The sequence below is a fragment of the Isoptericola sp. NPDC056605 genome (assembly GCF_042792795.1).
Lineage (GTDB): Bacteria > Actinomycetota > Actinomycetes > Actinomycetales > Cellulomonadaceae > Isoptericola.
In genome coordinates this window covers 66,057-252,953 of the sequence record NZ_JBHTVT010000004.1, presented here as the reverse complement: position 1 = coordinate 252,953, position 186,897 = coordinate 66,057, and the positions used below count along the sequence as shown (strand labels likewise).

Sequence of the window (186,897 nt, the reverse complement as noted above, 5' to 3'; positions counted from 1 at the left end):
GGCCCGCCCGCCACTCCCCCCCCCACCGCGACGTCGGTCCCTCCCGGAACCGTCTTTACGGTCAGGCGACGCGGGTCTTCGGCGCGTTCTCGGCGGTCTTGGCCGGGTCGCGCACGACGACGTCGCCCAGGACGTCGTCGATCGTCGCCAGGAGCTCGGCGGGGATCGTCACGCCGGACGCCTTGACGTTCTCGGCGACCTGCTCGGGCCGGGACGCGCCGACGAGCGCCGCCGCGACGTTGTCGTTCTGGAGCACCCACGCGACGGCGAGCTGCGCCATCGACAGACCCAGCTCGTCGGCGACCGGGCGCAGGTTCTGCACGCGGGTGAGCACGTCGTCGTCGAGGAAGCGGCGGATGCTCGACGCGCCGCCCTTCTCGTCGGTCGCGCGCGACCCGGCGGGCAGCGGCTGGCCGGGCACGTACTTGCCGGACAGCACGCCCTGCGCCATCGGCGACCACACGATCTGCGACAGCCCGCACTCCTGCGAGGCGGGCACGACCTCGTCCTCGATGACCCGCCAGAGCATGGAGTACTGCGGCTGCGAGGAGATGAGCTGGAACCCCAGCTCCTTCGCCAGGGCCGCGCCGGCGCGGATCTGGTCCGCCGTCCACTCGGAGACGCCGATGTACAGGGCCTTGCCCTGGCGGACGATGTCGGCGAACGCCTGCATCGTCTCGGTGAGCGGCGTCTCGGTGTCGTAGCGGTGCGCCTGGTAGAGGTCGACGTAGTCCGTGCCGAGGCGCTTCAGCGAGCCGTTGATCGACTCCATGACGTGCTTGCGCGACAGACCCGTGTCGTTGGGGCCGCCCGGGCCCGTCGGCCAGTACACCTTGGTGAAGATCTCGAGCGACTCGCGTCGCTCGCCCGCGAGGGCGTCGCCGAGGACCTGCTCGGCCTTCGTGTTGGCGTACACGTCCGCGGTGTCGAACGTCGTGATGCCCGCGTCGAGCGCGGCGCGCACGCACTGCGTCGCGACGTCGTTCTCGACCTGCGAACCGTGGGTGAGCCAGTTGCCGTAGGTGATCTCGGAGATCTTCAGACCGCTGTTGCCGAGGTACCGGTAGTTGACCATGCGTCCACCCTAGGGCGGGCGCACGGTCGCACCGGACGGTGCCGGCGGTGCCGGATCACTCCGGCCAGACGCCGTGCTTCTTCGACGACGGCTTGGGCAGGCGCGAGCGGCGGATCTGGAACGCGCGCATGACGGCGTACATCATCGTGCCCTTCGGCACCTCGCCGAACTTCAGCAGCAGCCGCTTGCGGAGCCCGCGCCACAGCAGGAACGCGTCGGCGATGGTGAGCAGCACGACGGCGTACAGCAGCATCAGCACGAGCGCCGACATGGTGACGTTCTGCATGAAGATGAAGTTCAGGACGATGAAGCCGAACGCGACGGGCAGGAAGAACTCGCCGAGGTTCCAGCGCGCGTCGACGTAGTCGCGCGCGTACCGCTTGAGCGGGCCCTTGTCGCGCGGCGGCAGGTGGCGCTCGTCGCCCGTCTGCATCGCCCGGTACTCGAGGTTGCGCTGCTCGCGCGCCTTCTCCCGTGCCGCCTTCGTCGCCGCCTTGCGGTCGTCGGGGACCAGCGGGCGCTTGTTGGCGGCCTCGGCCACGCTGCGCTTGGGCGTGGGGCGGCCCTTGCCGGAGGGGGCGCCGGCCTTCTCGATCTCGGCGGCCGCGTCGACGGGGTCGGTGGAGTCGGGGGACGACGGCGTCGCGTCGGGCTTGTTGCGGGAGAACACGCTCCCAGGGTAGTCGAGCGCGCGGGTAGCGTGAGCCGCGTGACCGACACCCCCCGCACCGCCCCTGCCGGCGTACCGACCGACCGGCCCGTCGACGACGCCACCACCCTGAGCGCGCACGTCGAGCGGCAGTTCCCCGCCCTCCAGGCCGACCTCGAGCGCCTCGTGCGCATCCCGAGCGTGTCCGCCGCCGCCTTCGACCAGGCGCACGTCGCGGCGAGCGCCGACGCCGTCGCCGCGCTGCTGCGCGACGCAGGGCTGCCCGACGTGCGGATCCTGCGCTCGGACCGCCCCGACGGGACCCCCGGGGCGCCCGCCGTCGTCGCCCGCCGTCCCGCGCCCGAGGGCGCCCCGACCGTGCTGCTGTACGCGCACCACGACGTCCAGCCCCCGGGCGACGCCGCCGCGTGGGCGACCGACCCGTTCGAGCCGGTCCAGGTGGGCGAACGGTTGTACGGCCGCGGTGCCGCGGACGACAAGGCGGGGCTGGTCGCGCACGTCGGCGCGCTGCGCGCCCTGGCCGCCGTGGCTCAGGAGGGCGGCACGGACCTGCCCGTCGGGATCACGGTGTTCGTCGAGGGCGAGGAGGAGTCGGGGTCCCCGAGCTTCCGCCGGTTCCTCGCCGACCACCGCGAGCTGCTCGCGGCGGACGTCATCGTGGTCGCCGACTCCACGAACTGGAAGGTCGGCGTGCCCGCCCTCACCACGTCGCTGCGCGGCCTGGTCGACGGCGTGGTCGAGGTCGAGGTGCTCGGGCACGCGGTGCACTCCGGCATGTTCGGCGGGCCGGTGCTCGACGCGAACACCCTGCTCGCACGCCTGATCGCGACGCTGCACGACGACGCCGGCAACGTCGCGGTGGCCGGGCTGGTCGCCGCCGGCGAGCCGGAGGTCGACTACGAGGAGGCGGCGTTCCGCGCCGACTCCTCGGTGCTCGACGGCGTGACGCTCGCGGGCGAGGGCACCATCGCCGGCCGGCTGTGGACCAAGCCGGCGCTCTCGGTGATCGGCATCGACGCCACGAGCGTCGCGCACGCGTCCAACACCATCGCGCCCCGCGCGGCCGCGAAGCTGTCGCTGCGCATCCCGCCGGGGCAGGACCCGCAGGCGGCGGAGGACGCGCTGCGCGCCCACCTCGAGGCGCACGCGCCGTTCGGCGCACGGGTCGCCTGGCGCTCGGGCGAGCAGGGGCGGGCGTTCCACGCCGCGGAGGACTCGGCCGCGATGCGCGCCGCGCGCTCGGCGTTCGCGGCGGCCTGGGGCACGGACCCGGTGGACATCGGCGTCGGCGGGTCCATCCCGTTCATCGCCGACCTGCTCGAGTTCTTCCCCGAGGCCGCCGTGCTCGTCACCGGCGTCGAGGACCCGGACTCCCGCGCGCACGGCGCCGACGAGTCGGTGCACCTGGGCGAGCTGCGCAAGGTCGTGCTCGCCGAGGCGCTGCTCCTGCGGCGCGTCGCCGAGCTCGAGGGATGAGGGAGGGGGCGACGTGATGTCGCAGCAGCTCGAGGGTGCGGTCGCCGGGGCTCGGATGGTGCCGATGCTGCCCTGCGGCGGCACGGAGGAGGACCTCGACGCGATGGTGGCCTTCTGGACCGCGCTCGGTCTCGAGGTCACCTACCGCCAGCAGCGCCCCAACCCGTACGTGGCGTTCGGGCGCGGCGGGTTCGACGTCCACTACTACGGGATGCCCGACTGGGACCCGGAGCAGAGCCACTCGACCTGCGCGCTCGTCGTCCCGGACACCGAGCCGGTCTACGAGGTGTTCGCGGCGGGGCTGCGGAACCTGTTCGGGCGCCTGCCCGTGTCGGGCGCTCCGCGGATCACCCGCCCGCGGAAGCGGGCGAACAACGCGGGGCTCAGCGGGTTCAGCCTCGTGGACCCCGCGGGGAACTGGGTGCGGGTCTCCCGGGCACCGGACGCGCCGGTCGTCGCGGGCGAGGGGGGCACGACGTCCTGGACGACGGAAGGCGGCGGGCCGCTGGCGCGCGCCCTGGAGAACGCCGTCGTCGTCGCGGACTCGCACGGGGACGTCGGCCAGGCGCGGAAGATCCTGGGTGGCGCCGTCCGTCGTGCTCGGGCGGCGGGGGCCGCCCCGGCCGCGGGCGAGCTCGCGCCGGCGCTCGCCTACCTCGCCGAGCTCGCTGTGCGCGCCGGAGACCCCGCCGCGGCGGGCGAGCTCGTCGCCGAGCTCGAGACGCTCGCCGAGGCCTCCGGCCGCGACGCGGAGGGGGACGCCGTCCGGAGCGCGCTGTCCGAGGCGCGGGTGCTCCGCGACGCCGGGCCCGCCTGAGCCGGCCCGATCCCGGCCCGGGTCAGGCCTCCGACCGGTCCCGGTGTGCGACGTCGAGCGCCCGCGCCCAGGCGGCGACGTCGTCGGGGAGGTCCGGGCTCTGCACGGGCGCCTCCGGCCCCATGAGCGCCACGACGTCGGGCGCGGGGACGCGGGAGCTTCCCGGGCCGAGGAACCGGCCGGCCACGTAGCCGCGGCCGTAGAGCTGCCCCCGGCACGTGAAGACCTGCTCGATGTAGATCACGCGCTCGTCCCAGCCGAGGACGCGCGTGCTGATCTCGAACCGGTCGCCGAGCTTGAGCGAGCGCTTGTAGGTCATGGTCGACGCCGCGACCACCGGGTACCACTTGCGGTCGCCGATCTTGGCGAAGCCGTCGAGGTCGGCGATGAAGTTGGACCGCGCCACGTCCATCATCTGCAGGTACGAGCCGTTGTTGACGTGCAGGTACAGGTCGAGGTCGCCGGGGTGCACGCGCATGCGCGTCACGGACGGGTCGAGCAGGCCCTGGCCGGGCACCGGCTTGCGGGGGCGCAGGGAGGCCCAGGTGAGCTGGATCATTCGAGTCACCTGCGCAGGTTATATCGGCGACCGCCGGTATCAGATACCTGGGCTCGTCGTCCGTCAGACCGGGGGAGCGGGGTCGTACTGGATGCCCCGGCGCACCGCGCGCGCGACCTCGGTCGACTCGAGCCGCGCCACCAGGTGCAGGGCCATGTCGATCCCCGCCGAGACGCCGGCGGCGGTCACGACGTCCCCGTCGTCGACGAACCGCGCCTCGGTGTCCACGACGACGCTCGGGTCGATCTCGGCCAGCTCGTCGTAGTGGTCGCGGTGCGTGGTCGCCGGCCGTCCGGCCAGCAGCCCCGCCGCCGCGAGCACCAGGGCTCCGGTGCACACGCTCGCGAGGACCGGGGTCTGCGCGCGCACCTGCCGCAGCCAATCCAGGTGCGTCGGGTCGGCGATCATCGCGCGAGTGCCCCAGCCGCCCGGGTAGACGAGCACGTGCAGCGGGCCGACGTCGTCCGCGGAGTGCGCGGGCACGACCCGCAGGCCCTTGGCCAGGCGCACGCCGTCGCCGTCGCGGGAGAAGGTGCTCACGTGCGGCTTCGGGCCCGACTCGGTGCTCGAGTGCTGCTCCCAGGCCGCGAGCACCTCGAACGGCCCGACGACGTCGAGCTCCTCCGCGTCGTCGAACACGAAGATGCCGATGTGGAGCCCGCCGTCGGTGCTCATGCCTTCTCCTGCGTCGTCGGGGCCATCGCCGGCCCCTGGTCAGATCTAGCTCACGGTCAGATGCCGGGCAGCGCCAGCATCTGGTCGAGCGCCACCCGGGCCCAGTGGGCGTCGTCGGCGTCGACCACGATCCGGTTGACCATCCGCCCCTCGACCAGCGACTCCATCGCCCACACCAGGTGCGGCAGGTCGATGCGGTTCATGGTCGAGCAGAAGCACACGGTCGAGTCGAGGTAGTGCACCTGCTTGTCCGGGTGCGCCTTGGCGAGGCGGCGCACCAGGTTGAGCTCGGTGCCGATCGCCCACGCGCTGCCGGGCTCGGCGGCGTCGAGGGCCTTGATGATGAACTCGGTGGACCCCACCTCGTCCGCCGCGGTGATCACCTCGTGCTTGCACTCCGGGTGAGCGATCACCGTGACCCCGGGCACCTTCGCCCGGACGTCCTCGACGTTGCGCGCCGAGAACCGCCCGTGCACCGAGCAGTGCCCCCGCCACAGGATCATGCGCGCGTCGCGCAGCTGCTGCTCGGTGAGGCCGCCCAGCGGCTTGCGCGGGTCGTAGACCACGCAGTCGTCCAGGCTCAGGCCGAGCTGGAGGACGGCGGTGTTGCGGCCCAGGTGCTGGTCCGGCAGGAACAGCACCTTGCCGGTGCCCTCCACGCCACCCACCCGGTCGAACGCCCAGCGCAGCGCGACCTGCGCGTTCGACGACGTGCACACGGTGCCCCCGTGCCGGCCGGTGAAGGCCTTGATGGCGGCGGAGGAGTTCATGTAGGTCACGGGCACGGTGTCGCCGGCGATGCCGACGTCCTGCAGCACCGCCCACGCCTCCTCGACCTGGCCGATCTCGGCCATGTCGGCCATGGAGCAGCCGGCGGCGAGGTCGGGCAGCACGACCTGCTGCGCGTCCGACGTGAGGATGTCCGCGCTCTCGGCCATGAAGTGCACGCCGCAGAAGAGCACGAACTCGGCCTCGGGACGGGCAGCGGCCTCGCGCGCGAGCTTGAAGGAGTCGCCGGTGACGTCGGCGAAGTCGATGACCTCGTCGCGCTGGTAGTGGTGCCCGAGCACGAACGCGCGCTCGCCCAGGGCGGCCCGCGCGGCGCGGGCGCGCTCCACCAGGTCCGGGTCGGACGGCGACGGCAGGGCCCCGGTGCACTCGACGCCACGCTCCGAGGCGAGGTCGCGGCCCTGGCCGAGGAGCAGCAGCGCGGAGGGTGCGGGTTCGGCGAAGCCGGTCGTGGTGCCGGTCGTGGCGCCGGTCGAGGTGCCCGCGGTGTCGTTCAGCAGGGTGGTCACCCGCCTATGTTTCCACAGGGCCTGCGTGCGGCACGCCGCGCGTCCGCCCCGGCGGGGGCGCGTGCCCGAGCCGTCGGCCTGCCGTCCGCCCCTCCGGCAGCACGCCCCGGGGCGTCCGCGCCTCGGCTCGGTGTGCCACGATCGCGGCATGCAGGTGCTGCTCTGCGTCGGCGAGGACGCCGGCCCCCTGGCCCCCGCGCTCGCGACGGCGTGGCGGGAGGCCGCGCCGTCGTGCGCCGTGACCACCGTCGTCCTGCCCGACCCCGCGCCGCAGGGGGAGGCCCACCCGTCGTCCGTCGGGGTGTTCGTCCCCCTCGACGCCCTCGGGCTGGCGAGCGTCTCCGGACCGGAGGACGGTCCGCTCGCCGCCCCGGCGGCGACGTCCGACCTCGTCGTCGTGCACGTCCCCGTGCTGGACGGCACGACCCTGCGCGAGGGGCGCGTCCCCGCCGCCGTGGCGGCCGCCGCCCCGCACGCCCTGCCGGTCGTGGTGCTGGCCGGCCGCAGCGAGGTCTCGCGCCGGGAGTGGTCCGGGGCCGGCGTGAGCGGCGTGCACGAGACCGGGGACGACGTGGTCGCGGCGACCGCGCGCGTGGCGCGGACCTGGGCGCCTTCCTGGGCCTGACCGGTCGGGCGGTGCCGTCCGGGCCCGACGGCACCGCCGCGCCGCGCCTGTGACTCGCGTCATCGCGCCCACGGAATTCGCGCGTAGGATCGGGAACAGCTCTACCGGCCCGCCTGTTGGAGGAAGCATGACCGACACCACCGAGATCGCCACGCACGGCGTGGACCTGTCCGACGTCGCCGCCGACAAGGTTCGCAGCCTCCTCGAGCAGGAGGGCCGCGACGACCTGCGTCTGCGTGTGGCCGTCCAGCCCGGCGGCTGTTCCGGCCTGATCTACCAGCTCTACTTCGACGAGCGCATCCTCGACGGCGACGCGCTGCGTGACTTCGACGGCGTCGAGGTCGTCGTGGACCGCATGAGCGTGCCCTACCTCGAGGGCGCGAAGATCGACTTCGCGGACACCATCGAGAAGCAGGGCTTCACGATCGACAACCCGAACGCCGGCAGCTCCTGCGCCTGCGGCGGTTCCTTCAGCTGAACCGCTGAGCGACTCCGACGGCCCGGCCACCCCCCACGGGGCGGCCGGGCCGTCGTCGTTGCGGGGCGGTGTCGTTGCGGGGCAATGTCGTCGCGGGCCAGTGTCGCCGTGGATCAGTGTCGTCGCGGATCAGGAGGCGGCGCCCAGACGCACGGTGATCGACCACGTCGTCGGAGCGGTCCCGCCGGCCACGCCGCCGTCCTCGTCGCCGTCCTCGTCGCCGCCCCGGTCGTCGGGCTCCTCCGCCGCTCCGGTCTCGGCCTCGGTCCCGGTCGTGGTCTCGCCGACCGTCGCGTGCCCGCGCATCCGGGCCCAGGCGGGCACGTCGAGACGGGCCGCAGGGTCGGTCGACAGCACGGTCACGAGCGTCCCGGCGGGCAGGTCGCGGGCCGCCGCGGCGAGCCGGATCACCGGGAGCGGGCAGCGCAGGCCGCGGGCGTCGACCACCACGGGGTCCGCCCCTGCGCCGATCTCTGCGCCAGACCCTGCGCCAGACCCTGCGCCAGACCCTGCGCCAGACCCTGCGCCAGACCCTGCGCCGTCGGTCCTCACAGCCCGGCCACCCCGAGCATGTCGCGCACCCGCCGGACGGCGCCCGGCAGGACCGCGAGGAAGCGGTCGACGTCGTCCCCGGTGGTCGACCGGTCGAGGGCGATCCGCACGTTGCCGTGCGTGAGCACCCCCATCGCCGCGAGCACGTGCGACGGCTCCAGGGTGCTGGCGGTGCAGGCCGAGCCGGAGCCGACCGCGAACCCGGCCCGGTCCAGCTCGGTCACGAGGGCCTCGCCGTCCACGTACAGGCAGGAGAACGTCACGACGTGGGGAAGCCGGTCGTCCGGGTCGCCCACCACCTCGACGTCGGGAACGGCGGCGGCCGCCGCCCGCACGCGCGCCGTGAGGAGCCGGCGCCGCTCGTCCTGGGCGGCGCGGTCGGCCGTCGTCGCCTGGAGGGCCACGGCGGCGGCGAACGCGGCGGGCACGCTCACCCCGCCGGGCGCCCAGGGGTCGGCGTCCTCCGGCCCGGGCGGCACGGCACGCACGCGCTGGCGCACGGCGAGCACGCCGACCCCGGCGGGCCCGCCCCAGTCGGGCGGGTGGGCGGCGAGGAGGTCCCAGGAGTCGGGGACGACGTCGTGACCCAGCGACGCGCCCGCGTCCACGAGGAGGGGCACCCCCGCCGCCCGCGCGGCGTCGTGCACGACGGCCAGCGGCTGTCGCGTGCCGACCTCTCCGTTGGCGTGCTGGAGCGCGGCGAGCGCGACGCCGGGTCGCGCGACCCGCTCCGCGAAGGTGGCCGCGTCGACGCGGCCGAGGCGGTCGACGTCCACCACGACGCGCTCGCCCTCCTGGGCCCCTGCGGCCGCCGCCGCCGCCGCGTGCAGCACCGCCGCGCGCTCGGTGGCGCCCACGACGACGTCCCCACCCGCGCGCCGCTGGGCCTGCGCGGTGCCCAGCAGGGCGTCGCGGAGGGCGGACGCGTGGCTGGCGGTGAAGCGCACCTCCTCCGTGCGCGCGCCGAGGACGGCGGCGACGGCCTCTCGTGCGCCGTCGAGCAGCCGCGCCGCGCGGCGTCCCTCGGTGTGCAGCCGGTGCGGGTCGGCCCAGCCGTCCTCGAGCGCCTGCAGCAGGGCCTGCCGCGCGAGCGGGTGCAGCGGGGCGCCCCCGCCGTTGTCCAGGTGCACCCGTGAGCCGGCGGTCGCTGAGGACGTCGCCGCGGTCGCCGCCTGGGACGTCGGGGTGGACGGCGCCGAGGGGGAGTGGTTCCCGGTCGGGTCGGTGGTGTCGGTCACAGGCGTGCTCCGTGGGGGCTGACGTGCGTCCCGACACCGTCGGCGGGCGGGTCGGGCGGGCGCCCGAAGCGCGCCCGGGGCACGATCGTGCCATCTTCGGGGTCTCGAGGTCCGGTCGGTCGGGGTCCGGGAGCGCTCCGAGGATCTGACACTCCTGAGGATCGATCTGACACTCTCCAGGGGTCTGTGTGCAAGAAGGAGATGTGGACGTCCCGTGCGGAAAGAGTCACGCCCCGAGGGGGCTTTTGCGGCGTCGAACCTGCTCCGGGCGCGCTAGGCTGCACTTCATCGAGGACGAAGGTCCTGTCCGCGTGCCTGTTGCCCAGAGGGGCCGTGGCGGTCGGGCAGGACGTGACGTGAAAGGCCTCCCTTGCACTCGAAGAGCCCCACCCGCACCCGGCGGGTCATCCTGCGCGCGACGGCTATCGCCGGCGCCGTCGCCGTGTTGGCCTCCGGTTGTGCCAGCGACTCCGTCAAGCGCGGATACCTGCCCGGCTACAGCGACGGGGAGGTGACCAACCAGACCGAGCGAATCACCAACCTCTGGGTCGGCTCCTGGATCGCGGCGCTGATCGTCGGTGTGATCACGTGGGGCCTGATGCTGTGGTGCGTCGCGGCGTACCGCAAGCGTCGGGACGACCACCAGCTCCCGATCCAGACGCGCTACCACATGCCGCTCGAGATCATGTACACGGCCGTGCCGACGATCATGATCCTCGTCCTGTTCTTCTACACGGACCGCGACATGTCGGCGGTGCAGGACACCAGCGCCGAGCCGGACGTGAACATCCAGGTCATCGGCAAGCAGTGGAGCTGGGACTTCAACTACCTCGACGACGACGTCTACGACTCCGGGCAGCACCTGCTCGACGTCGGCGGCCAGACGCTCGACGACGAGGTGGACGGCGCCCCGGGCACGTCGAAGGACGTCCCGACGCTGTACCTCCCGGTCGACCAGACGGTCGAGTTCACCCTGGACTCGCGCGACGTCATCCACTCCTTCTGGATCCCCGCCTTCCTGTACAAGCAGGACATGATCCCGGGCCGGACGAACACCTTCCAGGTCACCCCGACCCGTGAGGGCACGTACGCCGGCAAGTGCGCCGAGCTCTGCGGCGAGTTCCACTCCGGGATGCTCTTCAACGTCAAGGTCGTGTCGCAGGCGGAGTACGACGCCCACATGGCCGACCTCGAGGCCGCGGGCCAGACCGGCGAGCTCGGGCTCGACCTGAACCGCCAGCAGCACGACGCGAACTTCCCGCAGGAAGACACCCTCCCGGAGGTCGAGAACTGATGGCGGCCACGACTGCCCCCGCGCACGACGTCGAGGTCATCCCCGGTCTCGCGCCGAAGCGCCAGAACCTCGGTCGCACCGTGGTCAAGTGGATCACCTCCACCGACCACAAGACGATCGGCTACCTGTACCTCATCACGTCGTTCATCTGGTTCGCCGTGGGTGGCATCCTCGCCCTGCTGATCCGCGCCGAGCTGTTCATGCCCGGCCTGCAGGTCGTGCAGAGCAAGGAGCAGTACAACCAGCTCTTCACGATGCACGGCACGATCATGCTGCTGCTGTTCGCGACGCCGTTGTTCGCGGGCTTCGCCAACGTGATCATGCCGCTGCAGATCGGTGCGCCCGACGTCGCGTTCCCGCGGCTCAACATGTTCGCGTACTGGCTGTTCCTCTTCGGCGGCCTCATCGCGGGGGCGGGCTTCTTCACCCCGCAGGGCGCCGCGTCGTTCGGCTGGTTCGCCTATGCGCCGTTGTCGAACACCACGTTCAGTCCAGGGCTAGGCGGAGACCTCTGGGTGTTCGGGCTCGCGCTGGCGGGCTTCGGCACGATCCTCGGTGCCGTCAACTTCATCACCACGATCATCACGATGCGCGCGCCGGGCATGACCATGTTCCGGATGCCGATCTTCACGTGGAACACGCTCGTCACGAGCCTGCTCGTGCTGATGGCCTTCCCGCCGCTGGCCTCTGCGCTGTTCGCGCTGGGCGCCGACCGTCGCCTCGGTGCGCAGGTCTTCAACCCCGAGAACGGCGGGGCGATCCTCTGGCAGCACCTGTTCTGGTTCTTCGGCCACCCCGAGGTCTACATCATCGCGCTGCCGTTCTTCGGCATCGTGTCGGAGATCTTCCCGGTCTTCAGCCGCAAGCCGATCTTCGGCTACAAGGGCCTGATCTACGCGACGATTGCGATCGCGGCGCTGTCCGTGACGGTGTGGGCCCACCACATGTACGTCACCGGCGCGGTGCTCCTGCCCTTCTTCGCCTTCATGACGATGCTGATCGCCATCCCGACCGGCGTGAAGTTCTTCAACTGGATCGGCACGATGTGGCGCGGGAAACTCACGTTCGAGACACCCATGCTGTGGTCGATCGGCTTCCTCGTGACCTTCCTCTTCGGCGGTCTGACGGGCATCATCCTGTCGAGCCCCGCCCTGGACTTCCACCTGTCCGACTCGTACTTCGTGGTGGCGCACTTCCACTACGTGGTCTTCGGCACCGTGGTCTTCGCGATGTTCGCCGGCTTCTACTTCTGGTGGCCGAAGTTCACGGGCCGGATGCTCAACGAGCGGCTCGGCAAGGTCCACTTCTGGCTGCTGTTCGTCGGCTTCCACATGACCTTCCTCATCCAGCACTGGCTGGGTGTCGAGGGCATGGCCCGCCGCTACGCGGACTACATGCCCGAGGAGGGCTTCACCTGGGAGAACCAGGTGTCGACCATCGGCGCGTTCATCCTGGCCGCCTCGACGCTCCCGTTCCTGTGGAACGTGTACACGACCTGGCGCAACGCGCCGAAGGTCACCGTCGACGACCCGTGGGGCTACGGCCGCTCGCTCGAGTGGGCCACCAGCTGCCCGCCGCCGCGGCACAACTTCACCTCGCTGCCGCGCATCCGCTCGGAGTCGCCGGCCTTCGACCTGCACCACCCCGAGGTCGCGGCGATGGAGCAGGCGCCGGGCCACGGCCCGCTCAACCAGGTCTTCGGTGACCCGGAGCGCCGGGGGCACCAGCAGCTCGTCGAGGAGCGACGCGACAGCGCGCAGTCGTCGGCCGCACAGTCGACCACCACCGTGATCGACGACGAGGAGGAGAACCGCAAGTGAAGATCGAGATCAAGCTCTTCCTGTTCCTCGCCCCGTTCTTCGTCCTGGTCGGCGTGATCTACGGGTTGGTCACGCACTTCCAGGAGCCGGTCGGCTACCTCGGCATCCCCCTCGTAGGGGCGCTCGTCGCCATGGTGGGCGCCTACCTGGCGCTCACCGCGCGTCGCATCGACCCTCGCCCGGAGGACGACGAGGAGGGCGAGATCGAACAGGGCGCCGGCGACCAGGGCGTGTACTCGCCGTGGAGCTGGTGGCCGCTGGTCATCGCCGCTGCCGCCGCGGTCGCGTTCCTCGGGCTCGCCGTGGGCTGGTGGGTGCTGTACATCGGCTTCATCCTCGGGGTCATCGGGCTCGTCGGCTGGGTGTTCGAGTTCAGCCGCGGGCAGCACGCCCACTGACGCTCCTGCTCCGACGAGAGCCCCTCACGCGACTCGCGTGAGGGGCTCTTCGCCGTTCCGGGGGGAGGCGACGTCGCGGGACACGGATCGGCAACGATCGGCGTCCGCGCGGTCCGACCCGCCCACTGGACGACGGTCCCGTGATGCAATGAAGTCTCACGTTTCCCCGAGAAGGAGCAGCATGCGCGTCCCCCAGAAGACCGTGGCCCTGGCGTCGGCAGGCCTGGTCGGCCTCGCCCTGAGCGCCTGCGGGGGCGCGTCCCCGGCACCCGCCGGAGGCGAGCAGGCCGCCCAGGAGCAGGCGGCGGAGATCGCGACGGTCTCGACGATGACGGACCTGGCCGGGAAGATGAAGGCCGCGCAGGGAGAGGCCTCGACTGCGCACATGGAGCTGACCTACTCGGGGGAGCTTGCCGAGTCGGCCGGGATGACCGAGAGCACCACGACGGCCGACGTCGCCTACGGCCCGACGTTCGAGGAGACGACCCTGCAGATGACCATGGCGGTCATGGGCATGGACATGGACATCGTGCTGCTCGACGGCACGATCTACCTGTCCATGGGCGAGATGACGCAGGGCAAGTACCTGTCGATGACCGCCGAGGACATGGCGGACGACCCTGCCCTGGCCGGCACGATCGACTCGATGGAGTCCATGGACGCCGCCGCGCAGGCGGAGGCGATGGCCGACGCCGTCACCTCGTTCGAGCACACCGGCTCCGAGACCGTCGACGGCGTCGAGACCGAGGTCTACACGGCCACGATCGACCCGTCCAAGGTGAAGGACGGCACGGCGGGCATCGATGCGTCGACCGCGGACCAGCTCGGCGAGATCTCCGCGGTGTACAAGGTGGACCCGAAGGGGCTGCCCGTGGAGGCCGACATCACGATGGAGGTCGAGGGCCAGGAGATGGTCGTCGAGTCGACGTTCAGCAAGTGGGGCGAGCCGATCGACGTCCAGGCGCCCGCCGACGAGGACGTGATCCCGTACTCGGAGTTCGGCCAGAACTGATCCCGAGGCTGCCGCGCAGCTCGGAGAGGACGACGAAGGGCCCCGCACGCGGATGCGTGCGGGGCCCTCGCGCGTGCTTGCGCCGCCCTGTGCGGGCTGAGCGGGTCAGGCGGGGACGATGAGCCCGGCGGTCTGGGTGCGGGCGCGCTGGAGGCGTGCGGCGACGTCCTGCCAGTTCGCGATGTTCCAGACGGCCTTGACGTAGTCGGCCTTGACGTTGAGGTAGTCCAGGTAGAAGGCGTGCTCCCACATGTCCAGCATGAACAGCGGGGTGATGCCGACGGGGACGTTGGCCTGCTGGTCGAAGAGCTGGAAGATCGCGAGGCGCTGGCCGATGGAGTCCCAGCCGAGCACGGCCCAGCCGGAGCCCTGGATGCCGGTGGCGACGGCGGCGAACTGGGCCTGGAACTTCTCGAACGAGCCGAAGGCGTCCTTGACGGCCTCGGCGAGCTCGCCCTCGGGCTGGCCGCCGCCCTCGGGGGAGAGGTTGTTCCAGAAGACGGTGTGGTTGGTGTGGCCGCCGAGGTTGAACGCGAGGTTCTTCTCGTGCAGGTTCACCGCGGCGTTGTCGCCGGACTCGCGGGCCTCGGCGAGCTTGTCCAGGGCGGTGTTGGCGCCGGTGACGTAGGCGGCGTGGTGCTTGTCGTGGTGCAGCTCCATGATCTTGCCGCTGATGTGCGGCTCGAGGGCGCTGTAGTCGTAGGGCAGGTCAGGGAGCGTGTAGACAGCCATGCTGAGTTACCTCCGGTTGCGTGCCGCACGTCGTGCCCGGCGTGCGATGGGGGACGTCGTCGACGACCGGTCTCCGACCGAACTCATCGGCCGGGGACGACGACGGCCCGCGCACCCCGCCCGACGAGTCGGGGGAGGGGAGCGCGGGCCACCGTTCCAGCCTGCAGGAGACTCAGTGCTCCCGCTCGACGTTGCCAGACCCCGAGACCAGCTCGGGGGTGTCGTGGGCGGGCTCGAGCTCGTCGTGCTCGCCGTGGGCGTGCGCCGCGGCCAGCTCGGCCGGAGTCACGGGCTCCACCCGGTCCTCGTAGAAGAACTGCGACAGCTTCTGCCAGCGCTTGTCCTTCTTGTAGCCCTTGCGCTTGACGCCGCGGGCGTCCGTCGCAGGCTCGACCTCCAGGGGTCGGTGCGCCTCGTAGTTGACGCGCAGCCAGCGCTCCTGCTCGTCGAGCGGGCGGTGGACCTCGATGTACTCGCCGTTGGCGAACCGCACGATGCGGCCGGTCTCGTGACCGTGCAGCACCAGCTCGCGGTCCTTGCGCTGCAGGCCCAGGCAGATCCGCTTCGTGACCCAGAACGCGAAGACCGGGCCGACGAAGAACAGGATCCGGAAGACCCAGGTGATCGTGTTGATCGACAGGGCGAAGTGCGTCGCGATGAGGTCGTTCGACCCGGCCAGCGCCAGGATGACGAACGCCGTCAGGAACGCGACACCGAGGCCCGTGCGGGCCGGGACGTTGCGCGGGCGGTCGAGCACGTGGTGCTCGCGGTGGTCGCCGGTCACCTTCGCCTCGACGAACGGGTACACGAAGAGGAACGTGAACAGCAGGCCCGGGATGATGACCGCCGGCACGAGGATGTTCAGCGACAGCGTGAAGTCGCCCCACGTGACGATCTCGGCCTGGCCCGGCATGAGGCGCAGCGATCCCTCGAGGAACAGCATGTACCAGTCCGGCTGGGCTCCCGCTGACACCGGTGACGGGTCGTACGGGCCGTAGTTCCAGACGTTGTTGATCGCCATCGTGCCGCCCATGAGGGCCAGCACGCCGAAGATGATGAAGAAGTTGCCGCCCATCTTCGTGGCGAACGCCGGGACCGCGGGGTAGCCGACGACGTTCTTGTCGGTGCGGCCACCGCCCGGGTACTGGGTGTGCTTGTTCAGCACCATGAGGAACAGGTGCACGCCGACCAGCGCCAGGATGAGCGCGGGCACGAGCAGGATGTGCACCGTGAACAGGCGCGGGATGATGTGCTCGCCCGGGAACTCGCCGCCGAAGACGAACCAGGAGAGGTACGACCCGATGATCGGGATCGACTTGATGACGCCGTCGGTGATGCGCAGGCCGTTGCCGGAGAGCACGTCGTCCGGGAGCGAGTAGCCCGAGAAGCCGGCGAGGAGGCTGAGGATCAGCAGCATCGTGCCGACCAGCCAGTTGAGCTCGCGGGGCTTGCGGAAGGCGCCGGTGAAGAAGACGCGCATCATGTGCACCACGATGCCGGCGACGAAGATGAGCGCCGACCAGTGGTGGATCTGCCGCATGAGCAGGCCGCCGCGCACCTCGAACGACATGTTGAGCGTCGACGAGAAGGCCGTGGACATGAGCTGGCCGTCCATCGTCGCCGGAGCGCCGTGGTGCGTGACGAGCGCCATCGACGGGTCGAAGAACATCGCCAGGAACACGCCGGAGATGAGCAGCACGACGAACGAGAACAGCGCGATCTCGCCGAGCATGAAGGACCAGTGGTCCGGGAAGACCTTGCGGACGAGCTGCTTCGCGAGCACGCCGACCTTGGTCCGCTGGTCGAGGTAGTCGGCGGACTTGCCGATCACGGTCGTCGGCTCCGCCGTGGCGGGGGGAGTGGTCGTGGTGCTCACTTCAGGCGCTCCCAGTAGCTCGGGCCGATGGGCTCGTTGAAGTCGTCCTCAGCCACAAGATACCCCTCGTCGTCGACGGTGATGGGCAGCTGGGGCAGCGGGCGCTTGGCCGGTCCGAAGACCACCTTGCAACCGTCCGCGATGTCGAACGTCGACTGGTGGCACGGGCACAGCAGGTGGTGCGTCTGCTGCTCGTAGAGGGCGACCGGGCACCCGACGTGGGTGCAGATCTTCGAGTACGCGACGATGCCGTCGTAGGAGGCGCCCTCGCGGTGGTCGCGCTTGAGGTCGCGGGGGTCCATGCGCACGAGGAGCACGACCGCCTTCGACTTCTCCGTGATCCACTCGTGCGACTCGCGCTCCTCGGCGGGCACGTCGGGGATGACGTGCGCGACGGAGCCGACCGTGAGGTCCGAGGCCTTGATCGGGCGCCCGGAGGGGTCGTACGCGAGGCGGACGCCCTTCTTCCAGATCGTGTGGCGGAACGAGGCGACGTTCCACGTGCCACCGACGCTCGACACGAGCGGCACGGCGATGGTCAGCGGGAAGAGGGCGAGCGCGGAGACGACCGCGCCCTTGAGGACGGGGCGGCGGGCGATGCCGGAGTCCTCGAGACCGTCCTTGAACTGCTGCTGGACGACCTCGCGCACGTCCTCCGAGCTGCTGCTCGAGTGGCGCTCCTCGACGTACTCCTTGCCCGACATCAGGGTCTTGGCCCAGTGCACGGCCGCGAAGCCGATGCCGAAGAGGGAGATCGCGATCGCGACGCCGAGCAGCACCGTCGAGAGGCGCACGCCGGGCGTGGTGCCGTCCGGCCGGACGGCGAAGTAGGCCACGATCGAGCCGATCGTGCCGAGGCACGACACGGCGAAGAGGATCGCGATGATCCGCTCGTTGCGCTTGGCGGCCTTGGGGTCGGTGTCCGTCAGGCGGGGGTGGTGCGCAGGGACGCCCGGGTCCGCGAAACGGTCGGTCCGGGCGACCGTGCCGTCGCCGTCGTGCCGGGCCACGTCGCGCGACGGGCCCTGGGGGTTCTGGTTCTCGCTCACGAGGACTTCGCTCCGATCCACACCGCGCCGCCGATGATCAGGCCGATGCCGATGATCCAGGCCCAGAGGCCCTCGCTGACCGGGCCGAGCGAGCCCAGGGTGAGGCCACCGGCCGAGCCCTGGTCCTGCTCGTCGAGGAAGGCGATGATGTCGCGCTTCTCGTCAGGGGTGATGTTGGCGTCGTTGAACACCGGCATCGACTGCGGGCCGGTGAGCATGGCCTGGTACACGTTGCGACCGGAGGTGTCCCACAGCGGCGGCGCGAACTTGCCCTCCGAGAGGGCGCCACCGGCGCCCACGGCGTTGTGGCACATGGCGCAGTTGGTGCGGAACAGTGCCATGCCGTTGGCGGCGTCGCCCTTGCTCCCGTCCACCTGCTCGTCGGTGGGGATGGCCGGGCCGGCGCCGAGGGACGCGACGTACGCGGCGAGCGCGGCGGTCTGCTCCTCGTCCATCTGCCGGGGCTTGGCCTCGGCCTGGGGGCCGTTCATCTGCATCGGCATCCGGCCGGTGGAGACCTGGAAGTCGACCGCGGCCGCGCCGACGCCGACGAGCGAGGGCGCCTCGGTGGTGCCCTCCGCGTTCGGGCCGTGGCAGGTGGCGCAGTTGGCCTGGAAGAGCTTCTTCCCGGTCTCGATGTCCGCGGTGCTGGCGGTGTCGGCCTGGGCCGGGCTCGGGGCCAGGGCGGCGTAGACGCCGCCCGTGACCAGCAGCGCCAGCAGCAACAGCACGACCGGCGCGAACCGGTGGTGCCTGCGGGCGGCGAGTGCCTTCACGAAATGATCCTCGTCTCGCAGATCGAAGGTGCAGGGTCAGTGCCGGCGGCGACGCCGGCCGGGGGGTTCAGCGCAGGAGGTAGATGACGGCGAAGAGGGCGATCCACACCACGTCGACGAAGTGCCAGTAGTAGGACGTGACGATCGCGGTGGTGGCCTCGTGGTGGCCGAAGTTCTTGGCGGCGAAGGAACGCCCCAGCAGGAACAGGAAGGCGATGAGGCCGCCCAGCACGTGGAGGCCGTGGAAGCCGGTGGTCAGGTAGAAGACCGAGCCGTAGGGGCTGGACGAGATGGTCAGGCCCTCGTGCACCAGCTCGGTGTACTCGAAGATCTGGCCGCCGATGAAGAACGCACCCATGAGGTAGGTCAGCGTCATCCACTCGTGCATGCCCCACCTGTTCACCTGCAGCAGGGAGCCGGAGCGCACCGGCTTGAACCGCTCGGCGGCCCACACGCCCATCTGGCAGGTGACCGACGACAGCACCAGCACGGTGGTGTTGATCGTCGAGAAGGTGATGTTGAGCTTGTCCGCCTGAGCGGCCCACTCCGCCTCGGGCATCACCGACCGGACGGTGAAGTACATCGCGAAGAGGCCAGCGAAGAACATGAGCTCGCTCGCGAGCCAGACGATCGTCCCGACCGACACGGGGTTCGGACGGTTGACGCTCACGTGCTGGTGGGCATGGGGGGCAGCAGCCGTTGCGGTCGACACGTCAGCCATTATGGCCGACATACGGCCGGTTCGAGCCACCCGGGCGGGCCTTGCGCGAAGTCGATGTGCACAGAATCTGCGGAAACTCGCCACTCTGCCACTACGAGGTGACGGATCCGTGGAGAGTGCCAGTAAAAGACCACGTTCGGCACCTGCCCGAGGTGACGCGAGTGTGCCACGATGCCAGCAAACGTCGACGTCCGACGGCCGCGGTACGGGTGGCGGACGTCGTGACCGTGCCCGAAGCCGTGCACGTCCGCGAAGGGGAGCCAGACAGTTGACGGATCAGACGGACCAGACGGACCCGACGACGACCAGCCCGACCAGCCCGACCAGCCCGACCAGCCCGACCGGAGCGATCGCCCCGACGGCCCGCACGGGCCCGGCGGCCCGGGGGCCGCGCATCCTGCTCTACAGCGACGACCGGACCGTCCGCGCCCACGTGCGCACCGCCGTCGGCCCTCGTCTGCGCGCGCACGCCCCGGAGATCGCGTGGGCGGAGGTCGCGACGCCGGCTGCGCTCATCGCGGCGGCCGACCGCGGCGGGTGGGACCTGCTCGTGCTGGACGGAGAGGCGGACAAGTCCGGGGGCATGGGACTGTGCCGCCAGCTCAAGAACGAGGTGTACCGCTGCCCGCCCGTCGTGGTCCTCACCGGCAGGCCCGACGACGGATGGCTAGCATCGTGGTCGCTCGCCGACGCCGTGGTGCCGAGGCCGCTCGACGCGATCGAGCTGCAGCGCACGGTGGCCGGCTTCCTGACCGCAGCCGCCTGACCCGCCGCGGGGCCGCCCACGCCCTGTCGGAGGGCGTCCTGCTCCGACCCCGAAGGGACCTCCGTGGCCTCCACCGACCCGGCCTCCGACCTCACCTGGCCCGGCATCCTCACCGAGCTGGTCGCCGGGCGCGACCTGACCACCGCCGAGACGGCCTGGGCCATGGACGAGGTCATGTCGGGCGAGGTGCCCCCGACGCGTCTTGCCGGCTTCCTCGTCGGGCTCCGGGCCAAGGGGGAGACGGCCGCGGAGCTCACGGGGCTCGCTGACGCGATGCTCGCGCACGCCACGCGGATCGAGGTCCCGGGGAGGACGGTGGACATCGTCGGCACGGGAGGCGACCGGCACCACACGGTGAACGTGTCCACGATGGCGGCGGTCGTGATCGCCGGGGCCGGGCTGCGGGTGGTCAAGCACGGCAACCGCGCGGCGTCCTCGTCGTCGGGCTCGGCGGACGTGCTGGAGGCGCTCGGGATCCGCCTCGACCAGGCGCCCGAGCGGGTCGCGGCCCTGGCCGAGCAGGTCGGCATCACGTTCTGCTTCGCCGGCCTCTTCCACCCGTCGATGCGGCACGCCGGCGTGGCCCGCCGCGACCTGGGCATCGCCACGGCGTTCAACTTCCTCGGCCCGCTGACCAACCCCGCCCAGCCCGGGGCGACGGCGGTCGGCTGTGCCGACGCCCGCATGGCGCCGCTCATGGCCGGGGTGTTCGCGAGCCGCGGGACGGACGCGCTCGTGTTCCGCGGCGACGACGGCCTCGACGAGCTCGCGGCCACCGGCGGCACGACCGTGTGGGAGGTGCGCGGCAGCGCGGTCGTCGAGCAGCGGCTCGACGCCGCGGCGGACCTCGGCCTGCAGCGCATCGAGGTCGCCGACCTCCGCGGGGGCGACGCCGCCCACAACGCGGGCGTGGCGCGCCGGGTCCTCGACGGGACCGACCGCGGCCCGGTGCGCGAGACCGTGCTGCTCAACGCCGCCGCGGGCCTCGTCGCCGACGGGAGCCTGCCCGGCACCGGTCGGGGCTCGCTCGTCGAGCGGCTGGCCGCGGGGATGGAGCTCGCCGCCCGCAGCGTCGACGAGGGCGGGGCCGTCCGGGTGCTCGACGGCTGGGTCGCGGCGACCGCGGCCTGACAGGGCAGCGGGGCGGCCGGGCGGACCCGGCCTGACAGGGCAGCGGGGCGGCCGGGCGGACCCGGCCTGGTTGCCCCGGTTCTCGGTCGTCCGGTCTCAGTCGTCCAGGCCGAGGGCGAAGGCCTGCTCGAGGTCGACGTTCGAGTAGGTGCGGAACGCGATGAGCGTCTCCGTGCGCACCACTCCGGGGACCTTGCTGATCCCGTCGGCGATGACGTCGGCGAGCTCCTCGTGCTCGCGCACCCGCACCATGGCGACCAGGTCGGCCTTGCCGGTGACGGAGTAGACCTCGCTGACTCCCTTGAGGTCGGTGACCTTGGTGGCGACCTCGGGGATCTGGTCGGCCTCGGTGTCGATGAGCACGATCGCGGTCAGCATGCCGTCATCGTAGCCACCGACCCCGGGTCCGCGACGTGCTCGGTGGTCTCGTCGGGCGTGCCCGGGCCGGCCCACAGGCCGGCGACCGTCGTCGAGACCGCGCCGAGGTCGGTGTGCGCGGCCGCGGAGCGCACCGGGCACGTCCAGGGGTCGCTCACGTGCACGAGACGGACCCCGGGCTCCTCCAGCCAGGCCAGCACCAGGGCGGCCTCCTCGGGATGGCATGCGGGCGCGGGCGCCACGGGCGGGGCGACGAACTCCGCCGTGGCGCGCAGGGCGTCGACCACGGGCAGCGGGTCCTCGTCGGGACCGGTCACGGCGGTCGCGGCGAGCCGCGCGTGCTTCACGACGACGAGCTCCCAGCCGCCCGCGGGGGTGGGCCGCGCGGCGACGAGCTCGGCGCACCGGGCGACCGGGTCCAGCCGCTGGGCGCGCGCCGCGCCCTGCACGAACGCCCGGAGCCGGTGGGTCACCGTCCCGGCCTCCTCGAAACGTTCCTGCGCCGCGAGCCTGGCCACCCGCGCGGCGAGGGCGTCGACGACGGACGAGGGGTCGGACGTCAGCGCCGTGCGGGCCGCGTCCGCGACGGCGTCGTACCCGTCGTCGGCGCGGCCGGCCGCCGTGCACGGCGCGGAGCAGCGGCCCATCCCCGCGAGGGCGCACGGGCTGCCGGCCGTCCGCGCGACGCGGGGGAGGCGCGCCGTGCACTGGCGCAGGGGCAGGGCGTCGTGGACCGCCTCGACGGCGGCCAGCGCTGTCTGTCGCGACGTGAACGGGCCGATGTGCGGCGTCCCGGCCCGCACGTCGCGCACGACGGACAGCCGAGGGTAGGCCTCGTCCGTGAGACGCACCCAGGTCTGGCGCTCCGGGTGCTTGGAGCGCCGGTTGTACCGCGGGGCGTGCTCGGCGATGAGGCGCAGCTCGCGCACCGACGCCTCGAGCGGGGTCGCGCAGACCACGGGGGTGACGGCGTGCGCGATCCGCACCATCTCGGTGATGCGCCCGCGCTTCTCCGCGGCCGTGAAGTAGGACCGCACCCGCTTGCGGAGGTTCGTGGACGTGCCGACGTACAGCACCTCGTCCCCGGGGCCGCGGAAGAGGTACACCCCCGGGGCCTCGGGCAGGCCGTCCGCGAGCGTCCGCTTGCGGCGCACGTCCGGCGGGACGGGGTCGGCGGCGCCGGCGAGGTCCTCCAGGTGGGTGATGCCGAGGGGCGCCAGGCGCTCCAGGAGCGCGTGCAGCACGTCCACGGTGGCCCGCGCGTCCGCCAGCGCGCGGTGCTCGGGCGTCACCCGTGCCCGGAAGAGCGCGGCCAGGGTGGACAGCTTGTGGTTCGGCGCCTCGTCGCGGGTGACGACGCGGCGCGCGAGGGGCACGGTGTCCACCACCCGGAAGCCCGGCCAGTCGTAGCCGAGCCGGTCGCAGGCGGCGCGCAGGAAGCCGACGTCGAACGGTGCGTTGTGCGCCACCAGCACGGCGTCGCGGGCGAACTCCAGGAAGCTCGGCAGGACGAGCTCGACCGGGGGAGCCGTGGCGACCATGGACGTCGTGATGCCGGTGAGCCGGGCGACGAAGGCCGGCACGGGGTGGCCCGGGTTGACGAGCGACTGCAGCTCGCCCAGCACCTCGCCGCCCCGGACCTTGACCGCGCCGATCTCCGTGATGCCGCCGTCGGCGGCCCGGCCACCGGTCGTCTCGAGGTCGACCACGACGAAGGTGACGTCCCGCAGGGCGGTACCGAGGTCCTCGAACGAGGGCTGGAGCGCGGTCGGGTGCCCGGTGCTGCGCGTCGGGGACGGGGTGGTGCTCGGCATGCCGGGACCGTAGCGGCGGCCTCCGACAGGGCAGCCGGGCGTGCCGGGCCGGGCAGAGGTCGAGCCCGCCGGGACGAGGTCCCGGCGGGCTCGACGGAGCCGGCACGTGCAGCCGCCCGGTGCTGGTGCGAGGCGGCGCCGGTGTCAGCTCGCGGACTTCTGCCGCGTGTCGACGTACAGCTGGTCGATCTCGGTGGCGAAGTCCTTGACGAAGACGTGACGGCGCACGCTCTGCTTGGGCGTGAGGTACCCGTTCTCGACCGTGAGGTCGCCCGGCAGCACGGCGAACTTGCGGATCGACTCGGCCTTCGACACCGCCTGGTTGGCACGGGTCACGGCGGCGTCGAGCGCCGCCAGCACGTCCGGGTCGGTCGAGGCCTGCTCAGGCGTCATCTCCGGCTTGTCGTGCATCTTGAGCCAGCCGGGCAGGCCCTCGGCGTCGAGCGTGATGAGCGCGCCGATGAACGGGCGGTTGTCCCCGACCACGACGCACTGGCTCACGAGGGCGTGCGCCCGGATCCGGTCCTCGAGAAGCGCCGGGGCGACGTTCTTGCCCCCGGCCGTCACGATGATCTCCTTCTTGCGGCCGGTGATCGTGAGGAACCCGTCGTCGTCGAGGGTGCCGAGGTCGCCGCTGCGGAACCAGCCGTCGTCGAACGCCTCGGCGGTCGCCTCCGGGTTGTTGTGGTACCCGCGGAACACCTGGATGCCGCGCAGCAGCACCTCGCCGTCCGGGGCGATCCTGACCCCGCAGCCGGGCAGCTGCGGCCCGACCGAGCCGATCTTGATGGCGTCGGGGCGGTTCACGCTGGTCGGCGCGGTGGTCTCGGTGAGCCCGTAGCCCTCGAGGATCGTGACGCCGAGGCCGCGGAAGAAGTGACCGAGCCGTTCGCCGAGCGGGCCGCCGCCGGAGACGGCGTACTGGGCCTGCCCGCCGAGCACGGCACGCAGCTTCGAGAACACGAGGGTGTCGGCGACCTTGTGCTGGACGCGGAGCCACAGCGACGGGCCCGACGGCGTGTCGAGCGCCCGCGAGTAGGCGATGCCGGTCGCGGCCGCCCAGTGGAAGATCTTCAGCTTGCCGCCGGCAGCCGCCTTCTGCTCCGCCGCGTTGTACACCTTCTCGAAGACGCGGGGCACCGCGAGGATGTACGTGGGCCGGAAGGCCTCCAGGCCGGCGGTGACCGTCTTGAGGTCGGCCCAGTGGCCGAGCACCGTGCCGCTCGCGATCGCGAGGATCTCGATGTAGCGCGCGAAGACGTGCGCCAGCGGCAGGAAGAGCAGCGTGCGCCCGCCGTCCTTGAACACCTCGGGCACGGCGGCGACGGCGTTCACGCCGAGCAGCGTGAGGTTGCCGTGCGTGATCTCGGCGCCCTTGGGGGTGCCGGTCGTGCCGGAGGTGTAGATGATCGTCGCGACGTCGGCGAGGTCCGCGATCCCGCGGCGGCGGACGATCTCGTCGTCGGCGACGTCGGCGCCCGCGGCCGTCAGCTTGGCGATCGCGCCGTCCTCGATCTCGAGGACCTCGCGCAGGGCCGGCGCACGGTCGGAGACCTCCGCGACGGTGGCGGCGAGGCCGGAGTCCTCGACGACGAGCAGCGTGATGCCGGAGTCGGTGAGGATCCACTCCACCTGCTCGGCGGACGACGTCTCGTAGATCGGCACGGGGACCGCGCCCGCGGCCCAGGCGGCGAAGTCGAGCAGGGTCCACTCGTAGCGGGTGTGGGACATGATGCCGACGGGGTCGCCGGGCTGGACGCCCTTGGCGACCAGCCCCTTGGCGACGGCCACCACCTCGGCGTCGAACTGTGCGGCCGAGACGGGCTGCCAGCCGTCGCCGGAAGGACGCTCGGCGAGCGTGGCGCGCGGGTCGCTCGCCACACGGGTGGCGAGGAGGTCGTTGAGGTTCGACGTGGCAGGCAGCTCGACCGCCTGCGGAATGGTGATCTCGTCCATGCTGACTCCATCGTCCATGCTCATGCATTGGCCAGGGGTGCGTTCCCCGGCCGCCACGATACCGGGTCTCAAGAGTGGTCCAGGACACGGTTCGGTGACGGTCCGTGGCCGATGGCGGCGTCCCGGTGATGGACGAGCGTCGCACCCCCGGGTCGTGGTGGCTAGTCTTGTCCCTGCGCGCACCGCGCGCCCCCGGCGCCGCGACGGCGACCCGGGTGTTGCGCCGTGTGGACGCGGCGTCCCGACACATGAACGCGAGGTCTTGCATGCACGCCATCGGAGTCGACATCGGCGGCACCAAGATTGCCGTGGGTGTGGTGGACGAGGCGGGCAAGATCCTCGCGAAGGTGCGGCGCGAGACGGTCGCCGACGACGTCGCCTCGATCGACCGGGCGATCGCGGACGCGTGCACCGAGCTGGCCAAGGAGCACGAGATCGGCGCGATCGGCCTCGCCGCCGCCGGGTTCGTGAGCCCCGACCGGCGCTCGGTGCTCTTCGCACCGAACATCGCCTGGCGCGAGTACCCGCTGGCCGAGCGGATCGAGGGCCTGCTGGACGTCGACGTCCCCGTGGTCGTCGAGAACGACGCGAACGCGGCGGGCTGGGCGGAGTTCCGGTTCGGCGCCGCCCGCGAGGCCACCGACATGCTGATGCTGACGGTCGGCACCGGGCTCGGCGGCGCGATCGTGGTGGACCGCGAGCTCGTGCGCGGCAAGTGGGGCGTCGCGGCCGAGGTGGGCCACATGCGCGTCGTCCCGGGCGGCCACTACTGCGGCTGCGGCCACGAGGGCTGCTGGGAGCAGTACGCGTCCGGCACGGCCCTGGTGCGCGACGCGAAGCAGGCCGTGATCGCCCAGCCGGAACGGTCGGCCCGGCTGGTCGAGCTCGCCGGCGGCGACGTGTCCGCCCTCGAGGGCCCGCACGTCACGCAGGCGGCGCAGGAGGGTGACGAGCTCGCGGTCGAGCTGCTGGCGACGCTGGGCCGGTGGATCGGCGAGGGCTCCGCGTCCGTCGCCGCGCTGCTGGACCCCGAGCTGATCGTCATCGGTGGGGGCGTCGGCGCGGCCGGCGACCTGCTGCTCCTGCCCGTGCGCAAGGCCTACGAGGCGCAGCTCTCGGCCCTCGGGCACCGCCCGGTCGCCCAGATCGAGCTCGCCGAGCACGGCAACGAGGCGGGCATCATCGGCGCCGCCGACCTCGCCCGTCGCTGACCCGACCGTCCCTCCGGCCGGTCGGCTCGCCCGACCAGCCCTCCCGGGTCGGTCAGACGACGGCGCCCGTGCTGTGGTCGTCCGGGTCGCGGCGGTGCGGCATCCGCCAGATCAGGATGCCGAGCGCGACGAGGAAGAGGACTCCGGCGACCGGGCCTGACCATCCGGGGATGCGCAGGGCCGGCACGGCGGCGCGCAGGACGACGCCGAGCACGACGAGCACCGGCACCCCGACGACCGCCGCCCACGCGAGGGTGAGGAGGGGGTCGCGGGACAGGACCGGGTCGGGTTCCGGCGGCGTGAAATGAGACTCCGTCTCTTCGAGTTCCTCGATCTCCGGCGTGACGGGCCAGTCGCGGGGACCCGGGCTCACCACCCGTCCGGGCGGCGGTGCGGCCTCCTCGCGGCGCTGGTCCTCGGTCGTGTCGTCCGTCGTGTCGCCCGTCGTGTCGCCCGCAGGCTCGTCCGGACGGTCGGCGTCGGCGGGCTCGTCGAGGGGCCCCAGCTGCGCGACGATGTCGGCCCAGCGGGCCTCGACGGCGTCGTCGGGCAGGTCGTCGTCCGGCAGGTCCGGTTCGGCGTCCGGGTTCGGTACGGGCATGGGTTCACTCTATTGTCGTGGGCGATGCTTCGTGTCGACGGTCCCGCCCGTCGGCGCCACGGCCCGTCACCGGCGGTCCGCTGAGCGGGGCGCCGTGCAGCACTGGGCGAGGAGGACAGTTGTTCTACTGGGTGATGAAGAACGTGGTGGTGGGGCCGTGGCTCCGGCTGGCGTTCCGCCCCTGGACGAAGGGCGTCGAGAACGTCCCGACCTCCGGCCCGGCGATCCTCGCGAGCAACCATCTCGCCGTCATCGACTCGTTCGTCCTGCCGCTCGTGCTCGACCGCCAGGTCCAGTTCCTCGGCAAGTCGGACTACTTCACCGGCGGCGGAGTCCGGGGCCGGATGGTGGCCGGCTTCATGCGCGGCGTCGGGACGATCCCGGTGGACCGGTCCGGCGGCAAGGCCAGCGAGGCCGCGCTGAACACCGGGCTGCGCGTGCTCGACGACGGCGACCTGTTCGGCATCTACCCCGAGGGCACCCGCAGCCCCGACGGGCGGCTGTACCGCGGCAAGACCGGCGTCGCCCGCCTCGCCCTGGAGTCCGGCGCCCCCGTGATCCCGGTGGCGATGGTGGGCACCGACGTCGCGCAGCCGATCGGCCGGTCGATCCCCAAGCCGATGCCGATCGGCATGGTCTTCGGCGAGCCCCTCGACTTCAGCCGCTACCGGGGGATGGAGGGCGACCGTTTCGTGCTGCGGTCGGTGACCGACGAGATCATGTACGCCATCCTGCGGCTGTCCGAGCAGGAGTACGTCGACGTGTACGCGGCCACGATGAAGGCGCGCCTCGCGGCGGCCCAGCACCAGCCGCCGGAGGAGCCCGGCGCCGGGTCCTGAGCCGCCTCAGCCCACCGCTCAGCCCACCGCTCAGCCCACCGCTCAGCCCACCGCTCGGCCCACCGAAAGGCTCAGCCACGCGTCCGGCGGCACGTCGGGGCGGCCGGGGACCGCGCGGTGGGCGACCGACCACGCGTCGCCCGCGACGCGTGGCCAGAACGCCGCCGCGGCGGCGTTGGCGTCCTGGAACGCGATCTCCCACGGCCCGGGCACGTCCCGCAGCACGGCGGCGGCGACGTCGCGCCCGACGCCCTGCTGCCGGGCCGCGCGCACCACGAAGAACGCCGACAGCACCCGGGTCGGCGCGTCGAGCCCCCGGACCAGGGCGAACGCCACGGGTCGCTCGCCCGTCCGTCCACCCGCCCCGGTCGCGTCGCCGTCGACCGTCGCCAGGTACCCGCGCCAGACCGCGGGACGACGTCCCCTCCCGTCCTCGTCCCCCTGCGCGTCGTGTTCGATCCCGTCGACCCCGTCGATCTCGTCCAGGGCGGCGCGGAGCCGTTCGTCGCGAAAGGTCCCGTCGGGCCCGGGGAGCTCACCCGAGACGGCGGACATGTCGTGACGGAAGAGCGGCCACAGCCGCTCGAGGACAGGGCGGTCCGCCGGCGTGGCACGCCGGACGCGGACCGGCGGGTGAGCGGGGTGGGCGGACGGGTCGGGGAGGGGCGCAGGTGTCGTCATACGCAAGAGCCTCCCGGCGCCGGACGGCGGGGGAGGCTCGCCCGACATCATCGCACGGCCGGGATCCGGAGCGCGCGGTGCGTTCGCCCGCCGGACGTGCGGGGCCCGGCGCGGGGAGGTGCTCCTAGGATGGGAGGGTTCCCGTCCCCCACCGAGAGGTAGCCCCTGTCATGTCGGTTCGTCGCGTGGCTCTCCTGACCGCCGGCGGCTTCGCGCCCTGCCTGTCCTCCGCCGTCGGCGGCCTCATCGAGCGCTACACGGAGCTCGACCCGTCGATCGAGATCATCGCCTACCAGTACGGCTACCACGGGCTCCTCACGGGCACGAAGATCGTCGTGGACGAGGAGGGCCGCAAGCAGGCCGGCATCCTGCACCGCTTCGGCGGCTCGCCGATCGGCAACTCCCGCGTGAAGCTCACCAACGCCGCGGACTGCGTCAAGCGCGGCCTCGTGCAGGAGGGACAGAACCCGCTGGAGGTCGCGGCCGAGCAGCTCAAGGCCGACGGCGTCGACGTGCTGCACACCATCGGCGGCGACGACACGAACACCACGGCCGCGGACCTGGCCGCGTACCTGCACGACAACGGGTACGAGCTCACCGTCGTGGGCCTGCCCAAGACGATCGACAACGACGTGGTGCCGATCAAGCAGTCGCTGGGCGCCTGGACGGCGGCCGAGGAGGCCGCGGGCTTCGCCGCGAACGTCATCGGCGAGCACCGCTCCGGCCCGCGCATGCTGATCGTGCACGAGGTCATGGGCCGCCACTGCGGCTGGCTCACGGCGGCCGCCGCGAAGGAGTACCGCACGTGGCTCGACGCCCAGGAGTGGGCGCCCGCTCTCGGCCTGACGCGCGAGCGCTGGGACGTGCACGCGGTGTTCCTGCCCGAGCTGGAGATCGACATCGACGCCGAGGCCGCCCGCCTGCGCGCCGTCATGGACGAGATCGGCAACGTCAACATCTTCCTGTCCGAGGGCGCGGGGATGAACGAGATCGTCCAGCAGCTCGAGGCCGCCGGCGAGGAGGTGCCGCGCGACCCGTTCGGGCACGTCAAGCTCGACACCATCAACCCGGGCCAGTGGTTCGCCAAGCAGTTCGCGGAGAAGCTGGGCGCCGAGAAGGTCATGGTGCAGAAGTCGGGCTACTACTCCCGCGCCGCGGCGGCGAACGCCGAGGACCTGCGTCTCATCAAGTCGATGACCGACCTGGCCGTCGAGTGCGCGCTGCGCGGCGAGCCCGGCGTCATCGGCCACGACGAGGAGGACGGCGACCGCCTCAAGGCGATCGCGTTCCCCCGCATCGCCGGCGGCAAGGCGTTCGACGTCAGCCAGCCGTGGTTCGGCGAGATCCTCGAGGGCATCGGCCAGCCTCTGGTGCCCGCGAAGCCCGCCGCGCACTGACGACCCGGTCGCGCCCGACCCGCAGCCAGAGGAAGAAGCCCGCATGACCACCGCCGTCGACACCCCGCCCGGGAGCGACCCCGAGGGCCTGGACCGGTTCCGGACCCTCGAGGCGCGCCAGCAGCCCGTGTGGCCGGACGCCGAGGCGCTCGCGGCGGTGGCGGGCCGGCTCTCGCAGGCCGCGCCCCTCGTGGTGCCGGCCGAGGCCCGGCTGCTCACGGAACGCCTCGCCGCCGCGGGCCGCGGCGAGGCGTTCCTGCTGCAGGGCGGGGACTGCGCGGAGACGTTCGCCGACGCGAACGCGACCCGCATCCGCAACAAGATGCGCACCATCCTGCAGATGGCCGTGGTGCTCACCCACGGCGCCAGCACGCCCGTGGTGAAGATGGGGCGGCTGGCCGGGCAGTACGCCAAGCCGCGCTCGTCGGACCTCGAGACCCGCGACGGCGTGACGCTGCCCGCCTACCGCGGCGACATGGTCAACGGGCACGAGTTCACGACCGCGTCGCGCACGCCCGACCCGCGGCGGCTCGAGCAGGCGTACCGGATCTCGTCCGCGACGGCGAACGTGGTGCGGGCCTTCACCCAGGGCGGCCACGCCGACCTGCGGCGCGTGCACGAGTGGAACCGCGGGTTCATGCGCAACCCCGCCTACGCGCGGTACGAGCGCACGGCGGCGGAGATCGACCGGGCGATCCGCTTCATGGAGGCCTGCGGCGCGGACTTCGACGCCCTGCGCTCCGTGGAGTTCTACCTCAGCCACGAGGCGCTCATCCTCGACTACGAGCGGGCGCTCACCCGGGTCGACTCCCGGTCCGGCGAGGCGTACGCGACGTCGGCCCACTTCCTGTGGATCGGCGAGCGCACCCGCCAGCTCGACGGCGCGCACGTGGAGTTCCTGTCGCGTGTGGCCAACCCGATCGGGGTCAAGCTCGGCCCGACGACGTCGGCCGACGACGCCCTCGCGCTGGCCGCGCGGCTCAACCCGGGCAACACCCCGGGCCGGCTCACGTTCGTCACCCGGATGGGCGCCGGCAAGGTGCGCGACGTGCTGCCCGAGGTGGTCGAGAAGGTCACCGCCGCGGGTGTGGCCGTCACCTGGGTGACCGACCCGATGCACGGCAACACCATCACCTCCGACAGCGGCTACAAGACGCGCCGGTTCTCGGACGTGCTCGACGAGGTCACCGGCTTCTTCGAGGTGCACCGCGCCCTGGGCACGGTGCCGGGCGGCCTGCACATGGAGCTCACCGGCGACGACGTCACCGAGGTGCTCGGCGGCAGCGAGGAGATCGACGACGCCGGGCTGGCGCTGCGCTACGAGACGCTCGTCGACCCGCGCCTCAACCACCAGCAGTCGCTCGAGATGGCGTTCCGCGTGGCCGAGATGCTCACGAGCTGGTGACGCGCCCGACGGTGCGGCTCACCAGACCGTCAGGGTGACCGTGCTGCCCTTCGGGGCCTTGCCCGTGGTGTCCTGGAACCGGACGGTGTCGAGGATGCCGCCCAGGTAGGCGTTCTCGTCGACCTTGAAGCCCGCCTTCTCGAGCGCCTCGCGCGCCGGCCCGGTGTGCTTGCCCACGACGTTCGGCACCTCGACCAGGGGCGGGCCCTGGGAGATCGTCAGCGTCACCGTGTCCGTGCGGTGCGCGGTGGCCCCCTCCTTCGGGTCCTGGGCCAGCACGTGCCCCTTCGGGACGTCCTCGGAGTACTTCGGGTCGGCCAGCTCGACGACGAGCCCCAGGCCCTCGAGGTCGGCGACGGCCGTGTCCTTCTCCTTGCCCACCTCCTGCGGCACCTGCACCGGGGCGGGGCCGTCGGAGACGGTGAGCGTCACGACGGTGTCGTGCCGCTGGCGCGAGCCCTCGTCGACCGACACGTCCAGCACCTCGCCGCGGCCTGCCTCGTCGTCGTACGACCGGGCGGGGTCGCCGACGGTGAAGCCGGCGTCCTCCAGGGCGCCGGTGGCGTCCTCGTGGTCGGCACCGACCAGGTCGTCCGGCACCGTGAGCATCTGCACGCCGCGGGACACGACCAGCTCCACGGAGCCGTCCGTGCGCACCCGGTCGCCGGGTGCGGGCACGGTCGTCACGACCGACCCCTGCGGGACGTCGTCGTCGAAGGCGCGGCTCGTCGTGGTGCCCAGCCCGGCGTCCTCGAGCACGGCGCGGGCGTCGTCGGCAGCCACCCCGGCGACCCCGGTCGGCACCGAGGTCCACGCGCCGGGACCGTCTGCGAACCACCACCACGTGCCCAGCCCGCCGCCGGCGAGCACCAGCACCAGCGTGAGGGTCCACGCGACCGCGCGACGACGGCGGGAGGGACGCCGGTAGGCCTCGGTGGGCTGCTCGACCAGCAGGTCGGTGGGCTGTGCCGGCGCGCTCGCCGACACCTCCTGGAAGAACGCCGTCGGGATCTCGTCGACCGCGTCCGTCCCCGCGCTGCCGTCGTCCTCGCCGTCGTCGGGCGGTGCGTCGCCGGTCCCGGGCGAGCCGCCCGGACCCGCGGCGTCGGAGGGACCGGTGCCGGCCCCGGGCCGCTCCGCCCGTCGCGCGAGCAGGGTGTCGTCGAGCGACGAGCGCACCGCCTCGACGGCCGCGAGGGCGGCACCTGCGTCCGGCGGGCGGCGCTGAGGGTCCCGCGCCGCGAAGGACGCGACGAGCGCGTCGACCTCGGCGGGGAGCCAGTCCACGAGCGCGGACGGGGCCGGGAGGTCCTCGTGCACGTGGTGGAAGGCGACCTGGATCGGCGTCTCGCCCGCATAGGGCAGCGTGCCCGTGACCAGCTCGTAGGCGAGCACCCCGACCGCGTAGACGTCGGTGCGGGCGTCGCAGGTGCCGCTGGTGATCACCTCGGGCGCCAGGTACGCGACCGTGCCCAGGACGGTTCCGGTGGTGGTCGTGGTCACCTCGGTGACCGCGCGCGCGAGGCCGAAGTCGGCGACCTTGACCCGTGCGCCCGGCACGGTGCTGCCGGCGGAGTCGTCCTGGGGGCCGTCGGGGGCGGCGTCGTCACCGACGACGAGCACGTTCTCCGGCTTGACGTCCCGGTGGACCAACCCCTTGCGGTGCGCGGCGGCGAGGGCCGCGAGCACCTGCGCGACGACGTCGAGGGCGCGGCCCAGGGTGAGGGCGCCCGACGCGTGCAGCTCGCGCCGCAGGTTGGTGCCCGGCACGTACTCCATGGCGAGATAGCTGGTGTCGCCGTCGACGCCCTGGTCGTAGACCGCGACGACGCCGGGGTGGGTGAGGCGTGCGGCGGCGCGCGCCTCACGGCGGAAGCGGGACACGAAGGCGGCGCCGTCCACGCCGTCCGCGAGGTGCGGGTGCATCACCTTGACGGCGACCTCGCGGTCGAGCCGGCGGTCGGTGGCCCGGTACACCGTGGCCATGCCCCCTCGGGCGACGCGCGCGACGATCTCGTACCGCCCGTCGACCAGGCGGCCGAGCATCGGGTCGGTCGTCGTGATGGCCACACGACGAGTGTAGGGGCGCCCGGTTCGGCAGGCCCGTAGGCTGGTCCGGTGAGCGACACCACCACGCCGGAGCCCGGCGCCCCCGCCTCCGGCAGCACCGACGACCGCACCGACGACCGCACCGCCCTCGAGTCCCTCGTGGACGAGTGGCTCACCCTGCCCGACGTGGCCGAGGCCCTCGGGACCGAGGTGAGCAAGGTGCGCGGCCTGGTCTCGGAGCGCTCGCTGGTGGGGATCAAGCGGGGCGAGCGGAACACGTTCCAGGTGCCCGCCGCGTTCCTCGTGACCGACGACGGGGCCCCGCACGTGCTCCACACGCTGCGTGGCACCGTGCTGGTGCTCTCGGACGTCGGGCTGGACGACGCCGCCATCCTGCGCTGGCTGTTCGAGACCGAGCCGTCGATCGGCCGCACCCCGATCGGAGAGCTGCGCGCCGGTCGTCGGGCCGAGGTGCGTCGGGTGGCGCAGGCGCTGCTCTGACGCCCGGTCCCTCGGTCTGAGGGCGGCCGGAGGGTCAGGCCGCCCGGTCGACGGCGGCCCGCGCGAGGTCCAGGAGGACCTCGCGCCCGGGCTCGGCGAGCGGGGCCGCCGACAGCGCGTCCAGCGCGCCGTCCGCGAGACCGTCGATGAGGGTCTCGACGCCGTCGAGCGCCCCCGAGCCGGCGATGATCCCGCGCAGCCGCTCGACGGTGGCGGCGTCCAGGGCCGGGTCGCCGAGCCGTGCGACGACGAGGTCGCGGTCGCCCGCGCCCGCGGCGGCCAGCGTGCGCGCCACCAGCACCGTGCGCTTGCCCTCGCGCAGGTCGTCGCCGGCGGGCTTGCCCGTCACGGACGGGTCGCCGAACACGCCCAGCACGTCGTCGCGGAGCTGGAACGCCTCCCCGAGCGGCAGCCCGGCGTCCGAGACGGCCGTCACCCGCGCGGGCGACGCCCCCGCGAGGACCGCTCCGAGCACGAGCGGGCGCTCGACCGAGTAGCGCGCCGACTTGGCGCGCAGCACGTCGCGGGCGCGCTCCTCGTCGGCCGCGGGGTCCAGGCCCCAGGGCTCGGCCTGCACGAGGACGTCGAGGTACTGACCCACGACCACCTCGGTCTGCATGGCGTCGAACAGCGCGCGGGCCGCGGCCGCGCGCTCGGCGGGCAGGTCGGCGACGGCGGCCGCGATCTCGCGCTGGCACGCCACGAGGCACAGGTCGCCGAGCAGGATCGCGGCGGACGTGCCGAACCGCTCGGCCGAGCCCGCCCAGCCCGCGGCGGCGTGCCGCGCCTCGAACGCGCGGTGCGCGGTGGGCTCGCCGCGGCGCGTGTCCGACGCGTCCATGACGTCGTCGTGCAGCAGGGCGGCGGCCTGGAACAGCTCGAGTGCCGCACCGGCCCGCACCACCGCGTCCCGCTCGGGGCCGACCGCGGCGCCGCCGTGGGCCCGGTAGGACCAGTAGCAGAACGCCGCCCGCAGCCGCTTGCCCCCGCGCAGCAGCACGGCGGCCTGGTCGGTCAGCGCGGTCGCCGCGGTGCCGATCGAGGCGACCTCGCGGGCGAGGGCGTCGAGGTGCTCCTCGACCCTGGCGTCGACGTCGGTGCGGAGGTTCTCGAGGTCGACCAGCGACGCGGCAGTGGGCATGCCGACAGCCTATGCGCCCGGTCGGGAGGTCCCGACGGGGCGAGGCCCGTCAGCCGACGACGACGGAGCCGCTGACCGTCACGAGGCGGCGCTCGCCCTCGTCGAGCACGCCGAGGGTGACGGACTCCACGACCGGTCCCGCGTCCTTCTTCCCCTTCGGCGTGCTCTCGCGGCCGAAGGTGGTCTGGGCGGTGAGGCCGGACAGGCTCGACGTGCCGGACTCCTCGAAGCCCGCCTTGCGCAGCCGCTTGGCGAGCTGGTCGATGACCTCCTGCGTGCCGCGCTGCGTGGCCAGGTTGAGGGTGACGTCGGTGAGGCCGGCCTCGCCCGAGGTGGCCGAGCTGGCGAGCACCGTCGCGTCCTCCGGGGCCCCGAGCAGCTTCTCGGGGAACCCGTCGGCGTACCCGCCGACCGTCGTGTCCGGGTCGAAAGTGGGCAGGGCTGACGCGTCGCCCGGCCCCGCCTCCGGAGCGGGTGCCTCGGTCGCGCCGCGCACCCCGACCCCGGACCCGTCCTCTCCAGTCGCGGCGACGTCGTCGTCCGGTGCCCCGGCGTCGCCGAGCAGCCCGCAGCCGGACAGCGCGAGGAGCGCGGTGAGCGCCGCGGCGCCGACGCCGCGGGCCCCCGCCGCGGGTGCGGGACGCGACCGGGCCGCGCGGCGCGGAAGGCGGGGGAGCGAGGGCACGGCGCCTACCGTAGCGGCCCGCTGTGCCCCGCTCGCACGTCCGGACGGGTGGGACGCCGCGGACGTCGCGCGGCGACGCGGGCCACGGAGCCTGCCCCCAGGCGGGCGCCGTCCACAGCAGGGCACGCCAGCGGCGCAGGGGCCCGAGCGGTGCCCTGGGATCGGACCCATGGACGCCGCATATGCCACCGATCGCGCCGGGGAGTCCGGCCTCGCCTTCGACACGCCCGTCGTGCTCCGCTCCTCCCGTGACCTGCTCGCGGCCGTGCCGTACCTGCTGGGGTTCCGGCCGCGGGAGTGCGTGGTCGTCGTCGCCGTCACCGGGGAGGGCCGGGTCGGCCTCGTCGTGCGGACCGGACCGGCAGACCGCGGCGAGGCCTCCGGAGGCGACGTCGCCGAGAGGTGGGGCCGCACGGACGTCGTCGCCCGGGCGGTTGCCGGGGTCGGGGCCCGCCTGGCGCTCGTCGTGCTCTACACGGCGTCCCCGCCGGACCAGGCCCGGGCGCGCGAGGCAGCCGGGGTGGCGGCGCTGGCGGAGTCGCTGGGCCCGGCGGTCGACGTCGAGGCCTGGCTGGTCGGCCCGGACGGCTACCGCGGCCTCGACTGCGTCGATCCTGCGTGCTGCCCGGCGCGAGGGCGGCCGGTGGGCGAGCTCGAGCACGGAGAGGTGGGGGCGGCGTTCGTGGTCGCCGGGCGGGCGGTCGCCGACACGGAGCAGGAGGCGCACCGGGTGCGCGCGCTGCCGGCGAGCGTGCGGGACCGAGTCGCCAAGGCCGCCGGACGCGCGGCGCGGGCGCGCGAGGCGGCAGGTGACACGACCCGTGCGGCGCCTCGTGGGACGGCCCGTGACGAGCTGGGGCACTGGCGTGCCGAGGCCTACGGCGTCTGGTGCGACCTGGTGCGCCAGGCGGCGGCGGAGCTGCGCACGTGCCCGGACGGCGACGTCGAGCTCCCCGCAGCACGACTCGGCCGCCTGGCGGTGGCGCTCGCGGACGTCAGGGTCCGTGACGCCGTGCTGCTGTCGTTGGTCCCGGGGGCGCGCGAGGCGGCGGACCGGACCGCCGGGGCGGGCGGGGACGCCGCCGTCACGCGCGACGTGGAGGCCGCCACGGCCCGAGCGATCGCCCGGGTGGTGGACCCGAGGGTCGGGGTACCGCCGGACGGGGCGACCGCCGACGCGGCCCGGCTCGTGCTGGAGCAGCTGGTGGGAGGCGCGCCGCGGCGGTGGCACGCGCCGCCCCTCGCGCTGCTGGGTTTCCTGGCGTGGTGGCGGGGCGACGGGTGGCTCGCGGCCCGCCGCGTGCGGGAGTCCGCGCGCCAGGACCCGACCTACCGGCTGGCCGCGCTCGTGGCCGGCGTGCTGGAGGCCGCGGTCCCGCCCGGGTGGGTGAGCGCGGCGCGGGGGCCCGCTGTGGAAGGTGCGTCCGGTGCGGTCGGTGTGACCTGGCCGACTGTCGGGTAGCGTGCCCCCATGGCGATCGTCGTCGGACTCCTGAGCACGGCCGAGGGACAGGCGGCGCTGGCCGCAGCGAAGCGCGAGGCGCGGGAGCGGTCCGTCCCGCTCACGGTCGTCGTCGCCCGGGACGACGGCGGGCCCGAGAGGCAGGCGGTCGAGGACGACCTGGCCACCTCAGGGCTCGCCTACTCGGTGGTGGGCGGAACAGGTGACCTCGCCGAGGATCTGGTGCGCACGGCGCAGGAGGCGGGCGCCGAGCTCATCGTCGTGGGCCTGCGCAGGCGCAGCCCGGTGGGCAAGCTGATCCTCGGGTCCGGCGCGCAGCGCATCCTGCTCGAGGCGCCCTGCCCGGTCCTGGCGGTGAAGCCGTGACGACACGCGCGGCGACCCGCGCGGCCCTGGAGCCGTGCGGTGTGACGCTCGCGACCGTCCTCGGGCGGTCCGGCGCGAGCACGGGTGAGATCCGGGGGCGCCGTGCCGCCCGGAGTTTCGCCCGCCGTTCCGCCTGTGCGGCCGGGAATCTTCGCGCCGCCCCGTACGTTGAGCCAGGACCGGGGAACGGACGACGTGGGTACGGGACTGGGCGCAGGAGCCCGTGGTGCCCTTCCGTCGCTGATGTCGCCGGTACAATAGAGGTGTCCGCCTGAGCCACGACAGTCCGAGTCGGAGGCCTTGACGGCGGTGCACCGTCCCCTCGAATGCCGAAAGGTCGGTTTGTGGCGTCCACTGCGCAGAACCCTGCACTTCCCCGCGAGTTCGAGCACCCTGCCCTGCAGGGCCTGCTCGCTCGAGGCACCGCCGACGGCCGGGTCGACGCCGAGAGCTTCCGCGCTGCCTGCGAGAACGCCGCGGTGGCGGACCCGAAGCGTCTGAAGGCGGTCCTGCGCGCCTTCGCGACCGCCGGGGTGGAGATCGGTGTGCCCACGGCCACCAAGGTCGCCGCTGCCAGCGCCGGCCGGAGCACGACGACGCGTGCGAAGGCGCCCGCGGCGCGGTCCGCGAGCCCGGTGAAGACCTCGACCGTGACGACCTCCGCCGTGAAGTCCGCCGCGTCGACGGACGACGAGCCGGCCGAGGCGACGACCGCCAAGAAGCCGGCGGCGAAGGGCGCGTCCACGAGGTCCGCAGGCACCAAGACCGCCGCGGCCAAGGGCGCGAAGCCGACGCGTGGCCGCAAGGCGGCGTCGAAGGACGAGCCCGGTCCCGACGACGTCGAGGACGTCGAGCTCGACGACGTGAACGACGCCGAGGACGAGCAGGAGAACGAGGCCGCCGCGAAGGGCGGCAAGGCCACCGCCGCCGCAGGCAAGGGCAAGGGCGAGGACGAGGAGACCGGCTTCGTCGTCTCGGACACCGACGACGACGACCAGCCCGCGCAGCAGGTCGTCACGGCCGGCGCGACCGCCGACCCCGTCAAGGACTACCTCAAGCAGATCGGCAAGGTCGCGCTGCTGAACGCTGAGCAGGAGGTCGAGCTCGCCAAGCGCATCGAGGCCGGCCTGTTCGCGGAGGAGCGCCTGTCCAAGGACTTCGCCGCCTACGACAAGACGAAGGCGAGCGCCGACGAGCGTCGGATGTACCGCGACCTGCGGTGGATCGCGCACGATGGCAAGCGCGCCAAGAACCACCTGCTCGAGGCGAACCTGCGTCTCGTCGTCTCCCTCGCCAAGCGCTACACCGGCCGCGGCATGCTGTTCCTGGACCTGATCCAGGAGGGCAACCTCGGTCTGATCCGCGCGGTCGAGAAGTTCGACTACACCAAGGGCTACAAGTTCTCGACGTACGCCACCTGGTGGATCCGGCAGGCGATCACCCGCGCGATGGCGGATCAGGCCCGCACCATCCGAATCCCGGTGCACATGGTCGAGGTCATCAACAAGCTGGCCCGCGTGCAGCGCCAGATGCTCCAGGACCTGGGCCGCGAGCCCACCCCGGAGGAGCTCGCCAAGGAGCTGGACATGACCCCCGAGAAGGTGGTCGAGGTCCAGAAGTACGGCCGCGAGCCCATCTCGCTGCACACCCCGCTCGGCGAGGACGGCGACAGCGAGTTCGGCGACCTCATCGAGGACTCCGAGGCGGTCGTCCCGGCCGACGCCGTGAGCTTCACGCTGCTGCAGGAGCAGCTGCACCAGGTGCTCGACACCCTCTCGGAGCGCGAGGCGGGCGTCGTCTCCATGCGCTTCGGCCTGCAGGACGGCCAGCCCAAGACGCTCGACGAGATCGGCAAGGTCTACGGCGTCACGCGCGAGCGGATCCGCCAGATCGAGTCCAAGACCATGTCGAAGCTGCGGCACCCGTCGCGCTCGCAGGTCCTGCGCGACTACCTCGACTGAGGCTGCACGGCTCGGCCCACGCGGCCGCGCCCGCAGCACGCGAGAGCCCCGGTACCGGATCGGTACCGGGGCTCTCGCACGTCCGGGAACGACGGCGACGGCCGGCGTCAGGCCGCCGGGGTGCCGTCCACGACGTCCCACCGGGCCGACGGGGCGAGCACGCCGTGCGGGTCGAGCCGGCGGCGCAGCGCCACCAGGCGCTCGTAGGCCGGGCCGTAGGCGCGGTGCACGAGCGACGCGCCGACGTCGTCGCGCGGCCCCGCGAAGTTCACCAGGGCGCCGCCCGTGCTCCACGGCGCCATCGTCTCGCACACCCGCTGGAGCTCGTCGGCCACGTCCGGGGGGCCCACGGGCGCGGCGAGCGCCCCCAGGAACACCGTGTAGGACGCCTCGCGGCCGGCGACGGCGTTCGGCACGCCCGCCGGGCGGGCGACGGCGCCGCCCAGCAGCCGGATCTCCGCGGCGAGCACGGGGGAGTCCGGAGGCACGGCGCCGAGGAAGGCGTCGACGGCGTCCTCGTCCAGCGTGTGCAGGAGGCCGCCGCGGTCCACGAGGGGCATCGGGGCGTCCGGGTCGGCATGCACCTCGCCGATCCGCGCGTACGGCAGGTCGCCGACCGTGTCGAGGATGGGCGTCGCGACCTGCCGCAGCGTGTCGACGAGCGGGTCGGGCGCGGCGAGCTCGCCGTGGCGCACGTACCGGACGACGAGCACGGCGCGGCCCCGCAGCGGCTCGGGGACCTCCGGCAGCGGAGGCAGGTTGAGCCGGGCCACCGACGTCGAGACCTCCTCGGGAAGGGAGGCGGTCTCGGCCCGCCAGCGGTGGAGCACCGCAGGCGCGTCGTCGACGTCGAACCACAGCGTGCCGGCCCGGACCGTGTCGAGCGGGAAGAGGTCGAACGTCATCGCCACGACGACGCCGAACGACCCGCCGCCACCGCGCAGCGCCCAGAAGAGCTCTTCGTGCTGCGTCGGCGTCGCCGTGACGAGGTCGCCGGCCGGGGTGACCACGTCGATCGCGCGGACGTGGTCGGCGGCGAAGCCGAAGGTGCGAGCCAGGGGGCCGAGCCCGCCGCCGAGCGTGTAGCCGACCACCCCGACGTGGGGCGACGAGCCGCAGAGCCCGCCCAGCCCGTGGTCTGCGCCGGCGGTGAGCACCGCCTGCCAGGGGACGCCGGGCCCGACGGTCGCGGTGCGGGCGACGGGGTCGACGACGAGGGTGTCGAGGGCGGACACGTCGAGCAGGACGTCGCCGGCGCCGGTCGCGGCGGCGCTGTGGCCCGTGGAGCGGACTCCGACGCCGAAGCCGTGGCCCGCGGCGGCGCGGACCGTCGCGACGACGTCCTCGGGCGAGGCCGCCCGCACGACGAGCGCGGGCCGGTGGGCGAGCGCGAGGTTGAAGCCGGGGAGCGCGGCGTCGTAGGCCGGGTCGGCGGGCAGGGCCGTGGTGCCGTCGAGCGCGCGGTCGAGCTGGGCCGCGAGGGCGGCGGCCCCGTCGAGGTCGCGGTCGGGGGCGCCGGGAGCGGAGCTGGACATCGGGGACTCTCCTTCGGTGGACGGTGCCGAGAAGAGAGAGACGCCCGCGCGCCGGCGATGACGGTCGGTGCCCCGGGCCCCCGGGTGAACTGTGGGGGTCGTTCCCCTGGCCTGGGTCGATGTGGCAAGGTGTCCGCGTGCTCCAGACCACGACCCTCCCCGGGCGACCCCGGGTCGTCGCCCTGCTCGCGCTCGTCGTCGCCCTGGCGCTGTCGCTCGCCTCGGTGCTCGTGGCGCCCCCGGCGCAGGCGGCGACCTGGTCGCTGACGGGCTCCGGCGGGGGGACGACGACGGCGGCGACCGGAAAGTCCCTCACGGTCCGCTACCTCAAGTCCGGCAAGCCCGTGCAGGGCGCGACGGTCACGCTGCAGCGCAAGACGGGGACGTCGTGGGTGAAGGTGCGCACCGTGCGGACCGGGTCGACGGGCCGCGTGTCGACCACGGTGAAGCCCACCGCCTCGACGACGTACCGCTTCCGGACCAGCCACGCCACGAGCGGCGGTGTCACGGTGCTCGTGGTGCCGGTGCGGTTCGCGATCTCCGGCTCGGGCTCGGGGCACGGCGTCGGGATGGCCCAGTGGGGCGCCTACGAGCAGTCGCGCTCGGGCCGTACCGCGGCCCAGATCCTGGGCTACTACTACCCGGGCACCACCGTCTCGACGGCGAACGACCCCCGGACCACCCTGGACGTGCAGGTGCTCGGACCGCCGTCGGACAGCCGGACCACGACGGTGCTGGCGGTCGGCTCCGGCGCCTGGCGGCTCAAGGACCCGGCGGGCGCAGTCGTGGCGAGCGGCGGAGCCTCGGAGAAGGTGACCGTCGGCGTCGCGTCCGCGGGGGTCACGGCCAAGGTGACGAAGGGCGGTACGACGACGAAGAGCGTGTCCGCGCGCTCCAGCCTGACCTACGAGTGGTCCGGCACGCGGGACTACCAGCCCACCGGGACGAAGGCGGTCGCGACCGTGGCCGGCGCCCAGGGGACCTACCGCAACGGACGCCTGGTGGTGACGAAGCGGTCGAACCGGCCGAACGTCGTCAACCAGGTGGTCATCAACACCGAGTACCTCTACGGGCTCGACGAGATGCCCTCGGGCTGGGGCGCGAGCAGCAACCGCGGTGCTGCCGCCCTGGAGGCGCAGGCCGTCGCGGCGCGCAACTACGCGATCGTCGAGAAGGTGAAGGGCCTGAAGTCCACGTGCGGCTGCCACGTCTACGACGACACCCGCTCGCAGCACTACACCGGCTGGAAGAAGCAGGGCGGGAGCTGGGGGAGCGCCTGGGTCGCGGCGGTGGACGCCACGGTGCAGGAAGGCACGGTGACCGTGCTGCGCGACGCCGAGGGCGGATTCGCGGAGACGCCGTACTTCGCGTCGACCGGCAGCGCGGGAGGTCGCCGCGGCACGGCGACCAACACGGAGGTGTTCGGGACTGCGGCACTGCCCTACCTCGTGCACGTGGCCGACACCTCCTCGGCCAAGGCGCCCGGCAACCCGTACCTGACGTGGAGCGACTCGATCACGCAGGCGAAGGCCCGGTCGGTCTTCGGCCTCGCGTCGGTGCGCTCGATCGCGGTGACGTCGCGGTGGTCGAGCGGCCAGGTCAAGACGCTGACGGCCACCTCGGCCCTGGGGACGAAGGTGTCGCGGACCAAGACGGCGGACGGGTGGCGCACCACCCTCGGCGTCCGGGGGTCGTGGGTCGGCTCGTTCTCGGGCCGCAGCAGCTGATCCTCGCCGGCCACGACCGTCATCCCGCGCACGACGCACGAGAGCCCCGCACCGGACGGTGCGGGGCTCTCGTGGGGTCGGTGTGCCGCGCCGGGGTCAGCGCGCCCCGTGCTCCTCGTGGAGCCGGTCCGTCTCGTCCTGGACGTGGACGGCGACACCCTGGTAGGCGTCCGCGTGCGCGCGTGCGTGGTGCCCGCAGAAGAGGAGCTCTCCGACAGGCAGGACCACTCGCACGTACGCCTGGGCGCCGCAGCGGTCGCAGCGGTCGGCGGCGGTCAGCGGCTGGGTCGGTTCGGTCGTCGTGGTGCTCACATGACCATCCAACCAGACAGGTGGCCCGGAGCATCCCCGACCCGGGCCGGGTTCGCTCCGGGCATAGCGGCGTGGAGCACACCCGGCGGCGTGGGTCGACGGTACAGGCGTTCGAATCGTCTACCCTCGTTCCCGTGACAGCCACCTCCGAGTCCGGGTACACCGCGCGCCACCTGTCGGTCCTCGAGGGCCTCGAGGCGGTGCGCAAGCGCCCCGGCATGTATATCGGGTCCACCGACTCGCGCGGCCTCATGCACTGCCTGTGGGAGATCATCGACAACTCGGTCGACGAGGCCCTCGGCGGCTTCGCGACCGCGATCCGCGTCGTGCTGCACGCCGACTCGTCGGTGACGGTGGAGGACGACGGCCGCGGCATCCCGGTGGACGTCGAGCCCAAGACGGGCCTGACGGGCGTCGAGGTGGTCTTCACCAAGCTGCACGCGGGCGGCAAGTTCGGTGGCGGCTCGTACACGGCGTCGGGTGGCCTGCACGGCGTGGGCGCCTCGGTCGTGAACGCGCTCTCGGCGCGGCTCGACGTCGAGGTCGACCGCAGCGGCAAGACGTACGGGATGACGTTCCACCGGGGGGAGCCGGGAGTCTTCGGGGACCCGGCCTCCGGCCCGTCGCCGGAGTCGCCGTTCGAGCCCTTCGTGTCCGGGTCGGAGCTCGCGATCGTCGGCAAGGCGAAGCGCGGCGTCACCGGCACGCGCGTGCGCTACTGGGCCGACCGGCAGGTGTTCCCCAAGACGGCGGTGTTCAGCTACGACGAGCTGGTCACGCGCGCGCGCCAGACGACGTTCCTGGTGCCGGGCCTGAAGCTCACGGTGCGCGACGAGCGCGGGTTGCCGGGCACGCCGGGGGAGTCGGGCCCGCACGAGGAGGTCTTCCAGCACGACGGCGGCGCGGTCGACTTCGTCGAGTTCCTCGCGCCCGACGCACCGGTCACGTCGACGTGGCAGCTCAAGGGCAGCGGCCACTTCACGGAGACCGTGCCGGTGCTGGACTCCCGCGGCCACATGTCCCCGCAGGAGGTGCAGCGCGACTGCGAGGTGGACGTGGCGCTGCGCTGGGGCGGCGGCTACGACACGGAGGTGCGCACCTTCGTCAACATCATCGCGACGCCCAAGGGCGGCTCCCACCTGTCCGGCTTCGAGCAGGGTCTGCTCAAGACGGTGCGCAAGCAGATCGAGACGAACGCGCGGCGTCTGAAGGTCTCCACGAAGGACGCGGCCGAGCGCATCGAGAAGGACGACGTCCTCGCGGGCCTCACCGCGGTCGTCACGGTCCGCCTCGCGGAGCCGCAGTTCGAGGGGCAGACCAAGGAGGTGCTCGGCACCGCACCCGTGCGGGCGATCGTCTCCCGCGTCGTCGAGAAGGAGCTGGGCGCCCTCCTCACGTCGTCCAAGCGGGACGAGAAGGCGCAGTCGGCGCTGCTGCTCGAGAAGGTCGTGGCCGAGATGCGCGCCCGCGTCACGGCGCGCAAGCAGAAGGAGATCTCGCGGCGCAAGAACGCCCTCGAGGCGTCGTCGCTGCCGGCGAAACTCGCGGACTGCCGCAGCGACGACGTGAACCGCAGCGAGCTGTTCATCGTCGAGGGCGACAGCGCCCTCGGCACGGCCAAGCTGGCGCGCTCGAGCGACTTCCAGGCGCTGCTGCCGATCCGCGGCAAGATCCTCAACGTCCAGAAGGCGTCGATCAGCGACATGCTCCGCAACGCGGAGTGCGCCGCCATCATCCAGGTGCTCGGGGCCGGCTCCGGACGGTCCTTCGACCTCGACGCGGCCCGCTACGGCAAGATCGTGCTGATGACCGACGCCGACGTCGACGGCGCGCACATCCGCACCCTGCTGCTCACGCTCTTCTACCGCTACATGCGCCCGATGCTCGAGGCGGGCCGCGTGTTCGCCGCCGTCCCGCCGCTGCACCGGGTGGAGGTGCTGGGCAGCGGCCGACGCAAGAACGAGTACGTGTACACGTACTCGGAGGCCGAGCTCACCGCGACGCTGAAGAAGCTCGACCGTGCCGGCCGCCGGTACAAGGAGGACATCCAGCGGTACAAGGGGCTGGGGGAGATGGACGCGGACCAGCTCGCCGAGACCACCATGGACCCGCGGCACCGTACGTTGCGCCGCGTCACGGTGGAGGGCGCCGAGGCCGCGGAGCGGGTGTTCGAGCTGCTCATGGGCAGCGACGTCGCACCCCGCAAGGAGTTCATCGTCGCCGGGGCGAGCACGCTGGACCAGTCGCGGATCGACGCCTGACCCCGTCCGCATGGCGGCCCGAGCGGCGGGCGCGCCCCGGTGATGGGTACCCTCTGGCCGTGAAGACCGCAACGCGCCGGACGGCGCCACGACTGCTCGTACTCCTGCCCGCACTGGCCCTGACCTCGGGGGTCGTCGCCGGGTGCTCGGAGGGCGGCTCGTCGGACGGCGCGTCGCCGTCGGTCTCCGCATCGGTGGATGCGACCGAGCAGGTGGCCGAGAACGTCGGCAAGTTCTCCTACGAGGGCGAGGACGGCAAGACCGCTCTCGAGCTGCTGGAGGAGAAGGACCCGGACGCGCAGGTGCAGGGCGAGGGCGAGAACGCCTTCGTCACCGCGATCCGCGGTCGCGAGGCCGACCCGGAGACGGAGTTCTGGGGCCTGTACGTCGACGACGAGATGGCCCAGGTCGGCGCGGGCTCGCTCGAGACCAAGGACGGGCAGACCATCACCTGGAAGCTCGAGGAGATCGAGCAGTGATCGCCGTGACCTCGCGCCTGGAGGCTCCGCTGGCCGCCCGCGAGCTCGTGCACCGGTGGTGGCGGCCCGCGCTGGCCGTGCTGCTCGTCGCGGGCGCCGTCGTCTGGCGGCTGGTGAAGACCGATCTCGGCGCGCCGCCGAACCTCGAGCTCTCGACCGCGGCGGCGTTCGCCGCCGCGGGGCTGCTGCGCCACCGGCTCGCGATGCTCGCGCCGTTGGTCGTGGTCGCGGTGAGCGACGTCCTGCTCGGGAACTCCTCGGTGCTGGTGTTCACGTGGACCGCTTGGGCCGTGATCGGCGTCGGCGCCTGGTGGGCCGGCCGCACCCGGGGTGGCGCGGGACGCCTCGTCGCCGCGCTCGGCTTCGGCGTCGGCAGCTCGCTGTTCTTCTACCTGTGGACCAACGCGGGCGTGTGGTGGCTCGGCCGGGGCACGTTCTACCCCGCAGGCCTGGACGGGCTGCTGGCCAGCTACGTCGCCGGGCTGCCCTTCCTGCGCCCGATGCTGCTGGGCAACCTGGTGCTCGTGCCGCTCGCCGCGGGTCTCGTCGCGCTCGTGGCACGGCTCGAGCGGGCGTCCGTGCCGGGCGTCGGCGCGGTCGCCGCGCGGTAGCCTCGACGGGAGCACACCCGACCGCCACGACAGGAGGCGACCGATGCCTGCCGACCGGATCCGGCGGATGCCCTTCGCCAGCGTGTACCCGCTCTACGTGCAGAAGGTGGAGCGCAAGGACCGCAGCACGGACGACCTCGACCGCGTCCTGACCTGGCTCACGGGCTACGACGACGGCGGCCTCGAGAGGGCCGTCGCCGACGAGGTGGACCTGGAGACGTTCTTCGCCCAGGCGCCCGCGATGAACCCGAACGCGTCACTCATCACCGGGGTGATCTGCGGTGTGCGCGTCGAGGACATCGACGACCCGCTGATGCAGCAGATCCGCTGGATGGACAAGCTCGTCGACGAGGTCGCCAAGGGCAAGAAGATGACGTCCATCCTGCGAGGGAGCGCGGCCGCCTAGCCTGTGGCCGGCGATCGATCGACGGCGCCGGTCCGGGATCAGCGGCGCGGCAGACGCATCCCCATGGTCAGCCCCCACGGGTGGTGCTCCAGCGTGCGGAAGCCCAGGTGCTCGTAGAAGCCGATCGCGCGCACGTTGCGCCCGCCGACGCCGAGGTGGATGCCCGGCGCACCGGCCGCGGCGACGCCGTCGAGCACCGCCTCGAGCACGCGGCGTCCGCGGCCGCCGCCCTGCGCCTCGGGCAGCAGGTCCACGTGGAGGTGCGCGGGGAACTCGTCGAGCCACGGCGCCGTGGTGCGCGACGTCGCGTGGATCGCGCGCAGCAGCGGCGCGTCCGGCGACGCGTCGTCCTCCGCGGGGGCGGCATACCGCCGCCGCAGCGCCGGCCACCAGCTCTCCTCGCAGCGGCGCTCGAAGTCCGCGGTGCTCGCCGTGGCCACGCAGTACCCGAGGGGCGTGCCGTCCTCCCGCCGCAGGACGCGCGCCAGGTCGGGCTCCAGCTCGAGGTACGCGCCGAGGTAGACGTGGCCGAGCAGGTCGCCGTCGGCGTACAGCCCGGTGGCGTCCTCGCCCGAGTCGCCCGTGCGCAGGCACACGTCGTAGAGGGCATCGCGGTCGGTGGGCCGGTAGCGGTCCACGGCGATCGCCTGGTGGGGCCCCGTGGGCATGACGTCCTGACCGGTCTGCGGCGTGCTCATGCTCGTATCGTCCCTGGTTGCGCGCCCGACGTCGAACCTGGTCGACCCGACAGTGCACGCCCCAGGACTCACACCGAGAAGTACTTCGCCTCGGGGTGGTGGAAGACGAACGCGTCGGTGGACTGCTCGGGGTGCAGCTGCAGCTCGTCGGACAGCGTCACGCCGACGCGCTCCGGCCGCAGCAGCTCGACCACCTTGCGGCGGTCCTCCATGTCCGGGCAGGCGGGGTAGCCGAGGGAGAACCGGGCGCCGCGGTACTGCAGCTTGAAGAGGCCCTCGACGTCGGTGGGCTCCTCGCCGGAGAATCCGAGCTCGTCGCGCACGCGGGAGTGCCAGAACTCGGCGAGCGCCTCGGTGAGCTGGACGGACAGGCCGTGCAGCTCCATGTACTCGCGGTAGGCGTTCGCCTCGAAGAGCTTCGCGGTGTGGCCCGAGACGGTGTCGCCCACGGTGACGAGCTGCACGGGCAGCACGTCGAACCGGCCGGTCTCCTCGGCGAACGACCGCGGCCGCACGAAGTCGGCGAGACACAGGTGCCGGTCGCGGCGCTGGCGCGGGAAGTGGAACCGCAGCCGCTCGGTGCCTGGCTCGCCGCCGGAGCCGCCGTCGGGCCCGTCGTGGTGCGCCACCACGACGTCGTCGCCCTCGGACCACACGGGGAAGTACCCGTACACGACGGTCGGGTCCATGATCTGGTCGGTGCGCACGCGCTCGAGCCACGCGGCCAGCCGCGGCCGGCCCTCGGACTCGACGAGCTCCTCGTACGAGGCACCGTCCTCGCCTCGACCGGGCTTGAGCCCCCACTGGCCCATGAACGTCGCGCGCTCGTCGAGGAACGCCGCGTAGTCGGCGAGCTGGACGCCCTTGACCACGCGGGTGCCCCAGAACGGGGGTTCGGGCACGGGGTTGTCGGCGGCGACGTCGGAGCGCGCCGGCAGGTCCTCCGGCGCCGTCTCGGTGACGGTGACGACACCGTGCCGGCGCTTGCGGAGCGCGGGCAGGCCCACGGACTCCGGGTCGGCGCCGCGCGCGATGGCGACGAGCGGCTCCATGAGCCGCAGCCCCTCGAACGCGTCCTTCGCGTACCGCACGGTGCCGGGGAACGCGGAGGCGAGGTCGTCCTCGACGTACGTGCGGGTGAGGGCCGCGCCGCCGAGCAGCACGGGCCAGCGCTTCTCCAGCCCGCGGGAGACCAGCTCCGCGAGGTTCTCCTTCATCACGACCGTCGACTTCACGAGCAGGCCGGACATCCCGATGACGTCGGCGTCGTGCTCCTCGGCGGCCTCGATCATCGCGCTGACCGGCTGCTTGATGCCGATGTTCACGACCGTGTAGCCGTTGTTGGTGAGGATGATGTCGACGAGGTTCTTGCCGATGTCGTGCACGTCCCCCCGCACGGTGGCCAGCACGACCGTCCCCTTGGAGCGGTCCTCGCCGCCCTCGACCTTCTCCATGTGCGGCTCGAGCAGCGCCACCGCGGTCTTCATCACCTCGGCGGACTGGAGCACGAACGGCAGCTGCATCTGGCCGGAGCCGAACAGCTCGCCCACGACCTTCATGCCGCCCAGCAGGTGGGTGTTGACGATGTCGAGGGCCTTCATGCCGTCGGCGAGCGCCTCGTCGACGTCCTCCTCCAGGCCCTTGCGCGCGCCGTCGACGATGCGGCGCTCGAGCCGTTCGCCGACGGGCAGCGCGGCGAGCTCGGCGGCGCGCTGGTCGCGCAGGGCGGTGGCGTCGACCCCCGAGAACAGCTCGAGCAGGTGCGCCAGCGGGTCGTGGACGAGGTTGCCCTCGTCGTCGTAGCGGCGCCGGTCCCACACCAGGTCCTCCGCCGCCTCCCACTGCTCGTCGGGGATGGCGTTGCGCGGCAGGATCTTCGCCGCGTGCACGATGGCGGAGTCCAGGCCCGCCTGCGTCGCCTCGTGCAGGAACACCGAGTTCAGCACCGTGCGTGCGGCCGGGTTCAGGCCGAACGACACGTTGGAGACGCCGAGCGTGGTGTGCACGCCGGGGAAGCGCGTGGTGATCTCGCGGATCGCCTCGATCGTCTCGATGGCGTCGCGCCGCGTCTCCTCCTGGCCCGTCGCGATGGGGAAGGTCAGGGCGTCGACGATGATGTCGTCCACCCGCATGCCCCAGTCGCCCGTGAGCTGCTCGACGAGGCGGGTGGCGATCGCGACCTTGCCGTCCTTGGTGCGCGCCTGGCCCTCCTCGTCGATGGTCAGTGCGACGACGGCGGCCCCGTGCTCCTGCACGAGCGGCATGATCTTCGCGTAGCGGGAGCCCGGGCCGTCGCCGTCCTCGAAGTTCACCGAGTTCACGACGCCGCGCCCGCCGAGCAGCTCGAGCCCTGCCTGCAGCACGGCCGGCTCGGTCGAGTCGATCACCAGCGGCAGCGTGGAGGCCGACGCCAGCCGCGAGACGACCTCGCGCACGTCCGCCACGCCGTCGCGCCCCACGTAGTCGATGCAGACGTCCAGCAGGTGCGCGCCGTCGCGCGTCTGGGCGCGCGCGATGTCGACGACGTCGTCCCAGCGGCCGTCGAGCATCGCCTCACGGAACGCCTTGGAGCCGTTGGCGTTGGTGCGCTCGCCGATCGCCAGGTACGACGTGTCCTGGCGCAGGTCGGTGTGGGAGTAGAGGGACGCGACGCCGTTCTCGCGCTGCGGGTCCCGGGCGGGCAGCTCCCGGCCCCGCACGGCCTCGACCACCTGGCGCATGTGCTCGGGCGTCGTGCCGCAGCACCCGCCGACCAGGCCGAGCGCGAACTCCTGCACGAACTGCGTGTGCGCGGCGGCGAGCTCCTGCGGCGTCAGCGGGTAGACGGCGCCGTGGGGTCCGAGCTCCGGCAGGCCCGCGTTGGGCATGCAGGTGACCGGCACCTCGGAGTGCCGCGCGAGGTGGCGCAGGTGCTCGCTCATCTGGTCCGGGCCGGTGGCGCAGTTCAGGCCGATCGCGTCGACGCCGATCGCCTGCAGCGTGGTGAGCGCCGCGCCGATCTCCGAGCCCATGAGCATGGTGCCGGTGGTCTCGACGGTGACGGAGACGATGACCGGCACGTCGCGGCCGACCTCCGCGATCGCGTCGTGGCAGCCCGTGACCGCCGCCTTCGCCTGCAGCAGGTCCTGGCTGGTCTCCACCAGCAGCGCGTCCGCGCCGCCCTCGAGCAGCCCGGCCGCCTGCTCGGCGAACGTCGTGCGCAGGTGCGCGTACGTGGTGTGGCCGAGGCTCGGCAGCTTGGTGCCCGGGCCCATCGAGCCGAGCACCCAGCGCGGGTGGTCGGCGGTGGCGAAGGCGTCCGCGCGCCCGCGGGCCAGGGCGGCGCCCGCCCGGGCGAGCTCGCGGATCCGGTCGTCGATGCCGTAGTCGGACAGGTTCGACCAGTTGGCGCCGAAGGTGTTGGTCTCGATCGCGTCGACGCCCACCTCGAGGTACTCGTCGTGCACGGCGCGGATGATGTCGGGCCGCGACACGTTGAGGATCTCGTTGCAGCCCTCGTGCCCCTCGTAGTCGTCGAGGGTGGGGTCCGCGGCCTGGATCATCGTGCCCATGGCCCCGTCGGCCACCACGACGCGCGTGCGCAGGGCCTCGCGCAGGGCGGTGGAGCGGGCGTCGGCGGCGGCGGGGTCGAGCGTGGTCGTCACCCGTGCAGCGTAACGGCGCGCGGCGCCGCTCGGACGGCGCGTCCACCGTCGCGAGCGGGCCCCGCGGGCCCGGCTCAGAGCAGCGGAGCGCCGTTCACGGTGAGCAGGATCGAGTACACCGACGTGGACGCCGTGACGAAGAGGCGGTTGCGCTTGCGGCCGCCGAAGGCGAGGTTCGAGACCTCCTCGGGCAGGTGGAGCCGCCCGAGGAGCGTGCCGTCGGGGTCGAGGACGTGCAGGGCCTCCCCGGCGGCCACCCAGACGCGGCCCGCCGTGTCGACGCGCACGCCGTCCGGCCCGCCGTCGAGCTCGGCGAGGACGTCCCCGCCCGTGAGTCGTCCGCCGTCGACCTCGAAGGCCCGCAGGTGCCGGCGTTGCGTGTCCGCGACGTACAGCCGCTGCCCGTCGACGGAGAACGCCAGTCCGTTGGGGCGCTCGAGGTCCGTCGCGACGGCGGCCACCTCCCCCGTGCGCGGGTCGACCCGGTAGACGTGGCAGCCGTCGATCTCCGGCTCCGCGTGCTCGCCCTCGTAGTCGCTCGTGATCCCGTACGGAGGGTCGGTGAACCAGACCGCGTCGTCGGCCGACACGACGACGTCGTTGGGGCTGTTGAGGCGCCGGCCCTGCCACCGGTCGGCGAGGACCGTCGTGGACCCGTCGTGCTCCGTGCGCACCACGCGCCGCGGACCCTGCTGGCACGCGACGACGCGGCCCTGCCGGTCGATCGTGCGCCCGTTGGCGTAACCGGCGGGGGAGTCGAAGACGCTCACCGAGCCGTCCGTCTCGTCCCAGCGCAGCACCCGGTCGTTGGGGATGTCGCTGAACAGCAGGTAGCGGCCCGCGGGGACGTACAGCGGTCCCTCTGTCCAGCGCGCGCCGGTCCAGAGGCGCTCGAGGCGGCTGTCGCCGCGCACGGCGGCGAACCGCGGGTCGAGGAGCTCGTACACGGCGGGGACGGTCTCGGTCATCGCACGCTCCGTTGCGGTCGGTGCAGGTCAGGACGGTGCACCGTGCCACACGGCCGCCGCCCCGGACAAGCGCCGGCGGACGAAAAGGCCGTGCGGGGGGCCCCGGCGGTGCCTACCGTGTGGCCCATGGCGACCCCTGCCCCCGCCCCGCTCGCGCCCCTCGCGGAGCGCGCTGGCGCCCCGTCCGTCCTGCCGCCGCTCACGGCCGGCGGGCTGACCTGGCGCCCCGCGACCCGCGACGACGCCGGCGCCCTGCTCGACCTGCGCAACACGGTCGCGGAGGCGGACCGCGAGCCGTACCGGGAGACGCTGGACGAGCTGCTCGAGATCCTCGACGCACCGTGGCGCCGGCTCGCGACCGACTCGGTCGTGGGGCTCGACGCCGACGGTCTGCTGCGCGCCTACGGCTACGTCGAGACCATGCCCGGCGACACCAGCCGGGTGCGGGCGTTCCTGTGGGGGGCCGTGCACCCCGACCGCCGCGGGGAGGGCATCGGCCGGGAGCTGTTCGCCTGGCAGGAGGCACGGGCCCGCCAGATGCTCGCCGCCTCCGGCGCGAGCGTCCCCGGCCGGATCGGGGGGTTCCTCGAGGACACGGCCCCGGCCCCGAAGGTGCGGCTGTACGAGCGTGCGGGCTTCACGCCGCGCCGCTTCTACTCCGACCTCGAGCGCGACCTGCGCGACCTCGACGCGCACCCCGTGCCCGATGTCGCGCTCGACGACGGGCTCCGGCTCGTGCCGCTCGCCGACGACCTCGACGAGCCCGCCCGCCTGGCCCACAACGACGCGTTCCGCGACCACTGGGGCAGCGAGCCGCAGACCCCGGAGCAGTGGCGGAGCGGGCGCTCGACCTACGCCCCCGAGTGGTCGTTCGTGGTCGTGGACCCTGCGCCGGACGTCGCCGCCCTCCTGGCCGACCCGCGCACCGACGGCGAGACGGCGGCCGCGCTGCGGGCGGGTGAGCCGCTCGTCGTCGGCTACCACGTCGCGGCCCGGTTCACGGCGGACTTCGCGGTGCGCGGCCACCCGTTCGGCTACACGGAGATCCTCGGCGTGCGCCGCGCCTACCGCGGCCGCAAGGTCGCCGTCGCGCTGCTCGCCGCCGGCATGCGGGCGTTCGCCGCCGACGGCATGGCGGTCGCCGCGCTCGACGTCGACACCCAGAACCCGAGCGGCGCCCACGGCCTGTACGCAAGCCTGGGGTACACCGAGCGGCACGGCTCGCGCCTGGTGACGATCGAGCTCTGACCGGCGGACGGGGCTCACCCGACGGCGGGTTTCGGACTGACGCCCCGGGGCCCTAGGCTGCCCCGCGTGACCGACGTCGTTCATTCCGGGCTGCTCCCGGCGCCGCCGCAGCGGCTCCTGCCCACCGTCACCTCCCGCGCGGCCGCCGTCGCGCTGGCGATGCTCACCGTGCTGCACCTCGTGGCCCAGGTGGCCGAGGCCAGCACCTGGGCGCGCGTCACCCAGGTCTGCCTGATGCCCCTGCTCGCCGTGACGCTCTGGTGCGCCGCGCCCGCACCGCGCTCGCGGCTGGTGCGGCTGGTCGCCGTGGCCCTCGGCCTGTCCTGGCTGGGGGACACGGCTCCCGCGGCGTTCGAGGGTGATGCCGCGTTCCTCGTCATGGTGGGCTTCTTCCTGCTCGCCCAGGGTGCCTACGTCGTCGCGTTCTGGCCGACCCGGCGGGCGAGCGTCGTGCGCCGGCCGGCGCTCCTCGCGCCCTACGTCCTCGCGGCCGTGGCGCTCGTCGCGGCCTGCGCCCCGGGTGCGCCCGGGCCGCTGCTGGCCGCCGTGATCGTCTACGGGGTCTGCCTGGTGGCGATGGCGGTGCTCGCCACGGGCGTGCACCCGCTGGCCGGCGCCGGCGGCGTCGTCTTCCTGGCGTCGGACGCCATGATCGCGCTGGGCGCCTTCACCGGCTGGTTCGACCCGCCCGCCTCCGGCTTCTGGGTGATGCTCACCTACGTCGCGGGTCAAGCGCTCCTGGTGGCCGGGGTGCTCGCCTGCAGCTGCAGCCAGCTGTCGGGCTCGGGGACGGGCATGAAGCCGGCGCGCTCGTAGATGCGCCGGCCCTGGTCGGACGCGCGCAGCAGGACCCGCTTCAGCCCGAGGGACTCGACGTCGGCCAGCGCGCCCGCGACGACGGCGCGGCCCAGCCCGTGCCCCCGGTGCGCGGGGTCGACGATCACGTCCGCGAGCCAGCCGAACGTCGCGCCGTCCGTGACCAGGCGGGCGTAGGCGGCGAGGTCGCCCGTCGCGGCGAGGACGCCGTAGTTCCGGGACCCCGCCATGGCGGCGCGCTGCTGCTCGCGGGAACGGCCGGCGGCCCAGTACGCGTGCGCAGCGAGCAGCTCGTGCACCCGGTCGGCGTCGATCCGCTCGGGGGCGGTGGTGAAGACGTAGCCGTCGGGCAGGTGGAGGTCGGGGTCCGGCAGGTCGAGGTCGGGCATGGCGGCAGTGAAGCAGCCGACGTGTCGGAGGTCACGCCTAATCTCGGGACATGGACATCATCCTCGTACCCGGGTTCTGGCTCGACGGATCGGCCTGGGACGACGTCGTCCCGGTGCTCGCGGCGGCGGGCCACACGCCCCACGCCGTCACCCTGCCGGGACTGGAATCGGTGGACGCCGACCGCTCCGGCATCCGCCTGGCGGACCACGTGGACACCGTGGTCGCCGCGATCGACGCCGTCCCGGGCGACGCGCCCGTCGCGCTCGTGGGGCACTCCGCCGGCGGAGGGCTCGTGTACGCGGCCTCCGACCGGCGTCCGGACCGGGTCGCCCGCGTGGTGTACGTCGACTCGGGGCCGTTCGTCGAGGGCCAGGCCGTGAATGCCGACCTCCCGGTCGACGTCGTCGACCACGAGCTGCCCGCATGGAGCGAGTTCGAGGAGCAGGACCTCGTCGGGCTCGACGACGAGGTCCGCGCACGGTTCCGGGACCGTGCCGTGCCGCAGCCCGGCGGGACGGTCCGCGAGGGCCACCACCTCGGCGACGACGCGCGCCGGCTCGACGTCCCGACGACGGTGATCGCCTGCGAGATGCCCGGCGAGGTGCTGCGGGGACTGATGGCCGAGGGTCACCCGTTCGTGGCCGAGCTGGCGCGGCTGCACGACTACGAGATCGTCGACCTGCCCACGGGCCACTGGCCGATGTTCTCGCGCCCTGCCGACCTGGGCACGGCGATCGTCGCCGCAGTCGACCGCTAGCGGACCGGGCGGGCGCGGCCGCGGGGGCCGACGGCACGGAGCGCGGTCGTGAGCGCGTCGTCGGACGAGGTGGTCGCGACCGGGGTGCGCACACCGTCGCGGGCCTCGTCCCAGGATGCGTACCCGTCCAGCGCGACGTCCTGCCAGGTCGGCACACGCTGGCCCGGGAGGTCGGGCCGCCGGGCCTCGACGCGGCGGCGGTGCTCGGCGGCGTCCGCGAGCACGGTCTCGAGCACGACGGGGCGTGCCCCGGCGGCCCGCGCGGTGTCGGCCCAGGCCGACCGGGACTCCGGCACCGGGCAGACGGCGTCCACCACGACGTCGCCGCCGAGCTCGAGGTTGGACCGGGCGAGCAGGTGCGCGACCGCGTAGCCCTCGGGTCCGGCGGAGCGGGCGTCGCCGGCGCCGAGCGCCGCCTCGATCGCGTCGACCCGCACGTAGGCGGCGCGCAGCGCCCGGGCGAGACGCCGCGCCAGCGTGGTCTTGCCCGTGCCGGGGCGGCCCGTCACGACCACGAGGACGGGTACGTCGTCCGGCTCGGCGACGGGGCCCGCGCTCATGCCCGGCCGTCAGCCGATCGCGGCGACGGGCGCGGGCAGCGGCTGGCCCGAACCGTCGCGGCGGTCGGTGCTCTCCGGCAGCTCGGCCGGCTGACCGGCGCCGCCCACGGCGCGGGCGGGCCCTTCGCCCACCCAGGCCAGGACGAGGCCGTCCTCGCCCTTGAGGAAGCGGTGCGCGCGCACCCCGCCGGTGCCGCGCCCCTTGCCGGGGTACAGCTCGTACGGCGTGACCTTCGCGGAGCCGCCGCCCGTGCCGGGCAGCGCGCCCGACGTCCCCGCCACCGTGACGACCGTGTGCAGGTCGCGGTTCGCGGCCCTCGCGACGCCGAAGAAGACGACCTGCTGGCCCGCGCCGAGGCGGATGCCCGCCATGCCGGCCGCGGCCCGGCCCTGCGGGCGCACCGCGGAGGCGTCGAAGTGCAGCAGGCTCGCGTCGGAGGCGACGAAGACGAGCTCGTCGTCCTCGCCGACCGGGCTCGCACCGACCACGCGGTCGCCGTCCTTGAGGGCGATGACGTCCCACTCGTCGCGGTTCGCGGGCACGTCGCCCGCGGCGACGCGCTTGACGACGCCGTTCGCGGTGCCGAGGGCCAGGGTGGGCGCGTCGTCGTCCAGCGAGACCACGGCCAGGGCGGTCTCGCCGGGCGCGAGCGCGACCAGCTCGCTCACCGGGATCCCGCCCGAGAGGGACGGCGGGCCGTCGACCGGGGGGAGCGCGGGAAGGTCGAGCGCGGACACCCGCAGGAGACGGCCCGCGGACGTCACGAGTCCGACGTCGCCGCGCGTCGTGGTGGCGACGTCCCCGCGCATCGCGTCGTGGGCGTGCCGGCGCCCGGCGCGCTCGAGGGGCGCGTCCGCGGCCTCGCCCGAGGTGCGGGCCAGCAGCCCGGTGGCCGACAGGAGCGCCCGGGTGGGGGAGTCCGCGATCTCCAGGCTGATGGCCGGCGCCTTGCTGCGGCCGTTCGTCGCCGCCGGGGCGGTGGCGCCGCCGGCCGAGTCGAGCAGCACGGTGCGGCGCGGGGTGCCGTAGGTCGAGGCGACCTCGCCCATCTCGGCGCTGACGACGGCGCGCAGGCGCGCGTCGTCGGCGAGGATCTCCTGGAGCTCGGCGATCTCGCGCTCCAGCTCCGACTGCTCCTTCTCCAGCTCGATGCGGGAGAACTTGGTGAGGCGGCGCAGCTGGAGGTCGAGGATGTACGTGGCCTGGGGCTCCGAGAGGTCGAAGACGCTCATGAGGCGCTCGCGCGCGGCGCCCGCGTCGTCGGAGGTGCGGATGACCTGGATGACCTCGTCGATGTCGACGATGGCCAGCAGCAGGCCCTCGACCAGGTGCAGGCGCTCCTGCCGCTTGGCGAGCCGGAAGGTCGAGCGGCGGCGCACGACGTCGATCCGGTGGGCCACCCACACCCGCAGCAGCTCGAGGAGGCCGAGCGTGCGCGGCTGCCCGTCGACGAGGGCCACGTTGTTGATGCCGAACGAGTCCTCGAGCGGGGTGGTGCGGTACAGCTGCTCGAGCACGGCGTCGGGGTCGAAGCCGGTCTTCACCTCGACGACCAGGCGCAGCCCGTGGGTGCGGTCGGTGAGGTCCTGGACGTTGGTGACGCCCTGGATCTTCTTGGCCTTCACGCCGTCGGCGATCTTCTCGATCACCTTCTCCGGGCCGACGCCGTAGGGCAGCTCGGTGACCACGATGCCCTTGCGGCGGGGCGTGACGTTCTCGACGCGCGCCGTCGCGCGCGTGCGGAACGTGCCGCGCCCCGTGCGGTAGGCGTCGCGCACGCCGTCGAGCCCGACGATCTTGCCGCCGGAGGGCAGGTCGGGGCCGGGCACGAAGCGCATGACGTCGTCGAGCGTCGAGTCGGGGTTGGTGATGAGGTGCTGGGCGGCGGCCACGACCTCGACGAGGTTGTGCGGCGCCATGTTCGTCGCCATGCCGACGGCGATGCCGGACGAGCCGTTGACCAGCAGGTTCGGTACCGCGGACGGCAGCACCGCGGGCTGCGTGAGCTTGTTGTCGTAGTTCGGGACGAAGTCGACGACGTCCTCGTCGAGCCCTGCGGTCATCGCCATCGACGGCGGGGCGAGCCGGGCCTCGGTGTACCGCGGAGCGGCCGGGCCGTCGTCGAGCGAGCCGAAGTTCCCGTGCCCGTCGACCAGCGGCAGGCGCATCGAGAAGTCCTGCGCGAGGCGCACCAGCGCGTCGTAGATCGCGGTGTCACCGTGCGGGTGCAGCTTGCCCATGACCTCGCCGACCACGCGCGACGACTTCACGTGCGCGCGGTCGGGCCGCAGGCCCATGTCGGACATCATGTAGAGGATCCGGCGGTGCACCGGCTTGAGGCCGTCGCGGGCGTCCGGCAGGGCGCGCGAGTAGATGACGGAGTACGCGTACTCGAGGAACGACGTCTCCATCTCCGCCGCGACGTCGATGTCGACGATCTTCTCGTCGAACGGCTCGTCGGTGGCGGGTGCGCTGCTGCTCTTGCGCGCCATGCGGTGCGGCTCCTGAGTTCGATGGACGGCTCGGCGGGACGGCCGGCGGGGTTCGCGGTCGGGCGTCCTTCGCGGACGGCACCAGACTCTAGTCGCCGGCGCCCACAGGGCCGCGCAGGCGCGGCGACGCGCCCGCGTCACAGGGCCCGGATAGCCTGCACGGGTGGACGCACCCGACACTCCGGACGCCCGGCCGGCGGCTGGGCAGGACGCTCGGCCGGACCCTGGGTACCCGGTCGCGTGGGAGGCCGACGTCGTGCTGCGCGACGGCACGACCATGCACGTGCGCCCCCTGCGGCCCGACGACGCCGACGCGATCCAGCGCTTCCAGGAGGCGCAGTCCGAGCGGTCCGCGTACTTCCGCTTCTTCGCGCCGGTGCGCCGGCTGACGGACCGCGAGCTGAACCGCCTCACCCACCTCGACCAGCGCGACCGGGTGGCCCTGGTCGCGGTGCGGCCCGGCGCCGACGACGCGGGCCGCCCGCGCGAGGACGTGCTCGGCGTCGCCCGGTACGACAAGGTCACGCCCACGGAGGCGGAGGTGGCCTTCAACATCGCCGACGCGATGCAGGGCAAGGGCCTCGGCTCGGTGCTCCTCGAGCACGTCGCCGCGGCGGCGCGCGAGCGCGGGGTGCGGCGCTTCACCGCGGACGTGCTGCCGCAGAACTCGTCGATGCTCGCCGTCTTCCGCGACGCCGGGTACGCGGTGAGCCAGCACCTCGACGACGGCGTGGTCACGGTGGCCTTCGACCTCGACCCCACGGAGCGCTCCCGCGAGGTGATGGCGGACCGCGAGCACCGCGCGGAGGCGCGCTCGATGCAGGCGCTGCTGTCCGCCCGCCGGGTCCTGCTCGTCGGGCCCGGCCCGGCGGGGCCCGGCGGAGCGACGCCGGAGCACCACCTCGCGCAGCGCGTCGTCGACGCCGCGGCGACCGACCCGGGGGACAGCCGGCTCACGGTGCTCGACGCCCCCGGTCCGGTCCCGGACGCCCCGGGGCTCGCGGTCGCCGCGTCGTGGGACGACGCGCTCGGGGCCGGCGACGAGGCGAGCGACGGGGACGCGCGCGACGACGGCGTCGACCTCGCGCTCCTGGCGGTGCCGCCGGACGCCGCCGTCGACGCGGTGCGGCGCCTGGCCGGTCGCGGCGCGCGCGGCGTCGTCGTGCTGGCCGCCGGGTACGCGGAGACCGGGCCGGACGGCCTGGCCCGGCAGCGCGAGCTGGTGCGCGCCGCGCACGCGGGCGGGATGCGGGTGATCGGCCCCGCGTCGTTCGGCCTGCTCACCACGACGCCGGGCGCGCGGCTGCACGCGAGCCTCGCGGAACGGACGCCCCGGGCCGGCGTGGTCGGCATGTTCTGCCAGTCGGCGCCCGCCGCCGTCACGCTCACCCGGACGCTCGAGCGGCGCGGCCTGGGCGTCTCGGCGCTGCTGTCCGCGGGGCATCGCGCCGACGTGTCGGGCAACGACCTCATGCAGTACTGGCAGGACGACGCGCGCACCGCCGTCGTCTGCCTCTACCTCGAGTCCATCGGCAACCCCCGCAAGTTCTCCCGGATCGCGCGCCGGCTGGCCGGGGTCAAGCCCGTCGTCGTGGTCGTGGCGGGCCGGTCGGGCCAGGTCGTGCCCCCGGGGCACGCCGTGCGCGCCACGCGGGCGCCGCGTCGCCTGCTCGACGAGATGCTGCGGCAGTCCGGCGTGATCCGGGCCGAGAACACCCACCAGCTCATGGACGTCGCGCAGGTGCTCGCGCACCAGCCGCTGCCGACCGGCGGCCGGGTGGGCATCCTCGCGTCGTCCGCCGCGCTCGCGGCCCTCGTGGCCGAGGCCGCGGCCGCCGCGGGCCTCGTCGTCGCGGCGTCCTCCGACTTCCTGCCGCCGGACGCCACCGACGAGCAGATCGCGCAGGTGACCGGTGCGCTCTACGCGCCCGGGGCGTGCGACGTCGTCGTCGCCGTCGACGTGCCCGTCGTCGTGCCGCGCACCGGGGCCGTGGCGCGCGCCGTCGCCGAGGCCGCCGCGCGGACCGGGCGCACCACCGTCGCGTCGATGCTCGGCCTCAGCGGCCTGCCCGACGAGCTCGCGGCCACGGGCCCCGACGGCACGCCCGTGCGGATCCCCGCGTTCTCCACGCCGGAGGACGCGGTGACGGCGCTCGGCAAGGTCGTGACGTACGCGCGCTGGCGCACGGAGGACCGCGGCACCCACGTGCGGCCCGAGGGCATGGACGCGCGGCGGGCGCGCAAGCTCGTCGAGCGCTGGCTCGCCGACGCCGAGGGCGGCGAGGGGCGGGCGCTCACGCAGGACGAGACGGCGGAGCTGCTCGACTGCTACGGCGTGCGGCTCTGGCGCTCGCGGACCGTGCGCACGGCGGACGAGGCCGTCGCGGCGGCCGACGAGCTCGGCTGGCCGGTCGCCCTCAAGACCGCCTCGACGGCGCTGCGCCACCGCACCGACCTGGGCGGGGTGCGCCTGGACATCGCCGACGCGGCCGAGCTGCGTGCCGACGTCGAGCGCATGCGGCAGGTCGCCCTGGACGTCCTGGGGGAGGACGAGCCCGCCATGGAGGTGCAGCCGATGGCACCCGTCGGGGTGCCGTGCGTCATCCGCTCGGGCGAGGACCCGCTGTTCGGCCCGAAGGTGTCGTTCGGCCTCGCGGGCGACGCGACGGACCTCCTCGACGACGTGGCCTACGGCATCCCGCCGCTGACGGACGTCGACGTGGCCGCCATGGTGCGCACGGTGCGCGCGGCGCCGCGGCTGTTCGGGTACGGCGGCGCGCCGGAGGCGGACATCGACGCGCTCGAGGACGTGCTCGCGCGCGTGTCCGTGCTGGCGGACGACCTGCCCGAGCTCGCGTCGCTGGAGCTGTACCCCGTCGTCGTCGGCTCGGTCGGGGTGAGCGTGCTGCACGCCGTCGTCCGGCTGCGGTCGGCGGCGCAGCGCGCGGACGCGCCGCGCCGCGCCCTGCCCGGCTGACGTGCCGGAACGCGGGGACGGCACCGGCTGGGGACGGCGGTGGCCACGGCCGCCGGGGCGGTGGGAGAATGCGCGGGTGCCGCATGCCACCGCCCGCGAGAACCTCCGTACCGAACTGTCCGCCCACGTGCGCCGGGCCGGGTACTACCCGGACCTCGTGGAGGACGTCCTCGACGTCGCGCTCGCCGACGAGGACGTGCTCGCCCACCTCGTCCAGGCCGAGACCACCTTCGACGACGCCGTGCGCCGGCACCTCACCGTGCTGGCCCTCACGCCCACCCGCCTCGTCACCGCGCACGTCGACGACCACGAGGGCGACGCCGCCCACCCGTCGTCAGCCGCCGCGACCACGGAGGCCGTGGCGCTGAGCGAGATCCGGTCGGTCGCCCTCACGCACATCGTCGCCGAGCCGGCGGAGCACCGCCCCGGGGACAGCGCGTCCGAGCTCACGCTCGCCATCGGCTGGGGCGCCGTCTCCCGCGTCGACCTCGAGCCCGTGCAGTGCCCGGACCCGAACTGCGAGGCCGACCACGGACTCACCGGCCAGCTCACGCCCGACGACGTCGTCGTGCGCGTCAGCGGTGCCGCGGAGGGGCGCGACGCCCTGCGCCGCGCGATCGCGTTCTCACGCTCCCTGTCGGCGGCGACCGGGACGGGCGGGCGCGCCGCCCGATGACGGCGACCCTCGCGCTGCCGGACGGCCTCCTCGCCCCCTCCTACGGGACGGGCTCCCTCGCCGCCGTGCTGCCCGCCGTCGCGGGCGCCCTCGGGGCGGACCTCACGACCGCGACCGGGCTGCGGTCGGCGGACTGCCGCGACGCGCTCGGGCTGCCTTCCGGCGTCCGCCGGGCGGTCGTCGTCCTCGTCGACGGCCTGGGCCTGGCCAACCTCGCCGAGCGTGGCGGGCACGCCCCGTTCCTGCGCTCGCTGGCCGCGGACGGCCGGTCGGTGCTGTCGAGCTTCCCCTCGACGACGGCGGCGGCGCTCGCGACGTTCGGCACGGGCACGGCCCCGGGCCGCACCGGGCTCCTGGGCTACACGCAGCGCAACCCCGCCACGGGCGGCCTCGCCACCACCGTGTCCTGGACCGAGCAGTCGGACCCGTACCGGCGTACCAAGCTCTCCGGTCCGATGCGTGCCGAGCCCGAGGACGTGCAGCGCGAGCCGACGGTGCTCGAGACGCTCGTGCGGCGCGGGGTGCGCGTCACCTCGCCCGGGCCCGCGCGGTTCGCGGGCTCCGGGATGACGCGCGCGGCGCTGCGCGGCCCGCGCTACGCGGCCGCCGAGGGGCTCGACGCCCAGGTGGGCACCACGGTGCGCGAGCTGCGCGAGCCCGGCCTCGTGTACCTCTACCACGGTGCCGTTGACAAGGCGGGCCACCAGCACGGTCCGCAGTCGTGGCAGTGGGGCGACGCCCTCGAGGAGACGGACTCCGAGCTGCGCCGCCTGGTGCGCTCCGTCCCGAAGGGCACGCTCGTCGTCGTCACGGCCGACCACGGTCAGGTGACGGCGGACCTGTCCCACCAGCACGACGTCGCCGCCCGGCCGGAGCTCGCGCGCGACGTCGCCCTCCTCGGCGGGGAGCCGCGCGCCGGCCACGTGTACGTCGCTCCCGGCGCCGACCCGCGGGACGTCGCGGACCGCTGGGCCGCGGTGCTCGGGGACGACGCCCTCGTCGTGCTGCGCGACGACGCGGTCGCGGCCGGATGGCTGGGTCCCGTGGCCGACCACGTGCTGCCCGCGGTGGGCGACGTCCTGGTCGCGGCGCGCGGGGCGGCGACGGTCGTCGACTCGCGCCTGCACCCGTCCGGCGCCCGCGAGATGCCGGGCGTGCACGGGTCGCTCACGCCCGCGGAGATGGTCGTGCCGCTGCTGGTCGCGCAGGCGTAGCCCCGGCGGTCGTCGCCCTCGCACGCGGCACGAGCGCGGCACGAGCACGGCACGAGCACGGCACGAGCACGGCACGGAAAGCCGTGGCGCGCCCGCCTCGCGGGTGTCACGATGCCGAGATGGAGCCCCGCGAGCAGGACCCTGCGACCGAGTCCCGTTGGACCCGCGCCACCGTCTACCCCGACATGTGGGTGGACCCGGACGACGACCCGCGCGAGAGCGACGTCGAGCTGGTCGACGAACGGGCGATCCTGCTCGACTCGCTCCGCTCGTACCGGCTCACCGTCGAGATGAAGTGCGCCGACCTGGACGCCGAGCAGCTCGCCCGCCGCTCGGTGCCGCCGTCGACGATGTCGCTGCTCGGACTGGTGCGCCACCTCACGGAGGACGAGCGGCACGTGCGCCGCATCATGACCGGCGAGGACGCGCCGTGGCTGTACCGCAGCGAGACGCACCGCGACGGCGACTGGGACGGCGCGGTGGCCGACCCCGCCGTCGTCGCGGAGGCGTTCCGGAGCTGGCACGAGGAGATGGCCGCCACCGACCGCATGGTCGACGGCTTCGACGACCTCGGCAGCACGAACGCCGGCTTCTCCGACCTGGGCGCGGAGCCGGGCGGCGAGATCTCGCTGCGCGAGCTGCTGCTCGGCCACGTCGAGGAGTACGCGCGGCACTGCGGGCACGCGGACCTGCTGCGGGAGTGCGTGGACGGGCGCGTCGGGCAGTAGGCCGCGGGCGCCGGCCCGGCACGGGGCACGGGTCTGACAGGATCTGCCCATGGCCGAGCTCGTCTTCTTCTCCGGGACCATGGACAGCGGCAAGTCGACGCTGGCGCTGCAGACCGACCACAACCACGCGGCGCGCGGGCGGACCGGTCTGATCTTCACGCGCGACGACCGCGCCGGCACGTCCCGGCTGTCGTCGCGGCTCGGCCTCGAGGTCGACGCCCGCGAGGTCACCGACGACACCGACTTCTGGGACGTCGTGGCCGCCGAGCGGCAGGCCGGTCGGGTCGTGGACTACCTCGTGTGCGACGAGGCGCAGTTCTACTCCCCGGCCCAGGTGGAGCAGCTGGCCCGCCTCGTCGACGAGGTGGAGCTGGACGTCTTCGCGTTCGGCATCACCACCGACTTCCGCACGCGGCTGTTCCCCGGTGCCGCCCGTCTCATCGAGCTCGCCGATCGCGTCGAGGAGCTCCAGGTGCGGTCCCTGTGCTGGTGCGGCGCGCGGGCCACCCACAACGCCCGCACCGTGGGCGGCGTCATGGTCGTCGAGGGCGACCAGGTGGTGGTCGGCGACGTCGCGGGCGCGCCCGACGGCGGCCCGGTGTCCTACGAGGTGCTGTGCCGGCGCCACCACATGCGGCGCATGACGCAGGCCGACGCCCGCCGGCGCGCGTCGGTCACCGACCAGCTCGACCTGGGCGACGGCGCGTAGCGGGACAGGACGGGACAGGACAGGACGGGGCCGGCCGAGGTCAGGACGACGGGCGGCCGCCGCCGAAGACGATCTCGTCCCAGCTCGGCACCTGGGCGCGGCCCTTGCGACCGGGCCGTCGCCCCCCGGCGGACTTGTCGCTCCGCGGTGCCGGCGCGGCCGGCTGCGGCCCGGCGGGCCCCTGCGCGGGCGGCCCGCTCGGTGCGGGCGCGTCGTCGACCACGTCGGACCGTGCGTCCTGCCTGGCGTCCGGGAGGGTGTCCGCAGCCCCGGCCCGGTTGTCCCCGTCGTCGGCCCCGTCGTCGTCGTGGTCGAGCGGCAGCACGCCGGGCATCGGCCGACGCGCCGACGACGGGTGGGTGGAGCGGTCGGGCGTCGTCGGGCGCAGGCCCGCGCGGCGCGACCCGAGGTCGACCACGCTCGCGCCGGCCGGGTCGGCGTGCTCCGGCTCCGGCGCCACGGCGGGCGCGTCGACCGGGGGAGCGCTGACGTGGCCGACGGGGATCGGCTCCGGCGCGGGTGGCACGTCGTCCGCCGCCGTGCGGGCGGGCGTCCTGCGGCGGTCGCCGGGCCGCTGCCCGCGGCGTCCGGCGAGGTCGTCCAGGAGCAGCGCCGTGGTGTCGTCGTCCACGTGCCGGCGGGGCGTGACCGCACGCCCGCCCGTCGACGGCACGCCCAGCACGTCGGGGGAGACCGGGTCGTCCGGCTGGCCGAGCCAGCGCGCCTCGTCGTCGAGCGCCGTCACGACCCGGCCCTTGGGGTCGAAGGTCCAGCGTGCCGACCGGTCGCGGTCGCCGGCGGAGAACCGCACCTCGACCACCCAGGGCGCGGTGCCGTCGCGGCGGGCCGACCAGAGGGCCTCGTCGGTCGTGACGCCGCGGGCGGCCAGCCGGGTGTCGGCGACCTCCCCGAGGGTCGTCGTCTCGTCGTCGCCCGGCAGCCGGTGGGCGCGCACCTGCCCGATGACGTGGTCGCGCTCCGCCGCCACGGGCCACTCGTAGCGCTGCACGTGGTCGACGGGGAGCCCGGACTCGTCGGCCAGCTCCTCGACCGTCGCCCCGGCGCGCAGGCGCGCCTGCAGGTCCCGGGGGCGCAGGGTGGTGGCCGCCTGGGCGCGCAGCGCCTCCGTGCGCGGTCGGTCGCGTCGCACCGCGGCGCGCAGCGCCTCCGTGATGGGCAGCGTGCTCTCGGTGCCGCCGGGGCCGCGCAGGACCAGGCGCTCACCGTCCTCGTGCAGCCTCACGAGCTCGAGCTCGGCCATGCTTCCTCCCTCACAGGTCGCCCTCGGGAACTCCGTCGGGGCGGGTCCGCCTGTTCGAGGGTGCCACCGGCGCGGGGCGGTGCCGCGCAGGCGCGTCGGTGTGCCGTCGATTGGCGCGCCCCGGGCGGGAGGGCCTGGGAGGATGACGTCCCGTGGACGCGTTCACCTCCGGCCCGGTCTCCTACCTGGAGCTCGTCGCCGTCTTCGTCGCGGCGGTCTCGGGAGGGCTCGCCGCCGTGCGCAAACGGTTCGACGCGTTCGGCGTCCTCGTGCTCGCGTGGGTGACCGGGCTCGGGGGCGGGATCCTGCGCGACGTCCTGATCGGCGACACGCCGCCGGTCGGCATCTCGAGCTGGCGGCTCGTGCTGGCCGCGCTCGCCGCGGGCGTCATCATCTTCTTCTTCCACCCGGGGCTGGAGCGGATGCGGCGCTCCATCCTGGTGCTCGACGCCGCCGCGCTGTCGCTGTTCGTGCTCCAGGGCACGACGAAGTCGCTCGACCTCGGTGCGGGCGTGCTCGCCTCCGTGGTGGTCGGGGTCCTCACCGCCGTGGGCGGGGGGATCCTGCGGGACGTCCTCGTGGGCGAGGTGCCGCTCGTCTTCGCCGACCGGCAGCTCTACGCCGTGCCCGCGCTCGTGGGCGCCGGCCTCACCGCGCTGCTCTGGCACGAGGACGTGCTGCAGCTGTGGACCGCGCTCGGGGTGGTGGCCCTCGTCTTCGGGTTCCGCATCGCGTCGCTCGCGCGCGGGTGGACCGTGCCGCACCCGGGCCCCGGCTGGACCGCCCGGTGGGGGCGACGGTCGGGCAAGATGTAGGCCGTGGACGAACGAGCGGCGACCGGGGACCAGACCGACGGACGCGACACCGGCATCGAGATCGGTGTCGACGTCGAGGCGCTGCGGGCGCTGGCCCGCAGCCTCGCGCTCGAGGCCGGAGCCCTGGTGCGCGACGGACGCCCGGAGCGGGTCGAGGTCGCCGCGACCAAGTCCTCCGACGTCGACCCGGTGACGGACATGGACCGGGCGGTCGAGGCGCTGCTGCGGCGCCGGCTCGCCGAGGAGCGGCCGGACGACGCGATCCTCGGCGAGGAGGGCGACGACGTCCCCGGCACCTCCGGGCTCACGTGGGTGCTCGACCCGATCGACGGCACGGTCAACTACCTGTACGGCGTCGCGTCCTACGCGGTCTCGGTGGCGGTCGTGGCCGGGCCCGCCGACCCGGAGCGGTGGACGGCGCTCGCGGGCTGCGTGCACTCGGTGGTCGACGGGCGCACCTGGACGGCGGCGCGCGGCGGTGGGGCCGAGCGCGACGGGCGCGCCCTGCGCGTGAGCCGGCCGGACGCCCTCTCCCGGTCGCTGGTGGGCACGGGCTTCGGCTATGCGCCCGAGCGGCGGGCGCGCCAGGCCGAGGTCCTCGTCGACGTCCTGCCCCGGGTGCGCGACATCCGGCGGATCGGGTCCGCGGCGATCGACCTGTGCCTGCTCGCGGAGGGCGCGCTCGACCTCTACTACGAGCGCGGGCTCAACCCGTGGGACCTGGCGGCCGGCGCTCTCGTGGCCGCAGAGGCCGGGGCCTGGGTCGGCGGGCTGCGCGGGCGGGGCCCGGGCAGCGCCATGACGGTCGCGGGAGCGACCCCGGTCGTGACGGAGCTCGTCCGGTGGCTCGAGCACGCCGACGCCGACCGTCCGGAGGACGTCGCGCGCGGCTGAGGGGCTGACCGGGTTCGGTCGTTCCACGCCCGCGCGCCGGGGTGAAAAACTTCGTCAGCCCGCCGGTCTCGCCGAGGGCGAACACCGCGCCGTGCGGGTGCGTCGGTGCAGGTCAGCGGCCGATCGTCGCGCTGTGACACGAGGAACAGCTCGTGGTGTCGCGCGGCCGCCCGAAATGGTGCACAATCCGTGGGCCGACCGGGAACAAAACCCGGTCACCGAGCATTATCAGCGCGTACCGATCCCGACACCACGGAGCGTGACCACACAGATGGCAACCGACTACGACGCCCCCCGCAAGAACGACGAGGACGTGGAGCAGGACTCGATCCAGGAGCTCCAGGCGCGTCGTTCCGACAAGTCGTCGGGTGTCGTCGACGAGGACGAGACGGAGGCCGCGGAAGGCTTCGAGCTTCCTGGCGCCGACCTGTCCGGCGAGGAGCTCGCGGTCCGCGTCCTGCCCCGCCAGGCCGACGAGTTCACCTGCACGAGCTGTTTCCTCGTCCACCACCGCAGCCAGCTGGCCTACGAGAAGAACGGTCAGATGATCTGCACGGAGTGCGCCGCCTGACCGAAGGTCGGGGCGCCAGCACCACGGACGACACGGGCCGTCACGTCGAGGACGTGACGGCCTTCGTCGTTCCCGGCGCGACGGCGTGCGTCGGGGCTCAGCGCGCGAGCGCGGCGGCCAGCTCCTGCGGCCGCCGGGTCGACAGCAGCCAGTACGGCGTGGGGTCGAGCGGGTCCTCGAGGTCCACGCGCAGGCCGGTGCGTGCCCACGCGCGCAGGCAGACGAACGCGCGGGCGTCGAGCGCCGGACCGAGGGCGGTGCGCATCGCCTCGGCGTCGTCCATCGTGGTCACCTCGCCGAGGAGGTCGAGGGCGATCTGGGCCTTGCCGGCGCGCAGCCGCCCGTCCGCGACCTCGATGACGGGCGCGGTCGCGACGAGGGCCGCGAGGGTCGCGGCCGCAGCGAGCACCCCGACGACCGCCGCGACCGCGTGCGCCAGCGGCCAGAGGGTCACCCCGACGATCACGCCCAGCCCGACGGCGCCGCACCAGGCCGCCGGTCCGGGGGTCAGCCGCTCCCGGAAGGCCGGGCCGGTGACGGTGGGCGGGTGGGCCGCGTGCTCGCTCATGGGCCCATCATCCCAGCACCGCGCCGCGGTTCCGTCCCGGTCCGGACGGCGCGGAGGACGCCGGTGCGCCGCCCGCCGGTCGGCTACGCTTCCCGGGTGCCTGACACCGCCAGCCATGTGAGCACCGAGCCGAGCACCGAGCCGGGCCCAGACCCGAGCACCGTCGACGTCCTCGTCACGCTGCTCGACGACGTGCCCACCCCCGCGTACGCGCACCCGGGCGACGCGGGCGCGGACCTCGTGACCACGGTCGACGTCGAGATCCCTCCGCAGGGCCGGGTCGTCGTGCCCACCGGGGTGGCGATCGCGCTGCCCGAGGGGTACGCGGCGTTCGTGCACCCGCGCTCCGGCCTCGCCGCGAAGCACGGGGTGACCGTGGTGAACGCGCCCGGCACCATCGACGCGGGGTACCGCGGGGAGATCAAGGTGGTGCTCCTCAACACCGACGTCGCCGAGCCGGTGCGGCTGCGCCGCGGCGACCGGGTGGCGCAGCTCGTGGTGCAGCGGGTGGAGCACGCCCGCTTCCTCGTGGCGACGACGCTGCCGGGTTCGCACCGCGGCGAGGGCGGGTTCGGCTCGAGCGGCGGTTTCGCCGGCGGCTGACGACCCCGGGCACGGACCGGAGGCGCGCGCGAACCGGTCTACTGTGGGAGTTGGGTAGGGCTCGTCCGGCCGCCGGGCGAGCAGGACGACGAGAAGGAGATCCTCCGTGGGGCTGTTCCGGCGCAACGCGTCGAAGAAGGGGACCGACGAGGCCCGCGAGCCCGCGACCGCGGAGGCCGCGGCGCCCGCCACCGGCGACGGCACGGGCTCCGGCGACGGCCCCGGCACCGACGAGGGCGCGGCGGAGCGTCCCGAGCGCGGCCCGTTCGACTCGACCCAGGTGACGGGCATGGGGCCCCGCGTGGACCTCGGCGCCGTCTGGCTGCCCGTCCTGCCCGGCCTGGAGCTGCGCATGGAGGTCGACAAGAAGACCCAGAAGGTCACCGGGGTGTCCGCGACCCTCAACGGCTCCGGCCTGCAGGTCCAGGCGTTCGCGGCCCCCCGCACGGCGGGCATCTGGGACGAGGTGCGCGCCGAGATCGGGTCGTCCATCACGCGCCAGGGCGGCACGGTCGACGACGTGCCCGGCACGTTCGGGCGCGAGCTCATCGCGCGCATCCCGGCCACCGGACCCGACGGCAAGCCTGCCGTGCGTCCCGCCCGCTTCGTGGGCGTGGACGGGCCGCGCTGGTTCCTGCGCGGCGTGCTGTCGGGGCGTGCCGCGGTGGACCCCGAGGCCGCGAAGCAGCTCGAGTCCGTGTTCGCGAACGTCGTCGTGGTGCGGGACGGCAACCCCCGCCCGCCGCGCGACCTGCTCACGCTGACGCTGCCCAAGAGTGCGCGCCAGGGCGACGCGCCGGGCGAGGACACCACCGCGGGGCCCGAGGGCGCCGCGCCGCAGACACCGTCGTTCGACCCGCTGACCCGCGGGCCGGAGATCACCGAGATCCGGTGAGCGACCCGGCCGCGAGGCCGGCCCGTCCACCAGCCTGGAGCTGTTGATGTCCCTGCGAACCGCCGTCCGGCACGCGCTGGCCTCGGCCGACGAGGTCGCCGCCGACGAGGAACGCCACGAGGCCGCGGCCCACCGCGGCTGCACGCCGGTCGCCGACCTGGGTGACCGCCGTCGGGCGAGCGCGGCCGGCGTGCTCCGCTCGGTCGTGCTGCGCCCCCGCGAGGGGGTGCCGACCGTGGAGGCCGAGCTGTACGACGGCTCCGGCTCCCTCGACCTCGTGTGGCTCGGGCGCCGGGCCATCGCGGGCATCGACCCGGGCCGCCGCATCCGCGTCGAGGGACTGGTGTGCGACATCGACGGGCGGCGCACGATGTTCAACCCCCGGTACGAGCTGCGCGCGCGGGCCGGCGAGTGAGCGACGGGTACCCCGCGGCGGGGAAGCCGACCGGTCCCACCGACCCGGGTCGCCCCACGGCCCCCACCGCCGACGGACGCGGGGTGCGGGCGGTCACGGGCGAGGAGTTCTCGTTCGGGCAGGCGGTCGGTGGCGTGCGCGGCGTGGTCGAGGCCGTGCTGCCCGGGCTGCTCTTCGTGGTCATCTACGTCGTCGCGTCGATGGGCGGCGACGAGCGCGCCGCCCTGACGTGGGCGCTGGTCGCCTCCGTCGGCGCGGCGCTCGTCGCCGTCGTGGCCCGCCTCGCGCAGCGCACGCCGATCACGCAGGCGCTCGGCGGCCTGCTCGGCATCGGCGTGGGCGTGTTCTGGGCCTGGAGGTCCGGCGAGGCCCAGAACTTCTACGTGTGGGGGCTGTGGACCAACGCCGCGTACCTCGCGGCCATCCTCGTGTCGCTGGCGGTGCGCTGGCCCGTGGTCGGCCTCGTGGTCGAGGCGGTGCGTGGTGGGTTCGCCGACGTCGCCGGCGAGCGCGCCCGCCACGACGACGAGCGGGCCCGGGCCGGGGGCGCCGAGGCCACCACGCCCGGCGCCGACGCCGCGAACCCTCTGGCCGCGCTGGTCGCCTGGCGCAGGGACCCGGAGCTCGTGCGGCGCTACACCCTCGCCACCTGGTTCTGGGCGGGGCTGTTCGCGGTGCGCCTGGCGGTCAAGGTGCCGCTGTACTTCGCCGACAGCGTCGGCTGGCTGGGCACGGCCCACCTGGTGCTGGGCGTCCCGCTGTGGGGCCTGGTCCTCTGGCTCACCTGGGTCGTCGTGCGCGGCGCGCACGCCGGGCGCCCCGCGGCGCAGCCGGCCGGGCCGGCCGCCACGCGGGAGGGCTAGCGGCCGTCCTCGGACCCGTCGAGCTTGTCGTCGGCGCCGTCCGGCACGGCGAGCTCGGGCGCCACGAGCGGGTCGCCCGCCGCGACGGCGGGGACGGCCGGCCCGCCGTGGGCGAGCAGGTGCTGGAGGGACTCCTCGTCGGCCTGGCTGCCCATCACGAGGACCAGCTCGTCGCCGGTCTCGAGCGTGTCGTCCACGGTCGGCGCCAGCGGCTGCGCGCCGCGCACGATGCACGCCAGCACGGTGTCCGTCGGCCAGACGACGGAGCCGACGCGGGCCCCCACGAGCGGCGAGTCGTCCGGCAGGGTCACCTCGACGATGTCCGCGCCGGACTGGTGGAAGGTGAAGATCCGCACCAGGTCCCCGACGGCCACGGCCTCCTCGACCATCGCGGTCATGATCCGCGGGGTCGACACGGCGACGTCGACGCCCCAGGAGCCGTCGAACATCCACTCGTTCTTCGGGTTGTTGACCCGTGCCACGGTGCGGGGCACCCCGAACTCGGTCTTGCACAGCAGCGAGAAGACGAGGTTGGCCTTGTCGTCGCCGGTGGCGCCGACGACGACGTCAGCGCTCGTGACGTCGGCGGCCTCCAGCGAGGACAGCTCGCAGGCGTCGGCGAGGAGCCAGTCGGCCTCGGGCACCTGCGCCACCCGCATCGCGGCGGGGTTCTTGTCGATGAGCACGACGTCGTGGTCGTGCGAGAGGAGCTCCCGGGCGATGGACCGGCCGACCGACCCGGCCCCGGCGACGACGACGCGCATCAGCTCTCCCGCCGCGGCTCGTGGGTGAGGACCCGCTCGACGGCGGCCGCGTCGTCGGCGCGCATGAGGACGTGCAGCACGTCGTTCTCCTGCAGCACGGAGCCGGGCGTCGGCAGGATGCCGTCGGTGTAGCGCGACAGGAAGGCGACGCGCGCGCCGGTGGCCTCCTCGATGCGGTGCACCGTCAGGCCGGCCCAGCCGGGGTGGTAGTCGATCTGCGCGAGGCGCACCTGCCCGGACGGGTCGCGGTACTCGTCGGTGGCGCCGAGCGGGAGCATGCGGCGCAGCACCTGGTCGGCCGTCCAGCGCACGGTCGCGACCGTCGGGATCCCGAGGCGCTGGTAGATCTCCGCGCGCTGGGGGTCGTAGATGCGGGCCACGACGTTCTCGACGCCGTACGTCTCTCGCGCGACCCGCGCGGCGAGCACGTTGGAGTTGTCGCCGTCGGACACGGCGGCGAAGGCGTACGTGTCCTCGATACCGGCCTGGACGAGCGTGTCCCGGTCGAAGCCGACGCCCGTCACCTTCTGCCCGGAGAACCCGGCCGGGAGACGGCGGAACGCGTCGGGGTTCTGGTCGACGACGGCCACGGAGTGGCCGCGGGACTCGATCGTCTGCGCGAGCGTCGAACCGACGCGGCCGCAGCCCATGATCACGAAGTGCACGGGCGAAACGCTATACCTCGCGGGGCCCCTCGACATCGCCACGGACGCCGCGACGGGACGCGCGCGCCCGCGGGGCGTGCCGGGCATAGCATTGCTCGACGTGTCGGACATCGCGGACGCTGCCAAACGGCTCCTCATCGGGCGCCCCGTGCGCAGCGAGAACCTGGGGCACACCCTGCTGCCCAAGCGCATCGCGCTGCCGGTCTTCGCGTCGGACGCGCTGTCGTCGGTCGCGTACGCGCCGGACGAGATCCTCCTGACCCTGGCCGTCGCCGGCATCGCCGCGACGACGATCTCCCCGTGGGTGGGCCTCGGCGTCGTCGTCGTGCTGCTCGTGGTGGTGTCGTCGTACCGCCAGAACGTGCGGGCCTACCCCTCGGGCGGCGGCGACTACGAGGTCGCGACGACGAACCTCGGGCCGTCGGCCGGCATCGGCGTCGCCTCCGCCCTGCTCGTCGACTACGTCCTCACGGTGGCGGTGTCGATCTCCTCGGGGGCGCAGTACGCGGCGTCGGCCCTGCCGTTCCTGCGGGGGCACGAGGCGCTGTTCGCCGTGGTGGTCGTCGTGATCCTCACGGTGATGAACCTCCGGGGCGTGCGCGAGTCGGGCACGGTGTTCGCGATCCCGACCTACTGCTTCATGGCCCTCGTGGGCCTCCTCGCCGTGGTGGGGGCGATCCGGTTCTTCGCCGGCGACCTGCCGCTGGCGGAGAGCGCCGGGTTCGAGATGACGCCCGAGGCGGGCTTCGACCAGGGGCTCACCGGCCTGGCGGGGGCGTTCCTCCTGGCCCGGGCCTTCGCCTCGGGCTGTGCCGCCCTCACCGGTGTGGAGGCGATCAGCAACGGCGTCCCGGCGTTCCGCAAGCCCAAGTCGCGCAACGCGGCCACCACCCTGGCCCTGCTGGGCGGCATCTCGGCCACGATGATGATCTCCATCCTGCTGCTCGCGCAGGCCACGGGCGTGAAGTACGTCGAGGACGCGCACGACCAGCTCACCGTGGGCGGGCAGCCGCTGCCGGAGGACTACAACCAGCACCCCGTGCTCAGCCAGCTCGCGGAGGCCGTGTTCCAGGGGTTCACGCCCGCGTTCGTGGCGATCTCGATCGTCACCGGGCTGATCCTCGTGCTCGCGGCGAACACCGCCTTCAACGGCTTCCCGGTGCTCGGCTCGATCCTCGCCAAGGACGGCTTCCTGCCGCGCCAGCTGCACACGCGCGGCGACCGGCTCGCGTTCTCCAACGGGATCATCACGCTCGCCGTGGCCGCGATCGTGCTCATCGTCGCGTTCGACGCGCAGGTCACCCGCCTCATCCAGCTCTACATCGTGGGCGTGTTCGTGTCGTTCACGCTCTCGCAGCTCGGCATGCTCCGGCACTGGACCCGCGCGCTGCGCAAGGAGCCCGACCCCGCCGAGCGCGCCCGCATGCAGCGCTCCCGGGTCGTCAACGGCGTCGGTTTCGTGATGACGGCCACGGTGCTCGTCATCGTGCTGGCGACGAAGTTCACGCACGGCGCATGGATCACCCTGCTGGCGATGGGCGTGCTCTTCGCGCTCATGAAGGCGATCCGCGCCCACTACGCCCGGGTGCGCACCGAGCTCGAGCTCGACGACGTCGCGGGCGCCCGCGCCCTGCCCAGCCGCGTGCACGCCATCGTGCTGGTCTCGAAGATCCACAAGCCGACCATGCGCGCCGTGGCGTACGCGCGGGCGTCGCGGCCGTCGGTGCTCGAGGCCGTGACCGTCGGCGTCGACGCGGAGGAGATCGCTGACCTGCGCGCGCGGTGGGAGGCGCTGGACCTGCCGGTGCCGCTGCGCGTCCTCGACTCGCCCTTCCGCGAGATCACGCGGCCCGTGCTGAAGTACGTGCGCTCCGTGCGCCGCGACTCGCCCCGCGACCTCGTCGTCGTGTACATCCCCGAGTACGTCGTCGGGCACTGGTGGGAGCAGCTGCTGCACAACCAGTCGGCCCTGCGCCTCAAGGGGCGGCTGCTGTTCACGCCCGGTGTCGTGGTGGCGTCCGTGCCGTGGCAGCTCTCGTCGTCGGCCGGCCAGACCGGCCTCGAGGGCACCTCGCCGCGCGGCCCCCGGTTCTGACGCGGTCCGGACGCGGTCCTCGCCGCGTTCCGACCCGCACCGGGCGCGGGGGAGAATGGTGCCCATGCCCCGACCTCGCCGTTCCGCGCCGCGCCCTCGACCCACCACCCCGGACCCGGAGGTCGGGCGGGAGGTCGAGCTCGAGATCGGCCCCGTCGCGCACGGCGGGCACTGCGTCGCGCGGCTCGACGGCCGCGTCGTCTTCGTGCGCCACACCCTGCCCGGGGAGCGGGTCCGGGCGCGGGTGACCGAGACCGGCAGCCGCTTCTGGCGCGCCGACGCGGTCGAGGTCCTCGAGGCGTCGGCCGACCGGGTCCCGTCCGCCTGGCCCGAGGCCGGCCCGGGCGGGGTGGGCGGCGGCGAGCTCGCCCACGTGGCGCTGCCCGCGCAGCGCCGCTGGAAGGCCGCCGTCCTCGCCGAGCAGCTGCAGCGGCTCGCGAAGCTCGAGCGCGAGGTCGAGGTGGAGGCGGCGCCCGGCGACGACGAGCGCGGCGGGCTCGGCTACCGCACCCGCGTCGACCTCGTGGCCGACGCCGACGGGCGGGCCGGGATGCGGCGCTTCCGTTCGCACGACGTGGTGCCCCTCGACGGGATGCCGCTGGCCACGGACGCGGTCGCGGCGCTCGCGGACGCCGAGGAGGTGTGGACCCGTCGCTGGCGTCCTGGCGCCCGCCTCGAGCTCGTGGCACCGGCGGACGGCGCGGACGCCCTCCTCCTGGTCGACGAGGTGCCGTGGCGTCGGGGCCGCGGGGACACCCGCCCCAACGCCCGTCGGTCGGTCACCGAGACCGTGCGTGCGGGCGGCGCGGAGCACCGCTACCGCGTGGCCGCCGACGGCTTCTGGCAGGTGCACCGCTCGGCACCGGACCTGCTCACCGGCGCCGTGCTCGACGCGGTGGGCGACGCGGACGGGGCGACGGTGCTCGACCTGTACTCCGGCGCCGGCCTGTTCACGGTGCCGCTCGCCGCGGCCGTCGGGGGCTCCGGCCGCGTCGTCGCGGTCGAGGGCGACGCCCGCGCCGTGAAGGACGCACGCCGCAACGCCCACGACCTGCCGCAGGTCGAGCTGCACCTCGGCGCGGTGGACAGGGTGCTCGCCGACGGCGACGCGACCGGGGCGGACGTGGGCGCCGCCGACATCGTCGTGCTGGACCCGCCGCGCGCCGGTGCCGGCCGGTCCGTCGTCGACGCGATCGCCGGCCGCGGCGCGCGCCGCGTCGTCTACGTCGCGTGCGACCCGGCCGCCCTCGCGCGCGACATCGCGTACCTCGCCGGGCACGGGTACGGGCTCACCGGGCTGCGGGCCTTCGACCTGTTCCCGATGACCCACCACGTGGAGGCCGTCGCCGTCCTCGACCGCTGAGCTGGGAACGGTTGGGGTTATTCAGTTCTCGGGAACGCTCGAAGAATTCTCGGTTCAACTAGACCGTAGTCCGAACTCGAGTCCGCCGATCTGCAGGTCCGGAATCGGGCGGGTGATCTTGGGGACTGGAGTCTTTGCGAGATGTCCGAGATATGGGCTGAAGTGGCGGCGAATTCCAAACCTGAGTTCTTCGCCAATGTGGCGAAGGGCTGCTGGGATAGGGTTGGCCGTATACGGGGCGCCGAACGAGTCTCGAAAGCCTAGGGTTCCAGATCGGCTCAGGCCCCTGTATGTCGGGGGGAGCCTAGCGTCGAGGTGAGCTCCGCCATCCTTGTTCGAGACCCATAGTGCGAGGTTTCGTCTCGTGACCTCAGCCCCATCCTCGTCATACATGACGACCTCCTTCCACCAGTCCGGCACAGGGAGACTGGGCTTACTCCCGAGATTCTTTTCGCCGAGCGCGACTGGCCAGTACGCCGGAGGTGATCCATCCTCGAAGAATCCGATCGAGGCGACACCCGGTCGCACTTGGTGCACCAGAGGCGCGCCTGACTCTGGTGGCGAAATGCCCATACTTGGTGGCGGCCCCAGGAGTACGAACGAAGGCACGAGGAGGTTGTCCAAGACGCCGAGATGACTCAGCAGGGGAGTGCCGGTTCCCGCGTGGACTAGAATCCGAACGGAAATGGCTATTCGCTTCGCTTCACCGTTCCGGCCCTGGTCCCATCCATCGCATGACGCGTCGAGCAACTCCAATTGCTCAGCAAGGTGTTCAAGCCACTCAGGATCGTAGATCTTCTTCATGGCCCCGATATTAAGATTTCTGCACGCAGGGGGCCAGGATGATTCTGGTTGCGAGGGTTGACTCGCTCGACCCGTCGGGCTTCATCCCAGGTCTGCGAGCGGCACAGGCATCGGGCTTGGGCATCTGGCGATGATATTGGACAAGCAGGCTTGTTGATTGCCGTCGTTGGAGTCAGGCGATCAATCGCGGGTTGTCGACGCGAAGCCGAGCCACGTGTGCCGGTTGCGCCACCAGCACCAGCCCACCTTGGGGGCGCCGCGCCGCTCGGCCCCGTCGCGGCCGGTCCCGTTCGAGATCCAGACGGCGGGCGTGCGCGCGTCGTAGGTGCCGTCCGGTCGCCGCAGCCGGGAGCCGATCGTCATGAAGCACAGGTTCCGCGCGAGCACGTCGGGGGACTGGAGCACCCAGTGGACGCCCTCGGCGAGGGTGAGGGGGCTGCGGCCGCGAGCGGCGATCGCCGGCTCCGCCTCCTCGGGCGACCAGTTCGCCATCTCGTCGCCCCGGTCGGGAGCGGTGACGGCGTAGACGTCGGCGTCCGGCACGTCGACGCCGGGCACGGGGGCGAAGTCGTCGACGTCGGTCATGTCCACGACGACGAAGCCCGCGCGCTCCACGGCGCCGCCGCGGACGGTCGTCGTGCGCCGCAGGTGCCCGGCGAGCGCGGACGGCGGCAGCACCCGCGGGTGGACCACCAGGAGCGACCCGGCCGGTGCCGTGCGTTCCAGCGCCGCGGCGGCGTCGCGCAGCGCGGTGGGGGAGAGCGTCTCCGGCGGCACGACCTCGCGCGCCAGGAGCAGCTCGGCCTGGGCCGTGAGCGGCGGCAGGGCGGGCGGCGCGTCCGCGCGGGCGGTGCCGGCGTCGGACGTGGGGTCGGCGGCTGCGGCTGAGGTCGTGGGGGTGCGCGACGGCATGGGCGTCCTTCCGGTCGAGGCAGCTGCACAACGCGCTGGCCACGACCGTTGTTCCCGTGCGGCGTACGGAAATTCTCGGCCCGCTCGGGACGGGGGACCTGACGCCGAGATATCTTGACGTCAAGATATATGGGCTATGCTGACCAGGTGCCCGGCGTACGCTGGGCGGAGCCCCCAGAACCACGGCGTCGGAACCGTCGCGCCGCAGCGCGCGCACGGTGCCCTCGCCGGCCAGCCCCGCAGAAGGAGCCGCAGTGAGCAGCGTGGACACGTTCGGATCGAAGGGAACGCTGGAGGTCGGCGGGAAGGCCTACGAGATCTTCCGCCTCTCCGCCGTCGAGGGCGCCGAGCGCCTCCCGTACTCCCTGAAGATCCTCGCCGAGAACCTCCTGCGCACCGAGGACGGCGCCAACATCACCGCCGACCACGTGCGCGCCGTCGCCGCCTGGGACCCGGACGCCCAGCCCGACACGGAGATCCAGTTCACGCCCGCCCGCGTGATCATGCAGGACTTCACCGGCGTGCCCTGCGTCGTCGACCTCGCCACGATGCGCGAGGCCGTCGCGGAGCTCGGCGGCGACCCGAAGCGGATCAACCCGCTCGCGCCCGCCGAGATGGTCATCGACCACTCCGTGCAGATCGACGTCGCCGGCCGCGCGGACGCCTTCGCCCGCAACGTCGAGTTCGAGTACGAGCGCAACCACGAGCGCTACCAGTTCCTGCGCTGGGGCCAGACGGCGTTCGACGACTTCAAGGTCGTCCCCCCGGGCACCGGCATCGTGCACCAGGTCAACATCGAGTACCTGGCGCGCACGATCATGACGCGCGAGGTGGAGGTCGACGGGCAGAGCGTGCTCCGCGCCTACCCCGACACCTGCGTCGGCACCGACTCGCACACCACGATGGTCAACGGCCTCGGCGTGCTGGGCTGGGGCGTCGGCGGCATCGAGGCCGAGGCGGCCATGCTCGGCCAGCCCGTGTCGATGCTCATCCCGCGCGTCGTCGGCTTCAAGCTGTCGGGCTCCATCCCCGCCGGCGTGACCGCGACCGACGTCGTGCTCACGATCACCCAGATGCTGCGCCAGCACGGCGTCGTCGGGAAGTTCGTCGAGTTCTACGGCGCGGGCGTCGCCCAGGTGCCGCTGGCCAACCGCGCCACCATCGGCAACATGAGCCCCGAGTTCGGCTCGACCGCCGCGATCTTCCCGATCGACGACGTCACCCTGGACTACCTGCGCCTCACCGGCCGCAGCGACGAGCAGCTCGCGCTCGTCGAGGCGTACGCCAAGGAGCAGGGCCTGTGGCTCGACCCGAGCTCGGACTCCTACGTGGAGCCGAAGTTCTCCGAGTACCTCGAGCTGGACCTCGGCACCGTCGTGCCGTCGATCGCCGGCCCGAAGCGCCCGCAGGACCGCATCGAGCTCTCGCACGCGAAGGCCGCCTTCGGCCGCGACCTGCCGGTCTACGCGCCCGAGGTCACCGACGTCGTCGACGAGGCCGAGAAGGAGTCGTTCCCGGCCTCCGACTCGCCCGCGATCCACGCGAACGGCCGCCGCACCGTGCCCGTCACGGACAGCGAGGGCAAGGAGTTCGACCTCTTCCACGGCGCCGTCGCGATCGCGTCCATCACGTCGTGCACCAACACGTCGAACCCGTCGGTCATGCTCGCCGCGGCGCTCCTGGCCAAGAAGGCCGTCGAGAAGGGCCTCGTGTCCAAGCCGTGGGTCAAGACCTCGATGGCTCCGGGCTCGCAGGTCGTGACGAACTACTACGAGAAGGCCGGCCTCTGGCCCTACCTCGAGAAGCTCGGCTTCCACCTGGTCGGCTACGGCTGCGCCACCTGCATCGGCAACTCCGGCCCGCTGGACGAGAAGATCTCCGAGGCCGTCAACGAGCACGACCTCGCCGTCGTCTCGGTGCTGTCCGGCAACCGCAACTTCGAGGGCCGCATCAACCCCGACGTGAAGATGAACTACCTGGCGTCCCCGCCGCTGGTCATCGCCTACGCGCTCGCGGGCACGATGGAGTTCGACTTCGAGTCCGACCCGCTGGGCCGTGACGAGGCCGGCGACCCCGTCTTCCTGCGCGACATCTGGCCCTCCCCCGAGGAGGTCCAGGCCACGATCGACGCCTCGATCGACCGCGACATGTTCACCAAGGACTACGCGGACGTGTTCACCGGCGACGACCGGTGGCGCGCGCTGGAGACCCCGGAGGGCGACACGTTCTCCTGGGACGGCGAGTCCACCTACGTGCGCAAGCCCCCGTACTTCGAGGGCATGGGCGCCGAGCCGTCGCCGGTCGCCGACATCTCGGGCGCCCGCGTGCTGGCGAAGCTGGGCGACTCGGTCACGACCGACCACATCTCGCCCGCCGGCTCCATCAAGGCGGACAGCCCGGCCGGCAAGTACCTGGCCGAGCACGGCGTGGGCCGCCGGGACTTCAACAGCTACGGCTCGCGCCGCGGCAACCACGAGGTCATGATCCGCGGCACGTTCGCGAACATCCGCCTCAAGAACCAGCTGCTGGACGGCGTCGAGGGCGGCTTCACGTTCAACTTCGTGAAGAACGCCCAGGACACCATCTACGACGCGGCGCAGGACTACGCGGCGCAGGGCACCCCGCTGGTCGTGCTCGGCGGCAAGGAGTACGGCTCCGGCTCGTCGCGCGACTGGGCCGCCAAGGGCACCGCGCTGCTGGGCGTCAAGGCCGTCATCACCGAGTCGTTCGAGCGGATCCACCGCTCCAACCTCATCGGCATGGGCGTGCTGCCGCTGCAGTTCCCGGCCGGCGAGAACGCCGAGTCCCTCGGCCTGGACGGCACCGAGACGTTCGACATCGCGGGCATCACCGCGCTGAACGACGGCGCCACCCCGGAGACGGTCAAGGTCACCGCCGCGAAGGCGGACGGCTCGACGGTCGAGTTCGACGCCGTGGTGCGCATCGACACCCCCGGTGAGGCGGACTACTACCGCAACGGCGGCATCCTGCAGTACGTGCTGCGCTCGCTCGTCGCCTGAGGCGGAACCGCAGACTCGGGCGGCCATGAGAGTCGCCTGACGAGCGGCGCCGCACCACGACCGCGCCCCGTCCCTCCTGCGCGGAGGGGCGGGGCGCCGTCGTGCTCAGGGGGCGGCGGGCAGGCAACGTCGCCAGGACGCCGATCGCGACGCTCCGCCGCGCTGGTCAGGGGTAGACCTGGACCTCACCGCCGTCCACGAACAGCTCGCTGCCCGTGATGAAGCTGGACTGGTCCGAGGCCAGGAAGAGGACGGCGTTGGCGATCTCGGCCGGGTCGGCGGCGCGTCCCAGGGGTGTGCTGCTCGCCAGCTCGTCGAGGAACGCACCCGCCTGCTCCGGGTTCTCGGCGAGGCCGCGCAGCCCCGGCGTGTCGGTGGGGCCGGGCACCATCGTGTTGACGCGCAGGCCGCGGTGCGCGAGCTCGGCGGCCCAGACCCGGCCGAACTGCCTGATGGCCGCCTTGGTGGCGGAGTAGACCCCGAAGCCGGCGGTGCCGCGGTGCGCCGAGCTGGACCCGGTGAGCACGATGCTCCCGCCGTCGTTCAGCAGCGGGAGCGCCTTCTGGACCGTGAAGACGGTGCCACGCAGGTTGATGCCGAAAGTGTGGTCGAAGGCCTCGGGCGTGAGCGAGGCGAGGGGCTGTCCCGCTTCGCCGCCGCCGGCGTTCGCGAAGAGGATGTCGAGGCGATCCCCGTCCGCGGCGATCCGTTCGAACAGCCTGTCGAGGTCGTCCAGGTCGGAGACGTCGCTCTGGATCGCGATCGCCTTGTCGCCCAGCGCGTGCGCCGCGGCGTCGAGCACCTGCTTTCGGCGTCCGGTGAGGTAGACGCGCGCGCCCTCGGCGACGAAGCGTTCCGCCGTGGCGAACCCGATGCCTGTGCTCGCGCCGGTGACCAGGGCTGTCCTGTCGGTGAGCTGACCCATGAGAAGTCGTCCTCTGCGATGTGGTGTGTGGACCGCCGGAGGGAGCGGGCGGTCGGCGGTGGCATGGCGTGCGAACCAGTTATGGACCGCACGGTCCACGATATCCATGGTGGACCGAGCGGTCAAGAATTGGTACCGTGGGCCGATGGCGAGGCCACGGCAGTTCGACGAGGACGCGGTGCTGTGCTCAGTCCGTGACCAGTTCTGGGACGCGGGCTACGCGGCGACGTCGCTCCAGGACCTCATGCGTGTCAGCGGCCTGGGCAAGGGCAGTCTCTACGCCGCCTTCGGGGACAAGCACCAGCTCTTCCTCCGGGTGCTGCGCCGGTACGTGGCATCGCTCGACCATGCGGTGCGTGGGACGGTCGACTCCGCTCCGCGCGCGGTGGACGCGCTGCGCTCGTTCGTGCTGATGCCGGTGGGTGATCCCGCCGGCAGGGCTGCCCGGCGCGGGTGTCTGCTCGCCAACAGCACCACCGAGCTGGCTTCCGCCGATCCTGTCGTCGCCGCGGAGGCGCGGCGAGCCTACGAGGGGATCACGGCGGCGCTGACCGAGGGGGTGCGACGGGCTCAGGTGGAAGGTGACCTGAGCGCCTCGGTCGACCCCGTCGGCGTCGCCCGGGCGCTGCTGGCCGCGCAGCAGGGCCTGACGTTCATGGGCCGCGCCGGGACGGATGTCGAGACGCTGGCGGCCACCGCCGATTCGCTGGCGACCCAGCTCCTGCCCGCCGCGGTCGACCCTCGGGACGGCATGGACCCGCCCCGTGGCCCGGGGGAACCCGCCGCTCCGGCGTCGGGCGTTGCGCGCCCAGCCGCCACCCCGCCGGGAGGTGCATCGCCGGCGGCGGCGTCGTCGTGACCAGATCCACCACCATTGCTGCGCCGGTGCGGTCAGCTCCCGGGTCCGTCGCGGCCCGCGCGGCCCGTCCGTTCACCGTCTCACGGTCAGGGGCAGCGGTGCCGTGACGTGCGCGACGACGGCCGCCACGACGGCGGGGTCGTCGAGCACCCGGGTGTGGCCGAGGCCGCGGGTGGTGAGGAGGCTGCTGCCCGGCACCGCAGCGTGCAGGAGCGGCGCGCCCCCGGGCAGCGACATGCGGTCGTCGTCGTCCTGGACGAACAGCGTCGCGACGTGCTCCGGGACGGGGTGCGCGACGAGGTCGATCCGGGAACGGACGTCGCGCACGTCGCTGGGAAAGGTGCGCTCGACGTGGTCGCAGAGGCGCTCGTGCAGCCCGGCGGGCATCCCCACCAGGCGCAGGAAGGACTCCGCGATGGCGTCGAAGCCGGTCATCGCCGCGACCGAGACGAAGCGGTCGACGGGCAGGCCGTCGGCCAGGGCGAGACCGGCGGCGAGGCCGCCGAGGGAGTGTCCGACCACGGCGGCGAACGGCCCCTCGGCGTCGTGCACGGCGCGGATCGCCGCCATGTGCTCGAGGGCGGACATGCGCCGGCCGGTGGACTCGCCGTGGGCGACGCCGTCGAACGACACGACGCCCAGGCCGGCCGCCTCGAGGGGCGTGACGAGGCCCGCGAGCCGCGAGGCCCGGCTCTTCCAGCCGTGGACGAGCAGCACGGCGGGCGCCCGGCGGTCGCCCCACCGGTACGTGACGACCTGCTCGCCGCCGACGTCGACGGCTCGGCGCTCGGCGCGTTCGTGCACGGCACGGTCGGCCGGCCGGACGTCGGCCGGTGGGCCGACGTGCCAGAACGCGCGCGCGGCGACCCGCACCGCGAGCGGTGGGGCGACGGCGGACAGCGCGCGCAGGCCGGTGCTGACGGGGGCGGGGACGTAGGGCACGGCGGCCTCCAGGTGTGGGCGGGCAAGATAACTGTACGAACGTTCGCACAGTAACACCGAACGAACGGTCGTACACTCATCTCGTGAGCATCGAGACGCCGACCACCGCGACAGGCTCCCCGACGAGCACTTCCGGCGACGTGCCTGCCGACGGCCGCCGCGTGCGCGGGGACCGGTCGCGGCGCGCCGTCCTCGACCTCGCCGTCCAGGACGCGTCCGTCCGCGGCCTCGAGGCGCTCACGCTCGGCTCGCTGGCCGCCCGGCTGCCGGTCAACAAGAGCGGGATCGCGGGCCTGTTCGGGGGCAAGGAGGGGCTGCAGCTCGCCGCCGTGGAGCACGCCCGGACCATGTTCGTCGAGGCTGTCGTCGAGCCCGCGCGCGTGGCCGCGCCGGGTCTCGCCCGGTTGTGGGCGCTCGTGCGGCAGTGGTCGGACTACTCCCGCCGCCGGGTCTTCGCCGGCGGGTGCTTCTTCCGCACGGTGGAGGTCGAGTTCGACACGCAGGAGGGGGCGGTGCGCGACGCGGTCGTCACGGCCCACCGCGACTGGACGTCCTACCTGCGCCGGCACGCCGAGCTCGCGGCGGGCGCCGGGGAGCTCGCCGCCGACACCGACGTCGACCAGCTCGCCTTCGAGATCACCGCGATGCTGAACGCCGCCAACGACGGTTCGCTGCTGCTCGGCGACGACGCCGTCTACGACCGTGCGCTCGCCGCCGTGCGGGGCTCGCTCGAGGCCCGTGGCGCCGACCCGGCGGCCCTCGACGCCGGCTGACGGCTACCGGTGGAGGGTCAGCGGGGTGCCGACGTCGGGTCGCCGCCCTCGCGCGCCCGCAGCCCGTACGTCCCCGCCGTGAGCGCGGCGTACGACGCGGCGACGATCTCCGCCAGGACGCCGAGGTCCACCTGCGCGAGGTCCTTGAGGTAGAGGCATCCCACCCCCGTCGTGTGGGTGCCGAGGCGGGCGAGCGCGTCGGCGTGCGTCTCCACGCCGTCGGAGAGGTAGACGACGCTCGCCGCCGCCCGCGGGGAGAACCCGGCGGCGGCCGCGTGACCCGTGCGGCCGCTCGCGTACGCGTACCGGTACTCGCCGAAGCCCACGATCGACGTGCCGAACATCCGCGGCGGCTGCCCGGTGGCCCGCTCCATCAGGGCGAGCAGGGTCTCGGCGTCCCGCCGCCGCGCGGGGCGAGCCACGGCGGCGACGAACGCGCGCGGGTCGGCGTCGGTCCAGGTGGTCCTCTGGGGGTCAGCGGCCATGCTCCCGAGTCTGCCCCACGTCCGCCCGGGTCCGGCCCGATCGTGCCGCGTCCGGGCCCTCAGGCCGCCTCGTCGAGCAGCGCCGCGAGCCCGTGCCGGCCGATCGGGAGCAGCCGGGGGTGCAGCTCCGGATGGGCGAGCATGTTCGTCGCGTACAGCAGCGACCAGCCCGCGGCCCGGGCCCACGTCGCGTCGTCCCACCCCCGCCCCTCGTTCGCGTGCGCCTGCACCACGGCGCGGAACGCGGCGCGGCCCTCGGCGTCGAAGCACAGCCACAGGCAGCCGAGGTCCGAGGCGGGATCGCCGGACGTCACGTCGCCCCAGTCGACGACGGCGGCGAGCCGGTCCCCTCGCCCGTCCTCGCCCGGCCCGACGACCAGGTTCGCGGGGTGGGGGTCGCCGTGCAGCCACACCGCGGGCCCGGCGTGCTCGGGGACGCCGAGCGCGTGGTCCCAGAGACGACGGGCGGCGGTGCGGCCGCCGGCGGGGACGGCCGCGAGGCGATCGTCGAGGGCCCGCGGGTCCTGCGCCTCGGCACGTGCCGCCAGCGGGACGCCGCGCACCGGGTTGGCCGGCGCGTCGTCCGGGGCGGGCGCGTGGACCGCCGCGAGGAGGCGGCCGAACGTCCCGGCCCAGGCGGTGCGGTCGGCCACCGGCGTCGCTTCCGCGCTCACCCCGTCCGCCCACGGCACCACGTTCCAGGACCACGGGTAGCCGAGCGCCGCGCTCGGTCGCCCGACCCGCACCGGCACGGGCACGACGACGTCGGGCACCGCGGCGCGCAGCCGGTCGGCCAGCGTGGGCAGCGCCCGCTGCTCGTGCTCGACGAGGGGCGCGGCGAGGGCGCGCCGTGGCAGGCGCACCGCCAGGTCGTCGCCGAGGCGGACCATGACGTTGTCCCACCCGTGCGCGACGATCTCCAGCGGGCGACCGGCCAGGTCCGGGTGCTGCTCGGCGAGCAGCGCGCGGGTCAGGGGGACGTCGACGTCGATCTCGGCGGCAGGCATCGGACCATCATCGCGGACGCGCGCCCGAGGTCAGTCGCCCGGGGCGGCGTCGTCGCCCTCCGCCTCCCACCACGGCACGGCCTCGACGACCTGGAGGTCGATGTGCACCCCGGTGAGCGCGCCGCCCGCGTCGTGGGTGGTGACCACCGGGTAGAAGCCGTCTCCCCACCCCGAGTGGGAGAGCACGACGTTCTCGCCGTCGCCGGCGTGGGGGAGCGGCGCGTTCGCGGCCCCGACGACGAGGTGGTCGGCGGAGTCCTGCAGCGCGAACCAGGAGTCCGCGCCGCCGTGGTCGACGACCTCCTCGTACCAGTCGTCGACCGCCGCCGTCGCGACCCGGACGGCCCGCGCGTCGGCGAAGCCCACCGCGCCGGCGTCGACGCCCACCCCGAACCACAGGGGCTCGCCCGCCTCGTCCGTCGTGCTGCGCCCCTCGGGCACGAAGGGCCTGACCTCGGCGGCGGGTGCGTCGGCCAGGACGACCGAGAGATAGGCCTCGCGCAGGTGGCTGCCGTCCTGCTCCTGCGAGACGTCGGCGACCGTGACGCGCACGGGGTAGGTGCCGGCAGGCACGGGGACCTCCAGGCCCTCGCCCAGGGTCACGTACGGGTCGGAGGCCTCGAGCCTGCCGGACGGGACGCGCACCGCCCCGAGGTCGTGGACGACGAGGTCGTAGGGCGTGCCCTCGGGGCGGCCCGTGCGCAGGGCGAGGAAGGGGGAGCCGGGTTCCATGGCGCGGACGCTAGCGGCCCCCGCCGACACCGCAGGTCAGAGCTCGCGCTCGCGGCCGCGGTCCCACGGCTCGGTCCACCCCAGGCGGTCGAACGCGGCGTCGAGGATGCCCGCGGTGAAGCCCCACACCAGGTGCGGCACGCCCGCGCCGTCGAGCACCTCGAACCCCGGCCCGCGCCAGGTGCGGCCGGCGCGCCGCAGCACGGTCGTCACGCGGTGGTCGGGGTCCAGGAGGTCGGCCACCGGGGCGCGGAACACGTGCGCGGACTCCCCCACGTCCACCACGCGCACGGGGGTGGGCCGCGACCACCAGCCGAGCACCGGCGTGACGAGGTGGTTGCTCACCGGCATCGGCAGCTGCGCCAGGGTGCCGAGCACCTCGACGCCGCCCGCGTCGAGCCCCGTCTCCTCGACGGCCTCGCGCAGGGCCGCCTCGACCGGCGTCTCGCCGTCCTCGGCCCGGCCGCCGGGGAACGCGACCTGCCCGGCGTGCGAGCGCAGGGTCGCCGCCCGCTCCAGGAGCAGGACGTCGAGGTCGTGGGCGACGGCGAGGGCCTGCGCGTCATGGTCGGCGGCCAGGTCGTCCAGCACCCCGAAGAGCACGAGGACGGCCGCGGGGCGGGCGGAGGCGGCGTCGAGGTCGCCCCGCGCGAGACCCCAGTCGGAGAGGAACCGGCGGTCCGTCGCCAGCGCCGCGAGCTGCGCGCGGGCGGCGTGCCCGCCCGCGCCGGGGTCCGTCGCGGCGGTCGTGCCCGTGCTCACGGTCGGCTCACCAGCTCGTGGCGACCGGCATGCCCTCGGCGTAGCCGGCGGCGGACTGGACGCCCACCAGCGCGCGCTCGTGGAACTCCCCGAGCGTGCGCGCGCCGGCGTAGGTGCAGCTGGAGCGCAGGCCGGAGGTGATCTCGTCCAGCAGGTCCTCGACGCCCGGGCGCAGCGGGTCGAGGTACATCTTCCCGGTCGAGATGCCCTCCTCGTACAGCGCCTTGCGCGCCCGGCCGAACGCCGAGCCCGCCCCGGCGGTGCGGGCGGCGACCGCGCGGGCCGACGCCATGCCGAACGAGTCCTTGTACAGGCGGCCCGTGCCGTCGTCGTGCAGGTCGCCGGGCGACTCGTACGTGCCGGCGAACCAGGAGCCGACCATGACCTGCGACGCGCCGGCCGCCAGGGCCAGGGCGACGTCGCGCGGGTGCCGCACCCCGCCGTCGGCCCACACGTGCTTGCCGAGCTCGCGCGCGGCGGCGGCGCACTCCAGCACGGCGGAGAACTGGGGGCGGCCGACGGCGGTCTGCATGCGCGTGGTGCACATGGCGCCCGGGCCCACGCCCACCTTGAGGATGTCGGCGCCCGCGGCGACGAGGTCGCGCACGCCCTCGGCCGTGACGACGTTGCCCGCGACGACCGGCACCTGCGGGTCGACGGAGCGCACGGCCTCCAGGGCCTGGAGCATCTTGGACTGGTGCCCGTGCGCGGTGTCGACGACGAGCACGTCGACGCCGGCGTCGAGCAGCTCGCGCGTCTTGGCGGCGACGTCGCCGTTGATGCCCACGGCCGCGCCGACCCGCAGGCGGCCCGCGGCGTCGAGGGCGGGCCGGTACACCGACGAGCGCACGGCGCCCTTGCGCGTCAGGACGCCCGCGAGGGCGCCGTCGCGCACCACGGGCGCGAGGTGGATCTTGGCGGCGTGCATCCGCTCGAACGTGGCCTCGAGGCCGTCGGCCTCCAGCTGGACGGCGTCGAGCGCGACGACGTCGTCCGACATCACCTGGTGCACCTGCGCGAACCGGTCCACGGCCGCGCAGTCGCCCTCGGTGACGACGCCGACGGGCTTGCCGTCCTGGACCACGACGGCGGCGCCGTGCGCGCGCTTGCCCAGCAGGGTGAGCACCGTGGAGACGGTGTCCGAGGGCGCGACGACGACGGGCGTCTCGATGACCGGGTCCTTGGACTTCACGTCGGCCACCACGTCGGCGACGACGTCCACCGGGATGTCCTGCGGGAGGATCGCGATGCCGCCGCGGCGGGCGACGGTCTCCGACATCCGGCGGCCCGCGACGGCCGTCATGTTCGCCACGACCACGGGGATCGTGGTGCCGGTGCCGTCGTCGGTCGCGAGGTCGACGTCGAAGCGGCTGGTCACGTCCGAGCGGGACGGGACCATGAAGACGTCGCCGTAGGTGAGGTCGGTGGTGGGCTGCTGCCCGTCGAGAAAGCGCACAGGTGTCCCCTGGGAGATGTGTCGGGAGAGGACGAGCTTCCTGGGTCGTCCCTCTGCCGAACGCTCGCCGGCGGTCACGTGTTCCCGTCGGCCAGGGACGAAACTACCCTCTACCGCGCCCGCACGTGGCGGTGCGCGGTCCGTGGGACGTCCCGGACCACCGGGCGGGACCGCCTAGAGTGGTGTGGCTATGAACGGGGAGGAACGCATGAGCCTGCTGAGCAGCATCGGCTCGCCCGAGGACGTCCGCCGGCTCTCGCCGGAGCAGACGACGCAGCTCGCGGCGGAGATCCGGGCCTTCCTGGTCGACCAGGTGTCGCGGACGGGTGGGCACCTGGGGCCGAACCTGGGCGTCGTCGAGCTGACGATCGCCCTGCACCGCGTCTTCGCGTCGCCGCGGGACACCCTCGTCTTCGACACGGGGCACCAGGCGTACGTGCACAAGCTCCTCACGGGCCGGCAGGACTTCTCCGCGCTGCGCAAGGCGGGCGGCATGTCCGGCTACCCCTCGCGCGCCGAGTCCGAGCACGACGTCGTCGAGAACTCGCACGCGTCCACGGCGCTGTCGTGGGCGGACGGCGTCGCCAAGGCGAACGCCGTGCAGGGGCACCCCGAGCGGCACGTCGCCGCCGTCATCGGCGACGGCGCGCTCACCGGCGGCATGGCCTGGGAGGCGCTGAACAACATCGCGGCCTCGCAGGACCGCCGCCTCGTGATCGTCGTCAACGACAACGGACGCTCGTACTCGCCGACCATCGGCGGCGTCGCGAACCACCTCGACACCCTCCGCACCACCCGCGGGTACGAGGCCTTCCTGTCGTGGGGCAAGCGCACCCTGCACCGCACGGGCGCGCCCGGGCGCTTCGCCTACGACTGGCTGCACGGGCTGAAGAAGGGCCTCAAGGACGTCGTCGCGCCGCAGGGGATGTTCGAGGACCTCGGGCTGAAGTACGTCGGTCCGGTCGACGGGCACGACGTCGTGGCTATGGAGCACGCGCTGCGCCGGGCCAAGGCGTACGGCGGCCCCGTGATCGTGCACGCCATCACCGAGAAGGGCCGGGGCTACACGCCGGCCGAGCAGGACGTCGCCGACCGGTTCCACGCCGTCGGGCAGATCCACCCCGAGACCGGCCTGCCCGTCGCGCCGTCGCGGTTCGGCTGGACCAAGGTCTTCGCGGACGAGATCGTGAAGATCGGGCGCGACCGGCCGGACGTCGTCGGGATCACCGCGGCGATGCTGCACCCCGTGGGGCTGGCGCCGTTCGCGCAGGAGTTCCCGGACCGCACCTTCGACGTCGGGATCGCCGAGCAGCACGCCGTGACCTCGGCGGCGGGCATGGCGTTCGCCGGCCTCCACCCCGTGGTCGCCGTCTACGCCACCTTCCTCAACCGCGCCTTCGACCAGGTCCTCATGGACGCGGCGCTGCACAAGGCGGGCGTGACGTTCGTGCTGGACCGGGCCGGCATCACGGGCGACGACGGCGCGAGCCACAACGGCATGTGGGACATGGCGATGCTGCGCATCGTCCCCGGGCTGCGGCTCGCGGCGCCCCGCGACGAACCCACGCTGCGGGCGGCCCTGCGCGCCGCCGTGGACGTGGACGACGCCGCGACGGTCGTGCGGTACCCCAAGGGCGCCCTCTCCGACCCCGTCCCGGCCCTCGAGTCGCTCGACGGCGTCGACGTGGTCGCCCGTCACACGGCGGCCCCGGGCGCGGACGGGCGCAAGGTCCTCGTCGTCGGCGTCGGCTCCATGGTGGGCACGGCGCTCGCGGCGGGGGAGTCCCTCGCCGCGCACGGCCTCGCGGTGGACGTCGTGGCTCCCACCTGGGTGCTCCCGGTACCCGAGGCGCTCGTGAAGCTCGCCGGCGAGCACGACCTCGTGCTGACGATCGAGGACGGCGTCGTCGACGGCGGCGTCGGGGCGACGACCGCACAGCGGGCCGGGGAGCAGGGCGTGCGGACCCCGTTCGTGCACGTCGGCCTCCCGGTGGCCTTCCTCGACCACGCCAGCCGCGACCAGATCATCGGCCAGCAGCGGATGCGGGCCGAGGACGCCGTGCGCGACGCCCTCGCCGTGCTCGCCCGGGACTGACGACCGGCCGCCGCGGCGAGACGACCGGGTGCGGCCGCGCCCCGGCAGCTAGCCTCCCGTCATGATCTGGCTGCTCGACCTCGACAACACCCTGGTGGGCCGCGCGGAGGCGTTCGAGGCGTGGGCCTCGGGCGAGGTCGACCGGGCCGCGCTCGGCCCCGCGGACCTCGCCGCCATCCTCGCGGCCGACGAGGGCGGGCACGGCTCCAAGGAGGCGCTCGCGCGGGTGCTGATCGCGCGACTCGGCTGGGACGACGACGTCGCCGCCGCGATCCGGCGGTTCCGTGCCGGCATCCTCGACGGCGTCCGGGTCTACGACGGCGTCCTCGTCACCCTCGACGTGCTGCGTCGCGCCGGGCACCGGGTGGCCGTCGTGACCAACGGGACGTCGGCGCAGCAGCGCGGCAAGATCGCGCGCTGCGGGCTGGAGGCCCACGTGGACGCGATCGTCGTCTCGGAGGAGGAGGGCGTCGCGAAGCCCGACCCCCGGCTGCTCGAGGTGGCACTCGAGCGGCTCGGTGCCGCGGACGCCGACCGGCGGCAGGTCTGGATGGTGGGCGACGCCGCGCACGCCGACGTCGCCGCCGGCCGCGCGGCCGGCACCCGCACGGCGTGGGTGTCGCACGGCCGGTCGTGGGACGGCCCGGGCCGGCCCGACGTCGTCGCGCCGACGACGCGCGAGGCTATCGCGCTGGCCGCCGACATGTCCGCGGCCCTGTCCGCGTCCCCGCCCGGCGCCGTCCTGGGCTGACGCCGACGGGTGTCTGCGACGTCACAGCCGTTCGGCATCGCTTGTGAAGGCATTCACGAATAGGCTGTGGTCATACCTCAAAAGGAGGGGGCTCCTATGACCACCGACGCGGCACCCACGACGACCACCGCCTGGACGGGTTTCACCCCGGGACCCTGGTGCGACGGCATCGACGTGCGCGACTTCATCCAGCGCAACTACACCCCGTACACCGGTGACGACAGGTTCCTCGCGGGACCGACGGCGCGCACCACCGCGGTGTGGGACAAGCTGTCGGCGATGTTCCCCGCCGAGCGCGAGAAGGGTGTCTACGACGTCGACCCGCACACCCCGGCGGCCATCACCGCGCACGGCCCGGGCTACATCGACCGCGACGCCGAGCTGATCGTCGGCCTGCAGACCGACGCCCCGCTCAAGCGCGCGATCATGCCGAACGGCGGCTGGCGCATGGTCGAGAGCGCGCTGAAGACGTACGGCTACCCCGTCGACGAGAACCTGCGGAAGGTCTTCACGGAGTACCGCAAGACGCACAACCAGGGCGTCTTCGACATCTACCCGCCGAACGTCCGCGCCGCCCGCAGCTCGCACATCATCACCGGCCTGCCGGACGCCTACGGCCGCGGCCGGATCATCGGCGACTACCGCCGGGTGGCCCTCTACGGCGTCGACCAGCTGATCGCCGCGAAGAAGGTCGACAAGCTCGGCCTCGACGTCCAGCCGTTCAGCGAGTCCGTGGTGCGCGAGCGCGAGGAGCACGCGGAGCAGATCCGCGCGCTCGGCGAGCTCAAGGAGATGGCCGCGTCCTACGGGTACGACATCTCCGGTCCGGCGACGACGGCGCGCGAGGCCGTGCAGTGGCTCTACTTCGGCTACCTCGCCGCGGTGAAGGAGCAGAACGGCGCCGCGATGTCCCTCGGGCGCACGTCGACGTTCCTCGACGTCTACATCGAGCGCGACCTGGCCGCCGGGCGGCTCACCGAGCCCGAGGCGCAGGAGATCGTCGACGACTTCGTCATCAAGCTGCGGATCGTGCGCTTCCTGCGCACCCCCGAGTACGACGCGCTGTTCTCCGGCGACCCGACCTGGGTCACCGAGACCATCGGCGGCATGGGCGAGGACGGTCGCCCGCTCGTCACCAAGAACTCGTTCCGCTTCCTGCAGACCCTGTACAACCTGGGCCCGGCGCCCGAGCCGAACATGACGGTCTTCTGGAGCCCGCGGCTGCCCGAGGGGTTCAAGGAGTTCTGCGCCAAGGTGTCGATCGACACCTCCGCGGTGCAGTACGAGTCCGACGAGCAGATCCGCCCCGCCTGGGGCGACGACGCCGCCATCGCGTGCTGCGTCTCGCCGATGGCCGTGGGCAAGCAGATGCAGTTCTTCGGCGCGCGGGTGAACCTGGCCAAGGCGCTGCTGTACGCGATCAACGGCGGCAAGGACGAGGTCACCGGCAAGCAGGTCTCCCCGGCGTTCCCCGCCGTGGCGCCGGGCCTGCCGCTCGACTACGACGACGTGCGCGCCCGTTTCGACCGCACCATGGACTGGCTCGCCGAGACGTACGTCGAGGCCCTGAACTGCATCCACTGGTCGCACGACAAGTACGCGTACGAGCGGCTCGAGATGGCCCTGCACGACCGGGACGTGCTGCGCACCATGGCCTGCGGCATCGCGGGCCTGTCGGTCGCTGCGGACTCCCTGTCGGCGATCCGTTACGCCCGCGTGGTCCCGGTGGCCGACGAGAACGGCATCATCGTGGACTACGACATCGACGGCGACTACCCGGCCTACGGCAACGACGACGACCGCGTCGACGCCATCGCCGTCGAGCTGGTCGAGTCGTTCATGGCCAAGATCCGCAGCCACCGGATGTACCGCGACGCCGTGCCCACCCAGTCGGTGCTGACGATCACGTCCAACGTGGTCTACGGCAAGGCGACGGGGAACACCCCGGACGGCCGCCGCGCGGGCGAACCCTTCTCGCCGGGCGCCAACCCGATGAATGGCCGCGACACCCACGGCATGCTCGCGTCCGCGCTGTCGGTCGCGAAGCTGCCCTACGACCAGGCGCAGGACGGGATCTCGCTGACCAACACCGTCGTGCCGTCCGGCCTCGGCCGCACCCGCGAGGAGCAGGTGGCGAACCTCGCCGGCCTGCTCGACGCCTCGGTGGGCGCCGACGGCTACCACATGAACGTCAACGTCCTCGTGCGCGAGACGCTCGAGGACGCGATGGAGCACCCGGAGAAGTACCCGCAGCTCACGATCCGCGTCTCCGGCTACGCGGTGAACTTCGTGCGGCTGACCCGCGAGCAGCAGCTCGACGTGCTGTCGCGGACCTTCCACGGGGGGCTCTGACCATGACTGCCGGCCCGGCGTTGCTGGACGCCCCCTCCCGGCGCCGGGCCGGCGCCGGCCTGCGGGGGATCGAGACGACCGAGGTGGACCGGTCCGACCGCCTGGCGCTGATGCGCTCGGGCGAGCTCGGCTCGGTGCACTCCTGGGAGCTCGTGACCGCCGTGGACGGCCCCGGCACGCGGCTCACCGTGTTCCTGAGCGGCTGCCCGCTGCGGTGCCTGTACTGCCACAACCCCGACACCCTGGCGATGAAGGACGGCGAGCCCGTTCTCGCCGAGGACCTGCTGGCGCGCGTGGCCCGGTACCGCGGCATCTTCACCGCGACCGGCGGCGGCCTCACGCTCTCGGGCGGCGAGGTGCTCATGCAGCCGGCGTTCGCCGCGCGCGTCCTGCGCGGTGCGAAGGAGCTCGGGGTGCACACGACCCTCGACACCTCCGGATTCCTCGGCGCGAACGCGACCGACGCGATGCTCGACGACACCGACCTGGTGCTCCTCGACATCAAGGCGGGCGACGAGGAGACCTACCGGCGCGTGACGGGGCGCTCGCTGGCGCCCACGCTCCGCTTCGGGCGCCGCCTCGCCGAGCGCGGCGTCAAGGTCTGGGTGCGGTTCGTCCTCGTGCCCGGCCTCACCGACGACCCGGAGAACGTCGCCGCCGTCGCCCGGCACGCGGCGGACATCGAGGCCGCGCGCCCCGGCACGGTCGAGCGCGTCGAGGTGCTGCCGTTCCACCAGATGGCCCGCGACAAGTGGGCGGAGCTCGGGCGCACCTACGAGCTCGACGACACGCAGCCGCCGACGCCCGAGGCGACCGAGGCCGTGCGCGAGGTCTTCCGCGCCCACGGGCTCACCACCTACTGAGTCGGCCGCTGAGTCGGCGGCGGAGTCGGCGGGTAGGTCGGCGGACGTCGGCTCGCGACGGGCGACGCGCGCGACCGCGCGCCGTCGTCGCTAGCGTGGCGGTATGACGACGATGCCGGACGACGCCCCGCTGCGGCCCCTCGACGAGAGCTGGACGACGGCGCTCGCGGTGGTGGCGCACCCCGACGACATGGAGTTCGGCGCCGCGGCGGCGGTCGCCCGCTGGACCGGTCAGGGCAAGCGCGTCGCCTACACCATGGTGACCAGCGGCGAGGCCGGGATCGACGGCATGCGCCCGGACGAGGCGCGCCGCGTGCGGGAGGGCGAGCAGGTCGCGTCCGCGCGGGCCGTGGGCGTCGAGGACGTCGAGTTCCTCGGGTTCGCCGACGGGGTGATCGAGTACGGCCTGCCGCTGCGCCGGGCGATCGCGGGTGCGGTGCGCCGGCACCGTCCCGAGGTCGTCATCACGGGCAACTACCGCGAGACCTTCCCCGGCGGGATGCTCAACCAGGCCGACCACATCGCGACCGGGCGCGCCGTCGTCGACGCGGTGCGCGACGCCGGCAACCGCTGGGTCTTCACCGACCAGCTCGAGGCCGAGGGCCTCGAGCCGTGGGGCGGCGTGCGGCAGGTGTGGGTGGCCGGGTCGCCCGCCGCGGAGCACGCGGTGGACGTCACCGCGACGTTCGACGCGGGTGTCGCGTCGCTGCGGGCCCACGCCGCCTACCTCGACGGCCTCGGGTGGGAGCACTTCGACCCGGCCGAGTTCCTCGCCCGGATGACGTCGGCCACGGGGCCGCGCCTCGGCGTGCAGCACGCGACCCCGTTCGAGGTGCTCCGCATGGGCTGGGACGACTGACGCGAGACCGCGCGCTCAGGCGTGGGTGACCTCGACGGCGCGATCCACGACGGCGCGCAGGTCGCCCGACTCCGCGTGCCAGGCGCGTTGCCGTGCTGCACCGCCGCCCCCGGCCCACAGCCGTCCGAGGAGCTCGGTGACCGCGTCCAGGTCGCCGTCGTCGGTGAGCGCCTCGCGCACGTGCGCCACGAGCTGCCCGACGACGTCGTGCGCGGGTGCGGGCTGCCACGTGTGCGGCGACAGCAGCTCCGTCGACAGCCCCGAGCGACCTGCGCGCCACGAGGCGGTGCGCAGCAGCTCGGGCCGCAGCACCGGCGCGGCGAGCCCTTCCGAGGCCTCGCGTGCCGCGGTCTCGACGAGTCCGCGGGCGAGGGCACCCAGCAGGGTGGCCGTGTCGGCGTCGAGGCAGACGTCGGCGACACGGATCTCGACGGTGGGGTAGCGGGAGGAGAGCCGGGCGTCGAAGTACACCATGTTCTGGTCGAGGATCGTCCCGGTGGCGACGAGGTCGTCGACCGCCTGCCGGTAGGCCTCCGGGGACCCGAAGGAGCGGGCCGGCCCGGACGTGGGCCAGCGCGCCCACACCTGGGAGCGGTAGCTGGCGAAGCCGGAGTCCTCGCCCTGCCAGAAGGGCGAGTTCGCGCTCAGCGCGAGCAGCACGGACAGCCACGGCCCGATGCGGTCGAGGACGGCCACGCCCTCGGCGTCGTCGGCCACGGCGACGTGCACGTGGCAGCCGCTGGTGAGCTGCTCGCGGGCCGTGAGGCCGAATGCCGCCCGCGCCTCCAGGTAGCGCAGCCGCGCCACCGTCGTGCCCTCGAACGGCCACGGGGACGTGGCCAGCGCCGCGACCCGCACCCCGACCCGGTCGGCCGCCGCCTGGGCGCGCTGCCGGCCCGCGCGGACCTCGGCGGCGAGGTCGGTGAGCTCGTGACGCGGGTGGGTCGCCGTCTCGAGCTGTTCCTCCATGAACTCGGTCTCGAGCGCGCCTCCGCCGGTCTCGGGAGACCTCGTCAGGTCGACGCCCGAGGCGTCGAGCGCCTCGCTGGCCCGTGCGACCGGCCGTCCGTCGTCCCCGACCAGCAGGAACTCCTCCTCGATACCCATGGTCCGCTTCATGCGGGGAAGTCTCACACGCGTGCGTGATCGTCGCGCGCTTCCGCCGGCCCGCGGGTCTTCGCAGCGAGGACGTCCCGAGCGTCGGGCGCTGCCCTCCCTCCTACCGAGGCCGTTCCGCCCCTTGATGTTCCCCTCGATATCCTGGCGGCGGCACCGAGGCCGGTCGCGAAGGAGCACCCGGATGACGGTCAGAGGCAAGGATTTCGAGGGCGCGCTCGACCGCGCCGTGCACCACGCGCGGGCGTGGCTCGACGAGGTGGGGGAGCGGCCGGTCCCGCCACGCGCCGACGCGGACGCCGTCGGCCGCACGCTCGCCGGGCCGTTGCCCGGTCGAGGGCTCGCGCCGGCCGACGTGGTCGACGAGCTCGCCGCCCGGGTCGAGCCCGGCCTGATGGCGATCGGGTCGGGCCGGTTCTTCGGCTGGGTCATGGGCGGCACCCTGCCCGCGGCGCTGGGCGCCGACTGGCTCGTGAGCGCCTGGGACCAGAACGCCGGGATGCGGTTCTCCACGCCGGGCGTCGTCGCGGTCGAGGAGGAGGCGGGACGGTGGGTGCTCGACGCGCTCGGCCTGCCCGCGGGCTCCGACGTGGGCTTCGTGACCGGCGCGACGACGGCGAACCTCACCGGGCTGGCCGCGGCGCGCGGGGCCGTTCTCGGCCGTGCGGGGTGGGACGTCCACGAGCGGGGCCTGACGGGCGGCCCTCCGGTGCGCGTGCTGGTCGGTGCCGAGCGCCACGACTCCGTCGATCTCGCGCTGCGCTACCTCGGGCTCGGCGCCCCGACGGAGGTGGCGGCCGACGACCAGGGCCGACTGCGCACGGACGCCCTGGCCGCCGCGCTCGCCGAGGGCCCGCCGGGTGCGCCGACGATCGTGGCTCTGCAGGCCGGCAACGTGCACTCCGGGTCCTTCGACCCCTTCGCGGAGGCGATCCCGCTCGCCCACGCCCACGGCGCGTGGGTGCACGTCGACGGCGCGTTCGGCCTCTGGGCGGCCGCGACACCCAGTCTCGCCCACCTCGTGCAGGGGATCGAGGGCGCCGACTCCTGGGCGACCGACGCGCACAAGACCCTGAACGTGCCCTACGACTGCGGCGTCGCCGTCGTGGCCGAGCCTGCCGCCGTGCGCGCGGCGTTCGGCGTGCACACGGCGTACCTCGTGGACGCGCCCGGCCCCGGCAACCCCTACGACAAGGCGCCCGAGCTCTCGCGGCGCGCCCGCGGCGTGCCCACCTGGGCCGCGCTGCGTTCCCTCGGGCGTGCGGGACTGTCCGGGCTCGTCGGAGGGCTGGCGGATCGCGCCCGGGCGATCGCCGAGGGCGTGGCGCGCATCGACGGCGTGCGGGTGGTCAACGACGTCGTCTACACCCAGGTGTGCCTCGCGCTGGCTGACGACGCCCTGACGCGTGCGGCCGGCGAGCGGCTCCTCGCCGACGGCGAGACCTGGATCTCCGGCTCCCGGTGGCGCGGCCAGGACGTCCTGCGGGTCTCGGTGAGCAACTGGTCCACGGACGAGGACGACGTCGCGAGGACGATCGAGGCGGTCCGGCGCGCGGTCCGGGGCCCGGCCTCGTCTTAGTCCGCGGCGCAGGTCTGCGGGCCGAGGCACGCACCGGTGGCCCGGTCCCCGCGAGGGACCGGGCCACCGGTGCGTCATGAGCCGTGCGGCTCGGGTCTCCGAGGAGGGCGTGTCAGGCGACGGCCTCGGGGACGTTCGCGACGCCGTCGGGCAGGATCCGACGGCCCAGGACCTTCGCCGAGTACCCGGCGCGGTCGAGGTACGGCGTGATGCCGCCCGTGTGGAAGCCCCACCCGGCGCCGAGGATCATGCACAGGTCGATCTGCTGCGGCCCGGCGACCACGCCCTCGTCGAGCATGTGGCCGATCTCGACCGTCAGGGCCGTGAGGACCGAGTCGAGCACGCCCGCGGCGTCGAGCACCGGGGTGCCGTGCCGGCCCGTGGTGCCGGCGGGCAGCGCCTCGCCGAACACGGCCTGGATCGTCGGGTCGACCGGCTTGGGCAGCCCGGGTGCCGGGCGGTCCAGCACGACGCGCGTGCCGTCGGCGACGAGCTTCTCCAGGCCGGGGGACGTCGGGAAGCGGTCGCCCAGGTCCTCGCGCAGCGAGGTGAGCACGTGCAGTCCGACGGCGGGGCCGACGAGGTCGAAGAGCTCGAACGTCGGCATCGGGAAGCCCAGCGGCGCGAGCGCCGTGTCGGCGACCTCGACGGACGTGCCGTTCTCGATCGCCTCGACGACCTTGCCCATGACGAGCACGAGCAGGCGGTTGACGACGAAGCCCGGCCGGTCGGCGACGAGCACGGCCGTCTTGCGCAGCTTCTTCGTGATCGCGAACGCCGTCGCGAGGGCCTCGTCGGAGGTCTTCTCGGCCTTCACCACCTCGACCAGCGGCATCTGGGCCACCGGGTTGAAGAAGTGGATGCCCACCACGCGCTCCGGGTGCGCCAGGTCGGCCGCCATCTCGGTGACGGACAGCGCGGAGGTGTTCGTCGCGAGGACCGTGTCCTCGGAGACGATGCCCTCGAGCTCGGCGAAGACCTTCTTCTTCAGGCCCATGACCTCGGTGACCGCCTCGATCACCACGTCGCACGTGGCGAACTCGCCGATCTCGGTGGTGCCGGTGACGCTCGCGGCGATGCGCGCGGCGGCCTCGGGCGTCATCCGCCCGCGTCCGACCAGCTTCTCGACGGTGGACCGGACGAAGCCGAGGCCCTTGTCGACCCGCTCCTGGTCGAGGTCGCGCATGACGACGGGCACGCCGAGGCGCTGTGCGACGAGGAGGGCGATCTGCGCCGCCATGAGGCCGGCGCCGACGATGCCGACCCGGGTGACCGGGCGGGCCAGGCCCTTGTCGGGGGCGCCGACGGGCTTCTTGCCGCCCGAGACGAGCTGGAAGGCGTAGACGCTGGCGCGCATCTCGTCGGACATGATGAGGTCGGCCAGCGCCTCGTCCTCCGCGGCGAAGGCCTCCTCGCGGGTCGCGGTACGGGCCGCGGCCAGGAGGTCGAGGGCACGGTAGGGCGCCGGTCGCGAGCCCGCGACGACGGCGTCGAGCCGCTGGCGCGTGGCCGCGACGACGGCGTCCCACACCGGCTGCGGGTCGAGCTCGCGGCGGGGCACCTCGACCTCGCCGCGCAGCACGCGCGACGCCCACAGGATCGACTGCTCGAGGAAGTCGGCCGCTTCGAAGAGCTGGTCCACCAGGCCGATCGTGGCCGCCTCGGCCGCCTTGAACGGCTTCTGCGTGGCGGGCCGGGTGAGGATGACGTCGACGGCCTTCTCGATGCCCACGAGGCGCGGCACGAGGTAGGCGCCGCCCCAGCCCGGGATGAGGCCGAGGCCGGTCTCGGGCAGGCCCAGCGCGGGGGCGTCGGACGACACGGTGCGGTAGTCGCAGTTGAGCGCGACCTCGAGGCCGCCGCCGAGCGCCAGCCCGTTGACGAACGCGAACGTCGGCACGCCCATGGTGTGCAGCAGCTCGTAGGCGGCGTGCCCGCCGCGGCCGAGCTCGAGCGCCTGCTCGTGCGAGGTGACGGTGGAGACCTGGAGCAGGTCCGCGCCCGCCGCGAGGAAGTACGGCTTGCCGGTGACGGCGACGGCGGCGATCTCGCCGCGGCCCGCGCGCCCCTGGAGCGCGGTGAGCGCCGCGGTGAGCTCGGCCATGCCCTCGGGGCCCAGCGTGCTGGGCTTGGTGTGGTCGAGGCCGTTGTCGAGGGTGACGAGCGCGAGCGTGCCCGCGCCGCCGGGGAGCGCGACGTCGCGGACGAGGGAGTGCGTGACGCGCTCGGCGCGGACGTCGGGGGTGTTCTCGGTCATCAGGTCAGTTCTCCTCGTCCGTCGCGGTGGTCGCGGTGGTGTGGCCCGAGTAGTCGGCGTGGTGCGGGTTCTCCCAGATCACCGTGCCGCCCTGGCCGAGGCCCACGCACATGGTGGTGACGCCGTACCGGACCTCGGGGTGCTTCGCGAACTGGTGCGCGAGCTGCGTCATGAGGCGCACGCCGGAGCTGGCCAGGGGGTGGCCCATGGCGATGGCGCCGCCGTACGGGTTGACGCGCTCGTCGTCGTCGGCGATCCCGTAGTGGTCGAGGAAGCTCAGCACCTGCACGGCGAAGGCCTCGTTGATCTCGAACAGGCCGATGTCGTCGATGGTGAGGCCGGCCTGGGCGAGCGCCCTGTCCGTGGCGGGGACCGGGCCGTAGCCCATGATCGACGGGTCGACGCCGGCGAACGCGGACGAGACCAGGCGCATCGCGACCGGTAGGCCCAGCTCGGCGGCGGTGTCGCCGGAGGCGAGCAGGGCGGCGGTGGCGCCGTCGGTCAGGGGGGACGCGTTGCCCGCGGTGACGCGGCCGCCCGGGCGGAACGGCGTCTTGAGGTTCGCGATGCCCTCGACGGTGGTGCTCGGGCGGGGCAGCTCGTCGGCGGTGGCCAGGCCCCAGCCCTGCTCGGCGGAGCGGACCGCCACGGGCACGAGCTCCGGGCCGACGTCGCCGTTGGCCAGGGCCTTGGCGTACTTGGCCTGGCTGTTCACGGCGTAGGCGTCCGCGCGCTCCTTGGTGAGGTGCGGGAACTTGTCGTGCAGGTTCTCGGCCGTGACGCCCATGTTGAGCGACTCGGGGTCCACCAGCTTCTCGGACAGGAAGCGCGGGTTCGGGTCGGCGTCGAAGCCCATCGGGTGGCGGCCCATGTGCTCCACGCCGCCCGCGATCACGACGTCGGCGCTGCCGGTCGCGATGCCGGCGGCGGTGGTCGTGACGGCGGTCATCGCGCCCGCGCACATGCGGTCGATCGCGAAGCCGGGGACGGTCTGGGGGAGGCCGGCGAGCATCCCCACGGTGCGGCCGAGGGTCAGGCCCTGGTCGCCCTGCTGGGTGGTGGCGGCGATGGCCACCTCGTCCACGCGCTCGCCCGGCAGCTCGGGGTGGCGGCGCAGCAGCTCGCGGACCGCCTTGACGACGAGGTCGTCCGCGCGGGTCTCGGCGAAGAGGCCGTCGGGCCGGGCCTTGCCGAACGGCGTGCGCACGCCCTCGACGAAGACGACGTCGCGCAGCGCGCGGCGGGCCGGGTTCCGTGTGGTCATGGAAGCTCCATCCGCTGACGAGGGTCGGGACTTCGGCGTCCGACGAGCGACGCCGCTCTCTCGGGCGACGACCCGGTGGGGCCGCGCCGAGGTACACGCTACCGCGAGTACCGGGAACAAGAGTAGACCATCGTGAGACCCGGTATCAGCCCGGGCACGGAGCGGGTCAGGCGAGCGCGGAGAAGGAGTCCTCGAGGGGCGTGGCGACCAGCTCGATCTGCCACGGGCGGGCGCCGCGGCCCCGCAGGAACTCCGCGATCTCGGCCGAGCGTGCCGGGTCCGGCGGCGTCCAGCACAGCCGGCGCAGGGCGTCCGGCTGCAGCAGGTTCTCCACGGGCACGTGCAGGTCGCCGGACATCGTGGCGAGGAGCTCGCGGGCCGTCGTGAGCCGACGGGCTGCGACGGGGTCTCGGTCGGCCCAGGTGCGGGGCTGGGGCGGGCCGTCGGTGCGCGGGCCGCGCTGGCTCGGCAGCCGGTCGTCGGGCAGGGCGAGGGCCTCGTCGATCGCGCGCTGCCACGCCGGCGCGCGGCGCCTCGTGGCCTTCCCCGCGAACTCCGGCAGGGCGGTGAGCTGCGGCACGGTGCGCGGCAGCGCACGGGCGGCCGCGACGATGGCGCGGTCGGGCAGCACCCGGCCGGGGGAGACGTCGCGGGCACGGGCGCTCGCGTCGCGCGCCTGCCAGAGGCTGCGGACCACGGCCAGCTGACGACGGTCGCGGAGCGTGTGCGTGCCCGACGTGCGCCGCCACGGGTCGACGCGGGGTGCCGGCGGGGGCGCGGTGCGCTCCGCCTCGAACTCCTGGGCCGCCCACTCCGCCTTGCCGTCCGCGTCGAGCCGCTCGGCCAGGCGGTCGCGCAGGTCCACCAGCACCTCGACGTCGAGGGCGGCGTAGCGCAGCCAGTCCTCGGGCAGCGGCCGGGTGGACCAGTCGACGGCGGAGTGCTCCTTGGCCAGGCCCAGGCCGAGCAGCTCTGCGACCACGGCGGCGAGGCCGACACGCTCCAGCCCCAGCAGGCGCGCGGCGAGCTCCGTGTCGAAGACCCGTGCCGGGCGCAGCCCGTGCTCGGCGAGCCCCGGCAGGTCCTGGGACGCCGCGTGCAGCACCCACTCGGCGTCGCCCACGGCGTCGCCGATCGCCGACAGGTCGGGCAGCGCGACCGGGTCGAGCAGCGCCGTGCCGGCGCCCTCGCGCCGCAGCTGCACCAGGTAGGTGGCCTGACCGTAGCGGTAGCCGGAGGCGCGCTCCGCGTCGGCGGCGACGGGGCCGGTGCCGGCCGCGAACCGCTCGACCACGCGGTCGAGGGCGACCGGGGTGTCGACCACGCGACCGACGCCGTCCGCGGGCTCGGTGAGCGGGACGACGTCGGTGGCGGTCGGGGGGACTGCTGAGCTCATGGCCCCACGGTATGCGGTCGTGACCCGGGCCGCGGGTGTCCGCGGCCGCCCGAGCGTGCGGAGAGCGAGGCGACGCCGTCGGGCAGCGGGGGCAGGCCGCCGGCCGTCGCCATGAGGTCGCCCCACACGGCGAGGTGCACGCCGAGGTCCGTGTCCGGGGGGGTCCAGGACGCGCGGATCTCGAGGTCCACGGCGTCGGGCGTGGCACCCAGCGCGCCGAAGCTCTGGGAGAGGACACGCGTCACGGTGCCGCCGATCGCCAGGGCGTCCACGCCGGCGGCGTCGAGCGACTCCGTCACCCAGGTCCACGCGACGTCGGCCAGCAGGGGGTCGGCGGCGAGCTCGGGCTCGAGGGTGGCGCGCACCAGCGTGACGACCCGGAACGTGCCCTGCCAGGTCTCCTGCCCCTCGGGGTCGTGCAGGACGACGAACCGACCGGTGGCGACCTCCTCGCCCCCGGGCTCGGCGACCTCGCCCTCGAGGGCCACCGAGTACGGGGCCACGCGCGTGGGGCCGGGGATCTCCGCCAGGTGCACCTCGCCGCGCAGCCGCCGCTCGCGCAGGGACGCCAGCGCGGCCGCGAAGGGGGCGGGCACCTGCCGAGGATCCCGCTTCGAGTCACCCGTGCGATCGCCGGTCACGCCAGCCACCGTACGGCGCGGGGCGGCCGGTCGGGTGAAACGACGCACCGGGGGGCGGGTCGTGTCCGGATCGTGATGGTCCGTACACCTCGGCCGCCGCGCCGACTACGCTGGTCCCGGCTCCCGGGCGGGGGAGCGCGTGCGCCAGTCGCCGCCACGGCCGCCCGACCCGAACCGAGAACCGACGGAAGCAGGGAAACGATGACAGCTCGTGCCCAGATCGGCGTGACCGGCCTTGCGGTGATGGGCCGCAACCTCGCCCGCAACTTCGCGCGGCACGGCTACACGGTGGCGGTGCACAACCGGTCGTACGCCAAGACCCAGTCGCTGATCGCCGAGGCCGGGCAGGAGGGCGACTTCGTCCCGTCCGAGTCGATGGCCGACTTCGTCGCCTCCCTCGAGCGGCCCCGCAAGGTCGTCATCATGGTCAAGGCGGGCGCCGCGACGGACGCCGTCATCGACGAGCTCGTGCCGCTGCTGGAGGAGGGCGACATCGTCGTCGACGCCGGCAACGCGCACTTCCCCGACACCATCCGCCGCGAGAAGGACCTCAGCGCGAAGGGCCTGCACTTCGTGGGGACCGGCGTCTCCGGCGGCGAGGAGGGTGCGCTCAACGGCCCGTCGATCATGCCGGGCGGCACCCGCGAGTCCTACGCGAGCCTCGGCCCGATCCTCGAGGACATCTCCGCGAAGGTCGACGGCACGCCCTGCTGCACCTACGTCGGCCCGGACGGCGCCGGCCACTTCGTCAAGATGGTGCACAACGGCATCGAGTACGCCGACATGCAGCTCATCGCCGAGGCCTACGACCTGCTCAAGCAGGGCCTGGGCGCGTCGGCGGCCGAGATCGGCCAGATCTTCGCCGAGTGGAACACCGGCGACCTCGAGTCCTTCCTCATCGAGATCACGGCGGACGTGCTGCAGCACGTGGACGCCGCGACCGGCAGCGCGTTCGTCGACGTCGTGCTCGACCAGGCCGAGCAGAAGGGCACCGGCCGCTGGACGGTGCAGAACGGCCTCGACCTGGGCGTCCCGATCACGGGCATCGCCGAGGCGACGTTCGCCCGCGCCCTGTCCGGCTCCGTGCCGCAGCGGGAGGCCGGCCGTGCCGCGCTGCCCGCCGACGCGGGCACCTGGGAGATCGCCGACCGCGACGCCTTCATCGAGGACGTGCGCCTCGCGCTGTACGCGTCGAAGGTCGTCGCGTACAGCCAGGGCTTCGACCAGATCGCCGCCGCCTCCGCCGAGTACGGCTGGGACATCGACCGCGGCGCGATGGCCCGCATCTGGCGCGGCGGCTGCATCATCCGCGCGCGCTTCCTCAACCGCATCACCGAGGCGTACGAGCGCGACGCGGCGCTGCCGCTGCTGCTCGCGGACGAGTACTTCACGAACGCCGTCGGCAACGGCCTCGCCGCCTGGCGCCGAGTCGTGTCGCAGGCCGCCCTCAACGGGGTGCCCACGCCGGCGTTCTCCTCGTCGCTGGCCTACTACGACGGCGTGCGGGCCGAGCGCCTGCCCGCCGCGCTCATCCAGGCGCAGCGCGACTTCTTCGGGGCGCACACCTACCGCCGCACCGATCGCGAGGGCACCTTCCACACCGAGTGGTCGGCCGACCGCTCCGAGCAGGAGGCATGAGCGCACCCGTGAGCACCACCAGCACCGAGACCGGCCCCGGGTTCCAGCCCGTCATCGTCGGGTCGGACATCGGGGTGTACGCGCTCGCCCGCTCGTTCCACGAGCGCTACGGCGTGCGCACCACCGTCGTCGCCTTCGCGGAACCGGGCCCGATCGCGCACTCGCAGATCATCGACACCGAGCTGTCCGGCACCGCGCCCGAGCAGATCGTCGCGGCGCTCCAGGACGTGGCGGGCCGCCTGGCGGCCCCCGGTCGCGCGCTCGTGCTCCTCACCAACATGGACTGGGTGGTGCGCGTGCTCGTGCACCACCGCGGGGAGCTCGAGGCCGCGGGGTACGTGGTGCCGTTCGCGGACGCCGCGCTCATCGACCGGATCTCCGACAAGGCGGAGTTCCAGGAGGTGTGCGCCGAGCTCGGGATCCCGACGCCGGCCACCGTCATCCAGGACTTCGCCCGCGCGGCCGAGCCCGGCTGGGAGCCGCTGCCGGTCGGCTTCGACTTCCCGGTCATCGCCAAGCCCGCGAGCAGCGCCGACTACCACGACGTGCAGTTCGCGGGGAAGAAGAAGATCTACGAGATCGCGACGCCGGCCGAGCTGGACCGGCTGATGATCTCGCTGCGCGAGGCGGGCTTCCGCGGCCGCTTCCTCGTGCAGGAGAACATCCCCGGCGACGACACCCGCATGCGGTCGGTCACGGCGTACGCCGACACGAGCGGGCGGGTCACGCTGCGCTCCTCGGCGCAGGTGCTCCTGGAGGAGCGCACGCCGGCCGCCCGGGGCAACCCGTCGGCGATGATCGTCGAGCCGATCGCCGAGATCCTCGACGCCGCCCAGCGGATCCTCGAGCACACGGGCTGGCGCGGGTTCGCGAACTTCGACGTCAAGCTCGACCCGCGCGACGGCGTGTTCAAGTTCTTCGAGCAGAACCCGCGCATCGGGCGGAACAACTACTACCTCACCGCGGGCGGGCAGAACCCGACCGAGGCCCTGGTGGACGACGTCGTGCACGGCGTGCGCCGCGAGCCGGTGACGGCCGACCGCGAGGTGCTGTACTCCGTCGTGCCGAAGCGCCTGCTGCGCTCGTACGTGCTGGACCCGGAGCTGCACGCCCGCGTCGTGCGGCTGCAGCGCTCGGGCCGCACCGTGCACCCGCTGCGCTACAAGGCCGACGCGTCGCCGCGCCGCCGGCTGTACGTGCTCACGGCGATGCTCAACCACGTGCGCAAGTACCGGCAGTTCTACCCGCTGGAGGCGCTGCGCCGGAACTACGCGGCGAACACGGCGGCCGGGGCACCGGCCGGCACGTCGACCGGCGGCGCCGCGACGAAGGAGGCATCGTGACGCAGACCCCGCAGCGGCGGCTGCAGCCCGTCGTCCTGGGCGGCGACATCGGCGCGTACAGCCTGGCCCGCGCGTTCCACGAGGCGTACGGCGTGCGGTCCGTGGTCGTGTCCGGCGCTTCCACGGGCCTGGTGCGGCACTCGCGCATCCTCACGCACGTGGCCGAGCCGCAGATCGACGACCCCGAGGCGATCGTGGCGCGCCTGCGTCGTATCGCCGACGAGCACACCGACGCCGACCTGGTCGTCGTGGGCTCGGCCGACTGGCTCGTGCGGATGCTGGTGCAGCACCGCGACCGCCTGGAGGACCGCTACCTGGTGCCCTACGTGGGCGAGGAGCTGCTGCTGCGGCTCACCGACAAGGAGGAGTTCGGTGCCCTGTGCGCCGAGCTCGGCCTCGCGCACCCGACGACGGTCGTGCACGACGTCGCGTCGGGCACCGAGCCGGACACCGGCGGGCTGACGTTCCCGGTGATCGCGAAGGCGGCCAGCACGGCGGCCTACCACGACGTCGAGTTCGCCGGGAAGAAGAAGGTCTTCCTCGTGGACACGCGCGCCGAGCTGCTCGACCTGCTCGGCCGCGTGAAGGACGCCGGGTACGTCGGCTCGTTCGTCGTGCAGGACTACATCCCGGGGGACGACTCCGGCATGCGGATCCTCACCTGCTACAGCGACGCCCAGGGCAAGGTGCGGTTCTCCTCCTTCGGGCACGTGCTGCTGGAGGAGCACGCGCCGGGCGCGCTCGGCAACCCGGCCGCGATCGTCACGGGCACCCAGCCCGAGGTCGTGGAGCAGGCGCGCCGGCTGCTCGAGCACGTCGGCTGGACCGGCGTCGCGAACTTCGACCTCAAGTACGACCCGCGCGACGGGCGGTACGTGTTCTTCGAGCTCAACCCGCGCCTGGGCCGCTCGAACTACTACGTCACGTCGACGGGCGCGAACCCGGTGAAGTTCTACGTGCACGAGCACCTGCGCGGCCTCGACCCCGACCCGCGCGCGGTGCTCGGTGCCGACGTCCCGCTCTCCGGCGACGGCGAGGTCACCACCGAGCACCTGTACACGGTGCTGCCCGGCACCCTGCTGCGCCGGTACGTCGCCGACCCGGGGACCCGGACCCGCACACGGCGCCTGCAGCTGACCCGGCGGGCGTCCAACCCGCTCTGGTACCGCAAGGAGTGGGACCCGCGCCGGGTCGCCTACCTGCTGGTGGCGCAGCTCAACCAGTACCGCAAGTACGCCCGGCACTACCCGGTGGCGCAGTCGCGGGCCCTCGCCTGGACCGGGCCGGCCGCGCCGCAGGGCGCGCGGGAGGGCGCGTGACCACCGAGGTCGAGCACGGCGCCGGTGACGCCGACGGGACGGTCGAGGACCGGCCCGTCGGCGTCATCGGGGGCGTGGGCCCGCTGGCCACCGCGTACTTCCTGCAGCGGGTGGTGCAGCGCACCGACGCCGAGCGCGACCAGGACCACGTGGACCTCGTCGTGCTCAACCACGCGACGATCCCGGACCGCACGGACTTCGTGCTCGGCCGGTCGCCCGCCGACCCGGGACCCGTGCTCGCGCGGGACGCCCGGCGCCTGCAGGACTTCGGCGTGCAGTTCCTCGTCATGCCCTGCAACACCGCGCACTACTTCACCCAGCAGGTGCTGGACGCGGTCACCGTGCCGTTCGTCTCGATCATCGACGTGACGGTCGCGGCGGCGCGTGCGCGGGTGCCCGGCCTGGGGCGCGTCGGCCTGCTGGCCACGGCGGGGACGGTCGCGTCGAAGGTGTACGACGACGCGTTCGCCGCCCACGGGGTCGACGTCGTCGTCCCCGACGCCGCCGACCAGGACGTCGTCAGCACGGTGATCTACGACCAGGTCAAGGCCGGCCGGCCGGCCGACCCCGACGCCCTGCGCGGGGTGGCGGCCCGGCTCGTGGAGCGCGGCGCGTCCGTCGTCGTGCTCGGCTGCACCGAGCTGTCCGTCGCCGCGGTCGACCACGACCTGCTGGACGAGGAGCCCTTCCTCGACTCCATGGACGAGCTGGTGCGCGCGACGATCACCGGGGCGGGCCACCGCGTGCGCTGATCCCGCACCGCACGACCCCAGCGCCACGCACGAGGGCCCCGTCCGCCGGACGGGGCCCTCGCGCGTGCCAGGGGGTCTCGGGGACCGGGCTCAGTCGCCGATCTCGCTGGTGCCGGCGTACAGGTGCAGCACGGGGACCTGCAGGAGCTCGCGGGCGCGCGACGCCCAGTCGGAGCGGAAGGTGTCCGCGACGACGTGGGGGTATGTCACGACGACCACGTCGTCCACGCCGTCCGGGCCGCCCTGGGCCTCGACGGCGGCGCTCAGCGCGGGCAGCGGGTCCTCCTCGGTCACCGTGCCCTCGGCGGTGGCTCCGGCCGCCCGCAGCGCCGCGAGCGACCGCTCGAGGCGCTCGGCGGCGGTCACCTTCGCCTGCTCGGGCGTGGGCTCCTTGCCCACGAGGTCCTGGCCGGCCTCGCGCAGCTCGCCCACCCACAGGTGGTCGATGATCGCGGCGACCACGTTGCGGTCGGTGTCCGAGGGGACGAGCACGCGGTAGCGCTCGGCCTGCTCGTCGTGCAGGGACAGGATGTGCGCCACGTCGGCGTCGGTGAGGGCGTCCTCGGTGAGGACGACGGTCGTCGGCATGCCAGCACCGTAGCCACCCGGGGCCGTGGATGCGAGGCCAGCGGGCCGGCGCGGGGCGGGACGTGACGCGCGCCTCGCCACGGGGCTCCTGGGACCGGGCTCAGCGCAGGAGCCAGCGCGCCAGCAGCGTGCCGGAGCCCGGCGCGTGCAGCAGGTGCGTGAGGCGGGCGGGCGTGGCCGGCCGCGCCGGGATCCCGGCCGGGCGCGGCCCCTCGCCGGGGGACCCGGCGGGGGAGGCGGCCACGATGCGGGAGGGGCCCGGCCCGACGAGGCACGGGCTGGTCGTGACGCACAGCTCGTCGACCAGGTCGTCCGCGAGCATGGCGGCGAGCAGCGTCGGGCCGCCCTCGCACAGGACGCGGTGCAGCCCTCGGTCGGCCAGGGCCGCGAGACCGGCACGCAGGTCCACCTCGTCGGGGTCGTCCGCCGACGCCACCGCGAGCACCCGGTCGGCGGGGACCATCCGGCTCGCCGTCCGCGCGCCCGCCGCGCCGGTGAGGACGAGCGGCGGCCGGTCGCCGTCGGCGAGCTGCTGCGGCACCCGGCCGGAGCGCGTGACGAGCGCGAGCTCGAGGGGTCGGTCGCCCGTCGTGGGAAGGCCCTGCGGCCGGTCGAGCGCCGTGTAGCCCTCGTGGCGGGCCGTGCCCGCACCGACGAGCACGACGTCGGCCGCGGCACGCAGGACACGGAACGCGCGCCAGTCCGCGTCGTCGTTGATCGAGCCGGACAGGTGGTCCGGGCCCCACGCGCCGCCGTCGACCGTGCTGACGAAGTTGGCCCGCAGCCACCTGCCGGACCCGGTGCCCTCGTCGTACAGCGCACGGAGGCGGTGCTCGGTCGGGTCGGGGGGCAGGTGCTCCGGTGCCGGGACGAGCAGGTCGAGCGGCGTCGTGGCAGATCTCACAGCGGCCAGCGTACTGACGCGGCGTAGCCTTGACGGTCGTGACGCTCACGCAGGACGAGGACCAGGACCAGGACCAGGACCAGGACCAGGGCACGGGTACGGGCCCGGGCGCCGACGCGGGCGCGACGCCCCCCGCGCACGACGGCGCGGTGCCGTCCCTGTCGGCGGTGCGTCCGACGGTCTCCCCGGACCGGCTGCTCGCCGACCTCGTGCCGCCGCGCCACTTCGCCCAGGCACGTTTCTCCACCTACCGGGCCGACCCCGCCCACCCGAGCCAGACGACGGTGCCGGCCCGGCTGCAGGAGGTCGCGCGCGAGATCGCCGCGCCGCGGTCGTCGGGGCTGAAGGCGCTGTTCGGGCGACGTCGGGCGGTGCCCGCCGTGTACATGGACGGCGGCTTCGGCGTCGGCAAGACGCACCTGCTCACCTCGCTGGCCCACGAGGTCACGGCGGCCGTGGGCGAGGGGGCGGTCGCATACGGCACGTTCGTCGAGTACACGAACCTCGTGGGGGCGCTGGGCTTCCTGCCGACGGTCGAGGCGCTCGCCACGCGCCGTCTGGTCTGCATCGACGAGTTCGAGCTCGACGACCCCGGCGACACGGTGCTGATGTCGCGCCTGCTGCGCGAGCTCGCGGACCGCGACGTCGCCCTCGCCGCGACGTCGAACACGCTGCCCGAGGCGCTGGGCGAGGGCCGCTTCGCGGCCGAGGACTTCCTGCGCGAGATCCAGGCGCTCTCGTCGCGCTTCGAGGTGCTGCGCGTCGACGGCGAGGACTACCGCCACCGCGCCGTCGTGACCGAGGCGGCCCCGATCCCGGCCGACGTCGTGGAGCGCGCGGCCGCCGGGCGTCCGGGTGCGGTCCTCGACGAGTTCGACGGGCTGCTCGCGCACCTCGCGACCGTCCACCCGAGCCGGTACGGCGCCCTGCTCGACGGCGTGGAGCTGGTGGCGCTCACCGGCGTGCGGCCCGTGCAGCGGCAGGAGGTGGCCCTGCGGCTCGTGGTCCTCGTCGACCGCCTGTACGACCGCGACGTGCCCGTGCTCCTCTCCGGTGACGGTGCACAGCACCTGTTCTCCGAGGAGATGCTGCGCGGGGGTTACCGCAAGAAGTACTTCCGGGCGCTGTCGCGTCTCGGGGCCCTCGCGGAGGAAGGCCGACGCCTGACGGCGTGAGGCCCGCCCGCGGCGAGCCGTGGAGGCTACGGCTCGACGGGGCCGGAGTGCAGCACGGCGGGGGCACGGGGCGGGATCCGCAGTACGCCGTCCGCCAGGGTGGTCCCCTCCGGGTCCCAGGCGGCCACGACCTTCATGTCGGCCGGGAGCGACGAGACGTCCACGTCCGCCGGTTCCGTGCCGGTGACGAGGGCGACGGCGGTGCGGCCCCGGCGACCGACGAGCGACGTCCCCGCGGTCCGCACCTCCACGGGCAGGTCGCGGTCCGCCGACGCGGCGGGGCGCAACGCCACCAGCCTCCGGGTCCAGTCCACGAGGCGCCGTGCCCGGTCGTCCCGCGCGGGCACCGGCACGTGCTCCGTGTCGAGCACCGGTGGCGTCCCCGCGAGGATCGCGAACGTCAGCAGACAGGCCCGGTCGTCGTCGGTCACGCCCGGGGCCTCCCGGTAGGCGTCGCCCGCGTCGGGCGTCCACGGGACGGAGCGGTTGGCGGCGGGCAGCCGCGTGAGGTCGCGCACGAGCACCGCGGAGGCCCGCTGCGTGGCGCGGTGCGCCCGGCGCAGGCTCGGCGGACGCCACGGGGCCGTCGTCGGGGGGAACACCTCGTGCGCGAGCCGGCGCAGGTCCTGGACGGGATCGGCGTCGCCCGGCGCCGCGAGGATGTGGTGCACGACGGTGGTGAGCCGGTCGCTGCGCCCCGGCCCGTCGACGAGGAGGTGGAGCCGGCGGCCGAGCTGCTCGCCGAGGTGGTGCACGTCCTCCGCGAGCTCCCCGAGGAACGGCACCGCCGAGCGGTCCACGAGCGCCTCGACGTCGAGCAGCAGGCCGTCCACGTGGAAGTCGCGCAGCCAGCGCTCGGCGTCGGCCACGAGGAAGTCACGCGGACCGCGGCTCCCGCTGCCGTCGAGGTTGATCCGCGGGCTGTCGGAGCCGGGCGGGCCGGGCCGGGCTCCCGTGCGCGGCCCGATCCGTGAGCCGGTGGCGTAGGGGCCGAAGGCGTGCAGGCCCAGGTCGTCGGCGACGGCCCACCGGTGGGGGGCGTCCAGGACGACGGCGAGCCCGCAGCGGTGCGCGCGGTCGACGAACCGGTGGAGCGCGCCGGGGCCGCCGAGCGGCTCGTGCACGGCGAACAGCCGGACGCCGGCGGCTGGGCCGCGCTCGGGGTCGTACGCGGCGACGGGGGAGAGCTCGACCCCCACGACGCCCGTCGCGGCGACGTCCTCCAGGAGGTCGGCGGCGGCGTCGAGCGTGCCGGCCGCGGTGAACGTGGGGAGGTCGACGCGCAGCAGCGCGCCGGCGTCGAGGTCTGCGCCCCGCCAGGCGCCGTCCGTCCAGGCGAACTCCTGGTCCAGCACGCGCGACGCGCCGTGGACGCCGCACGGCAGCCAGGTGCTGCAGGGGTCCGGCACGGGCGGTCCGCCGTCGACCGAGAAGAGGTAGTCGGTGCCCGGCGGGAGCTCGGCGTCAGCGCGCCAGTACCCGGGCTCGTGGGCGCCGACGAGGCGGAGGGGGAGACGGGAGCCGGACGCCGGCAGCACGACCTCGACGGTGTGGGCCCGCGGCGCCCACAGCAGGGGGCGGGGCCCCGGCCACCGCTCGCGCATCCCGGGGAGCGGTGGCGGGGTTCCGGGTGCCGCCCTGTCGGCGAGGCCTGCATCGGCAGCGGTCACGGCGGCCACTCTAGCCACCAGGGGCAACCTTCGCGGCCTCGCGTCCAGGTGCCGGATGCTGCGGGCGACGGTGGCGCGCAGCGACCGTCCGGCCGTCGTCCGGAACTCGTCCAGGACGTGCTGCCCCGGGGCCTGGGCGACTAAATAGTGTGCCAAGCGCGGGCGCGGCAACCCGCCGGCTGCTAGACCTTGGCCATGAGCACGGATGGCACAGGCACCCGACCCACGGTGCCGGTGGACAGGTTGGACGAGTCGATCGCCTCGCAGGCCAGGCTGGCACCCCGGCGGCGCCCGCTGGACGATCGAGACCGGGACGCCAGGTCCGGGGGTGACGCGGCAAAGGCGCCGGCGTCGCTCTCCGCGGCGGAGCTCGGCCCCATCGAAGGCGCCTCGAGCGGAGTCTCCTGGGACGACCCGGACGAGCTCTGACCCCGTGACGTGATCCTGAGCGTCGACGTCGACCCCGACGGCGCGTGGCGTCAGCGGGGGAGCCGGTCCGTGCCCACGGGGACCAGTCGCGGCATCCCGGCGGGGGCGACGCGGCTCAGGGCGACGTAGCGCGCCTCGGCGCGGTGCAGCCGGATGTGCTCGTCGAGGGACCAGTCCGGCCCGTTGGTGAGGACCATCCCGCACGAGCAGTCGATCTCCACGGCGCCGCCGTGGCCGTGCCGGACCTGTCCCACCGTGACGTGCGACGCCCGGGCGTGCGCCTTGGCGCGGTGCATCGTCGCGGAGACCGGGTCGGGCGCGGTCGGCGGTTCGTCGACGAGGGCCTCGTCGACGGGTGCGGGGAAGGGCTGATCCACGCGGGCGAGCCTAGTGCGTGTGGGCGATCCCGAGCTCGTGCATCCGCTCGTGCTCCTCGCGCGCGGCCTGCCGCGCGGCGATGCGCGCCTGCACCTCCTCGCGGCGCAGCGGCGGCACGGTCTTCGGCGGCTGCCGACGCTCGGGGAGCTCGCCGAGCAGGCGGGTGACGATCTCCGCGATCTCCGCGGTGGCCTGCTCGCACGGCTCACGGGTGGCCGCGCTCGCCGAGCGCTGGACGCCCGTCACCTTGCGGACGAACTGCTCCGCGGCGGCCCTGATCTCCTCGTCGGTGGCGGGCGGCTCGAGCCCCCGCAGGGTCGTGATGTTGCGGCACATGGTCTCGACGCTACGCCGCGGGGGTGACGAGGGCGACACCCGGCGGCGAGCGGACCCGTGGGGGAGGAACGCGAAAGGCCGCCCCGGGCGAACCGGGACGGCCTCGTTCTGGTGGGCGATACTGGGATCGAACCAGTGACCTCTTCCGTGTCAGGGAAGCGCGCTACCGCTGCGCCAATCGCCCTTGCGGCTGCTGCGCTCCCCCGAGAGGGAAATGCAGAGCTCGGAGCGGATGACGGGACTCGAACCCGCGACCCTCACCTTGGCAAGGTGATGCTCTACCAACTGAGCCACATCCGCGCGACCGGGTCGTTCAGGACTGCTGTCCTGGCCTCCCGGCGCCTGAGGAACATTACTCGACCTTCGGCTCGCTGGTCCAATCGCGACCGTGTGACCTGCGACGCTGCCGTCCTCCGGCCGTCGACGGCGCGTCAGGAAGCCCGGTCGTGGCCCGAGAACGACGAAACCCCGACCGGTGACCCGGTCGGGGCTTCGTGATGCTGGTGGGCGATACTGGGATCGAACCAGTGACCTCTTCCGTGTCAGGGAAGCGCGCTACCGCTGCGCCAATCGCCCGTGCTGCGAGGTGGGTACGGGATTCGAACCCGTGTATACGGCTTTGCAGGCCGCTGCCTCGCCTCTCGGCCAACCCACCTTGAGACGTGCTCTCCCGACGCTCATCGTGAGTCGATCAGAGAGTGGGCCTCCGAGCGGATGACGGGACTCGAACCCGCGACCCTCACCTTGGCAAGGTGATGCTCTACCAACTGAGCCACATCCGCGCGACCAGGAACCAGGACACCCTGCGGTGCCCGCCGTTCTGGCGCGCCCCAAACATTAGTGGACCCCTGGCGGTCCGTCCAATCGCCTCCGCCGGGGTGTCCGCGCAGGACCCACTAGCGTGCTCGTGTGCACGATCCGACCTCCTGGGCCACGTTCGCCGGGCGCCGCGCGTCGCGCGCCGTCGAGTGCGTCGATCTCTCCGAGCAGCCGGAACGGCTCGACTCGGGGCTGTGGTTCGTCGTCGCCGACTTCGAGGCCGACCTGGGGCGCGACGGCGTCACGCGGCCGGGCGGTCGGGCCCGTGCCTGGCGGTTCGCCGACGTGGGCCCTGCTCCGGCGGCGGGGGGTGACGGAGGGCGCTGGTGCGGCCCCTCTCCGTCGGCATGGACCAGCTCCCTCGACCGGGACGCGTACGTCCGAGCCGTGGCGACGGTCCGCGAACGGGTACGGCGCGGCGACGTCTACCAGGTCAACGTGTGCCGGGTGCTCTCGGCCCCGCTGGCCGCGTCGGACGCCCCGTCGGGCACCTCGTCGGGCATCTCGTCGGGCGATGCCCGACGGGACATCGTCGAGCCCGATGCCGCGGCTCTTGCCGCGCGGCTGGCCGCCGGCAACCCCGCCCCGTACGCGGCCGCGGTGCACGTGCCCGCGGCGAGCGGCCTCGACCCGGTGTGGGTCGTGAGCGCCTCGCCCGAGCTGTACCTGTCCCTCGACGTCCCGGCCGGCGCTGCCGGCGGGGCCGCGTCGCTCGCCTCGGGCCCCATCAAGGGCACCGCGCGTACGCCGTCCGGGCTCACGGCCAAGGACCGCGCCGAGAACGTGATGATCACCGACCTGGTGCGCAACGACCTGCAGCGCGTCTGCCGCCCGGGCACGGTCGAGGTCTCCGACCTGCTGGCCGTCGAGGAGCACCCCGGCCTGGTCCACCTGGTGTCGCGCGTGCGCGGCGAGCTGCTCGCCGACGCTCCGGGACGCTGGGCGCGGGCGCTCGAGGCCACGTTCCCGCCGGGATCGGTGTCGGGGGCGCCCAAGTCGTCCGCGCTGCGGCTGATCGCCGAGCTCGAGCCGACGGCCCGCGGTCCCTACTGCGGCGCGGTGGGTTGGGTCGACGGCGACGCCGGGCGGGCCGAGCTCGCCGTCGGGATCCGTACCTTCTGGTGGGAGGACGCCCCCGGCGGCGGCGTCCTGCGGTTCGGCACCGGCGCCGGGATCACGTGGGGGAGCGACCCCGCGCGCGAGTGGGACGAGACCGAGCTCAAGGCGGACCGGCTGGTCGGGCTCGCGTCGTCGGAGGGGTGAGCCGCCGCGCCGACGGGTCTCCGGACCCCGTCGAGTCTCCGCACCGATGACTCTTCGCACCGATGAGTCTCCGCGTCCGGCGCCGTCTCCCGTGCATGACACAGGTGACCTGCGACCTCGGTATCTCCCTGGACGGCATCTCGGCGGGCGTGAACCAGTCCCTCGACCAGCCCTTCGGCGACGGTGTCGGCGACGGCGAACGGATCATGCACGCGTGGATGTTCGACAACCCGGACGACCACCGCGCGGAGCTCGACGCGATCACCGCGGCGGGCGCGTTCGTCATGGGGCGGAACATGTTCACCCCCGGGCGCGGGGAGTGGGACCTCGGCTGGCGCGGCTGGTGGGGCGAGGACCCGCCGTACCACGCGCCCGTCTTCGTGCTCACGCACCACGAGCGCGACCCGATCGAGATGGAGGGCGGCACCACGTTCCACTTCGTGACCGGTGGGCCGCAGGAGGCCCTCGCCCGGGCACGTGATGCGGCCGGCGAGCGGAACGTGTCCGTGGCCGGCGGGGCGACGACCGTCAACCAGTTCCTCGCCGCGGACCTCATCGACGAGCTGCGGCTGCACGTCGGGCCCGTGGTGCTCGACGTCGAGGGGGTGCGCCTGTTCGAGGGCGTGGGGACGCACGACCTGCGCATCGTGTCCGCGCGCGTCACGCCGGAGGTGACGCACCTGGTGCTGCGGCGCTGAGACGCCGTCACGGGCACGTCACTCGGGGACGTTGCCGGTGGCGTGCCCCAGCAGGTACGGCGTCGTGACCCCCGCGTACATCAGGTGCGCCACGAGGCCCTCGGTGGCGTGGGGCAGGTTGTGGCAGTGGTCCATCCAGATCCCCGGGTTGTCCGCGACGAACGCGACGTCGTAGACCTCGCCGTCGGCCACCTCGAGGGAGTCGGTCCACCACGGGCTGCCGCTCGCGGCCACGCCGTCGCGGGACAGCACGACGACGTGGTGGCCGTGCAGGTGCATCGGGTGCGGCGTCCCGCTGCGGTTGTCGATCCGCATGCGCACGACGTCGCCCTGGCCGACCTCGAACATCGGCACGTCCGGGTAGGTGTGCCCGTTCACCGTCCAGTGCATGCCCGGCCTCCCGTCGAGGAAGCCCGGCGCCCTGCCGATGACGTAGTCGAACGAACGGTCCGCCGCGTCCGGGTCCAGGCCGAGCGGCGCCGGCGTCCCATAGCCGAGCAGGTCGAGGGTCGCCGTCGGGCGCCGCGTCGGGGAGGACGCCGCGCCGTCGGGGCCCACGACGACGGCGGAGGCACCGCCCAGCTCGACGCGCGCCGCCGAGCCGTCGTCCGGCGCCACGACGAGCAGGTCCGCGCGCCCGCCGGCCGGGACCACCACCGCACGATCACGGACCTCGGGCGGGTCGTGCACGTCGGTGCCGTCGACGGCGAGGAGGCGGAACGGCACCCCGCCCACCCAGACGGGCAGGACGCCGTTGTCGCTGTTGATCACCCGGACGCGCGCCGCCGTCCCCGGCGGGACGTCGACGGGCAGGTCCCCGGTCGCGCCCTGGACCGTGCGCCGCGCCCCGTACCGGTGCACCAGCGCGGGGACGTCGACGGCATCCTCCAGGAGGCGCGCGACCTCCCGCCCGCCGGCCGGCCGGGCGTCCCGGGCCGGGGCCACGACCACCGCCCCGAGCAGCCCCTTGCGCACCTGCTCGTGCGAGACCTGGTGGGAGTGGTACCAGTACGTTCCGGCGTCGGAGGCGACGAACCGGTACGTGTGCGAGCCGCCGACGGGGACGGCGTCCTGGGTGACGCCGGCGACGCCGTCCGCGGCGTTCGGCACGTCGATCCCGTGCCAGTGCAGCGTGGCGCCTCCCGGCACGCTCTCGTTGACGAACGTCACCTCGACGAGGTCGCCCTGCACGGCGCGCAGCGTCGGGCCCGGCGTCGTCCCGTTCACGGTGTACGCGTCCGTCGTCGTGCCGGGCGCCAGCTCCACGCGCTCGGCGCGCGCGGTGAACGTGAGGGCCACGTCGGCCGGGCCGGTCGGCGCCACCAGCGTGTCGACGCTCGTGGCGGCCGCGGCGCTCCCGCCGCCGTGGCCGGAGTGACCCTCGAGCGTCGTGACGCGCGGCCCGCTGCCGCGCTCGAACGACCCCGTCTCGGTGACGGAGAACCGGCCCGGTGCCCTGCTGGTCTGCCAGAGCAGCAGGAGGGACACCAGGACGGCCGCCGCCGCCAGCCCGGCGACGACGCGCCGCAGGACCGGGGAACGGTCGGCCGCCATGTCGGCGGGTCAGGGCGTGACGCCGCCGGCGGCCAGCCCCGGCGTCGCGGTCGCGGCTGCCGCCTGCTCGGCCCGGTCGCGCGCTGCCACGCGCCAGCCGGTGTACAGGGAGACGCCGAAGAGCAGCAGGGCGTTGACCCCGTGCAGGCCACCGAGGAACGGGACGCTGTGCCCCGCGAGGCCGAGCGTGACCTGGAGCGCCACGAGGAGGAGGATCGCGAGGCCCCAGCGCCAGGCGCCGCGCACGCCGGCGAAGAACGACGCGACGAAGGTCAGCAGGGCGATGGCCGGCAGGATCATGGTGCCCGTCATCCCGTGGAGCATCAGCCCGATCTCCTCGGGGAACAGGGACTCCCCGGACATGGACTGCTCCATGGCAGCCTGGTCCAGCACCCCGCCCTCGTCGATGAAGAGTCCCAGCCCGGCGACGGCGTAGACCATGACGGCCGCCTGGACGACGACCCCCGCCGCGACGACGTACGCGAGCACGCGAAACACCTGTCTCATGCCGATCACCTCGATCGTGCGAGGGCCGTACCGTCGCGGCCCGTTCTCTGATGGTGAGTCGGCCGTGGTGCCGCCGCTACGAACGGTCGGGGTGAACCGGGGGTGAACTCGAACGCCCGGGGCGACGCCGTCCGGGCGTGAAGTCGGGCACACTGGCCCCATGAGTCTGGTGATCTGGGCGGAGGGCCGTCTGGTCGGGCAGGGGGAGGCCGCGCTGAGCGCCGTCGACCACGGCATCACGGTCGGGGACGGGGTCTTCGAGACCTGCACGGTCTTCGACGGTCGGGCGTTCGCGCTGACGCGGCACCTGCGACGACTCGCGCGCTCCGCGACCGGGCTCGGCCTCGCCGCCCCCGACGAGCAGAAGGTGCGCGACGGCGTCGCGGCCGCGCTGGCCGAGGCCGGTCGCCTGGACGGCGCGTTCGACGGCCGGCTCCGCATCACCGTCACGGCCGGTGTCGGCCCGCTCGGCTCCGGTCGCGTCGACGCGCCGCAGACCGTCGTCGTGGCGGCGCAGCAGTCCGCGATGGCGCCGACGTCGCGGTCCGCGAGGTCGCCGTGGCCGCGCAACGAGCGGTCCGCCGTCGCCGGGCTCAAGACGACGTCCTACGCGGAGAACGTCGTGGCGCTCGCGGACGCCGTGAGCAAGGGCGGCGACGAGTCGATCCTGCCCAACACCGTCGGCGACCTGTGCGAGGGCACCGGCTCCAACGTCTTCGTGGAGCGCGACGGCGAGCTGGTCACCCCCACCCTCGACTCGGGCTGCCTGGCCGGGATCACCCGCGCCCTCACGCTCGAGTGGGCGGCGGAGGAGGGCCTGCCCGTGCGCGAGGCGAAGGAGGGCGAACTGCCCTTCACGGTGCTCGACGAGGTGACGCAGGGGCGCGCGCAGCTCGCGCTCACGTCGTCGGGGCGCAACGTGCAGCCCGTCGTCTGGCTGGACGGCGCCGACGTCGCCGTGGGCGAGGTGTCGCGCGCGGCGCGCGAGGTGTTCGAGCGCAACTGCCGCGAGCGCCTCGACCCCTGAGTGCCCGTGGCGCCGGTTTGGTCCGCCGCCCGATCTGTGGCTAATATCGTCCACGCACCGGGCGATTGGCGCAGTGGTAGCGCGCTTCGTTCACACCGAAGAGGTCACTGGTTCGAACCCAGTATCGCCCACCCGTGAGCAAGGCCCCCTGACCGGCGGAAAGCCGGTGAGGGGGCCTTCGTCGTACGGCGCGGTGGTGCCCGCCTTCCAGGTGATCCCCGGCGACGACGCCGCGGCGCGACCGTGCCCGGCCTGTCGGGCTTCGCCTGACCCCATTGACGCCCGGCCTCCGGTGCAGGACCATCGGTGCTCAGCGAACCGGACAGTGGTGTCCGGATGAGAGGAGCCGTCATGCCCGTGCCGTCCCAGCCCCGGTTCGACCACACCTACGACGTCGTGGTGGTGGGCAGCGGGTCCGCGGGCTTCGCGACCGCCCTGGGCGCCGTGGACGCGGGGCTCAGCGTCCTGATCGTCGAGGGCACGGAGAAGTGGGGCGGCAGCTCGGCGATGTCCGGGGGCGGGCTCTGGCTGCCGGCCAACCCGCTGATGGAGCGTGCCGGCGCCGGTGACTCCCGCGACGAGGCGCTCACGTACCTGGAGGAGACGGTCGGGGAGGTCGGCCGCTCGACCTCCCGGGAGCGCAAGGAGGCGTTCGTGGACGGGGTCGCGGACTTCGTGACGACCGCCGAGCGCCACGGGATGCGGTTCGCGCGTGGCAAGGACTACCCGGACTACTACCCGGAGCTCCCGGGCGGGAAGATCGGGCGGTCGATCGAGGTCGAACCGCTGGACTCCCGGCCGCTCGGCGACTGGTGGGGCACGCTGCGCTCCGCGGTGCCGCTGCCGGCGAAGACCGACGACGTGTGGCTGCTGGGCCGGGCGTGGTCGACGCCGTCCGGGTTCGTGCGGGGAGCCCGGTTCGTGTTCCGCGCCCTGGGCGGCCTGGTGACCGGCAAGCGCCTGGTGGGCATCGGGAACGCGCTGATGACGTCGTTCGGTCGCGCGCTGCTGGTGGAGCGCGACGTGCCGCTGTGGCTGTCCTCGCCGCTCGAGGACCTCGTGGTCGACGACGCCCGGGTTGTCGGCGTCCGGGTGCGCCGCGAGGGGCAGGTCGTGACGGTAGGCGCGAGCCGCGGCGTGATGCTCGCGGCGGGCGGCTTTGAGTCGAACCCCGACTGGCGGCAGAAGTACCACGGGATCGACGGCAACCCGTCAGGCAACCCGGGGAACGTCGGGCAGGTGATCGAGATCGCGCGCGAGGCCGGCGCGGCGCTGGAGCTCATGGACGACGCCTGGTGGGGCGCCTCGGTCGAGGCACCGCCCGGTGGCACGCCGGCGTTCATCGTCGGGGAACGGTCGATGCCGTACTCGATCATGGTCGATGCGCAGGGCGCGCGGTTCGCCAACGAGTCCGAGTCGTACGTCGACCTCGGGCACCACATGCTCGACCACGACAAGGACGGGCCGTACTGGCTCGTCTTCGACTCCCGCGCCCCGCGCCGGTACCTGCAGACCTTCGCGATGGACCCGCGCGCCACGAAGGCGATGAAGGCCGCCGGCATCGTCCACAAGGCGGGCACGCTCGAGGAGCTGGCGGCTGCCATCTCCGTCGACCCTGCGACGTTCCGGGCCACGGTGCAGCGGTTCAACGGGTTCGCGCGGTCCGGCGTCGACGGCGACTTCGGGCGGGGGAACTCGGCCTACGACCGCTACTACTCCGACCCGCTCGTGCACCCCAACCCCAACCTCGGCCCGATCGAGAAGGGGCCGTTCACGGCGTACCGCGTGGTCATCGGCGACCTCGGGACCAAGGGCGGCGTCGTGACGGACGCCGACGGGCGGGCGCTGCGCGAGGACGGGACGGTCATCGACGGGCTCTTCGCCGCCGGCAACGCCTCGGCGTCGGTCATGGGGCGCACGTACCCGGGTCCCGGCTCGACGATCGGCCCCGCCACCGTCTTCGGCATGCGGGCCGCCCGCTTCATGGCGAGGTCTCGCGACTGAGGCCGACGGGGCTGCGAGGGCGAGTCGCCGTCGGCCCCCGCTCGTGCGGGATCCGGCTCGTGGGGGCTAGAGCCGGCCCGCGAGGAGGGGGAGGCCCGCGCCGTCGAGCCGGGGCAGGACGGCGGAGCGGCCGCACGCGCCCATCAGCAGGTCGATGCCGCGCCCGGTGAGCGCGGCGCCCTCGCCCCAGGCCCAGTCGAGGTCGGTGGCCGCCAGGCGCAGCCCGCGCAGCCGGCCGCGCGGGGCGAACCCGACCGCACGCCCCGTCGTGACGAACTCCAGCCCGACGCGGACCGTCCCGGGGTCCGGGTCGTGGCCGAGCCCCAGGGGGAGCCGCATGTCGCCCTCGTGGACGAGGAGGTCGGTGAGGGGCGCTCGCGGGCCGGTCATCGGCGGGCTGAACCGGCTCTCGGCGCGTCGGCGCAGCAGCATCACGGTTTCCGCGACCGGTCGCTGCCCGGCGCGCCGGGCAGCGGTGTCGTTCGCGCGATGGATGCTGCCCCGGGCACGGACGACGTCCCGCAGGAACTCTCCGAGAGCCCCGGGAGCCGCGGTCTGGGCGAGGTGCGCGCCGACGGTCCGGACGTCCCAGCCGGCGCACAGGCTCGGCGCGGCGAGCTGCGACTCGTCCAACGCCTCGAGCAGGTCCGCGACGGCGCGGCGTCGCTCGGCGGTCGCGGCGAACACGCGCGCCAGTGCGGATCCGTCCAACGCCGGTCCTTCCAGGTGGGGCCGAGAACGGGGGGCCGAGAACGGGGGTCGAGAAGAGCATGCCAGGTCTGCCGGGAGTGCGGACCGTCGGACGGCGCAGGGGCGGCGGTCGTCAGGCGGAAGGCACCTCGACGCTGATGTTGGCACGCTCGGTGCCCGGCGGGTCGCCGAGCACCGCCCAGAAGTCGGTGTCGCGCATCCAGGCCGGGATGCCCGCCGGGAGGTCGCGGCTCGGGACGGCGGGCAGCTCGTCCGGCGTGAAGTCGGCGCCGTAGGGGATCAGCGGTCGCACCTCGTCGGGCGCCTGGACCCTCGCGTGCAGCCGTTCCAGCGCGACGTTCCAGTTGTCGAGCAGGTCCTTGCGGCTGATGGGCCCGCCGGGCTTGTCGGCCGTCGGGTGCAGGGCCCGCTGGTGGAACACGGACACCCCGGCCCCCTCGGGGGAGGTCACGAACGTGCGCCAGGCCTCGAAGGCGGGGGTGCCGAAGGTCACGACCGCCTCGATGCGGCCGGGCGCGAGCGCCGCCGCGAACCACCGGTGGCGGTAGGCGACGACCTCCGGGTCGTTCAGGTGCGGCAGCGCCATCGACTGGTTGTAGATGCCGTACAGGAACGCGTTGACCATGAGGTAGCTGGAGGTGAACCCGAGCTTCTCGACGAAGCCCTGCACCCGCCGTCCCGCCTGTCCCGACAGGATCCGCCGGGTGAACGCCTCGGTCTGGGCCGGGTCCTGCCCGACGACGAGCAGCCGGGCGGCGCCGTTCGCGCGTCCGCGGTAGAACACCGGCCCCCACAGCGACCGGAAGCCGTCGGTGCCGCGGAACACCGTGTCGTCCGGGTAGGTGCGGCACAGGGTCCGGAACCGGCCGGTCGGCCCGGTGTCGAACGGATCGGTGATCATGGCGCCTCCCTCACCGACAGGGAGCGCCCAGGGCGCGCGACACGCACGCCCGCCACCGGGTGAAGTCGGTGCCCGGGGCCGGTGGGTCACCGCTGACCGTGGCGACAATGAGGCGACAGTCCCGGTGCGGGCGCCCGCCCGCCGGGGTCGACGGCAGGGGGACGGCCATGGCGCAGCTGGTCATCACCGGGAACGTCGCGACGATGGCGCAGGGGGCGTCGGAGCCCCCGTCGCGCGGGCGGGTCTGGATCGACGGCGACACGGTCGTCGACGTCACGACCGGTCGCCGGCGGGTCGCCGGCTTCGCCCGCGCCACCGAGGTCGACGTCGGCGACGCGTCCGTGCTGCCGGGCTTCGTGGACATGCACAACCACCTGGCCTACAACGCGCTGCCGCTGTGGACCGAGCCCGGCCGCACCGAGCCCTGGCTGCACAACAAGCACTGGCCGGACGCCGACACCTACACCGAGTCGATCACCGAGCCCGCCTGGGTGTACGCGAAGGCCTGTCCCGAGGCGCTGCTCGCGTACGTGCAGGTGCGCGCGATGGCCGGGGGAGCGACCGCGGCGCAGGGCTGGCCCACCGCCAACCGCGGGTATCGCACCGTGATGCGCAACGTCGACGCCGAGGACGTCGGCACCGGCCGGGACGACCTGATCTACACCTCGGTGGTCACCAAGACGGGCGAGGCGCTCACCACCGCCGTCCGGCGCATGACCGCCGGCTCCGGGTTCATCTACCACTGCGCGGAGGGACGTCGCGGCTCCCGGGTCCTGGCCGACTACACGGACCTCGACCGCGCCGACGGGCTGCTCCCCACGCTGCTGGCCGTGCACGCCTGCGCGGTGGACGCCGACGGGTGGGCCCGGTGGGACCCCGCCGAGGCGGGCGGCGTCGTCTGGTCGCCGCTGTCCAACCTGCTGCTCTACGCGGAGACGACCCTCGTGGACGACGCCCGCGCCCGCGGCGTCACCGTGTGCCTGGGCAGCGACTGGGGCCCGTCGGGCACGAAGAACCTCCTCGGCGAGATGAAGGTGGCCCGCATCGCCGCCGACCGTCTCGGCTACGACCTCACGGACGCGCAGATCGTCGAGATGGTCACCAGCAACCCCGGCACGCTCCTCGAGCGGTGCTGGCACCGTGCCGTCGGCCGCCTCGTCCCGGGGGCGCTCGCGGACGTCACGGTCGTGCGGGGCCGCGGGCGCGGGGACGCCTGGACGCGCGTCGTCGCCGCCCGCGAGCGGGACGTCGCCCTCGTCGTCGTCGGCGGCGTCCCCCGCTACGGGGACTCGGGCCTCATGACGGCGGCCGCGGCGCCGCCCGCCTTCACCGCCACGGTCGGGGGCCGACGGCGCCGGGTCGCGCTGCCCGACCCGGCCGACCCGCAGCGCGCCTGGTCGTGGCGCGCGGTCCTGGACAGGCTGCGGGAGGTGCAGCAGGACCCCCAGCAGGCCATCGCGACCGCCCAGGCGCGCGCCTCCGCCGGGCCCCGCTTCGCGCCGGACGCCGAGCTCGAGCTCTTCCTCGACATGCCCGACACCCGCCGCACGGGTCGTGCGGGTCCGCCCAAGGACCCGGGCACCGTGCGGATCCCGCCGGTGCCGGCGCTGGAGCACGACGCGGCGTACTTCGACCTCCTCGACGCCGCGCCGATCCCGGACGGGGTCCTCGCCCCGCTGCGCGCGAGGTTCGGGTCGTGACGCCGCCGAGCCCGGCCGCCCTCCGCGCGCGCGCCGGAAGCCGCCTCGACGACGTCGTGCCGTCCCGGGCCGAACCCGGGCCGGAGCCGGTGACGCTCACGGCGACGCAGCAGCACGACCTGGTCGACCTCTGGACCACGCTGCTCACCGACGTCTACGTGCACTACGGGCAGAAGCGGGCGCTCTACGGCTATGACCCGCTGCGGGCGCTCGCGGCCCTGCGCCGGGAGATCCCCCTGCTCGACGGCGCCGGGTTCCTGCGGGCGCTCACCAGGGTGGTCAACCGGCTGCGCGACCAGCACACGCAGCTGTTCGTGGGTGTGCCCGGGGCCGACCCGTACGTCGCGGCGCTGCCGTTCCTGGTGGAGTCGTCCGGTCCGTACACGTCGCCCACGTTCCTGGTCACGAAGACGACGGACGAGGTGCCCGACCCGGCGTTCGCCCCCGGGGTCCGGCTCACCACCTGGAACGCGGTGCCCTTCACCCGCGCGGTCGACCTGTTCGCCGACACCCTCACCGGGGGACGGCCGGACGCCCGCCGGGCGCGGGCCCTCGAGACGCTCACCCAGCGGCCGCTCGCCTTCCTGCCGCCGCCGGACGAGCTGTGGGTCGACGTCGGCTTCCGCCACCCCGAGGACCCGGCGGGAGACCCCGACCGCACCGCCAGGTTCGAGTGGCGCGCCATCCGCCCGGGGGCCGCCGCGACCGCCGACGACCGGGTCGCGACCCGGACGCGCCGCGGGATCGACGTCGTCGGCGAAACCGCCCGCCGCGCTCGCAAGCTGCTCTTCGCCACCGACCTGTGGGAGGGCGACCGGCGGGGCGTGCAGCCCCGGGCGAAGGGCTCCGGGTGGCTGCGCACCAGCATCGCGGACGCCCTCGCCGCCCGGCCGGTGACGACGTCGCACGGCACGTTCGGCTACCTGCGGATCTGGACGTTCGACGTGCGCCATCCCGGCCGGTTCGTCGACGAGGTCGCCCGGCTGCTGCGCCGGCTGCCGCAGAACGGGCTCGTCGTCGACCTCCGCTCCAACCCTGGCGGCGTCGTCGACGCGGCCGAGCGGCTGTTCCAGCTCTTCACCGACGAGCGGGTCGAGCCGGCGCGGTTCGCGTGCCGCGCGACGCCGGCGATGGCCGACCTCGCCGAGGCCGACGGCAACGGGGCCGACCTCGCCGACTGGGCGGGCTCCCTGCGCGCCGCCCTCGACCTCGGCGAGGAGTTCTCGCAGCACCTGCCCCTCGCGGACCCCGACCTGTGCAACGGTGCCGCGCGGGCGTACCGGGGTCCGGTCGTCGCCGTCGTCGACGCCAACACGTACTCCTGCGGCGACCTCTTCGCGGCGGGCCTGGTGGACCACGGCATCGGGCGGGTGGTCGCCGTGGGTGCGGCGACCGGCGGGGGCGGCGCGAACGTCTGGGGCGGCGACGACGTCCAGTACGCCTACCACGCGGCCCACCGCGCGCTCCCGCCGTTGCCGCCCGGGATCGGCTTCGCGCTCGCCGTGCGACGCATGGTCCGGTCCGGCACCTCCGCGGGCCTCGCGATCGAGGACGTCGGGGTGGCGGGCGAGGAGCGCTACGACATGACCGAGCGCGACGTCGTGGACGGGAACCTCGACCTCCTCGAGCACTGCACCGCGCTCCTGGCCTCCGCGTAGCCGCGCCAGCCCGCCGGTGGGGCCCGCCGGTGCCGCGCGACCCCCGGCCGTGACGTCAGGACGCCGGGACCGCCGTGGTGAACAGGCCGCGGTGCACGATCTCCCGGGCCTGGGTGCCGCGGGCGCCGCCACGGTCCCGCCGCTCGAGGGCGAGCGCGGACATGGCCATCGGCAGGGCGAGCATGAGGTGCTGCGTCGTCACGCCGGGGTGCACGACGCCGGCCGCGAGGCCACGCGCGAGGAGCGGCGCGAAGGCCGCCGCGGTGCGCCGCGCGAGGTCGGCGAGGGCGGGGGAGTCGCTGAGGGCGACGAGCGCGAACGACGGTGCGGCGACCTGGACGTCCAGCGCGTGATGGAGCAGCGTGACCACGCCGTCGTCCGCGTCGCCCAGGGCGGTGGCGAGCGTCTCCAGGTCGGCGACGTTCTGCTCGAGCACGGCCGACGCCAGCGCCTCGCGGCTGGGGAAGTGCCGGTGCAGGGTGGTGCGGCTGACGCCCGCGGCGGCCGCGACCCGCTCGAGCGGGACGTCGGGGCCCTCGGCCGCGAGCACGCGGCGGGCCGCCGCGAGCAGCAGGTCGCGGTTGCGCGCGGCGTCGCGACGGACGGGTTCGGCCATGGCGCCGAGGGTACCGACGGACCGACACGGCGTCAGAGGCGGACGCAAAACGTACGTTGATGTACGTTTCGTGGGTGCAGGGCTGTCGCCCTGGCGAACCGTTCTCCTGACGAAAGGCCCTCCGTGACCGACACGACGACGCCTGCCGACCGCATCGCCGCCCTCGACCCCGACGCCCTGCGCGAGCGGTACCGGCACGAGCGCGACCGCCGGTTGCGCCCCGACGGGAGCGCCCAGTACCGGCGGGCGGCGGGGGAGTTCGGCTACTACGCGAAGGACCCGTACACCGAGCGCACGGAGCGCGCCCCGCTGACCGACCGGGTGGAGGTGCTGGTCGTCGGTGGCGGGTTCGGCGGCCTGCTCACGGGCGCCCGGCTGCGCGAGGCGGGCTTCGGGTCGATCCGGATGATGGACGAGGCCGGCGACTTCGGCGGCACCTGGTACTGGAACCGCTACCCGGGGATCCACTGCGACATCGAGGCGTCGGTGTACATGCCGCTGCTGGAGGAGACGGGGTACCTCCCGACGATGCGCTACGCGCCCGGGGAGGAGATCCGGCGGCACGCGGTGCGGATCGCCGAGCAGTACGGCCTGTACCGCGACGCCCTCTTCCACACCCGGGTCACGGAGCTCACCTGGGACGAGGACGGCGCCGAGTGGCTGGTGCGCACCGACCGGGGCGACGCGATGCGCGCCCGGTACGTGGTGGTCTCCTCGGGCACGCTGACCCAGCCGAAGCTTCCCGGCATCCCCGGGATCGAGGACTTCCGCGGGCACACGTTCCACACCAGCCGGTGGGACTACGGCTACACCGGCGGCAGCGCCGACGGCGGGATGACCGGGCTCGCGGACAAGCGCGTGGCCGTGGTCGGCACCGGGGCCACGGGGCTCCAGGTGATCCCGCACGTGGCCCGCGACGCGGCGCACCTGTACGTCATGCAGCGCACGCCGTCGTCGGTGGACGTGCGCGACAACCGGCCCACCGACCCCGCGTGGGCCGCCTCGCTGCGGCCGGGCTGGCAGCGCGAGCGGATGGAGAACTTCCTCGCGATCCTCTCGGGCGAGGATGTCGCCGAGGACCTGGTCGGCGACGGCTGGACGTCCACCGCGCGGCTCCAGCGGCAGATGATCACCGGTGCCGTCGACACGACCCTCGACCCCGCCGAGCGGGAGCGGCGCGACGAGCTCGCCGACTTCGCGAAGATGAACCTGATCCGGGCGCGCGTGGACGAGGTGGTCGCCGACCCGGCCACGGCCGAGGCGCTCAAGCCCTGGTACCGGTACATGTGCAAGCGCCCGGGCTTCAGCGACCAGTACCTCCAGGCCTTCAACCGGGACGACGTCACCCTGGCCGACACCGCCGACCACGGCGGCATCACGCGCATGACCGAGACGTCCGTCGTCGTGGGGGACGCGGAGTACGAGGTCGACCGCGTGATCTTCGCGACCGGGTTCGAGGTCGGCGTCTCCGGCGTCGTCTCGGGCACGATGCCGGTGCACGGGCGCGGCGGGACCACGCTGCTCGAGGCCTGGGGCCGCGGGCCGCGCACCCTGCACGGCTTCTTCTCCCACGGCTTCCCGAACCTGTTCCACCTCGGGGCGATGCAGAACGCGAACTCGGTGAACTTCGTGCACATCCTCACCGAGCAGGCCGAGCATCTCGCCGCCGTCCTCGCCCGCGCGGCCAAGACCGGCGCGCGGTACGTCGAGCCGACGGCGGAGGCCGAGCAGACGTGGTGCGACACGATCCTCGACGTCGCGGTCGACAACTCGGCCTTCCTCGCCGAGTGCACCCCCGGCTACTACAACGGCGAGGGCACGCGGCGCGCGACCCCGACGTCGTACAGCCCCGGCCCCGTCGCGTTCCACCGCCTGCTGGCCGAGTGGCGCGAGGGCGACATGAGCGACGTCCTCGTGCCGCCCGTCGACGAGCTCGCGGTGTGAGCGCGGGTAACCTCGTCTCGTCCCCACCCGCCGGCCCGAGGAGCGACGACCCCGGTGAGACGTTCGTCCCCGAGCATCTCGGACGTGGCGCGCGCCGCCGGTGTGTCGATGGGCACGGTGTCGAACGTCCTCAACGGCACGGTGCGCGTCACGCCCGCGACCCGCGCCCGGGTCGAGGCGGCGATCCAGGAGCTCGGGTTCGTCCGCAACGGCGTCGCGCGCTCGCTGGCGGCCGGGCGGAGCTCGACGCTCGGCTTCGTGATCATCGACCTCGCGAACTCCTACTTCCTGGACATCGCGCGGGGCGCCGAGGAGGAGGCCGGCCGGGCGGGCCTGAACCTGCTGCTGGCGAACTCCGACATGTCGGAGGAGAAGCAGCGCACGTACGTCGACCTGTTCGTCGAGGACCGCGTGGCCGGCATCCTTGTCGCGGCGAACCACGGCTCGACGCAGGACCTGCACCGCTCGGCCCCGGGCGTCCCGCTCGTCGTCGTCGACGCGCCGGGCGACCACTCGGACGTCTGCTCGGTGGTGCCGGACAACGAGCTGGGCGGGTACCTGGCCGCGACGCACCTCGTCGAGCAGGGGCGCCGGCGGCTGCTGTTCGCCGGCACGACCGAGCTCGTGCCGGTCCGGGACCGTCTGCTGGGGGTCGAGCGCGCCGTCGCCGAGCACCCGGGCGTGGTGCTCGAGGTGGAGCAGACGGGGAACGTCCAGGTCGAGGACGGCCGGCGGGTGGGCGACGACCTCGTGCTGCGCGACCCGCGCGAGCGCCCGGACGCCGTCGTCGCCGCGGCGGACCTGCTCGCCGTGGGCGTGCTGCAGTCGCTGCTGCTGTCGTCCTCGCTGCGGGTGCCTGACGACGTCGCGATCATCGGCTACGACGACAACCGCGCCGCGTGGGACTCCGCCGTCCCGCTGTCGACCGTCCGGCAGCCGGGGGAGGCCGTCGGTCGGGAGGCGGTGAAGCTCCTGCTGGAGGAGCTGGTGACGGGCGCCGAGGCCCACCGGCACCGGCTCGTGACGTGCGAGCCGCAGCTCGTGGTGCGCGCGAGCACGGCCGGGCCCGGCTGACCGCCGCGGGGCAGTCGTCGGGCCAGTCGTCGGGTCAGTCGTCGCGGGTGGTGCGCAGCGTCAGCCGCTCCGCCCGAGCCGCGCCCCAGAAGTTGTGGAAGATCTCCTCGGGGCTGAGCAGGGAGTCGCGGCGCTCGACCGGCTCGTCGGCGCCGGCGATCGCCTTGACCTCCTCGTGGATACGTTCCATCGAGCTGTCGAGCGACGCGGCGACGTCCGCGGCGAGCTTGAGGGAGTCGGTGAGGTGGCGCGGCACGTCCCGCTCGTACTTGTAGTAGATCTTGTGCTCCAGGCTGGCCCAGAAGTCCATGGCGATGGTGCGCAGCTGGATCTCGACGATCACGTGCTCCACGCGGTCGGAGAGGTAGACCGGCACCTGCACGATGAGGTGCAGCGACTTGTACCCGTTCGCCTTGGGGTGCGCGATGTAGTCCCGCTCCTCCAGGACGGTGAGGTCGGCCTGGTTCGTGAGCATGTCCCGCACCTTGTAGAGGTCCGAGACGAAGCTGCACGTGACGCGCACGCCGGCGACGTCGAACATCTGCTCGCGCACGCCCTCGGGAGTCAGCGGGATGCCCTTGCGGCGGCACTTGGCGACGATCGACTCGAGCGACTTGAGGCGCGAGCCCACGTGCTCGACGGGGTTGTAGTTCTGCATGTGCCGGAACTCGTCGCGCAGGATCGAGATCTTGGTCATGACCTCGTCGATCCCGAACTTGTACGTCAGCACCAGGCGTCGCAGGTCGTCGACGAGCGCCCTGATCTCGGCGGCGTCGGGGGAGCGGTGCTCCGCGTCGTGTGCGGCGTGCTGCCCTGGGTCGTGCCTCGCGTCCTGGCTCACGCGTCCCACGGTAGACGGGATTCCTGCGTGACCGAGTATCCGATAAATCCGGTCGGATCGGTTCAGTATCCGAGACGTGCGGGGGGAACCGTTGACACCCCCCTGTCGGGCACCTACGTTCCTGCGCACCGGGTCGGACGACCGCGGCGCCGTGAGGCGGCGCGTCCGGCCGTCCCGGGTGGTCACGAGCTCCGACGCGAAGCCCCGGCTGGTCGGACGGCAACCCCCAGCGCGGGTGGGTGCCCCGGGTGAGGACCAGGCCGGCCGTCGCCGACGGTACGGCAACACGCGAACCCCGCCCCGGCGGGGAGCAGGAGAGGACGAGCATGCACCGCGACGCGATCAGCACGCGCCCCCTGTCGTCCCGGACCCGGCACGTGCCGTCCGCCTCGCCGATGTCCATGCCGACGGCCATGTCGATGTCCGTGCCGATGTCCACCCCGGCGTGGTGTCGACGCCGCTGATCGCGGCCTGAGCGTCCGCCGCCTCGCGGCGGACGCCCTCCTCGACGGCCCGGCTCCTGCCGGGCCCGGCCGCAGACGGCCCTCGCCCGCCGCTCCTGGCGGGCCTTCCTCCCCTGCCCTCCCGGCGGCGGTGCGCACCCGCGGGTCCACGACCCGCGCCCGAGCGCGCCCGCCCGCCGCGCCCCGATCGGAGCCGACGTGCCGTACTCCCCGACCACCACGCCCGCGCTGCCCACCACGCCCGGCACCACCCCGTCCCCCCTCGTCGTCGGTGTGGACCTCACGGCGGCCGGCGCCCGCCCCGGCGTCCACCGGGCGCGCGGCATCGTGCAGCCCCGGTCGTTCGACGGCGAGCGCTTCGTCCAGCTCGTGCGCACCGCCGACGACGGTGGCCTCGACCTCGTCACCCTCGACGAGGGCTTCCTGCTGCACCCGGGGCGGCGGCAGGTGACCGGGCGGCTCGACGCCGCCGTCGCCGCCGCGCGGGTGGCGCCGCACACGAGGCGCACCGGGCTGGTCGCCGCCGTCGACACCGCGCACGTGGACCCGGCGCACGTCGCCCAGGCCGTCGCCCGCGTCGACCAGGCGAGCTCCGGCCGGGCCGGGTGGCAGGTCGGCCTCCCCGCCGGCGCCGTCGTGCAGGACGACGCCTGGGCGGCGCAGGCCCGCGGCGTCGCCGCGCAGGTCGTGCGGCACTGGGACGGGCTCGCGACCGGGGCCGCGGGTGACGCCGCCGGCGCCGTCGCCGTGGACGACGAAGGACGCTTCCGCGTGGACCACGACGGCATCCGGTTCGCGGTGCGCCGGCACCGTCCGGCCGAGGGCCAGGCCGCCGACGCCCACCGAGGGGGCGGGACGCGGCAGGGCCGGCCGCCCGTCGTCGTCTCCGTCCGGAGCGAGGCCGCGATCGACCTCGCCGCCCGGACGGCGGACGTCGCCCGCGTGGCCGCCACCGCGCCGGCGCGCGCCATCCACCTGCGCACCCGGCTGCGCGACGCGGCCGAGGCCGCCGGCCGCGACCCCGACACGCTGCGCGTGCTCACCGAGGCCTACGTCGTGCTGGCCGAGGACCGGGCCAGCGCGCAGGCGCGGCTCGAGCTGGTCGAGGCCCTGGAGGGCCCGGAGATCTCCGGCGGGCTGCTGGTGGTGGCGGGGACCCCCGACGACCTCGCCGAGACCATCGTCGACTGGCGGGACGCCGGCGCGTCCGACGGGTTCCTGCTGCGGCCCTCGTCGCTCGGCCCCGACCTGGACGCCCTCGTCGACGGCGTGCTCCCGCGGCTCGTGCGCGACGGCGTGCGGGCGGTGGCGTCCCCGGCGCCGCGCACGCTCCGCGCGACGCTCGGGCTGCCCGACGTCGACCCGGCAGCCACGGCCGTCGCCGCCCCCGCTCCCGCGCACTCCCGGCCGCGGGCCCGCGCGGGCCGCGCCGCCGACCCCCGGCTGGTGCGCGCGTGACCGCCCGACCCGACGCGCGCCGCGTCGCCCCCGCCGCCCGCGTCGTCGGAGCCCACCGCGACGCTGCTCGTCCTCTCGTGACCGGAGGTCCCCGATGACCGTCACCGACGCACCGCGCGTCCGCCTCTCCGACCCTGCCGCCGACCCCGCCGCCGACCCCGCCGCGGAGCGACGCGCGCGCCGGCGGGCCGACCGCGAGCGAGACCTCGCCGCGCCCCACGGCTGGCTGAGCCTGGCCGGCTACCACTGGCTCCCGTCGCGACCGGAGCCGCTGCCCGGCGTGCCCGGGCTGTGGCTGGCGGACGACGCCGGCGCGCACCTGCGTCCGGGGGAGGCGGACGGCCCCCGGGTGCAGGGCCCCGAGGTCGCGGACGGCGCGTACGACGGCGACGTCCCCGAGGGCGGCAGCGTCGTCCTGGGCACGTTCCTGCCCGCCGGGCGCGAGCCCGTCGACGGTGCAGGCGGTGCCGACGGCGCCCGGCAGGACGCCGACGGGGTCGCGGCGGGCGAGACGGCCGCGGTGGCGATCGAGCTGGTGCGGCGCACCGGCCGCCTCGCGATCCGGCTGCGCGACCCGCACGCCCGCACCCGCCTCGACTTCGCCGGGGTGCCGGCCTTCGACCACGACCCGTCGTGGCAGGTGGAGGCGCCCGTCCGGCTCTACGAGACTCCGCGCGACCTGGTGGTCGGTGCCGCCCGCCCCGGCCTGGTGCACCGGCTGCAGGCGGTCGGCGAGCTGGACCTGACCCGTGGCGACCGGACCGTCACCCTCGTGCTCACCGGAGGGCCGGGCGGCGCGCCGACGCTGCTGTTCAGCGACGAGGCCCCCGGCGTCGCGCCCTGGCGGGTGGCGCGCCCCGAGCTCTCCGGGTCCCTGACCCCGGGCGGCGCGGGCGTGGCACGGCTCGACCTGAACGACGCCGTCAACCTCCCGTACGCCTTCAGCGACCACGGCACGTGCCCTGCCCCGCCGCCGGGGAACCACGTACCGTTCGCCGTCACCGCGGGGGAGAGGGCGCCGCGATGACCGCCGTCAGGACCGCGGGCGCACCCGCCCCGGCGCTCCCGTCGCCCGCGCCGGACGCCGGGGACTCCCCGTACTCGCACCTGCGCATCGTCCCCGCCCGTCACCCCGGCCGGTGGGTCGCGACCGCCGGCGTGGCCGTGCTGCTCGCGATGGTCGTCAGCTCGCTGCTCACCAACGACCGGTGGGAGTGGGACGTCGTCGCGCAGTACCTCACCTGGCCCTCGATCCTGTCCGGCGCCTGGGCGACCATCCGGCTCACGGCCGCGGCGTCGGTGGTCGGGTTCGCGCTGGGCACGGTGCTGGCGCTCATGCGCCTGTCGCGCTCGCCCCTGCTCGTCGGGGTCTCGTGGGCGTACACGTGGGTGTTCCGGTCCGTGCCGCTGCTGCTGCAGCTGCTGCTCTGGTACAACCTCGCCTACCTGTACCCGCACCTGAGCCTCGGCGTCCCCTTCGGCCCGGAGTTCCTCTGGTTCGACACCCTCGGCGTCATCGACAAGTTCGGCGCCGCCATCCTGGGCCTGGGGCTCTCGCAGGCCGCGTACTCCGCCGAGATCGTGCGCGCCGGCATCCTCAGCGTCGACCAGGGGCAGCAGGAGGCCGCCGCCTCGCTCGGCATCCCGCGCCGCCGCCAGGTGACCCGCATCGTGCTGCCGCAGGCGATGCGCTCGATCGTCCCGACGGCGGTGAACGAGGTGATCGGGCTGCTCAAGGGCACCTCGATCGTCTACGTCCTGGCGTACGGCGAGCTGTTCTACATCGCGTCCGTCATCTACGGCCGCAACGGCAAGGTCGTGCCGCTGCTCATCGTCGCGGCGATCTGGTACCTGGTCCTCACCACGCTGATCACGATCGTCCAGTACTACGTGGAGCGGCACTACGCGAAGGGCGCCGTGCGCACCCTGCCGCCCACCCCGCTGCAGCGGCTGCGCTGGTCGTCCGCCGTGACCGCGGCCCGTCTGACCGGTCGTCCGGTGCCCCCGCACGTGCCGCCGGCGTTCGCGGCCCGCGCGCGGGTCGGCGTCCTCACCCGCACCGCCCGCACCTCGGGAGGCCCCGCATGACCGCCACCACGACCCGCACCACGACCCGCACCACGACCCGCACGACGACGCCCACGACGGCGCCGGACAATGCCGCGGGACGCGTCGAGGTGCACGGCCTCCACAAGAGCTTCGGCACCCTCGAGGTGCTCCGGGACGTGGACCTCACCTTCGAGCCGGGCACCGTGACCGTCGTCCTCGGGCCGTCGGGCTCGGGCAAGTCCACGCTGCTGCGCGCGATCAACCACCTCGAGAAGGTCGACGCCGGCTTCGTCACGGTGGACGGCGACCTCGTCGGCTACCGCCGTCGGCACGCGCGACGCGGTGGCCGCCGGGGCGAGGTGCTGCAGGAGCTCAAGGAGCGGGAGATCCTCGGGCAGCGCACCCGTATCGGGTTCGTCTTCCAGAGCTTCAACCTGTTCCCGCACCTCACCGTGCTGGAGAACGTCGTCGAGGCGCCGCTGTCGGCGCAGCGCCGCCCCCGTGCCGAGGTGGAGGCCGAGGCGCGCGAGCTCCTCGCCCGCGTCGGGCTCGCCGACAAGGCGGACGCGCGGCCCCGCCAGCTGTCCGGCGGACAGCAGCAGCGCGTCGCGATCGCCCGCGCCCTCGCGCTGCGGCCCCGCGTGCTCCTCTTCGACGAACCCACGTCCGCCCTCGACCCCGAGCTGGTCGGCGAGGTGCTCGAGGTCATCAAGGACGTGGCGAGCACCGGCACCACCCTCGTCGTCGTCACCCACGAGATCGGCTTCGCCCGCGAGGTCGCCGACAACGTCGTCTTCATGGACGGCGGCGTCGTCGTCGAGCAGGGGCCGCCCGACCAGCTGCTCTCCCGCCCGCGTCACGGCCGCACGCGCGCGTTCCTCGACAAGGTCCTCTGACCTCCCCGGCGTCCCCGCGCCCTTCCGGCACCACCTCACCCGCGGCCCCGGCCGCCCACCCGTCCCAGGAGACACCCATGACCGCACCGACCCGTCGAGCCCGCGCGCTCGCCCTGCTCGCCACCGTCCCCCTGCTGGCCCTCACGGCGTGCGCCGGCGTGAGCACCTCCGCGCCCGAGGCCGCCGGCACCGACGACGGCGTCGAGGCGCCCGCCGGCACCAGCTCCGAGGGCGCGGCCGCCGCCGGGCTCGAGGTCAGCACCAGCCCCGACCAGGACCGCATCAGGTCCACCGAGTCGGCCGAGGCCGTCGGCCTGCTGCCCGACGCGTTCGCGGACAAGGACGACTTCGTCGTCGCCGTCAGCGCCGGCGCGGCACCGCCGCTCGGCTTCTTCGCCGACGACGACAAGACCCCGATCGGCAACGAGACCGACATCGCGCAGCTCGTCGCCGACGGCCTCGGCAAGGACCTCCGCCTCGAGGTCAAGGCCTGGGCCGACTGGCCCCTGGCGCTGCAGTCGGGCGACGTCGACGCCGTCATCTCCAACGTCACCGTGACCGAGGAGCGCAAGGAGACGATCGACTTCTCCTCCTACCGCAACGACGAGCTGGGCTGGCTGACCAAGGCCGGCTCCGACGTCTCCGAGATCACCGAGCGGAAGGACGTCGCGGGCCTGCGGGTGGGCGTCGGCTCGGGCACCAACCAGGAGAAGATCCTGCTCGAGTGGAACGACCAGAACGTGGCCGAGGGTCTCGAGCCCATCGCCGGCGGGCAGCCGGAGTACTACGAGCAGCTCTCCGACGTCCTGCTCGCCCTGAAGTCCGGCCGCCTCGACGTCTACGTCGGCCCCAACGCGTCCCTCGCGTACCAGGCCAAGATCTCGCCCGACGAGCTCGCCGTCGTCGGCACGCTCAACGGCGGCTGGCCCGACACCGCGCAGATCGCCGTCGCCACCAAGAAGGGCAACGACCTCGCGCCCGCCGTCACCGCGGCCCTGCAGCAGGCCTTCGACGACGGCACCTACTCCCAGGTGCTCGAGCGCTGGGGCCTGGAGACCGAGGCCGTCGAGAAGCCCGAGACCAACCCGCCGGGCCTGCCCAAGACGGAGTGACGGCACCGGCCGTCCGCACGCCCGACCCGTCCCCTGACCCGTCCCCGAATCGAGGAGTGCCCGTGACCGAGAACACCACGCCGTCCGCCGTCGCGGTCCCGCGACCCCCGGGCAGGCCCCGCCCCGCCCGTCCCGCGACGCCGCGGGTGGCCGCGGACCTGCGGGAGCTGCAGGCCCGCGCGCGGGTCGCCGCCCGCTACGGTGTGCGACCCGAGGACGCGGACGACGCCGCGCCCGGCGTCGCCTCGGCCCTCACGAGGGCGCTCGCCACGTCGCACGGCGCAGCGCGCCCCGGTGCGCCGGCCGGCGGCCCGGCGGCCCTCGACGTCCAGCTGGGTCATCGCTCCGTCCGGGCGTTCCTGCCGGGGCCGCTGGAGCCGTGGGTGCTGCCCACCGTCGTCGCGGCGGCGCAGTCCGCGCCGTCGTCGTCGAACCTGCAGCTGTGGAGCGTCGTCGCGGTCACCGACCGCGACCGCCTCGCGAGGGTGGCCGCGCTCGCCGGGCACCAGGAGCACGTGCGCGACGCGCCGCTGCTGCTCGTGTGGGTGGCCGACGTGGCCCGCGCCCGGGAGCTGGGCGCGCAGGACGGCGTCGAGCTCGAGGCCGCGGGCTACCTCGAGACGACGGTCGTCGCCTTCCTCGACGCCGCGCTCGCCGCGCAGAACGCGGTGGTGGCCGCCGAGTCGCTCGGCCTCGGCACCGTGTACGTCGGCGCGGTCCGGAACCACCCCGAGGACCTCGCCGCCGAGCTCGGCCTGCCGCCCGGGGCGGTCGCCGTCGTCGGGCTGGCCGTCGGGCACCCCGACCCCGACCATGCCCCGCGCGTCAAGCCGCGCCTGCCCCAGGACGCCGTCCTGCACCGCGAGACCTACGACGAAGGGCGAGTCGCGCACGTCGCCGACTACGCGCCGCGCATCGACGCGTTCTACCGCGACGAGCGGCTCGACGGGTCGTGGTCGCGGCGGGTCGTCGACCGGCTGCGCGGCGGCGGCTCGCTCAAGGGCCGCGAGCGCCTGCGCGAGGCCCTCACGGCCCTCGGCCTGCCGTCGCGCTGACCGTCCGCGCGCACCACGCACGACCCGCACGACACCGCACGACACCGCTCGACACCGCTCGACCCGCACGACGCCGCACCACCCGCGACCTGGAGACCACCATGACCGACCCCGCCGCGACCCCGACCAGCAGGGTGCCCCTGTCCGTCCTCGACCTCGCGCTCGTGCCCGAGGGCCGCACCGGGGCGCAGGCGGTGCGCGACGCCGTCGACCTCGCCGTCGACCTCGACCGGCTCGGCTACCGCCGGGTCTGGTACGCCGAGCACCACCTGTCGCCCGGGGTCGGCTCCGCCTCGCCCGCGGTGCTCGCGGCCGCCGTCGCCGCCCGCACCGAGCGCATCCGCGTGGGCTCGGGCGCGGTGCTGCTGAGCACCACGAGCCCCCTCGTCGCCGCCGAGCAGTTCGGCACCGTCGCCGCCCTGCACCCGGGGCGGGTGGACCTCGGCCTGGGCCGGGCGTTCACGCCGCCGCAGGGCGGCCGCGCCACGCGTCCGGCCCCGGCAGCGGCCGCGGCAGGCGGGCCGCGGGTCGTCGACGGGCTGTACGTGCCCCCGGCCCCGCCGACCGCGGGGGACTCCGTGCTGCGCGAGCGGGCGCTCGCCCAGGCCGCGGTGGTGGGGGCCTCGCGCACGCCGGCGAGCTTCCGGGCCGAGGTCGAGCTCGTGCTCGGGCTGCGGGCGGGTACCTACACCGACGACGGCGGGCGCCGGTACGTGTCACCGCCGGTGCAGGACGCCGCCTTCGACCTGTGGGTGCTCGCGTCCTCCGGCGGCGAGAGCGCCCGGGTGGCGGGGGAGCTCGGCCTGCCCCTGGCGGCGAACTACCACGTGAGCCCGTCGAACACCCTCGAGACCGTCGCCGCGTACCGGGCGGCCTTCCGGCCGGGGGTCCTCGCCGAGCCGTACGTCGTCGTCTCCGCGGACGTGCTCGTCGCCGACACCACCGAACGCGCCCGCGAGCTCGCGGCGCCGTTCGCCGACTGGGTGCTCTCCATCCGCCGCGGGACGGACGGCGCGATCGCCTACCCCCGCCCCGCCGACGCCACGCCCTGGGCGGAGCGACCCGAGGCGGAGCGCGCGGTGGTCGCCGACCGGGTGGACACGCGCGTCGTCGGCGACCCGGCGACCGTCGTGGACCGCCTGGAGACGCTGGCCCGCGTCACCGGGGCCGACGAGCTGCTCGTCACCACCGCCACGCACGACCCCGCCGACCGGCAGCGGTCGTTCGCGCTGCTGGCCCAGGCGTGGGGCGCCACCGAGGGCGAGGCGCCCCGCGTGCCCGCCCTGGCCACCTCGCACTGACCTCGTACCGACCACCCTCGAGGAGGACCTCATGACCACGTCCGAGACCACCACGTCCGAGACCACCACGCCCGACCCGACGACCGGCACGACGCCCGCGAAGGACGCGGCGACGGCCCCGCCTCCGCAGGACGCCCGCGCGGCCGGCGCCCGCGTCGAGCGCGGTGCCCTGCTGGTCGACGTGCGGTCGGCGCGCGGCCGCGCCGCCGCCGGCGACATCCCCGGGGCCACGCTCGTCGACCGCGACGACCTGGACGCCCTCTTCGGCCCGGCCGGCGCGCCCGCGGTCTCGCTCGACACCCCGGTCGTCGTCGTGTGCGGGTCGGTGAACGGCTCCGGGCCGGTCGCCGCCGCTCTGGCGGCCCGCGGCTACACCGACGTCACGCACGTCGACGGCGGGTTCCCCGCCTGGCGCGACGCCGGACTGCCGGCGACCGCCCCGGCGGACGACCCCGCCGCCGGCGCCTGACCGCCCCGCTCGCGCCCGCCGTACCCTGCGAAGGAGACCCCCATGCCCGTCGAGTTCCTCGGCATCGCCACCACGAACGACGCCTCCGAGACGTCGGCCCGCACCACCGCCGCGTTCGACCCCGCCTACCTCGAGCGCATCGTGCGCGCCCACGAGGACAACGGCTGGACCCGCGTGCTGTTCGCCTACGGGTCCTCCGGCCCCGAGCCGGCGGCCCTCGCCGCGCACACCGCCGCGAGGCTGCAGAGCATCGAGCTGCTGCTGGCGCACCGCCCGAACGTCTCGTACCCCACGTACGCCGCGAAGACGTTCGCCACCCTCGACCAGCTCTCCGGCGGACGCCTGTCGGTGCACTTCATCACCGGCGGCAACGACCACGAGCAGGGGCGCGAGGGCGACCGGCTCACCAAGGACGAGCGGTACGCGCGCACCCACGAGTACATCCGGATCGTCAAGCAGGCGTGGACCAGCCCGGAGGCGTTCGACCACCACGGGCAGTTCTACGACTTCGAGGACTTCGTGCTCGACGCGAAGCCGTTCGAGGGCCACGTGCCCACGGTCTCCTTCGGCGGCTCCTCGGACGCCGCGTTCCGGGTCGGCGCGGCCGAGGCCGACATCTACGCCGTCTGGGGCGAGCCGTTGGCGCGCACGAAGGAGCAGATCGACCGCGTGCACGCCGAGGCCGCTGCCGCCGGCCGGGAGACGCCGCCGCGCATCCACGCCGCGTTCCGCCCGATCGTCGCCCCCACCGAGGAGCTCGCGTGGGAGAAGGCGCACCGCGTGCTGGACCGCATCGAGGCACGCAAGGCGGAGCTCGGCGGGCAGCTCTCCCGGCGGCACCCGATCGACAGGCCGGAGAACGCGGGGTCGCAGCGGCTGCTCGAGATCGCCGCCGAGGGCGAGCGGTACGACACCGCGCTGTGGACCGCGACGGCCAAGGCCACCGGCGGGGCCGGCAACTCCAACGCGCTGGTCGGCACGCCGGAGCAGGTCGCCGAGGCGCTGCTCGCGTACTACGACCTGGGCGTGCGGGTCATCTCCGCCCGCGGCTACGACCTGCTCGACGACGCGATCGACTTCGGCCGGTACGTCATCCCGCTGGTGCGCGAGGGCGTCGCCGCGCGCGACCGCGTCGCGGCCGAGACGGCGACGGCCGGCGCCGAGGAGCGCGTCGCCTGATGCGCTTCCAGCTGCTCGACATCGTCTTCAACCCGCCGCATCCCGTCACGGGGGAGACGGTGCCGCCCGCGGACCGGCTGGCGCGCGTCGTCGACCACGCCGCGCTGGCCGAGGAGCTCGGCTTCGACTCGTTCGCCGTGGGGGAGCGGCACGCCGGCGACGTGCTGTCGTCCGCGCCCACGGTGATCCTCGGCGCCGTCGCCGCCCGGACCGAGCGCATCCTGCTGTCCACCGGCGTCACCGTGCTCTCGCTGCTCGACCCGATCCGGGTGGCCGAGGACCTCGCGACCGTCGACCAGCTCTCCCGCGGGCGGCTCGAGATCGTCATCGGGAAGGGGAACGAGGAGCTGCAGTACCCGCTGCTCGGCCTCGACATCGCCCGGCAGTACGAGTACCTCGAGGAGAACTACGAGCTGCTGCGCCTGCTGCTGTCGGAGGAGGACGTGACGTGGTCCGGCCGCCACCGGCACGCCCTCGAGCACGCCACCACGCTGCCGCGCCCCTACGCGGGGGCGTTCCGCATCTGGCACGGCTCCGCGACGAGCGAGTTCGCCGTCGACCTGGCCGCCCGCTGGGGCGACCCGATCGTCAGCGCCAACGCGCTGCAGCCGCGGGAGAGCTACGGGGTGCTCATCGACCGGTACCGCGAGCGGTACGCGGCGGCCGGGCACGACCCGGCCCAGGGGTTCGTCGGGGCAGGGTCGGGCGGGCTGTTCCTCGCCGACACCACCGAGCAGGCGATCGAGGAGTACCGCCCGCTGTACGAGGGGCAGGTCGCGCGGCTGCGGGCCCGGGGTTACGACCCCGCGACGCACGTGGGCAAGGCCCTCGCCTTCGAGACGATCGAGGACGCGGTGGAGCGCGGGCCCGCGCTGGTCGGCTCGCCGGAGCGGGTGGCGGAGAAGATCCTCGACTACCACGGGACCTTCGGGCACGTGCTGCAGTCGGTGTCGGTGAACCACCTGCTCGAGCCGTCCCACCAGGAGGACGTGCTGCGCCGGTTCGCCGCCGAGGTGGCGCCGCTGGTGCGCGCCGAGGTGTCGACGACGCTCTGGGGTCCCCACGACGCGCGCCGGGCCGCCGGGTTCACCGCGGCGGGGCACCCCGGCGACCGCGTGGCGGCGGTGCCCGCCTAGCTCCGCGATCCGGTCGACGAGGTGTCCGCCATGCGGGCACCCCGTCGACCGGATGGTGGGCGACGAGGAGAATGGCCGCGGACGTCGACCGTGGCGAGGGAGGGAACCATGACCGTGCAGCCGACCCAGCTCGTGGTGCTGGGGGTGCTCGTCCTCGGGACCGTCGTCCTCGGCGCGCTCTGGAAGGCGCGCCAGGGCCGCGTCCGCACGACCCCCGCCCGACGCGACCCCGGCGTGGACTGGGCGGCCCGCGGCGTCCGGCTGGGGGAGCGGGCCACGTTCGTCCAGCTGTCCGCCGAGGTGTGCGCCCCGTGCCGCGCCACCGCCCGCGTGCTGCGCGGCCTCGCCGAGCGCGAGGCCGGCGTCGAGCACCACGAGCTCGACGTCGACGACCACCTCGACCTCGTGCGGGAGCTCGGCGTCCTCAGCACCCCGACGGTGCTGGTGCTCGACGCCACCGGGGCGCAGGCCGCCCGCAGCAGCGGCGGCATGTCGCCCGCCCAGGCGCGCCAGGCGCTGGCCGCCGCCCTCCCGGTACCCGCCGGCGTCGCCTGACCCGACCCGCCCGGCCCGCCTGACCCGACCCGCCTGACCCGACCCGCCGCAGGAGGCGACGATGACCCGCGAGACCACCACCACGCAGGCGCCGGCCGGCATCGACCCGCGGGGGCCGCGCGTGGGCGCCGGGATCACGTCGCTGCTGCTCGCCGTGGTCGTGCTCCTCGGGGCGAGCACCGCCGGCCTCGTGCTGCTCGCCGTCGTGGCGGCCGGGTTCCTCCTGGGCGCCGTGCGCGGCGCGCAGGGCACGGTGCAGGGCTGGCTCTTCAAGACGCTCGTCCGTCCCCGGCTCGCGCCGCCCGCCGAGCTCGAGGACCCGCGGCCGCCGCGGTTCGCCCAGCTCGTCGGCCTGGTCGTCACCGGCGTCGGCGTGGTCCTCGGTCTGGCGGGCGTGCTCGCCGCCGTGCCCTGGGCCGCCGGCCTCGCCTTCGTGGCCGCCGGGCTGAACGCCGTCGTCGGGCTGTGCCTCGGGTGCGAGCTGTACCTGCTGGGCGCCCGCCTGCGCCGAGGCTGAACACCCCTACCGGGGCGTGAGCAGCAGCGTCAGGCCGTCGAGCAGACGCTCCAGACCGAAGGTGTACAGCGACTCGAGGTCGAGCTCCGTGCCGGGCGGCGTCACCTGGGCGACCAGCGCGCCGTCGACCGCGCGCCGGACGACGGACCACTGCCTGCTGGTCATCCCGGTGTCCGCCTCGGCGCCCGCCTCGGCCTCGATGTTGATCGCGGTGCCGCGGACGTAGTTGACCAGGGTCCCGTACACGTGCAGCCGGGTGGTCGGGTCCAGGCCGAGATCGTCGAGCGCGCGCAGGGTCCATGCGCCGTACTCCAGGAGTCCGGGCAGGGTCGCGGGTCGGAGGATGGACACCAGGCGCGGCAACCAGGGGTGACGCTGGTAGGTCTCCCACTGGAGATGAGCGGCGGTCCTCAGGTGGGAGCGCCAGCCGGGCGGCGGTTCCGGGTAGACGATCTCGGCGAACGCCGCGTCCGCGACGAGCTGGGTGAGCTCCGTCGTGCCGTCGAGGTGACGGCGCAGGGTAATCGTCGCGACGCCGAGCTCGGCCGCGACCGCCCGCAGGGACAGGCCGGGCACGCCGCTCGTGTCGGCGACGCTCATCGCCGCGCGGACGACCTGGTCCCGCTCGAGCCCTCCGGTCGCGCGCGACGGAAGCCTGCGAGAGGCGACCACCGCGCCGACCCGGGGCACCGTCTCGATCGCGCCCGACTGCCGGAGCGTGGCCAGGGCCTTGGTGGCGGTCGCCATCGCGACGCCCCACTCGTGCACGATCGCCCGGGTCGTGGGCACGCGATCACCGGGCTGGAGGTCGCCGTCGGCGATGCGCCGCTCGAGGTCGGCGACGATCACGAGGTACCGCGGCGTGTCGGTCACGGCGTCATGCTGCCACGGCGTCGACGGCACCGAGACTCGTCGGTCGGGAGTCATCGGTCCGGGAGCCAGCTGCCGTGCAGACCGAGGGGCACCCGGGCCGGCAGGTGGACGCGGGCGACGGGCGCGCCGGTGAAGTCCTGGGCGGCGAGGATCACCAGGTCGCTGGCGTTCCGCGAGGGGTTGTGGACGTAGGTGAGCAGGTATCCGTGGTCCTCGACGGCACCGTCGGCCCCGGCCGCGGCGAACACGGCCTCGCCGACTGCCTCGTCCCGCCCGAAGCGGTGCACCTCGGACGTGCCGTGCGCGAGGTCGTGCTTGACGAGGGCGTTGGTGAAGGAGTCGTCGCCCGGCGCCCCCTCGGGCTCGAACGGCACCCCGTAGAGGGCGGTCGCCGCCGAGTAGCCGAAGCGGTAGGGGCGGGTCAGGCGCGACTCGTTCACCCGCGGGAAGTCCTGCGGCCGGTCGTCCACCCGCTGCTGGTGGATCGTGCCCGGCCCGATCGTCCAGCGGTCCAGCATCGGGCGGATCGCGCCGGGCGCGGCGGGGTCGAACGGTCCGTCGGCCGTGATGACGTCGACCACCACCGAGTCGCCGTCGTCGTAGGCGTTCAGCGTGTGGCTGACGTGGACGGGGTCGACGTAGAACCAGCGCACCTCGCCTCCCGCCCGGGGCATGACGCCCACCCGGGTCGGGTGGTCCGGCAGCCAGCGGCACTCGAGGCCGTCGAAGCCGAGCGGCGTGTCCCAGAGCACGACGTGGCTCTCGGTGAGCGCGAAGTCGTGCATGAACGGCGTGCGGGTCATCGGGATCGAGGTGGTGCCGGTGACCGTCCCGCCGGCGTCGGTCACGATGTGCTGCACGACGTCGCGGCCCGGCATGTACGACAGCGAGTGCAGCTCCCCGGTGCGCGGGTCGTGCTTGGAGTGCGCCCCTGCCATGAACCCCTCGGGGGTGGCGCCGAGGTCGCACGACCCCAGCGTGTTCAGCTCCTCGTCCAGCTCCGCGGGCGGGAGGCCGCCTTCCGCCAGGGCGAACGTGCGCTGCGCGTGCTCGATCACGTGGACCATGGGCGCGAAGCCCGACGTCCGGACGAAGCGGTTGCGGTACCACTCGGCCCGGCCGTCGCGCAGCCGCACCCCGTGCACCATGCCCTGGCCCATGCCCCAGATGTGCACGCCGGGATCCTCCACGCCCAGGGCGTTGGGCCCGTTGCGCAGGTAGCGGCCGTTCAGCTCGGCCGGGATCCGCCCGGTGACGGGCAGGCCGTAGGCGGTGATCTCTTCGGTGACGGGCTCGAACGGCCCTTCCAGGTAGCGCATGGGTTCACCGTAGGAACGCACGCCCCCTGACCTGGGCAGACGCGGGACGCTCGGCGGCTGTGCACTAGTGCAGCGGGCGCGTGGACGGCGTGACGCCCGGCCCGAGGGGGAGGCATCCGAGATATGAGACGACCACGGCATTCCTTGACTCGCGGGCTCCGGACCGCTTCCCTGCCGCCCAGGTGACGAGCGCCAGCACCCAGGCCCGGCTCGCTGGCCAGCAACCCTTCGACGTGACGGGGTGCTCCGGGAACGACCTGACCCTGCCGCGCCCGCGGCGGGGTAAGCACGGCTCCGGTCGTCCACCGGGTCCCGGCAGCGTGCCGGGGCCGGGACGACCCGCCACGACCACGAGGAACGCCACGCGATGACCACCACCCCTCGCACCCACCGCCGCCGGACCCTCGGGCTGGCCGCGGCCGCCTCGGCCGCCGGCCTCCTGCTGGGCGCCTGCTCGAGCGGCGCCGACGCGACCGGTACCGGCGCGTCGGCCGACGCCGAGCCCGTCGCCGGCGGCGACCTGACGTTCGCCATCACGGTGGACTCGCACTGCATCGACCCGCAGCAGGTCGGCAACAACGACGCGATCGCGGCCGCCCGGCAGACCGTCGCCTCCCTGACCGCCCAGGACCCGGAGTCGGGCGAGATCCTGCCCTGGCTCGCCGAGAGCTGGGAGGTGAACGACGACGCCTCCAGCTACACGTTCCACCTGCGCGACGACGCCACCTTCGCCGACGGCACCCCGATCGACGCCGAGGCCGTCAAGACCAACTTCGACGCTATCGTCGACCTCGGCGCCGTGGCGTCGCTCGGGTCGCAGTACCTGGTCGGCTACGCGGGCACCACCGTGGTGGACGAGCACACCGTGACCGTCGACTTCGACGAGCCCAGCGCGCAGTTCCTCCAGGCCACGTCGACGTTCTCCCTCGGCCTGCTGTCGCCCGGCTCGGCGAAGCTCTCGGCCGAGGACCGGTGCGCCGGCAAGTACGTGGGCTCCGGGCCGTTCGCCGTGCAGACCTACGCCCAGGACCAGGAGATCGTCCTGGAGAAGGTCAAGGACTACGCCTGGGGCTCGGAGGCGAACGCGCACACCGGCGAGGCCTACCTCGACACCGTGACCTTCAAGGTCATCCCCGAGGCCGGCGTGCGCACCGGCTCCCTGCAGTCCGGCCAGATCGACGCCACCGCCGCGCTGAACGCCGTCGACCTGCCGCAGTTCGACGGCAACGGGTTCTGGCTGCAGTACCGCGCCAACCCGGGCGTCGTGTTCAACCTCTTCCCGAACGAGTCCAGCCCGCTGGCCGCCGACGAGGCCGTGCGCACCGCGCTCGTCAAGGGGATCGACCGCCAGCAGATCGTCGACACGGTGCTGACGCCGCAGGACCAGCCGGCCACGGGCGTGCTCTCCCACTCGACGCCGCTGTTCGAGGGCGCCGACGACCTGCTCGCCTACGACCCCGAGGGCGCGAAGAAGATCCTCGACGACGCCGGCTGGGTCGAGGGCGCCGACGGCATCCGGGAGAAGGACGGGCAGACGCTCACCACGACCGTGACGTTCTGGCAGGTGCCCGAGCCGCTCGAGCTCGTGCAGCAGCAGCTGCGCCAGATCGGCGTCGACCTGCAGCTCAAGCACGTGACCGTCGCCGAGAAGGAGGCGGCGAACGAGGCCGGCGACTTCGACTTCGACTACTACAACCTCACCCGGTCCGACGCCGACGTGCTGCGCACGATCTTCTCGGCGAACGCGCGCAACATCAACCAGCGCGACGCGGAGGAGGTCGACCAGCTCCTGGACGACTCCGCCGCGGCCACCGACCCCGAGGAGCGGAAGAAGCTCGTGGCCGAGGCGTCCAGGCTCCTCATCGAGCGCGGGCACGCCATCCCCGTCTACGAGCTGTCCACCACGATCGCCGCGAGCGACCGCGTCCAGGGCCTGACGTTCGAGGCGTCCTCGCGCCTGGACTTCTACGACGCCTGGGTCACCGACGGCGCGGGTGAGGAGTGACCGGATGACCCGCTACGTGCTGCGGCGCGCCGGGCAGGGGGTGTTCGTCCTCTGGGCGGCCTTCACCGTCGCGTTCTTCGTCCTCTACCTGCTGCCCAGCGACCCGGCCGCCCTGGTCGCGTCCGGTGGCGGCGAGGTGAACCAGGTCGACCCGGCCCAGCTGGCCGCGCTGCGGGCCGAGTACGGGCTCGACCGCCCGGTCCTCGTGCAGTACGGCGCCGCCCTGCTCGCCGCGCTGACCGGCGACTTCGGCACCTCCTACGTGAGCGGCGCACCCGCGACCACGCTCGTCGCGCAGGCCCTGCCCGAGACGCTCAAGCTCACCGGCACGGCGCTGGTGGTCGCCGTCGTCGGGGGCACCGCGGTCGCCGTGGCCAGCGTCTTCCCGCGGGCCCGGTTCCTGCGCCAGGCGCTGTCCGCGCTGCCGCCGCTCGGGGTCGCGCTGCCCACGTTCTTCGTGGGCCTGGTGCTGCTGCAGTGGTTCTCGTTCCGGGTGCCGGTGTTCCCGGCGATCGGCAACGACGGCGCGATCAGCCTCGTGCTGCCCACGATCACGCTCGCCGTCCCGGCCGGGGCCCAGCTCGCCCAGATCCTGTCCCGCTCCCTGCGGGGCACGCTCGGCGAGCCCTACGTCGAGACGGCGTGGGCCAAGGGCGCGAGCCGCACCCGGGTGCACCTCGCGCACGCCCTGCGCAACGCCGCCATCCCGGCGTTCACCGTGCTCGGCGTCATGGTGGGCGGCCTGCTCGGGGGCGCCGTGGTCACCGAGACGGTGTTCTCCCGCGTCGGGCTCGGCCGGCTCACCGTGCAGTCGGTCAACCAGCAGGACGTGCCCGTGGTCCTGGCGATCGTCGTGCTGTCGGCGCTCGTCTTCGTCGTCGTCACCCTCGTGGTCGACCTCGTCTACCCCCTGCTCGACCCCAGGATCCAGGTGCGGGCCCCGCGCCGGGCCCGCACGAGGCGACCCACGGCGGTGACCGCATGACGCTCCAGACCCTCTCCCGGCCCGCGGCCCGGGCCGCCGCTCCCGTCCCGGCGACCGCCGCCGGCGCGGCGCGCGACGGTCGCCCCCGGGCCGCCGTCCGCGCCGTCCGCCACGTGCTGCGACGGCCGGGGCTGCTGGTCGCCGTGGCCGTGCTGCTGCTCGTCGCCGCCTGGGCGGTCGTGCCGCAGGCGTTCACCGCCCAGGACCCGCTGGGCGGCGTCCCCGCCGACCGGCTGCAGGCGCCGTCGGGCGCGCACTGGTTCGGCACCGACCACCTGGGGCGCGACGTGTACGCCCGGGTGGTGCACGGCGCGTCGCTCACGCTGCGCACGACGGCGCTCGCGGTGGTCGTCGGCCTCGTCCTCGGTTCCCTGCTGGGCCTGCTCGCGGGCTTCCTGCGCGGCTGGGTGGACGACGTGATCGGCCGGCTGGTCGACATGCTCCTCGCGATCCCGAGCATCCTGCTTTCCCTGGCGATCATCACCGCGCTCGGCTTCGGGCCGGTCAAGGTGGCGATCGCGGTGGGCATCGGCTCGGTGGCGACCTTCGCCCGCGTCATGCGGGCCGAGGTGCTGCGCGTGTCGACCTCCGTGTACGTCGAGGCGGCCCGGGCGTCCGGGCTACGTTGGCCCGCCGTGCTCGGGCGCCACGTGCTGCCGAACTCCTCCGGCCCCGTGCTGGCGCTCGTCGCCCTCGACTTCGGCACCGCCGTGCTGGCCGTGTCCGCGCTGAGCTTCCTCGGCTACGGCACGCCGCCACCAGCGCCCGAGTGGGGCGCGCTCGTCTCCGGCGGGCGCGACTACCTCGCCACCGCGTGGTGGCTCACCACCCTGCCCGGGCTCGTCATCGTGGCCGTCGTGCTCGCCGCCAACCGTGTGTCGCGGGCCCTGGAGAAGTCGGGAGAGGACCAGTGACCGGAGCAGCACGCCCGCCGGCGGCGGAGGCGCCCGCGCCCCAGACCCCGGTGCTCGAGATCAGCGGCCTCGAGGTGGCCTACCGGGCCGCCGACGGCGGCACCCGCCCCGCCGTGCGGGGCGTGGACCTGCGGGTCGGGGCGGGAGAGGTGGTGGCCCTGGTCGGCGAGTCCGGCTCGGGCAAGAGCACGACGGCGCACGCCGCCCTGCACCTGCTTCCCCGCGGCGGCGAGGTCACGGCCGGCCGCATCCGGCTCGACGGCCGGGACCTGTCCGACCTCACGGCGAAGGAGTGGCAGGACGTGCGCGGCCGCCACGTGGGCCTGGTGCCGCAGGACCCGACCGTCTCCCTCAACCCGGTGGTCCGGGTGGGGGACCAGGTCGCCGAGGTGCTCGTCATCCACGGGTTGGCGCGCCGCGCGGACGCCAAGGTCCGCGCCGTCGAGCTGCTGCGCCAGGCCGGCGTGGACGACCCCGCGGCGCGGGCGCGCCAGTACCCGCACCAGCTCTCGGGCGGCCTGCGTCAACGGGTGCTCATCGCGATCGCCATCGCGGCCGGGCCCCGCCTGATCGTCGCGGACGAGCCGACCAGCGCCCTCGACGTCACCGTGCAGCGCCGCATCCTGGACCACCTCGACTCGCTCGTGCGCGAGACGGGCACCGCGGTGCTGCTCATCACCCACGACCTGGGGGTGGCCGCCGACCGCGCCGACCGCATCGTGGTCCTCGAGCAGGGACTGGTGGTCGAGGAGGGCCCCGCCGCCCGCCTGCTGGCCGACCCGCAGCACCCGTACACGCGCGCGCTCCTGGCGGCCGCGCCGAGCCTGGCGAGCTCGCGCCTCGTCGTCGTCGGCGGCGACCGCGGCTCCGCCCCCGACGCCGAGCGGCGCGCGGAGCCGGCGCCGTCCTCCGCGGAGGGCACGGCGTCGCCGGTGCTCGCGCTCGACGGCGTCCGCAAGGAGTTCCCACTGCCGCGCGGGGCGGAGCGCCGCACCCTCGTCGCGGTCGACGACGTGAGCCTCGCGGTGGGGCGGGGGCGCACCTACGCCCTGGTCGGGGAGTCCGGCTCGGGCAAGAGCACGACGGCGCGCCTGGCGCTGCGTCTCGAGCAGCCCACGGCCGGGAGCGTCGTCTTCCGCGGCGAGGACATCACGGACGCGCGCGGACGGGAGCTGCGCGCGCTGCGACGGGGCTTCCAGGTGGTGTACCAGAGCCCGTACGCGTCGCTCGACCCCCGGTTCACGGTGGAGCAGATCGTGGCCGAGCCGCTGCGCGCCTACGGCGTCGGCGATCGCGCGGAGCGCGCCGACCGGGCGCGGGCCCTGATCGAGGACGTCGCGCTGCCGGCCGACGTGCTGCGGCGCGGCCCCCGGGAGCTGTCCGGCGGGCAGCGCCAGCGCGTCGCCATCGCGCGGGCGCTGGCCCTGCAGCCGGAGCTCGTCGTGCTGGACGAGCCCGTGTCCGCGCTCGACGTCTCGGTGCAGGCGCAGATCCTCGAGCTGCTGGTGCGGCTCCAGGCCGAGCACGGGCTCGCGTACCTGTTCATCTCGCACGACCTCGCGGTCGTGCGGCAGGTGGCCGACCAGGTCGGCGTGATGAGCCGCGGCCGGCTCGTGGAGCAGGGTGCGGCGGACCAGATCCTGCTGGACCCGCAGGAGGAGTACACGCGCGAGCTCGTCGCGGCCATCCCCGGCCGCCGGGCCGTGCAGAGGCTGGAGACGGTATGACGACCACGACGACCTCCACGACGACCTCCACGACGACCTCCACGACGACCTCCACGACGACGGCGGCGCCCACGAGCGGCGGGCGGCGGCTCACGACCGAGGAGGTGCTCGCGGGCCAGACGGTCGAGCTGTTGCGGGCGCTCATCCGCAACGCGTGCGTCAACGACGGCACGGTGGGCTCGGGCCAGGAGGTCCGCAACGCGGAGACCATCGCGGACTTCCTCGACGGCGCCGGGCTGGAGCTCGAGCGGGTGGAGCCGCAGCCCGGGCGCACGTCGCTGGTCACGCGCGTGCACGGCACCGACCCGACGGCGCCGAGCCTCGGCCTGGTCGGGCACACCGACGTCGTCCCCGTCGAGCCGGACGGCTGGAGCCGCGACCCGTTCGGGGCCGAGCTCGTCGACGGCTGGGTCTGGGGCCGGGGCGCGATCGACATGCTCGGGCTCACGGCGGCCTACGCCGTCGTGACGCGGGCGCTCGCGACCTCCGGCCGCCCGCCGCGCGGCGACCTGCTGCTCGCCGCCGTCGCGGACGAGGAGCACGGCAGCGTGTGGGGGGTCGACTGGCTCACCACCCATCGGTGGGACCTGGTGCGGGCCGACCACGTGCTCACCGAGTCCGGCGGCGTGCCCGTGGGGCCGCTCGGGGCGCGGACGCTGGCCGTGGGGGAGAAGGGCGGCGCCGGCCGGCTGCTGCGCGTGCACGGCCGGCCCGGGCACGGCTCCGGCCCGTGGGGCAGCCGGAACGCCATCGTCATCGCCGCCGAGGTGGTGCGGCGCATCGCCGCCGCCCGCGGCCCCGTCGTCGTCGGCGACCTCTGGCGCCGGTACGTGGACGCGCTGGCGCCGGAGCCCGACCTGCGCGCCGCCCTGCTCGACCCGGAGCGGCTCGACGACGCGCTCCCGCGGCTCGGCGCCCTCGGCGCGGTCGCGCACGCCACGACGCACACGACGCTCGCCCCGACCGTCATCGGCGCCGGGTCCAAGCCGAACGTCATCCCGGGCCTGGCCGAGATCACGCTCGACATCCGCGTCCTGCCGGGCACCCGGCCCGGCGACGTCGAGGCGCTGCTCACCGAGACCCTCGGGGACCTGGCGGAGCACGTCGAGATCGTGGGCGACCGGTTCGGCGAGTCCTCCCTGTCGCCCACGGACAACGACCTGTACCGCGTCATCGAGCGGACGGTGTCGGCCCGCACCGGGGGCGCCCCCGTGGTGCCGACCCTCGGCACGGGCGGCACCGACGGGCGGTTCTACCGGCGCCGCGGCGTCCCGGCCTACGGCTTCGGGCTGCTCAGCGCCGACTGGGACCCCGGCACCTGGCGCGGGCTCTTCCACGGCAACGACGAGCGGGTCGACGTCGCCTCCCTCGAGCTCACCACCGCCGCGCTGCACGACGTCGTCACGACGTTCCTGCGCTGAGGGCGGGCATGGGAACGGCCACCGCCAGGGTCCCCGGCCCCGCGACTCCCGGGGACGGCCCGCCGGGACCGGCGCGATGGGTCGCCACCGGATGGGACGACCCCCGCGTGGCCGCCCTCCGGGACGCCATGGACGCGGACCTCGCGCCCCGCTACGCCGCCCTGCGCGCCGAGCGGGCCCGCCTGTTCGCGGCGCGCGCGCCCGGCGGCCTCCAGGTCGTGCCGACGGCCGAGGAGGTCCTCGTGACCTGGTTGGCCCTCGTCGGCGACGAGCCTGTCGCGACGGCGTCGCTGCGCCGGCTCGGCACGCCGGACGCGGCGACCGACGCGGTGACGTACGAGGTCAAGCGGCTCTTCGTGCTCCCCGCCCACCGGCGGCGCGGCCTGGCGGCCGCGGCGTTGACGGCGGTGGAGGGCTCGGCGCGGGAGCGGGGGATCGGCGAGCTGCGGCTGCAGACCGGTGTGCTGCAACCGGAGGCGGTCGCGCTCTACGAGCGCGAGGGGTGGCGGCGGATCCCGCCGTACCCGCCCTACCCGCCCGAGTCGAGCGTCTGCTTCGTCAGGTCGCTGCGGTAGCCGGGACAGCACGTGCGGGTCCGGCATACGAGACCGCGCCGGACCGGGGTTGACGGCCGCGCCCTCGTCGGCTTCCCTGCGCCCCAGGTGACGAGCGCCAGTGCCAAGGCCCGGCTGGCTGGCCGGCAACCCTTCGACGTGACGGGGTGCCCCGGGAGCGACCTGACCGCTGCGCGACCGCGCGGGGGTAAGCACGGTTCTCCAGGAGACGACGTTGACGACCCTGACCGAGACGCACCCCACCGACCCGACCCGGCCCCACGGGTTCACGACGACACAGGTCCACGCCGGGGGTTCCGAGGGCGACGGCCCTGGGAGCGCGAGCCCTCGAGCGACCCCGATCCATCTCACGGCGGGGTTCCGGTTCGCCGGCTACGAGGACGCCGAGGCGCACTTCGGCGCCGGCGAGGGATACGCGTACACGCGCCACGGCAACCCGACCACGGAGTCCGTCGAGCGCCGGATCGCCCGCCTGGAGGGCGGTGCCGAGGCGCTGTTCCTCGCCTCGGGCCAGGCGGCGATCACGACGACGCTCCTCGGCCTCGTCGGCGCGGGCCAGCGCGTGCTCGCCTCGCCCAGCCTCTACGAGGGCACGCGGGGGCTGCTCCTGGAGAACCTGCCCCGCCTCGGGATCGAGACCGACTTCGTCGCGGACCCGGCGGACGTCGGCGCGTGGGAGCGGGCGATCACCCCGGACACCCGGGTCGTGTTCCTGGAGTCGATCCCCAACGCGCGCGGCGACGTGCACGACCTCGCCGCGATCGCGCGGGTCGCGCACGCCCGCGGTCTCGCGTTCGTCGTCGACAACACGCTGGCCACCCCGTACCTGCTGCGACCGATCGAGCACGGCGCCGACGTCGTGGTGCACTCCGCGAGCAAGTTCCTCGCCGGGCACGGGTCGGTGCTGGGCGGGGTGGTGGTCGACGCCGGGACGTTCGACGCCGAGGCGTCGGGCCGGCTGTACCCGCACCTGGTCGCCCCGTCGCGGCTCGGCGGGGCGAGCCTCGTCGAGCGGCACGGCGGCCGGGCCCGGATCGCCTACCTCCGCGAGAGCGTCGCGCCGCGGTTCGGGCCGACCCCGTCGCCGATCAACGCGTTCCTCGTGGGGCAGGGCGTCGAGACGCTCTCGTTGCGCGTGGCACGGCAGAGCACGAACGCGCTGGCCGTCGCGCGGTTCCTCGAGGGGCGGCCGGAGGTCGACCACGTGGACTACCCGGGCCTCGGTTCGAGCCCGTCGGACGGGCTCGCGCGCCGCTACCTGCCCGACGGGCAGGGCGCCGTCCTGCAGGTGACGCTCCACGGCGGCGCGTCGGCGGCGCGCCGGTTCGTCGAGGGCCTGGGGATCGTCACGCACATGACGCACGTGGGCGACGTGCGCTCCCTCGTGCTGCACCCGGCGAGCACCAGCCACGTGCTGCGCACCCCGGCCGAGCAGGCCGCGCAGGGCGTCCACCCGGGCACGCTGCGCCTGTCCGTCGGCATCGAGGACCTGCCCGACCTCCTGGACGACCTCGAGCGCGGCCTCAAGGCGGTGGCGGCATGACCCGGCTGCAGCACCTCGGCTGGTTCCTCGCGCGCGGCTTCGGCCCGCACGGCTGGGGCCACGACTCCCTCGGGTGGGGCTACGACTGGACCCGGCCGGACCTCTACCAGGAGTCCGCGCGGGCGCTGGACCAGGCCGGGCTCGACCTGCTGATCATCGAGGACGCGCCGTCCCTCGGCGGGCCCGAGACGCTCGACCTGCGGGTGCGCGCTGCGTTCGGCGGGCCCAAGCACGACCCGCTCCTGCTGGCCCCGTACCTGTTCGCCGCGACGCGGCACCTCGGCGTCGTGCCGACCGTGAACCCGGCCGCCGTCCTGCCGTACACCGCCGCGCGGCAGCTCGCGTCGCTCCAGCACCTGTCCGGCGGACGGCTCGGGATCAACGTCGTGACGGACGTCGGCAGCGCGCGGCACTTCTCCGACGCGCCACCGCTGTCCCACGACGCCGCGTACGACCGGGCCGAGGAGTGGCTGGCGGGGGTGCGCGACCTGTGGCGCAGCTGGGACGACGGCGCGCTCGTCGCGGACCCGGTGACCGGCCGGTACGCCGACGGGTCGCGGCTGCGGCCGGTGCGTCACCGCGGCGAGCACTACGCGTTCGACGGGCCGCTGAACGCGATCCCGTTCCCGGACGGGGACGAGCCCGCGATCGTCTCGCCCGGCGGGTCGGCCCGGGGCCTCGGGTTCGCCGGGGCCAACAGCGACGTGCAGCTCGCGCTGGCCCCGCTGACCCAGGAGGGCGTGCGCGCCTACCGGGCGAAGGTGCACGCCGCGGCCCGCGACGCGGGGCGGGCGCCCGAGGACGTCAAGGTGCTCTTCGCGATCAAGCCCGTGCTGGTGTCCAGCCCCGAGGAGGCGGACCGGGTGGTCGCTGCGTCGGCGCGCCCGGACGAGGCGACCCTGCTCCGGGTCGCCGAGCAGCAGTCGAGCGACCTGGAGACGGACCTCACCGCCCTCGACCTGGACGCGCCGCTGCCGCCGGGGACGTTCGGCGAGCACGTGTCGCACGGGTCGGTGCGGCGGCTCGTGGGGGACCACGACGTCGCGACGACGCCGCTGCGCGCCCTGCTCACCGCGTTCGCGCGGGCCGGGCGGATCGCCGACCGCAGCGGGTGGGTCGGCACGGCCGACGAGCTCGCCGACCTGATCGAGGAGCTCGGCGAGTGGGGCAACGACGGCGTGCTGCTGTGGGGCGACCTGCACCCGGTCACCGTGCACCGCACGCTCGACGTGCTGGTGCCGATCCTGCGCCGCCGGGGGATCCTGCGCACCGAGCACGCCGAGGGTGGCCTGCGCGCCAACCTCCGCAGCTTCTGACCGTGGCGGCCGGGGCGTCCGCCGCCGGCCTGCCGGGCCGACCGTCTCACCTGAAGAGACGCTCGGCCGGAACCCTGGGGCGCCGCGCGCCGCGGACCTAGGTTCCCGACACCGGGACCGGCCGTCATCGCCCCGGGGCCCCGGGCCCCGCGGCGGCACGGACATCGACGCAGACTTCGAGGAGCAGCACATGTCGAGCACCACCACCCCGAACAGCATCCCGTCGGCCGTGCGACCGGTCGTCGCCGTCGCCCTCGACGGCGCGGGCTGGCACCCGGCCGCGTGGCGGGAGCCGGCGGCCCGCCCCGAGGCCCTGACCGACCCCCACTACTGGGTGGACCTCGCCCGGCGTGCCGAGGCGGGCCTCGTCGACCTCGTGACCTTCGAGGACAGCTTCGGCCTGCCGACGGTGCCGTACGACGACCCGGACGGGGAGCGCGTCGATCGCGTGCGGGTGCGGCTCGACGCCGAGCTGGTCGCCGCGCGGGTCGCACCCGCCACCCGGCACGTCGGCCTCGTCCCCGTGGTCACCACCACGCACACCGAGCCGTTCCACGTCTCCAAGGCGCTCGCCACGCTCGACCACACGAGCCGCGGGCGCGCGGGTTGGCAGGTGCGGGTGTCGGCGGTCGCCGCCGACGCGGCCCTGACCGGCCGTCGCGAGGTGCCCGAGGTCGCGTTCGAGGACTTCCTCGCGGTGCGCGGAGCCGAGCACGTGGCCGACCTGTTCGACGAGGCCGTCGCCGTCGTCGACACCGTGCGCGCGCTGTGGGACTCGTGGGAGGACGACGCCGAGATCCGCGACGCCGCGACGCGCCGGTTCATCGACCGCGACAAGGTGCACCGGGTCGACGCCGAGACGCCCTGGTTCTCGGTGCGCGGGCCGTCGATCACGCCGCGCCCGCCGCAGGGCCAGCCCGTCGTGACCCTGCTCGCGCACGCCGCGATCCCGTACGAGGCGGCCGCCCGGGCGGGCGACGTCGTGTTCGTCACGCCCGCGGACGACGCCGGCGCCCCGGCCGTGCTCGCCGACGTGCGCGCGGCCGAGGAGCGCGTCGGGCGCACCGGGGAGCCGCTGCGTGTGGTCGCGGACCTCGCCGTCGTGCTGGACACCCCGGGGGAGCGCGGCGCGGACCGCCTCGCGCGCCTGGACGACCGTGCCGGCGGGCCGTGGGTCACCGACGTGCGCGTCGTCGTGGGCAGCGCGGCCGAGGTCGCCGACGTCGTGGAGGCGTGGGTGCGGCTCGGGTACGACGGCGTCCGGCTGCGGCCCGCCGTCCTGCCCGACGACCTGGACGCGATCACCGCCGACCTGCTGCCCGAGCTGCGGCGCCGTGGGCTCGCGCGCACCTCCTACGACGCCGACGGCGCCACCCTGCGCGGGCTGCTGGGCCTGCCCGCGGACGTCCCGAACCGCTTCGCCGCCGTCTGAGACGGCCCTGGCAGCGCCGACCGTGGCATCGCCGACCGTGACACCGCCGACCGTGACACCGCCGACCGAGAGGACCCGACCATGAGCATCCCCGAGAACAAGCCCCGCAAGCAGATCATCCTCGGCGCCTACCTGGGCGGCGTGAACCACCACACCCTGTGGCACCTGCCCGAGGCGGGCAGCCAGATCGACTTCTCGTCGTTCGAGCACACGGCGCGCACCGCCGAGCGGGGGCGCTTCGACTTCTTCTTCCTCGCCGAGGGGCTCGCCCTGCGCGAGCGCGACGGCGAGGTCTTCGACCAGGACGTCGTCGGGCGCCCCGACACGTTCACCGTGCTGGCCTCCCTCGCTGCCGTGACGGACCACCTGGGCCTCGCCGGCACGATCAACTCGACGTTCAACGAGCCGTACGAGCTGGCCCGCCAGCTGGCCTCACTGGACCACCTCTCGGGCGGGCGCGCGGCGTGGAACGTCGTGACGAGCTTCGACGCCTTCACGGGGGCCAACTTCCGGCGCGGCGGCTTCCTCGACCGCTCCGAGCGCTACGAGCGCGCGGCCGAGACGCTGGCCACCGTGCGCGAGCTGTGGGACTCCTGGGCCGACGACGACCTCGTGATCGACAAGGAGGCCGGCGTGTTCGCCCCGCGCGGCGCCGGCGCCTTCCGGCACTCCGGCCCCCAGTTCGACGTGGCGGGACGGTTCGGGGTCCCGCGGCCGCCGCAGGGCCACCCCGTGATCCTGCAGGCCGGGGTGTCCCCGCAGGGGCGGGACTTCGCCGCGGCCGGTTCCGACGCGATCTTCTCGCCGTACGGCAGGTTCGAGGAGGCGCGGGAGTACTACGTGGACGTCAAGGCGCGGGCGGCGCGGCTCGGGCGCAACCCCGACCACCTGAAGATCCTGCCCAGCGCGTCCTTCGTGCTGGGGGACACCGAGGCCGAGGCCCGCGAGAGGTCCCGGTGGGTGCGCGAGGAGCAGGTGCCGGGCCGGACGGCGCAGATCCTGCTGGAGCAGATCTGGAACCGCGACCTGTCGGGGTACGACCCCGAGGGCCCGCTGCCCGACGTCGAGCCCCTCGTGGACGCGCCCCCGTTCATCGCGGGGCGGGCGCTCATCCACGCCGACCGGCCCGCCACGGTCGCCCGCCTGCGGGCGCGGGCGCAGGCCGAGGGGCTCTCGCTGCGGCAGACGGCGATCGAGGAGTTCACGCGCGGCAGCTTCGTCGGCACGCCCGCGCAGGTCGCCGACGCCCTCGACGACTTCGTGCAGCGCGACGGGTCGGACGGGTTCGTGCTCGGTTCGCACCTGGTCCCCACCGGGCTCGACGAGTTCGTCGACCGCGTGGTCCCGCTGCTGCAGGAGCGGGGGTCGCTGCGCACCGAGTACTCGGGCTCGACCCTGCGGGACAACCTGGGGCTGCCCGCGCCCGTGCGCGCAGACTCCGCCCGGGCGGAGGTGACGGCCGCCGGCGTGTGACGACGGTAGGGTCCGGGTCATGGCGACGGTGCTCCCCTTCGACGGCCACACCCCCGAGATCGACCCCACGGCGTGGGTCGCCCCGACGGCGACGATCATCGGTCGCGTGCGCATCGGGCCGCGCGCCAGCGTGTTCTACGGCGCCGTGCTGCGCGGCGACATGGACGCGATCGTGCTCGGGGAGGGGTCGAACATCCAGGACAACTGCGTGGTGCACACGGACACCGGCGTGCCCGCGACCATCGGCGCCGGGGTGGGCGTGGGGCACGGCGCGATCATCCACGGCGCGACCGTCGGGGACGGCAGCCTGGTCGGCATGGGCGCCACGCTGCTGAACCACGCCGTCGTGGGCGAGGGCGCGTTCGTGGCCGCCGGGGCGCTGGTGCGCGAGGGGCAGGAGATCCCCGCCGGGCACCTCGCCGTGGGCGTCCCCGCCAAGGACCGCGGGCCGCTCGACGCCGAGGGCGCCGAGCGCGTGCGCCGCAACGCGATCGAGTACCAGGAGCTGGCCGAGCGGCACCGCCGCTCGATCGGCTGACACCGCCGGCTGACACCGGCGGCGACGCCCATCGGCGGGGCCGGGCGTCCAGCATCCGAGAGGCGCGCCGCCGGCCTTGCGGGGCCGCCGCGGGGGTGGTCGGCTGCGCGCATGACGACACCCTCCACGGGCACCCTGCCCACGCGCGCACTGCCGACCCGCACCCTGGGCGCCGGCGCCCACGCCCTCACCGTCTCGGCCGTCGGCTTCGGCGGCATGTCGGTGGCCGACTCCTACGGCCCGGCCGACGCCGCGGAGGCCGAGGCCGTGCTGCGCCGCACCCTCGAGCTCGGCGTCACGCTGATCGACACGGCGGACGTGTACGGCGCCGGTCGCAACGAGGAGCTCATCGGGCGGGTGCTCGGCCCGCAGCGCGACCGGATCGTGCTGGCGTCGAAGTTCGGGCTCGGGAAGCATCCCGACGGTCGCCCCGTCGACGGGCGCCCGGAGTACGTGCGCGCCGCGATCGACCGGTCGCTCGCCCGGCTCGGCACGGACCACCTCGACCTGTACTACCTGCACCGGGTGGACCCGCAGGTGCCGGTGGAGGAGACCGTCGGCGCGCTCGCCGAGCTGGTCGCGGCGGGCAAGGTCCGCGCGATCGGGCTCTCCGAGGCGGGCGCGGACACGGTGCGCCGCGCGCACGCCGTGCACCCGGTCACCGCCGTGCAGAGCGAGTACTCGCTCTGGACGCGCGACCCCGAGGACGCCGTCCTGCCCGCGCTGCGCGAGCTCGGCATCGGGTTCGTGCCCTTCTCCCCGCTCGGGCGCGGCATCCTCACCGGCACGGTCGACCAGGTGACCGACCTGGCCGCCGACGACGTGCGCCGCAAGCACGCCCGCTACGCCGGGGAGGCCTTCGAGCACAACCGCGCCCTGGTGCGGGCGCTGGAGGACCTCGCCGCCGCCCGGGAGGTCACCACCGCACAGCTCGCCCTCGCGTGGCTGCTCGCGCAGGGCGAGGACATCGTGCCCATCCCCGGCACCAAGCGCCTGCGCTACCTGGAGCAGAACGTCGCCGCCGCGTCGCTCGACCTGGGGCCCGACGACCTGGCGGCGATCTCCGCCGCCATCCCGCGCGGCGCCGTGCAGGGTGTGCGGCACCCGCAGCCCGACCTGCTGGAGGCCTGAGCGCTGCAGGCCCGAGCGGCCGCCGGGCCGGTCAGGCCGGCTCGGCGGCGGGCGCGAGCGTGGCAGCCAGCACCCGCCACCCCTCGTCGGCACGCACCCAGAGGCGCGTGTAGACCAACCGCGCGGACACGGCGGTGCCGCCCTGGATCGCGTCCACGGCGGCGACCAGCCGGGTCGTCCCGCTCGCGACGTCCTCCTGGACTTCGAGCGACTCCTCCTCCAGGCGGGTGATCTGCAGGAAGCCGGAGCGGTAGCTCTCGAGGTCGTCGTGCTTGGAGAAGACGGACCCGTCCGGGCCCGCCCCGACGCACCGAGGGTGCAGCAACGCCTCGAGCGCGTCGACGTCTCCGGCGCGCTGGGCGGCGTGCAGCGCGTGCTCTGCAGCAAGAAGGCTCATCGCCCGAGCCTACGCACCGCCGAGCCCGTACCGCGCCGGCGTGGACACCCTCACGCGTCGGCAGACACGAGCCAGAACGGCGCGGTCTCGCAGCCGTTCGTCGTCACGCCGTCAGGCAACCGGTCGTGCGCCCCTCCCACCAGCTCGACGTCCTCGCCCAGAGGCGGGATCGGCGCCTCCGCAGGGAAGATCGCGGTGTAGACCGTGTCCGAGGACTCGTCGTCGACGACGATGCACCCGTGGACCGCGGCGACCCGGCCTCGGAGGAGGGCCTGGTCACCTCCGGCGCCCGTCGGTTCGTAGCGGGCGACGACGACGTCGGGGTCGACGCTCGGCCCGGGTGCCGTCTGGCACCCCGCGAGCACGGCCATGCCGACCGTCAGCAGGGCCACGCTCGACATCCCGCGCCCGCGCATCCGCCGCCCCGCTCTCGTCGCCGTCATCAGGCGTCTGTGGTGCAGCACGGGCGCCCTCACCACACTGGTGTCGTCACACGTCGAGGACTTGCACCGGTCCGCAGGGACGAGGGCACCCGTTCCGCCGGAACCGGCTCTTTCGCCACCCCGCACGGCCCTCGGTCACGCCCTAGGCGAGCGGCGTGCGGATCGCGCCGAACGCGGTGCGCGCGCGCAGCCGGAACCCGAGGTTCTCGTAGAGCCGGATCGCGTTCGCGTTGTTCCCCGCCGCGTGCAGCATGGGCCGGGCGCCGCGCTCGCGGACGTGGTGCGCGACGTCGAGCACGAGGCGGGTGGCCAGGCCCTGGCCGCGGTGGTCGGGATCGGTCGTCACGGCGCTGATCTCGGTCCAGCCCTCCGGCTGCAGCCGCTCGCCGGCCATCGCGACCAGGCGTCCGTCGCGCCGGAACCCGACGTAGCGGCCCATGAGGTACGTGCGCGGCAGGAACGGGCCCGGCCGCGAGCGCTCGACGAGGGCGAGCATGTCGGGCACGTCGTCGGCGCCGAGCACGATCGCCTCGTCGTCCGGGCGGGTGGTCAGCCGGTCCGTCTCGACGAGCTGGACGCCCTCGTGGAGCGAGGCCCGCTCCCACCCCGCGGGGAGTGCCACGTCCGCCGGCGGCCCCGGGAACTCCGCGCCGTGGCCGGCGACCTCCACGATCGCGTCCCAGACGTCCGGGTCGTCCCACGACCGGACCGCGGCGAACGGGGACACGTCGGCGGGGTAGCGCAGCACCAGCTCGTTGCCCTCCGCCAGGTGCGCGTGCGCCCCGGTGAGCGACGACCAGCGCGGGTTGTCGAGGACGGCCTCGGACGCGGTGCCGAGCGTGCCGGCGGGAGCGTCCGGCGTGGTGGTCGTGGTCATGTCGCCTCCTGGTCTGCCGTCGCAGAGTACGTGCTCAGGGCGCGGGAACGAGCGTCGGTTCGCTGTCGGCGTCGACGGTCGCGGACCGGCTCCGGGCTCGCCGGGTGAGCGGTTCGCGCAGCCCGAGGTGCTCGCGCAGCGTGACGCCCTCGTACGCGGTGGGGTAGGCCCCGCGCTCCTGCAGTGCGGGCACCACCTTCTCGACGACGTCGTCCAGCCCGGACGGCACGATCCACGGGCTGAGGTTGAACCCGTCGACGGCGCCGGTGCGCACCCAGCGGGTCAGCTCGTCCGCGACGGCGCCGGGGGTGCCGGTGAAGCCGCGCTCGCCGGCGTTGCGGATCACCAGCTCGCGGATCGACAGGTGCTCCGCCTCGGCGAGGGCGCGCCACTGCCGGGCGACCTCGTGCGTGCGCGCCCCCGTGGTCGCGGAGCCGCGCTCGCCGCCCAGCTCCTCGACCACCGGGTCGTGCGCGGGCAGGGGGCCGTCCGGGTCGTACGACGAGAGGTCCTCGCCCCAGATGTTGCCGACGATCGACAGCGCGGTGGCAGGCGTGACCTGGGCGTGCCGCACCCAGCGCGCCTTCTCCTCGGCCTCGGCCGGGGTGTCGCCGACGACGATCGCGGTGCCCGGGAAGATCTTCACGTCGTCCTCCGGCCGTCCGGCGGCGACGACGCGGCGGCGCACGTCGGCCGCGAACTCCAGCGCGTCGGCGAGCACCGCGCCGTGCCGGGAGAAGATGACGTCGGCGTGCGCGGCGGCGAAGTCGCGCCCCTGGGGCGAGTCGCCCGCCTGGAAGATCACCGGGTGGCCCTGCGGGCTGCGGGGCGTGGTGACGTCGAGCACCAGGTCGCGGGGGGTGCGCAGGTCGGCGCCGGGCACGGTCACCCGCGCCACGTCGCCGTCGGTGCCGTCCGGGAACGCGTCCCAGACCCCGCGGGCGACGGCCAGCACGGCCGCGGCCCGCTCGTAGCGGTCGGCGTGGTCGAGGTAGCCGCCGCGGCGGAAGTTCTCGCCGGTCCACGCGTTGTCCGTCGTCACGACGTTCCACGCCGCCCGCCCGCCGGACAGGACGTCGAGGCTCGCGAGGCGCCGGGCCAGGTCGGCAGGGTCGTGATACGTCGTGTTCTGGGTGGCGACGAGGCCGATGCGCTCGGTGATCGCCGCCAGCGCGGCGAGCTGGGTGATCGCGTCGGGGCGGCCCACGACGTCCAGGTCGTGGATCCGGCCGCGGGTCTCGCGCAGGCGCAGGCCCTCGCCGAGGAAGAACGCGTCGAACAGCCCGCGCTCGGCGGTGCGGACCACGCGCTCGAAGGAGGCGAAGTCCGTCTGCGACCCGGACTCCGGGTCGGACCAGATGGTGGTGTGGTTGACGCCCTGGAAGAAGACGCCGAAGTGCACCTGCGCGCGGGGGCGGGTGATCGGCGCGTCGGGGGCGTGCGGTGTCGTCGGTGTGGTCATCGGAGTTCCTCAGGCGGTCGCGACGGCGGTCGGGGCGGCGTGCCGCGCCCGGGTGCCGGCGTCGGGTCGGGTCTCGTAGCGGTTCGCGGGGCGCGGCAGCCCGAGCGTCTCCCGCAGGGTGGCGCCCGCGCGGGGCGGCGCGGTGAGCCGGGCGGCGCGCAGCGCGGGCAGCACGTCGCCCGAGAGCACCGGGAGGTCGGCGTCGAGGACGGCGGGCAGCAGCCGCACGCCGGCGACGTCGCCCGACGCGGCGAGCTCGGCGAGGAGGCCGGCGAGGCCCGGGGCGTCGCCGGTGTACCGCAGCGCGCCCGTGCCCCAGCCGGTGCGCGCCCCCGAGGGCGTGGCGGCGTCGAGCTCGGCGAGCCGGGCGGTCGCGGTGCGGCCGCCGGCGTCGAGCACCACCTCCAGGTCGAGCACCGCCCGGGCGGCGCCGTCGGGCCCGCCGGTCCCCGCGGCCGTCGCGGCGCGTGCCGCCGCGCGGGCGGTGGCGACGTCGGTGCCGCCGACGAGTGCGACGTCGACCAGGGGCTCGGCGCGCACCGAGGGCGCGACGTCGGCGGCCGCCGCGAGCACCACGAGCTGACCCTGGGGCGGGCGCGGCGTGATGAGCGGGCCCTTGACGGCGAAGCTCTCGCCGACGAAGTCGACGTGGTGCAGCCGGTCGCGGTCCACGTAGCGGCCGGTGGCGACGTCGCGGATCACGGCGTCGTCCTCCCACGAGTCCCACAGGTCGCGCACGACCTGCACGACGTCGCGGGCCTCGCGGGCGAGGTCGGCGACGTCGTCGCGGCCGTAGGCGGCCGCCGTCTCCGGGGTGCGGGTCGTGCCGGCGAGCCAGCCGCCCCGGCCGGAGGCCGCGATGTCGAGGGACGCGAGCTGGGCCGCCACGTGGAACGGCTCCGGGTAGGTGGTCGGCACCTGGGGCACCAGGCCGATCGCCGTGGTGGTGCGGGACACGAACGCCGCGCGCGTGACGGCGTCGAGCCGCGCGGAGGCCGGCGACCCCGCGACCGCGGGCAGCAGGGCGTCGGCGAACGTGGCGAAGGTGACGCCGGCGTGCTCGGCGCGGCGCACCGTGCGGGCGAGCCGTGCGGCGGAGACGAGCTCGGTCACGGCGATCCCGGTGCTCGTGACGGCCGCGGGGTGCGCGCCCGCGCCGTCGACGTCGAGCCCCACGAGGAAGGGAGAGGTCAGGGTGGTCATGGTGCGGGGGCCGCCTCTCAGATCTGGGACTCGTCGCCGAGCCGGTGGTAGGTCCGGTCGAGGTAGACGAGCGGCGAGGCGTCGTCCGACCCGGACTGCAGCGCGCGCAGGGACACCAGGTAGCTGTCGCCGACCGGCGTCCGCTGCACCACCCGGGCCCGCACCCACGAGACCGCCCCGTCGATCACGGGCTCGCCCGAGGGCAGGGCCGTCCAGCCGCCGTCCGCGAAGCGGTCGATGCCGCTCGTCGCGAACCGGGCGGAGAGGTGGTCCTGGTGGTCGGCGAGGAAGCTGATCGCGAGCGTGCTGGCCTCCGAGACGGCGGGCCACGACGAGGAGGTGGACGCCAGCGAGAACGCCAGCAGCGGCGGCGCGGCCGACACGGAGATCACGGACGTGGCGGTGAACCCGACGGGGCGGCCCTCGTGCGCGAGCGCGACGACGGCGACGCCTGCCGGGTGCTGGCGGAAGACCGTCTTGAACTCGTCGGGGGACAGCTGGGGCTCGTCCTGCTGGGCCAGGAGCTCCTCGATCTCGGACAGGGCGGACAGGTCGGTGTGCGCGTGGGTGTGCTCCGTGGTCACAGGGCGGCTCCCGTCAGCTCGGCGGCGGTGGCGTCCGTCGTGGTGGTGGTCGTGGCGGTGGCGGCCGTGGCGGTGGCGGCCGGCGCGGCGGGTACGCCGGCGGCGCGCCGCAGCGGCGTCGCCCAGCGGGCGAACCAGGGGTCGAGCGCCTCGCCGAGGTCGGGCAGCTGCGCCTCGGTGAGGGTCAGGGTGCGGGTGGGCACGACGGCACCCAGCTCCACGAGGACGGGCCGCAGGTGCGCCTCGCCGGCGAGCGCGTGCGCCGGGTTGCCGGACACGACGAGCGGCACGACCACGACGCCCGCCAGGCCGTCCGGCCCGTAGAGGTCGAGGAACGACTTGAGCAGACCCGTGTAGGAGGCCTTGTAGACGGGGGTCGCGACGACGGCGACCGTGGCGCGCGCCAGGCGGTCCTTCGCCTCGTCGGCGGCCGGGTGCGCGGCCGTGAGGATCTCGCCCGCGAACGCCGCGAGCTCGATCGTCGCCACGTCCGTGGTGCCGAGCAGCTCGGCGACGCGGCGCCCGGCGGCCTCGGCCGCGGCCAGGGTGCGCGAGCCTTCGCGCGGGTTGCCGGAGACCACCACCACGGAGGCGGCGGAGGGGCGGGTGGGTTCGGTCATCGGGTGTACCTCGCAAGTCCGTCGATCACGCTTGCCGCGCGGCGTCTCGGCCCGCGGACGGGCCGGCCGGCGGCCTGGTCATCCTCCGGAGCACCCCGCCGTGACGTGGGGTTGCTGCCCAGCCAGCCGGGGCTTCGCGCTGGGGCTCTTGACCTGGGGCGGAGGTATAGCAGCCGTTTCGCAGAACGCCAGGCTGCTCCCGAGAATTCTCACGATCCGGACGCGGTGCGGTCCACGGTCGACCGCGCCGCGTCCTCCCCGACGGGTCGGTCAGGCCGCGGCGGCCGCCGCCCGCGCCGCGCGGAGCGGAGCGAGGGCGTCCGACCAGGCCACCACCTGGTCCAGGAGCTCGTCGAGCGCGGCGCGCTGCCGGGGCTCCGGGTCGAGCTCGCGGTACTCGCGGAAGTCGTGGTGGAACGACAGCGCCACCTGCGTGCGGACCGTCGCGAGCTGCAGCTCGGCCGCGACCAGGCGCAGGTGCTCCACGGCCCGCGCACCGCCGAGGACGCCGTAGCCGACGAACCCCGCCGCCTTGTCGTTCCACTCGGCGTACAGGTAGTCGAGGGCGTTCTTGAGGACCCCGGGCACCGAGTGGTTGTACTCGGGGGTCACGAACACGAAGCCGTCGAACGGGGCGACGGTCGCCGCCCACCGCCGGGTGTGCTCGCCGGCGTACTGCCCGCCCGAGGCGGGGACCGGCTCGTCGAGGTGGGGCAGGTCCTGCTCGGCGAGGTCGACCAGCTCGAAGCGGGCGTCGTCGCGCCGTCCCGCGACGTCGAGCACCCAGCGCGCGACGCGCTCGCTGTAGCGGCCGGGTCGGGTGCTGCCGGTGATGATCGCGATCGTCGTCATGGTGCGCCTTCCGTCGGGTCGGGACGATCTCGGTCGCCCCGACGTGTTGTGGTCGATGGCGGGAACCTCCGGTGACCGGTGCCCTATGCCCGGTCGGCCACCCGCACCATGAAGTGCGTCACGCACCCCGGGGTGCGGATCGGGACGGAGCGAGCATGGCGAGCACGGAGATCGGGGACGGCGCGGAGATCTGGGACGGCGCGGGGACCTGGGACGGTGCGGCGGGCTCGGCGTGCGCGGGCGAGGACGACCGGCGCAGGGTCCGGGAGCTCTTCCACCGCGTGGGTGACAAGTGGTCGCTGGTGGTGCTGGCCGAGCTCGGCGCCGGGCCCGTGCGGTTCACGACGCTGCTCGGCAGGGTCGAGGGCATCTCCCACCGGCTGCTCGCGGTGACGCTCCGGCGCCTCGAGCGGGACGGGCTGGTCGCGCGGACCGTCTACCCGGAGGTGCCCCCGCGCGTCGAGTACGCGATGACGGGGCTGGGTGCGTCGCTCCTGGTGCCGCTGGCGGCGTTGGCGGGGTGGGGCGAGCGGCACGGGCCGACGATCGACGCGCACCGCCGCGCGGACGACCGGCGGCGCGGGGTCGGCCGGGCGTCGCAGGACGGCGTGCCGGAGGGCCGCTGACCGGTGGTCGGCGGCCCTCCGACGATGACGCGGGGCGGGTGCGGCGGTCCGCTCACGCCTCGAGCCGCAGGCGGGCCCCGAGTGCGCACGAGGCGACGACGGCCGCACCGGCCACGAGGACGACGTCCTTGAGCACGTACTGCCCGAGCAGGGTCATGCCGTGCCCGAACAGCTCGTCGCCGAACAGCGCGACGGGCGACAGGATCCCGACCATGGCGACGGCGAGGACGACCAGGCCCACGCGCAGCAGTCGCCCGCTGACCAGGGTGAGGCCGATGAAGGTCTCCATGACCGCGACCAGGACGACGGCGGTCGCGGCGGGGACGAGCCCGAGGGTGAGCGTCTCGACGGTGCGGCCCGCGATCTGCTCGGCGGGGCTGGCGCCGGGGAAGAACTTCAGGACGCCGAAGCCGAGGAACACGAGCCCGAGCGCGACGCGCAGCGCCGGGACGGACCACCGGGTGAGGAACCGGGCGAGGGCGGTGACGGCGACGTCGAGCCGCAGCGCCACCTGCTCGGCGAGCGCGTTCGGGAGGCGGCGCGTGGCCGGGTCGGCGGGGGTGCCGGGGGCGGGGACGCCGGCGGTCGGGCGGTGGGTCGGGCGGCGGGTCGGGGTGGAGACGGACATGGTGGTGCTCTCTTCCAGGGGGTGGTGCGACCCGGGGGTGGTCGCCCTGGGAGAGAGGCGTCGTCGGGGCGCCGGATGCGCGGGGCCGCGGTTTTCGCCCGCTCGTCACCCGCAGGGAGGTGACGCAGACTCGGGGCATGGGCCCGCGCAGCTTCCGCTGGGTGTTGCACGTCGACCTCGACCAGTTCCTGGCCGCGGTCGAGATCCTGCGGCGTCCGGAGCTCGCGGGGAGGCCGGTGATCGTCGGCGGGCGCGGCGACCCGACGGAGCGCGCGGTGGTCTCCACCGCGTCGTACGACGCGCGGGCGTTCGGCGTCCGGTCGGGGATGCCGCTGCGTGCGGCGGTCCGCAAGGTGCCGGACGCCGTCCTCCTGCCGGTGGACCGCCCGGTGTACGAGGAGGCCTCCGCCCACGTGATGGAGACGCTGCGCGGGCTGGGCACGGTGGTGGAGGTCCTCGGCTGGGACGAGGCGTTCCTCGGGTACGACGGCGAGGACCCGGAGGGGTTCGCCCGGCTCGTGCAGCGGGCGGTGCTCGACGCGACCTCGCTGCACTGCTCGGTGGGTATCGGCGACACCAAGGTCCGCGCGAAGATCGCGACCGGGTTCGGCAAGCCGGCGGGCGTGTACCGGCTCACCGCCGAGAACTGGTTCGACGTGATGGGGGAGCGACCGACCGTCGACCTGTGGGGCGTGGGAGCGAAGGTGTCGAAGCGGCTCGCGGCGCACGGTATCGACACGGTCGCGCGGCTCGCCGCCGCGGACGAGGCCGTCCTGGTCGGCGAGCTCGGGCCGCGCCTGGGCGCCTGGTACGGGGAGCTGGGCCGTGGGCAGGGCTCCGCCGTCGTCGACGACACCCCGTGGGTGGCCCGGGGGGCACAGCCGCGAGACGACGTACCAGCGCAACCTCACGACGCCCGAGCAGGTCGCTGCGGCGCTGCGGGAGCTGGCGGCGCAGGCGCACGCCGACACCGAGGCCGAGGGGCGGGCCGTCTTCCGGGTGGGGCTGAAGGTGCGCTACGCGCCGTTCTTCACCAGGACGCTGTCGCGGAAGCTGCCGGCGCCGACGCGCTCCCTGCAGGAGGTGACCGCCGCGGTGCTCGACCTCGCGGCCGGGCTGGAGCCCGGCCGCGAGGTGCGGCTGCTCGGCGTGCGCGCCGAGATGGTCATGCCCGAGGACGGTACGGACGCCGCGACCACGCCGGTGCGCGGGCGGATCTGAGCCACGTGGGCACGAGGGCTCAGCGCCAGTACCGCTCCGGCACCAGCCCCAGCCGGCGCAGCTCGCCCGCCACGAGGTCGGCGTAGACGCCGGCGCCGTACCACGAGGTGTGGGTGCGGTCGCCGTTCTCCCGGACCAGGTAGATCGGCTGGGCGTCCACGGGTCCGAGCCCCTCGACCAGCTCCTCGCTCAGCGCGGTGAGGTCGACGAGGTCGACGTCGAGGTCGGCGGCGACGTCACGGACGTGCTGCGGGAGGCTGCCCGCGGCGGTCTCGATGAGGCCGGCGGAGTCGAGCTGGTCGCCGTCGAACCGGAGCCGGACGATCGGGGTGACGAGCACGGGAGTCGCTCCCGTGGCCCGCACCCGGGTGACGATCTCGGTCAGGTTGGCGCGGTACTGCTCGGCGGTCGTGGTCTTGTCGTTGTGCGCGAGCTGCACGAGCGCGACGTCGCCGGGCCGCAGCTGGGGCACCAGGGCGTCGAACATCTCCGGCTTGGCGAGCACGGAGACCGTGCTCTCGCCGGAGCCGGAGTGGTTGACGACGCTCACCCCGAGCCGGAGGTGCGCGGGCAGGCGTTGGCCCCACCCGGTGTAGGGCGCACCGCCCTGGTCGGTGACGGTGGAGTCGCCGAGCAGGGCGAGTCGCGGGGTGCGGACGTCGGCGGGCCGGATCCCGATCCCGGCGACGTGCGGCGCGTCGCCGGTGAACGTGAGCGTCAGGCCCGGGGTGCCCTCGCCGGCGGGCTGGTTCTGCTGGCTCTCGGGGTCGCGCACGTTGACCGTGAACGTGCGCCGGGCCAGCTCGCCGTCGGCGGTGTCGACGGCGGGGACCATGAGGCGCCGGGCCTCGGCCTGCACCTCGGTGCCGGCCGGGCCGTGCCGGTCGCCCAGCATCACGGTGACGTCGTAGTGGCCGGGCGGCAGGTCCGGGTAGGTGCACACGACCGGGGCGGTGCCGGTGCACGCCTCGAGCAGCGCGGCGTCCGGCCGGGGGCCGCCGAGGCCCGGCCGCCCGGCGTCGGCCGCCGGACTCGCCGAGGCGGCCGGGCTTCCCGTGACGACGGCGGCCGCGGCGAGCAGGAGCGCCGCGGCGCGGCGTCCACGCGGTGCGGCGCTCACGACAGCTTCTCCCCGACGAGGGCGAGGCACTGGATCGCCGCGAGCCCGTACTGCGCCGACGCGTTGGACGAGAAGCCGGCCTCGTCGACCGCGCGGAGCACGGCCGGCGGCTCCACCCGGTGCGTGCCCCAGTCCATGTCGTCGGGGTAGCCGGCGTGCCCGGTCGCGAGCTCCTTCCAGGCGCGGGCGGCGAGCGCGTCGTCGTCGAGCCGCACGGCGGCGTACGCGGTGGCGCGGGAGTACGACTGCTTGAGGTTGAGGCTGCCCCAGTCCGAGCCGGTCGCCTCCTTCTGCTCGGCCTTGGAGCTGTTGTACAGGCGGCAGAACTCCACCCAGCGGGCCTCGACCTCCGGCTCGTCCACCAGGTCCAGCAGCTCCGTCATGACCTCGATCAGGCCGAACACGGAGCTGAGGCTGCCGACCTCCACCGCCTTCTCCGGGCCCGAGCTGAACGTCGCCGTCTCCAGGTCGTAGGTGGAGCCGGCCTGCACCCACGCGTTGGGCAGCGCGGCGATCGACCGCGCGCTCGCCAGCAGCCGCTCCCGGGCCCGCGGGTCGCCCCCGCGCTCCCACTCGGTGAGCCACGCCCCGGCGATGGCGCCCCAGTCGGTGGTCTTGCTCAGCGGGAGCGCCGTCGGGTCGGGGTCGTACTCGCCCGTGGAGCCGTCCACCTTGCGGCCCGCGTTGAGGACCAGGTAGGTGCGGTCGGAGTCGACCAGCTCGCGCAGCAGGTCGCCGGACCGCTCGTCGCCCGTGAGGAAGTAGGCGAAGCGCCGGTAGTTCGCGTTGCTGATGCGCACCTGCTTGGCGCTGTCGCCCCAGTGCTGCACGCCGTGCCGGGTGCCCAGCCCCTTCCACTCGCCCAGGTGGTACTGGTCGACCTCGCCGGTGTGCCGGCTCATGGCCTCGGCGAAGCGGAAGGCCTGCGCGTCGCCGGTGCGCAGGTAGTGGTACCAGAGCCACAGGTCCGTCGACAGCTCGGAGTTGTCCCAGGCGTAGCCGCCGACGTCGTACTTCCACTGGTGCCGGTCGCCGTCGTAGGAGTGCATGACGTCGCCGTAGTCCCAGAAGCCGTACCAGGAGCGCTGGTCCACCTGCTCCAGGTGGTAGCGGTGGATCGCGTCGAGGCGGTCCTCGATGGTCGACCTCGCCGTCGTGGACCGGTCGACCGGGGACCAGGACCCGAACACGCCCGCGGAGTGGTGGTGCTGCGGTGTGCTCGCGGGCAGGGGCGGGGTGGCGGTCGCCGCGGCGAGCTCGGCGAACCGCGCGGCGGTGGGCGTGGCGGCCAGGGCCCAGAACATCAGCTCGGTGGTGCGCCCGACGCCGTAGGGGGTGCCGAACCCCGGCTCGTAGTCCTCGTAGGTGATCTCGAGCGCGTCGAGCTGCTCGGGGTACGTGTCCTGGCCCATGCCGTCGTGGTAGAAGCGCAGGTCCATCGCCTCGGCGCGCGGCGACCACATCCACACCGTGGCGTCGGCCTCGTCCGTCGCGGCGCCGGTGATCTCCAGCTCCGTGGGGTGCAGCTGCCAGAAGTCGCGCATCCCGAAGGCGAGCCCGCCGGACGGCGTCCCCACGTAGCCCAGGCCGGGCGCGCGCGTGCCGGCGTCCGACCGGATCCACGAGTGCCCCGCACCGGTGCGCTTGCGGATCTCGAAGCCGTGCGCGGTCAGCTGCGACAGGCTGTGGTCGCCCCAGGCGGGGATCCACTTCAGGCGGGTGGTGACCCGCTGGTCCCAGGTGGCCGGGTCGGGCAGCGCCCGCCCCTCGACCTGGGCGGTGCGCACCGCCTCGCCCGGGTCGCGGCGCATCCCGGTGACACCGCGCACCGCCTCGGCGAGCACGCCGCCGTCCGGGCCGGCGAAGCGGACGTGCCGGTCGTACAGCTCGCCCCGCATCGGCACGGTGAACCGCACGCCGAGCCCGGTGACGAAATCCTTGTCCTCGTCGCCGTCGAAGAAGAACGTGTGCACCAGCCGGATGCCGTCCGACCCGGCGAACAGGGCGAAGCGCAGCACGAACGGCAACCAGTCGCGGCGTCCCTTGCGGTGCCTGCCCTCGACCTTGACCACGGCGCGCACCGGGCCGGACTGCTCGACGGTGACCTTCTCGACCGTTCCGGCGAACTCCTCGAAGCCGAGCTTCGCGCCACGGTCGGTGTCGGGGGAGTCCTGCCGCTGGACGACGAGCCGCCCGTCCTTGGCGACCACGTCGCGCCCACGACGGATCGCCCGGACGATCTTGTCGCCCTGGCGTCCGAACTCGACCTGCACGACGCCGGTGTCCACCACGACGCGGCCCGGGTTCTCCTGCACGGTGATCGTGTGCGCGCCCTGCGCGGGGGTGCCCGGCGCGAGCCGGTAGGTGTCGGCCCGCGGCGCGGACTCGCTCACCGCGTGCGCGGTCCACTTCACCGACCCGTCGGGCCACCACGCGGTGGGCCAGGTCTGCACGGGCACGGACTCTCCGGCCGCGGTGGCCAGGGCGAAGGTCTGGTCGCCGGCCAGCGCGCCGCGCGGCCAGGGCACGCCCCAGGTGGAGCCGCCGGCGAGGGCGGCGGGGGCGCCACCCTCCAGCCAGCGCACGTCGACCGGGTCGTGCCCGGTGGGGACGAGCGGGACCGCGGCCGTGGCCGGCGCGGCGCTCGCGGTGCGCGCGCTGAGCGCGGCGACCGCGCCGGCGGCGAGGGCGGAGGTGAGGACGGTACGGCGGCTGACGTCGACCACGATGGGTCACTCCTTCGTGACGGTGGGTGCGTTGTCCGTCGGTGGACGTGCCCATCGTGCGAGGAGAGTGAGCAACCGATCGTGAAACGTGCAAAACCGGACCCGACGGCCCGGTGATCCTTCGGGCGTGCCCGGTCAGGCGGTGGTGCCGAGCTGCTCCGGGAGCACCTCGTGCCCGAGCGGTGCCCCGGCCGCGAGGAGCTCCACCTCTCCCACGGCGAGGTCGCCGAGGCGGCGCAGCTCGTTGCCCAACGACCCGGCGACGTGCGGCGTGAGCAGCGCCCCGGGGGCGTCCCACAGGGCGTGGTCGGCGGGCAGCGGCTCGGGGTCCGTGACGTCGAGGACGGCGCGCAGCCGGCCGGACACCACCTCCCGTGTCAGCGCCGGGGTGTCGACGAGCCGCCCCCGGGCCGTGTTCACCAGCGTCGCCGCGTCGGGCATGAGAGCGAGCTGGCGCGCGCCGATCATGCGGTACGTCTCCGGCAGGTCGGGGGCGTGCACGGTGACGACGTCGCTCGCCCGCGCGAGGTCGTCGAGCGACACGGCCGTGGCGCCGAGGGCGCGCGCCCCGTCGGCGTCGACCCACGGGTCGTGGAGCAGCAGGTCGACGTCGAACGGCTCCAGCAGCCGCATCACCTGCCGGCCGATCCGCGACGCGCCGACGACGCCGACCGTCAGGCCGTGGTTCCCGAGCGGGTCGGGGAGGTCCCAGCCGTCGAACCGGCGGTGGGCCCCGAACGCGTCCGCGGCCTCGAGCACGCGCTTGCCCGCCAGCAGCACCGTCGCCAGCGTGTACTCGGCCACCGGGCGCGCGTTGGCCGCGGCGGCGCTGGACACCTGCACGCCGCGCGCCCAGAGCGCGGGCGTGACGAGCGGCTTCACCGACCCGGCGGCGTGCACGACGGCGCGCAGCCGGGGCGCGCGCCGCAGCAGCGCGTCGTCGAGCCGGGGTGCGCCCCAGCCGGTGAGGAGCACGTCGACGTCCCCGAGGACTCCGCCGGTCGGCCCCCGCCCGCGGTCGCCGGCCCGGGCGAGCAGGTCCGGGGTGAGCACGCCCTCGGCCACGTCGGCGACGGTGCGCAGCCTGGCCACCGCGGCGTCGTCGAACAGCTCGGACACGAGGTCGGCGTGCCGCATGGCGAAGGCGGCGCGCAGCCGCGTCACGACGCCGAGCCCGTCGGTACGGCGTCGACAGGGCCGTCGGGCCAGCGCACCTCCACGGCGGCGGGCGGGCCGCCGTCGGCGCCGCGACGCACCCGCACGGCGGGCGCCGGCCTGTGCCGGGCGTCGTCCTCGCCCGTGAGGACGACGAGGGCGGCGACCACCTCGCCTGCCGCGACCGGTGCCGACGTGCGCAGCCAGGGCACGGCGGACGCCGCGCCGAGCGGGTCCGACCCGGCCCGGCGCACCGCGCCGACGACGTCGAGCGAGGTCTCGGCCGGTGCGCCGGGCGACGGGGCCGGTGCGCCGCCGTCCTCGACCGCGACGCGCAGGGCGCGCACGTGCGAGGACGTGCCGTCGTCGCGGACGACCCGGACCAGGGTGCCGGAGCGGTCGGCGCTCCGCTCGACGTGCAGCGCCCCGTCCTTCGCCGCGGCGAGCGGCCAGCCGCCCACGTGCAGCCGCCAGGGGCCGGTGTCGACGGGCCACGCGGCGTCCCGGTCGAGGTCCTCGGCCGTGGTGCCCGGCGCCGGCGCGCGGCCGGGCGTCGCGGTCGCGGCGGGAGTCCACCACGCCAGCCGCACCTCGTCCGGCCCGCGCACCACCGAGGCGGTCGTGAGCACCGGGCCGAGCCGCAGGCCCGCCCACCCGGCGTCGTCGCCCTGCCCGTCGTCCGGGCCCTCGCCGTCGGGACCGCGGCCGGGGACGTCGAGCCAGCAGACCCGGGAGCGGGACACGGCCACGGCGTCGTCCAGGTGCACGCGCTCGACGGTGTCGCGATGGGACGGCACGCCACGGGTGTCGAGGAGCGCCGTGTGCGAGTCGAGCGGCGCGGCGACGTCGCCCGCCGCCAGCTGGGGCGACGTGACCCCCGAGTAGGCGAGGCGCCGGTAGAACGGGTCGTCGCCGCGGACGGTCAGCGCGTGCTCGATCGCGCGGTCGGACCCGTGGTTGAGCAGGCGCACGACGCCGTCGGCGGGGGTGGCGCTCACCAGCCACCCGGGCGCCCGGAGAGCCACGGCGTGCGGCTCCTGCCAGGCCTCGGGGAGCTCGGGCGCGGCCGTCCAGACCGGGTGGTCGGCGCCGAGCAGCAGGCCGAGGAACCCCTTGCTCGCCCAGTACGGCGACGACCCGCCGGTGTAGAGCTGGCGCACGCGGTCGTAGCGGCGGTGCCAGCCGACCGGCAGCAGCCCGCGGTCGTCGACGGAGCCCGCGGCGTCGAAGTGCTCGGCCACCGCGGCCGTGAGGGCGCGGGTCGCGCCGGGGGACAGCGGCGTCGCGTCGGCGACCGCGCCCGCCCAGAACGGGGCGAGCACGGCGTGTCGGTAGGTCACCGAGCGGCCCTGCAGCATCGGCGCCCCGCGCGAGCCGACCAGGTGCCGGGCCTGGTCGAGGTAGGCGCGCAGGCGGTCGGCGTGCACGCGCTCGAGCGGGCGGCCCTGGATCCGCGCGTGCAGCAGCGGGTAGACGTGCCAGGCCCAGCCCGCGTAGTGGTCGAAGTTCTGGCGCCGCCCGCCGCGTCCGCGCCCGTCGGAGTACCAGCCGTCGCCCACGTACAGGGACTCGGCCGTCTCGGCGTTGTGGTCCAGGTCGGACTGCTCCCACGGGCCGCCGACGCTCGCCAGGAACGCCTCGATCACGTTCTGGAACCACAGCCAGTTGTTCGTGTACCCGCGGGTCCCGACCACGCCGGAGAGCCAGTCGACCGTGCGCTGCCGGGTGCCGTCGTCGAGCCGGTCCCACAGCCAGGGCCGCGTCTCGGACAGCCCGATCGCCACGGACGCGGCCTCCACCACGGCCTGCCGGCGCTCGTCGACCCGCGGCCAGCGCTCGTCGCCGGCCGGGTCGGTGCCGTGCCGCAGCCCGTCCGCGTACCGCTCGATCAGGCCCGCGGGGTCACGACCGTCCTCGCCGCGCAGCCGGAACGCCGCAAGCAGGAACGTGCGCGCGTAGCCCTCGAGCCCGTCGCTCCACACGCCCGACGCGCTGACCGGTCCGGGCAGCGCGATCAGGGCACCGCCCGGGGAGGCGTAGGGCCGGACGGCGTCGAGCAGGCCGTCGGCGGTCGCGAGCCACCGGTCACGCGTCCAGCGCCGCGCGGGCGCGAGGCGCGGGTCGGACGCCGGGGCACCCGTGGTCCCTCCCGTCGTGGCGTCGGTCGTGCTGAAGGTGCGGGGCGGCGTCGCGGCGGGTGTCACCTCGGCATCCTCGCCCAGGCGCGACGGCTCACGGAAGGTCCGGTCATTTTCGATCATCCCCGGACATCGGGCGCCGGATCGTCCGCTAGGTTGCTGCCCGACCGACCCGCTCGACGACGACGGAGGCCCCATGCACCTGCCCACGGCCCGGCACGAGTACCTGCTGCGCGAGCTGGAGCTGCGGGGGAGCGTGCGCTCGGCAGAGGCGGCCGCCGCGCTCGGCGTCGCCGAGGTGACGATCCGCCGCGACATCGTCGAGCTCGACCGCGCGGGGCGGCTGGCGCGCGTGCACGGCGGCGCGGTGGCGCTGCGCTCGGCGCGCGAGCCGCAGGCCGCACGCGTGCTGGTCGGCGTCGTCGTGCCGAGCTCCACGGTGCACTTCCCACCGCTCGTGCGCGGCATGGAGGCGCTGGCCCCCAGCCTGCACGTCCGCCTCGTGCTCGGGGTCTCGCACTACCGGCCCGAGGTGGAGGCCGCCCAGGTGGACCGTCTGGTGGGGCTGGGCGTGCAGGGGATCGTCGTCGCCCCCACCACCCGGGACCGGTCGCCGGAGGAGCTCGCGGCCTGGCTGCGGTCGGTGCCCGTGCCGGTGGTCGTCGTCGAGCGGCGCGTCGACGGCCTCACCGCCCTGAGCGAGCTGGACCAGGTGCGGTCCGACCACGCCCACGGGGCCGTGCTCGCGGTGGAGCACCTCGCCGGGCTCGGGCACCGCCGGATCGGCCTGGCGGTCTACGACCGGACGCCGACGGCCCCGCACGTGCGCGAGGGGTTCGCGACGGCGGTCGTCCGCCTCGGCGTCGAGCCCGGCCCGGACGTGTCGCTGCCCAAGGGTGAGGGGGACCCGGCCGGTCTCGGGCGCGAGCTGTCCGCGTTCCTCGACCGGTGCCGCGAGACGGGCACGCGCGCGGTCCTCGTGCACACCGACGACCACGCCGCCCGCCTGGTCGAGGCGGCCCTGGACCGCGGCGTGCGCGTGCCCGAGGACCTGGCGGTGGTGGCGTACGACGACGAGAACGCCGAGCTCGCCGTCGTGCCGCTCACGACGGTCACGCCGCCCCGTCGCGAGCTGGGCCGGGAGGCGCTGCGCGTGCTCGTCGGGCGAATCGTGGGGGACGAGGGCGGCGAGGTGCCCGGGGTGCAGGGGTCGCCCCGGCACGTCGCGCTGCTGCCGCGGCTCACGGTGCGGGGGTCGTGCGGCGCGGGCACGGCCTGACGGTCGCCGCGATCCGGCCCGCCGGGTCGGATGACCTGCGACTTCGGCCACGGGAAGGTGACGCGGGGTGACTTGTGTCGCCCGGCATGCGGACCGTCCGCAGCGGTGCCACAGTGTCCGCAGGACGGGCACGGGTGGCGGCGTCGGCGAGTCCCGCACCCTCGCCGACACGCCGACCGAGAGGCAGGACATGCGACCCACCGGACCCGTGGAGCTCGTGCTCATCGAGTTCCCCCGGAGCGACTTCAAGGGCGAGATCCTCGCGGAGCTGGGGCGTCTCGTCGACGCCGGCACGATCGACGTGCTCGACGCGCTGGTCGTGCGCAAGGGTGACGACGGCTCGGTCGAGTGGCTCGAGGCGAGCGAGAGCGGCGCCGAGGAGCTGGCGCGCATCGTGGGAGAGCCCGCCGGGCTGCTCGCCGCCGATGACGTCGACGACATCGCCGACGAGCTCGCCCCCGGTTCCGCGGTCGGGATGCTCGTGTTCGAGCACGCGTGGGCACGCGGCCTCGGCGCCGCCGTGCGCGGCGCCGGCGGGCAGGTGCTCGACTGGACGCGCGTGCCGGCCGAGGCGATCGACGCGCTCACCGACGAGATCGAGAAGGAGAACTGACATGCCCCCTCTGCGACGGATGGGCCGGCCCGGGCTGATCGGCACGATGGCCCGCACGGCCGTGATCACCGGGACCGCGAACGCGACCAGCAGGGCGATGAACCGCCGGGCCGCCTCACGCGAGCAGCAGCAGTACGAGTCCCAGCAGTACCAGGCGCAGCAGGCGCAGGAGCAGGCGTACGCCCAGCAGCAGGCCTACGCCCAGCAGCAGGCGCAGGTCGCCGCGGCGCCCGCCGCGCCCGCGGAGGACGACCTCATCGCGAAGCTCAAGCAGCTGGGCGACCTCAAGGCCGCGGGGATCCTGTCCGACGCCGAGTTCGCCGCGGCCAAGGCCAAGCTGCTCGGTTGAGCGAGCGCCGTCGCCCGCGACCCGCGCACCTCGAGGAGCAACCGTGACCGCCGCCGACGCCAACGTCGAGAACCCGACCACGCGTCGTCCGTGGGCGCGGTTCCTCGGCGTCTGCGCGCTGCTCGGCATCCCCGTGTCGGTGGCGGCCTTCCTGTTCCTCGCCGTCCTGCACGAGCTGACCCACCTGGTGTGGGAGACGCTCCCGGAGGCGTGGGGCTTCGAGGGACCGCCCTGGTGGTGGCCCCTGCCGTGGCTGGCCGTCGCCGGGTTCGCGGTCGGGGTCGCGGTCCGGTCTCTGCCGGGGCACGGCGGGCACGTGCCCGTCGACGGCCTGAGCCTGGGGCCCGTGCCCGCGTCCCACGTCCCCGGGGTGCTCCTGGCGGCGCTCGCGGGTCTCCCGCTCGGCGTCGCCCTTGGCCCCGAGGCGCCGCTGCTGGCGATCGGCGCCGCGCTGGCCCTGGTCCTGGTGCGGCCGTGGGACGACAAGCTCGGCGACCCGGCGCGCCAGGTCATCGCGGTGGCGGGTTCCGCCGCGGCCCTGTCGGCGATCTTCGGCAGCCCTGTGGTCGGGGCGGTCTTCGTCGTCGAGGCCTCGGCGCTGACCGGGCTGGCCGGCGCGCGGCTCGCGGCCGTCGTGCTCCCCTCCCTGGCGGCCTCCGGGGTGGGCGCCCTCGTGTTCACCGGCATGGGCACGTGGACGGGCCTCGAGATCGCGTCGCTGACGCTGCCCGACGTCGACGCCCCCGCCCGGCCCGACGTCGGCGACGTCCTGTGGACACTGCCCGTCGCCGTGCTCGTCGCCGTCGTCGTGCGGCTCGTGCACCGCCTGGGCGAAGGGGTCGCAAGGCGGGCGGCGTCCCGCCCGTTCCCCGCGGCCGTCCTCGGGGCGCTCGTGGTCGCCGTGTGCGCGGCGGCCTACGCGCTGGCCACCGGCCGCTCGCCCGAGGAGGTCGCGCTCTCCGGGCAGGCGCTGCTCCCGACGCTCGCGGCCGACCCGGCGGCCTGGGGGGCGGGGGCGCTGGTGGCGCTCCTCGTGCTCAAGGGCGTCGCCTACGCCGTGTCCCTCGGCACCCTGCGCGGCGGCCCGATCTTCCCCGCGGTCCTGCTGGGGGCCGCCGCCGGGGTGCTCGCCGCCGACCTGCCCGGGTACGGCGCGGTCCCGGCCCTGGCGGCCGGCATGGGCGCGGCCACGGCGGCGACCCTGCCGTTCCCCGTCTCCTCGACGGTGCTGGTGGTCATGCTGCTGGGGTCGGGTGCGTCGGGGATGGCGCCGGTCGTGATCGTCGCGGTCGTCGTGGGGTACACGACCGAGCAGTTCCTGCTGCGGCCGCGCCGCGAGGCCCGGGAGCGGGCCCGCTCCGCGCCCGCCTGACCCGGCGGGCGGGGCGGGTCACTCCCCGGTCGTGCCGTCCAGCGCCTCGCGCAGCAGATCGGCGTGACCGTTGTGCCGCGCGTACTCCTCGATCATGTGCACGAGGATCCAGCGCAGGCTGAACGCGCCCTCGCCGGGCCGCCTCGACTCGCGGGTCGACGTGCCTTCCAGCCCGGAGGTCGCGAGCGCCGCGTCGATCGACCGGTCGGCCGCCGCCACGGCGGCGTCGAACAGCCCGCGCAGGTCCTGCGGCGAGTCGTCCGCCGCGCTGTGCCACTCCCAGTCGCGGTCGGCGTCCCAGTCGGCGGTGTCGAACGGGGGCATGGCCGGCGCGCCGTCGAACACCTCGACGAACCAGTTGGACTCCACGTACGCGAGGTGCTTGAGCAGCCCGCCGAGCGTCATCGTGCTGGGCGGCAGCGGCGTACGCAGCTGTGCGGCGGTGAGCCCGGCGGTCTTCCGCCGCAGCGTGTCGCGGTGGTAACCCAGGTACGCCCGCAGCGTGGTGGCCTCGTCCGCCCGCAGCGGCGGGTCGACACGGTCGTCGGGCGTCGCGTCGGGCGTCGCGTCGGGCGTCGTGTCGGGCGCGAGCCGGTACGCGCCGTCGTCCAGGGCCGCGCGCACCGCCGCGGCCGTGAGCGCGGGCTCCTCGTGGGTCGTGTCGCGGGCGTGCGGCTCGAGGTCGCCGAGGTCGGCGAACGCGGCGTGCATGCTCCGTACGGCGGCCGGGTCGCGCAGCTCGGCGTCCGCGCGGCCGGTGGCGCGCGCGAGCGTGGCGTCGAGGGCGGGCCGCAGGACGACGTACGCGAGGTCCCAGCCCTCCCGCGCGGCCGCGGTCCGGAACGGGGGCAGGAACCACGGGCCGACGACGCCGTCGAGCACGACGTCGTAGCCGCCCCGGGCATAGGCCGTCGTCGCCGCGACGACAGCCTCGGCCACGACCTCGTTCTGGCGCTGCGACCCCGAGAGGTAGGGCGGCACGAACCCGGTGGTGATCGACCGGTAGAACGTGTCGGTGGTGAGGGTCACGGCGGGGCGGTCCGTCGCGGCGCCGAGCAGCGCGGCCACGGTCGTCTTCCCCGCGCCGGGCGGCCCGGTCAGGATGGTCACGGTCACGCCGCGACCCTAGCCGGAGCCCCGGACACGAGCCCCGTCTTCTCGCGCGCCCCGACCGCTCGCACGCCTCCCGCACGACCCCCGCACGAACTGGTCGCCGCTCAGGCGTCCGCGAGCTCGCGGGCACGACGCAGCACGTGGTCCAGCATGTCCGGCGTGAGGCGACCGGTGAACGTGTTCTGCTGCGAGACGTGGAAGCAGCCCAGCACGGTGAGGGTGGGGCCCGCGCCCGGCGCCGCGGTGCCGTCCGCGCTGCGTCCGAGCGTCACCTCGGCGCCGTGGGCGAACCGCGGCCGGGGTCGCGGCACGTCCCAGCCCTGCTCCGCGAGCGTCGTGAGCAGCGCCTGCCAGCCGATGCCGCCGAGCGCCACGGCGACGCGCACGCCGGAGCCCACGAGCTCCAGCTCTCGCGCCAGGTACGGCGCGCAGCGGCGCCGCTCCTCGGGGGTCGGCCTGTTCTCCGGCGGCGCGCAGCGGACGGGGGCAGTGACGCGGATGTCGCGCAGCTCGAGGCCGTCGTCGGCCGCGACCGACGTGGCCTGGTTGGCGAACCCGGTGCGGTGCATGGCGGCGAACAGGAAGTCGCCGCTGCGGTCGCCGGTGAACATGCGGCCCGTGCGGTTCGCGCCGTGCGCCGCGGGGGCGAGCCCCACCACCACGACGCGCGCGGCCGGGTCCCCGAAGCCCGGGACGGGACGCCCCCAGTAGTGCTCGTCGCGGAACGCGGCGCGCCGTTCGCGGGCGACCTCCTCACGCCAGGCCACGAGGCGCGGGCAGGCCCGGCACTCCACGAGGTGCGCGTCGAGCGCCGCCAGCGTCGGCGAAGTGCGCGCGGCACTCGGGTAGTCGGGGGAGTCGGGCGGCGGGACGACGGGCACCGGTCCATGGTGGCGCACGACGGCGTGGCCCACGACGGTGCGGGCGACGCCGACGCACCACGGCCCGCCGTCCCGGGGTCGGGAGGGCGGGCCGTGGGGTGTCGCCGCGGGCGGCGAGGTCGACCGGGTCAGACGGCCGGGTTGAGACGGCCGCGCGCCGGGCTGGCGGTGGCGGCGGGGACGGTCGCGGTGGCGACGGCCGGCTCCGCGGCGAGGCGGCGCAGCGACCAGCCCATGAGGCCGAAGAGGACGCCGAGGCCCATCACCAGGGCGCTCACGCCGTAGGCCACGACCGACGTGAACAGCGAGGCCCGCAGGAACGAGGCGTTCATCGCGGTGGCGCGCAGCGGGTCGTCCTGCTCGAGCTGGGCGTAGGTCTGGCCGCCCGTGGCCTCGAGCGCGTGCTTGTCGATGACCTGCGCCTGGGCGTACGCCGTGAGCGGGCCGTCCACCGTCGCTCCGCCGAGGAACGCGGCGTCCTCGGAGACGGTGATGTCCTGGGCGGCGAGCTGCGTGCTCACGGTGGCCCACGTGGCGGCTCCGGCACCGATCATCAGGATGCCGGCGATCAGCGCGACGAGGCCGACGATGCGAACCGGTCGCTGGGTGGTGCGGGTGGTGGTCATGGTCCCCTCCGGGTGCCGGGTCGCGTGGTTCGCGGCCGGTCTGGACTGCGCCGGGTCTGGCGCTGCCTCTATGGTATGACCACATCGCCTGACCTGCACCGACGATTCTTGTGAAGTCCTTCACAAAGATTCTCCGGGCGACGGTGCTCCCACGACGATGCTCGGACGACGGCCCGCCCGGGTCGCGCGTGCGCGACGACCGTGGTGGTCTGGACGACGGCCGGACGGCACCGGGCCGGCCGGCGCCGGAGGGGGAGCAGCATGAGCGAGAGCTCGGGCCTGGGTGGCCTGTTCGACAAGGCCAAGGAGAAGATCAAGGACCTCGCCACCGACGAGAACATCGACAAGGCGGCGGCCGAGGTGAAGAAGCGGACGCCGGACAACGTCGACGGCTACGTCGACAAGGCGGCCGCGGAGGCCAAGAAGCGCAACGACGACGGCCCCGCCGCCCGCCCCGGCGTCTGACCGGGGCGTCTGCGCGGGCCCGACGGCGCGTGGCGCGGGCCGGAGGCCCGCGGATGAGTACGATCGTGGGGCGTCACCGATGGTGGCGCCCCACGACCGTGCCCGGCGCCCAGCCCCGGGCGGTCCCGCCCAGGTGCTGCCCGTGCCCGTCCGCAGCGCCCACGACCCGCAAGGAGCAGCACGTGTCCGACGTCGCCTCGCCGATGCCACCGAACCCCGACGACGCCGCGCAGGACAAGATCCAGGACACGGTGACGGTGCAGACGCCGACGACGGGCACGGACCTCTTCGCGGGCCGCAAGGACGTCGTCGTGATGCGCGTCGGCGGCGAGCTGCTGGACCTCTCGCGCGAGCTGGCGCCCGGCACCGTCGTCGAGCCGGTGACGATCGGCTCGCCCGACGGGCTCGCCGTGCTGCGCCACAGCGCCGCGCACGTGCTGGCCCAGGCCGTGCAGCAGGTGAACCCGGACGCGAAGCTCGGCATCGGCCCGCCCGTGACCGACGGGTTCTACTACGACTTCGACGTGGCCACGCCGTTCACCCCCGAGGACCTCAAGGCCCTCGACAAGACGATGGCGCGCATCATCAAGGAGGGCCAGACCTTCCGCCGTCGCGTCGTCACGGAGGACGAGGCGCGCGCCGAGCTGGCCGACGAGCCCTACAAGCTCGAGCTCATCGGCCTCAAGGGCGGCTCGTCGGACGAGGACGGGTCGTCGGTCGAGGTCGGCGGCGGCGAGCTGACGATCTACGACAACGTCCGCGGCGCCGGCCGCGAGAGCGAGACCGTGGTCTGGAAGGACCTGTGCCGCGGCCCGCACCTGCCCAGCACGAGGCTCATCGGCAACGGCGTGCAGCTCATGCGCAACGCGGCCGCGTACTGGCGGGGCAGCGAGAAGAACGCGATGCTGCAGCGCGTCTACGGCACCGCCTGGCCCAGCAAGGACGAGCTCAAGGCGTACCTCGAGCGCCTGGCCGAGGCCGAGCGCCGCGACCACCGCCGCATCGGCTCCGAGATGGACCTGTTCTCGTTCCACGACGAGGTCGGGTCGGGCCTGCCGCTGTTCCACCCCAAGGGCGGCGTGATCAAGCGGGTGATGGAGGACTACGTCCGCCAGCGGCACATCGAGGAGGGCTTCTCCTACGTCGGCACGCCGCACATCACCAAGGAAGAGCTGTTCTACACGTCGGGCCACCTGCCGTACTACGGCGACACGATGTTCCCGCCGCTGGACCTCGAGGACGTCGGCGACCACGGCCGCTACCGCCTCAAGGCGATGAACTGCCCGATGCACAACCTCATCTTCTCGAGCCGGGGCCGCTCCTACCGCGAGCTGCCGATCCGCCTCTTCGAGTTCGGGTCGGTGTACCGGTACGAGAAGTCCGGGGTGGTGCAGGGCCTCACCCGCGTGCGCGGCCTGACCCAGGACGACTCCCACTCGTACGTCACCCCGGAGCAGGCGCCGGCCGAGGTCAAGCACCTGCTGGACTTCATGCTCTCGGTGCTGCGCGACTTCGGTCTCGACGACTTCTACCTGGAGCTGTCCACGCGCGACGACAAGAAGAAGGACAAGTTCGTCGGCACCGACGAGGACTGGGCCAAGGCCACCGCGGTGCTCGAGGAGGTCGCGGTCGCCTCGGGCCTCGAGCTCGTCGCCGACCCGGGCGGCGCCGCCTTCTACGGGCCCAAGATCTCCGTCCAGGCCAAGGACGCGATCGGCCGCACCTGGCAGATGGGCACGGTGCAGTACGACTTCAACCAGCCCAAGGGCTTCGGCCTCGAGTACACCGCGGCGGACGGCACCAAGCAGCAGCCGGTGATGATCCACTCCGCCAAGTTCGGCTCGATCGAGCGGTTCATGGGGGTGCTCATCGAGCACTACGCGGGCGCGTTCCCGGCGTGGCTCGCCCCCGTGCAGGTGCTCGGCGTGCCCGTCGCCGAGGCGTTCGACGACTACCTCAAGGACGTCGTCGCCCAGCTCACGGCGCGCGGGATCCGCGCGGAGGTCGACCTGTCCGACGACCGCTTCGGCAAGAAGATCCGCAACGCGTCCAAGGAGAAGGTGCCCTTCGTGCTCATCGCGGGGGGCGAGGACGTCGAGGCCGGGGCCGTGTCGTTCCGGTTCCGCGACGGCACCCAGGAGAACGGTGTGCCCGTCGCCGACGCGATCGAGCGCATCGTCGCGGCGGTGCGCGACCGCGCCCAGGTCTGAGCGGGGGGCGCATGACCGGCCACCACGAGGAGCACGGCGAGGAACCCGGCTCGACGACCGTCCCGGCGGGCGGCTTCGGCCCGCCCGAGGACGGGCTGCAGCGCCTGTGGACCCCGCACCGCATGGTCTACATCGGCGGTCAGGACAAGCCCGCCGACGGCTCGGTGGCGCAGTGCCCGTTCTGCCGGATCCCGGCGGGGGGGGGGGGGGGGGGGGGGGGGGGGGGGCCCCCGGGGGGGGGGGGGGCGGGGGGGGGGGGGGGGTGGGGGGGGGGGTGGTCGTCACGGGCGGGGCGCTGCCGTCGAGCCTGTCCGGGCCGCTGGTCGGGG

168 protein-coding genes, 6 tRNA genes, 2 pseudogenes and 4 riboswitches are annotated in these 186,897 nt (G+C 74.4%); of the genes and pseudogenes, 96 read left to right on the top strand and 80 right to left on the bottom strand.

All coding sequences use genetic code 11. The features are described from left to right. Positions 1 to 61 precede the first annotated feature (61 nt). Both ACFQ8Y_RS06720 and ACFQ8Y_RS06715 read right to left on the bottom strand, forming a co-directional pair. Positions 62 to 1,075 carry an aldo/keto reductase family protein gene (locus ACFQ8Y_RS06720; protein WP_430551040.1) on the bottom strand — a complete coding sequence of 338 codons (1,014 nt, stop codon included), beginning with the start codon at positions 1,073 to 1,075 and terminating at the stop codon, positions 62 to 64. A 55-nt stretch (positions 1,076 to 1,130) separates the two neighbouring features. Then, positions 1,131 to 1,745 carry a DUF3043 domain-containing protein gene (locus ACFQ8Y_RS06715; RefSeq protein WP_430551041.1) on the bottom strand — a complete coding sequence of 205 codons (615 nt, stop codon included), beginning with the start codon at positions 1,743 to 1,745 and terminating at the stop codon, positions 1,131 to 1,133. 108 nt (positions 1,746 to 1,853) lie between these two features. On the opposite strand from ACFQ8Y_RS06715, the gene ACFQ8Y_RS06710 reads away from it, so the two are divergent. Further along, entirely contained in the window at positions 1,854 to 3,221 is a 1,368-nt protein-coding gene (locus ACFQ8Y_RS06710) for a dipeptidase (protein WP_430565163.1), read from the top strand. A gap of 16 nt (positions 3,222 to 3,237) precedes the next feature. Continuing rightward, positions 3,238 to 4,038 carry a hypothetical protein gene (locus ACFQ8Y_RS06705; protein WP_430584986.1) on the top strand — a complete coding sequence of 267 codons (801 nt, stop codon included), beginning with the start codon at positions 3,238 to 3,240 and terminating at the stop codon, positions 4,036 to 4,038. A 22-nt stretch (positions 4,039 to 4,060) separates the two neighbouring features. Here the strand turns inward: ACFQ8Y_RS06705 and ACFQ8Y_RS06700 are convergent, their stop codons facing one another. The 3 genes from ACFQ8Y_RS06700 to nadA form a co-directional block, all read right to left on the bottom strand. After that, positions 4,061 to 4,597, bottom strand: a complete 537-nt coding sequence (locus ACFQ8Y_RS06700; protein WP_430551262.1) for an acyl-CoA thioesterase — start codon at positions 4,595 to 4,597, stop codon at positions 4,061 to 4,063. Positions 4,598 to 4,660: 63 nt separating this feature from the next. Beyond that, entirely contained in the window at positions 4,661 to 5,272 is a 612-nt protein-coding gene (locus ACFQ8Y_RS06695; protein ID WP_430584985.1) for a DJ-1/PfpI family protein, read from the bottom strand. 56 nt (positions 5,273 to 5,328) lie between these two features. Then, the gene (nadA, locus tag ACFQ8Y_RS06690; protein WP_430584989.1) at positions 5,329 to 6,561 is read right to left on the bottom strand and encodes a quinolinate synthase NadA; all 1,233 of its coding nucleotides are present in this window, start codon (positions 6,559 to 6,561) and stop codon (positions 5,329 to 5,331) included. A 157-nt stretch (positions 6,562 to 6,718) separates the two neighbouring features. Between nadA and ACFQ8Y_RS06685 the strand changes: the two genes are divergently transcribed. Both ACFQ8Y_RS06685 and erpA read left to right on the top strand, forming a co-directional pair. Further along, positions 6,719 to 7,195: a hypothetical protein gene (locus tag ACFQ8Y_RS06685; protein ID WP_430584984.1), complete on the top strand. Its 477-nt coding sequence runs from the start codon at positions 6,719 to 6,721 to the stop codon at positions 7,193 to 7,195. Positions 7,196 to 7,322: 127 nt separating this feature from the next. Then, positions 7,323 to 7,673 carry an iron-sulfur cluster insertion protein ErpA gene (erpA, locus tag ACFQ8Y_RS06680; protein ID WP_430551045.1) on the top strand — a complete coding sequence of 117 codons (351 nt, stop codon included), beginning with the start codon at positions 7,323 to 7,325 and terminating at the stop codon, positions 7,671 to 7,673. Positions 7,674 to 7,802: 129 nt separating this feature from the next. Here the strand turns inward: erpA and ACFQ8Y_RS06675 are convergent, their stop codons facing one another. Together ACFQ8Y_RS06675 and ACFQ8Y_RS06670 are read right to left on the bottom strand one after the other, a co-directional pair. Beyond that, positions 7,803 to 8,123, bottom strand: a complete 321-nt coding sequence (locus ACFQ8Y_RS06675) for a sulfurtransferase TusA family protein (protein WP_430551046.1) — start codon at positions 8,121 to 8,123, stop codon at positions 7,803 to 7,805. Between the two features lie 98 nt (positions 8,124 to 8,221). After that, on the bottom strand, positions 8,222 to 9,355 hold the full coding sequence (locus ACFQ8Y_RS06670; protein WP_430584988.1) for a cysteine desulfurase family protein: 1,134 nt from the start codon (positions 9,353 to 9,355) through the stop codon (positions 8,222 to 8,224). A 478-nt stretch (positions 9,356 to 9,833) separates the two neighbouring features. Between ACFQ8Y_RS06670 and coxB the strand changes: the two genes are divergently transcribed. The 4 genes from coxB (at position 9,834) to ACFQ8Y_RS06650 (ending at position 13,987) form a co-directional block, all read left to right on the top strand. Then, positions 9,834 to 10,757: a cytochrome c oxidase subunit II gene (gene coxB / locus ACFQ8Y_RS06665; RefSeq protein WP_430551047.1), complete on the top strand. Its 924-nt coding sequence runs from the start codon at positions 9,834 to 9,836 to the stop codon at positions 10,755 to 10,757. Continuing rightward, positions 10,757 to 12,577, top strand: coding sequence for a cytochrome c oxidase subunit I (ctaD, locus tag ACFQ8Y_RS06660; RefSeq protein ID WP_430551048.1), 1,821 nt, complete (start codon positions 10,757 to 10,759; stop codon positions 12,575 to 12,577). Before coxB ends, ctaD begins: the two co-directional genes overlap by 1 nt. Continuing rightward, complete coding sequence (locus ACFQ8Y_RS06655) at positions 12,574 to 12,975, top strand: cytochrome c oxidase subunit 4 (protein WP_430551049.1); 402 nt, start codon at positions 12,574 to 12,576, stop codon at positions 12,973 to 12,975. Before ctaD ends, ACFQ8Y_RS06655 begins: the two co-directional genes overlap by 4 nt. 181 nt (positions 12,976 to 13,156) lie before the next feature. Next, the gene (locus ACFQ8Y_RS06650; protein WP_430584983.1) at positions 13,157 to 13,987 is read left to right on the top strand and encodes an LppX_LprAFG lipoprotein; all 831 of its coding nucleotides are present in this window, start codon (positions 13,157 to 13,159) and stop codon (positions 13,985 to 13,987) included. Between the two features lie 105 nt (positions 13,988 to 14,092). Here the strand turns inward: ACFQ8Y_RS06650 and ACFQ8Y_RS06645 are convergent, their stop codons facing one another. From ACFQ8Y_RS06645 to ACFQ8Y_RS06625, 5 genes are all read right to left on the bottom strand, one after another. Then, the gene (locus ACFQ8Y_RS06645; RefSeq protein WP_430584982.1) at positions 14,093 to 14,719 is read right to left on the bottom strand and encodes a superoxide dismutase; all 627 of its coding nucleotides are present in this window, start codon (positions 14,717 to 14,719) and stop codon (positions 14,093 to 14,095) included. Between the two features lie 172 nt (positions 14,720 to 14,891). Further along, entirely contained in the window at positions 14,892 to 16,595 is a 1,704-nt protein-coding gene (locus tag ACFQ8Y_RS06640; RefSeq protein ID WP_430551052.1) for a cytochrome bc complex cytochrome b subunit, read from the bottom strand. Next, positions 16,592 to 17,644, bottom strand: a complete 1,053-nt coding sequence (locus tag ACFQ8Y_RS06635) for a Rieske 2Fe-2S domain-containing protein (protein WP_430551053.1) — start codon at positions 17,642 to 17,644, stop codon at positions 16,592 to 16,594. The genes ACFQ8Y_RS06640 and ACFQ8Y_RS06635 overlap by 4 nt, the downstream gene beginning before the upstream one ends. Beyond that, entirely contained in the window at positions 17,641 to 18,420 is a 780-nt protein-coding gene (locus ACFQ8Y_RS06630; protein WP_430551054.1) for a c-type cytochrome, read from the bottom strand. Before ACFQ8Y_RS06630 ends, ACFQ8Y_RS06635 begins: the two co-directional genes overlap by 4 nt. 67 nt (positions 18,421 to 18,487) lie before the next feature. After that, a complete protein-coding gene (locus ACFQ8Y_RS06625) occupies positions 18,488 to 19,141 on the bottom strand; it encodes a heme-copper oxidase subunit III (RefSeq protein WP_430551055.1) in 654 nt (217 codons plus the stop codon). A 349-nt stretch (positions 19,142 to 19,490) separates the two neighbouring features. Here ACFQ8Y_RS06625 and ACFQ8Y_RS06620 point away from each other — a divergent pair, with 349 nt between their 5' ends. Both ACFQ8Y_RS06620 and trpD read left to right on the top strand, forming a co-directional pair. After that, positions 19,491 to 19,907, top strand: a complete 417-nt coding sequence (locus ACFQ8Y_RS06620; protein WP_430584987.1) for a hypothetical protein — start codon at positions 19,491 to 19,493, stop codon at positions 19,905 to 19,907. A gap of 63 nt (positions 19,908 to 19,970) precedes the next feature. Continuing rightward, positions 19,971 to 21,038, top strand: coding sequence for an anthranilate phosphoribosyltransferase (gene trpD / locus ACFQ8Y_RS06615; protein WP_430584981.1), 1,068 nt, complete (start codon positions 19,971 to 19,973; stop codon positions 21,036 to 21,038). A 96-nt stretch (positions 21,039 to 21,134) separates the two neighbouring features. Here the strand turns inward: trpD and ACFQ8Y_RS06610 are convergent, their stop codons facing one another. From ACFQ8Y_RS06610 to ACFQ8Y_RS06600, 3 genes are all read right to left on the bottom strand, one after another. Beyond that, on the bottom strand, positions 21,135 to 21,416 hold the full coding sequence (locus ACFQ8Y_RS06610; protein ID WP_430545226.1) for an Lrp/AsnC family transcriptional regulator: 282 nt from the start codon (positions 21,414 to 21,416) through the stop codon (positions 21,135 to 21,137). After that, on the bottom strand, positions 21,410 to 23,230 hold the full coding sequence (locus ACFQ8Y_RS06605) for a DEDD exonuclease domain-containing protein (protein WP_430584980.1): 1,821 nt from the start codon (positions 23,228 to 23,230) through the stop codon (positions 21,410 to 21,412). Before ACFQ8Y_RS06605 ends, ACFQ8Y_RS06610 begins: the two co-directional genes overlap by 7 nt. Positions 23,231 to 23,374: 144 nt before the next feature. Further along, the gene (locus ACFQ8Y_RS06600; protein WP_430551058.1) at positions 23,375 to 25,186 is read right to left on the bottom strand and encodes an AMP-dependent synthetase/ligase; all 1,812 of its coding nucleotides are present in this window, start codon (positions 25,184 to 25,186) and stop codon (positions 23,375 to 23,377) included. A 266-nt stretch (positions 25,187 to 25,452) separates the two neighbouring features. On the opposite strand from ACFQ8Y_RS06600, the gene ACFQ8Y_RS06595 reads away from it, so the two are divergent. After that, complete coding sequence (locus ACFQ8Y_RS06595) at positions 25,453 to 26,397, top strand: ROK family glucokinase (RefSeq protein WP_430551059.1); 945 nt, start codon at positions 25,453 to 25,455, stop codon at positions 26,395 to 26,397. A 52-nt stretch (positions 26,398 to 26,449) separates the two neighbouring features. On the opposite strand, the gene ACFQ8Y_RS06590 is transcribed toward ACFQ8Y_RS06595, so the two are convergent. Then, positions 26,450 to 26,998, bottom strand: coding sequence for a hypothetical protein (locus ACFQ8Y_RS06590; protein ID WP_430584979.1), 549 nt, complete (start codon positions 26,996 to 26,998; stop codon positions 26,450 to 26,452). Between the two features lie 119 nt (positions 26,999 to 27,117). On the opposite strand from ACFQ8Y_RS06590, the gene ACFQ8Y_RS06585 reads away from it, so the two are divergent. Beyond that, on the top strand, positions 27,118 to 27,837 hold the full coding sequence (locus ACFQ8Y_RS06585; protein ID WP_430551061.1) for a lysophospholipid acyltransferase family protein: 720 nt from the start codon (positions 27,118 to 27,120) through the stop codon (positions 27,835 to 27,837). A 42-nt stretch (positions 27,838 to 27,879) separates the two neighbouring features. Here the strand turns inward: ACFQ8Y_RS06585 and ACFQ8Y_RS06580 are convergent, their stop codons facing one another. Continuing rightward, entirely contained in the window at positions 27,880 to 28,392 is a 513-nt protein-coding gene (locus ACFQ8Y_RS06580; protein ID WP_430584978.1) for a GNAT family N-acetyltransferase, read from the bottom strand. 296 nt (positions 28,393 to 28,688) lie between these two features. On the opposite strand from ACFQ8Y_RS06580, the gene ACFQ8Y_RS06575 reads away from it, so the two are divergent. After that, positions 28,689 to 29,915: a pyrophosphate--fructose-6-phosphate 1-phosphotransferase gene (locus ACFQ8Y_RS06575; protein WP_430551064.1), complete on the top strand. Its 1,227-nt coding sequence runs from the start codon at positions 28,689 to 28,691 to the stop codon at positions 29,913 to 29,915. A 43-nt stretch (positions 29,916 to 29,958) separates the two neighbouring features. Beyond that, positions 29,959 to 31,320, top strand: coding sequence for a class II 3-deoxy-7-phosphoheptulonate synthase (locus tag ACFQ8Y_RS06570; RefSeq protein WP_430551065.1), 1,362 nt, complete (start codon positions 29,959 to 29,961; stop codon positions 31,318 to 31,320). Between the two features lie 18 nt (positions 31,321 to 31,338). Here the strand turns inward: ACFQ8Y_RS06570 and pknB are convergent, their stop codons facing one another. Beyond that, complete coding sequence (gene pknB, locus ACFQ8Y_RS06565; RefSeq protein ID WP_430584977.1) at positions 31,339 to 33,390, bottom strand: Stk1 family PASTA domain-containing Ser/Thr kinase; 2,052 nt, start codon at positions 33,388 to 33,390, stop codon at positions 31,339 to 31,341. Between the two features lie 48 nt (positions 33,391 to 33,438). Between pknB and ACFQ8Y_RS06560 the strand changes: the two genes are divergently transcribed. Next, positions 33,439 to 33,870: an Rv2175c family DNA-binding protein gene (locus ACFQ8Y_RS06560; protein WP_430563698.1), complete on the top strand. Its 432-nt coding sequence runs from the start codon at positions 33,439 to 33,441 to the stop codon at positions 33,868 to 33,870. A gap of 34 nt (positions 33,871 to 33,904) precedes the next feature. On the opposite strand, the gene ACFQ8Y_RS06555 is transcribed toward ACFQ8Y_RS06560, so the two are convergent. Together ACFQ8Y_RS06555 and ACFQ8Y_RS06550 are read right to left on the bottom strand one after the other, a co-directional pair. Then, positions 33,905 to 35,011, bottom strand: a complete 1,107-nt coding sequence (locus ACFQ8Y_RS06555) for a polyprenyl synthetase family protein (protein WP_430551068.1) — start codon at positions 35,009 to 35,011, stop codon at positions 33,905 to 33,907. A gap of 49 nt (positions 35,012 to 35,060) precedes the next feature. Then, complete coding sequence (locus ACFQ8Y_RS06550; RefSeq protein ID WP_430584976.1) at positions 35,061 to 35,696, bottom strand: hypothetical protein; 636 nt, start codon at positions 35,694 to 35,696, stop codon at positions 35,061 to 35,063. A 169-nt stretch (positions 35,697 to 35,865) separates the two neighbouring features. On the opposite strand from ACFQ8Y_RS06550, the gene ACFQ8Y_RS06545 reads away from it, so the two are divergent. From ACFQ8Y_RS06545 to ACFQ8Y_RS06535, 3 genes are all read left to right on the top strand, one after another. After that, complete coding sequence (locus ACFQ8Y_RS06545; RefSeq protein WP_430584975.1) at positions 35,866 to 37,158, top strand: DUF4192 family protein; 1,293 nt, start codon at positions 35,866 to 35,868, stop codon at positions 37,156 to 37,158. A 9-nt stretch (positions 37,159 to 37,167) separates the two neighbouring features. Continuing rightward, positions 37,168 to 37,524, top strand: coding sequence for a universal stress protein (locus ACFQ8Y_RS06540; protein WP_430551071.1), 357 nt, complete (start codon positions 37,168 to 37,170; stop codon positions 37,522 to 37,524). A gap of 344 nt (positions 37,525 to 37,868) precedes the next feature. Further along, positions 37,869 to 39,485 carry an RNA polymerase sigma factor gene (locus ACFQ8Y_RS06535; protein WP_430563701.1) on the top strand — a complete coding sequence of 539 codons (1,617 nt, stop codon included), beginning with the start codon at positions 37,869 to 37,871 and terminating at the stop codon, positions 39,483 to 39,485. A 107-nt stretch (positions 39,486 to 39,592) separates the two neighbouring features. Here the strand turns inward: ACFQ8Y_RS06535 and ACFQ8Y_RS06530 are convergent, their stop codons facing one another. Further along, positions 39,593 to 41,020, bottom strand: a complete 1,428-nt coding sequence (locus ACFQ8Y_RS06530) for an FAD-binding oxidoreductase (RefSeq protein WP_430584974.1) — start codon at positions 41,018 to 41,020, stop codon at positions 39,593 to 39,595. 137 nt (positions 41,021 to 41,157) lie between these two features. On the opposite strand from ACFQ8Y_RS06530, the gene ACFQ8Y_RS06525 reads away from it, so the two are divergent. Then, positions 41,158 to 42,747: a SpoIID/LytB domain-containing protein gene (locus ACFQ8Y_RS06525; RefSeq protein WP_430584973.1), complete on the top strand. Its 1,590-nt coding sequence runs from the start codon at positions 41,158 to 41,160 to the stop codon at positions 42,745 to 42,747. Positions 42,748 to 42,843: 96 nt separating this feature from the next. Here ACFQ8Y_RS06525 and ACFQ8Y_RS06520 read toward each other — a convergent pair whose 3' ends face one another. Then, positions 42,844 to 43,059 (bottom strand): DUF7455 domain-containing protein, encoded by a 216-nt coding sequence (locus ACFQ8Y_RS06520; protein WP_429729875.1) that lies wholly within the window; start codon positions 43,057 to 43,059, stop codon positions 42,844 to 42,846. 134 nt (positions 43,060 to 43,193) lie between these two features. On the opposite strand from ACFQ8Y_RS06520, the gene ACFQ8Y_RS06515 reads away from it, so the two are divergent. From ACFQ8Y_RS06515 to ACFQ8Y_RS06500, 4 genes are read left to right on the top strand one after another with little or no spacing between them, the layout of a single operon-like run. Further along, positions 43,194 to 45,320 carry a type IIA DNA topoisomerase subunit B gene (locus ACFQ8Y_RS06515; RefSeq protein WP_430551075.1) on the top strand — a complete coding sequence of 709 codons (2,127 nt, stop codon included), beginning with the start codon at positions 43,194 to 43,196 and terminating at the stop codon, positions 45,318 to 45,320. Positions 45,321 to 45,379: 59 nt separating this feature from the next. Next, the gene (locus ACFQ8Y_RS06510; RefSeq protein ID WP_430563704.1) at positions 45,380 to 45,799 is read left to right on the top strand and encodes a DUF4430 domain-containing protein; all 420 of its coding nucleotides are present in this window, start codon (positions 45,380 to 45,382) and stop codon (positions 45,797 to 45,799) included. Further along, the gene (locus tag ACFQ8Y_RS06505) at positions 45,796 to 46,410 is read left to right on the top strand and encodes a DUF6580 family putative transport protein (protein ID WP_430584972.1); all 615 of its coding nucleotides are present in this window, start codon (positions 45,796 to 45,798) and stop codon (positions 46,408 to 46,410) included. The genes ACFQ8Y_RS06510 and ACFQ8Y_RS06505 overlap by 4 nt, the downstream gene beginning before the upstream one ends. Before the next feature lie 43 nt (positions 46,411 to 46,453). Continuing rightward, entirely contained in the window at positions 46,454 to 46,816 is a 363-nt protein-coding gene (locus ACFQ8Y_RS06500; protein WP_430563705.1) for a DUF2200 domain-containing protein, read from the top strand. Between the two features lie 38 nt (positions 46,817 to 46,854). On the opposite strand, the gene ACFQ8Y_RS06495 is transcribed toward ACFQ8Y_RS06500, so the two are convergent. The 3 genes from ACFQ8Y_RS06495 to ACFQ8Y_RS06485 form a co-directional block, all read right to left on the bottom strand. Continuing rightward, positions 46,855 to 47,514 (bottom strand): GNAT family N-acetyltransferase, encoded by a 660-nt coding sequence (locus tag ACFQ8Y_RS06495; RefSeq protein WP_430584971.1) that lies wholly within the window; start codon positions 47,512 to 47,514, stop codon positions 46,855 to 46,857. Positions 47,515 to 47,582: 68 nt separating this feature from the next. Continuing rightward, positions 47,583 to 51,158, bottom strand: a complete 3,576-nt coding sequence (metH, locus tag ACFQ8Y_RS06490; RefSeq protein ID WP_430584970.1) for a methionine synthase — start codon at positions 51,156 to 51,158, stop codon at positions 47,583 to 47,585. Positions 51,159 to 51,232: 74 nt separating this feature from the next. After that, positions 51,233 to 52,126 carry an SMP-30/gluconolactonase/LRE family protein gene (locus tag ACFQ8Y_RS06485; protein WP_430584969.1) on the bottom strand — a complete coding sequence of 298 codons (894 nt, stop codon included), beginning with the start codon at positions 52,124 to 52,126 and terminating at the stop codon, positions 51,233 to 51,235. Between the two features lie 126 nt (positions 52,127 to 52,252). Here ACFQ8Y_RS06485 and ACFQ8Y_RS06480 point away from each other — a divergent pair, with 126 nt between their 5' ends. Next, entirely contained in the window at positions 52,253 to 53,374 is a 1,122-nt protein-coding gene (locus ACFQ8Y_RS06480; RefSeq protein WP_430551082.1) for a GNAT family N-acetyltransferase, read from the top strand. Between the two features lie 66 nt (positions 53,375 to 53,440). Then, entirely contained in the window at positions 53,441 to 54,190 is a 750-nt protein-coding gene (locus tag ACFQ8Y_RS06475) for a lysoplasmalogenase (RefSeq protein WP_430584968.1), read from the top strand. Here ACFQ8Y_RS06475 and ACFQ8Y_RS06470 read toward each other — a convergent pair. After that, positions 54,103 to 54,579: a GNAT family N-acetyltransferase gene (locus ACFQ8Y_RS06470; RefSeq protein WP_430584967.1), complete on the bottom strand. Its 477-nt coding sequence runs from the start codon at positions 54,577 to 54,579 to the stop codon at positions 54,103 to 54,105. The genes ACFQ8Y_RS06475 and ACFQ8Y_RS06470 overlap by 88 nt on opposite strands. A 50-nt stretch (positions 54,580 to 54,629) precedes the next feature. On the opposite strand from ACFQ8Y_RS06470, the gene ACFQ8Y_RS06465 reads away from it, so the two are divergent. Next, entirely contained in the window at positions 54,630 to 55,337 is a 708-nt protein-coding gene (locus ACFQ8Y_RS06465) for an alpha/beta fold hydrolase (protein WP_430584966.1), read from the top strand. Here ACFQ8Y_RS06465 and ACFQ8Y_RS06460 read toward each other — a convergent pair. Together ACFQ8Y_RS06460 and ACFQ8Y_RS06455 are read right to left on the bottom strand one after the other, a co-directional pair. After that, positions 55,334 to 55,897, bottom strand: a complete 564-nt coding sequence (locus tag ACFQ8Y_RS06460; RefSeq protein WP_430584965.1) for an AAA family ATPase — start codon at positions 55,895 to 55,897, stop codon at positions 55,334 to 55,336. The two genes, ACFQ8Y_RS06465 and ACFQ8Y_RS06460, sit on opposite strands and share 4 nt — an antisense overlap. Before the next feature lie 9 nt (positions 55,898 to 55,906). Then, positions 55,907 to 58,390, bottom strand: coding sequence for a DNA topoisomerase (ATP-hydrolyzing) subunit A (locus tag ACFQ8Y_RS06455; RefSeq protein WP_430584964.1), 2,484 nt, complete (start codon positions 58,388 to 58,390; stop codon positions 55,907 to 55,909). Positions 58,391 to 58,553: 163 nt separating this feature from the next. On the opposite strand from ACFQ8Y_RS06455, the gene ACFQ8Y_RS06450 reads away from it, so the two are divergent. The 5 genes from ACFQ8Y_RS06450 to ACFQ8Y_RS06430 all read left to right on the top strand — a co-directional run bounded on the left by ACFQ8Y_RS06450 (position 58,554) and on the right by ACFQ8Y_RS06430 (position 64,694). Then, the gene (locus tag ACFQ8Y_RS06450) at positions 58,554 to 61,367 is read left to right on the top strand and encodes a GNAT family N-acetyltransferase (RefSeq protein ID WP_430584963.1); all 2,814 of its coding nucleotides are present in this window, start codon (positions 58,554 to 58,556) and stop codon (positions 61,365 to 61,367) included. A 76-nt stretch (positions 61,368 to 61,443) separates the two neighbouring features. After that, complete coding sequence (locus ACFQ8Y_RS06445) at positions 61,444 to 62,043, top strand: DUF5998 family protein (protein ID WP_430584962.1); 600 nt, start codon at positions 61,444 to 61,446, stop codon at positions 62,041 to 62,043. After that, positions 62,040 to 63,257, top strand: coding sequence for an alkaline phosphatase family protein (locus tag ACFQ8Y_RS06440; protein WP_430584961.1), 1,218 nt, complete (start codon positions 62,040 to 62,042; stop codon positions 63,255 to 63,257). Before ACFQ8Y_RS06445 ends, ACFQ8Y_RS06440 begins: the two co-directional genes overlap by 4 nt. A 119-nt stretch (positions 63,258 to 63,376) precedes the next feature. Then, complete coding sequence (locus ACFQ8Y_RS06435; RefSeq protein ID WP_430563712.1) at positions 63,377 to 63,985, top strand: DinB family protein; 609 nt, start codon at positions 63,377 to 63,379, stop codon at positions 63,983 to 63,985. Positions 63,986 to 64,034: 49 nt separating this feature from the next. Beyond that, positions 64,035 to 64,694, top strand: coding sequence for a thymidine kinase (locus ACFQ8Y_RS06430; protein ID WP_430551092.1), 660 nt, complete (start codon positions 64,035 to 64,037; stop codon positions 64,692 to 64,694). Between the two features lie 40 nt (positions 64,695 to 64,734). On the opposite strand, the gene sepH is transcribed toward ACFQ8Y_RS06430, so the two are convergent. Beyond that, on the bottom strand, positions 64,735 to 65,955 hold the full coding sequence (sepH, locus tag ACFQ8Y_RS06425) for a septation protein SepH (RefSeq protein WP_430584960.1): 1,221 nt from the start codon (positions 65,953 to 65,955) through the stop codon (positions 64,735 to 64,737). A gap of 152 nt (positions 65,956 to 66,107) precedes the next feature. Here sepH and ACFQ8Y_RS06420 point away from each other — a divergent pair, with 152 nt between their 5' ends. The 3 genes from ACFQ8Y_RS06420 (at position 66,108) to ACFQ8Y_RS06410 (ending at position 68,235) form a co-directional block, all read left to right on the top strand. Further along, on the top strand, positions 66,108 to 66,770 hold the full coding sequence (locus tag ACFQ8Y_RS06420) for a trimeric intracellular cation channel family protein (protein WP_430551094.1): 663 nt from the start codon (positions 66,108 to 66,110) through the stop codon (positions 66,768 to 66,770). Positions 66,771 to 66,824: 54 nt separating this feature from the next. Beyond that, entirely contained in the window at positions 66,825 to 67,664 is an 840-nt protein-coding gene (locus tag ACFQ8Y_RS06415) for an inositol monophosphatase family protein (RefSeq protein ID WP_430551266.1), read from the top strand. Between the two features lie 271 nt (positions 67,665 to 67,935). Then, positions 67,936 to 68,235, top strand: a complete 300-nt coding sequence (locus ACFQ8Y_RS06410) for a DUF4193 domain-containing protein (RefSeq protein ID WP_429729811.1) — start codon at positions 67,936 to 67,938, stop codon at positions 68,233 to 68,235. A gap of 97 nt (positions 68,236 to 68,332) precedes the next feature. On the opposite strand, the gene ACFQ8Y_RS06405 is transcribed toward ACFQ8Y_RS06410, so the two are convergent. Next, positions 68,333 to 68,803: a DUF3093 domain-containing protein gene (locus ACFQ8Y_RS06405; RefSeq protein ID WP_430551095.1), complete on the bottom strand. Its 471-nt coding sequence runs from the start codon at positions 68,801 to 68,803 to the stop codon at positions 68,333 to 68,335. A 117-nt stretch (positions 68,804 to 68,920) separates the two neighbouring features. On the opposite strand from ACFQ8Y_RS06405, the gene dut reads away from it, so the two are divergent. From dut to ACFQ8Y_RS06385, 4 genes are all read left to right on the top strand, one after another. Further along, positions 68,921 to 69,406 (top strand): dUTP diphosphatase, encoded by a 486-nt coding sequence (gene dut / locus ACFQ8Y_RS06400; RefSeq protein ID WP_430551267.1) that lies wholly within the window; start codon positions 68,921 to 68,923, stop codon positions 69,404 to 69,406. A gap of 106 nt (positions 69,407 to 69,512) precedes the next feature. Beyond that, positions 69,513 to 70,301 (top strand): DUF3710 domain-containing protein, encoded by a 789-nt coding sequence (locus ACFQ8Y_RS06395; RefSeq protein WP_430584959.1) that lies wholly within the window; start codon positions 69,513 to 69,515, stop codon positions 70,299 to 70,301. A 46-nt stretch (positions 70,302 to 70,347) separates the two neighbouring features. Beyond that, positions 70,348 to 70,716 carry an OB-fold nucleic acid binding domain-containing protein gene (locus ACFQ8Y_RS06390; RefSeq protein WP_429729800.1) on the top strand — a complete coding sequence of 123 codons (369 nt, stop codon included), beginning with the start codon at positions 70,348 to 70,350 and terminating at the stop codon, positions 70,714 to 70,716. Continuing rightward, positions 70,713 to 71,579 (top strand): DUF3159 domain-containing protein, encoded by an 867-nt coding sequence (locus tag ACFQ8Y_RS06385; RefSeq protein WP_430584958.1) that lies wholly within the window; start codon positions 70,713 to 70,715, stop codon positions 71,577 to 71,579. The genes ACFQ8Y_RS06390 and ACFQ8Y_RS06385 overlap by 4 nt, the downstream gene beginning before the upstream one ends. Here ACFQ8Y_RS06385 and ACFQ8Y_RS06380 read toward each other — a convergent pair. Together ACFQ8Y_RS06380 and ACFQ8Y_RS06375 are read right to left on the bottom strand one after the other, a co-directional pair. Next, on the bottom strand, positions 71,576 to 72,343 hold the full coding sequence (locus ACFQ8Y_RS06380) for a potassium channel family protein (protein WP_430584957.1): 768 nt from the start codon (positions 72,341 to 72,343) through the stop codon (positions 71,576 to 71,578). The genes ACFQ8Y_RS06385 and ACFQ8Y_RS06380 overlap by 4 nt on opposite strands. After that, positions 72,343 to 72,993: a potassium channel family protein gene (locus tag ACFQ8Y_RS06375; protein ID WP_430551268.1), complete on the bottom strand. Its 651-nt coding sequence runs from the start codon at positions 72,991 to 72,993 to the stop codon at positions 72,343 to 72,345. Before ACFQ8Y_RS06375 ends, ACFQ8Y_RS06380 begins: the two co-directional genes overlap by 1 nt. Positions 72,994 to 73,108: 115 nt before the next feature. Here ACFQ8Y_RS06375 and ACFQ8Y_RS06370 point away from each other — a divergent pair, with 115 nt between their 5' ends. Both ACFQ8Y_RS06370 and ACFQ8Y_RS06365 read left to right on the top strand, forming a co-directional pair. Then, entirely contained in the window at positions 73,109 to 75,103 is a 1,995-nt protein-coding gene (locus ACFQ8Y_RS06370) for an APC family permease (RefSeq protein ID WP_430551099.1), read from the top strand. 64 nt (positions 75,104 to 75,167) lie between these two features. Further along, complete coding sequence (locus ACFQ8Y_RS06365; RefSeq protein WP_430551100.1) at positions 75,168 to 76,466, top strand: class I SAM-dependent RNA methyltransferase; 1,299 nt, start codon at positions 75,168 to 75,170, stop codon at positions 76,464 to 76,466. Between the two features lie 54 nt (positions 76,467 to 76,520). Here ACFQ8Y_RS06365 and ACFQ8Y_RS06360 read toward each other — a convergent pair whose 3' ends face one another. Both ACFQ8Y_RS06360 and ACFQ8Y_RS06355 read right to left on the bottom strand, forming a co-directional pair. Further along, the gene (locus ACFQ8Y_RS06360) at positions 76,521 to 77,270 is read right to left on the bottom strand and encodes a hypothetical protein (protein WP_430584956.1); all 750 of its coding nucleotides are present in this window, start codon (positions 77,268 to 77,270) and stop codon (positions 76,521 to 76,523) included. Positions 77,271 to 77,450: 180 nt separating this feature from the next. Beyond that, positions 77,451 to 78,182, bottom strand: a complete 732-nt coding sequence (locus ACFQ8Y_RS06355; RefSeq protein ID WP_430584955.1) for a DUF5701 family protein — start codon at positions 78,180 to 78,182, stop codon at positions 77,451 to 77,453. Between the two features lie 254 nt (positions 78,183 to 78,436). Here ACFQ8Y_RS06355 and acnA point away from each other — a divergent pair, with 254 nt between their 5' ends. Continuing rightward, positions 78,437 to 81,202, top strand: a complete 2,766-nt coding sequence (gene acnA, locus ACFQ8Y_RS06350) for an aconitate hydratase AcnA (protein WP_430551102.1) — start codon at positions 78,437 to 78,439, stop codon at positions 81,200 to 81,202. 166 nt (positions 81,203 to 81,368) lie between these two features. Here the strand turns inward: acnA and ACFQ8Y_RS06345 are convergent, their stop codons facing one another. Next, entirely contained in the window at positions 81,369 to 82,127 is a 759-nt protein-coding gene (locus tag ACFQ8Y_RS06345) for an SDR family NAD(P)-dependent oxidoreductase (protein WP_430584954.1), read from the bottom strand. Between the two features lie 145 nt (positions 82,128 to 82,272). On the opposite strand from ACFQ8Y_RS06345, the gene ACFQ8Y_RS06340 reads away from it, so the two are divergent. After that, a complete protein-coding gene (locus tag ACFQ8Y_RS06340; RefSeq protein WP_430584953.1) occupies positions 82,273 to 82,986 on the top strand; it encodes a TetR/AcrR family transcriptional regulator in 714 nt (237 codons plus the stop codon). 72 nt (positions 82,987 to 83,058) lie between these two features. Here the strand turns inward: ACFQ8Y_RS06340 and ACFQ8Y_RS06335 are convergent, their stop codons facing one another. Next, on the bottom strand, positions 83,059 to 83,928 hold the full coding sequence (locus ACFQ8Y_RS06335) for an alpha/beta fold hydrolase (protein WP_430584952.1): 870 nt from the start codon (positions 83,926 to 83,928) through the stop codon (positions 83,059 to 83,061). An 83-nt stretch (positions 83,929 to 84,011) separates the two neighbouring features. Between ACFQ8Y_RS06335 and ACFQ8Y_RS06330 the strand changes: the two genes are divergently transcribed. Then, the gene (locus tag ACFQ8Y_RS06330) at positions 84,012 to 84,701 is read left to right on the top strand and encodes a TetR/AcrR family transcriptional regulator (RefSeq protein WP_430584951.1); all 690 of its coding nucleotides are present in this window, start codon (positions 84,012 to 84,014) and stop codon (positions 84,699 to 84,701) included. 17 nt (positions 84,702 to 84,718) lie between these two features. On the opposite strand, the gene ACFQ8Y_RS06325 is transcribed toward ACFQ8Y_RS06330, so the two are convergent. Genes ACFQ8Y_RS06325 through ACFQ8Y_RS06305 form a run of 5 tightly spaced genes read right to left on the bottom strand, consistent with a single transcriptional unit; the run spans position 84,719 to position 89,143 of the window. Beyond that, positions 84,719 to 85,186: a DUF1801 domain-containing protein gene (locus ACFQ8Y_RS06325; protein WP_430562331.1), complete on the bottom strand. Its 468-nt coding sequence runs from the start codon at positions 85,184 to 85,186 to the stop codon at positions 84,719 to 84,721. Positions 85,187 to 85,245: 59 nt separating this feature from the next. Next, the gene (locus tag ACFQ8Y_RS06320; protein ID WP_430562330.1) at positions 85,246 to 86,193 is read right to left on the bottom strand and encodes an aminoglycoside phosphotransferase family protein; all 948 of its coding nucleotides are present in this window, start codon (positions 86,191 to 86,193) and stop codon (positions 85,246 to 85,248) included. Between the two features lie 30 nt (positions 86,194 to 86,223). Next, positions 86,224 to 86,925, bottom strand: coding sequence for a DUF4241 domain-containing protein (locus ACFQ8Y_RS06315; protein WP_430584950.1), 702 nt, complete (start codon positions 86,923 to 86,925; stop codon positions 86,224 to 86,226). Between the two features lie 36 nt (positions 86,926 to 86,961). Next, a complete protein-coding gene (locus tag ACFQ8Y_RS06310) occupies positions 86,962 to 87,687 on the bottom strand; it encodes an NUDIX hydrolase (RefSeq protein ID WP_430584949.1) in 726 nt (241 codons plus the stop codon). Between the two features lie 7 nt (positions 87,688 to 87,694). Then, positions 87,695 to 89,143: a GuaB1 family IMP dehydrogenase-related protein gene (locus tag ACFQ8Y_RS06305; RefSeq protein WP_430551111.1), complete on the bottom strand. Its 1,449-nt coding sequence runs from the start codon at positions 89,141 to 89,143 to the stop codon at positions 87,695 to 87,697. A gap of 208 nt (positions 89,144 to 89,351) precedes the next feature. On the opposite strand from ACFQ8Y_RS06305, the gene dxs reads away from it, so the two are divergent. The 5 genes from dxs (at position 89,352) to ACFQ8Y_RS06280 (ending at position 96,063) form a co-directional block, all read left to right on the top strand. Next, positions 89,352 to 91,238 (top strand): 1-deoxy-D-xylulose-5-phosphate synthase, encoded by a 1,887-nt coding sequence (gene dxs / locus ACFQ8Y_RS06300; protein ID WP_430551112.1) that lies wholly within the window; start codon positions 89,352 to 89,354, stop codon positions 91,236 to 91,238. A gap of 61 nt (positions 91,239 to 91,299) precedes the next feature. Next, positions 91,300 to 91,989 (top strand): HAD family hydrolase, encoded by a 690-nt coding sequence (locus ACFQ8Y_RS06295; protein WP_430584948.1) that lies wholly within the window; start codon positions 91,300 to 91,302, stop codon positions 91,987 to 91,989. A 96-nt stretch (positions 91,990 to 92,085) separates the two neighbouring features. Next, a complete protein-coding gene (gene pflB / locus ACFQ8Y_RS06290) occupies positions 92,086 to 94,341 on the top strand; it encodes a formate C-acetyltransferase (protein ID WP_430584947.1) in 2,256 nt (751 codons plus the stop codon). Between the two features lie 2 nt (positions 94,342 to 94,343). Next, complete coding sequence (gene pflA, locus ACFQ8Y_RS06285; protein ID WP_430584946.1) at positions 94,344 to 95,204, top strand: pyruvate formate-lyase-activating protein; 861 nt, start codon at positions 94,344 to 94,346, stop codon at positions 95,202 to 95,204. A 103-nt stretch (positions 95,205 to 95,307) separates the two neighbouring features. Further along, positions 95,308 to 96,063 carry a PIG-L deacetylase family protein gene (locus ACFQ8Y_RS06280; protein ID WP_430584945.1) on the top strand — a complete coding sequence of 252 codons (756 nt, stop codon included), beginning with the start codon at positions 95,308 to 95,310 and terminating at the stop codon, positions 96,061 to 96,063. Between the two features lie 15 nt (positions 96,064 to 96,078). Here ACFQ8Y_RS06280 and ACFQ8Y_RS06275 read toward each other — a convergent pair whose 3' ends face one another. Next, entirely contained in the window at positions 96,079 to 97,182 is a 1,104-nt protein-coding gene (locus tag ACFQ8Y_RS06275; protein WP_430551117.1) for a glutamate--cysteine ligase, read from the bottom strand. Positions 97,183 to 97,363: 181 nt separating this feature from the next. Between ACFQ8Y_RS06275 and ACFQ8Y_RS06270 the strand changes: the two genes are divergently transcribed. Then, the gene (locus tag ACFQ8Y_RS06270; protein WP_430584944.1) at positions 97,364 to 98,758 is read left to right on the top strand and encodes a pyridoxal phosphate-dependent decarboxylase family protein; all 1,395 of its coding nucleotides are present in this window, start codon (positions 97,364 to 97,366) and stop codon (positions 98,756 to 98,758) included. 112 nt (positions 98,759 to 98,870) lie between these two features. On the opposite strand, the gene ACFQ8Y_RS06265 is transcribed toward ACFQ8Y_RS06270, so the two are convergent. The 4 genes from ACFQ8Y_RS06265 to ACFQ8Y_RS06250 form a co-directional block, all read right to left on the bottom strand. Next, positions 98,871 to 101,015: a 3-hydroxyacyl-CoA dehydrogenase NAD-binding domain-containing protein gene (locus ACFQ8Y_RS06265; RefSeq protein WP_430584943.1), complete on the bottom strand. Its 2,145-nt coding sequence runs from the start codon at positions 101,013 to 101,015 to the stop codon at positions 98,871 to 98,873. Between the two features lie 4 nt (positions 101,016 to 101,019). After that, complete coding sequence (locus ACFQ8Y_RS06260; RefSeq protein WP_430551120.1) at positions 101,020 to 102,279, bottom strand: thiolase family protein; 1,260 nt, start codon at positions 102,277 to 102,279, stop codon at positions 101,020 to 101,022. Positions 102,280 to 102,445: 166 nt separating this feature from the next. Continuing rightward, entirely contained in the window at positions 102,446 to 103,675 is a 1,230-nt protein-coding gene (locus ACFQ8Y_RS06255) for an HRDC domain-containing protein (RefSeq protein ID WP_430551121.1), read from the bottom strand. Further along, positions 103,672 to 104,271, bottom strand: a complete 600-nt coding sequence (locus ACFQ8Y_RS06250; protein WP_430584942.1) for a DUF3000 domain-containing protein — start codon at positions 104,269 to 104,271, stop codon at positions 103,672 to 103,674. The genes ACFQ8Y_RS06255 and ACFQ8Y_RS06250 overlap by 4 nt, the downstream gene beginning before the upstream one ends. Before the next feature lie 246 nt (positions 104,272 to 104,517). Here ACFQ8Y_RS06250 and gndA point away from each other — a divergent pair, with 246 nt between their 5' ends. Genes gndA through ACFQ8Y_RS06230 form a run of 4 tightly spaced genes read left to right on the top strand, consistent with a single transcriptional unit; the run spans position 104,518 to position 109,368 of the window. Then, a complete protein-coding gene (gndA, locus tag ACFQ8Y_RS06245; RefSeq protein WP_430584941.1) occupies positions 104,518 to 105,954 on the top strand; it encodes an NADP-dependent phosphogluconate dehydrogenase in 1,437 nt (478 codons plus the stop codon). Further along, the gene (locus ACFQ8Y_RS06240; protein ID WP_430551124.1) at positions 105,951 to 107,297 is read left to right on the top strand and encodes a hypothetical protein; all 1,347 of its coding nucleotides are present in this window, start codon (positions 105,951 to 105,953) and stop codon (positions 107,295 to 107,297) included. The genes gndA and ACFQ8Y_RS06240 overlap by 4 nt, the downstream gene beginning before the upstream one ends. Next, positions 107,294 to 108,616, top strand: a complete 1,323-nt coding sequence (locus tag ACFQ8Y_RS06235) for a carboxylate--amine ligase (protein WP_430584940.1) — start codon at positions 107,294 to 107,296, stop codon at positions 108,614 to 108,616. The genes ACFQ8Y_RS06240 and ACFQ8Y_RS06235 overlap by 4 nt, the downstream gene beginning before the upstream one ends. Next, positions 108,613 to 109,368 (top strand): aspartate/glutamate racemase family protein, encoded by a 756-nt coding sequence (locus ACFQ8Y_RS06230; RefSeq protein ID WP_430562314.1) that lies wholly within the window; start codon positions 108,613 to 108,615, stop codon positions 109,366 to 109,368. Before ACFQ8Y_RS06235 ends, ACFQ8Y_RS06230 begins: the two co-directional genes overlap by 4 nt. Positions 109,369 to 109,458: 90 nt before the next feature. Here the strand turns inward: ACFQ8Y_RS06230 and ACFQ8Y_RS06225 are convergent, their stop codons facing one another. Together ACFQ8Y_RS06225 and ACFQ8Y_RS06220 are read right to left on the bottom strand one after the other, a co-directional pair. Continuing rightward, a complete protein-coding gene (locus ACFQ8Y_RS06225; RefSeq protein ID WP_430551127.1) occupies positions 109,459 to 109,956 on the bottom strand; it encodes a hypothetical protein in 498 nt (165 codons plus the stop codon). A gap of 100 nt (positions 109,957 to 110,056) precedes the next feature. Beyond that, a complete protein-coding gene (locus ACFQ8Y_RS06220) occupies positions 110,057 to 110,860 on the bottom strand; it encodes a dihydrofolate reductase family protein (protein WP_430584939.1) in 804 nt (267 codons plus the stop codon). 149 nt (positions 110,861 to 111,009) lie between these two features. On the opposite strand from ACFQ8Y_RS06220, the gene zapE reads away from it, so the two are divergent. Beyond that, positions 111,010 to 112,035 (top strand): cell division protein ZapE, encoded by a 1,026-nt coding sequence (zapE, locus tag ACFQ8Y_RS06215; RefSeq protein ID WP_430551269.1) that lies wholly within the window; start codon positions 111,010 to 111,012, stop codon positions 112,033 to 112,035. Between the two features lie 26 nt (positions 112,036 to 112,061). On the opposite strand, the gene ACFQ8Y_RS06210 is transcribed toward zapE, so the two are convergent. The 8 genes from ACFQ8Y_RS06210 to ACFQ8Y_RS06175 form a co-directional block, all read right to left on the bottom strand. Beyond that, on the bottom strand, positions 112,062 to 113,705 hold the full coding sequence (locus ACFQ8Y_RS06210; RefSeq protein ID WP_430584938.1) for a hypothetical protein: 1,644 nt from the start codon (positions 113,703 to 113,705) through the stop codon (positions 112,062 to 112,064). 479 nt (positions 113,706 to 114,184) lie between these two features. Then, entirely contained in the window at positions 114,185 to 114,511 is a 327-nt protein-coding gene (locus ACFQ8Y_RS06205) for a hypothetical protein (protein WP_430584937.1), read from the bottom strand. 10 nt (positions 114,512 to 114,521) lie between these two features. Then, complete coding sequence (locus tag ACFQ8Y_RS06200; RefSeq protein ID WP_429729700.1) at positions 114,522 to 114,848, bottom strand: DUF2277 domain-containing protein; 327 nt, start codon at positions 114,846 to 114,848, stop codon at positions 114,522 to 114,524. Positions 114,849 to 114,957: 109 nt separating this feature from the next. Then, a tRNA-Val gene (locus ACFQ8Y_RS06195) sits at positions 114,958 to 115,032 on the bottom strand. A gap of 43 nt (positions 115,033 to 115,075) precedes the next feature. Continuing rightward, positions 115,076 to 115,148 (bottom strand) — tRNA-Gly (locus ACFQ8Y_RS06190). 201 nt (positions 115,149 to 115,349) lie between these two features. Then, a tRNA-Val gene (locus ACFQ8Y_RS06185) sits at positions 115,350 to 115,424 on the bottom strand. Positions 115,425 to 115,432: 8 nt separating this feature from the next. After that, positions 115,433 to 115,503 (bottom strand) — tRNA-Cys (locus ACFQ8Y_RS06180). Between the two features lie 54 nt (positions 115,504 to 115,557). Next, positions 115,558 to 115,630: transfer RNA gene (locus tag ACFQ8Y_RS06175), tRNA-Gly, on the bottom strand. A 127-nt stretch (positions 115,631 to 115,757) separates the two neighbouring features. Here ACFQ8Y_RS06175 and ACFQ8Y_RS06170 point away from each other — a divergent pair. Beyond that, complete coding sequence (locus ACFQ8Y_RS06170; protein WP_430584936.1) at positions 115,758 to 116,930, top strand: chorismate-binding protein; 1,173 nt, start codon at positions 115,758 to 115,760, stop codon at positions 116,928 to 116,930. Between the two features lie 95 nt (positions 116,931 to 117,025). Then, positions 117,026 to 117,628, top strand: coding sequence for a dihydrofolate reductase family protein (locus tag ACFQ8Y_RS06165; RefSeq protein ID WP_430551132.1), 603 nt, complete (start codon positions 117,026 to 117,028; stop codon positions 117,626 to 117,628). An 18-nt stretch (positions 117,629 to 117,646) separates the two neighbouring features. Here ACFQ8Y_RS06165 and ACFQ8Y_RS06160 read toward each other — a convergent pair whose 3' ends face one another. Then, positions 117,647 to 119,182, bottom strand: a complete 1,536-nt coding sequence (locus ACFQ8Y_RS06160) for a multicopper oxidase family protein (RefSeq protein ID WP_430584935.1) — start codon at positions 119,180 to 119,182, stop codon at positions 117,647 to 117,649. Positions 119,183 to 119,191: 9 nt separating this feature from the next. Next, positions 119,192 to 119,689: a hypothetical protein gene (locus ACFQ8Y_RS06155; protein ID WP_430562308.1), complete on the bottom strand. Its 498-nt coding sequence runs from the start codon at positions 119,687 to 119,689 to the stop codon at positions 119,192 to 119,194. 160 nt (positions 119,690 to 119,849) lie between these two features. Between ACFQ8Y_RS06155 and ACFQ8Y_RS06150 the strand changes: the two genes are divergently transcribed. From ACFQ8Y_RS06150 to ACFQ8Y_RS06140, 3 genes are all read left to right on the top strand, one after another. Beyond that, complete coding sequence (locus ACFQ8Y_RS06150; RefSeq protein ID WP_430584934.1) at positions 119,850 to 120,716, top strand: aminotransferase class IV; 867 nt, start codon at positions 119,850 to 119,852, stop codon at positions 120,714 to 120,716. Between the two features lie 59 nt (positions 120,717 to 120,775). After that, positions 120,776 to 120,847: transfer RNA gene (locus ACFQ8Y_RS06145), tRNA-Val, on the top strand. A gap of 220 nt (positions 120,848 to 121,067) precedes the next feature. After that, a complete protein-coding gene (locus ACFQ8Y_RS06140; RefSeq protein WP_430584933.1) occupies positions 121,068 to 122,720 on the top strand; it encodes an FAD-binding protein in 1,653 nt (550 codons plus the stop codon). 66 nt (positions 122,721 to 122,786) lie between these two features. Here ACFQ8Y_RS06140 and ACFQ8Y_RS06135 read toward each other — a convergent pair whose 3' ends face one another. Both ACFQ8Y_RS06135 and ACFQ8Y_RS06130 read right to left on the bottom strand, forming a co-directional pair. After that, a complete protein-coding gene (locus tag ACFQ8Y_RS06135) occupies positions 122,787 to 123,431 on the bottom strand; it encodes a maleylpyruvate isomerase family mycothiol-dependent enzyme (RefSeq protein WP_430584932.1) in 645 nt (214 codons plus the stop codon). A 112-nt stretch (positions 123,432 to 123,543) separates the two neighbouring features. After that, on the bottom strand, positions 123,544 to 124,332 hold the full coding sequence (locus tag ACFQ8Y_RS06130; RefSeq protein WP_430551138.1) for a hypothetical protein: 789 nt from the start codon (positions 124,330 to 124,332) through the stop codon (positions 123,544 to 123,546). Between the two features lie 167 nt (positions 124,333 to 124,499). On the opposite strand from ACFQ8Y_RS06130, the gene ACFQ8Y_RS06125 reads away from it, so the two are divergent. After that, positions 124,500 to 126,032 carry an amidohydrolase family protein gene (locus ACFQ8Y_RS06125; protein ID WP_430584931.1) on the top strand — a complete coding sequence of 511 codons (1,533 nt, stop codon included), beginning with the start codon at positions 124,500 to 124,502 and terminating at the stop codon, positions 126,030 to 126,032. Continuing rightward, entirely contained in the window at positions 126,029 to 127,690 is a 1,662-nt protein-coding gene (locus ACFQ8Y_RS06120) for a S41 family peptidase (RefSeq protein WP_430584930.1), read from the top strand. Before ACFQ8Y_RS06125 ends, ACFQ8Y_RS06120 begins: the two co-directional genes overlap by 4 nt. A 55-nt stretch (positions 127,691 to 127,745) precedes the next feature. Here the strand turns inward: ACFQ8Y_RS06120 and ACFQ8Y_RS06115 are convergent, their stop codons facing one another. Beyond that, positions 127,746 to 128,306 carry a TetR/AcrR family transcriptional regulator gene (locus ACFQ8Y_RS06115; RefSeq protein WP_430562296.1) on the bottom strand — a complete coding sequence of 187 codons (561 nt, stop codon included), beginning with the start codon at positions 128,304 to 128,306 and terminating at the stop codon, positions 127,746 to 127,748. A 123-nt stretch (positions 128,307 to 128,429) separates the two neighbouring features. Here ACFQ8Y_RS06115 and ACFQ8Y_RS06110 point away from each other — a divergent pair, with 123 nt between their 5' ends. Both ACFQ8Y_RS06110 and ACFQ8Y_RS06105 read left to right on the top strand, forming a co-directional pair. After that, positions 128,430 to 130,250 (top strand): flavin-containing monooxygenase, encoded by a 1,821-nt coding sequence (locus tag ACFQ8Y_RS06110; RefSeq protein WP_430584929.1) that lies wholly within the window; start codon positions 128,430 to 128,432, stop codon positions 130,248 to 130,250. 54 nt (positions 130,251 to 130,304) lie between these two features. Continuing rightward, entirely contained in the window at positions 130,305 to 131,324 is a 1,020-nt protein-coding gene (locus ACFQ8Y_RS06105; RefSeq protein ID WP_430551143.1) for a LacI family DNA-binding transcriptional regulator, read from the top strand. A 34-nt stretch (positions 131,325 to 131,358) separates the two neighbouring features. On the opposite strand, the gene ACFQ8Y_RS06100 is transcribed toward ACFQ8Y_RS06105, so the two are convergent. After that, complete coding sequence (locus tag ACFQ8Y_RS06100) at positions 131,359 to 132,087, bottom strand: GTP pyrophosphokinase family protein (RefSeq protein ID WP_430551270.1); 729 nt, start codon at positions 132,085 to 132,087, stop codon at positions 131,359 to 131,361. Positions 132,088 to 132,345: 258 nt separating this feature from the next. Further along, positions 132,346 to 132,459: riboswitch (SAM riboswitch) on the top strand. A gap of 368 nt (positions 132,460 to 132,827) precedes the next feature. On the opposite strand from ACFQ8Y_RS06100, the gene ACFQ8Y_RS06095 reads away from it, so the two are divergent. The 12 genes from ACFQ8Y_RS06095 to ACFQ8Y_RS06040 all read left to right on the top strand — a co-directional run bounded on the left by ACFQ8Y_RS06095 (position 132,828) and on the right by ACFQ8Y_RS06040 (position 144,356). Next, positions 132,828 to 134,087: an LLM class flavin-dependent oxidoreductase gene (locus ACFQ8Y_RS06095; RefSeq protein WP_430584928.1), complete on the top strand. Its 1,260-nt coding sequence runs from the start codon at positions 132,828 to 132,830 to the stop codon at positions 134,085 to 134,087. A 94-nt stretch (positions 134,088 to 134,181) separates the two neighbouring features. Next, positions 134,182 to 135,114 (top strand): DUF1684 domain-containing protein, encoded by a 933-nt coding sequence (locus ACFQ8Y_RS06090; RefSeq protein ID WP_430584927.1) that lies wholly within the window; start codon positions 134,182 to 134,184, stop codon positions 135,112 to 135,114. Further along, a complete protein-coding gene (locus ACFQ8Y_RS06085; protein WP_430551146.1) occupies positions 135,111 to 136,175 on the top strand; it encodes an amino acid ABC transporter permease in 1,065 nt (354 codons plus the stop codon). The genes ACFQ8Y_RS06090 and ACFQ8Y_RS06085 overlap by 4 nt, the downstream gene beginning before the upstream one ends. Further along, positions 136,172 to 137,032: an amino acid ABC transporter ATP-binding protein gene (locus tag ACFQ8Y_RS06080; RefSeq protein ID WP_430584926.1), complete on the top strand. Its 861-nt coding sequence runs from the start codon at positions 136,172 to 136,174 to the stop codon at positions 137,030 to 137,032. The genes ACFQ8Y_RS06085 and ACFQ8Y_RS06080 overlap by 4 nt, the downstream gene beginning before the upstream one ends. Before the next feature lie 77 nt (positions 137,033 to 137,109). Beyond that, complete coding sequence (locus ACFQ8Y_RS06075) at positions 137,110 to 138,144, top strand: ABC transporter substrate-binding protein (protein ID WP_430551148.1); 1,035 nt, start codon at positions 137,110 to 137,112, stop codon at positions 138,142 to 138,144. Between the two features lie 62 nt (positions 138,145 to 138,206). Continuing rightward, positions 138,207 to 139,199, top strand: coding sequence for a nitroreductase family protein (locus ACFQ8Y_RS06070; RefSeq protein ID WP_430551149.1), 993 nt, complete (start codon positions 138,207 to 138,209; stop codon positions 139,197 to 139,199). A gap of 101 nt (positions 139,200 to 139,300) precedes the next feature. Continuing rightward, positions 139,301 to 140,500: an LLM class flavin-dependent oxidoreductase gene (locus ACFQ8Y_RS06065; protein ID WP_430584925.1), complete on the top strand. Its 1,200-nt coding sequence runs from the start codon at positions 139,301 to 139,303 to the stop codon at positions 140,498 to 140,500. Between the two features lie 31 nt (positions 140,501 to 140,531). Then, the gene (locus ACFQ8Y_RS06060) at positions 140,532 to 140,969 is read left to right on the top strand and encodes a rhodanese-like domain-containing protein (protein WP_430584924.1); all 438 of its coding nucleotides are present in this window, start codon (positions 140,532 to 140,534) and stop codon (positions 140,967 to 140,969) included. Positions 140,970 to 141,011: 42 nt separating this feature from the next. Beyond that, positions 141,012 to 142,148 carry an LLM class flavin-dependent oxidoreductase gene (locus ACFQ8Y_RS06055; RefSeq protein ID WP_430584923.1) on the top strand — a complete coding sequence of 379 codons (1,137 nt, stop codon included), beginning with the start codon at positions 141,012 to 141,014 and terminating at the stop codon, positions 142,146 to 142,148. Continuing rightward, positions 142,148 to 143,284, top strand: coding sequence for an LLM class flavin-dependent oxidoreductase (locus ACFQ8Y_RS06050; RefSeq protein WP_430584922.1), 1,137 nt, complete (start codon positions 142,148 to 142,150; stop codon positions 143,282 to 143,284). The genes ACFQ8Y_RS06055 and ACFQ8Y_RS06050 overlap by 1 nt, the downstream gene beginning before the upstream one ends. Before the next feature lie 108 nt (positions 143,285 to 143,392). Next, on the top strand, positions 143,393 to 143,839 hold the full coding sequence (locus ACFQ8Y_RS06045) for a thioredoxin family protein (RefSeq protein WP_430551154.1): 447 nt from the start codon (positions 143,393 to 143,395) through the stop codon (positions 143,837 to 143,839). Positions 143,840 to 143,900: 61 nt separating this feature from the next. After that, positions 143,901 to 144,356, top strand: a complete 456-nt coding sequence (locus ACFQ8Y_RS06040) for a DUF4395 domain-containing protein (protein WP_430551155.1) — start codon at positions 143,901 to 143,903, stop codon at positions 144,354 to 144,356. A gap of 6 nt (positions 144,357 to 144,362) precedes the next feature. Here the strand turns inward: ACFQ8Y_RS06040 and ACFQ8Y_RS06035 are convergent, their stop codons facing one another. Both ACFQ8Y_RS06035 and ACFQ8Y_RS06030 read right to left on the bottom strand, forming a co-directional pair. After that, entirely contained in the window at positions 144,363 to 145,229 is an 867-nt protein-coding gene (locus ACFQ8Y_RS06035; protein ID WP_430584921.1) for a GntR family transcriptional regulator, read from the bottom strand. Between the two features lie 50 nt (positions 145,230 to 145,279). After that, positions 145,280 to 146,548, bottom strand: coding sequence for a carotenoid oxygenase family protein (locus ACFQ8Y_RS06030; RefSeq protein ID WP_430584920.1), 1,269 nt, complete (start codon positions 146,546 to 146,548; stop codon positions 145,280 to 145,282). Between the two features lie 181 nt (positions 146,549 to 146,729). Continuing rightward, positions 146,730 to 146,843, top strand: a riboswitch (SAM riboswitch). Between the two features lie 72 nt (positions 146,844 to 146,915). Here ACFQ8Y_RS06030 and ACFQ8Y_RS06025 point away from each other — a divergent pair. The 12 genes from ACFQ8Y_RS06025 to ACFQ8Y_RS05970 all read left to right on the top strand — a co-directional run bounded on the left by ACFQ8Y_RS06025 (position 146,916) and on the right by ACFQ8Y_RS05970 (position 161,608). Then, positions 146,916 to 148,553 carry an ABC transporter substrate-binding protein gene (locus ACFQ8Y_RS06025; protein ID WP_430551158.1) on the top strand — a complete coding sequence of 546 codons (1,638 nt, stop codon included), beginning with the start codon at positions 146,916 to 146,918 and terminating at the stop codon, positions 148,551 to 148,553. 4 nt (positions 148,554 to 148,557) lie between these two features. Continuing rightward, the gene (locus ACFQ8Y_RS06020) at positions 148,558 to 149,538 is read left to right on the top strand and encodes an ABC transporter permease (protein ID WP_430551159.1); all 981 of its coding nucleotides are present in this window, start codon (positions 148,558 to 148,560) and stop codon (positions 149,536 to 149,538) included. Continuing rightward, positions 149,535 to 150,452, top strand: coding sequence for an ABC transporter permease (locus tag ACFQ8Y_RS06015; RefSeq protein WP_430584919.1), 918 nt, complete (start codon positions 149,535 to 149,537; stop codon positions 150,450 to 150,452). Before ACFQ8Y_RS06020 ends, ACFQ8Y_RS06015 begins: the two co-directional genes overlap by 4 nt. Further along, positions 150,449 to 152,179 (top strand): dipeptide ABC transporter ATP-binding protein, encoded by a 1,731-nt coding sequence (locus ACFQ8Y_RS06010; protein WP_430584918.1) that lies wholly within the window; start codon positions 150,449 to 150,451, stop codon positions 152,177 to 152,179. The genes ACFQ8Y_RS06015 and ACFQ8Y_RS06010 overlap by 4 nt, the downstream gene beginning before the upstream one ends. Further along, on the top strand, positions 152,176 to 153,600 hold the full coding sequence (locus tag ACFQ8Y_RS06005; protein WP_430584917.1) for a M20/M25/M40 family metallo-hydrolase: 1,425 nt from the start codon (positions 152,176 to 152,178) through the stop codon (positions 153,598 to 153,600). The genes ACFQ8Y_RS06010 and ACFQ8Y_RS06005 overlap by 4 nt, the downstream gene beginning before the upstream one ends. 107 nt (positions 153,601 to 153,707) lie before the next feature. Further along, entirely contained in the window at positions 153,708 to 154,175 is a 468-nt protein-coding gene (locus tag ACFQ8Y_RS06000) for a GNAT family N-acetyltransferase (protein ID WP_430584916.1), read from the top strand. An 86-nt stretch (positions 154,176 to 154,261) separates the two neighbouring features. Continuing rightward, a riboswitch (SAM riboswitch) is annotated at positions 154,262 to 154,375 on the top strand. 14 nt (positions 154,376 to 154,389) lie between these two features. After that, positions 154,390 to 155,718, top strand: a complete 1,329-nt coding sequence (locus ACFQ8Y_RS05995) for an O-acetylhomoserine aminocarboxypropyltransferase/cysteine synthase family protein (protein ID WP_430584915.1) — start codon at positions 154,390 to 154,392, stop codon at positions 155,716 to 155,718. Beyond that, positions 155,715 to 157,034 carry an LLM class flavin-dependent oxidoreductase gene (locus tag ACFQ8Y_RS05990; protein WP_430584914.1) on the top strand — a complete coding sequence of 440 codons (1,320 nt, stop codon included), beginning with the start codon at positions 155,715 to 155,717 and terminating at the stop codon, positions 157,032 to 157,034. Before ACFQ8Y_RS05995 ends, ACFQ8Y_RS05990 begins: the two co-directional genes overlap by 4 nt. Positions 157,035 to 157,224: 190 nt before the next feature. After that, positions 157,225 to 158,466 (top strand): LLM class flavin-dependent oxidoreductase, encoded by a 1,242-nt coding sequence (locus ACFQ8Y_RS05985; RefSeq protein ID WP_430584913.1) that lies wholly within the window; start codon positions 157,225 to 157,227, stop codon positions 158,464 to 158,466. Positions 158,467 to 158,547: 81 nt separating this feature from the next. Then, the gene (locus ACFQ8Y_RS05980; protein WP_430551167.1) at positions 158,548 to 159,939 is read left to right on the top strand and encodes an NtaA/DmoA family FMN-dependent monooxygenase; all 1,392 of its coding nucleotides are present in this window, start codon (positions 158,548 to 158,550) and stop codon (positions 159,937 to 159,939) included. Between the two features lie 19 nt (positions 159,940 to 159,958). Continuing rightward, positions 159,959 to 160,477 carry a gamma carbonic anhydrase family protein gene (locus ACFQ8Y_RS05975; RefSeq protein WP_430551168.1) on the top strand — a complete coding sequence of 173 codons (519 nt, stop codon included), beginning with the start codon at positions 159,959 to 159,961 and terminating at the stop codon, positions 160,475 to 160,477. A 111-nt stretch (positions 160,478 to 160,588) separates the two neighbouring features. Continuing rightward, a complete protein-coding gene (locus tag ACFQ8Y_RS05970) occupies positions 160,589 to 161,608 on the top strand; it encodes an aldo/keto reductase (RefSeq protein ID WP_430584912.1) in 1,020 nt (339 codons plus the stop codon). Between the two features lie 31 nt (positions 161,609 to 161,639). Here ACFQ8Y_RS05970 and ACFQ8Y_RS05965 read toward each other — a convergent pair whose 3' ends face one another. From ACFQ8Y_RS05965 to ACFQ8Y_RS05930, 8 genes are all read right to left on the bottom strand, one after another. Further along, positions 161,640 to 162,005, bottom strand: coding sequence for a nuclear transport factor 2 family protein (locus ACFQ8Y_RS05965; RefSeq protein ID WP_430562273.1), 366 nt, complete (start codon positions 162,003 to 162,005; stop codon positions 161,640 to 161,642). Positions 162,006 to 162,055: 50 nt separating this feature from the next. Continuing rightward, the gene (locus ACFQ8Y_RS05960) at positions 162,056 to 162,448 is read right to left on the bottom strand and encodes a hypothetical protein (RefSeq protein ID WP_430584911.1); all 393 of its coding nucleotides are present in this window, start codon (positions 162,446 to 162,448) and stop codon (positions 162,056 to 162,058) included. A 142-nt stretch (positions 162,449 to 162,590) separates the two neighbouring features. Then, the gene (locus tag ACFQ8Y_RS05955) at positions 162,591 to 163,325 is read right to left on the bottom strand and encodes a GNAT family N-acetyltransferase (RefSeq protein ID WP_430584910.1); all 735 of its coding nucleotides are present in this window, start codon (positions 163,323 to 163,325) and stop codon (positions 162,591 to 162,593) included. Between the two features lie 34 nt (positions 163,326 to 163,359). Next, positions 163,360 to 164,787, bottom strand: a complete 1,428-nt coding sequence (locus ACFQ8Y_RS05950; protein WP_430584909.1) for an LLM class flavin-dependent oxidoreductase — start codon at positions 164,785 to 164,787, stop codon at positions 163,360 to 163,362. 9 nt (positions 164,788 to 164,796) lie between these two features. Next, positions 164,797 to 165,990, bottom strand: a complete 1,194-nt coding sequence (locus ACFQ8Y_RS05945; protein WP_430584908.1) for an LLM class flavin-dependent oxidoreductase — start codon at positions 165,988 to 165,990, stop codon at positions 164,797 to 164,799. 17 nt (positions 165,991 to 166,007) lie between these two features. Beyond that, positions 166,008 to 166,574 carry a flavin reductase family protein gene (locus tag ACFQ8Y_RS05940; protein ID WP_430551175.1) on the bottom strand — a complete coding sequence of 189 codons (567 nt, stop codon included), beginning with the start codon at positions 166,572 to 166,574 and terminating at the stop codon, positions 166,008 to 166,010. After that, positions 166,571 to 167,194 (bottom strand): NADPH-dependent FMN reductase, encoded by a 624-nt coding sequence (locus ACFQ8Y_RS05935; protein WP_430584907.1) that lies wholly within the window; start codon positions 167,192 to 167,194, stop codon positions 166,571 to 166,573. The genes ACFQ8Y_RS05940 and ACFQ8Y_RS05935 overlap by 4 nt, the downstream gene beginning before the upstream one ends. 22 nt (positions 167,195 to 167,216) lie before the next feature. Then, positions 167,217 to 167,348, bottom strand: a riboswitch (SAM riboswitch). Positions 167,349 to 167,464: 116 nt separating this feature from the next. Then, positions 167,465 to 168,046 carry an NADPH-dependent FMN reductase gene (locus ACFQ8Y_RS05930; RefSeq protein ID WP_430551177.1) on the bottom strand — a complete coding sequence of 194 codons (582 nt, stop codon included), beginning with the start codon at positions 168,044 to 168,046 and terminating at the stop codon, positions 167,465 to 167,467. A gap of 155 nt (positions 168,047 to 168,201) precedes the next feature. Here ACFQ8Y_RS05930 and ACFQ8Y_RS05925 point away from each other — a divergent pair, with 155 nt between their 5' ends. Further along, a complete protein-coding gene (locus ACFQ8Y_RS05925) occupies positions 168,202 to 168,672 on the top strand; it encodes a winged helix-turn-helix transcriptional regulator (RefSeq protein ID WP_430584906.1) in 471 nt (156 codons plus the stop codon). 52 nt (positions 168,673 to 168,724) lie between these two features. Here the strand turns inward: ACFQ8Y_RS05925 and ACFQ8Y_RS05920 are convergent, their stop codons facing one another. Continuing rightward, positions 168,725 to 169,300 carry a DoxX family membrane protein gene (locus ACFQ8Y_RS05920; protein ID WP_430584905.1) on the bottom strand — a complete coding sequence of 192 codons (576 nt, stop codon included), beginning with the start codon at positions 169,298 to 169,300 and terminating at the stop codon, positions 168,725 to 168,727. A 137-nt stretch (positions 169,301 to 169,437) separates the two neighbouring features. Between ACFQ8Y_RS05920 and ACFQ8Y_RS05915 the strand changes: the two are divergent. Next, positions 169,438 to 170,521: pseudogene (locus tag ACFQ8Y_RS05915) on the top strand (DNA polymerase IV). Positions 170,522 to 170,540: 19 nt separating this feature from the next. Here the strand turns inward: ACFQ8Y_RS05915 and ACFQ8Y_RS05910 are convergent. The 4 genes from ACFQ8Y_RS05910 to ACFQ8Y_RS05895 all read right to left on the bottom strand — a co-directional run bounded on the left by ACFQ8Y_RS05910 (position 170,541) and on the right by ACFQ8Y_RS05895 (position 177,726). Then, positions 170,541 to 171,641, bottom strand: coding sequence for a GDSL-type esterase/lipase family protein (locus ACFQ8Y_RS05910; protein WP_430584904.1), 1,101 nt, complete (start codon positions 171,639 to 171,641; stop codon positions 170,541 to 170,543). Continuing rightward, positions 171,638 to 174,367: a Tat pathway signal sequence domain protein gene (locus ACFQ8Y_RS05905; protein WP_430584903.1), complete on the bottom strand. Its 2,730-nt coding sequence runs from the start codon at positions 174,365 to 174,367 to the stop codon at positions 171,638 to 171,640. The genes ACFQ8Y_RS05910 and ACFQ8Y_RS05905 overlap by 4 nt, the downstream gene beginning before the upstream one ends. A gap of 135 nt (positions 174,368 to 174,502) precedes the next feature. Then, the gene (locus ACFQ8Y_RS05900) at positions 174,503 to 175,531 is read right to left on the bottom strand and encodes a hydroxyacid dehydrogenase (RefSeq protein WP_430584902.1); all 1,029 of its coding nucleotides are present in this window, start codon (positions 175,529 to 175,531) and stop codon (positions 174,503 to 174,505) included. After that, positions 175,528 to 177,726, bottom strand: coding sequence for a DUF2264 domain-containing protein (locus ACFQ8Y_RS05895; RefSeq protein WP_430584901.1), 2,199 nt, complete (start codon positions 177,724 to 177,726; stop codon positions 175,528 to 175,530). The genes ACFQ8Y_RS05900 and ACFQ8Y_RS05895 overlap by 4 nt, the downstream gene beginning before the upstream one ends. 130 nt (positions 177,727 to 177,856) lie before the next feature. Here ACFQ8Y_RS05895 and ACFQ8Y_RS05890 point away from each other — a divergent pair, with 130 nt between their 5' ends. From ACFQ8Y_RS05890 to ACFQ8Y_RS05875, 4 genes are all read left to right on the top strand, one after another. Then, positions 177,857 to 178,939 (top strand): substrate-binding domain-containing protein, encoded by a 1,083-nt coding sequence (locus tag ACFQ8Y_RS05890; protein ID WP_430584900.1) that lies wholly within the window; start codon positions 177,857 to 177,859, stop codon positions 178,937 to 178,939. A gap of 190 nt (positions 178,940 to 179,129) precedes the next feature. Then, the gene (locus ACFQ8Y_RS05885; RefSeq protein WP_430584899.1) at positions 179,130 to 179,552 is read left to right on the top strand and encodes a DUF6325 family protein; all 423 of its coding nucleotides are present in this window, start codon (positions 179,130 to 179,132) and stop codon (positions 179,550 to 179,552) included. 1 nt (position 179,553) lies between these two features. Next, entirely contained in the window at positions 179,554 to 179,901 is a 348-nt protein-coding gene (locus ACFQ8Y_RS05880) for an SHOCT domain-containing protein (RefSeq protein ID WP_430551187.1), read from the top strand. A 43-nt stretch (positions 179,902 to 179,944) separates the two neighbouring features. Beyond that, positions 179,945 to 181,273, top strand: coding sequence for a chloride channel protein (locus ACFQ8Y_RS05875; protein WP_430584898.1), 1,329 nt, complete (start codon positions 179,945 to 179,947; stop codon positions 181,271 to 181,273). An 18-nt stretch (positions 181,274 to 181,291) separates the two neighbouring features. Here the strand turns inward: ACFQ8Y_RS05875 and ACFQ8Y_RS05870 are convergent, their stop codons facing one another. The 3 genes from ACFQ8Y_RS05870 to ACFQ8Y_RS05860 all read right to left on the bottom strand — a co-directional run bounded on the left by ACFQ8Y_RS05870 (position 181,292) and on the right by ACFQ8Y_RS05860 (position 183,893). Further along, positions 181,292 to 182,389 carry a DinB family protein gene (locus ACFQ8Y_RS05870; RefSeq protein WP_430584897.1) on the bottom strand — a complete coding sequence of 366 codons (1,098 nt, stop codon included), beginning with the start codon at positions 182,387 to 182,389 and terminating at the stop codon, positions 181,292 to 181,294. Positions 182,390 to 182,490: 101 nt separating this feature from the next. Beyond that, on the bottom strand, positions 182,491 to 183,267 hold the full coding sequence (locus ACFQ8Y_RS05865; RefSeq protein ID WP_430584896.1) for a uracil-DNA glycosylase: 777 nt from the start codon (positions 183,265 to 183,267) through the stop codon (positions 182,491 to 182,493). Positions 183,268 to 183,395: 128 nt separating this feature from the next. Beyond that, on the bottom strand, positions 183,396 to 183,893 hold the full coding sequence (locus tag ACFQ8Y_RS05860; protein ID WP_430551191.1) for an aromatic ring-opening dioxygenase LigA: 498 nt from the start codon (positions 183,891 to 183,893) through the stop codon (positions 183,396 to 183,398). 261 nt (positions 183,894 to 184,154) lie between these two features. Here ACFQ8Y_RS05860 and ACFQ8Y_RS05855 point away from each other — a divergent pair, with 261 nt between their 5' ends. The 3 genes and pseudogenes from ACFQ8Y_RS05855 to ACFQ8Y_RS05845 form a co-directional block, all read left to right on the top strand. Continuing rightward, complete coding sequence (locus ACFQ8Y_RS05855) at positions 184,155 to 184,358, top strand: hypothetical protein (protein WP_430551192.1); 204 nt, start codon at positions 184,155 to 184,157, stop codon at positions 184,356 to 184,358. A gap of 182 nt (positions 184,359 to 184,540) precedes the next feature. Further along, positions 184,541 to 186,568: a threonine--tRNA ligase gene (gene thrS, locus ACFQ8Y_RS05850; RefSeq protein ID WP_430584895.1), complete on the top strand. Its 2,028-nt coding sequence runs from the start codon at positions 184,541 to 184,543 to the stop codon at positions 186,566 to 186,568. Between the two features lie 11 nt (positions 186,569 to 186,579). Beyond that, positions 186,580 to 186,897: pseudogene (locus tag ACFQ8Y_RS05845) on the top strand (hypothetical protein); the annotation flags it as partial.

What these genes read in the sequence shown, in the direction of transcription:
- ACFQ8Y_RS06075 (WP_430551148.1), top strand. Translation starts at nt 137,110, where the DNA reads ATGACCGCACCGACCCGTCGAGCCCGCGCGCTCGCCCTGCTCGCCACC.
- ACFQ8Y_RS05980 (WP_430551167.1), top strand. Translation starts at nt 158,548, where the DNA reads ATGAGCATCCCCGAGAACAAGCCCCGCAAGCAGATCATCCTCGGCGCC.
- sepH (WP_430584960.1), bottom strand. Translation starts at nt 65,955, where the DNA reads ATGGCCGAGCTCGAGCTCGTGAGGCTGCACGAGGACGGTGAGCGCCTG.
- ACFQ8Y_RS06200 (WP_429729700.1), bottom strand. Translation starts at nt 114,848, where the DNA reads ATGTGCCGCAACATCACGACCCTGCGGGGGCTCGAGCCGCCCGCCACC.
- ACFQ8Y_RS06340 (WP_430584953.1), top strand. Translation starts at nt 82,273, where the DNA reads ATGGCGAGGCCACGGCAGTTCGACGAGGACGCGGTGCTGTGCTCAGTC.
- erpA (WP_430551045.1), top strand. Translation starts at nt 7,323, where the DNA reads ATGACCGACACCACCGAGATCGCCACGCACGGCGTGGACCTGTCCGAC.
- ACFQ8Y_RS06720 (WP_430551040.1), bottom strand. Translation starts at nt 1,075, where the DNA reads ATGGTCAACTACCGGTACCTCGGCAACAGCGGTCTGAAGATCTCCGAG.
- ACFQ8Y_RS06465 (WP_430584966.1), top strand. Translation starts at nt 54,630, where the DNA reads ATGGACATCATCCTCGTACCCGGGTTCTGGCTCGACGGATCGGCCTGG.
- ACFQ8Y_RS06085 (WP_430551146.1), top strand. Translation starts at nt 135,111, where the DNA reads ATGACCGCCGTCAGGACCGCGGGCGCACCCGCCCCGGCGCTCCCGTCG.
- ACFQ8Y_RS06045 (WP_430551154.1), top strand. Translation starts at nt 143,393, where the DNA reads ATGACCGTGCAGCCGACCCAGCTCGTGGTGCTGGGGGTGCTCGTCCTC.
- ACFQ8Y_RS06460 (WP_430584965.1), bottom strand. Translation starts at nt 55,897, where the DNA reads ATGAGCGCGGGCCCCGTCGCCGAGCCGGACGACGTACCCGTCCTCGTG.
- ACFQ8Y_RS06695 (WP_430584985.1), bottom strand. Translation starts at nt 5,272, where the DNA reads ATGAGCACCGACGGCGGGCTCCACATCGGCATCTTCGTGTTCGACGAC.
- ACFQ8Y_RS06015 (WP_430584919.1), top strand. Translation starts at nt 149,535, where the DNA reads ATGACGCTCCAGACCCTCTCCCGGCCCGCGGCCCGGGCCGCCGCTCCC.
- ACFQ8Y_RS06060 (WP_430584924.1), top strand. Translation starts at nt 140,532, where the DNA reads ATGACCACGTCCGAGACCACCACGTCCGAGACCACCACGCCCGACCCG.
- ACFQ8Y_RS06080 (WP_430584926.1), top strand. Translation starts at nt 136,172, where the DNA reads ATGACCGCCACCACGACCCGCACCACGACCCGCACCACGACCCGCACG.
- ACFQ8Y_RS06030 (WP_430584920.1), bottom strand. Translation starts at nt 146,548, where the DNA reads ATGCGCTACCTGGAAGGGCCGTTCGAGCCCGTCACCGAAGAGATCACC.
- pflA (WP_430584946.1), top strand. Translation starts at nt 94,344, where the DNA reads ATGACTGCCGGCCCGGCGTTGCTGGACGCCCCCTCCCGGCGCCGGGCC.
- ACFQ8Y_RS06375 (WP_430551268.1), bottom strand. Translation starts at nt 72,993, where the DNA reads ATGGGCTGCGGCCGCGTCGGTTCGACGCTCGCGCAGACGATCGAGTCC.
- ACFQ8Y_RS06260 (WP_430551120.1), bottom strand. Translation starts at nt 102,279, where the DNA reads ATGACCACACGGAACCCGGCCCGCCGCGCGCTGCGCGACGTCGTCTTC.
- ACFQ8Y_RS06405 (WP_430551095.1), bottom strand. Translation starts at nt 68,803, where the DNA reads ATGAGCGAGCACGCGGCCCACCCGCCCACCGTCACCGGCCCGGCCTTC.
- ACFQ8Y_RS06265 (WP_430584943.1), bottom strand. Translation starts at nt 101,015, where the DNA reads ATGACCGAGAACACCCCCGACGTCCGCGCCGAGCGCGTCACGCACTCC.
- ACFQ8Y_RS06295 (WP_430584948.1), top strand. Translation starts at nt 91,300, where the DNA reads ATGATCTGGCTGCTCGACCTCGACAACACCCTGGTGGGCCGCGCGGAG.
- ACFQ8Y_RS06090 (WP_430584927.1), top strand. Translation starts at nt 134,182, where the DNA reads ATGACCGTCACCGACGCACCGCGCGTCCGCCTCTCCGACCCTGCCGCC.
- ACFQ8Y_RS06685 (WP_430584984.1), top strand. Translation starts at nt 6,719, where the DNA reads ATGCAGGTGCTGCTCTGCGTCGGCGAGGACGCCGGCCCCCTGGCCCCC.
- ACFQ8Y_RS06160 (WP_430584935.1), bottom strand. Translation starts at nt 119,182, where the DNA reads ATGGCGGCCGACCGTTCCCCGGTCCTGCGGCGCGTCGTCGCCGGGCTG.
- ACFQ8Y_RS06380 (WP_430584957.1), bottom strand. Translation starts at nt 72,343, where the DNA reads ATGCGCGTCGTCGTCGCCGGGGCCGGGTCGGTCGGCCGGTCCATCGCC.
- ACFQ8Y_RS06625 (WP_430551055.1), bottom strand. Translation starts at nt 19,141, where the DNA reads ATGGCTGACGTGTCGACCGCAACGGCTGCTGCCCCCCATGCCCACCAG.
- ACFQ8Y_RS05985 (WP_430584913.1), top strand. Translation starts at nt 157,225, where the DNA reads ATGTCGAGCACCACCACCCCGAACAGCATCCCGTCGGCCGTGCGACCG.
- ctaD (WP_430551048.1), top strand. Translation starts at nt 10,757, where the DNA reads ATGGCGGCCACGACTGCCCCCGCGCACGACGTCGAGGTCATCCCCGGT.
- ACFQ8Y_RS05950 (WP_430584909.1), bottom strand. Translation starts at nt 164,787, where the DNA reads ATGACCACACCGACGACACCGCACGCCCCCGACGCGCCGATCACCCGC.
- ACFQ8Y_RS05925 (WP_430584906.1), top strand. Translation starts at nt 168,202, where the DNA reads ATGGCGAGCACGGAGATCGGGGACGGCGCGGAGATCTGGGACGGCGCG.
- ACFQ8Y_RS05990 (WP_430584914.1), top strand. Translation starts at nt 155,715, where the DNA reads ATGACCCGGCTGCAGCACCTCGGCTGGTTCCTCGCGCGCGGCTTCGGC.
- ACFQ8Y_RS05930 (WP_430551177.1), bottom strand. Translation starts at nt 168,046, where the DNA reads ATGACGACGATCGCGATCATCACCGGCAGCACCCGACCCGGCCGCTAC.
- ACFQ8Y_RS06530 (WP_430584974.1), bottom strand. Translation starts at nt 41,020, where the DNA reads ATGTCCAGCTCCGCTCCCGGCGCCCCCGACCGCGACCTCGACGGGGCC.
- ACFQ8Y_RS06225 (WP_430551127.1), bottom strand. Translation starts at nt 109,956, where the DNA reads ATGCCGACGACCGTCGTCCTCACCGAGGACGCCCTCACCGACGCCGAC.
- ACFQ8Y_RS06050 (WP_430584922.1), top strand. Translation starts at nt 142,148, where the DNA reads ATGCGCTTCCAGCTGCTCGACATCGTCTTCAACCCGCCGCATCCCGTC.
- ACFQ8Y_RS06345 (WP_430584954.1), bottom strand. Translation starts at nt 82,127, where the DNA reads ATGGGTCAGCTCACCGACAGGACAGCCCTGGTCACCGGCGCGAGCACA.
- ACFQ8Y_RS05885 (WP_430584899.1), top strand. Translation starts at nt 179,130, where the DNA reads ATGCGACCCACCGGACCCGTGGAGCTCGTGCTCATCGAGTTCCCCCGG.
- ACFQ8Y_RS05970 (WP_430584912.1), top strand. Translation starts at nt 160,589, where the DNA reads ATGACGACACCCTCCACGGGCACCCTGCCCACGCGCGCACTGCCGACC.
- ACFQ8Y_RS06570 (WP_430551065.1), top strand. Translation starts at nt 29,959, where the DNA reads ATGACCACCGCCGTCGACACCCCGCCCGGGAGCGACCCCGAGGGCCTG.
- ACFQ8Y_RS06610 (WP_430545226.1), bottom strand. Translation starts at nt 21,416, where the DNA reads ATGCTGACCGCGATCGTGCTCATCGACACCGAGGCCGACCAGATCCCC.
- ACFQ8Y_RS06430 (WP_430551092.1), top strand. Translation starts at nt 64,035, where the DNA reads ATGGCCGAGCTCGTCTTCTTCTCCGGGACCATGGACAGCGGCAAGTCG.
- ACFQ8Y_RS06480 (WP_430551082.1), top strand. Translation starts at nt 52,253, where the DNA reads ATGGCGACCCCTGCCCCCGCCCCGCTCGCGCCCCTCGCGGAGCGCGCT.
- ACFQ8Y_RS05975 (WP_430551168.1), top strand. Translation starts at nt 159,959, where the DNA reads ATGGCGACGGTGCTCCCCTTCGACGGCCACACCCCCGAGATCGACCCC.
- ACFQ8Y_RS06360 (WP_430584956.1), bottom strand. Translation starts at nt 77,270, where the DNA reads ATGAAGAAGATCTACGATCCTGAGTGGCTTGAACACCTTGCTGAGCAA.
- ACFQ8Y_RS06125 (WP_430584931.1), top strand. Translation starts at nt 124,500, where the DNA reads ATGGCGCAGCTGGTCATCACCGGGAACGTCGCGACGATGGCGCAGGGG.
- ACFQ8Y_RS06500 (WP_430563705.1), top strand. Translation starts at nt 46,454, where the DNA reads ATGCCTGCCGACCGGATCCGGCGGATGCCCTTCGCCAGCGTGTACCCG.
- ACFQ8Y_RS06705 (WP_430584986.1), top strand. Translation starts at nt 3,238, where the DNA reads ATGTCGCAGCAGCTCGAGGGTGCGGTCGCCGGGGCTCGGATGGTGCCG.
- ACFQ8Y_RS05920 (WP_430584905.1), bottom strand. Translation starts at nt 169,300, where the DNA reads ATGTCCGTCTCCACCCCGACCCGCCGCCCGACCCACCGCCCGACCGCC.
- ACFQ8Y_RS06555 (WP_430551068.1), bottom strand. Translation starts at nt 35,011, where the DNA reads ATGCCCACTGCCGCGTCGCTGGTCGACCTCGAGAACCTCCGCACCGAC.
- ACFQ8Y_RS06255 (WP_430551121.1), bottom strand. Translation starts at nt 103,675, where the DNA reads ATGAGCTCAGCAGTCCCCCCGACCGCCACCGACGTCGTCCCGCTCACC.
- ACFQ8Y_RS05935 (WP_430584907.1), bottom strand. Translation starts at nt 167,194, where the DNA reads ATGACCGAACCCACCCGCCCCTCCGCCGCCTCCGTGGTGGTGGTCTCC.
- ACFQ8Y_RS06275 (WP_430551117.1), bottom strand. Translation starts at nt 97,182, where the DNA reads ATGAAGCGGACCATGGGTATCGAGGAGGAGTTCCTGCTGGTCGGGGAC.
- pflB (WP_430584947.1), top strand. Translation starts at nt 92,086, where the DNA reads ATGACCACCGACGCGGCACCCACGACGACCACCGCCTGGACGGGTTTC.
- ACFQ8Y_RS06325 (WP_430562331.1), bottom strand. Translation starts at nt 85,186, where the DNA reads ATGGCCGCTGACCCCCAGAGGACCACCTGGACCGACGCCGACCCGCGC.
- ACFQ8Y_RS06155 (WP_430562308.1), bottom strand. Translation starts at nt 119,689, where the DNA reads ATGAGACAGGTGTTTCGCGTGCTCGCGTACGTCGTCGCGGCGGGGGTC.
- ACFQ8Y_RS06240 (WP_430551124.1), top strand. Translation starts at nt 105,951, where the DNA reads ATGAGCGCACCCGTGAGCACCACCAGCACCGAGACCGGCCCCGGGTTC.
- ACFQ8Y_RS06455 (WP_430584964.1), bottom strand. Translation starts at nt 58,390, where the DNA reads ATGGCGCGCAAGAGCAGCAGCGCACCCGCCACCGACGAGCCGTTCGAC.
- gndA (WP_430584941.1), top strand. Translation starts at nt 104,518, where the DNA reads ATGACAGCTCGTGCCCAGATCGGCGTGACCGGCCTTGCGGTGATGGGC.
- ACFQ8Y_RS06575 (WP_430551064.1), top strand. Translation starts at nt 28,689, where the DNA reads ATGTCGGTTCGTCGCGTGGCTCTCCTGACCGCCGGCGGCTTCGCGCCC.
- ACFQ8Y_RS06600 (WP_430551058.1), bottom strand. Translation starts at nt 25,186, where the DNA reads ATGGACGAGATCACCATTCCGCAGGCGGTCGAGCTGCCTGCCACGTCG.
- ACFQ8Y_RS06025 (WP_430551158.1), top strand. Translation starts at nt 146,916, where the DNA reads ATGACCACCACCCCTCGCACCCACCGCCGCCGGACCCTCGGGCTGGCC.
- ACFQ8Y_RS06440 (WP_430584961.1), top strand. Translation starts at nt 62,040, where the DNA reads ATGACGGCGACCCTCGCGCTGCCGGACGGCCTCCTCGCCCCCTCCTAC.
- ACFQ8Y_RS06315 (WP_430584950.1), bottom strand. Translation starts at nt 86,925, where the DNA reads ATGGAACCCGGCTCCCCCTTCCTCGCCCTGCGCACGGGCCGCCCCGAG.
- ACFQ8Y_RS06605 (WP_430584980.1), bottom strand. Translation starts at nt 23,230, where the DNA reads ATGCCGAGCACCACCCCGTCCCCGACGCGCAGCACCGGGCACCCGACC.
- ACFQ8Y_RS05880 (WP_430551187.1), top strand. Translation starts at nt 179,554, where the DNA reads ATGCCCCCTCTGCGACGGATGGGCCGGCCCGGGCTGATCGGCACGATG.
- ACFQ8Y_RS06590 (WP_430584979.1), bottom strand. Translation starts at nt 26,998, where the DNA reads ATGCCCGTACCGAACCCGGACGCCGAACCGGACCTGCCGGACGACGAC.
- ACFQ8Y_RS06645 (WP_430584982.1), bottom strand. Translation starts at nt 14,719, where the DNA reads ATGGCTGTCTACACGCTCCCTGACCTGCCCTACGACTACAGCGCCCTC.
- ACFQ8Y_RS06540 (WP_430551071.1), top strand. Translation starts at nt 37,168, where the DNA reads ATGGCGATCGTCGTCGGACTCCTGAGCACGGCCGAGGGACAGGCGGCG.
- ACFQ8Y_RS06470 (WP_430584967.1), bottom strand. Translation starts at nt 54,579, where the DNA reads ATGCCCGACCTCGACCTGCCGGACCCCGACCTCCACCTGCCCGACGGC.
- ACFQ8Y_RS06545 (WP_430584975.1), top strand. Translation starts at nt 35,866, where the DNA reads ATGGACGCCGCATATGCCACCGATCGCGCCGGGGAGTCCGGCCTCGCC.
- ACFQ8Y_RS06595 (WP_430551059.1), top strand. Translation starts at nt 25,453, where the DNA reads ATGCACGCCATCGGAGTCGACATCGGCGGCACCAAGATTGCCGTGGGT.
- ACFQ8Y_RS06115 (WP_430562296.1), bottom strand. Translation starts at nt 128,306, where the DNA reads ATGGCCGAACCCGTCCGTCGCGACGCCGCGCGCAACCGCGACCTGCTG.
- ACFQ8Y_RS06040 (WP_430551155.1), top strand. Translation starts at nt 143,901, where the DNA reads ATGACCCGCGAGACCACCACCACGCAGGCGCCGGCCGGCATCGACCCG.
- ACFQ8Y_RS06020 (WP_430551159.1), top strand. Translation starts at nt 148,558, where the DNA reads ATGACCCGCTACGTGCTGCGGCGCGCCGGGCAGGGGGTGTTCGTCCTC.
- ACFQ8Y_RS06650 (WP_430584983.1), top strand. Translation starts at nt 13,157, where the DNA reads ATGCGCGTCCCCCAGAAGACCGTGGCCCTGGCGTCGGCAGGCCTGGTC.
- ACFQ8Y_RS05855 (WP_430551192.1), top strand. Translation starts at nt 184,155, where the DNA reads ATGAGCGAGAGCTCGGGCCTGGGTGGCCTGTTCGACAAGGCCAAGGAG.
- ACFQ8Y_RS06140 (WP_430584933.1), top strand. Translation starts at nt 121,068, where the DNA reads ATGCCCGTGCCGTCCCAGCCCCGGTTCGACCACACCTACGACGTCGTG.
- ACFQ8Y_RS06005 (WP_430584917.1), top strand. Translation starts at nt 152,176, where the DNA reads ATGACGACCACGACGACCTCCACGACGACCTCCACGACGACCTCCACG.
- ACFQ8Y_RS06165 (WP_430551132.1), top strand. Translation starts at nt 117,026, where the DNA reads ATGACACAGGTGACCTGCGACCTCGGTATCTCCCTGGACGGCATCTCG.
- ACFQ8Y_RS05965 (WP_430562273.1), bottom strand. Translation starts at nt 162,005, where the DNA reads ATGAGCCTTCTTGCTGCAGAGCACGCGCTGCACGCCGCCCAGCGCGCC.
- ACFQ8Y_RS05860 (WP_430551191.1), bottom strand. Translation starts at nt 183,893, where the DNA reads ATGACCACCACCCGCACCACCCAGCGACCGGTTCGCATCGTCGGCCTC.
- ACFQ8Y_RS06355 (WP_430584955.1), bottom strand. Translation starts at nt 78,182, where the DNA reads ATGCCGTCGCGCACCCCCACGACCTCAGCCGCAGCCGCCGACCCCACG.
- ACFQ8Y_RS06365 (WP_430551100.1), top strand. Translation starts at nt 75,168, where the DNA reads ATGCCCCGACCTCGCCGTTCCGCGCCGCGCCCTCGACCCACCACCCCG.
- ACFQ8Y_RS06055 (WP_430584923.1), top strand. Translation starts at nt 141,012, where the DNA reads ATGCCCGTCGAGTTCCTCGGCATCGCCACCACGAACGACGCCTCCGAG.
- ACFQ8Y_RS06320 (WP_430562330.1), bottom strand. Translation starts at nt 86,193, where the DNA reads ATGCCTGCCGCCGAGATCGACGTCGACGTCCCCCTGACCCGCGCGCTG.
- ACFQ8Y_RS06435 (WP_430563712.1), top strand. Translation starts at nt 63,377, where the DNA reads ATGGAGCCCCGCGAGCAGGACCCTGCGACCGAGTCCCGTTGGACCCGC.
- ACFQ8Y_RS05890 (WP_430584900.1), top strand. Translation starts at nt 177,857, where the DNA reads ATGCACCTGCCCACGGCCCGGCACGAGTACCTGCTGCGCGAGCTGGAG.
- ACFQ8Y_RS05960 (WP_430584911.1), bottom strand. Translation starts at nt 162,448, where the DNA reads ATGACGGCGACGAGAGCGGGGCGGCGGATGCGCGGGCGCGGGATGTCG.
- ACFQ8Y_RS06495 (WP_430584971.1), bottom strand. Translation starts at nt 47,514, where the DNA reads ATGAGCACGCCGCAGACCGGTCAGGACGTCATGCCCACGGGGCCCCAC.
- ACFQ8Y_RS06700 (WP_430551262.1), bottom strand. Translation starts at nt 4,597, where the DNA reads ATGATCCAGCTCACCTGGGCCTCCCTGCGCCCCCGCAAGCCGGTGCCC.
- ACFQ8Y_RS06270 (WP_430584944.1), top strand. Translation starts at nt 97,364, where the DNA reads ATGACGGTCAGAGGCAAGGATTTCGAGGGCGCGCTCGACCGCGCCGTG.
- ACFQ8Y_RS05945 (WP_430584908.1), bottom strand. Translation starts at nt 165,990, where the DNA reads ATGACCACCCTGACCTCTCCCTTCCTCGTGGGGCTCGACGTCGACGGC.
- ACFQ8Y_RS05955 (WP_430584910.1), bottom strand. Translation starts at nt 163,325, where the DNA reads ATGACCACGACCACCACGCCGGACGCTCCCGCCGGCACGCTCGGCACC.
- ACFQ8Y_RS06065 (WP_430584925.1), top strand. Translation starts at nt 139,301, where the DNA reads ATGACCGACCCCGCCGCGACCCCGACCAGCAGGGTGCCCCTGTCCGTC.
- ACFQ8Y_RS06390 (WP_429729800.1), top strand. Translation starts at nt 70,348, where the DNA reads ATGTCCCTGCGAACCGCCGTCCGGCACGCGCTGGCCTCGGCCGACGAG.
- ACFQ8Y_RS06485 (WP_430584969.1), bottom strand. Translation starts at nt 52,126, where the DNA reads ATGACCGAGACCGTCCCCGCCGTGTACGAGCTCCTCGACCCGCGGTTC.
- ACFQ8Y_RS06280 (WP_430584945.1), top strand. Translation starts at nt 95,308, where the DNA reads ATGACGACGATGCCGGACGACGCCCCGCTGCGGCCCCTCGACGAGAGC.
- ACFQ8Y_RS06130 (WP_430551138.1), bottom strand. Translation starts at nt 124,332, where the DNA reads ATGATCACCGATCCGTTCGACACCGGGCCGACCGGCCGGTTCCGGACC.
- dxs (WP_430551112.1), top strand. Translation starts at nt 89,352, where the DNA reads ATGAGCCTGCTGAGCAGCATCGGCTCGCCCGAGGACGTCCGCCGGCTC.
- ACFQ8Y_RS06580 (WP_430584978.1), bottom strand. Translation starts at nt 28,392, where the DNA reads ATGTCCGCCGTCTCGGGTGAGCTCCCCGGGCCCGACGGGACCTTTCGC.
- ACFQ8Y_RS06150 (WP_430584934.1), top strand. Translation starts at nt 119,850, where the DNA reads ATGAGTCTGGTGATCTGGGCGGAGGGCCGTCTGGTCGGGCAGGGGGAG.
- ACFQ8Y_RS06410 (WP_429729811.1), top strand. Translation starts at nt 67,936, where the DNA reads ATGGCAACCGACTACGACGCCCCCCGCAAGAACGACGAGGACGTGGAG.